General features: G+C 74.2%; 210 protein-coding genes, 3 pseudogenes and 1 riboswitch (2 of these 214 only partly in view). Of the genes and pseudogenes, 104 read left to right on the forward strand and 109 right to left on the reverse strand.

Annotated features, from left to right (window positions below; all coding sequences use genetic code 11):
* A protein-coding gene (locus tag H7X46_RS12905; protein ID WP_186359639.1) for an LLM class F420-dependent oxidoreductase crosses the window boundary here: on the forward strand, positions 1-90 show its end. Its footprint begins 696 nt before the window's first position; 90 of the gene's 786 nt are visible here — the last part of the coding sequence; its start codon lies beyond the left edge, outside the window; the stop codon is at positions 88-90.
* A 10-nt stretch (positions 91-100) separates the two neighbouring features.
* Here H7X46_RS12905 and H7X46_RS12910 read toward each other — a convergent pair whose 3' ends face one another.
* Both H7X46_RS12910 and H7X46_RS12915 read right to left on the reverse strand, forming a co-directional pair.
* Positions 101-2,233, reverse strand: a complete 2,133-nt coding sequence (locus tag H7X46_RS12910; RefSeq protein ID WP_186359640.1) for a bifunctional diguanylate cyclase/phosphodiesterase — start codon at positions 2,231-2,233, stop codon at positions 101-103.
* Between the two features lie 117 nt (positions 2,234-2,350).
* Positions 2,351-4,882: an RNA helicase gene (locus H7X46_RS12915; RefSeq protein ID WP_186359641.1), complete on the reverse strand. Its 2,532-nt coding sequence runs from the start codon at positions 4,880-4,882 to the stop codon at positions 2,351-2,353.
* A gap of 71 nt (positions 4,883-4,953) precedes the next feature.
* On the opposite strand from H7X46_RS12915, the gene H7X46_RS30385 reads away from it, so the two are divergent.
* The 4 genes from H7X46_RS30385 (at position 4,954) to H7X46_RS12935 (ending at position 12,462) form a co-directional block, all read left to right on the forward strand.
* Complete coding sequence (locus H7X46_RS30385) at positions 4,954-6,774, forward strand: histidine kinase (RefSeq protein ID WP_186359642.1); 1,821 nt, start codon at positions 4,954-4,956, stop codon at positions 6,772-6,774.
* A 75-nt stretch (positions 6,775-6,849) separates the two neighbouring features.
* Entirely contained in the window at positions 6,850-7,581 is a 732-nt protein-coding gene (locus H7X46_RS12925) for a beta-phosphoglucomutase family hydrolase (RefSeq protein WP_186359643.1), read from the forward strand.
* Positions 7,578-9,953 (forward strand): glycoside hydrolase family 65 protein, encoded by a 2,376-nt coding sequence (locus tag H7X46_RS12930; protein WP_186359644.1) that lies wholly within the window; start codon positions 7,578-7,580, stop codon positions 9,951-9,953. Before H7X46_RS12925 ends, H7X46_RS12930 begins: the two co-directional genes overlap by 4 nt.
* Positions 9,954-10,128: 175 nt before the next feature.
* A complete protein-coding gene (locus tag H7X46_RS12935; protein WP_186359645.1) occupies positions 10,129-12,462 on the forward strand; it encodes an ATP-binding domain-containing protein in 2,334 nt (777 codons plus the stop codon).
* 132 nt (positions 12,463-12,594) lie between these two features.
* On the opposite strand, the gene H7X46_RS12940 is transcribed toward H7X46_RS12935, so the two are convergent.
* From H7X46_RS12940 to recQ, 3 genes are read right to left on the reverse strand one after another with little or no spacing between them, the layout of a single operon-like run.
* Positions 12,595-13,179 carry a DinB family protein gene (locus H7X46_RS12940; protein ID WP_186359646.1) on the reverse strand — a complete coding sequence of 195 codons (585 nt, stop codon included), beginning with the start codon at positions 13,177-13,179 and terminating at the stop codon, positions 12,595-12,597.
* Positions 13,176-13,976, reverse strand: a complete 801-nt coding sequence (locus H7X46_RS12945) for a gamma-glutamyl-gamma-aminobutyrate hydrolase family protein (protein ID WP_186359647.1) — start codon at positions 13,974-13,976, stop codon at positions 13,176-13,178. Before H7X46_RS12945 ends, H7X46_RS12940 begins: the two co-directional genes overlap by 4 nt.
* On the reverse strand, positions 13,973-15,814 hold the full coding sequence (recQ, locus tag H7X46_RS12950; RefSeq protein WP_370589066.1) for a DNA helicase RecQ: 1,842 nt from the start codon (positions 15,812-15,814) through the stop codon (positions 13,973-13,975). Before recQ ends, H7X46_RS12945 begins: the two co-directional genes overlap by 4 nt.
* Positions 15,815-16,105: 291 nt before the next feature.
* On the opposite strand from recQ, the gene fgd reads away from it, so the two are divergent.
* Together fgd and H7X46_RS12960 are read left to right on the forward strand one after the other, a co-directional pair.
* Positions 16,106-17,110: a glucose-6-phosphate dehydrogenase (coenzyme-F420) gene (gene fgd, locus H7X46_RS12955; protein ID WP_186359649.1), complete on the forward strand. Its 1,005-nt coding sequence runs from the start codon at positions 16,106-16,108 to the stop codon at positions 17,108-17,110.
* Complete coding sequence (locus H7X46_RS12960; protein ID WP_186359650.1) at positions 17,107-17,871, forward strand: enoyl-CoA hydratase/isomerase family protein; 765 nt, start codon at positions 17,107-17,109, stop codon at positions 17,869-17,871. The genes fgd and H7X46_RS12960 overlap by 4 nt, the downstream gene beginning before the upstream one ends.
* A gap of 31 nt (positions 17,872-17,902) precedes the next feature.
* Here the strand turns inward: H7X46_RS12960 and H7X46_RS12965 are convergent, their stop codons facing one another.
* The 4 genes from H7X46_RS12965 to H7X46_RS12980 all read right to left on the reverse strand — a co-directional run bounded on the left by H7X46_RS12965 (position 17,903) and on the right by H7X46_RS12980 (position 21,605).
* Positions 17,903-18,784: a bacterial transcriptional activator domain-containing protein gene (locus H7X46_RS12965; RefSeq protein WP_186359651.1), complete on the reverse strand. Its 882-nt coding sequence runs from the start codon at positions 18,782-18,784 to the stop codon at positions 17,903-17,905.
* Positions 18,785-18,982: 198 nt separating this feature from the next.
* Complete coding sequence (locus H7X46_RS12970) at positions 18,983-19,939, reverse strand: ATP-binding protein (protein ID WP_186359652.1); 957 nt, start codon at positions 19,937-19,939, stop codon at positions 18,983-18,985.
* A gap of 13 nt (positions 19,940-19,952) precedes the next feature.
* Positions 19,953-20,861, reverse strand: a complete 909-nt coding sequence (locus H7X46_RS12975) for an MEDS domain-containing protein (protein ID WP_186359653.1) — start codon at positions 20,859-20,861, stop codon at positions 19,953-19,955.
* 234 nt (positions 20,862-21,095) lie between these two features.
* On the reverse strand, positions 21,096-21,605 hold the full coding sequence (locus H7X46_RS12980) for an OsmC family protein (protein WP_186362634.1): 510 nt from the start codon (positions 21,603-21,605) through the stop codon (positions 21,096-21,098).
* Positions 21,606-21,779: 174 nt separating this feature from the next.
* Between H7X46_RS12980 and H7X46_RS12985 the strand changes: the two genes are divergently transcribed.
* From H7X46_RS12985 to H7X46_RS13005, 5 genes are all read left to right on the forward strand, one after another.
* Positions 21,780-22,406: a CDP-alcohol phosphatidyltransferase family protein gene (locus H7X46_RS12985; protein WP_370589067.1), complete on the forward strand. Its 627-nt coding sequence runs from the start codon at positions 21,780-21,782 to the stop codon at positions 22,404-22,406.
* 9 nt (positions 22,407-22,415) lie between these two features.
* Positions 22,416-22,808: a glycine cleavage system protein GcvH gene (gene gcvH, locus H7X46_RS12990; protein ID WP_186359655.1), complete on the forward strand. Its 393-nt coding sequence runs from the start codon at positions 22,416-22,418 to the stop codon at positions 22,806-22,808.
* A gap of 184 nt (positions 22,809-22,992) precedes the next feature.
* Positions 22,993-23,442 carry a glycogen accumulation regulator GarA gene (gene garA / locus H7X46_RS12995; protein ID WP_186359656.1) on the forward strand — a complete coding sequence of 150 codons (450 nt, stop codon included), beginning with the start codon at positions 22,993-22,995 and terminating at the stop codon, positions 23,440-23,442.
* A gap of 268 nt (positions 23,443-23,710) precedes the next feature.
* On the forward strand, positions 23,711-24,187 hold the full coding sequence (locus H7X46_RS13000; protein WP_010224693.1) for a bifunctional nuclease family protein: 477 nt from the start codon (positions 23,711-23,713) through the stop codon (positions 24,185-24,187).
* 232 nt (positions 24,188-24,419) lie between these two features.
* Positions 24,420-24,998 (forward strand): MerR family transcriptional regulator, encoded by a 579-nt coding sequence (locus H7X46_RS13005; protein WP_370588741.1) that lies wholly within the window; start codon positions 24,420-24,422, stop codon positions 24,996-24,998.
* 19 nt (positions 24,999-25,017) lie between these two features.
* Here H7X46_RS13005 and H7X46_RS13010 read toward each other — a convergent pair whose 3' ends face one another.
* Entirely contained in the window at positions 25,018-25,317 is a 300-nt protein-coding gene (locus tag H7X46_RS13010) for a YiaA/YiaB family inner membrane protein (RefSeq protein WP_186359658.1), read from the reverse strand.
* 82 nt (positions 25,318-25,399) lie between these two features.
* A riboswitch (glycine riboswitch) is annotated at positions 25,400-25,493 on the forward strand.
* Positions 25,494-25,654: 161 nt separating this feature from the next.
* Between H7X46_RS13010 and gcvP the strand changes: the two genes are divergently transcribed.
* A complete protein-coding gene (gcvP, locus tag H7X46_RS13015) occupies positions 25,655-28,546 on the forward strand; it encodes an aminomethyl-transferring glycine dehydrogenase (protein WP_186359659.1) in 2,892 nt (963 codons plus the stop codon).
* Positions 28,547-28,576: 30 nt separating this feature from the next.
* On the opposite strand, the gene H7X46_RS13020 is transcribed toward gcvP, so the two are convergent.
* Together H7X46_RS13020 and H7X46_RS13025 are read right to left on the reverse strand one after the other, a co-directional pair.
* Positions 28,577-30,436, reverse strand: coding sequence for a sugar phosphate isomerase/epimerase and 4-hydroxyphenylpyruvate domain-containing protein (locus H7X46_RS13020; protein ID WP_186359660.1), 1,860 nt, complete (start codon positions 30,434-30,436; stop codon positions 28,577-28,579).
* On the reverse strand, positions 30,426-31,343 hold the full coding sequence (locus H7X46_RS13025; protein ID WP_186359661.1) for a shikimate dehydrogenase: 918 nt from the start codon (positions 31,341-31,343) through the stop codon (positions 30,426-30,428). Before H7X46_RS13025 ends, H7X46_RS13020 begins: the two co-directional genes overlap by 11 nt.
* 120 nt (positions 31,344-31,463) lie before the next feature.
* Here H7X46_RS13025 and H7X46_RS13030 point away from each other — a divergent pair, with 120 nt between their 5' ends.
* The 7 genes from H7X46_RS13030 to pgk all read left to right on the forward strand — a co-directional run bounded on the left by H7X46_RS13030 (position 31,464) and on the right by pgk (position 39,088).
* Complete coding sequence (locus H7X46_RS13030) at positions 31,464-32,120, forward strand: TetR family transcriptional regulator (RefSeq protein ID WP_186359662.1); 657 nt, start codon at positions 31,464-31,466, stop codon at positions 32,118-32,120.
* A gap of 128 nt (positions 32,121-32,248) precedes the next feature.
* A complete protein-coding gene (locus H7X46_RS13035; protein WP_186359663.1) occupies positions 32,249-33,616 on the forward strand; it encodes an MFS transporter in 1,368 nt (455 codons plus the stop codon).
* A 237-nt stretch (positions 33,617-33,853) separates the two neighbouring features.
* A complete protein-coding gene (locus tag H7X46_RS13040) occupies positions 33,854-34,585 on the forward strand; it encodes a DUF4232 domain-containing protein (RefSeq protein ID WP_186359664.1) in 732 nt (243 codons plus the stop codon).
* Between the two features lie 63 nt (positions 34,586-34,648).
* A complete protein-coding gene (locus H7X46_RS13045) occupies positions 34,649-36,430 on the forward strand; it encodes an ABC-ATPase domain-containing protein (protein ID WP_186359665.1) in 1,782 nt (593 codons plus the stop codon).
* A gap of 91 nt (positions 36,431-36,521) precedes the next feature.
* Positions 36,522-36,710, forward strand: a complete 189-nt coding sequence (locus H7X46_RS13050; protein WP_186359666.1) for a hypothetical protein — start codon at positions 36,522-36,524, stop codon at positions 36,708-36,710.
* Positions 36,711-36,882: 172 nt separating this feature from the next.
* Positions 36,883-37,896 (forward strand): type I glyceraldehyde-3-phosphate dehydrogenase, encoded by a 1,014-nt coding sequence (gene gap / locus H7X46_RS13055; RefSeq protein WP_186359667.1) that lies wholly within the window; start codon positions 36,883-36,885, stop codon positions 37,894-37,896.
* A 10-nt stretch (positions 37,897-37,906) separates the two neighbouring features.
* Positions 37,907-39,088 carry a phosphoglycerate kinase gene (gene pgk, locus H7X46_RS13060; RefSeq protein ID WP_186359668.1) on the forward strand — a complete coding sequence of 394 codons (1,182 nt, stop codon included), beginning with the start codon at positions 37,907-37,909 and terminating at the stop codon, positions 39,086-39,088.
* A 27-nt stretch (positions 39,089-39,115) separates the two neighbouring features.
* Here the strand turns inward: pgk and H7X46_RS13065 are convergent, their stop codons facing one another.
* The 3 genes from H7X46_RS13065 to H7X46_RS13075 all read right to left on the reverse strand — a co-directional run bounded on the left by H7X46_RS13065 (position 39,116) and on the right by H7X46_RS13075 (position 42,621).
* Positions 39,116-39,979 carry a 3-methyladenine DNA glycosylase gene (locus H7X46_RS13065; RefSeq protein ID WP_186362635.1) on the reverse strand — a complete coding sequence of 288 codons (864 nt, stop codon included), beginning with the start codon at positions 39,977-39,979 and terminating at the stop codon, positions 39,116-39,118.
* A gap of 264 nt (positions 39,980-40,243) precedes the next feature.
* Positions 40,244-41,299: a hemolysin family protein gene (locus H7X46_RS13070; protein WP_186359669.1), complete on the reverse strand. Its 1,056-nt coding sequence runs from the start codon at positions 41,297-41,299 to the stop codon at positions 40,244-40,246.
* Positions 41,296-42,621, reverse strand: a complete 1,326-nt coding sequence (locus tag H7X46_RS13075) for a hemolysin family protein (protein WP_370588742.1) — start codon at positions 42,619-42,621, stop codon at positions 41,296-41,298. The genes H7X46_RS13070 and H7X46_RS13075 overlap by 4 nt, the downstream gene beginning before the upstream one ends.
* Positions 42,622-42,927: 306 nt before the next feature.
* Between H7X46_RS13075 and coaA the strand changes: the two genes are divergently transcribed.
* On the forward strand, positions 42,928-43,857 hold the full coding sequence (gene coaA / locus H7X46_RS13080; protein ID WP_222131932.1) for a type I pantothenate kinase: 930 nt from the start codon (positions 42,928-42,930) through the stop codon (positions 43,855-43,857).
* A gap of 48 nt (positions 43,858-43,905) precedes the next feature.
* On the forward strand, positions 43,906-44,388 hold the full coding sequence (locus H7X46_RS13085) for a MarR family winged helix-turn-helix transcriptional regulator (protein WP_186359671.1): 483 nt from the start codon (positions 43,906-43,908) through the stop codon (positions 44,386-44,388).
* Positions 44,389-44,621: 233 nt separating this feature from the next.
* Here H7X46_RS13085 and H7X46_RS13090 read toward each other — a convergent pair whose 3' ends face one another.
* Positions 44,622-45,452: a DUF427 domain-containing protein gene (locus H7X46_RS13090; RefSeq protein ID WP_186359672.1), complete on the reverse strand. Its 831-nt coding sequence runs from the start codon at positions 45,450-45,452 to the stop codon at positions 44,622-44,624.
* 126 nt (positions 45,453-45,578) lie between these two features.
* Between H7X46_RS13090 and H7X46_RS13095 the strand changes: the two genes are divergently transcribed.
* Together H7X46_RS13095 and H7X46_RS13100 are read left to right on the forward strand one after the other, a co-directional pair.
* Positions 45,579-46,097: a MarR family winged helix-turn-helix transcriptional regulator gene (locus H7X46_RS13095; protein ID WP_186359673.1), complete on the forward strand. Its 519-nt coding sequence runs from the start codon at positions 45,579-45,581 to the stop codon at positions 46,095-46,097.
* A 107-nt stretch (positions 46,098-46,204) separates the two neighbouring features.
* Positions 46,205-48,292 carry a serine/threonine-protein kinase gene (locus H7X46_RS13100; RefSeq protein WP_186359674.1) on the forward strand — a complete coding sequence of 696 codons (2,088 nt, stop codon included), beginning with the start codon at positions 46,205-46,207 and terminating at the stop codon, positions 48,290-48,292.
* A 14-nt stretch (positions 48,293-48,306) separates the two neighbouring features.
* Here H7X46_RS13100 and H7X46_RS13105 read toward each other — a convergent pair whose 3' ends face one another.
* The 4 genes from H7X46_RS13105 to H7X46_RS13120 all read right to left on the reverse strand — a co-directional run bounded on the left by H7X46_RS13105 (position 48,307) and on the right by H7X46_RS13120 (position 52,874).
* Positions 48,307-49,044 (reverse strand): sulfite exporter TauE/SafE family protein, encoded by a 738-nt coding sequence (locus tag H7X46_RS13105; RefSeq protein WP_186359675.1) that lies wholly within the window; start codon positions 49,042-49,044, stop codon positions 48,307-48,309.
* Positions 49,045-49,198: 154 nt separating this feature from the next.
* A complete protein-coding gene (locus tag H7X46_RS13110; RefSeq protein WP_186359676.1) occupies positions 49,199-50,650 on the reverse strand; it encodes an MFS transporter in 1,452 nt (483 codons plus the stop codon).
* A complete protein-coding gene (locus H7X46_RS13115) occupies positions 50,647-51,279 on the reverse strand; it encodes an NAD(P)H-dependent oxidoreductase (RefSeq protein ID WP_186359677.1) in 633 nt (210 codons plus the stop codon). The genes H7X46_RS13110 and H7X46_RS13115 overlap by 4 nt, the downstream gene beginning before the upstream one ends.
* A 101-nt stretch (positions 51,280-51,380) precedes the next feature.
* A complete protein-coding gene (locus H7X46_RS13120) occupies positions 51,381-52,874 on the reverse strand; it encodes a PucR family transcriptional regulator (protein WP_370588743.1) in 1,494 nt (497 codons plus the stop codon).
* 122 nt (positions 52,875-52,996) lie between these two features.
* On the opposite strand from H7X46_RS13120, the gene H7X46_RS13125 reads away from it, so the two are divergent.
* The 9 genes from H7X46_RS13125 (at position 52,997) to H7X46_RS13165 (ending at position 62,728) form a co-directional block, all read left to right on the forward strand.
* Positions 52,997-55,366, forward strand: coding sequence for a xanthine dehydrogenase family protein molybdopterin-binding subunit (locus tag H7X46_RS13125; protein WP_186359678.1), 2,370 nt, complete (start codon positions 52,997-52,999; stop codon positions 55,364-55,366).
* 21 nt (positions 55,367-55,387) lie between these two features.
* A complete protein-coding gene (gene pxpA, locus H7X46_RS13130) occupies positions 55,388-56,116 on the forward strand; it encodes a 5-oxoprolinase subunit PxpA (protein WP_255426130.1) in 729 nt (242 codons plus the stop codon).
* Between the two features lie 28 nt (positions 56,117-56,144).
* Positions 56,145-56,390 (forward strand): acetyl-CoA carboxylase, encoded by a 246-nt coding sequence (locus H7X46_RS13135; RefSeq protein WP_186359679.1) that lies wholly within the window; start codon positions 56,145-56,147, stop codon positions 56,388-56,390.
* Positions 56,387-57,742 carry an acetyl-CoA carboxylase biotin carboxylase subunit gene (locus tag H7X46_RS13140; RefSeq protein ID WP_186359680.1) on the forward strand — a complete coding sequence of 452 codons (1,356 nt, stop codon included), beginning with the start codon at positions 56,387-56,389 and terminating at the stop codon, positions 57,740-57,742. Before H7X46_RS13135 ends, H7X46_RS13140 begins: the two co-directional genes overlap by 4 nt.
* Entirely contained in the window at positions 57,739-58,611 is an 873-nt protein-coding gene (locus H7X46_RS13145; RefSeq protein ID WP_186359681.1) for an allophanate hydrolase subunit 1, read from the forward strand. The genes H7X46_RS13140 and H7X46_RS13145 overlap by 4 nt, the downstream gene beginning before the upstream one ends.
* A complete protein-coding gene (locus tag H7X46_RS13150; protein ID WP_186359682.1) occupies positions 58,608-59,585 on the forward strand; it encodes a biotin-dependent carboxyltransferase family protein in 978 nt (325 codons plus the stop codon). The genes H7X46_RS13145 and H7X46_RS13150 overlap by 4 nt, the downstream gene beginning before the upstream one ends.
* A 921-nt stretch (positions 59,586-60,506) precedes the next feature.
* Positions 60,507-60,803, forward strand: coding sequence for a hypothetical protein (locus tag H7X46_RS13155; protein WP_186359683.1), 297 nt, complete (start codon positions 60,507-60,509; stop codon positions 60,801-60,803).
* 732 nt (positions 60,804-61,535) lie between these two features.
* The gene (locus H7X46_RS13160) at positions 61,536-62,021 is read left to right on the forward strand and encodes a hypothetical protein (protein WP_186359684.1); all 486 of its coding nucleotides are present in this window, start codon (positions 61,536-61,538) and stop codon (positions 62,019-62,021) included.
* 62 nt (positions 62,022-62,083) lie between these two features.
* On the forward strand, positions 62,084-62,728 hold the full coding sequence (locus tag H7X46_RS13165) for a hypothetical protein (RefSeq protein WP_186359685.1): 645 nt from the start codon (positions 62,084-62,086) through the stop codon (positions 62,726-62,728).
* Between the two features lie 5 nt (positions 62,729-62,733).
* On the opposite strand, the gene H7X46_RS30390 is transcribed toward H7X46_RS13165, so the two are convergent.
* The 3 genes from H7X46_RS30390 to H7X46_RS13180 all read right to left on the reverse strand — a co-directional run bounded on the left by H7X46_RS30390 (position 62,734) and on the right by H7X46_RS13180 (position 65,840).
* Positions 62,734-63,402, reverse strand: coding sequence for a pentapeptide repeat-containing protein (locus H7X46_RS30390; protein WP_186359686.1), 669 nt, complete (start codon positions 63,400-63,402; stop codon positions 62,734-62,736).
* A gap of 99 nt (positions 63,403-63,501) precedes the next feature.
* The gene (locus H7X46_RS13175) at positions 63,502-64,437 is read right to left on the reverse strand and encodes a triacylglycerol lipase (RefSeq protein ID WP_186359687.1); all 936 of its coding nucleotides are present in this window, start codon (positions 64,435-64,437) and stop codon (positions 63,502-63,504) included.
* 71 nt (positions 64,438-64,508) lie between these two features.
* Positions 64,509-65,840, reverse strand: coding sequence for an NAD(P)/FAD-dependent oxidoreductase (locus tag H7X46_RS13180; protein WP_186359688.1), 1,332 nt, complete (start codon positions 65,838-65,840; stop codon positions 64,509-64,511).
* A gap of 90 nt (positions 65,841-65,930) precedes the next feature.
* Here H7X46_RS13180 and H7X46_RS13185 point away from each other — a divergent pair, with 90 nt between their 5' ends.
* The gene (locus tag H7X46_RS13185) at positions 65,931-66,602 is read left to right on the forward strand and encodes a TetR/AcrR family transcriptional regulator (protein ID WP_186359689.1); all 672 of its coding nucleotides are present in this window, start codon (positions 65,931-65,933) and stop codon (positions 66,600-66,602) included.
* A gap of 257 nt (positions 66,603-66,859) precedes the next feature.
* Here H7X46_RS13185 and H7X46_RS13190 read toward each other — a convergent pair whose 3' ends face one another.
* The gene (locus H7X46_RS13190; RefSeq protein ID WP_186359690.1) at positions 66,860-67,237 is read right to left on the reverse strand and encodes a hypothetical protein; all 378 of its coding nucleotides are present in this window, start codon (positions 67,235-67,237) and stop codon (positions 66,860-66,862) included.
* Between the two features lie 149 nt (positions 67,238-67,386).
* Between H7X46_RS13190 and H7X46_RS13195 the strand changes: the two genes are divergently transcribed.
* Both H7X46_RS13195 and H7X46_RS13200 read left to right on the forward strand, forming a co-directional pair.
* Positions 67,387-68,790 (forward strand): APC family permease, encoded by a 1,404-nt coding sequence (locus H7X46_RS13195; protein ID WP_186359691.1) that lies wholly within the window; start codon positions 67,387-67,389, stop codon positions 68,788-68,790.
* Between the two features lie 57 nt (positions 68,791-68,847).
* Positions 68,848-72,258, forward strand: a complete 3,411-nt coding sequence (locus H7X46_RS13200; protein WP_186359692.1) for an arabinosyltransferase domain-containing protein — start codon at positions 68,848-68,850, stop codon at positions 72,256-72,258.
* 170 nt (positions 72,259-72,428) lie between these two features.
* On the opposite strand, the pseudogene H7X46_RS29605 reads toward H7X46_RS13200, so the two are convergent.
* A pseudogene (locus H7X46_RS29605) lies at positions 72,429-72,791 on the reverse strand (Lsr2 family protein); the annotation flags it as partial.
* A gap of 239 nt (positions 72,792-73,030) precedes the next feature.
* On the opposite strand from H7X46_RS29605, the gene H7X46_RS13210 reads away from it, so the two are divergent.
* Positions 73,031-73,513: a hypothetical protein gene (locus H7X46_RS13210; protein ID WP_186359694.1), complete on the forward strand. Its 483-nt coding sequence runs from the start codon at positions 73,031-73,033 to the stop codon at positions 73,511-73,513.
* A gap of 4 nt (positions 73,514-73,517) precedes the next feature.
* Here the strand turns inward: H7X46_RS13210 and serA are convergent, their stop codons facing one another.
* Positions 73,518-74,717, reverse strand: a complete 1,200-nt coding sequence (serA, locus tag H7X46_RS13215) for a phosphoglycerate dehydrogenase (RefSeq protein WP_186359695.1) — start codon at positions 74,715-74,717, stop codon at positions 73,518-73,520.
* A 200-nt stretch (positions 74,718-74,917) separates the two neighbouring features.
* On the opposite strand from serA, the gene H7X46_RS13220 reads away from it, so the two are divergent.
* Entirely contained in the window at positions 74,918-75,187 is a 270-nt protein-coding gene (locus H7X46_RS13220; RefSeq protein WP_186359696.1) for a DUF1876 domain-containing protein, read from the forward strand.
* Positions 75,188-75,201: 14 nt separating this feature from the next.
* On the opposite strand, the gene H7X46_RS13225 is transcribed toward H7X46_RS13220, so the two are convergent.
* The 5 genes from H7X46_RS13225 to H7X46_RS13245 all read right to left on the reverse strand — a co-directional run bounded on the left by H7X46_RS13225 (position 75,202) and on the right by H7X46_RS13245 (position 78,701).
* A complete protein-coding gene (locus H7X46_RS13225) occupies positions 75,202-75,765 on the reverse strand; it encodes a hypothetical protein (RefSeq protein WP_222131296.1) in 564 nt (187 codons plus the stop codon).
* Positions 75,766-75,955: 190 nt separating this feature from the next.
* Positions 75,956-76,561, reverse strand: a complete 606-nt coding sequence (locus tag H7X46_RS13230) for a glyoxalase (protein WP_186362640.1) — start codon at positions 76,559-76,561, stop codon at positions 75,956-75,958.
* Between the two features lie 242 nt (positions 76,562-76,803).
* Positions 76,804-77,670, reverse strand: a complete 867-nt coding sequence (locus H7X46_RS30635; RefSeq protein WP_186359697.1) for a type IV toxin-antitoxin system AbiEi family antitoxin domain-containing protein — start codon at positions 77,668-77,670, stop codon at positions 76,804-76,806.
* 223 nt (positions 77,671-77,893) lie between these two features.
* Complete coding sequence (bfr, locus tag H7X46_RS13240) at positions 77,894-78,379, reverse strand: bacterioferritin (protein WP_186359698.1); 486 nt, start codon at positions 78,377-78,379, stop codon at positions 77,894-77,896.
* A 124-nt stretch (positions 78,380-78,503) separates the two neighbouring features.
* Positions 78,504-78,701, reverse strand: a complete 198-nt coding sequence (locus tag H7X46_RS13245; protein ID WP_186359699.1) for a (2Fe-2S)-binding protein — start codon at positions 78,699-78,701, stop codon at positions 78,504-78,506.
* Between the two features lie 85 nt (positions 78,702-78,786).
* Between H7X46_RS13245 and ligD the strand changes: the two genes are divergently transcribed.
* From ligD to H7X46_RS13275, 5 genes are all read left to right on the forward strand, one after another.
* Positions 78,787-80,718: a non-homologous end-joining DNA ligase gene (ligD, locus tag H7X46_RS30640; RefSeq protein ID WP_370588744.1), complete on the forward strand. Its 1,932-nt coding sequence runs from the start codon at positions 78,787-78,789 to the stop codon at positions 80,716-80,718.
* 4 nt (positions 80,719-80,722) lie between these two features.
* Positions 80,723-81,496: a glycerophosphodiester phosphodiesterase family protein gene (locus tag H7X46_RS13260; RefSeq protein WP_186359700.1), complete on the forward strand. Its 774-nt coding sequence runs from the start codon at positions 80,723-80,725 to the stop codon at positions 81,494-81,496.
* A gap of 43 nt (positions 81,497-81,539) precedes the next feature.
* Positions 81,540-82,874, forward strand: a complete 1,335-nt coding sequence (locus H7X46_RS13265; RefSeq protein WP_370588745.1) for an MFS transporter — start codon at positions 81,540-81,542, stop codon at positions 82,872-82,874.
* A gap of 244 nt (positions 82,875-83,118) precedes the next feature.
* On the forward strand, positions 83,119-83,460 hold the full coding sequence (locus tag H7X46_RS13270; RefSeq protein WP_186359701.1) for an RNA polymerase-binding protein RbpA: 342 nt from the start codon (positions 83,119-83,121) through the stop codon (positions 83,458-83,460).
* Between the two features lie 83 nt (positions 83,461-83,543).
* Positions 83,544-85,247: a DUF885 domain-containing protein gene (locus H7X46_RS13275; RefSeq protein ID WP_186359702.1), complete on the forward strand. Its 1,704-nt coding sequence runs from the start codon at positions 83,544-83,546 to the stop codon at positions 85,245-85,247.
* Here the strand turns inward: H7X46_RS13275 and H7X46_RS13280 are convergent.
* From H7X46_RS13280 to H7X46_RS13305, 6 genes are all read right to left on the reverse strand, one after another.
* Positions 85,244-86,023: a polyprenol monophosphomannose synthase gene (locus tag H7X46_RS13280; protein WP_186359703.1), complete on the reverse strand. Its 780-nt coding sequence runs from the start codon at positions 86,021-86,023 to the stop codon at positions 85,244-85,246. The genes H7X46_RS13275 and H7X46_RS13280 overlap by 4 nt on opposite strands.
* On the reverse strand, positions 86,016-87,800 hold the full coding sequence (gene lnt, locus H7X46_RS13285) for an apolipoprotein N-acyltransferase (RefSeq protein ID WP_186359704.1): 1,785 nt from the start codon (positions 87,798-87,800) through the stop codon (positions 86,016-86,018). Before lnt ends, H7X46_RS13280 begins: the two co-directional genes overlap by 8 nt.
* A 60-nt stretch (positions 87,801-87,860) precedes the next feature.
* A complete protein-coding gene (locus tag H7X46_RS13290) occupies positions 87,861-88,673 on the reverse strand; it encodes a PIG-L deacetylase family protein (RefSeq protein ID WP_186359705.1) in 813 nt (270 codons plus the stop codon).
* Positions 88,674-88,923: 250 nt separating this feature from the next.
* Positions 88,924-89,118, reverse strand: a complete 195-nt coding sequence (locus tag H7X46_RS13295; protein ID WP_186362643.1) for a PspC domain-containing protein — start codon at positions 89,116-89,118, stop codon at positions 88,924-88,926.
* Between the two features lie 108 nt (positions 89,119-89,226).
* A complete protein-coding gene (locus tag H7X46_RS13300; protein ID WP_186359706.1) occupies positions 89,227-90,354 on the reverse strand; it encodes a Xaa-Pro peptidase family protein in 1,128 nt (375 codons plus the stop codon).
* A gap of 103 nt (positions 90,355-90,457) precedes the next feature.
* Positions 90,458-91,264, reverse strand: a complete 807-nt coding sequence (locus tag H7X46_RS13305) for an ANTAR domain-containing protein (protein ID WP_370589068.1) — start codon at positions 91,262-91,264, stop codon at positions 90,458-90,460.
* 91 nt (positions 91,265-91,355) lie between these two features.
* Between H7X46_RS13305 and H7X46_RS13310 the strand changes: the two genes are divergently transcribed.
* On the forward strand, positions 91,356-92,330 hold the full coding sequence (locus H7X46_RS13310) for a 5'-3' exonuclease (protein WP_186359708.1): 975 nt from the start codon (positions 91,356-91,358) through the stop codon (positions 92,328-92,330).
* 579 nt (positions 92,331-92,909) lie between these two features.
* On the opposite strand, the gene H7X46_RS13315 is transcribed toward H7X46_RS13310, so the two are convergent.
* Complete coding sequence (locus H7X46_RS13315; RefSeq protein WP_370588746.1) at positions 92,910-93,494, reverse strand: helix-turn-helix domain-containing protein; 585 nt, start codon at positions 93,492-93,494, stop codon at positions 92,910-92,912.
* 68 nt (positions 93,495-93,562) lie between these two features.
* Between H7X46_RS13315 and H7X46_RS13320 the strand changes: the two genes are divergently transcribed.
* A complete protein-coding gene (locus tag H7X46_RS13320) occupies positions 93,563-94,510 on the forward strand; it encodes an NAD(P)/FAD-dependent oxidoreductase (protein ID WP_186359709.1) in 948 nt (315 codons plus the stop codon).
* Between the two features lie 34 nt (positions 94,511-94,544).
* Positions 94,545-95,231, forward strand: coding sequence for a class I SAM-dependent methyltransferase (locus tag H7X46_RS13325; protein WP_186359710.1), 687 nt, complete (start codon positions 94,545-94,547; stop codon positions 95,229-95,231).
* An 80-nt stretch (positions 95,232-95,311) separates the two neighbouring features.
* Here H7X46_RS13325 and H7X46_RS13330 read toward each other — a convergent pair whose 3' ends face one another.
* The 8 genes from H7X46_RS13330 to H7X46_RS13365 all read right to left on the reverse strand — a co-directional run bounded on the left by H7X46_RS13330 (position 95,312) and on the right by H7X46_RS13365 (position 104,511).
* A complete protein-coding gene (locus H7X46_RS13330) occupies positions 95,312-96,526 on the reverse strand; it encodes a GNAT family N-acetyltransferase (RefSeq protein ID WP_186359711.1) in 1,215 nt (404 codons plus the stop codon).
* 48 nt (positions 96,527-96,574) lie between these two features.
* A complete protein-coding gene (locus H7X46_RS13335) occupies positions 96,575-97,261 on the reverse strand; it encodes a DUF4333 domain-containing protein (protein ID WP_186359712.1) in 687 nt (228 codons plus the stop codon).
* A 37-nt stretch (positions 97,262-97,298) separates the two neighbouring features.
* Positions 97,299-100,286, reverse strand: a complete 2,988-nt coding sequence (locus tag H7X46_RS13340; RefSeq protein ID WP_186359713.1) for a DEAD/DEAH box helicase — start codon at positions 100,284-100,286, stop codon at positions 97,299-97,301.
* A 28-nt stretch (positions 100,287-100,314) separates the two neighbouring features.
* Positions 100,315-101,061, reverse strand: coding sequence for a UMP kinase (gene pyrH / locus H7X46_RS13345; protein ID WP_186359714.1), 747 nt, complete (start codon positions 101,059-101,061; stop codon positions 100,315-100,317).
* Positions 101,062-101,154: 93 nt separating this feature from the next.
* Complete coding sequence (gene tatC / locus H7X46_RS13350) at positions 101,155-102,051, reverse strand: twin-arginine translocase subunit TatC (protein ID WP_222131941.1); 897 nt, start codon at positions 102,049-102,051, stop codon at positions 101,155-101,157.
* Positions 102,052-102,112: 61 nt separating this feature from the next.
* Positions 102,113-102,379 carry a Sec-independent protein translocase subunit TatA gene (gene tatA, locus H7X46_RS13355; RefSeq protein WP_186359716.1) on the reverse strand — a complete coding sequence of 89 codons (267 nt, stop codon included), beginning with the start codon at positions 102,377-102,379 and terminating at the stop codon, positions 102,113-102,115.
* A gap of 42 nt (positions 102,380-102,421) precedes the next feature.
* Positions 102,422-103,522: a YafY family protein gene (locus H7X46_RS13360; RefSeq protein WP_186359717.1), complete on the reverse strand. Its 1,101-nt coding sequence runs from the start codon at positions 103,520-103,522 to the stop codon at positions 102,422-102,424.
* Entirely contained in the window at positions 103,519-104,511 is a 993-nt protein-coding gene (locus H7X46_RS13365) for a WYL domain-containing protein (protein WP_186359718.1), read from the reverse strand. Before H7X46_RS13365 ends, H7X46_RS13360 begins: the two co-directional genes overlap by 4 nt.
* Positions 104,512-104,691: 180 nt before the next feature.
* Here H7X46_RS13365 and glsA point away from each other — a divergent pair, with 180 nt between their 5' ends.
* Positions 104,692-105,738, forward strand: coding sequence for a glutaminase A (gene glsA / locus H7X46_RS13370; protein ID WP_186359719.1), 1,047 nt, complete (start codon positions 104,692-104,694; stop codon positions 105,736-105,738).
* A gap of 52 nt (positions 105,739-105,790) precedes the next feature.
* On the opposite strand, the gene pafA is transcribed toward glsA, so the two are convergent.
* A complete protein-coding gene (pafA, locus tag H7X46_RS13375; protein WP_186359720.1) occupies positions 105,791-107,152 on the reverse strand; it encodes a Pup--protein ligase in 1,362 nt (453 codons plus the stop codon).
* A gap of 42 nt (positions 107,153-107,194) precedes the next feature.
* On the opposite strand from pafA, the gene H7X46_RS13380 reads away from it, so the two are divergent.
* From H7X46_RS13380 to H7X46_RS13390, 3 genes are read left to right on the forward strand one after another with little or no spacing between them, the layout of a single operon-like run.
* Positions 107,195-108,772, forward strand: coding sequence for a phosphatase PAP2 family protein (locus H7X46_RS13380; RefSeq protein WP_370588747.1), 1,578 nt, complete (start codon positions 107,195-107,197; stop codon positions 108,770-108,772).
* Between the two features lie 5 nt (positions 108,773-108,777).
* On the forward strand, positions 108,778-110,304 hold the full coding sequence (locus H7X46_RS13385) for an amidohydrolase (protein ID WP_370588748.1): 1,527 nt from the start codon (positions 108,778-108,780) through the stop codon (positions 110,302-110,304).
* A gap of 5 nt (positions 110,305-110,309) precedes the next feature.
* Entirely contained in the window at positions 110,310-111,017 is a 708-nt protein-coding gene (locus tag H7X46_RS13390) for a methyltransferase domain-containing protein (RefSeq protein ID WP_186359722.1), read from the forward strand.
* 870 nt (positions 111,018-111,887) lie between these two features.
* Here H7X46_RS13390 and H7X46_RS13395 read toward each other — a convergent pair.
* Positions 111,888-112,622 (reverse strand): TSUP family transporter, encoded by a 735-nt coding sequence (locus tag H7X46_RS13395; RefSeq protein WP_186359723.1) that lies wholly within the window; start codon positions 112,620-112,622, stop codon positions 111,888-111,890.
* Positions 112,619-113,530 carry an SDR family oxidoreductase gene (locus H7X46_RS13400; protein WP_186359724.1) on the reverse strand — a complete coding sequence of 304 codons (912 nt, stop codon included), beginning with the start codon at positions 113,528-113,530 and terminating at the stop codon, positions 112,619-112,621. Before H7X46_RS13400 ends, H7X46_RS13395 begins: the two co-directional genes overlap by 4 nt.
* An 81-nt stretch (positions 113,531-113,611) precedes the next feature.
* Here H7X46_RS13400 and H7X46_RS13405 point away from each other — a divergent pair, with 81 nt between their 5' ends.
* The 3 genes from H7X46_RS13405 to H7X46_RS13415 all read left to right on the forward strand — a co-directional run bounded on the left by H7X46_RS13405 (position 113,612) and on the right by H7X46_RS13415 (position 116,196).
* On the forward strand, positions 113,612-115,534 hold the full coding sequence (locus tag H7X46_RS13405; protein WP_370588749.1) for an acyl-CoA dehydrogenase family protein: 1,923 nt from the start codon (positions 113,612-113,614) through the stop codon (positions 115,532-115,534).
* A 75-nt stretch (positions 115,535-115,609) separates the two neighbouring features.
* Positions 115,610-115,858, forward strand: a complete 249-nt coding sequence (locus tag H7X46_RS13410; RefSeq protein ID WP_186359726.1) for a hypothetical protein — start codon at positions 115,610-115,612, stop codon at positions 115,856-115,858.
* A 26-nt stretch (positions 115,859-115,884) separates the two neighbouring features.
* Positions 115,885-116,196, forward strand: coding sequence for a type II toxin-antitoxin system PemK/MazF family toxin (locus H7X46_RS13415; RefSeq protein ID WP_370589069.1), 312 nt, complete (start codon positions 115,885-115,887; stop codon positions 116,194-116,196).
* 15 nt (positions 116,197-116,211) lie between these two features.
* Here the strand turns inward: H7X46_RS13415 and H7X46_RS13420 are convergent, their stop codons facing one another.
* The 4 genes from H7X46_RS13420 to H7X46_RS13435 all read right to left on the reverse strand — a co-directional run bounded on the left by H7X46_RS13420 (position 116,212) and on the right by H7X46_RS13435 (position 122,295).
* On the reverse strand, positions 116,212-117,408 hold the full coding sequence (locus H7X46_RS13420) for a 2Fe-2S iron-sulfur cluster-binding protein (protein ID WP_255426131.1): 1,197 nt from the start codon (positions 117,406-117,408) through the stop codon (positions 116,212-116,214).
* A gap of 40 nt (positions 117,409-117,448) precedes the next feature.
* Positions 117,449-119,344, reverse strand: coding sequence for an NAD(P)H-dependent oxidoreductase subunit E (locus tag H7X46_RS13425; RefSeq protein WP_186359728.1), 1,896 nt, complete (start codon positions 119,342-119,344; stop codon positions 117,449-117,451).
* A gap of 3 nt (positions 119,345-119,347) precedes the next feature.
* Complete coding sequence (locus tag H7X46_RS13430; protein WP_186359729.1) at positions 119,348-121,291, reverse strand: molybdopterin oxidoreductase family protein; 1,944 nt, start codon at positions 121,289-121,291, stop codon at positions 119,348-119,350.
* Between the two features lie 158 nt (positions 121,292-121,449).
* Positions 121,450-122,295: a molybdenum cofactor guanylyltransferase gene (locus H7X46_RS13435; RefSeq protein WP_222131299.1), complete on the reverse strand. Its 846-nt coding sequence runs from the start codon at positions 122,293-122,295 to the stop codon at positions 121,450-121,452.
* Positions 122,296-122,418: 123 nt separating this feature from the next.
* Between H7X46_RS13435 and fdhD the strand changes: the two genes are divergently transcribed.
* Positions 122,419-123,246 carry a formate dehydrogenase accessory sulfurtransferase FdhD gene (gene fdhD, locus H7X46_RS13440; RefSeq protein ID WP_186359730.1) on the forward strand — a complete coding sequence of 276 codons (828 nt, stop codon included), beginning with the start codon at positions 122,419-122,421 and terminating at the stop codon, positions 123,244-123,246.
* A 10-nt stretch (positions 123,247-123,256) separates the two neighbouring features.
* Here the strand turns inward: fdhD and H7X46_RS13445 are convergent, their stop codons facing one another.
* From H7X46_RS13445 to dop, 5 genes are all read right to left on the reverse strand, one after another.
* Positions 123,257-123,760 (reverse strand): SRPBCC family protein, encoded by a 504-nt coding sequence (locus H7X46_RS13445; RefSeq protein WP_255426557.1) that lies wholly within the window; start codon positions 123,758-123,760, stop codon positions 123,257-123,259.
* On the reverse strand, positions 123,757-124,572 hold the full coding sequence (gene prcA / locus H7X46_RS13450) for a proteasome subunit alpha (RefSeq protein ID WP_186359731.1): 816 nt from the start codon (positions 124,570-124,572) through the stop codon (positions 123,757-123,759). Before prcA ends, H7X46_RS13445 begins: the two co-directional genes overlap by 4 nt.
* 61 nt (positions 124,573-124,633) lie before the next feature.
* Positions 124,634-125,515, reverse strand: a complete 882-nt coding sequence (gene prcB / locus H7X46_RS13455; RefSeq protein ID WP_186359732.1) for a proteasome subunit beta — start codon at positions 125,513-125,515, stop codon at positions 124,634-124,636.
* Positions 125,516-125,670: 155 nt separating this feature from the next.
* Complete coding sequence (locus tag H7X46_RS13460; protein ID WP_020626587.1) at positions 125,671-125,868, reverse strand: ubiquitin-like protein Pup; 198 nt, start codon at positions 125,866-125,868, stop codon at positions 125,671-125,673.
* A 124-nt stretch (positions 125,869-125,992) separates the two neighbouring features.
* Complete coding sequence (gene dop / locus H7X46_RS13465) at positions 125,993-127,501, reverse strand: depupylase/deamidase Dop (RefSeq protein ID WP_255426558.1); 1,509 nt, start codon at positions 127,499-127,501, stop codon at positions 125,993-125,995.
* Positions 127,502-127,672: 171 nt separating this feature from the next.
* Here dop and H7X46_RS13470 point away from each other — a divergent pair, with 171 nt between their 5' ends.
* Together H7X46_RS13470 and H7X46_RS13475 are read left to right on the forward strand one after the other, a co-directional pair.
* Entirely contained in the window at positions 127,673-128,230 is a 558-nt protein-coding gene (locus tag H7X46_RS13470; RefSeq protein ID WP_370588750.1) for an NUDIX domain-containing protein, read from the forward strand.
* Positions 128,231-128,393: 163 nt separating this feature from the next.
* Positions 128,394-128,591 carry a hypothetical protein gene (locus tag H7X46_RS13475; protein WP_186359734.1) on the forward strand — a complete coding sequence of 66 codons (198 nt, stop codon included), beginning with the start codon at positions 128,394-128,396 and terminating at the stop codon, positions 128,589-128,591.
* A gap of 99 nt (positions 128,592-128,690) precedes the next feature.
* Here the strand turns inward: H7X46_RS13475 and lpdA are convergent, their stop codons facing one another.
* Positions 128,691-130,094 carry a dihydrolipoyl dehydrogenase gene (gene lpdA, locus H7X46_RS13480; protein WP_186359735.1) on the reverse strand — a complete coding sequence of 468 codons (1,404 nt, stop codon included), beginning with the start codon at positions 130,092-130,094 and terminating at the stop codon, positions 128,691-128,693.
* Positions 130,095-130,104: 10 nt separating this feature from the next.
* Positions 130,105-130,623, reverse strand: coding sequence for a MarR family transcriptional regulator (locus H7X46_RS13485; protein WP_186359736.1), 519 nt, complete (start codon positions 130,621-130,623; stop codon positions 130,105-130,107).
* A 97-nt stretch (positions 130,624-130,720) separates the two neighbouring features.
* Between H7X46_RS13485 and H7X46_RS13490 the strand changes: the two genes are divergently transcribed.
* Complete coding sequence (locus tag H7X46_RS13490; RefSeq protein ID WP_186359737.1) at positions 130,721-131,272, forward strand: YceI family protein; 552 nt, start codon at positions 130,721-130,723, stop codon at positions 131,270-131,272.
* A 70-nt stretch (positions 131,273-131,342) separates the two neighbouring features.
* A complete protein-coding gene (locus H7X46_RS30645; RefSeq protein WP_186359738.1) occupies positions 131,343-132,086 on the forward strand; it encodes a helix-turn-helix domain-containing protein in 744 nt (247 codons plus the stop codon).
* 4 nt (positions 132,087-132,090) lie between these two features.
* Here H7X46_RS30645 and H7X46_RS13500 read toward each other — a convergent pair whose 3' ends face one another.
* Positions 132,091-132,495: a VOC family protein gene (locus H7X46_RS13500; protein WP_186359739.1), complete on the reverse strand. Its 405-nt coding sequence runs from the start codon at positions 132,493-132,495 to the stop codon at positions 132,091-132,093.
* Positions 132,496-132,679: 184 nt separating this feature from the next.
* Here H7X46_RS13500 and H7X46_RS13505 point away from each other — a divergent pair, with 184 nt between their 5' ends.
* Complete coding sequence (locus tag H7X46_RS13505) at positions 132,680-133,171, forward strand: DUF1059 domain-containing protein (RefSeq protein ID WP_186359740.1); 492 nt, start codon at positions 132,680-132,682, stop codon at positions 133,169-133,171.
* A gap of 58 nt (positions 133,172-133,229) precedes the next feature.
* On the opposite strand, the gene arc is transcribed toward H7X46_RS13505, so the two are convergent.
* Both arc and H7X46_RS13515 read right to left on the reverse strand, forming a co-directional pair.
* Entirely contained in the window at positions 133,230-135,059 is a 1,830-nt protein-coding gene (arc, locus tag H7X46_RS13510) for a proteasome ATPase (protein WP_186359741.1), read from the reverse strand.
* A gap of 208 nt (positions 135,060-135,267) precedes the next feature.
* Positions 135,268-136,167 carry a tRNA (adenine-N1)-methyltransferase gene (locus tag H7X46_RS13515; RefSeq protein WP_370588751.1) on the reverse strand — a complete coding sequence of 300 codons (900 nt, stop codon included), beginning with the start codon at positions 136,165-136,167 and terminating at the stop codon, positions 135,268-135,270.
* A 19-nt stretch (positions 136,168-136,186) separates the two neighbouring features.
* Between H7X46_RS13515 and H7X46_RS13520 the strand changes: the two genes are divergently transcribed.
* Complete coding sequence (locus tag H7X46_RS13520) at positions 136,187-137,029, forward strand: thioesterase family protein (protein ID WP_186359742.1); 843 nt, start codon at positions 136,187-136,189, stop codon at positions 137,027-137,029.
* A gap of 76 nt (positions 137,030-137,105) precedes the next feature.
* On the opposite strand, the gene hisG is transcribed toward H7X46_RS13520, so the two are convergent.
* The 4 genes from hisG to metH all read right to left on the reverse strand — a co-directional run bounded on the left by hisG (position 137,106) and on the right by metH (position 142,826).
* Entirely contained in the window at positions 137,106-137,999 is an 894-nt protein-coding gene (gene hisG / locus H7X46_RS13525; RefSeq protein WP_186359743.1) for an ATP phosphoribosyltransferase, read from the reverse strand.
* A 45-nt stretch (positions 138,000-138,044) separates the two neighbouring features.
* Positions 138,045-138,308 (reverse strand): phosphoribosyl-ATP diphosphatase, encoded by a 264-nt coding sequence (locus tag H7X46_RS13530; protein ID WP_186362650.1) that lies wholly within the window; start codon positions 138,306-138,308, stop codon positions 138,045-138,047.
* A 179-nt stretch (positions 138,309-138,487) separates the two neighbouring features.
* A complete protein-coding gene (locus H7X46_RS13535) occupies positions 138,488-139,174 on the reverse strand; it encodes an HAD family phosphatase (protein ID WP_186359744.1) in 687 nt (228 codons plus the stop codon).
* Complete coding sequence (metH, locus tag H7X46_RS13540) at positions 139,167-142,826, reverse strand: methionine synthase (RefSeq protein ID WP_186362651.1); 3,660 nt, start codon at positions 142,824-142,826, stop codon at positions 139,167-139,169. The genes H7X46_RS13535 and metH overlap by 8 nt, the downstream gene beginning before the upstream one ends.
* A gap of 136 nt (positions 142,827-142,962) precedes the next feature.
* Here metH and H7X46_RS13545 point away from each other — a divergent pair, with 136 nt between their 5' ends.
* Genes H7X46_RS13545 through H7X46_RS13555 form a run of 3 tightly spaced genes read left to right on the forward strand, consistent with a single transcriptional unit; the run spans position 142,963 to position 146,012 of the window.
* Positions 142,963-143,853 (forward strand): PAC2 family protein, encoded by an 891-nt coding sequence (locus H7X46_RS13545; protein ID WP_186359745.1) that lies wholly within the window; start codon positions 142,963-142,965, stop codon positions 143,851-143,853.
* A 19-nt stretch (positions 143,854-143,872) separates the two neighbouring features.
* Positions 143,873-144,994, forward strand: coding sequence for an MFS transporter (locus H7X46_RS13550; protein ID WP_370588752.1), 1,122 nt, complete (start codon positions 143,873-143,875; stop codon positions 144,992-144,994).
* 52 nt (positions 144,995-145,046) lie between these two features.
* The gene (locus H7X46_RS13555; protein ID WP_222131301.1) at positions 145,047-146,012 is read left to right on the forward strand and encodes a zinc-binding dehydrogenase; all 966 of its coding nucleotides are present in this window, start codon (positions 145,047-145,049) and stop codon (positions 146,010-146,012) included.
* A 48-nt stretch (positions 146,013-146,060) separates the two neighbouring features.
* On the opposite strand, the gene mshC is transcribed toward H7X46_RS13555, so the two are convergent.
* From mshC to H7X46_RS13570, 3 genes are all read right to left on the reverse strand, one after another.
* Positions 146,061-147,299, reverse strand: a complete 1,239-nt coding sequence (mshC, locus tag H7X46_RS13560) for a cysteine--1-D-myo-inosityl 2-amino-2-deoxy-alpha-D-glucopyranoside ligase (protein WP_186359746.1) — start codon at positions 147,297-147,299, stop codon at positions 146,061-146,063.
* A gap of 157 nt (positions 147,300-147,456) precedes the next feature.
* The gene (locus H7X46_RS13565; RefSeq protein WP_186358512.1) at positions 147,457-148,596 is read right to left on the reverse strand and encodes an IS30 family transposase; all 1,140 of its coding nucleotides are present in this window, start codon (positions 148,594-148,596) and stop codon (positions 147,457-147,459) included.
* 278 nt (positions 148,597-148,874) lie between these two features.
* A complete protein-coding gene (locus tag H7X46_RS13570) occupies positions 148,875-149,336 on the reverse strand; it encodes a MarR family winged helix-turn-helix transcriptional regulator (protein ID WP_186359747.1) in 462 nt (153 codons plus the stop codon).
* Between the two features lie 74 nt (positions 149,337-149,410).
* Between H7X46_RS13570 and H7X46_RS13575 the strand changes: the two genes are divergently transcribed.
* The 3 genes from H7X46_RS13575 to H7X46_RS13585 all read left to right on the forward strand — a co-directional run bounded on the left by H7X46_RS13575 (position 149,411) and on the right by H7X46_RS13585 (position 151,557).
* Positions 149,411-150,076 (forward strand): DUF4386 domain-containing protein, encoded by a 666-nt coding sequence (locus H7X46_RS13575; protein WP_186359748.1) that lies wholly within the window; start codon positions 149,411-149,413, stop codon positions 150,074-150,076.
* On the forward strand, positions 150,073-150,888 hold the full coding sequence (locus H7X46_RS13580; RefSeq protein WP_186359749.1) for an LLM class flavin-dependent oxidoreductase: 816 nt from the start codon (positions 150,073-150,075) through the stop codon (positions 150,886-150,888). Before H7X46_RS13575 ends, H7X46_RS13580 begins: the two co-directional genes overlap by 4 nt.
* Before the next feature lie 84 nt (positions 150,889-150,972).
* Positions 150,973-151,557: a dihydrofolate reductase family protein gene (locus H7X46_RS13585; protein WP_186359750.1), complete on the forward strand. Its 585-nt coding sequence runs from the start codon at positions 150,973-150,975 to the stop codon at positions 151,555-151,557.
* An 18-nt stretch (positions 151,558-151,575) separates the two neighbouring features.
* On the opposite strand, the gene H7X46_RS13590 is transcribed toward H7X46_RS13585, so the two are convergent.
* From H7X46_RS13590 to H7X46_RS13600, 3 genes are read right to left on the reverse strand one after another with little or no spacing between them, the layout of a single operon-like run.
* Positions 151,576-152,580: an RNA polymerase subunit sigma-70 gene (locus H7X46_RS13590; protein ID WP_370588753.1), complete on the reverse strand. Its 1,005-nt coding sequence runs from the start codon at positions 152,578-152,580 to the stop codon at positions 151,576-151,578.
* Entirely contained in the window at positions 152,577-152,762 is a 186-nt protein-coding gene (locus H7X46_RS13595; RefSeq protein ID WP_186359752.1) for a hypothetical protein, read from the reverse strand. The genes H7X46_RS13590 and H7X46_RS13595 overlap by 4 nt, the downstream gene beginning before the upstream one ends.
* The gene (locus H7X46_RS13600; RefSeq protein ID WP_370589070.1) at positions 152,759-153,739 is read right to left on the reverse strand and encodes a bile acid:sodium symporter family protein; all 981 of its coding nucleotides are present in this window, start codon (positions 153,737-153,739) and stop codon (positions 152,759-152,761) included. The genes H7X46_RS13595 and H7X46_RS13600 overlap by 4 nt, the downstream gene beginning before the upstream one ends.
* A gap of 86 nt (positions 153,740-153,825) precedes the next feature.
* Here H7X46_RS13600 and H7X46_RS13605 point away from each other — a divergent pair, with 86 nt between their 5' ends.
* A complete protein-coding gene (locus tag H7X46_RS13605) occupies positions 153,826-154,683 on the forward strand; it encodes a LysR family transcriptional regulator (RefSeq protein ID WP_370588754.1) in 858 nt (285 codons plus the stop codon).
* Position 154,684: 1 nt separating this feature from the next.
* On the opposite strand, the gene H7X46_RS13610 is transcribed toward H7X46_RS13605, so the two are convergent.
* Together H7X46_RS13610 and H7X46_RS13615 are read right to left on the reverse strand one after the other, a co-directional pair.
* On the reverse strand, positions 154,685-155,083 hold the full coding sequence (locus H7X46_RS13610) for a hypothetical protein (RefSeq protein WP_186359755.1): 399 nt from the start codon (positions 155,081-155,083) through the stop codon (positions 154,685-154,687).
* Positions 155,084-155,142: 59 nt separating this feature from the next.
* Entirely contained in the window at positions 155,143-155,493 is a 351-nt protein-coding gene (locus H7X46_RS13615) for a DUF3140 domain-containing protein (protein WP_186359756.1), read from the reverse strand.
* Positions 155,494-155,570: 77 nt separating this feature from the next.
* Between H7X46_RS13615 and H7X46_RS13620 the strand changes: the two genes are divergently transcribed.
* Positions 155,571-156,440, forward strand: a complete 870-nt coding sequence (locus tag H7X46_RS13620) for an NAD(P)H-binding protein (RefSeq protein ID WP_186359757.1) — start codon at positions 155,571-155,573, stop codon at positions 156,438-156,440.
* 831 nt (positions 156,441-157,271) lie between these two features.
* On the opposite strand, the gene H7X46_RS13625 is transcribed toward H7X46_RS13620, so the two are convergent.
* From H7X46_RS13625 to H7X46_RS13680, 12 genes are all read right to left on the reverse strand, one after another.
* Positions 157,272-159,230 (reverse strand): VWA domain-containing protein, encoded by a 1,959-nt coding sequence (locus tag H7X46_RS13625; protein WP_186359758.1) that lies wholly within the window; start codon positions 159,228-159,230, stop codon positions 157,272-157,274.
* Positions 159,223-160,617 carry an ATP-binding protein gene (locus H7X46_RS13630; RefSeq protein ID WP_186359759.1) on the reverse strand — a complete coding sequence of 465 codons (1,395 nt, stop codon included), beginning with the start codon at positions 160,615-160,617 and terminating at the stop codon, positions 159,223-159,225. The genes H7X46_RS13625 and H7X46_RS13630 overlap by 8 nt, the downstream gene beginning before the upstream one ends.
* 40 nt (positions 160,618-160,657) lie before the next feature.
* Positions 160,658-161,443, reverse strand: a complete 786-nt coding sequence (locus H7X46_RS13635; RefSeq protein ID WP_186359760.1) for a hypothetical protein — start codon at positions 161,441-161,443, stop codon at positions 160,658-160,660.
* 20 nt (positions 161,444-161,463) lie between these two features.
* A complete protein-coding gene (locus H7X46_RS13640; protein WP_186359761.1) occupies positions 161,464-162,840 on the reverse strand; it encodes a glutamine synthetase family protein in 1,377 nt (458 codons plus the stop codon).
* Positions 162,841-162,869: 29 nt separating this feature from the next.
* Positions 162,870-163,775, reverse strand: coding sequence for a M56 family metallopeptidase (locus tag H7X46_RS13645; protein ID WP_186359762.1), 906 nt, complete (start codon positions 163,773-163,775; stop codon positions 162,870-162,872).
* Positions 163,776-163,845: 70 nt separating this feature from the next.
* Entirely contained in the window at positions 163,846-164,187 is a 342-nt protein-coding gene (locus tag H7X46_RS13650) for a BlaI/MecI/CopY family transcriptional regulator (protein WP_010229669.1), read from the reverse strand.
* 48 nt (positions 164,188-164,235) lie between these two features.
* A complete protein-coding gene (locus H7X46_RS13655; protein ID WP_186359763.1) occupies positions 164,236-164,730 on the reverse strand; it encodes a L,D-transpeptidase in 495 nt (164 codons plus the stop codon).
* A gap of 70 nt (positions 164,731-164,800) precedes the next feature.
* Positions 164,801-165,541 carry an enoyl-CoA hydratase gene (locus H7X46_RS13660; RefSeq protein ID WP_186359764.1) on the reverse strand — a complete coding sequence of 247 codons (741 nt, stop codon included), beginning with the start codon at positions 165,539-165,541 and terminating at the stop codon, positions 164,801-164,803.
* A complete protein-coding gene (locus H7X46_RS30650) occupies positions 165,538-167,916 on the reverse strand; it encodes an FUSC family protein (protein ID WP_186359765.1) in 2,379 nt (792 codons plus the stop codon). The genes H7X46_RS13660 and H7X46_RS30650 overlap by 4 nt, the downstream gene beginning before the upstream one ends.
* Before the next feature lie 36 nt (positions 167,917-167,952).
* On the reverse strand, positions 167,953-168,927 hold the full coding sequence (locus H7X46_RS13670; RefSeq protein WP_186359766.1) for an SGNH/GDSL hydrolase family protein: 975 nt from the start codon (positions 168,925-168,927) through the stop codon (positions 167,953-167,955).
* A 65-nt stretch (positions 168,928-168,992) separates the two neighbouring features.
* Positions 168,993-170,312 (reverse strand): adenosylmethionine decarboxylase, encoded by a 1,320-nt coding sequence (gene speD / locus H7X46_RS13675; RefSeq protein ID WP_370588755.1) that lies wholly within the window; start codon positions 170,310-170,312, stop codon positions 168,993-168,995.
* Between the two features lie 64 nt (positions 170,313-170,376).
* Positions 170,377-171,510, reverse strand: coding sequence for a type III PLP-dependent enzyme (locus tag H7X46_RS13680; protein WP_370588756.1), 1,134 nt, complete (start codon positions 171,508-171,510; stop codon positions 170,377-170,379).
* Positions 171,511-171,554: 44 nt separating this feature from the next.
* Here H7X46_RS13680 and H7X46_RS13685 point away from each other — a divergent pair, with 44 nt between their 5' ends.
* Positions 171,555-172,022, forward strand: a complete 468-nt coding sequence (locus H7X46_RS13685) for a pyridoxamine 5'-phosphate oxidase family protein (RefSeq protein ID WP_370588757.1) — start codon at positions 171,555-171,557, stop codon at positions 172,020-172,022.
* Positions 172,023-172,045: 23 nt separating this feature from the next.
* On the opposite strand, the gene H7X46_RS13690 is transcribed toward H7X46_RS13685, so the two are convergent.
* Together H7X46_RS13690 and H7X46_RS13695 are read right to left on the reverse strand one after the other, a co-directional pair.
* The gene (locus H7X46_RS13690) at positions 172,046-173,095 is read right to left on the reverse strand and encodes an acyl-CoA dehydrogenase family protein (protein WP_186359767.1); all 1,050 of its coding nucleotides are present in this window, start codon (positions 173,093-173,095) and stop codon (positions 172,046-172,048) included.
* The gene (locus tag H7X46_RS13695; RefSeq protein WP_186359768.1) at positions 173,095-174,261 is read right to left on the reverse strand and encodes an acyl-CoA dehydrogenase family protein; all 1,167 of its coding nucleotides are present in this window, start codon (positions 174,259-174,261) and stop codon (positions 173,095-173,097) included. The genes H7X46_RS13690 and H7X46_RS13695 overlap by 1 nt, the downstream gene beginning before the upstream one ends.
* Before the next feature lie 84 nt (positions 174,262-174,345).
* Here H7X46_RS13695 and H7X46_RS13700 point away from each other — a divergent pair, with 84 nt between their 5' ends.
* A complete protein-coding gene (locus H7X46_RS13700; RefSeq protein WP_186359769.1) occupies positions 174,346-175,818 on the forward strand; it encodes an NAD-dependent succinate-semialdehyde dehydrogenase in 1,473 nt (490 codons plus the stop codon).
* Positions 175,819-175,839: 21 nt separating this feature from the next.
* Here the strand turns inward: H7X46_RS13700 and H7X46_RS13705 are convergent, their stop codons facing one another.
* The 5 genes from H7X46_RS13705 to H7X46_RS13725 all read right to left on the reverse strand — a co-directional run bounded on the left by H7X46_RS13705 (position 175,840) and on the right by H7X46_RS13725 (position 181,036).
* Positions 175,840-176,178: a hypothetical protein gene (locus H7X46_RS13705; RefSeq protein WP_186359770.1), complete on the reverse strand. Its 339-nt coding sequence runs from the start codon at positions 176,176-176,178 to the stop codon at positions 175,840-175,842.
* The gene (locus tag H7X46_RS13710) at positions 176,175-178,145 is read right to left on the reverse strand and encodes a hypothetical protein (protein ID WP_186359771.1); all 1,971 of its coding nucleotides are present in this window, start codon (positions 178,143-178,145) and stop codon (positions 176,175-176,177) included. The genes H7X46_RS13705 and H7X46_RS13710 overlap by 4 nt, the downstream gene beginning before the upstream one ends.
* The gene (locus H7X46_RS13715; protein WP_186359772.1) at positions 178,142-179,650 is read right to left on the reverse strand and encodes a lipopolysaccharide biosynthesis protein; all 1,509 of its coding nucleotides are present in this window, start codon (positions 179,648-179,650) and stop codon (positions 178,142-178,144) included. The genes H7X46_RS13710 and H7X46_RS13715 overlap by 4 nt, the downstream gene beginning before the upstream one ends.
* The gene (locus H7X46_RS13720) at positions 179,647-180,024 is read right to left on the reverse strand and encodes a hypothetical protein (RefSeq protein ID WP_186359773.1); all 378 of its coding nucleotides are present in this window, start codon (positions 180,022-180,024) and stop codon (positions 179,647-179,649) included. Before H7X46_RS13720 ends, H7X46_RS13715 begins: the two co-directional genes overlap by 4 nt.
* A gap of 124 nt (positions 180,025-180,148) precedes the next feature.
* Positions 180,149-181,036 (reverse strand): glycosyltransferase family 2 protein, encoded by an 888-nt coding sequence (locus H7X46_RS13725; RefSeq protein ID WP_370588758.1) that lies wholly within the window; start codon positions 181,034-181,036, stop codon positions 180,149-180,151.
* 491 nt (positions 181,037-181,527) lie between these two features.
* On the opposite strand from H7X46_RS13725, the gene H7X46_RS13730 reads away from it, so the two are divergent.
* From H7X46_RS13730 to H7X46_RS13775, 11 genes are all read left to right on the forward strand, one after another.
* A complete protein-coding gene (locus H7X46_RS13730) occupies positions 181,528-182,421 on the forward strand; it encodes a glycosyltransferase (protein ID WP_186359775.1) in 894 nt (297 codons plus the stop codon).
* A gap of 120 nt (positions 182,422-182,541) precedes the next feature.
* Positions 182,542-183,252 carry an energy-coupling factor ABC transporter permease gene (locus tag H7X46_RS13735; RefSeq protein ID WP_186359776.1) on the forward strand — a complete coding sequence of 237 codons (711 nt, stop codon included), beginning with the start codon at positions 182,542-182,544 and terminating at the stop codon, positions 183,250-183,252.
* The gene (locus H7X46_RS13740; protein WP_186359777.1) at positions 183,249-183,599 is read left to right on the forward strand and encodes a PDGLE domain-containing protein; all 351 of its coding nucleotides are present in this window, start codon (positions 183,249-183,251) and stop codon (positions 183,597-183,599) included. The genes H7X46_RS13735 and H7X46_RS13740 overlap by 4 nt, the downstream gene beginning before the upstream one ends.
* Positions 183,600-183,606: 7 nt before the next feature.
* Positions 183,607-184,326 carry a cobalt ECF transporter T component CbiQ gene (cbiQ, locus tag H7X46_RS13745; RefSeq protein WP_186359778.1) on the forward strand — a complete coding sequence of 240 codons (720 nt, stop codon included), beginning with the start codon at positions 183,607-183,609 and terminating at the stop codon, positions 184,324-184,326.
* Positions 184,323-185,054, forward strand: a complete 732-nt coding sequence (locus tag H7X46_RS13750) for an energy-coupling factor ABC transporter ATP-binding protein (RefSeq protein WP_370588759.1) — start codon at positions 184,323-184,325, stop codon at positions 185,052-185,054. Before cbiQ ends, H7X46_RS13750 begins: the two co-directional genes overlap by 4 nt.
* Before the next feature lie 124 nt (positions 185,055-185,178).
* Positions 185,179-185,304, forward strand: coding sequence for a hypothetical protein (locus H7X46_RS29630; protein ID WP_255426132.1), 126 nt, complete (start codon positions 185,179-185,181; stop codon positions 185,302-185,304).
* Positions 185,295-186,188, forward strand: a complete 894-nt coding sequence (locus tag H7X46_RS13755; RefSeq protein ID WP_186359780.1) for a TIGR03560 family F420-dependent LLM class oxidoreductase — start codon at positions 185,295-185,297, stop codon at positions 186,186-186,188. The genes H7X46_RS29630 and H7X46_RS13755 overlap by 10 nt, the downstream gene beginning before the upstream one ends.
* A gap of 196 nt (positions 186,189-186,384) precedes the next feature.
* Entirely contained in the window at positions 186,385-187,023 is a 639-nt protein-coding gene (locus tag H7X46_RS13760; protein ID WP_186359781.1) for a dihydrofolate reductase family protein, read from the forward strand.
* Positions 187,020-187,637: a dihydrofolate reductase family protein gene (locus H7X46_RS13765; RefSeq protein ID WP_186359782.1), complete on the forward strand. Its 618-nt coding sequence runs from the start codon at positions 187,020-187,022 to the stop codon at positions 187,635-187,637. The genes H7X46_RS13760 and H7X46_RS13765 overlap by 4 nt, the downstream gene beginning before the upstream one ends.
* 20 nt (positions 187,638-187,657) lie before the next feature.
* Positions 187,658-188,221 (forward strand): dihydrofolate reductase family protein, encoded by a 564-nt coding sequence (locus H7X46_RS13770; protein WP_186359783.1) that lies wholly within the window; start codon positions 187,658-187,660, stop codon positions 188,219-188,221.
* 44 nt (positions 188,222-188,265) lie between these two features.
* Positions 188,266-188,886, forward strand: coding sequence for a dihydrofolate reductase family protein (locus tag H7X46_RS13775; RefSeq protein WP_186359784.1), 621 nt, complete (start codon positions 188,266-188,268; stop codon positions 188,884-188,886).
* 62 nt (positions 188,887-188,948) lie between these two features.
* On the opposite strand, the gene H7X46_RS13780 is transcribed toward H7X46_RS13775, so the two are convergent.
* The 3 genes from H7X46_RS13780 to H7X46_RS13790 all read right to left on the reverse strand — a co-directional run bounded on the left by H7X46_RS13780 (position 188,949) and on the right by H7X46_RS13790 (position 191,624).
* Complete coding sequence (locus tag H7X46_RS13780) at positions 188,949-190,178, reverse strand: SPFH domain-containing protein (protein WP_186359785.1); 1,230 nt, start codon at positions 190,176-190,178, stop codon at positions 188,949-188,951.
* 82 nt (positions 190,179-190,260) lie between these two features.
* Entirely contained in the window at positions 190,261-190,710 is a 450-nt protein-coding gene (locus H7X46_RS13785) for an NfeD family protein (protein ID WP_186359786.1), read from the reverse strand.
* 62 nt (positions 190,711-190,772) lie between these two features.
* The gene (locus tag H7X46_RS13790; protein WP_186359787.1) at positions 190,773-191,624 is read right to left on the reverse strand and encodes a DUF3097 domain-containing protein; all 852 of its coding nucleotides are present in this window, start codon (positions 191,622-191,624) and stop codon (positions 190,773-190,775) included.
* A 134-nt stretch (positions 191,625-191,758) separates the two neighbouring features.
* Between H7X46_RS13790 and H7X46_RS13795 the strand changes: the two genes are divergently transcribed.
* The 3 genes from H7X46_RS13795 (at position 191,759) to H7X46_RS13805 (ending at position 193,930) form a co-directional block, all read left to right on the forward strand.
* Positions 191,759-192,556, forward strand: a complete 798-nt coding sequence (locus H7X46_RS13795) for a hypothetical protein (RefSeq protein WP_186359788.1) — start codon at positions 191,759-191,761, stop codon at positions 192,554-192,556.
* A 123-nt stretch (positions 192,557-192,679) separates the two neighbouring features.
* Positions 192,680-193,123: a cupin domain-containing protein gene (locus H7X46_RS13800; protein ID WP_186359789.1), complete on the forward strand. Its 444-nt coding sequence runs from the start codon at positions 192,680-192,682 to the stop codon at positions 193,121-193,123.
* A gap of 9 nt (positions 193,124-193,132) precedes the next feature.
* A complete protein-coding gene (locus tag H7X46_RS13805; RefSeq protein ID WP_186359790.1) occupies positions 193,133-193,930 on the forward strand; it encodes a potassium channel family protein in 798 nt (265 codons plus the stop codon).
* A gap of 155 nt (positions 193,931-194,085) precedes the next feature.
* Here H7X46_RS13805 and H7X46_RS13810 read toward each other — a convergent pair whose 3' ends face one another.
* The 3 genes from H7X46_RS13810 to H7X46_RS13820 all read right to left on the reverse strand — a co-directional run bounded on the left by H7X46_RS13810 (position 194,086) and on the right by H7X46_RS13820 (position 196,785).
* Positions 194,086-194,958, reverse strand: coding sequence for a DMT family transporter (locus H7X46_RS13810; RefSeq protein ID WP_186359791.1), 873 nt, complete (start codon positions 194,956-194,958; stop codon positions 194,086-194,088).
* Positions 194,959-194,963: 5 nt separating this feature from the next.
* The gene (locus H7X46_RS13815) at positions 194,964-195,485 is read right to left on the reverse strand and encodes a MarR family transcriptional regulator (protein ID WP_186359792.1); all 522 of its coding nucleotides are present in this window, start codon (positions 195,483-195,485) and stop codon (positions 194,964-194,966) included.
* 160 nt (positions 195,486-195,645) lie between these two features.
* Entirely contained in the window at positions 195,646-196,785 is a 1,140-nt protein-coding gene (locus H7X46_RS13820) for a response regulator receiver protein (RefSeq protein WP_370588760.1), read from the reverse strand.
* Between the two features lie 541 nt (positions 196,786-197,326).
* Here H7X46_RS13820 and H7X46_RS29090 point away from each other — a divergent pair.
* Positions 197,327-197,458: a DUF664 domain-containing protein gene (locus H7X46_RS29090; RefSeq protein ID WP_222131303.1), complete on the forward strand. Its 132-nt coding sequence runs from the start codon at positions 197,327-197,329 to the stop codon at positions 197,456-197,458.
* A 100-nt stretch (positions 197,459-197,558) separates the two neighbouring features.
* Positions 197,559-197,888: a DUF664 domain-containing protein gene (locus H7X46_RS13825; RefSeq protein ID WP_370588761.1), complete on the forward strand. Its 330-nt coding sequence runs from the start codon at positions 197,559-197,561 to the stop codon at positions 197,886-197,888.
* Here the strand turns inward: H7X46_RS13825 and H7X46_RS13830 are convergent.
* Positions 197,836-198,675: a GntR family transcriptional regulator gene (locus H7X46_RS13830; RefSeq protein ID WP_186359793.1), complete on the reverse strand. Its 840-nt coding sequence runs from the start codon at positions 198,673-198,675 to the stop codon at positions 197,836-197,838. The genes H7X46_RS13825 and H7X46_RS13830 overlap by 53 nt on opposite strands.
* Positions 198,676-198,937: 262 nt before the next feature.
* Between H7X46_RS13830 and H7X46_RS13835 the strand changes: the two genes are divergently transcribed.
* Genes H7X46_RS13835 through H7X46_RS13850 form a run of 4 tightly spaced genes read left to right on the forward strand, consistent with a single transcriptional unit; the run spans position 198,938 to position 203,660 of the window.
* Positions 198,938-199,951 (forward strand): 2-keto-3-deoxygluconate permease, encoded by a 1,014-nt coding sequence (locus tag H7X46_RS13835; protein ID WP_186359794.1) that lies wholly within the window; start codon positions 198,938-198,940, stop codon positions 199,949-199,951.
* Between the two features lie 54 nt (positions 199,952-200,005).
* Positions 200,006-201,268 carry a RuBisCO large subunit C-terminal-like domain-containing protein gene (locus H7X46_RS13840; protein ID WP_186359795.1) on the forward strand — a complete coding sequence of 421 codons (1,263 nt, stop codon included), beginning with the start codon at positions 200,006-200,008 and terminating at the stop codon, positions 201,266-201,268.
* Positions 201,268-202,569: a four-carbon acid sugar kinase family protein gene (locus H7X46_RS13845; RefSeq protein WP_186359796.1), complete on the forward strand. Its 1,302-nt coding sequence runs from the start codon at positions 201,268-201,270 to the stop codon at positions 202,567-202,569. The genes H7X46_RS13840 and H7X46_RS13845 overlap by 1 nt, the downstream gene beginning before the upstream one ends.
* 47 nt (positions 202,570-202,616) lie before the next feature.
* On the forward strand, positions 202,617-203,660 hold the full coding sequence (locus tag H7X46_RS13850; RefSeq protein ID WP_186359797.1) for an alcohol dehydrogenase catalytic domain-containing protein: 1,044 nt from the start codon (positions 202,617-202,619) through the stop codon (positions 203,658-203,660).
* Between the two features lie 189 nt (positions 203,661-203,849).
* Here H7X46_RS13850 and H7X46_RS13855 read toward each other — a convergent pair whose 3' ends face one another.
* The 4 genes from H7X46_RS13855 to H7X46_RS13870 are packed head-to-tail and all read right to left on the reverse strand — an operon-like array spanning position 203,850 to position 208,345.
* Positions 203,850-204,650, reverse strand: a complete 801-nt coding sequence (locus H7X46_RS13855) for an enoyl-CoA hydratase/isomerase family protein (RefSeq protein WP_186359798.1) — start codon at positions 204,648-204,650, stop codon at positions 203,850-203,852.
* A gap of 5 nt (positions 204,651-204,655) precedes the next feature.
* Positions 204,656-206,293: an acyl CoA:acetate/3-ketoacid CoA transferase gene (locus H7X46_RS13860; RefSeq protein ID WP_186359799.1), complete on the reverse strand. Its 1,638-nt coding sequence runs from the start codon at positions 206,291-206,293 to the stop codon at positions 204,656-204,658.
* 60 nt (positions 206,294-206,353) lie between these two features.
* On the reverse strand, positions 206,354-207,184 hold the full coding sequence (locus H7X46_RS13865) for a sugar phosphate isomerase/epimerase (RefSeq protein WP_186359800.1): 831 nt from the start codon (positions 207,182-207,184) through the stop codon (positions 206,354-206,356).
* Between the two features lie 3 nt (positions 207,185-207,187).
* Entirely contained in the window at positions 207,188-208,345 is a 1,158-nt protein-coding gene (locus H7X46_RS13870) for a DUF993 family protein (RefSeq protein WP_186359801.1), read from the reverse strand.
* A 157-nt stretch (positions 208,346-208,502) separates the two neighbouring features.
* Between H7X46_RS13870 and H7X46_RS13875 the strand changes: the two genes are divergently transcribed.
* From H7X46_RS13875 to H7X46_RS13900, 7 genes and pseudogenes are all read left to right on the forward strand, one after another.
* Entirely contained in the window at positions 208,503-209,279 is a 777-nt protein-coding gene (locus H7X46_RS13875) for an SDR family NAD(P)-dependent oxidoreductase (protein ID WP_186359802.1), read from the forward strand.
* A 41-nt stretch (positions 209,280-209,320) separates the two neighbouring features.
* Positions 209,321-210,217 (forward strand): annotated as a pseudogene (locus tag H7X46_RS30655) (glycerate kinase); the annotation flags it as partial.
* Positions 210,218-210,300: 83 nt separating this feature from the next.
* The gene (locus H7X46_RS29100; protein ID WP_222132558.1) at positions 210,301-210,474 is read left to right on the forward strand and encodes a hypothetical protein; all 174 of its coding nucleotides are present in this window, start codon (positions 210,301-210,303) and stop codon (positions 210,472-210,474) included.
* 14 nt (positions 210,475-210,488) lie between these two features.
* Complete coding sequence (locus H7X46_RS13885) at positions 210,489-211,958, forward strand: MFS transporter (protein WP_186359803.1); 1,470 nt, start codon at positions 210,489-210,491, stop codon at positions 211,956-211,958.
* Between the two features lie 179 nt (positions 211,959-212,137).
* Entirely contained in the window at positions 212,138-213,208 is a 1,071-nt protein-coding gene (locus H7X46_RS13890; protein ID WP_370588762.1) for a LacI family DNA-binding transcriptional regulator, read from the forward strand.
* Positions 213,209-213,566: 358 nt separating this feature from the next.
* Positions 213,567-214,051: pseudogene (locus tag H7X46_RS13895) on the forward strand (DDE-type integrase/transposase/recombinase); the annotation flags it as partial.
* Positions 214,052-214,393: 342 nt separating this feature from the next.
* Positions 214,394-215,260, forward strand: a complete 867-nt coding sequence (locus H7X46_RS13900; protein ID WP_186359805.1) for an IS5 family transposase — start codon at positions 214,394-214,396, stop codon at positions 215,258-215,260.
* 200 nt (positions 215,261-215,460) lie between these two features.
* Here the strand turns inward: H7X46_RS13900 and H7X46_RS13905 are convergent, their stop codons facing one another.
* The 4 genes from H7X46_RS13905 to H7X46_RS13920 all read right to left on the reverse strand — a co-directional run bounded on the left by H7X46_RS13905 (position 215,461) and on the right by H7X46_RS13920 (position 219,060).
* Positions 215,461-216,183: an alpha/beta fold hydrolase gene (locus H7X46_RS13905; protein WP_186359806.1), complete on the reverse strand. Its 723-nt coding sequence runs from the start codon at positions 216,181-216,183 to the stop codon at positions 215,461-215,463.
* Between the two features lie 105 nt (positions 216,184-216,288).
* Positions 216,289-217,254: an AraC family transcriptional regulator gene (locus tag H7X46_RS13910; protein WP_186359807.1), complete on the reverse strand. Its 966-nt coding sequence runs from the start codon at positions 217,252-217,254 to the stop codon at positions 216,289-216,291.
* A 665-nt stretch (positions 217,255-217,919) separates the two neighbouring features.
* Complete coding sequence (locus H7X46_RS13915; RefSeq protein ID WP_222131305.1) at positions 217,920-218,195, reverse strand: transposase; 276 nt, start codon at positions 218,193-218,195, stop codon at positions 217,920-217,922.
* Between the two features lie 160 nt (positions 218,196-218,355).
* Positions 218,356-219,060, reverse strand: coding sequence for a TetR/AcrR family transcriptional regulator (locus tag H7X46_RS13920; protein WP_186359808.1), 705 nt, complete (start codon positions 219,058-219,060; stop codon positions 218,356-218,358).
* A gap of 203 nt (positions 219,061-219,263) precedes the next feature.
* Between H7X46_RS13920 and H7X46_RS13925 the strand changes: the two genes are divergently transcribed.
* The 7 genes in view from H7X46_RS13925 to H7X46_RS13955 are tightly spaced (each overlapping or abutting the next) and all read left to right on the forward strand, a layout consistent with a single transcriptional unit that may run on beyond the window.
* A complete protein-coding gene (locus tag H7X46_RS13925; RefSeq protein ID WP_186359809.1) occupies positions 219,264-220,070 on the forward strand; it encodes a CoA transferase subunit A in 807 nt (268 codons plus the stop codon).
* Entirely contained in the window at positions 220,067-220,930 is an 864-nt protein-coding gene (locus tag H7X46_RS13930; protein ID WP_186359810.1) for a CoA-transferase, read from the forward strand. Before H7X46_RS13925 ends, H7X46_RS13930 begins: the two co-directional genes overlap by 4 nt.
* Positions 220,927-222,240, forward strand: coding sequence for an acyl-CoA dehydrogenase family protein (locus H7X46_RS13935; RefSeq protein WP_186359811.1), 1,314 nt, complete (start codon positions 220,927-220,929; stop codon positions 222,238-222,240). Before H7X46_RS13930 ends, H7X46_RS13935 begins: the two co-directional genes overlap by 4 nt.
* Positions 222,237-223,160 (forward strand): enoyl-CoA hydratase, encoded by a 924-nt coding sequence (locus H7X46_RS13940; RefSeq protein WP_186359812.1) that lies wholly within the window; start codon positions 222,237-222,239, stop codon positions 223,158-223,160. Before H7X46_RS13935 ends, H7X46_RS13940 begins: the two co-directional genes overlap by 4 nt.
* Positions 223,157-225,271 (forward strand): hydantoinase/oxoprolinase family protein, encoded by a 2,115-nt coding sequence (locus tag H7X46_RS13945; RefSeq protein WP_186359813.1) that lies wholly within the window; start codon positions 223,157-223,159, stop codon positions 225,269-225,271. The genes H7X46_RS13940 and H7X46_RS13945 overlap by 4 nt, the downstream gene beginning before the upstream one ends.
* Positions 225,271-227,577: a hydantoinase B/oxoprolinase family protein gene (locus H7X46_RS13950; protein WP_370588763.1), complete on the forward strand. Its 2,307-nt coding sequence runs from the start codon at positions 225,271-225,273 to the stop codon at positions 227,575-227,577. The genes H7X46_RS13945 and H7X46_RS13950 overlap by 1 nt, the downstream gene beginning before the upstream one ends.
* Positions 227,567-227,999, forward strand: partial view of an AMP-binding protein gene (locus tag H7X46_RS13955; protein WP_186359815.1) — the 5' portion only. Its footprint extends 1,220 nt past the window's final position; 433 of the gene's 1,653 nt are visible here — the first part of the coding sequence; it begins with the start codon at positions 227,567-227,569; its stop codon lies off the right edge, out of view. The genes H7X46_RS13950 and H7X46_RS13955 overlap by 11 nt, the downstream gene beginning before the upstream one ends.

Raw genomic sequence — 227,999 nt, forward strand, 5'->3', positions numbered from 1 at the left:
CTGTTCACGGTCGGCCAGGACGGTCAGGGCGGCTACGACCTCGGCCGGCTGAAGGACTGGATCGCCTGGCGCGACGAGCGCAACGCCTGACCCGCGTCGGTCAGAGGTCCCGCAGGAACGGGTCCCGGACGAGGTCGGGGATCCGTTCCGCGACGACGGCCGGGGCGTAGTACCAGCCCTGGGCGTGGGCGCAGCCGTACTCGCGCAGCCGCCGGGCCTGCTCGGCGGTCTCCACGGCCTCCGCGGTCACCTCCAGGTCGAGCGCGGAGGCCAGCGAGATCAGGGTGCGGAGGATGACGTCGTCGCGCTCGGCCGAGCCCGCCACGAAGTGCCCGGCGAGCTTCAGCACGTGCGCGGGCAGGTGCCGCAGGTAGGCCAGGTTCGAGTAGCCGGTGCCGAAGTCGTCGATCGCGATCCGCACGCCCATCCGGTCCAGCTCGCGCAGCGTCGCCAGCGGGCGCCCCGAGCCGTCCATGAGGTCGGACTCGGTGAGCTCGATCTGGAGCAGCTCGGGGGGCCACTCGTAGCGTTCCAGGGTCGCGGCGACGTCGGCGACCAGGTCGGACTCGCCGATCTGGCGGGCCGCGACGTTCACGCTCACCAGCAGCGGGTGGTCGGGCCGGGCGTCGGCCCATCGCCGCCCCTGGCGGCAGGCCTCGTCGAGCACCCGGCGCCCGAGCGGGACGACCAGGCCGGTCTCCTCGGCGAGCGGGATGAACCGGTCCGGGCCGAGCAGCTCGCCGTCCGGGCGCTGCCAGCGCACCAGGGCCTCCACGCCGACGGTCCGCTCGTCGGCGAGCCGGACCAGCGGCTGGTAGACGACCACGAAGTCGTCCCGGCGCAGCGCCTCCGGCATCTGCGAGGACAGCTCGAACCGCCGCACGTCGGAGCGGTGCCGCTCCCGGTCGTAGAACACGTAGCGGCCGCGGCCGGCGTGCTTGGCCGAGTACAGGGTGGTGTCGGCGGCCTGCATCAGCTGGTCCGGCCCGAGCTCACCGTCGTGCCGGACGACGCCGACGCTGGCCGAGATGACGATGTCCCGCCCGTCGATGCGGACCGGGCGGCGGACCGTGCCGAGCGCGCGCCCGGCGACGTCCTCCAGCTCCGCCCGGTCGGTGCTGCGCGGCACCAGGACCACGAACTCGTCGCCGCCCATGCGGGCGACCAGGTGGCCGTCGGGCTCCAGGGCGGAACGCAGCCGGTCGGCCAGCGCCTGCAGCAGCCGGTCGCCGGCCTGGTGGCCCAGCGTGTCGTTGACGACCTTGAAGCCGTCGAGGTCGAGGTAGCAGACACCGGGCCGGGAGCCGTCGGCCCCGTCCTCGGCCATCGCGGCGGCCAGCCGGTCGAAGAACAGCGACCGGTTCGGGAGCCCGGTCAGCGGATCGTGCGACGCCTGGTGCTCCAGCCGCTGCTGCAGCTCCAGCTGCTCGGTCACGTCGGAGAGCACCGCGACCAGCAGGTGCGGCGGGCCGCCGGCCTCCCGCAGCGGCGTGACGACGGCGTCGATCCAGATCTCGGCGTCGTCGGCGCGGCGCACCGGGCGGACGAACCGCAGCCGGTCCAGCGTGCCGTCCAGCAGCCGGTGCCGTTCCGCCCAGAGCTCCGGCGCGTCGTCGACCGGGATGACGTCGCCGACCCGCATCCGGCCCATCCGGGCGCGGCTGTAGCCGAGCATCGCGGCCGCGGTCTCGTTCGCCTCGAGGACCGGGTCGTCCGGGTCGACGATGACGATCCCCACCGCCGCCGAGTCGAACAGCGCCGTGAACCGGGCCTCGGCGGCCTGCCGGGTCGCGAGCGCGGCGCGGGCGGCGAGCTGCTGCGCGTGCTCGGCGAGCACCTGCCGGCGGGTCGCCTCGGTGTAGCCCCGGGCGAGCGCGCCCTGGACGGCCGCGAGCCTGCGGACCCGGGCCGCGGTGTCGGCCGCGGGCTCCAGGTACGCCCCGAGCAGCTGGAGGCTGACCTCCAGGCAGGCCGGGGCGGTCACCCGGGCGTCGTGCAGCTCGTGGCCGGCCCCGGCCGGGACCGCCGGGTCGAACCGCTCGGCGAGCGCGGCGTCCCGCAGGCGCGCCGCGAGCCGGTCGAGCAGCGGGCGGAGCTCGCCGGCGGGCACCGCGCAGCGGCTGGCCAGCGCCGCGGACCACGGCCCGGTGAGCTCGGCGACGCCGGCGAGGCCCCCGGCGGCGAGGGCCCGGCCGTGATCGGCGCATGCAGCGGCGAGGTCGGCCTGCTGCATCCACCGCCCCCGTTCGCCTCCGGTGGAGGGTGTCCCCCCGTGGTCGCGGGACACCGTAACCGATAGCGACCTCCCGCCGGACCCGACCGGGTCACGGAGCGGATACGACCAGGTCGTTCAGGAACCGTCCGTCACCGACGTCACCCAGACGACGGGCTCGCCGGCCTCGTCGGAGGCCGCCAGGTCGACCTCGGCGGTGATCGCCCAGTCCCGGTCGCCCGCCGGGTCGTCGAGCACCTGGCGGACCAGCCAGCGGTCCGGTTCCTCGGTGAGGTCGAACAGCTCGGGGCCGCGGGCGTCCGGGCCGAACCCGATCCGGTCGTGGAGCGCGTAGTAGGGCTCGAGGGCCTCCCGCCAGCGGTCGGCGGTCCAGCCGGCGTCGGCGTCGAGCTCCCCGAGCTGGTCGTAGCGGCCCAGCGCGGCCAGCTCGACCCGCCGGAACAGCGCGTTGCGGACCATGACCCGGAACGCGCGCGGGTTCCCGGTGACCCCGGCCGGGGAGACCGCGACCTCGGCACCGGGCGGGGTGACCGCACCGTCGACGGCGTCGGCCCCGGCGGCCAGCTTCTCCCACTCGTCCAGCAGCGACGAGTCGGTCTGGCGGACGAGCTCGCCCAGCCACTCGATGAGGTCGCTCAGCTCCTCGGTGCGGGCGTGCTCGGGGACCGTCTGGCGCAGCGCGCGGTAGGCGTCGGCGAGGTAGCGCAGCACCAGGCCCTCGGAGCGGGCCAGCTGGTAGTGCGAGACGTACTCGGTGAACGTCATCGACCGCTCGCTCATGTCCCGCACGACCGACTTCGGCGACAGGGCGGCGTCGGCGACCCAGGGTGCGCCGCGGCGGTAGGTCTCCAGCGCGGCGTGCAGCATCTCGTCGAGCGGCTTCGGGTACGTGACGTCCTCGAGCCGGGCCATCCGCTCCTCGTACTCGAGACCCTCGGCCTTCATCGCGGCGACCGCCTCGCCGCGCGCCTTGTTCTGCTGCGCGGCCAGCACCTGCCGCGGGTCGTCGAGGGTTGCCTCGACGACCGACAGCACGTCGAGCGCGTAGTCGGGGGACTCCTTGTCGAGCAGCTCGATCGCGGCGAGGGCGAACGGCGACAGCGGCTGGTTCAGTGCGAAGTCCAGCTGCAGCTCGTCGACGATGCGCACCCGCGGGCGCGCGGCACCCTCGACGGTGTACTCCTCGACGACGCCCGCGGTGCGCAGCGCCCGGTAGATCGCGATCGCCCGCAGCATGTGCTTCAGCTGGCGCCTGCGCGGCTCGTGGTTGTCGGTGAGCAGGTGCTCCATCGCCGCGTACGTGTCGCCGCCCCGGGCGATCACGTTGAGCAGCATCGCGTGCGTGACCTCGAAGTGGCTGGTCAACGGCTCGGGGCGGGCCTGCTGCAGCTTGTCGAACGACGTCTGCGACCAGCCGACGAACCCCTCCGGCGGCTGCTTGCGCTGCACCTTCCGCCGCTTCTTCGGGTCGTCCCCGGCCTTGGCGAGCGCCTTGGCGTTCTCGACCTCGTGCTCGGGGGCCTGGGCGACGACCGTGCCGACCGTGTCGTAGCCGGCCCGGCCGGCCCGGCCGGCGATCTGGTGGAACTCGCGGGCCTTGAGCGGGCGGACCCGGGTGCCGTCGTACTTGGACAGCGCGGTGAACAGCACCGTCCGGATCGGCACGTTGATGCCGACGCCGAGCGTGTCCGTCCCGCAGATGACCTTGAGCAGCCCGGCCTGGGCGAGGGTCTCCACCAGCCGCCGGTAGCGCGGCAGCATGCCGGCGTGGTGCACGCCGATGCCGTGGCGCACCAGCCGGGACAGCGTGCGGCCGAACCCGGAGCTGAACCGGAACGCCCCGATGGTGTCCGCGATCGCCGCCTTGTCGGACTTCGAGGTGACGTTGACGCTCATCAGCGCCTGCGCCCGCTCGACGGCGGCCTGCTGGGTGAAGTGGACGACGTAGACCGGCGCCTCCCGGGTCGCCAGCAGCTCGCCGATCGTCTCGTGCAGCGGCTCGACGACGTAGCGGAACAGCAGCGGCACCGGCCGCTCCACCGAGGTGATCTCGGCGGTCTCCCGCCCGGTGCGGCGGGTGAGGTCGTCGCGGAAGAAGCTCGTGTCGCCCAGCGTGGCGCTCATCAGCAGGAACTGGGCCTGCGGCAGCTCGATCAGCGGCACCTGCCAGGCCCAGCCGCGGGCCGGGTCGGCGTAGAAGTGGAACTCGTCCATGATCACCGCGCCGACGTCCGCACCGGAGCCGGTGCGCAGGGCGATGTTCGCGAGGATCTCCGCGGTGCAGCAGATGATCGGCGCCTTCTCGTTGACCGCAGCGTCTCCGGTGAGCATGCCGACCTTGTCCGCACCGAAGATCTCGCACAGCGCGAAGAACTTCTCGCTGACCAGCGCCTTGATCGGCGCGGTGTAGAAGCTGCGCTCCCCGCGGGCCAGCGCCGCCGCGTGCGCGCCCGTCGCGACCAGGGACTTCCCGGAGCCGGTCGGCGTCGAGAGGATCACGTTCGCGCCGGTGACCAGCTCCAGCAGCGCCTCCTCCTGCGCCGGGTAGAGCGACAGGCCGCGCTCGTCGAACGCCCAGTCGGCGAAGGTGTCCACCAGGTCGGCGGGGTCGAAGTCGGACGTGCGGGGCAGCCGGTCGGTCAACGTCATGATGGCGCCATTGTGCCGTGCGGCCCGAGCAGGGCCCGGACCCCTTTCCGGGCCCGGCTACGGTGTCACCCGTGGGGGGCGCTGCGTCGGACGGCCGGGGTGGGCGGGGTGAGTCGCTGCCCGACCTCGTCCCGCCGATGCTGCCCGCCGCCGGTGAGCTGTCCGACGCGACCGACCGGGCCCGGTGGGCCGTCGAGTTCGGCTGGGAGGGCCACCGCTGCGTCGCCTACGTGCGGCCCGGGAAGGTGCGGCTGCTGTCCTCGACCGCCCGCAGCGTGACCGGGTCGTTCCCCGAGCTGGCGGTGCTGGCCGACCGGTCCCCGGTCGGCGGGATGGTGCTCGACGGCACGGTCGTCGCGCTGGACGAGGCGGGCCGCCCGTCCCGGACCCCGCTGCTGCGGCGCACCGCGACCGTCGCGCCGGACGACTCGCTGCGCGCCGACGTCCCGATCGGTTACGTCGTCACCGACCTGCTGTGGTGCGACGGCCGCCGCGTGCTGGAGCTGCCCTACCGGCGGCGCCGGGCCGAGCTGGAGGCCCTCGACCTGGCCGGGCCCAAGGTGCTGGTGCCGCCGTCGTTCGACCTGGACGAGGCCGAGCTCGTGGTCCGCACCGCCGAGCAGTACGGGCTGGACGGGCTGCACCTCAAGCGCCTCGACGTGCCCTACCAGCCCGGGCGGCGCACCCGGCACTGGCTGCGGGTGCCGCTGCGGCGGCGCCGGCAGGTGCTGGTCGCCGGCTGGGTCCCGGCCGGCGGCAGCGGATCCGCGCCGGACGGCCGCCCGCGGATCGCGGCGGTCCTGCTGGCCCTGCCCGGCCCGGACGGCCCGCAGTACGTCGGCCGGGTCGGGATCGGCGCCGCGGACGCCGACGCGCGCACCGTGCTGCAGGCGACGACCTCGGACGTGCCGCCGCGGGACGTGCCCGACGGGGTGGCCGAGCACGCGCGGTGGCTGGAACCGGGCCTGGTGGCCGCCGTCGAGCACCGGGGCCGGACGGCCGCCGGCCGGCTGGCACTGCCGTCCTGGCGGGGTCTGGTGCCGGCCGGGGAGCAGGACGAGGACCTGTTCGCCGAGAGCGCGGCGACCGCGGCCGTGGACACCGGAGCGACCGCGGGGACCGCAGCGACCGCGGGAGCGGCGACGACCGGGACGTCCGCGACGACTGCGACGACCGGGACGTCCGCGGAGACCGGGACGTCCGCGGAGACCGGGACGTCCGCGGAGACCGGGACGTCCGCGGAGACCGGGGCGACCGCCGAGACCGGAGAGTTCACGGGGACCGGCGAGTTCGCGGGAACCGCGGCCTCGGCGACCGCGGCGAGCCCGGCCACCGACACCGCGCCGGCCCCGCCGCAGGAACGGCCCGGCCCCTGGCACGGCCCGCTGTCCCGGCGGCTGGAGCAGCACTTCGTCTACAACACGCTGAACACGATCGCCTCCCTGGTCCGCACCGACCCGCCGCGGGCCCGGGAGCTGCTGCTCGGGTTCGCCGACCTGTCCCGGGCCGCCGACCGCGCCGAGGAACCGGCGATCCGGCTCGACGAGGAGCTGGCCGCCGTCCGGGCGTACCTGCAGATCGAGCGCACCCGGTTCGGGGCCCGGCTGCACGCCGAGGTCGACGACCCGCGGGCGGCCGGCCTGGACCCGGCCGTGACCGTCCCGCCGCTGGCCGTGCTGGCCGCCGTACGGCGCGGGGTGCAGGAGGAGATCGAGCCCGCGACCGCCGGGGGAGCGGTGCACGTGCGTCTCGTCACCGCCACCGGCGGGGAGCCCGGCCCGGGGACCTGCCGCGTCGAGATCCGGACGGCGCAGCGGGACGAGGCCCGCCCGGATGCCGCTGATGGCCCGTTCGTCCTGCTCAGCCTGCCGTTGGACGCGCCGGCCGGGTAGCCGCCTGCGGGCGTGCCGTGGTGACACGGTCCCCGGGGGCGACGGGCCTTCATCGATCCGGATACCGTGCCCGCCATGCTGGGGCTCCCCGACGGCACACGTGCGTGCCTGTTCGACCTCGACGGTGTGCTGACCGACACCGCGAGCGTGCACGCGGCGGCGTGGAAGCAGATGTTCGACGAGTACCTGCGCGCGCGGTACGGCGACGACGTCCGCCCGTTCGACGTGACCGCCGACTACGGCGCCCACGTCGACGGCAAGCCCCGCCTGGAGGGCACCCGCTCGTTCCTCGCCTCGCGCGGGATCGACCTGCCCGAGGGCGACCCGGGCGACGGCCCGGACGCCGAGACGCTGTGGGGCCTGTCGACCCGCAAGAACGACCTGGTGCAGGTGAAGATCGGCGAGGGGGTGGACGTCTACCCCGGGTCGCGGCGCTACCTGGAGGCCGTGAAGGACGCCGGGATCGCCACCGCCGTCGTGTCGTCGTCGGCGAACGCCGAGCAGATCCTGCGGGTCACCGGGCTGGAGACGTTCATCGACCACCGGGTCGACGGGGCCACCGCCCGCGAGCGGGGGCTGCCCGGCAAGCCCGCGCCCGACACCTTCCTCGCCGCCGCGGCCGACCTGGGCGTCGACAGGTCCGCCGCCGTGGTGTTCGAGGACGCGCTGGCCGGTGTGGAGGCCGGCCGCGCCGGGGGCTTCGGCGCCGTCGTGGGCGTCGACCGCCTCGACCAGGCCGACGCGCTGCGGGAACGCGGCGCCGACGTCGTCGTCACCGATCTCGCCGACCTGCTGGAGCGCTCGTGAAACCCGATCACCAGCCCACCTTCACCGTCGAGCCGTGGGTGATCCGCGAGCCGCGTCTCGACCTGGCCGCGCTGGGCCAGTGCGAGTCGGTGTTCGCCCTGTCCAACGGGCACATCGGCCTGCGCGGCAACCTCGACGAGGGCGACCCGCACGCGCTGCCGGGCACCTACCTGAACTCGTTCTACGAGGTGCGCCCGCTGCCGTACGCGGAGGGCGGCTACGGCTACCCGGAGTCCGGGCAGACGATCGTCAACACCACCAACGGCAAGCTGATCCGGCTGTTGGTCGACGACGAGCCGTTCGACCTGCGCTACGGCACCCTGCGCCGGCACGAGCGGGTGCTGGACATGCAGGCCGGGACGCTGCAGCGCGACGTCGAGTGGGAGTCCCCGGCCGGGCGCACGGTCCGGGTCCGCTCCACCCGGCTGGTGTCGCTGACCCAGCGGGCGATCGCGGCGATCTCCTACGAGGTCGAGGTCGTGCACGCCGGTGACGACGACAACGGCGAGGGCGCGCTGCTCGTCCTGCAGTCCGAGCTGGTCGCCAACGAGCAGCTGCCCGGCCGCAACGGCGACGACCCGCGGCTGGACATCGCGCTGGACAACGTGCTCGAGCCCGAGCAGTCCCGGGCCGGCGACGCCGGCGCGACCCTGGTGCACCGCACCCGCCAGTCCGGCCTGCGCTGCGGCGCCGCGATGGAGCACGAGGTGAGCGGCCCGGACGGGATCCAGGTGACCACCGACGCCAACGAGGACCTCGGCCGCACCACGATCATCGCCCGGGTCAAGCCCGGCGAGACGCTGCGCGTGGTCAAGTACCTGTCCTACGGCTGGTCGTCGCGGCGCAGCCTGCCCGCCGTGTACGACCAGGTCCGGGCCGCCATCGCCGCCGCCCGCTACACCGGCTGGGAGGGCCTGCTCCGCGAGCAGCGCGAGTACCTGGACGACTTCTGGGCCACCGCCGACGTCGAGATCGACGGCGACGCCGAGCTGCAGCAGGCCGTGCGGCTGGCGACCTTCCACATCCTGCAGGCCGGTGCCCGCGCCGAACGGCGCTGCATCCCGGCCAAGGGCCTCACCGGGGACGGCTACGACGGCCACACGTTCTGGGACACCGAGACGTTCTGCCTGCAGGTGCTCTCGTTCGTCGCCCCCGACGCGGCGGCCGACGCGCTGCGCTGGCGCAAGTCGATCCTGCCGCAGGCCTTCGAGCGGGCCGAGACCCTCGGCCTGCAGGGGGCCGCGTTCCCATGGCGCACCATCCGCGGCCACGAGTGCTCCGGGTACTGGCCGGCCGGCACCGCGGCGTTCCACATCAACGCCGACATCGCCGACGCCGTCCGCCGGCACGTCGCCGCCACCGGCGACACCAAGTTCGAGCTGGAGGTGGGGCTCGAGCTGCTGGTCGCGACCGCGCGCCTGTGGCGCTCGCTGGGCCACCACGACTCGGCGGGCAACTTCCGGATCGACGGCGTCACCGGGCCGGACGAGTACTCGGCGATCGCCGACAACAACGTCTACACCAACCTGATGGCGCAGCAGAACCTGCGCTACGCCGCCGAGGTGGCCGCCAAGCACCCGCGCTCGGCGGCCCGGCTCGGCGTCGACTCCGAGGAGATCGCCTCCTGGCGGGACGCCGCCACCGCCATGCTGATCCCGTTCGACGAGCGGCTCGGCGTGCACCCGCAGTCCGAGGGGTTCACCGACCACCAGCGCTGGAACTTCGAGGACACCCCGGCGGAGCGCTACCCGCTGCTGCTCAACTACCCCTACTTCGACCTGTACCGCAAGCAGGTCGTCAAGCAGGCCGACCTCGTGCTCGCCATGCAGATCTTCCCGGACGAGTTCACCGAGGAGCAGAAGCGCCGCAACTTCGCCTACTACGAGGCGATCACCGTGCGGGACTCGTCGCTGTCGGCGTGCACCCAGGCCGTCATGGCCGCCCGCACCGGGCACCTGGAGCTGGCCCACCAGTACCTCGCCGAGGCCGCGCTGGTGGACCTGCACGACCTGGCCGGCAACACCGACCACGGCATGCACATCGCCTCGATGGCCGGGACCTGGACCGCGGTCGTGCTCGGGTTCGGCGGGATGCGCTGCGAGGCCGACGGGCTGTCGTTCGCGCCGGTGCTGCCCGCCTCGCTGTCCCGGATCTCGTTCGGGCTCAAGTGGCAGGGCCGCAGGCTCCGCGTGACGATCACGCCGGACGAGGTCGAGTACCAGCTCATCGACGGCGCCCCGATGCGGCTGCGGCACCACGAGGAGCACATCGCGCTCGACGTGGAGGCCCCGGTGAGCGCGCCGATCCCGCACGCGGAGTGGGTGGAGCCGGTGGAGCAGCCGTACGGCCGGGCCCCGCGCCAGCGGGCCTGAGAGGAGCTTGCGGAACGAACATCGGCGCTGAGCGGAGGGCCCGAGCCGGCGGCGCGGGGGCCCCGCCACTGGTACGTTGGTACGTCGCGCCGCTCGACGGCCGGGGTTCTCGCCGCAGGGCCCGGCCGCCGGGTGGAGCGACCTGTTCGTCCCCTCGGTGGAGGATCCCCGCGCCGTGCCCGAACCCACTCCCGACCCCTCCGTCGACGCCCCCGTGGACCCGGAGCTGGTCCACGAGCGGAACTACGTCGGCATGCTCTACGAGCAGCTGGAGGACCGCCGCCGCGACACCGCGAAGCGGCTCGCCGACACCCTCCGCGACGAGACCGTCGGGACCCCGCAGGCGCTGACCCAGCGCGACGCGGCCGCGGCCCTGCTGGCCGACAAGCTGGCCGCGCTGCGTGCCGCCGAGCACGGTCTCGCGTTCGGCCGGCTCGACACCGACGCCGGTGAGACCCGCTACGTCGGCCGGATCGGGCTGCTCGACGAGCAGAACGAGTACGAGCCGCTGCTGATGGACTGGCGCGCGCCCGCGGCCCGGCCGTTCTACACGGCGACGGCGGCGAATCCGGAGGGCATGCGGCGGCGCCGGCACCTGCGGACGCGGCTCCGCGAGGTCGTCGCGATCGACGACGAGCCGCTCAACCTCGCCGAGATGGACGACGACGAGCGGGCCCGCGCCGGCTCCGGCCTGACCAGCGAGGCCGCGCTGCTGGCCGCGGTGTCCGAGGCCCGGACCGGCCGGATGGGCGACATCGTGGCCACCATCCAGGGCGAGCAGGACCGGATCATCCGGTCCAAGCCGTCCGGGGTGCTGGTCGTGCAGGGCGGGCCGGGCACCGGCAAGACGGCCGTCGCGCTGCACCGCGCCGCGTATCTGCTCTACACCCACCGGGACCGGCTGGCCCGGCGCGGCGTGCTCGTCGTCGGGCCGAACCCGACGTTCCTGCGCTACATCGGGCAGGTGCTGCCCTCGCTGGGGGAGACGTCGGTCGTGCTCGGCACCGTCGCCCAGCTCTACCCGGGGCTGGACGCGCGCCGCCCGGAGGACCCGGCCACCGCCGAGCTGAAGGGCCGGGCGGACATGGCCGCCGTCGTCGCCGCCGCCGTGCGGGACCGCCAGCAGGTGCCGCGCAAGCCGATCGAGCTCGTCGTCGAGCAGCAGCCGGTGGTGCTGGACCGGGACACGGTGAGCCAGGCCCGGACCCGGGCGCGGCGCTCCCGCAAGCCGCACAACGAGGCCCGGCGGGTCTTCCGCAAGGAGCTGCTGCGGCTGCTCGCCCAGCAGGTCGCCCAGGGCGTCGGCGCCGACCTGCTGGACCGGCGCGACCTCGACGACATCCGCGACGAGCTGGCCGAGTCCGCCGACCTCACCCGCGAGCTCGACCAGCTGTGGCCGACGCTGTCGCCGGAGCAGCTGCTCACCGACCTGTTCGCGGACCGCAAGCGGCTCAACTCGGTGGCCCGCCGGATCCCGGCGCCCGAGCGGGCGCTGCTGGAACGCGAGGCTCCCGGCGACGACGTGCCGTACGACCGGCGCTGGTCGGCCGCCGACGTCGCCCTGCTGGACGAGGCGGCCGAGCTGCTCGGCGACGACGGCTCCGCGCAGGCCGCGGCCGAGGCGGCGGCGCTGCGCGAGGAGGTCGAGTACGCCCAGGGGGTGCTCGACGTCCTCGATCTCGAGGAGGACCTCGACCCGGAGCTGCTGCGCGCCACCGACATCATCGACGCCGACCGGCTCGCCGAGCGCATGCAGGTGCAGCGCTACGACTCGACCGCCGAGCGGGCGGCCGCGGACCGGGAGTGGACCTACGGGCACGTGATCGTCGACGAGGCGCAGGAGCTGTCGGCGATGGCCTGGCGGATGGTGATGCGCCGGGCACCGGCGCGGTCGATGACCCTCGTCGGGGACATCGCGCAGACCGGGGACCGGGGTGGCGCCGGATCCTGGGACGAGGTGCTGTCGCCGTTCGTGGCCCGCCGGTGGCGGCTCGAACAGCTGACCGTGAACTACCGGACGCCCGCGGAGATCGCCGACGTCGCCGACGACGTGCTGGCCGAGATCGACGCGTCGCTGGAGCCGCCGTCGTCGGTGCGCTCGACCGGGGTGCCGCCGTGGGCGGCGCCGCTGCCGGCCACCGGCGCGGACGCGGTGCTGGCCGAGCGGGTCGTCGCCGAGCGGGACGCCGTCGGCGAGGGCCGGACCGCGGTGCTCGTGCCGTCGGCGCGGCTGGCGTCCGTCCGGGACGCCCTGGTCGCCGCCGGGGTGGTCGAGGCCGGCGCCGACCCGGAGGAGCTGGACACCGCCGTCGTCGTGCTCCCGGTGACGGCGGCGAAGGGCCTGGAGTTCGACGCGGTGCTGGTCGTGGAGCCGCAGGAGATGCTCGACGAGTCCCCGCGCGGGCTCAACGACCTCTACGTGGCGATCACCCGGGCGACCCGGCGGCTGGGCGTCCTGTACTCGGGCGAGCTGCCGCCGGTGCTGAAGCGGATCGGCCGGGAGGCGTAGGCGGCCGTCGGCGGCGGTCATCGAGTGGCGCGTTGTCGCCCGCGGCAGGGCGGGATCGTGCTGGTCGACCTGCGGCGTGGGGTGACCGGAGCCCCTGATCGGCTCGGTGGGCGACGGGGGCGGGCGACCGTCCTACCGGGCGGGCCGGAGCCCGGCCCGGTACAGATCCCGCAGCAGCGCGATCTCGGCGCCGTGGTGGATCACCTCGCGGTGGACGTGCAGCACCAGCGTCGCCAGCGGCTCGTCGGCGTACGGACCCTCGGCCGGGCCGCAGGGGCGGGCGAGCCCCTCGGTGCCGAGCGCGGCGATCCCCGCGGTCCACCGGGCGTACTGCTCGTCGAGCTGGGCGAGGGCCTCGGCGGCCGTGCCGGCGTAGGCGTGCGAGGTGTAGTCGACCGGCGGGCCGCCGAGATGGGCCTGCACCCGCATCCCGAACACGCCGACGATCACGTGCGCGAGCCGCCACGCGATCGTCGTCACCGGGGGCGGGACCGGCTCGGGGAAGGCGAAGTCGCACACCCAGTCCCCGGAGCCCGCGCCGGGCGGGGTGACGGACTCTCCGCGGCGGCGCACGCTCCACGCGCCCGGGACCGGCTCGGCGAAGTACTCGTCGTCGGTGAGGCCGTCCAGGCGCGGGCGCAGCGCCTGCTCCCAGTGGAACGTGAGCTGCTCGAGGAGCCGGGCATTCCAGTCGATGCCGCTGGTCGGTGGCGTCATACCGGCACGGTAGGACCGGATGCGGACAACGGCTGTCCGCGAGACCTCCTCAGCCGGCGATCCGCACCGCCGGAGGACCGGTGTCCCGGTACCGCCCGGCGGCGGCGACCAGCGCCCGGGCCAGCCGGAGATCGTCGGGGGGCCCGCTCCGGATGCGACTGCACGCCCAGCACCCACGACGGTCCGTCGAGCTCGACGGCCTCGACGACCGAGCCGGCCCGCGCCGTCACCCGCAGTCCCGGCGCGACCTGGTCGATCGCCTGGTGATGATGGCACCGGACGGTCACCGGGCCGGCACCGAGGACACCGGCGATCCGCGACCCGGGCTCGGGGACGATCTCCACGGGGGCGTAGACCCCCGGCCCGGCCGAGTGGACGGCCGCGACCTCCGGGCCGACGGTGTCGGGCAGGTGCGGGTGCAGCGTCCCGCCGAGCGCGACGTTGAGCACCTGGTGCCCGCGGCACACCCCGAGCACCGGGACACCCCGCTCCAGCGCGCGGCGGACGACCGCGAGGTCGGACCCGTCGCGCTCGGTGCGGGGCTCGTCCTCGTGCGGGCCACGGAGCGCGCCGTAGCGGGCGGCGTCGATGTCGGGACCGCCGCTGACCAGCAGCCCGTCGCAGGCGTCGAGGGCGTCGGCGGCGTCCGCGGTCGGCGGCAGGAGCACCGGGACCCCGCCTGCGGCCGTGACCATGTCCAGGTAGCCGCGCGGGAGGAGCACCGTCTCCTCGTCCTCGACGATCCAGTACGTGGCCCGCTCGGTGTAGGTGGTGAGCCCGATCAGCGGCCGCCTCACGACGCCGCCCCGTGCAGCACGTCGATGACCTGGTCGCCGTAGCGGGCCAGCTTGCCCTCGCCGATCCCGGAGATCGTGCCCAGCGCGGCCCGGTCGGCGGGCGCCCGGGTGGCGATCTCCCGCAGCGTCGCGTCGTGGAAGATCACGTAGGCGGGCACGCCCTGTTCCTTCGCCGCCGCGGCCCGCCAGGCCCGCAGCCGCTCGAACACCGGCGCCGCCTCCGCGGACAGCTCCACCGCGGGCCGGGTGCCCGAGCCACCCCGCGACCGCGACGGGCGCGCCGCCCGCTCCGGCTCGGTCCGCAGCATCAGCGGGGTCTCCCCGCGCATGACGGCGGGGGAGGACTCGGTGAACACCAGCGTCGAGTGCGCCCCGCCGACGGCCAGCAGCCCGCGCGCCACCAGCTGGCGGATCACGCTGCGCCACTGCGGTTCCGTCAGGTCCGCGCCGACACCGAACACGGACAGCTCGTCGTGCGAGAACTGCTCGACCTTCGGCGTGCGCTTCCCGAGCAGGATGTCGATCACGTGCACCGTCCCGAAGCTCTGCCGCCGCTCGTGCTTGAGCCGCCACACGGTGGACAGCACCTTCTGCGCGGCGACCGTCCCGTCCCAGGACGACACCGGGGTCAGGCAGGTGTCGCAGTTACCACACCGCTGAACCCCAGAATCCTGCCCGAAGTACCGCAGCAGCTGCGCCCGCCGGCACTCGGTCGTCTCGCACAGGGCCAGCATCGCGTCGAGGTGCATCGCCAGCCGCCGCTTGTGCGCCGCGTCGCCCTCGGAGTCGTCGATCATCTTCCGTTGCTGGACGACGTCGGCCAGCCCGTACGCCAGCCATGCCGTCGACGGCTCCCCGTCCCGGCCCGCGCGCCCGGTCTCCTGGTAGTAGCCCTCGACCGACTTCGGCAGGTCCAGGTGCGCGACGAACCGGACGTCCGGCTTGTCGATGCCCATGCCGAACGCGATGGTCGCGACCATGACCAGCCCGTCCTCGCGGAGGAACCGGGCCTGGTTCTCCCGGCGGAGCGCCGCGTCCAGCCCCGCGTGGTAAGGCAGCGCCCGGATCCCCTGCCCGGAGAGGAACTCGGCGGTCTGCTCGACGGACTTGCGGGACAGGCAGTAGACGATGCCCGCGTCGCCGGCGTGCTCGGTGCGCAGCAGTTCCAGCAGCTGCTTGCGGGGCTCGTTCTTCGGCACGATCCGGTAGGAGATGTTCGGCCGGTCGAAGCTCGCCACGAAGTGCTTCGCGTCGGTGAGCTGCAGCCGCTGCGCGATCTCGCGGCGGGTGGCCTCGGTGGCCGTGGCGGTCAGCGCGATCCGCGGGACGTCCGGCCACCGGGTGTGCAGCTCGGAGAGCAGCAGGTAGTCCGGCCGGAAGTCGTGGCCCCACTGCGCGACACAGTGCGCCTCGTCGATCGCGAACAGGCCGATCCGGCCGCGGTCCAGCAGCCGCACCGTCGACTCGACCCGCAACCGTTCCGGTGCCAGGTAGAGCAGGTCCAGCTCGCCGGCCAGGAACGCCTGCTCGGTGAGCCGCCGCTCGTCGGCGTCCTGGGTGGAGTTGAGGAACCCGGCCCGCACGCCGAGCGCCCGCAGCGCGTCCACCTGGTCCTGCATCAGCGCGATCAGCGGTGAGACCACCACACCGGTGCCGGCCCGGGCCAGCGCCGGGACCTGGTAGCACAGCGACTTGCCGCCGCCGGTCGGCATGAGCACCAACGCGTCCCCGCCGCCTGCGACGTGCTCGACGATCGCCTGCTGCTCGCCGCGGAACGACTCGTACCCGAAGACCCGGCGCAGGATCTCCTGCGGGTCCGACGACCGCACCGGCTCCACCGCGTACTCCTCCGGCGGGGGCTCGTGGCCGTACTCCTCGTCGTCGGGCTCCGGCGGCAGCGGGATCTCGTCCGGATCGAGGGCGTCGAACACGCCCCCGATCGTACGAGCCGGGCCCGACGGTTCCCGCCCGGCACCGCCCCGCCCCCGGCCGGGGATGTGGTCCCGATCACCGCGGACGGTGTGGTGCCCCGGGAGGTGCTGCGTTCGCCGCGGCGGGGGTGTAGCAAGTCCGGAAGGGACTGCGGCGTGCCCCGGCGCGTCGCACCGTTGACGTGATGGGAACGATCCGTGGATCTCAAGATCGGTTACAAGGCGTCGGCCGAGCAGTTCGGCCCGCGCGACCTCGTCGAGTACGCCGTCCTCGCCGAGGAGCTGGGCCTGGACAGCGTCTGGGCGTCGGACCACTTCCTGCCCTGGCGGCACACGGGCGGGCACGCACCGGCCGCGCTGCCCTGGATGGCGGCCGTGGGGGAGCGGACGCGGCGCGTGCAGATCGGCACCTCGGTGCTCACGCCGACCTTCCGGTACAACCCGGCGGTGCTGGCCCAGACGTTCGCGACGATGTCGCTGCTCACCGGCGGCCGGACCGCCCTCGGGGTGGGGACCGGCGAGGCGCTGAACGAGGTCGCCGTCTCCGGGATGCAATGGCCCGAGTTCAAGGAGCGCTTCGCCCGGCTGCGCGAGGCGGTCCGCGTGATGCGGGCGCTCTGGACCGAGGACGCGGTGAACGTCGAGGGCGAGTACTACACCCTGGTCGACGCGACGATCTACGACCGGCCCGAGCAGCCGGTCCCGGTGTACATCGCCGCCGGCGGCCCGATGGTGGCCCGCTACGCCGGACGCCAGGGCGACGGCTTCATCTGCACCTCCGGCAAGGGCATGGAGCTGTACACCGACAAGCTCCTCCCCGGCGTGCAGGAGGGCGCGGACAAGGAGGGCCGCGACGCGGGCGCGATCGACAAGATGATCGAGATCAAGATCAGCTACGACCGGGACCCGGAGGCCGCGCGGGAGAACTGCCGGTTCTGGGCCCCGCTGTCGCTCACCCCCGAGCAGAAGCACTCGGTCGACTCGTCGCAGGAGATGGAGCGCCTCGCCGACGAGCTCCCCATCGAGCAGATCACGAGCCGGTGGATCGTCGCGTCCGCCCCGGAGCAGGCCGTCGAGCAGATCCGGCCCTACGTCGACGCCGGGCTCAACCACCTCGTCGTCCACGGACCGGGCCACGACCAGCGGCGCTTCCTCACCCAGTTCACCGAGGACGTCCTGCCGGCGCTGCGGAAGCTCGCATGAGCGCGGTCGAGCGGGACGGCCGGGTCCTGCGCTGCCGGGTCTCCACCGGCCGGCACGGCACCCTGGACGGTCCCGCGATGCAGGAGGTCACCGAGGCACTCGCGGCGCTGTCCGGCGACGACGGGGTCGGCGCGGTCCTGGTGCACGGCGACGGCGAGAACTTCTGCACCGGCGGCGACGTCCGCGCGTTCGCCGGCGCGCAGGACCGCTACGCCTACGTGCACGGCCTGGCCAGCACCTTCCACGCGATGCTGCAGCCGCTGGCGTCCGCGCCGGTGCCGACGGTCGCGGCCGTCCCGGGCTGGGCGGCGGGCGCCGGGATGAGCCTCGCGCTGGCCTGCGATCTCGCGGTGGGCGGCCGCTCGACCCGGATGCGGCCGGCCTACCCGGGGATCGGGTTCTCCCCCGACGGCGGCATGACCTGGACCCTGCCCCGGCTGGTCGGGGCGGCCCGCGCGCGGCGGATCCTGCTCACCGACGAGGTGCTGGACGCCGGGACGCTCGACGAGCTGGGCCTGCTGGCCTCGGTGGTGGACGACGACGCCGTCGCCGACGAGGCCGCCGCGCTGGCGCACCGGCTGGCCCAGGGGCCGACGGCGGCGCTCGGCCGGATCCGCGGCCTGCTCGACCGGACCTGGGAGGCGAGCTTCGGCGAGCAGCTGGCGGCCGAGTCCGACGCGATCGCGACCTGCGCGGCCGGCCCGGAAGGGGCCGAGGGGCTGGCCGCGTTCGGGGAGAAGCGCCGGCCGGTGTTCCACTGAGCACCCGGCCCGGCGGCCGGGTGGGTGAGACCTACCGGCCGCTGGCCGGGTTGCCCGCGGCGAGACGGCGCCCGCGGCGCTCCGGGCGGGCCGCGCCCGGCATCCCGACACCCCAGCGCTGCACGGGCCGGTGCACGCCCGGGCCGAGCGGCCAGCCGGTGTCGAGCGGGGCGAGGAGCCGGTCGAGCTCGGAGTCGGGGGTCGCGCCGACGCTGTTGCGCAGCAACTCCTGGAAGCGGTCGTACTCGGCGATGGCGTCGGCGACGTGCCCGCCGGCGAGCAGCGCCTCGACCAGTGCCCGGCGCGAGCGCTCGCGGCTGGGCGCGGCGGCGACCGCACGCCGGGCGACGGCGACGGCGTCGTCGTGCCGGTCCGCGGCGGTCAGCGTGCCGGACAGGCCCTCGAGGGCGGACAGCCGCAGCTGGCGGAACCGCTCGCGCTCGACGGCGATCCACGGCGCCGTCCAGGACGGCAGGATGTCGTCCTCGAGCAGCGCGGTCTCCGGGCAGCCGATCTCCCGCACGGTCCGCAGCGTGCTCGACGCCGACAGCCCGCGGATCAGCAGCATCGCCTCGGCCAGGTCGACGACGACGTCGTCGCCGAGGTGCAGCCGCCCGCGGTCGTCGGCGGCCAGCAGCCCCGGCACGTCGACGCCGGCGACGGCCTCGTCCAGCAGCCGGGCGGCCGGCACCGGCCCGACCCCGGGCCACAGGTCGGCGGCCAGCGCCGCCGTCGGCTGCGGGCGCGGGTGGACGGCCAGGTAGGCGACCAGCCGCCGGGAGTCGACCGGCAGGGGTACGGAGTGTTCCTCCACCCGCAGGCCGAAGTCACCCAGGACCCGTACGTGCGGCACGGGACCGTCGGTGGCCTTGCTCAGCGTGGACTCACTGGATCGACAGTGATCGTCGGACATGCCGTTTCCCCGGATCGGTCGTGGCGTGCGGCCCGCAGGCGATACTGCGCGTGCCGGGAGCGCGCCACCCCGGGCGGGAGACCGCGAGGCGCGAGGAGGGCACGGCGGTACCGCACCGACACGGACGGCGGGCGGCGTATCCGTGCGGTGTGCGCGGGGCCCAGGATAGCCGAGCCTGCTCCGCAGCGGTGAGGCCGGTCAGGAACTCGTGAGGAGGCGCACGTGCGTGCCGTCGGGGGCCCGCCACACGTGCAGGCTGTCGCAGAGCTGGCGGGCGATCCAGGCGCCGCGGCCGCGCTGCTGCGACGGGTGCGGCGGGGCCAGCCCGATCAGCGGCAGCGCGATCGAACCGGAGTCCTGGATCTCGCAGACCAGCTCGCCCGGGCGGGCCCAGACCGAGAGCCCGGCCTCCGGCGAGCCGTGCTCGACGGCGTTGGTGGCGACCTCGTTGACGGCCTGCACCATGTCCTCCCCGCGGGCCGGTTCGAGGCCGCTGGCCCGGGCGGCACCCTCGACCACGTCGCGCACCCGGCCGAGCTCGAAGGTGTTGTACTGCAGGCACAGATCCGGCGGGCCGAGGAGGTGCGGCGGCGCGAAGGGCAGCGCCGCGAGCACCTCGGCCGGGGAGCGGTGCGCGGGGTTGGTCACCAGCTGGTCGCCGTGCAGCCGCAGCGGGTGGTTGGCCAGCGCGCCCTCGCCGACGGCGCCGTGCAGCGGGAGCCGCGGGTAGACGCAGAACTGGGTGACCGGCAGCCCGTCCAGCGAGATGTTGAGCGCGGCCTCCAGCTCGATCCAGAACCCGCCGTCGACGCCGTCGAGCTCCGGGTCGTGCTGGGTGATCACGACGACCGGCCGCTCGGCCGACAGCGCCCGCAGCTCGCGGGCCCGCCACGCGGCGACGGTCTGCGCGGACGCCCGGGCCGACCGGGTCAGCGTGGTCAGGCGCTGGATGCCCGGGGCGCCGGGGAGGTCGGCGAACTCCTCGCGCAGCGCCTTCTCGGCGGGCTCGGAGACCGCCACCACGATCTGCGCGCCGGTGGCGCCGACCGCGGCCGCGGCCGGCGGCGCGACCCGCGCGACCAGCTCCGCCGGATCGTCGGCGTGCACGAGGACGTGCGCGAAACCGGGCGGGCGGGGAACGACGTTGATCTGCATGCGGGCGCTCCGGTCACGGGGCGGGCGGGGGCGGGTCGACCTTCGGGGGCTCGTCGTCGAACACGAGCTGCGGGGAGAACGCGGCCCCGCAGCGGTCGAGGATCCGCTGGACCCGCGGCCGGACCCGGTGCAGCACCAGCCGGTGCGAGCTGGGGAAGCCCTCCGCGGCCTGCACGAGCGCGACCGCGGACGCGACGTCGACGAACCGCACCGAGGCCATGTCCAGGCCGATGTCGGTGGGGGCGTCGGCGGAGCGCAGCGCGGCGTCCAGCTGCTGGTACAGCAGCGTGGTGATCTTCGGACGGTTGCTGTGGTCGATCTCGCCGGCCAGCCGCGCCACCCCGTCGCCGAGCCGGACGATCCGGAGCAGGCCGTCGTCGTAGGCGCGGACGGGGGCGATGTGGTCCCGGTGCAGGGCCCGCATGATGTCGATCTGCTCGGCCGGGAAGTGCTCGGCGTCGTAGGTGCACAGCGCGGTGAGCGTCTGCGGGTGCTCGCGCAGCATCTTGGCCAGCAGCCCGTCGTACTCGGGGAGCGTGCCGGCCGCCCCCTCGAGCAGCGCGGCGTGCTTCTGGCCGGCCACCCGCAGGCCGGTCCAGCCGTCGGAGAGGGTGTGGTCGATCTCGTCGACGACGGCGGTGTAGGCGTCGGACAGCGGGATCCGGAACAGCTGCCGGGTGTTCTCCTCCGGCATGATCTCCAGCTGGCCCCGCCGGAGCGGCTCGTCGATCGCGACACCGTCCTCGGCCAGCCGCAGCAGCAGGGAGTCCGCGGCGCCGTCGTCGTCGAGGTAGAGGATCCGCTCGCCGCGCTCCAGCCCGTGCGCGACGAACGCGGCCGTGACCTCACGGAGGTGCTCGGCACTGTCCGGGACCGCGCACGCGTGATCGCCGGACGAGAGACCGTCCGCCAGTTTGATCACGTGTCACCTGCCGGGGCGGTGCACGCCGTCCGCGAGCACGCCCAGTCATTCCTTCCGGGGCTCCTCCACCGTACGGAGGGCCGGGCGCCGCCCCGGAGACCTCCGAACGTGCCGGGCGCCGAACCGCGGGTGACGCGCGACGAACGGCCCGTGACCCGCCGTGTGTGGCGGGTGGTGGAGAGAGGGTGTCGCCGTTCGGCGCACCGGGCCGGCGTCCGGGCGGGTCAGCACGGATCAGGATCCGGTGGAGACCTCCACCGAGGTGGTCGCGCTGCCCTTGATCGTCTGCAGCACGACGCAGTAGCGCTCGGTGAGCTTCACCAGCGTCGCGATCTTCTCCTCGTCCGCGCCGTGCGCGTCGATGTCGAAGGTCAGCCGGATGTCGCGGAAGCCGACCGGCGCGTCCTTCGCGACCCCGAGCGTGCCCCGGAAGTCGAGGTCGCCCTCGGCCCGCACGCGGCCGGTCACCTCCAGCTCGAGCGCGGTCGCCACCGCCCGCAGGGTCACGCCCGCGCACGCGACCAGCGCCTCCAGGAGCATGTCGCCCGAGCAGAGCTGGGTGCCGTCGCCGCCGGTGGCCGGGTGCAGGCCGGCCTCGGCCATCGCCTGGCCGGTGCTGACCTTGCAGGCGACGCCGGTGCCCAGCTCGCCGTCGGCCGAGAGGGTGACGACCGCGGAGCCCGGGTCGTCGCGGTACTGCTGCTTGAGCGGGGCCTGACGGTCCCGCAGCGAGGGGGTGTCGATGTCGGTCACACCCCCATCCTGACCGACCGCGCCGCCGTGCACAGCCCAAGGCGTGTCTAGGCTGGCCACGTGGGCCGTGACGCGGAGACGAACCGGGCGGCCGCCGTGCGCCGCAACGCCCGGGAGACGGTGCGGGAGGCCCGCGAGACGGTCCGCCACACCGTGCGCGACTCCGTGCACGACGTCGCGGGCCCGCCCACCGGGCAGGACCGGCTGTGGACGGTGCCGAACGCGCTGAGCGTGCTGCGCCTGCTGGGCGTCCCGCTGTTCCTGTGGCTCATGCTCGGCCCGGAGGCCGACGGCTGGGCGGTGGCGGTGCTGGCCGTCGGCGGCTTCACCGACTGGCTGGACGGCAAGCTGGCCCGGCTGCTCGACCAGTACAGCCGGTTCGGGGCGATGCTCGACCCGGCGGTGGACCGCCTCTACATCCTGGCCGCCCTGGTCGGGCTGGCCATCCGCGACATCGTGCCGTGGTGGGCGGTGCTGGCCTTGGTGGCGCGCGACGTCGTGCTCGCGGCCTGCGTGCTGGTGCTGCGGTGGCGCGGCTACGGGACGTTCGAGGTCGTCTACGCCGGCAAGGCGGCCACGTTCGTGCTCCTCTACGCCTTCCCGCTGCTGCTGCTCGGGGACGGGCCGTCCGCCGCGGAGGCCGTCGTCCGCACGATCGCGCACGCGTTCGCGATCTGGGGCGTCGCCCTCTACCTGTGGTCCGGTGGCCTCTACCTGGCGCAGTTCGTGCTGGCCCTGCGCCGTCCGGCGCCGGACGCGACCCGGTTCGATCACGACGGGCCGGGGGGCTAGGCTCGCCGCGTGAGTTCGGAGATTCCGTCGGACCTGATCTACACCGAGGCCCACGAGTGGCTGCGCGAGACCGGGGACGGGGTGGTCCGGATCGGCATCACCGACCACGCCCAGTCCCAGCTCGGCGACGTCGTGTTCGTCCAGCTGCCGGCCGTCGGCGACACCGTCGCGGCGGGGGACGCGATGGGCGAGGTCGAGTCGACCAAGTCGGTCTCGGACATCTACGCGCCGGTCGGGGGCGAGGTCGTGGCCGTCAACGACGCCCTCGACGGGAGCCCGGAGCTGGTCAACTCGGCCCCCTACGGCGAGGGCTGGATCGCCGACGTCAAGCTGGCCGAGGGCAGCTCGCTCGACGGCCTGCTCGACGCCGACGCCTACCGCCAGCTCGCGGACGGGGCCTGATCGTCCCGCCGACCGCCCGACGCACGGCGGCTTTCTCCGTATCGCCGCGCCGGTCGGGACGGGTAGGTTCGTCCACCACACCCGCCAGCACGGTCACGGCGCGGTCGTACCCGCTGCGCCGCACCGCCGATCATCACCCGGACCGGAGTCCGGGGCCCCGTTTCCTACAGGAGGAGACCCCGAGGTGACCGAGAACGACCCGCGCGACGTGCCACCGGAGCGCGCACCGGAGACCACGTCGGTCTTCCGGGCGGACTTCCTCGCCGACACCGAGCAGCCGAGCGCCGAGCCGGCCGTCTCCGGTGTCGACGCGCTGCCCGCCGGGTCGGCCTTGCTGGTCGTCCGGCGCGGCCCGAACGCCGGCTCGCGTTTCCTGCTCGACGTGCCGACGACCAGCGCCGGCCGCCATCCGGACAGCGACATCTTCCTGGACGACGTCACGGTCTCCCGCCGGCACGCGGAGTTCCGCCGCGACGCGGGCGAGTTCGTCGTCGTCGACGTCGGCAGCCTCAACGGCACCTACGTCAACCGGGAGCCGGTGGACACCGCCGTGCTCGCGAACGGCGACGAGGTCCAGATCGGCAAGTTCCGGCTGGTCTTCCTGACCGGCCCACGCGAACCCGGCCGCGACTGACCCCTCCTCGGGGGCCGTGCGGGGCAGGACGGGCCGGCCCGCCGCGGCCGGCCGGGTGTGTGACGCTCGTCGAAACCGCGCCGTCACACCCCGTCCGGAGGCGCGCGTCGGGGCCTCCGTCCGTGTAGCGTCGGAACGTGTCGGTGCCGGGAGTGGGCGAGCGCGGCTCCCGGGAGTCGACCAGGGTGAGCAAGGCGATCCGGGCGGCCTGGGTGGCGGGACCGCCCGGGGCGGCCGACAGGCCCGTGAGGGCCGGGGAGGCGGGCTGATGAGCGAGATGCGCGTCGTGGGAGTCCGGGTGGAACTCCCGGCGAACCAGCCGATCCTGTTGCTGCGGGAGACGAACGGGGACCGCTACCTCCCGATCTGGATCGGGTCGGTGGAGGCGACGGCGATCGCCCTGGAGCAGCAGGGTGTCAAGCCGGCCCGGCCGCTGACCCACGACCTCCTCAAGGACGTGATCGGGGCGCTGGGCCGGCGCCTCGAGCAGGTGCGGGTCACCGATCTGCAGGAGGGCACCTTCTACGCCGAGCTCATCTTCGACGGCGGGGTCACGGTGTCCGCCCGTCCGAGTGACTCGATCGCGCTGGCCCTGCGCACCGGCGTGCCCGTGCACGCCGACGAGAGCGTGCTGGCCGAGGCCGGGCTCGTCATCCCCGACGAGCAGGAGGACGAGGTCGAGAAGTTCCGCGAGTTCCTCGACTCGGTCTCGCCGGAGGACTTCCGCGGCGCCCAGCCGGGCTGAGCAGGCCGGGCGACCGTTCGGCGCGGCCGGCGACCGTTGATCGTCGGCGGTGGCGGGCCCCGGCCCGGCACGAACCGGTGTCCGGTACGCCCGTGTCGGCGAGGCGCGTTGACCGTCCCGCCCGGCGGGCATACCGTCATCCACCTGATGACATCCGTGGAACTCGCCTGTCACCCAGCGTGTTGTGGTAGCGGGCGAGGTCGCGGTGCGGCCGATCGAGGGAGAGCACGCGGTGCAGACGCCACCACCCGAGGGGCCGGGCCAGGGAGAGCTGTTCCCGGACCCGCTCGTCGGTGAGGGGCTGGACGGGGTGTCCGATCGCCTGGTCGGCTTCCGCGGCCCGACCGCGTGCCAGGTCGTGGGGATCACCTACCGGCAGCTGGACTACTGGGCCCGCACCGGGCTGGTCGTCCCCTCGATAAGGGGTGCGGCCGGCTCGGGCAGCCAGCGGCTGTACTCGTTCAAGGACGTCCTCGTCCTCAAGATCGTGAAGCGGCTGCTCGACGCCGGGGTGTCGTTGCAGAACATCCGGATCGCCGTCGAGCACCTGCGCCGGCGCGGGATCCGGGACCTGGCCGGGATCACCCTGTTCTCCGACGGCACCACCGTCTACGAGTGCACCTCCCCGGAGGAGGTCGTCGACCTGCTGCAGGGCGGTCAGGGCGTGTTCGGCATCGCGGTCTCGGGTGCGATGCGCGAGATCAGCGGTGTGATCAAGGACTTCCCGGTGGAGCGCGCCGACGGCGGCACCGTCGACGACGCCCCCGAGGACGAGCTCGCCCGCCGGCGGGCCCGCCGCGCGATCTCCTGACCCGTCCGGCCGGTGCCGCTCACGCGACGCTGCGGAACGGGTCGTGCTCGGCCAGCAGCTTCTCCATCCGCGCCTGGTCGACCCGGTTCACGACGGTCAGGCTCTCCTGGCGGTCGCGGACGCACTTCGCGAGCGTGAACGCGGAGGTGATCGCGTACAGGACCGCGATCGCGAGGAAGGCCTTCACCCAGCCGTCGACGGGCAGGTAGACGGTCCCGATGACGACGGCGGCCAGCGACACGCCGAACGAGACGACCGCCTGGGTGTGGAAGGCGGCCGTCGTGGCGGGAGTGGTGGTGGGGGTGCTCGAGTTCGTCATGGCCGAAAGTGTGACGCGCGGTACCGGGTAGCGACGCCGTGAAACTACGGAAGCCGGGCGGTATCCTGTCCGGCGTAGTCGTGGACACCGTGCGGGAGAGTCCCGGTGCAGGAAGCCGGGCGCCGAAGGAGCAAACCCTTCCGGAATCTCTCAGGCACACGGACCGTACGGTCGAGACGCCTCTGGAAAGTGGCCGGCACCTCGGGGAGCCGGTCCGCCGACGGGGAAAGCCCGCTGCCGACACGGCATCGGGTGAATCTCTCAGGCGCCTCCGGGCGGAGACAGAGGGGAGGGGGCGTGACAGCCCTGTCCCCGGCCTGACGACTTCGGAGGCGCCGTGAGTTCCACCCCGCAGCACCGTCCCACCCTCGCCGAGCTCGAGCGCGGAGTGCCGTTCGACCAGCGGCACATCGGCCCCCGCCCGGACGAGCTGGCCCGGATGCTCGACGTCCTCGGCGCCGGCTCGCTCGACGCGCTGGCCGACCGGGCCGTGCCGGCCGCGATCCGGGACCCCGAGCCGGTCGGCGGGTCGCTCCCGGCGCCCGCCGGTGAGTCCGAGATGCTCGCGGAGCTGCGGGAGCTCGCCGCCCGCAACACCGTCACCGTCCCGATGATCGGCCTCGGCTACCACGGGACCCGGACGCCGTCGGTGATCCGCCGCAACGTGCTGGAGAACCCCGCCTGGTACACGGCGTACACGCCCTACCAGCCGGAGATCAGCCAGGGCCGGCTGGAGGCGCTGCTGGCGTTCCAGACGATGGTGTCCGACCTGACCGGGTTGCCGGTGGCCGGCGCGTCCCTGCTGGACGAGGCCACCGCGGCCGCCGAGGCGATGACGCTGCTGCGCCGGGCCGGGCGCGCGCGGAGCTCCCGCTTCGTCGTCGACGCCGACACCCTGCCGCAGACCCTCGAGGTGCTCCGGACCCGCGCCGCGCCGCTGGGCATCGAGCTCGAGGTGGCCGACCTGTCCGGGGGGACCCTCCCGGACGGCGACTTCTTCGGGGTGCTGCTGTCCTACCCGGGCGCGTCCGGCCGGGTCGCCGACCCGGCGGCGCTGATCGCCGCGGCCCACGAGCGCGGGGCGCTCGTCGCCGTCGCCGCGGACATGCTGGCGCTGACCCTGCTGACGCCGCCCGGCGAGCTCGGTGCGGACGCCGCCGTCGGCTCCACCCAGCGCTTCGGTGTCCCGCTCGGGTTCGGCGGCCCGCACGCCGGATACCTGTCGGTCGGCCAGCGCCACGCCCGCCAGCTGCCCGGCCGACTGGTCGGGGTCTCCCGGGACGCCGACGGCCACTATGCGCTGCGCCTGGCGCTGCAGACCCGCGAGCAGCACATCCGCCGGGAGAAGGCGACCTCGAACATCTGCACCGCGCAGGTGCTGCTGGCCGTGATGGCCGCCTGCTACGCCGTCCATCACGGCCCCGACGGCCTCGCGACGATCGCCCGGCGCACCCACCGGATGGCCGCCGTGCTGGCCGCAGGCCTGCGCTCCGGCGGCGTCGCGATCGCGCACGAGGAGTTCTTCGACACCGTGGTCGCGCGGGTGCCCGGCCGGGCCGACGCCGTCGTCGCTGCCGCGCACGACGCCGGGATCGCGCTGCGCCGCATCTCGGGCGACGAGGTGGGGGTGTCCACATCGGAGGTCACCACCGCCGCGCACCTGCGCACCGTGTGGGAGGCGTTCGGGGTGAGCGTGCCCGACGTCGACGAGCTCGACGCGGCCACCGCGGACGCGCTGCCCGCGGGCCTGGCCCGGACCAGTGAGTACCTGACCCACCCGACGTTCCACGAGTACCGGTCCGAGACCGCGCTGATGCGCTGGCTGCGCCGGCTCGCCGACGCCGACCTGGCCCTGGACCGCACGATGATCCCGCTGGGCTCGTGCACGATGAAGCTCAACGCCGCCGCCGAGATGGAGGCGGTGACCTGGCCGCAGTTCAGCGACCTGCACCCGTTCGCCCCCGAGTCCGACACCGCGGGGTCCCGGGAGCTGATCGCGCAGCTGGAGCGCTGGCTGGCCGACCTGACCGGGTACGCGGCCGTGTCGCTGCAGCCCAACGCCGGCAGCCAGGGCGAGCTCGCCGGGCTGCTCGCCATCGCCGCCTACCACCGCTCGCGCGGGGAGCGCGACCGCGACGTCTGCCTGATCCCGGCGTCGGCGCACGGCACCAACGCCGCGTCGGCGGTCATGGCGGGGATGCGCGTGGTCGTCGTCGGCACCGACCCGCAGGGCAACGTCGACCTCGACGACCTGCACCACAAGATCGCCGAGCACGGCGACCGGCTCGCCGCGCTGATGATCACCTACCCGTCCACGCACGGCGTGTACGAGGCGGCCGTCCGGGACGTGTGCGCCGCGGTGCACGACGCGGGCGGCCAGGTCTACGTCGACGGCGCCAACCTCAACGCGCTGGTCGGCCTGGCCCGGCCCGGCGCGTTCGGCGGCGACGTCAGCCACCTCAACCTGCACAAGACGTTCTGCATCCCGCACGGCGGCGGAGGCCCCGGCGTCGGCCCGGTCGCGGTGGCCGAGCACCTCGCGCCGTTCCTGCCCGGCCGGTCGCCCCGCGAGGAGGGCGGGGTCGGGCCGGTCTCGGCGGCGCCGTACGGGAGCCCGGGCGTGCTGCCGATCTCCTGGGCGTACCTGCGGATGATGGGCGTCGAGGGGCTGCGCCGGGCCACCCTGACCGCGGTCGCGGCGGCCAACTACGTCGCGGCCCGGCTGGGGGAGCACTACCCGGTGCTGTACGCGGGCGCCGACGGCTGGGTCGCCCACGAGTGCATCCTCGACCTGCGGCAGATCACCAAGGACTCCGGGGTGACCGTCGACGACGTCGCCAAGCGGCTCATCGACCACGGCATCCACGCGCCGACGATGTCGTTCCCGGTAGCGGGGACGCTCATGGTCGAGCCCACCGAGTCCGAGGACCTGCCGGAGATCGAGCGGTTCGTGCAGGCGATGATCGCGATCCGGGTCGAGATCGACCGGGTCGCGTCCGGGGAGTGGCCGGCCGACGACAACCCGCTGCGCAACGCGCCGCACACCGCGGCCTGCCTGGCCGACGACAAGTGGGACCACCCGTACCCGCGGGAGCTGGCCGCCTACCCGACCGGTGGGGTGCCGGGGGTGCACGACCGCAAGGTGTGGCCGCCGGTGCGCCGCATCGACGGCGCGCACGGCGACCGGAACCTGGTGTGCTCCTGCCCGCCGCCGGAGGCCTTCGCCTGATCCTCCGTCCGCGGCCGCGGGTGGGCTTTCTCAGGCGGGGGCGGTGGTCCGGCTCAGGCGGGACCGGCGGTGCGCCGCCATCCGGACCGGTGCGTCGGCCCAGCCGTGCCCGTCGTGGTTCCCGGTGCGCTGCACCAGGGTGAGGAACAGCCGCCCGCCCAGCAGCTCGGTGCAGACCTGCACGAGGTTGCCGTCGGCGGTGCGCTCGTGGAGCACGCCGAGCTCCCGGTAGGCGGCCATCGTGGCCTCGGGCAGCTCGAGCCGGGCGGCGAGGTCGTCGTGGTAGTTCGCCGGGACATCGAGCAGGGGCACGCCGGCGGCCCGCGCCGCTGCGGCGGTCGCGAGGACGTCGTCGCAGGCCAGCGCGACGTACTGCGGGTCGGCGACGGCCGGGCTCCACCCGCCGCGGCGCAGCACCGACACGGTGAGGGCGAGCCGGAGGCGGCGGTCGCGGTCGGCCAGCGCCCGGCTGCGGACCAGGCCGAACGGGGCGGCGAACTCGCCGTCGGCGACCGTCTCCAGCCCGAGCACCGCGCGGTGGAACAGCACGGCCTCGTCGAACGCGTCGTAGGGCTGGGTGAGCCCGACGTGGTCGATCCCGGTGATGCCGATGCCGGTCGCCGGCGCCTCGTCGACGGCGACGAAGTCGTGCGACCACGCCGGGCCGGGGCCGTCCGGGCCGGTGCGGCAGAAGAACAGCGACGTGCCGTCCGGGGCGGGGATCTCGGCCAGGTCGGCCTCGCCCGGGCCGGTGGTCCGGGGCAACGGCGCGGCGCAGAGCCGGGCCGCGCGCCGGGCCGAGGCGACCGGGTCGGGGGACTCGACGCCGATCGCGGCGACCGCGGCCGGGCCGTCGCCGGCCGCGTTGACCAGCAGCCGGGCGTGCCCCTGCTCGTAGCGTTCCACCTGCTTGGTGCGGTGCACCCCGGTGCGGCTGAACCCGAGCGCGCGCAGCACCCGCCCGAGCTCCGGGCCCGCATGCAGCTCGACGAACGCCGGCCCGGCCGGCGGGGGTGGCGCCACCCCGACCGGGTCGGCGCCGGTACCGGGGCGCCCGGAGCCGGGGTGCGCGGTGCGTTCGGCGAGCGCGAGCAGCGACCGGCGGGCGTCGACGGCGGTGCGGACGGGGTCGGCCTGGCGGAAGACGTCGTTGAACACCTCGAGCGACAGCGGCCCGCGGTACCCGGCGGCGAGGACCGGTGCGAGGAAACCGGGCAGGTCGAACCCGCCCTGGCCGGGGAACAGCCGGTGGTGGCGGCTCCAGGACAGCACGTCCATCGACAGCTCGCGGGCGTCGGCGAGCTGGAGGAAGAACAGCTTCTCGCCGGGCACGTCCGCGATCGGGGCGGGGTCGGAGCCGCGCGCGAGCACGTGGAACGAGTCCAGGCACAGCCCGAGTGCCGGATGGTCCCCGGCCCGGACGGCCCGCCACGAGGCGTCCCAGGTGTCGACGTGCCGGCCCCAGGCCAGGGCCTCGTAGGCGATCCGCAGGCCGCGCTCGTCGGCGCGCCCGGCGAGGACGTGCAGCTGCTCGGCGAGGCGGTCCGGGTCGGCGACGGCGTCCGGCGCGACCGAGGAGCAGACCAGGACGGTGCGGGCGCCGAGCCCGGCCATGACGTCGAAGGTCACGTCGGCGCGGCGCAGGTTCGCGGCGAAGCGGTCCGGGTCGGTGGAGTCGATGTCGCGCAGCGGCTGGTAGAGGTCGACCGACAGGCCGAGGTCGCGGCAGCGGGCGCCGATGCCGGACGGGGACAGGGCGTCGGCGACCAGGTCCGGCGCGAAGATCTCGACGCCGTCGAACCCGGCGGTCGCGGCCGCGTCGAGCTTGTCCTCCAGGGTCCCGGACAGGCAGACCGTCGCGACGGACAGCCGGGGCGTCTCAGGCGACACGGGTGGTGGCCTCCTGCTCGTCGGTGACCAGCGCCGCGAGGTGCGCGAGCATCCGGGCGGGGTCGGGGGTCGTGCCGGTGAACAGCCGGAACGCCTCGGCCGCCTGGTGCACGGCCATCCGGCCCCCGTCGACCGTACGGCAGCCTGCGGCCCGGGCCGCGCGGAGCAGCGCGGTGTCCAGCGGACGGTAGACGATCTCGGCGACCCACGGCGCGCCGGCGAGCAGGGCCGCGTCGAACGGCAGGCCCGGGTGCTCGGCCATCCCGACCGGGGTGGCGTGGACGAGCCCGGTGGCGGTGGCGAGCAGGCCGTCCAGCTCGGCGCGGGCGTGCCCGGTCGCGGTCGCCCCGGGCGCGAGGTGCGGGGCCAGGGTGCTCGCGAGCGCGGTGGCCCGGCCGGCGTCGACGTCGACGACGTGCAGGGCGCGGACGCCGTCGCGGGCCAGCGCGAAGCCCGCCGCGGCACCGGCACCCCCGGCGCCGAGGAGCACCACCCGGTCGAGTGCGGCGCCGGGCAGTCCGTCGCGCAGCCCGTCGCGGAAGCCGGTCCAGTCGGTGTTGTGGCCGGTCAGCGACCCGTCGGCACCGATCACGACGGTGTTCACCGCGCCGACGGCGGCGGCGTCGGGGGCCAGCGCGTCGAGGTGCGGGATCACGAGCTGCTTGCACGGGTGGGTGATGTTGAGGCCCGCGTAGCCCTCGGCGCGGGCCCGGTCGAGGAGGTCCCCGACGTCGGACGGCGCGGCACCGAGGTCGTCGAGGTTCCAGCGGACGTAGCGCAGCGGCAGGCCGAGGGCGGCGGCCTCGTGCTCGTGCAGTGCCGGCGAGAGCGACGGGCCGATCCCGGCGCCGATCAGTCCGGTGAGGACGGTCGTCCCGGTCCCGGTGGTGGTGTGGCTGCTCTGCACGACGCCTCCTTTTATGTACTGTCTGGTTAGTTGTACCGGACGGGGAGCGGGTCGCACCAGCCCTCGCCGGGGTCCGGGCGGTAGCGTCGGGCCGCGCGGAACGAACGAGGAGGGCACGTCGTGGCGGCAGCCCCGGGGGAGACCGGCCGGCAGCGTGACCCGGAACGGACCCGGGCCGACATCCTGGACGAGGCCACCGCGGAGTTCGCCGAGCGCGGCCTCGCCGGGGCCCGGGTGGACGAGATCGCCGCCCGCACCCGCACCACCAAGCGGATGCTCTACTACTACTTCGGCTCGAAGCAGGGTCTCTACCTGGCCGTCCTCGAGCGGGCGTACGCCGGGATCCGCTCGCTGGAGCAGGGCCTGGAGGTCGCGCACCTCAACCCGGCGAAGGCGGTGCGCGCGGTCGCCGAGCTGACCTTCGACCACCACGAGGCGCACCCGGACTTCATCCGGCTGGTGGCCATCGAGAACATCCACCACGCCGAGCACCTGCGCGCGTCGCCGATGCTGTCCGGGCTCGCCGCGCCGGCCGTCGACGTCCTCGGCGGGATCCTCGCGCGCGGCCGGGCGGGCGGCCTGTTCCGCGACGACGTCGACGCGCTCGACGTCCACATGCTGATCAGCGCGTTCTGCGTGTTCCGGGTGTCGAACCGGCACACGTTCGCCGCGATCTTCGACCGTGACCTGCTGGATCCCGGGCGGCGCGGGCACTACCGGCAGATGGTGGGTGACCTCGTGGTGGAGTACCTGACGGCCCACGTCGGCCGCTCCTGAACCGGTTCCGGGGAAACCCGGGCTTGACAGTGCCGGGGCGTGAACTCACCATTCGGTACGTAACTAGTTGGTACATAAGCGCCGCCGCGCTCGTGCCTGCAACGACGCACACACGCCCTGGAGGCCCCGTGAGTCCCACCGCGTCATCGGCCGCCCTCCCGCCGACGGCCCAGCCCGGGCGGGCCGCGCTGGCCGGCTGGATCGGTAGCGCGCTCGAGTACTACGACTTCTTCATCTACGGCACCGCGGCCGCGCTGGTGTTCAACAAGGTGTTCTTCCCCGAGTCGAGCGCGGTCGCCGGCACGCTGCTGTCCCTGGCGACGTTCGGCTTCGGCTACGTCGCCCGGCCGCTCGGCGCGGTGCTGTTCGGGCACATCGGCGACCGGATGGGCCGCAAGAAGGTGCTGGTCGCGACGCTGGTGCTGATGGGCGTCGCGACGCTGGCCATCGGCTTCCTGCCCACCTACGGCCAGGTCGGCGTGCTCGCGCCGGCGCTGCTGGTCACCTGCCGGCTGCTGCAGGGGCTGTCCGCGGGCGGGGAGCAGGCCGGCGCCAACTCGATGACGCTGGAGCACTCGCCGCAGGACCGGCGGGCGTTCTTCACCAGCTTCACCCTCTCCGGCACGCAGGCCGGCCAGATCATCGCCACCGCCGTGTTCCTGCCGGTCGCGATGCTGCCCGAGGAGGCGCTGCTGACCTGGGGCTGGCGGGTGCCGTTCTGGGCGAGCGTGCTCGTGCTGATCGCGGGCGTCCTCATCCGCCGCACCCTGCACGAGACCCCGGTGTTCACCACCGAGGTCGCCGAGACCACCGTGGACGGTGCGCCTGCGCCGTCCACGAAGGACCAGCTGCCGATCGCGGCGCTGCTGCGCGACCACTGGCCGAACCTGCTGCGGGTGACCCTCGCCGCGACCGTCGCGTCGGTCAGCACCCTGATGACCGTGTTCGCGCTGTCGTTCGCGGTGAACACCGTCGGCCTGGAGCGCTCGACGATGCTGTGGGTGGTCGTGTCGGCGAACGTCGTCGCCCTGGCCGCGATCCCGCTGCTGGCGATCCTGGCCGACCGGATCGGCCGCCGCCCGGTCTTCGTCGCGGGCGCGCTGGGCAGCGCGGCGATGCTGGCCGCGTACCTGTGGGCGGTCTCCACCGGAAGCTGGGTCCTGATCTTCGCGACCGGCGTCCTGCTGTCCGGTGTGGTCTACAGCGCCGCCAACGGCGTGTGGCCTGCGTTCTACGGCGAGATGTTCCCGGCCAAGGTCCGGCTCACCGGCATGGCCGTCGGCACCCAGATCGGCTTCGCGTTCGGCGGGTTCGCCCCGACGATCGCCACCGCGCTGGCCGGGGACACCGGGGCCGGCTGGCTGCCGGTCGCGGCCTTCGGCGCGGTGATCTGCCTGGTCGCGGCGGGCGCGGCCTACAGCGCCCGGGAGACCGCGCACCTGAGCCTGCACGAGATCGAGACCGTCCAGGACCCGGCACCGCGCCTCCCCGCCTGACTCAAGAGCGCCCCACCCCGCTCGCCCCACCCCGCTCGCCCCACCCCGCTCGCCCCACCCCCGGGGTCACACTCATGGAGCTTTGGTCCTGTGCCACGGGACCAAAGCTCCATGAGTGGCATCGGGGGGCGCGGGGCAGAGGGGCGAGGGACGCGGGACGGGGGCGGGGCCGCGCAACCGGAGTGCGCGCCGTAACGTCCGGACGGGGGAACGCACCATGATGATCGGGGGACGGACATGGGTGGCGGACGTCGCGGTGCCCGCTGGGCGGCTGCCGTGGTGGCCTGCGGTGCGCTGCTGAGCGGCTGCGGTGGGGGCGACGGCTGGCCGACCGCGCCGGGGGCGCCGAGCAGCGTTCCCACGCCACCGCCACCGCCACCGCCGGTGTCCGCGCCCGCGGCGGTGACCGGGGCGCCGCCGGACGGCGCGGGCGACGCGCCGGCCCCGGCACCGGCGCCCGCCCCGGCCCCGGCCCCGGGCGGTCCCGGCGCCCCGGACGGTGGCGCGCCCAGGCCTCCGGGGCCCGGCGACGGTGACCCGGGCGCCGCGCGCTGTGCGACGTCCGCGCTGCGGGCCGGCGTCCGGAACGATCCCGGTGGCGGCGCCGCCGGCTCCCGGTACGTCACCGTCGTGCTGACGAACACCGGCGACCGCCCGTGCGTCGTGCACGGATTCCCGGGTGTGTCCTATCTGGGCGGTGACGGCAAGCGGGTCGGGCCCGCGGCGGCGAGGTCCGGCGACCCCGGCAAGCCGGTCCGGCTCGCCCCGCGGGGCGCGGCCGGCGCGACGCTGCGGATGGTGAACGTGGCGAACTACGACCCGAAGGTGTGCCGGCCGAAACCGGTGACCCGGCTGCGCGTGGTCCCGCCGGGGCAGACGAAGGCGCTGACCGTCCCGTTCGAGGGCCGGGGATGCGCCGGCAACCCGCCGGGTGACCAGCTGACCGTCGAGGCGTTGCGGGCCCGCTGAGGCGGTTCGCCGCCCGGCGGCGTCGGGTATCTACCGTGGAACCGACCCCGTCGAGAGGACCGCATGACCCGCTCGCACCGTCCCCGTCCCGGCTCCCGCTCGGGCGGCCCGCCCCGCGGCGGCGGACCGCGCCGGCACGACGCACCGCCCCCGTCCGGCATCCGGGGTGACGGCGACGAGCTCGGCTCCCGGCTGCACGGCCTGGACGGCGCGAGCTACGGCGCCTACAAGGGTCTCGCCGGGCACTGGGCGATGGACGGGTTCGAGCTGGAGATCCGCAAGGTCCAGTCGGACCCGTTCGCGCCGCCGTCGCGGCTGCGGGTGACGGTCCCGGCGGACACCGCGGGGCTGCCCGCCGAGCTGTACCGGACGCCGGTCCGGGCCCGCGCGCTCGGCGGGTTCCTGCTCCGCGCGCTGCGGGACGCGCTGCGCGGCGGCCCGGTGCACGTCGACGCGGGCGGCCAGGAGGTCCTGGACCGCAGCGCGATCCGCATCGCCCGCGACGGCGACGCGGCCGGCACCGTGACCGTCGAGCTCGGCGCGCCGCTGCCCGGGCACGGCCGGCGCATCGCCGGGCACGCCGCTGCCCGGACGCTGGCCTCCGAGCTCCCCGACGCCGTGCACGCGGCGCTGACCTGGAAGCACGTCGACCAGGACGCCGCCACGGCGTTCGTCGAGACCGTCGAGGACTCCGCCGCCCTGCGCGAGGCGCTGCCCGGGCGCGGGCTCGTCGCGTTCGTCGCCGACGGAGCCGTGCTCCCGCGGGCGTCCGGTGTGGACGACCGCGTGCTGCGCGGCGGGGTGCCGTTCTCCTCGCCGCCGTCGCTGCGGGTGACGCTGCCGGTGCCGAACCGCGGCGAGGTGAGCGGGATGGGGGTGCCCGAGGGCGTCACGCTGATCGTCGGCGGCGGCTACCACGGCAAGTCCACGCTGCTGCGCGCCCTGGAGACCGGCGTCTACGACCACGTGCCCGGCGACGGCCGCGAGCTCGTCGTCGCCCGGCCCGGTGCGGTGTCGGTCCGGGCCGAGGACGAGCGCGCCGTGCAGCGGGTGGACGTCCGCGCGTTCGTGTCCGGGCTGCCGTCGGGAAAGCCGACCGAGGACTTCTCGACCGAGTCGGCGTCCGGCTCGACCTCGCAGGCGGCCTCGACGATCGAGGCGCTCGAGTCGGGCGCGGACGTGCTGCTCATCGACGAGGACACCTCGGCGACCAACGTCATGATCCGCGACGCCCGGATGCGCGAGCTGATCGAGGCCGAGCCGCTGGTGCCGTTCGTGGACCGGGTCCGGCCGCTGCACCGCGGGCACGGCGTGTCGACGGTGCTGGTGATGGGCGGGTCCGGTGACTACCTGGACCGCGCCGACACGGTGATCCTGCTGCAGGACTACCGGGTCTCCGACGTCACCGCGCGGGCCCGCGAGATCGCCGGCGTCGCCCCGGAGGACGGCGACGCGGAGTTCCCCGCGTTCGGCCGCCGGGTGTTCGACCCGGACAGCGTCGACCCGGAGGTGCGCGGGCGCCGCAAGGTCACCGCCCGCGGGCGCGGCCGGCTGACCTTCGGCGGTGACGACGTCGACCTGTCCGCGGTGTCCCAGCTGGCCGACCCGTCGCAGACCACCGGGGTCGGGCTCGCGCTGGCCCACCTGGCGCTGGACGGTGTCACCCTCGCCGAGGCGCTCGACCGGCTCGACGCCGACGTCGCCCGCGGGGGTGCGGCCGCGATCGCGCACGGCTCGCTCGCCGACTTCGCCGTGCCGCGCCGGCACGAGGTCGCGGCGGCGCTGAACCGGCTGCGTTCCGCCCGGGTGACCGGGCACCGGCGGCCGGACCCCCCGGCCGGGTGACGGCGGGAACCGGCGCGGGCCGCCCCGCCGACCCTCTCGCAGGTGGTGCGGGCGACCGCCCGTGCCGCGGACCGAGGACGGGAGTATCCGCATGCGTCACATCGCCACCTTCTGCGGCAGCTGCAACTGCGGCTGCCCGGAGCTGTACGTCGACGAGGCCGCCGCGCCGGAGCGACGCGTCGTGATCACCGACGACTTCGGGCAGCGGGTGCAGATGAGCGTCGACCAGTTCTCCGAGCTGGTCGCACTGGCCCGCGACGGCGCGCTCGCGGTCGGCTGACGGTCCGGGGTCCTTCCCCCCGGTGACCCCCCAGGTCGGGGACGAGGGACCCGGTGGCACCGCCCTAGCGTCACGGCGACCCGTCCCGGCAGCGGAGGAGACCGGTGCCGGGGCGTGGCCCACCGGGACCCGACGACATGGACCCCGACCAGACGGAGCCGAGGAGGCACGCATGACGGTGCGCGTGGGAGTGAACGGGTTCGGCCGGATCGGCCGGAACTTCTGGCGTGCGGTCGACGCCCGCCGCCGCGCGGGCGACACCGAGATCGAGATCGTGGCGGTGAACGACATCACCGACAACGCGACGCTCGCCCACCTGCTGAAGTACGACTCGATCCTGGGCCGGCTGCCCTACGAGGTCACCACCTCGGGCGACGAGATCGTCGTCGACGGCACCGGGTTCAAGGCACTGGCGGTGCGCGACCCGGGCGAGCTGCCCTGGAAGGACCTCGGCGTCGACGTCGTCGTCGAGTCCACCGGCCTGTTCACCAAGCGCGACGCCGCCGCCAAGCACCTCGACGCCGGTGCGAAAAAGGTGGTCATCTCCGCGCCGGGCACCGGCGAGGACCTCACCGTGGTGAAGGGCGTCAACGACGGCGAGTACGACGGCTCGCAGGACATCGTCTCCAACGCCTCGTGCACCACCAACTGCATCGCCCCGCTGGCCAAGGTGCTCGACGACCTGCTGGGCATCGAACGCGGCCTGATGACGACGATCCACGCCTACACCCAGGACCAGAACCTGCAGGACGGCCCGCACAAGGACCTGCGCCGCGCCCGTGCCGCCGCCCTGAACATCGTCCCGACCTCCACCGGCGCCGCGAAGGCGATCGGGCTGGTGCTGCCGCACCTGCAGGGCAAGCTCGACGGCTACGCCCTGCGGGTGCCGATCCCCACCGGCTCGGCCACCGACCTCACCGTCGACGTCCGGAAGGAGGCCACGGTCGAGGAGATCAACGAGGCGTACCGGGCGGCGGCCGAGGGGCCGCTGGCGGGCATCCTGTCCTACGCCGACGCCCCGATCGTGTCGTCCGACATCGTCACCGACCCGGCGTCGTGCGTCTTCGACGCCGGCATGACCAGGGTGATCGGCCGCCAGGTCAAGGTGCTCGGCTGGTACGACAACGAGTGGGGCTACTCGTGCCGGCTCGCCGACGTCACCGACCTCGTCGCCTCGACGCTGTAGGACGGGCCCGATGCGCACACTCGACCAGCTCGTGGACGAGGGCCTCGCCGGCCGCACCGTGCTCGTCCGCTCCGACCTGAACGTTCCCCTCGACGGGGACCGGATCACCGACGACGGCCGCATCCGCGCCTCGGTGCCCACGATCGCCACGCTCACCGCCGCCGGCGCCCGGGTGATCGTGACCGCGCACCTGGGGCGGCCGGACGGCAAGCCGTCGCCGGAGTTCTCGCTCGAGCCCGTCGCGGCGCGGCTGGGCGAGCTGCTGGGCAGGCCGGTCCGGCTGGAGCAGCTCGGCGACGGGATCTCCGGGCACACCGACGGCGAGGTCGTCCTGCTGGACAACATCCGGTTCGACCCGCGCGAGACGGCCAAGGACGACGCGGAGCGGGCCGGGCTCGCGCGCGAGCTCGCCGCTCTGACCGGCGAGAACGGGGCGGTCGTCTCGGACGGGTTCGGCGTCGTCCACCGCAAGCAGGCCTCGGTCTACGACGTGGCCCACGACCTCCCCGCGTACGCCGGCCGGCTCGTCGCGGACGAGGTGGCGGTCCTGCGCCGGCTCACCGAGGACCCGGACCGGCCCTTCGTCGTCGTGCTCGGCGGGTCGAAGGTCTCGGACAAGCTCGGCGTCATCGAGGCCCTGCTGCCGAAGGTCGACTCGCTGCTCGTCGGCGGCGGCATGTGCTTCACGTTCCTGGCGGCCCAGGGCCACGACGTGGGCGCGTCCCTGCTGGAGACCGACCAGATCGCCACCTGCCGGACGCTGCTGGAGTCGGGGAAGATCGTCCTGCCGAGCGACGTCGTCGTCGCCGACGAGTTCGCCGCCCACGCCGCGATCCGGGTGGTGAGCGCCGACGCCGTCCCGGACGGCTGGATGGGCCTGGACATCGGGCCCGCCTCGGTGCGCGCGTTCGCGACCGTGATCTCGGGCGCCGCGTCGGTCTTCTGGAACGGCCCGATGGGGGTGTTCGAGATGGTGCCGTTCGCGGAGGGCACCCGCGGTGTCGCGCAGGCGATCGTCGGCTCGGACGCGTTCTCGGTCGTGGGCGGCGGCGACTCGGCGGCCGCGGTGCGGCTGCTCGGCCTGCCCGAGGACGGGTTCTCGCACATCTCGACCGGCGGCGGCGCGTCCCTGGAGTACCTGGAGGGAAAGCAGCTCCCGGGCCTGGCGGTGCTCGACGGCAGCAGGAGCTGAGGTACACCGACGCCGGGGCGGCCCGCGTCAGCCGGTGAGCTGCTCCGCCAGCGCGATCAGGCGGTCGCGCAGCGGAGCGGCGCGCTCGGCGAACCCGGCCTGGGCGCGGGCGTAGTCGGCCCGGCCCTGCGGGGTCTCGATCCGCACCGGGGTGAAGCCGTACCCGGCGAGGTCGTACGGGCCGGCCCGCATGTCCAGCTCGCGCACGTCCGCGGCGAGCGCGAAGCAGTCCGCGACCAGCTCCGACGGCGCCGCCGGGGCGAGCTTGTAGGCCCACTTGTAGAGGTCCATCGTCGCGTGCAGGCAGCCCGGCTGCTCCAGCTCGGCCTGCGTCTCCCGGGTCGGGGTCAGGGCGTTGCGGGGCGCCGCGGCCTCGGTGAAGAACCGGTAGGCGTCGTAGTGCGAGCAGCTGATCCGCAGGGACTCGACGACCGCGTCGGTGCCCGCGCCGCCCAGCCGCAGCCCGACCGTGCCGCCGTGCCGCGGCCGGTCGGTGCGGTACACCATCGCCCACTCGTGCAGGCCGAAACACCCCAGCTGCGGGGCCCGGGACCGGGTCGCGGTGAGCAGCCGGTGGGCGAACGCGGCCGTGGTCCGCAGCCGCTGCGGGGCGACGGCCGGGTCGAACACGACACCGGACCCGGCACCGTCGCCGGTGCGCCGGTAGCCGGGCCGGTCCAGGAACGCCGCGGCCCCGTCCCCGGTGAGCACGACGCCGGGGCCCGGGTCCCAGCGCTCCAGCTGCGCGGGCCGGTGCGAGTAGTAGGTGAACAGGAAGTCCCAGACCGGGTGCGGCTCGCCGCGGCGGCGCCGGTCGCGGTGCGGCGCGGTCCAGGCGGCGACCCGGTCCCGGTGCGCGGCGGCCCGCGCGCGCCAGGTCGCGGCGGCCAGGACGGTGGGGACGGCGGCCGGCGCACGGCTGTCGACCGGCGCGGGGCCGGAGCGGTCGGCGTCGGTGGTCACGGCGCCGACGGTACGACCGCGGCCCGGCCGACGCGGACCCGGCACCGGCCGCCGCCGGCTGCACATTTCGCGGAACGCTCACCGAACCCGGCAACGCTCACCCGATCGCGTGAGCAGATCCGGGTTGCGTGAGCGTCCGGGGGACGTGTGCACCGCGCGACGTGCGCACCGCGCGGGGGCGCGACGTGCGGCTCAGGTCGGGGTGCCCGGCGCGTGCGTCGCGTCCCGCACGGTCCCGACGAACGCCTCCGTCACGTCCTCCATCGTCACCACCCCGACCGTGTCGCCGCGGCCGTCGACCGCCCGCGCCAGGTGCGCACGCGCCCCGCGCAGCGTCGCGAGGGCCTCGTCGAGCCGGGCGCTCACCGGCACCGCGGGCAGGCTGCGGATCCGCTGCGGCGGGATCGCGGCCGAGCCGGCGTCCGCGAGGTCGAGGACGTCCTTGACGTGCAGGTACCCGGTGATCCGGCCGTGCGGTCCGCGGATCGGGAACCGGGAGAACCCGGTCCGCTCGACGGCGTCGGTGAGGGCGTCCACGGTCGGGTCCGCGGGCAGGCAGACGAGGTCGTCCAGGCCGACCGCGACGTCGGCCACGGTCGACTCCGCCGAGGTCAGGGTGCGGGCGATCCGGGAGGATTCGTCGTCGTCGAGCAGGCCCTCGCGCCACGAGTCGTCGATCATCTCGGACAGCTCGCCGGAGGTGAACGCCGTCTCCAGCTCGTCCTTCGGCGTCACACCGAGCAGCCGCAGCGTCCCGTTCGCCATGTGGTTGAACCCGTCGACGAACGGCTTGGCGACCGTGGCCCACACCAGGAACGGCGGCACCAGCAGGATCGCGGCGCGTTCCGGCCCGGCGATCGCGATGTTCTTCGGCACCATCTCGCCGAGGAGCATGTGCGCGACCACCACGATCATCAGCGAGAGCGCGAACGCGATCGGGTAGGCCACCGCCTCCGGCACGCCGGCCGCGGCCAGCGGCGCGTCGATCAGGTGGGCCACCGCGGGCTCGCCGAGCCGGCCGAGCAGCAGCGAGGCGATCGTGATCCCGAGCTGCGACGCGGCGAGCATCCGGGACAGGTCGCGCGCGGCCGTCAGCACCCGGTGCGCGCCGGCCGATCCGGCGTCGGCCATCGCCTCCAGGCGGTCCTTGCGCGCCGAGATGAGCGCGAACTCGGCGCCGACGAAGAACGCGTTCACGCCGAGCAGCGCGACCGCGGCGAGCAGCGCCAGCACGTCCCCCGTGGTCATGCCCGCACCCCCTGGTCGGCACCGCGGGCGAGCCGGATCTCGGCCACCCGGTTGCGGTCGCGGCGCAGCACGGTCAGCCGCCAGCCGTCCACGACCAGCTCGTCGCCGACGTCCGGGATCCGCCCCAGCTCGGCGATCACCAGCCCGGCCAGCGTCTCGTACTCGCCGCGCGGCATCCGGAACCCGGTGGCCTCGTCGACCTCGTCGGCCCGCATCAGCCCGGACAGCGCCCACACGCCGTCCCCGATCCGGCGGACCCGGTTCCGCTCGGCGAGGTCGTGCTCGTCGCGGACGTCGCCGACTATTTCCTCGATCAGGTCCTCCATGGTGACCAGGCCCGCGGTGCCGCCGTACTCGTCGACGACGACGGCGGTCTGCAGCCCGGCCGACCGCAGCCGGGTCATGAGCGCGTCCCCGTCCAGCGACGACGGGACCGTCTCCATCGGCCGCGTCAGCTCCCGCACCGGCGTCGACGCCCGCCGCGCCGCCGGCACGCCGAACGCCTGCTTGACGTGCACGAGGCCGAGCGGGGTGTCCGGGTCGCCGTCGACGACCGGGAAGCGGGAGAACCCGGACCGGCGGGCCAGCGCGACCAGGTCGGCCACCGTCTCGGCGGCGTCGATCGTCGCCACCCGCACCCGCGGCGTCATCAGGTCCTCGGCGACCCGGTCGGTGAACCGCAGCGACCGCTCCAGCAGCTCGGCGGTGCCGGCGTCGATGCTGCCGCTCTCGGCGCTGGCCCGGACCAGCGAGCTGAGCTCGCCGGGGGAGCGGGCCGAGCGGAGCTCCTCGGCCGGTTCGACGCCCAGACGGCGCACCAGGGCGTTCGCGGCCCCGTTCAGCCCGGTGATCAGCCAGCGGAACGCCGAGGCGAACCCGGCCTGCAGCCACACCACGGCCCGCGCGACCTCGAACGGGTGCGCGATGGCGAGGTTCTTCGGCACCAGCTCGCCGAACACCATCGACAGCGCGGTCGCGACGACCAGGGACAGCGCGGTGGCCGTGCCGGACGCCCAGCCGCCGGGCAGCCCGGCCGCGTCCAGCAGCGGGCGGATGAGCTCGGCGATCGCCGGTTCGGCGATGTAGCCGGTCGCCAGCGTGGTCGCGGTGATGCCGAGCTGGCAGCCGGACAGCTGGAACGACAGCGTCCCGTGGGCGCGCTGGACGGACCGGGTGCGGCGGTCGTCGTTCCGGGCGACGGCGGCGTCGATCCGGCTGCGCTCCAGCGCCGTCAGGGAGAACTCGGAGGCCACCGAGATCGCCGTGCCGAGGGTCAGCGCCGCCACCGCGATCAGGCCGAGCAGCGAGAGCAGGACGGTCACCGTGGAGCACTCCCGGATCGGTGCGGTACGGGTCGAAACGGTGCGGTGACGATACGGCCCCGGTCCCGGCCCGCGCGCGTCGGAGCTGCGAGTGACATCACGAACTGCGAGCCCGGTCCGGGGGCTAGGTTGGACTGCCATGACGACGGCGACGACGCCCCCGGGCCGCGAGCCCCTGTCCGCCCGGCGGGCCCCGGTCACCGGGAACGGACCCGTGCCGGCCCTCGGGGGCGCGCCGGCCCCGGGGGCCTCGTGACGACGGCGGCCTCGACCCCGCCCTACGGCGGCGGCCGCAAGCTGTCGAGCCTGGCCAGGGGCACCGCGTCCCCGTTCGTGGACTTCGACCGGGTGTCGTGGGCGCAGCTGGCGTCGTCGACCCGGGTGCCGCTCTCGGCCGAGGAGCTGGAGCAGCTGCGCAGCTTCGGCGACTTCGTCGACCTCGACGAGGTGCGCGAGGTGTACCTGCCGCTGTCCCGGCTGCTGAACCTGCACGTCGAGGAGGGTGCGCGGCTCTACCGCGCCTACCGCCGGTTCCTCGGCGCGGCCAACGCCCGGACCCCGTTCGTGATCGGGATTGCCGGGTCGGTGTCGGTGGGCAAGTCGACGACGGCCCGGCTGCTGCGGCTGCTGCTGGCCCGCTCGCCGGAACACCCGAACGTCCAGCTCGTCACCACCGACGGGTTCCTGTACCCGAACGCCGAGCTGCAGCGGCGCGGGCTGATGGAGCGCAAGGGGTTCCCCGAGTCCTACGACCGCCGCAAGCTGCTGCGGTTCGTCTCGGAGATCAAGGGCGGCCGGCCCGAGGTGACGGCGCCGGTGTACTCGCACCTGGTCTACGACATCGTCCCGGACGAGCAGCTGGTGGTCCGCCGGCCGGACATCCTGATCATCGAGGGGCTGAACGTGCTGCAGCCCGCGGTGGCGGGCGCGCTGACGGTGTCGGACTTCATCGACTTCTCGGTCTACGTCGACGCCGCCACCGCGGACGTCCGGCGCTGGTACGTCGAGCGGTTCCTGCGGCTGCGGGAGACCGCGTTCCGGGACCCGCAGTCGTACTTCCGGCGGTTCGCCGAGCTGGACCACGACGCCGCCGTCGCCCGCGCGGAGTCGATCTGGGCGTCGATCAACGCGCCGAACCTGGAGCAGAACATCCTGCCGACCCGGTCGCGGGCCAGCCTCGTGCTGACCAAGGGGGCCGACCACGACGTGACCCGGGTGCGGCTGCGCAAGCTCTAGCAGCGCGCCGCCCGCACCACCGGTGGGAGGCTTTGGCACGATGGACGGATGGGTGGCAACTCCGGTGGCAACGAGGGCGGCACGGCGGTGACCAGCAGGTTCGAGACGCCCGACGACGAGGTGGCCGCCCGCCTGCGGCTCGCCGTCGGCCGGCTCAACCGGCGGATCCGGATCGACGGCAGCGAGTCGCTGCCGCCCCTGCAGCTGTCCACCCTGGTCACCGTCGAGCAGCACGGGCCGCTGCGGCTCTCCGAGCTCGCCCGCCGCGAGGGGGTCACCGCGCCGACGATGTCGCGGGTGCTGTCCGCGCTGGACGACCAGGGGATGGTGCTGCGTGCCCCCGACCCCGGCGACGCCCGCGGTGTCCTCGTGTCCATCTCCGACGACGGCCGGGGCAAGCTGCGCGACATCCGCAGCCAGCGCACCGCGCTCATCTCCCGGCGACTCGACCGGCTCGACGCCGAGCAGCGCGCCGCGCTGGAGGCGGCACTGCCCGCGCTGGAGGCGTTGATCGTCCCCGAGGAGGACTGAGCGCACCGGTTCCCGGCACCCGGGCGGACGGTCGCGGAGGCACACCCGGGTACGTGACGGACCGTCCGGCCCTGTCGATCTGCGCGGTCGCGCCCTGTGGAGGGCGGGTTCGTGCTGCTCGACGGGCGGAAACGTGCCGCCGGAGCCGTCGTCGTGGTGCCGCCGGGCAGGCCGGGTGCCGGGGGTGCGGTCGTGCGGCCGGGGTCCGTGCCCGAGCCGGGCCGGGCCGGGCGTCAGGCCGGCTCGCCGTCCACCGTCACGACGATCTCCGAGCCGTCGTCGCGGCGCCCGTCGGCCGCGCTGAGGAGCCCAGCGATCCGCGACGCCTCCGGCAGCGGGTCCGGGTAGTGCCAGAACGCGTCGGCGAGGGTGGTCGCGGGCGCGACCGTGGCGTGCTCGTAGGCGGCCCGGCCCTTGTACGGGCAGTGGGTGCGGGTGTCGCTCGGTGCCAGGTCCGCCGTGACGTCGGCGCGGGGCAGGTACCAGCGGTTCTTCAGACCGGTCTCGGACAGCACCCACGGCGCGCGGGAGTCGGCCAGGACGGTGCGCCGCCCGTCCGGCGCGACGTGCGTGACGACCACGTGCCGCCGGGTCGGCCGGACGTCGACCCGGGTGTAGGGGTCGGTGAGGTGGGCGAAGACCTGCTCGTCCTCGTCGTACCAGGCGTCGGCGGCGTCCCAGTACAGGGCGGCGAGCCCGCGCAGCCAGGCCGCGGCGGCGACCGGCTCCGGGTAGGTCCAGACGGCGTCGTCGCGGCGGCGCCCACCGACCCGCAGCGACCGGTACGTGGCGTCCCCCTTGAACGGGCAGTGCGTGGTGTGCTCGCTCGGGACCAGCGCGCTCGCGTCGAGGTCGTCCTCGGGCACGTAGAGCACGGGCAGCAGGTTCGACTCGTGCAGCAGGTAGCCGCGCCGGGTGTCGAGCACGGTCCGCCCGGCGAACTCGGCCCGGACCCGCCGCGGGAACGGGTGCAGGAGCAGCTTGTGCGGCGGGCCGTCGATCGCGTAGTTCACCGTCGCCGGCGCGTACGGCGACAGCGGCCCGTCGCTGCGTGTCAGTCCCACCGGAGCCCCTCCACGTCGGTCCTTCCGCATCAGTCCCGTCCCACCGAACCAGAGGAGCCGGGCGCGGGGCCAGCGGCCGGGACCACGGACCGGGTTGCGGGACGCAACGTGTGTAGCATGCGAATCATGACCGAACGTCCGATTAGCCCGGTTGGTGCGGGTGTGCCCGGCGGTGTCGCCACCGCGGACGGCGACGACGGGCGGCCGGGCGGGTCGCTGGAGTCCCTGGAGAAGCAGATCACGCTGCTGGTGCGCCGCACGATGGAACCCGTGTGGGCGCACGGCTACGGCGCCGACGAGGCCGTCGACCGCTACACCTACCCGATCCTGACCCTGCTCGGCGACGAGGGCGCCCTGTCGCTGACCGCACTCACCGGCAAGCTGGGGATCAGCAAGCCCACCGCCAGCCGCCAGGTGTCCCGGCTCTCCCGGGCCGGGCTGGTCGAGGTGTCCCCGCAGGAGCGCGACCCGCGCTCGGTCAGCGTGCGGCTCACCCCGTCCGGCGCGGCGGCGCGCGAGCGGGTCCGCGCCGCCCGGCTGGCCCCGCTGCGCGAGGTCATGGCGCACTGGACCGAGCCGGACCGCGAGGCGCTCGCCGGGCTGCTCGACCGGTTCAACACCGACCTGGACCTGTTCCGGCGCTGAGACCCCACCCGCTGGCGCACGGCCACCCGCCGGGGTGATGCCATAGTGGGGGAGTCCGGGTGGTCCGCCCGGTGACACCGGAGCGGTGACGGGGGGTCGGTGCGCGCGTGGATGCGCTGGTGGCGCTCGTCGCCGGGGTGCTGAACGGGATCCGGGAGCTCGGCATCCCGGACGTCTGCCCCGGTGACTGGGCCTGGTCGGTCACCGCGCTCGGCGTGCTGACCGGCCTGCTGCCGACGGCCGGTGCCGCCTTCGTCGCGCTGCTGCGCCGCCGGATCGGGTCCGGATCGTCGTCCGGGTACGGGGCCGCCGAGTCGGTGCTGATCGGCGGGATCGGGGTGCTCGCCGCCGGCCTGCTGCCGTTCGCCGTCTTCCTCGGCGCGGGCGGGACGTTCGCGCAGGCCACCCAGGGTGTCCCGGCGGTGCCCGGGCTCGGTGCCGCGGCCACCGACTCGATCCGGGTGACGACCTGCGACCTCGTCGGCACCCAGAGCAGCTACCTGGGCCGGGGCAGCGTCGCCGGGTCGATCGGCGGCGGCGACGTCGTCACCTCGGTGACCGCGGTCGTGCTGCTCGGGGTGGTGCCGCTGCTGGCCGTCGTCCTGGTCGCGGTCCAGGCCCGCACGGCGCTGCGCCGGGGTCCGCGCTGGCCGGCCAAGTTCTTCTGGCTGCCGCTGTTCTCGCTGATCGTGCTCACCGCCGCGGTGCCGGCCGGGACCGCCGAGCACCTGTGGGTGGGGATCCTCGGGGGCAGCCTGGTCGGAGTCCTGATCGTGCCGATGGTCCCGCCGCCGTCGCGGGCCCGGATCGAGCAGGTCCGGGCCGGGCGGGACGCCCCCGCCCACGGCTCCCGGGCGCTCCCGGCCGGACCGCCCGTGCCCACCGGATCGTCCCGGCGCGGGACCGGCGCCGCCGCCCCGGTCAGCGCCACCCCGAGCGTCGCGGAGCGGCTGGCCGAGCGGTTCACCCGGCGCGAGCCGCGGCCGTCGGAGACCTCCGGCGGCACCGGGCAGGGGGCCGCCCCCTACGCGGGCTTCCACTCCCCACCCGGGCCGGCCTCGGCGCCGGCGCGCCCGCCGGCGCGCCCGCCGTCGGGCCGGCACGGTGGGCCGCCCCCCGGTGCGTACCCGCCGGGCGCCCGCCCCCCGACGGGCCCGACCGCGTACGCGCCGCCGCGGCCCCCGACCGGTGCGACGGCCCACGCGCCGCCGGCGACCGGCCCGGCCGCGCACCCGGCGGCCGGACCGATGCGCCCGCACGGGCCGCCGTCCGGCGGCCATCCGCCGCCCGGGCCGCCCCGGAAGCCGACGCTGGTCGCGCCGGTGCCGGGCGGTCCGCCGCGCGCACCGCGGTTCCGGCTGATGAAGCGGCTGGGCGCCGGCGGGTTCGGCGGGGTGTGGCTGGCGCACGACGCGAAGCTCGGCCACACCGTCGCCGTCAAGTCCGCGCACGCCGCCGACCCGGAGACCGAGGAGCGGATCCGCCGGGAGGCGGCCGCGCTCGGCTCGATGCGGCACCCGTGCTGCGTGGAGATCTACGACCTGCTGCACGCGTCGTCCGACCCGGGTCTGCAGGGGATGGACGGCCTGGTCATCGTCATGCAGTACGTCGACGGTATGTCGCTGGGCCAGCTGGTCGGCGAGCGGGGCACGGTGGACGACATCTCCGCGGCCCGGATCTGGACCGGGATCGCCGGGGCGCTGGACACCGCGCACCGGTCCGGGGTGCTGCACCGTGACATCAAGCCGGGCAACATCGTCGTCGACCCGCAGGGGCACCCGCATCTCATCGACTTCGGGATCGCCCGCAAGCAGGGTGACTCGACGCTGACCCAGACCGGGTACGTGCTCGGCACCCCGGACTACCTCGCCCCGGAGACGGCGGCGGGCAAGCCGGCATCGCCCGCCTCGGACGGGTGGCAGCTGGCGGCCGCGGTGTCGTTCGCGCTCAGCGGGCACCCGCCGCGCGGCGAGTCGAGCGACGCCGTCGCCGGGCTCCGCGCAGCCGCGGCCGGGGCGAAGCTGACCCACCTGCCGGCCCGGACCGCGCACCTGTCGCTGCTGAAGCAGGCGATGCGCACCGAACCGAACCGGCGCCCGGACCTGGGCACCGTGCAGTCGAAGCTGGACGGCTGGCTGCACCGGCAGGGCTACCGCGCCGACGGGCCGGTCACAGCGGTCTTCGAACGGCAGTGACGCGCCCGGCCGTCCTACAGCCACGCGTCGACGAACAGGTGCACCGCCAGGCCGAGCCCGGCGAGCGCGATGCCGACGCGCAGCGCCCGGGCGGGTACGCGGCGGGCGACGGCCGGGCCGAGCCGCCCGCCCAGCAGCAGGCCCAGCGCGAGCGCCGGGACCGCCACCCACGCGACGTCGCCGAGGAACGCGAAGCCGACCGCGGCGACCGCGTTCGCCGCCCAGAGCAGGACGTTCTTCAGCGCGTTGGCCCGCAGCAGCGTCGTCCCGGGCAGCGACGCGAGCAGCGCCAGCATGAGCACCCCGGCGGCGGCCCCGAAGTAGCCGCCGTAGACGGCGATCCCGAACACGCCGAGCGGCACACCGCGGCCCGGCGGCCGGTCCGTGCCGGGCCGCGGTGGCACGAGCAGCAACGCGGACGCGGCCGCGACGAGGAACGGCACGATCCGCTCGAACCCGCCCTCCGGCGTCAGCAGCAGCAGGCCGGCCCCGGCGGCGCCGCCGAGCAGCGCCGGCCCGACCCAGCGCCGCACCTGGTGACCGGCGCCGCGCAGCTCGGGCCGCGACCCGGACACTGACCCGGCGCCCTGGAACAGCAGGCAGACCGTGTTGGTGACGTTCGCGGTGGTCGCGGGCAGCCCCACGGCGAGCAGCGCCGGGTACGAGAACAGCGACGCCAGACCGGCGACCGCACCGACCAGCCCGGCGCCGACCCCGGCCGCGAACAGCAGGACGAGCTCGGCGGCGGTCACCGGGCGGGACGGGGGAGTGACGGATCGGTGTGGATGCACACGAGTTTACCGAGCCCCGCACACCGGTCCGCGGTCTGCCAGCGGGGTGATCACGGATCGGGAGGCGATCCGGCCACCGGTGGCCGCATCCGCTCCCGATCCGTGATCACCGTCCTCAGGCGGCCGCCGGCCGCAGCGCGGGCCGCAGCACCACGACGGTCCCGGCCGCGGCCGCGACCAGCAGGATCCCCACCCCGAGCCGCCAGCCGGAGCCCCCGCCGCCGGTGAGCGTCCACCCCAGCGCGGCCAGTGCGGGACCGACGGCGCTGCCGACGGTCCGCGCGGTCATCGCGATCCCGCCGGTGGCGCCCTCGGTGCCCGGCGGTGCGGCGGCCAGCACGGCCGCGTTGACCGCCGGGTTGAACAGCCCGGCCGCGAGCCCGGCGAGCGCCATCCCGCCGGCGAGGCCGGTCCAGCCGGTGCCCGGCCCGAGCGGGAGCAGGGCCGCGAGCGCGAGCGTGGTGGACACCCCACCGGCCACGGTGATCCGCAGCGGCCCGTACCGGTCGGTGAGCCAGCCGGCGACCGGAGAGGCCGCCGCGACCGCGCCGACGAACACCAGCAGCGCCGAACCGCTGGCCGCCGCCGTGCCGGTGCCGATGCTCGTTCCGCTGGCGCTCGTCTCGGTGCCGATGCTCGTTCCGCTGGCGCTCGTCTCGGTGCCGATGCTCGTTCCGCTGGCGCTCCTCTCGGTGAGGACGTCGGCGACGAACCACGGCACGAGGAACGACACCAGCCCGGCCGTCATCGACACCGCGAACAGCGCGCCGAGCGTCGCCCGGATCGCGGGCCGCCGGACCATCGCCCGGACGGCTCCCGCCGCGGGCAGCCGCACCCACCCGGCGAACAGGGCGACCGCGGCCGCGGCCGCGACCGGGGCCCGCCAGGCCGGGCCGGTTCCCTGGTCGAGTGCCACCAGCAGCGCGGTCAGCGCGCCGCCGAGCAGGACCGCCTCGGCGAGCAGCGACCGACCCGGCGCGGGCACCCCGCGGACCCGGCGCCGGTCCAGCAGGACCGCGCCGGCGGCGACGGCGGCCAGCACCGCGGGCAGCTTGACCAGGAACACCGCCCGCCAGCCGAACGCGTCGGCGACCAGCCCCCCGGCCGGCGCACCGGCCATCGTCCCGACCGTCATCACCATGATGATCAGGCTGATGGCCCGGCCGCGCCGCTCCGCCGGGACCGCGGCCGTCACGATCGGCATGTAGACGGCCACGACCAGGGACGCGGCGACGCCCTGCAGCACCCGGCCCGCGATCAGCACCGGGAACGCCGGCGCGAGCACGGTCAGCGCCGTGCCGAGCACGATCCCGAGCTGGGCCAGCAGGAACACCGGGCGCGGGTCGGCCCGGTCACCCCAGCGCCCGGCCGGGATGCCGAGCGCCGCCATCGGCACGGTGTAGGCCAGCAGCACCCACGCCGTCGCACCCGGCCCGACGGCGAGGTCGGCCCCGATGCCGGGCAGGGCGACCGCGGCCACGGTGATCTCGGAGGTCACGGCGAGCATGGCCAGCCCGAGCGCGCCGACGGCGCCCCAGCGGGTGCGGGTTCCGGCCGGCGCGCTCATGCGACGTACCCGTGCGCGGCCCGGGCCTCCCGCAGCGCGCGGCCCCACCACACCAGCTGGCCGGCGAGCGTGTGCGCGGCCTCGGCGGCGGCGCCGTCGTCGGTGGGCCGGCCGTCCTCACCGAACGCCGACCAGAACTCGTGCAGGCTCACCGCGTCCCGGACCGGCACGGCGTGCAGCTCGACGAACACCGGCCGCAGGTGCTCGACGGCCCGGATGCCGCCGGAGAGCCCGCCGTAGCTGACGAACCCGACCGGCTTGGCCGCCCACTCGGCGTGGAAGGAGTCGATCGCGGTCTTCAGCGGCCCCGGGTACGAGTGGTTGTACTCCGGGGTGACGACGACGAACGCGTCGGCCGCGGCGAGCCGCCGGCCCAGCGCGCGGTCGCTGTGCTCGAGGCCGGGGGACAGCTCGGCGTCCCGCAGGTCGACGACGTCGACGGTGACGTCGTCGCGCCCGGCGAGCTCCCCGGCGAACCAGCGGGCGGCGGTCGGCCCGAACCGCCGGGGCCGGACGCTGCCGATGACGACCGCGACCCGGACCGGGCCGGCCCGGCCGCGGTCCGCACCGGGGGTGCCGGCCGGGACGGATGGGCCGGACGCAGGGCCGGTGGTGGAGGTGGTGCTCACGTCGGACGCTCCTTCGCCTCGGCGGGCGGCCGTTCCGCCCGCTCGCCGGGGACGCTAGGATCTGGAGCTGACTTCAGGTCAACACCTGGAGGGCCGGTCGTTCAGCCGGGCCGGGAGTGCAGCGCGAACCAGAGCTCGGCACGCGCGCCGGGGGAGTCCAGGTCGCGCCCGAGCAGGGCACCGGCCTTCTCGATCCGCGCCCGCAGCGTGTGCCGGTGCACCCCGAGCCGGGCCGCGGCCGGGTCCCACTGGCCGTGGTGGGCGAGCCACTCCCGCAGCGACCCGACGAGGTCGCCGCGGCGCTCGGCGTCGTGCCGGACCAGCGGCGCGAGCACCGACTCGGCGAACGCGGCGGCGTCCTCGGCGGGCACCAGCGCGGCCAGGCCGCTGCCCGCCAGGTCGGCGAACCGCAGCACCGCCCGGTCGCGGCGCTCGGCGGTGTCGAGCGCCCGGCTCGCCTCCCGCAGCGCCCCGCCGAGACCGGTCACCGGAGCGGGGTCGGAGATCCCGGCGCGCACGTCGCGGAGCCGGGCGACCAGCGCGAGGACCGGGTCGACGGCCTCGGCCCCGACCACGGCCACGACCCGGCCGTCGAGCTCGGCGTGGAAACCGGCCGAGGCCCGGTCGAGCGCGTCGGCGACGACGTCCGGCCGGGTCGCCGGTGACCGCCCGCCGAGCGCGACGACCACGAGGTCGCCGCCGGGCAGCGGGCCCCAGGTGTCGGCGAGGACCTGCTCGGCGCCGCATCCGGGGAGCGTGGTCAGCGCCCGCAGGACGGCCGTCCGCAGCCGCTGCTCGGCGCGCCCGGCGGCGGCGCTGCGCGCGTGCGAGAGGGTCAGCACCGACACCGCCGACCCGATGACCTGCCGGTCGACCGGGCTGAACTGGCGGTCCCGGCCGACGGCGAGCACCGCGGGGCCGACCAGCCGGACCGGTTGCAGCACGACCTGCCCGTCCCCGGCCGCGACGGTGACGCTGGACGGCCCGGCGTGCTCGCGGACCCGGGTGATCTCCCCGGCCAGCCCCGCAGCCCGGCGGGACGCCTGGCGGGGTGCGGCGTGCCGGACCCGGTCGTCGGCGTCGGAGAGCAGCACCCACGCCTCGAGCCGCTCGGCCAGCCGGTCGAGCACGCGACCGGTGGCGGCGTCGCGGTCGCCGCCGAGCGCGGCCGCGGTGAGCGCCCGCTGGGCCTCGTCGGTCCGGACGACCTCGGCGTAGCGCTCGCTGGCCCGCGCCTCGGCCACCGCCTTGGTGAGGGCCAGGAACGGGGTCCGTTCCGGCACCTCGACCAGCGGCAGGCCGTGGCGGGTGCAGGCCTCGGCGACCGCAGGGAGGTGCCGGTCGTGGCCGAGCCCCGTGCCGAACCCGAGCCCGGCGAGGCCGTGCCGGGCGAGCCGGGCGACGTAGCCGTCCGGGTCGGGTGCGGGACCGAGGCCGGTGGTGAGCAGCAGCTCGCCGCCGTCCAGGTACGGCGACGGGTCCCCGAGCTCGCTGGAATGCACCCAGGAGATACGACGATCCAGATCCGCGGAGGGACACGCCACCCGCAGGCCGAGACTGCGGTCCCTGCAGAGATCGCGCAGCGTGAACGCCACCGGTCCTCCTGCCAGATCGTCGTGTTGTGATGATCGACCTCGACGATTCGTACACTACCGCTCCCCGGTGTTCTGGATCACGCTGTCCGGCACGGATCGCCGTCGTCGTCGAAGGGAAGAGCGTGACCGCCACCACGCCGAGGTATGTCGGGACGAGCCTGCCCCGCAAGGAGGACCCGGCTCTCCTGACCGGCCGGGCCACCTGGACCGACGACATCGTCCCGTCCGGGACCCTGCACCTGGCGTTCGTGCGCAGCCCGGTGCCGCACGCGCGGATCGTGAGCATCGACACGACCGCGGCCCGGCAGCATCCCGGGGTGCGCGCCGTCTACACCGCCGAGGACGTCGACCAGGAGTTCCTCGCCGGGATCCCGTGCGGCTGGCCGGTCACCGAGGACATCAAGGTCCCCGACCACCGGCCGCTGGCCCGCGGCGAGGTGAACCACGTCGGCGACGGTGTCGCCGTCGTCCTGGCCAGCAGTTCGGCCGCCGCGCGGGACGCCGCCGACCTGGTCGACGTCGAGTACGACGAGCTCCCCGCCGTGGTCGACATGGCCGACGCGCTCGCCGAGGACGCGCCGCTGGTGCACGCCGAGCTGGGCACCAACCACTGCTACACCTGGCCGCTGGCCACCGGCGACGTGGACGCCGCGTTCGCCGAGGCCGACGTCGTGGTGAAGGGCCGCTACCTGCAGCAGCGGCTGGTCCCCTCGCCGATGGAGCCGCGGGCGGTGGTCTGCGTGCCGGACCCGGTGGGCGGCGGGTTCACGATCTACACCGCCACCCAGGTGCCGCACTTCGTGCGCGACATCCTGGCCGCGTGCACCGGGATCCCGGACACGAAGATCCGGGTGGTGGCCCCGGACGTCGGCGGCGGGTTCGGCGCCAAGCTCAACGTCTACGCCGAGGAGTTCCTGGCTCTGGTGCTGGCCCGGAAGCTGAACGCCCCGGTGAAGTGGACCGAGACCCGCTCCGAGCACCACCAGGCCACCACGCACGGCCGCGGCCAGATCCAGGACGTCTCGGTGGCCGCCACGAAGGACGGCAAGATCCTCGGGATGCGGGTGGAGCTGCTCGCCGACATGGGCGCCTACCTGCAGCTGCTCACCCCCGGCATCGCGGTGTTCGGCGCGTTCACCTTCTGCGGGCTCTACGACTTCGGCAGCTACTCGTTCACGGCCAAGGGCGTGTTCACCAACCTCACCCCGACCGACGCCTACCGCGGCGCCGGGCGCTCCGAGGCCGCCTACGGCCACGAGCGGATCATGGACGACCTGGCCCGCGCGCTGGGCATGGACGCGGCCGAGGTGCGGCTGCGCAACCTGCACCCGAAGTTCGACGAGCCGCGGACGGTCCCCTCGGGGGTCCAGTACGACTCCGGCGACTACGAGACCTGCATGCGCAAGGCGATGGAGCTCGTCGGCTACGACGAGCTGCGCGCCGAGCAGAAGCGGCGCCGCGAGTCCGGCGAGGCCGTGCAGATCGGGATCGGTTTCGGCAACTTCACCGAGTCCGGCGGGCTGTCCCCGTCCAAGGTGGCCGCCGGCGTGCGGCTGCAGTCCGGCGGGTGGGAGCAGGCGACCGTCCGGATGACGACCAGCGGCAAGGTCGAGGTCGTCACCGGCACCTCGCCGCACGGCCAGGGCCACGAGACGGCCTGGTCGCAGATCGTCGCGGACCGGCTCGGCGTGCACCCCGACGACGTCGAGGTGCTGCACGGCGACACCCTGATCGCGCCGTTCGGCCGGGACACCTACGGCTCGCGCAGCCTCGCCGTCGGCGGTACCGCGGTGCACCTGGCCGCGGGCAAGGTGCTGGACAAGGCCACCCGGATCGCCGCGCACCTGCTGGAGGCCGACGAGTCCGACCTCGAGTTCGACGGCGGGCGGTTCCAGGTCGCCGGCACGTCCGGGCCGTCGGTGACGATCCAGGAGGTCGCCGGGGCCGCGTCGCTGGCGGCGAACCTGCCCGACGGGATGGAACCGAACCTCACCGCGGACTCGGCGTTCGACCCGCCGAACTTCACCTGGCCGTTCGGCACCCACGTCTGCGTGACCGAGGTGGACACCGAGACCGGCTTCACCCGGATCCGCCGCTACGTGGCCGTCGACGACTGCGGGGTCGTGGTGAACCCGACGATCGTCGAGGGGCAGCTGCACGGCGGCATCGCGCAGGGCATCGGGCAGGCGCTCTACGAGCACGCCACGTTCGACGACGCCGGCAACCCGACCGCCGGCAACCTGGCGTCCTACACGGTGCCCTCGGCGACCGACCTGCCGAGCTTCGAGCTGGAGCAGACGGTGACGCCGTCGCCGACGAACCCGATGGGGGTCAAGGGGATCGGCGAGTCCGGCGCCATCGGCTCGTCCCCGGCGGTGGTGAACGCGGTGATCGATGCCGTGGCGCACCTCGGCGTGACCCACGTGGACATGCCGGCGACGCCGCAGGCCGTCTGGCGGGCGATCACGGCCGCATCGGGGAAGACTGCCTGACGTACCCGCAGCAGAGGAGGCATGGACATGGTGGCCATCAACTGCGACATGGGTGAGTCGTTCGCGATCTATCACTGCGGCGACGACGAGGGGCTGATGCCGTTCGTGACCGTCGCCAACGTGGCGTGCGGGTTCCACGCGTCGGACCCCCGGGTGATGTCCCGGACGGTGAAGCTCGCCAAGCGGCACGGCGTGCAGGTCGGGGCGCACCCGTCGCTGCCGGACCGGGAGGGCTTCGGTCGGCGCGAGATGAAGCTGGACCGCGAGGAGCTCACCGCGGCCGTCGTCTACCAGATCGGGGCGCTGACCGGGTTCCTGCGCGCCGAGGGCATGGAGCTCAACCACGTCAAGGCGCACGGCGCGCTCTACGGCATGGCCTCGCGCGACGAGGAGGTCGCCGCGGCGGTCGCCGACGCCGCGGACGTGTTCGGCGTGCCGCTGATGGGCATGGCCGGCACCGTGCACGAGAAGGTGTGGGGGGACCGGCCCGCCGGGTTCCTCTCGGAGTACTACGCCGACCTGGACTACCGCGACGACGGCTCACTGATCATCACCCGCGAGCACCACGCGTTCGACCCGGAGACCGCGGCCGCCGGCGCGCTGCGCGCGGTCACCGAGGGCGTGGCGACCTCGGAGAACGGCAAGGAGATCCCGGTGCGCGCGGACTGCGTCTGCGTGCACTCCGACACCCCGAACGCGGTCGAGCTGGCGCAGGCCGTCCACACCGCACTGAAACCCCACCTGAACTGAAGCCCCACCCGAACCGAGGAGCCCGCACGTGTCCCGTCATGAGATCGTCTCCCCGATCCCCGGTGTGTTCTACCGCCGGCCCGACCCGGACAGCCCGCCGTTCGCCGAGGACGGCGCGTCCGTGACCGACGACTCGCCGGTCGGCCTGGTCGAGGTCATGAAGTCGTTCCACCAGGTCCCGGCCGGGGTGTCCGGGACGCTGGTCGAGTTCCTCGTCGCCGACGAGGACGAGGTGGACGCCGGCCAGCCGGTGGCGGTGGTGGAGACGCAGTGAGGCGCCTGCTCGTCGCCAACCGCGGCGAGATCGCCGTCCGGATCATCCGGGCCGCCCGTGACCTGGGGATCCCGACGGTCGCCGTGCACTCGAAGGCGGACGCAGGCGCGCTGCACACCCGGCTCGCGGACACCAGCGTCGAGATCGGACCGTCGCCGGCGTCGAAGTCCTACCTGGTCGGGGACGCGATCCTGGCCGCAGCGAAGGACACCGGCGCCGACGCCGTCCACCCGGGGTACGGGTTCCTGTCCGAGCGGGCGTCGTTCGCGGCCGCGGTGGCCGACGCCGGGCTGACCTTCGTCGGCCCGGCCGCGGCGACCATCGAGCGGATGGGGGACAAGGTCGCCGCCCGCGAGGTCGCCCGCGCCGCGGGCGTGCCGACCGTGCCCGGGACACCGGGCGGCGTGGCCGGTGTGGACGCCGCCGTCGAGGCGGCTCGCGAGGTCGGCTACCCGGTGATGCTCAAGGCCGCGGCCGGCGGCGGCGGGCGCGGCATCCGGGTGGTGCACGACGAGGCGGCGCTGCGGACCGCGTTCGGGCAGGCCTCGCACGAGGCGCAGAAGGCGTTCGGCGACGGGACGATGTACCTGGAGCGCTACGTCGAGCTGGCCCGGCACGTCGAGGTGCAGGTGCTCGGCGACGGGACCGAGGCCGTGCACCTGTTCGAGCGGGAGTGCTCGCTGCAGCGGCGGCGCCAGAAGGTCGTCGAGGAGGCGGTGTCGCCGGGCATCACCGAGGCCGTGCGCGAGGCCATGACGACGGCCGCGGTCGACCTGTGCCGCGAGGTCGGCTACACCTCGGCCGGCACCGTCGAGTTCCTCGTCGACGACGCCACCGGGGAGTTCTTCTTCATCGAGATGAACACCCGCATCCAGGTCGAGCACCCGACCACCGAGCTCGTCACGGGGATCGACCTGGTCGCCGAGCAGCTGCGGGTCGCGGCCGGGGATCCGCTGCGGTTCGGCCAGGACGCGATCGCCCGGCGCGGGCACGCGATCGAGTACCGGGTCACGGCCGAGGACCCGGACCGGGACTTCCTGCCGCAGCCCGGTGGTGTCGGGCGGATCACCCTGCCCTCCGGGCCGTGGGTCCGCTGCGACACCTGGCTGGAACCCGACGCGACCGTCCCGCCGTACTACGACTCGCTGCTGGCGAAGGTCGTCGTCTGGGGCGCGGACCGGGACGAGGCACTCGCCCGGTCCCGGCGCGCCCTCGACGAGTTCGGCGTGGACGGTGTCCCGACGACCGCCGGGCTGCTGCGCACGCTGGTGGACGAGCCGTGGGTGGCGTCCGCGGACTTCCACACCAGCACGCTGGAACAGTGGCTCACCTCCCGGAAGGAGACCGCATGAGCGCCCGCTACAGCTGGGGTGGTGACGAGTTCATCTTCGTCGAGCTGGCCGAGGAGATGAGCCTGCAGGCGAACTTCAAGGCCGTGGCGATCACGAACCTGTTGCGTGCCGAGCGGCCGGACGGGGTCCTGGAGATCTGTTCGGCGAACGCGTCGTACCAGGTGCGGTACGACCCGGACGTGCAGGAGCCGTACGCGTTCCTGGCGCATCTGAAGGAGCTCGAGGAGCGGGTCGGGGACGCGTTGGGGGTGACGCTGGACTGCCGGGTGGTGGAGATCCCGGTGCTGTACCGGGATCCGTGGACGACCGAGACGTTGATGCGGTTCCGGGACCGGCACCAGGATCCGGAGGCGACCGACATCGAGTACGCGGCGCGGATCAACGGGTACGCCTCGGTGGAGGAGTTCGTCGCGGCGCATTCGGGGTCGCCGTGGTTCACCTCGATGGTGGGGTTCGTGGCGGGGTTGCCGTTCAAGTACCAGATGGTGCCGCGGGAGCGGCAGATCGTGGTGCCGAAGTACCTGCGGCCGCGGACGGACACGCCGAAGCAGACGGTCGGTTACGGCGGGTGTTTCTCGTGCATCTATTCGGTGCGTGGGGCGGGTGGGTACCAGATGTTCGGGATCACGCCGGCGCCGATCTACGACCCGCGGCAGACCAAGCCGGACTTCGCCGAGCACAAGGTGTTCATGCGGCCCGGTGACATGGTGAAGTTCCGGCCGATCGAGCGGGACGAGTACGACGAGTTGGAGGCGAAGGCCGAGGCGGGGGACTACCGGATCACGACCAAGGACGTCGAGTTCGACCTGCAGCCGTTCCTGGACGATCCGGACGGCTACAACAAGCGGTTGCTGGAGGGGCTGGCATGACCGGCACGACGATCGAGGTCCGCAAGCCCGGGCTGTCCACCACCGTGCAGGACGGCGGCCGCGCCGGCTACTACCACCTCGGCATCCCGCCGTCGGGTGCGCTGGACCAGTACTCGCTGGCCTGCGCGAACGCGCTGACCGGCAACGAGCCGGGCGCCGCCGCGCTGGAAATCGTCTACATGGGACCGGAGCTGCGGTTCACCGGACCGGCGGTGGTGGCCGTCACCGGGGCGGAGATCGCGCCGCGGGTCAACGGCGAGGCCCGGCCCCTGTGGGAGTCCTTCGCCGTCGGCGAGGGGGACGTGCTCGACTTCGACTTCCTCAAGGCCGGCGCACGGGCCTACCTGGCGGTGTCCGGCGGGCTCGACACCCGGGTCGACCTCGGCAGCCGTTCCACCTACCTGATCGGGTCGCTCGGCGGCGTCGACGGACGCCCCGTCGCCGAGGGCGACGTGCTGCCGGTCGGGGACGGCTCCGGCCGCGCCGGCCTGGTGGTGCCCGAGGACCTCCGCCCGTCGCTGTCCAAGGATGTCGAGGTGCGGGTCGTCATGGGGCTCTACGACCACCGGCTCACCGATCGGGGGCGGGCGACGTTCCTCGACACCGTCTGGACGCTGACCCCGGTGGCCGACCGGATGGGCTTCCGCTATTCGGGTGGCCAGCTGGAGACCGTCGAGCGGGAGCCGCCGTTCGGGGCCGGGCAGGACCCGTCGAACATCGTCGACTCGCCGTACCCGATCGGGTCCATCCAGGTGCCGGGCGGCGTCGAGCCGATCATCCTGCACCGCGACGCCGTCTCCGGAGGCGGCTACATGATGGTCGCGACCGTGCTGTCCGGTGACCTCGACGTCGTCGCGCAGTCGGCGCCCCGGACGCGGACGAAGTTCGTGGAGGTCGACCTGGAGACCGCTTTGGCGCTGCGCGCCGAGCGGAAGGACCGGATCGCGCGGATGCACGCCGCCGTGTCCGGCTGAGCGGGCCCGCCGTCCGCCGCTGGCCGATCACCGCCGGCTGGTCCAGACTCGGCAGTCGACCGGGTTCTGCGTCGGGAGGCGGTGGCGCGCATGGGCAGGCACCGGAGTACGAGCGGGCCGGGCCCGGTCCGGCGAACCCTGATGATCGCCGTGCCGTCGGTCGGTGTGGTGGCGCTCGCCGCCGCCGTGGTGATCGGCAGCGGGCTCACCGGCGACCGGGCGCCGCAGCGGCCGGGTGGCCCCGAGCCCGGTGGCCGGGGCCCGGCCGGTGCGGTGCCCACGCCCGGCACGACCCTCCCGCGCGGTCCGGGCGCCGCCCCGCGGCCCGGGCCGGACGGCGGGTCGTCGGCGACCGCCGGAGCGCTGCCCGGTGACCCGGTGCGGGCGGCCCGGGACGCCATGGGCGCGGCCGAGCACGTCGGCGGTGTCCCGGTGGGTTCGGCGCCGTCCTCGGTGGGGTCGCGGTCTGGGTCTGGGTCTGGGTCGGTATCCGGGTCGGGGTCGGGGGAGAGCGGTACGGCGGTCGGGTCGCGGGGCGGAACCGGTGCCGCGCAGCGGGGATCCGCCGCCTCGATGCAGCCGGGGGCCTCCTCGCAGCCTGGGGCATCGTCGCAGCCTGGGGTGTCGTCGCAGCCGGGGGCCGGAGCGGCGCATGGGCCCGCGCCGGGATGCCCGGGCGGATCGCAGCCTCGACTCGGGCCGCAGCCCGGACAAGGGGCGCCGCCCGGCCACGGGTGTCAGCCCGGACATGGGTCGCAGCCTGGCCACCGGGTGCAGCCCGGCCCCGGCGCACCGAGTGGCCCGGGAGCCCGGTCCGGCCCTTCGGGCGCTCGCCCCGCCACGCCTCCGGTCCCACCTGCACCGGCCGTGCCCGGGCTCCCGCAGCCACGCACCGCACCGCACGACCGCCCGTCGCCCGCCGTGCCGCACGAACCCGCACCGGTCGAGCGACCCGGCCGCCACGCCCGCGATGTCGGCGACGAGGTCCGGGCGCAGGTGCGCGTCCTCCGGGCCGAGGTCCGGGCGGACGTGCGCGAGATCCGGGGCGAGGCGCAGGCTCGGGCGCGCCACCTCCGCGCCGAGACCCGGCTCGAGCCCCGCCCCGAGGCCCCGGCGCAGGTGCGTGGCACCCACCGCGACGACCCGGATCAGCTCCGCGACCCCTGGAGCGGGATCCGGGAGCAGGTGCTCGGCACCGAGATCGCTGCCCAGCTCTAAGCGCCGCCGACCGGGTGAGTCGCACGAATCCGCCCCGCACCGGGCGCGAACGTGCACGCCGACGGGCGCCACGGGGTGGATCAGCACGAAGGTGCCCGTGGCACGGCGGAAACGCGCTGCTCGTCCGGCTCGCGGGAGTCGATCTGCACGAACGCGCCGGGTCGCGGGCCGAAACGTGCCGCTCGATCGGCTCGCGTGAGTCGATCTGCACGAATCCGCCCGGCTCGGGGCGGAAACGTGCCGCTCGACCGGCTCGCGTGAGTCGATCTGCACGCAGGCGCCCGTGGGGCGGCGGAAAGGTGCTGCTCGACGGCTCGCGTGGGTCGATCAGCGCGTAGTCGTCCTCTGTGCGGCCGGAAGGTGCAGATCGAGTGGCTCGCCCGGGTCGATATGCACGAACGCGCCAGGGCGTGGGCGGAGAGGTGCCGCTCGACCGGCCCCACGGAGTCGATCAGCACGATCGCGGCCGTGCCCCGGCGACACCGTGCACCTCGACCGGCGTCGGCGAAGTCGATCTGCGCGCACTCGTCCCCGGCAGGACGCCAACGTGCACCTCGCGGCAGGGCGCCGAGGCCGGGCCGCAGCGCCCCCGGCTGTGCCGGAGGAGGCAGGGGAGCCGGGCTCGCGCCGTCCCCGCCGAGCGACCACCCGACCGGATGGTCGCGGTCACGGCCCGGACGGTCCATCATCAAGCAGGCGGCTACGCCGTTCGGACCGACGGGGAGGGTGCTGATGGGGGGACGTCATCGTGCGCCCCGGGTACGCCGGTCCCCGGCCCGCCGTGCCGCCCGGGCCGCCGTTCCGGTCGTGGCCGCCGTTGCCGCGGTCGTCGCCGTGGTGGCCCTCGTCGCCGGCAGCGACCTCCTCGCACCGGGCGCACCGCCACCGACCATCGCGGCCGGGGCCGCCGTCGTCGCGGCACCACCACCCCGCACCGCTCCGGTGCTCGAGCTGCCCGAGTCCGGCCCGGCGGCGACGGCCGCCGCCGACGCCGCCCGCGCAGTGGCGGAGCGGGCCGAACGCGACCAGCAGGCCGAGCAGAACCAGCGAGGGCGGGGGACCGGTACCTGCGACCTGACCGGCCCAGCCCGGTTCGACGACCCCGAGCGTCCCCACGAGATCACCAACAAGGACTGCGGCTACGTCGACGCGCAGGGCCGCGAACGCTCCCTGGACCCGTGGCTCGACGGCCAGCTGCTCGCCGCGCAGGGCGGCTGACCGGCTCGGGTGTTTCGTCGTGTCCGGCAACGGATACGGAGATCGGGGAGGGGGCGATCACGATGACCGGACGGCACCGGCACACCCGCACGACACCCGCTCGTCGCGCCCTGCTGGCTGCGGTGCCCCTGATCGGTGGTGCCGGCGTGGTCACCGTGCTGCTGGCCGGGGCGATCCCGGACACCGCCGGACCGGCGGTGCCGGCCACCGTGACGCTGCCGGGTGCCGTCACCGCGCCCGGCACGTTCGCGTCCGGGCCGCTGCCGGGTCGCGGCGAGGCCACCATGGACGCGGTCGCCGGCGCTCGCGACGCGGTCCGGGCGCACGAGACCGCCGGCGCGCGGGCGGCGGCCCGGGTCAGCACGGTCGCCGAGGAGCTCCGCCGGCAGGCCGCCGACCGGGCCGAGCGGGCCCGCGCCGCCGGCGACGCCGAGCTGGCCGCCTACCTCGACGAGGAGGCCGCGCGGCAGGAGAGGGCGGCGGCGCCGTCCCGGCCGGTCGTGCACGCGCCACGCAGCCCCGACCCGCACGGTCCCGCCCCTGACGGGCCCGCCCCGCGCAGCCCCACCGACGACCGGCCCGCCCCGGAACCGGGGGAGGACTGCCGCGCGACGGACCTGCTCCGGCTCGGCCCGCTGACCGTCGCCGGCGAGGGCTGCGACGACGCCCCGTGGGTCACCGGGCAGGTCCGCGACACCACCGGCTGAGCACGCTAGTCGAGGACCGTCAACCCGAGCGCCGCGCAGACCGCCGCGGCCTGGGCCGGCGAGACGATCGCGCCGCGCAGCTCCCGGGGGGTGTCCGGGGTGATCTCGCCCAGGTCGCTCGTGCGCAGGTCGGCCTGCTCCAGCCGGGCGGCACGCAGGACCGTCCCGCGCAGCCGGCAGCGCTCGAACGTGACCGCCCGCAGGTCGGTGCCGGACAGGTCGGCCTCCGACAGGTCGCACTCGGCGATCCGCAGCCCGCGCAGGTTCACCTCGGCGAGGTCGGCGACCTGCAGGTTGCAGCCGGTCAGCACGAACGACGCCGTCAGCCCGCGCATCCCGCGCAGCGAGACGCCGATCATGCGGCAGGCGTCGAACCGGGTGTCGCCGAGGATCGCGCCGGCGAACCGGGCACCGGACAGGTCGGCCCCGGTCAGGACGGCGTCGGTCAGGTCGGCCTCCCGCAGGTCCGCGCCGGACAGCGATGTCCCCGCGACCCGAACCCGGTCCAGCCGGGCCCCGCGCAGGTCCGCACCTGCGAGCGAGCCACCGCGCAGGACCAGACCGGCGAGGTCGGCCCCGCGCAGGTCGACCTGGTCGAGCTGCGGATCCTGTACCGGCTCGCCGGACCGGGCAGCGGCGACCAGGTCCTCGGGCGTGCTCACGTCGGCGGTCACCGGCGCACCCTCGCACGCCGCGCCGACAGTGGCACCTCGCCGACAGTGGCACTCGCGCCGGCAGCAGCAGTCAGGAGGATCACGCCGGCGGCGACACCGTCAGGAGGCGGTGGGGGCCTCCGGACCGACCGGAAGGCACCGCACCGGCTGCGCGTGCGCCGGGTCGAGCGCGTTGGTGATGTGCTGCAACGCCACCGGGTCGAACGCGACGGCCACGTGCTCGGCCAGGTCGGCCGGGCAGCCCTCCTGCAGGACGATGTTGTCCGCGCCGTCCATCATCCCGGACGTGTACGGGACGACCAGCTCGTCGTACCGGGTCATGATCATCGTGTAGGTGACGCCGTCGACCCGCGGCCCGCCGCCGGAGCTCATCCGCTCGAGGAAGTCCGACCCGCGCAGGACCTGCCGGCAGGCCGCGCACAGCGGGTCGAGGACGGTCCCGACCGCCGGCCCGAGGCCCAGCTGCTGGCCGCTGCGGTTGAGGAACGCGAGCCCGCCGGTGTTCGTGCCGTCCCAGAGCGGGGTGAGGCCGACGTAGCGGTCGACGTGCTCGGCGCCGCCGAGGAACTTCACCCAGTGGTTCGGCATGAGCGAGCCCTCGGAGTGGCCGACGATGTCGACCTTCTCCGCGCCGGTCGTCTCGAGCACGCGGTCGACGAACGACGCCAGCTCCTCGGCGCTCTCCTCCATCGGCGCGAGCCCGCCGGCCTGGCTCAGCGGCGGCGGCGCGAGCGGGCTGCGGCCGTAGGTCAGCGAGAACACGCAGTACCCGCGCTGCGCGAGCCGCGGGGAGACGTAGCCCCAGTTGTTCGCCTGGTTCCCGGTCAGCCCGTGCACCAGCACGACCGGGTTCGGGTGCTCGGCGCTCGGCCGGCAGCTCCAGTCGTTCGCGCCGGGCGGGGGCGGGTCGATCAGCGCCGGAGCGGGGACCGCCGCCGGCGCGGGTGCCGCCTGGGCGGGGCCGACGAGCGCCACCCCGACCACGATCGTCGCCAGCACGATCGAGAAGATCGCGCCCCACCGCCGTCGGTCCATCCCCGCCGCCTCCCCGCATGCCGGTTACCGCGCGGTACAACGAGCGGGCCGCGGGGAGGGTGCGCACCGTGTCAGGCCGCGGCCAGCACCCCGCGGACGATCTCGGCGAGCTCCCGGCGACCCGGTCCCTCGGCCGGTGGCGGGCGCCACCCGGACCGGTACACGGCGGCCGCCCGCGGCTCGACCGCGTCCAGGCTGGCCGGCCCGGCCAGCATGCCGAGGTAGGGCCCGAGCGCCGGGGCGATCTCGGGGTCCACCGCGGCGGCCGCCATGATCAGGTCGGACGGCAGGCGGCGGGTGAGGTCGACGTCCTCGCCCGCCCACCGGCGCACGGTCGCGTCGTCCATCCGGACGTGGTCCTCCACCCACGGCCGCATGTGGGTCTCGCACCACGCGTCGAACGCGGCGGGGACCGGATCGAGGTCGTCGCCGTGCCGGTCGAGCAGCCGGAGCAGCTCGCGGGCCTGCAGGAACGAGGTGGTGATCCCGCGGCCGAACATCGGCGTCGTCGTGCAGACCGCGTCCCCGGCGAAGATCAGCCCCCGGTGCGCGGCCCCGTCGGGCCCGGCCTGGCCCCGGTAGCGGTTGACGAGCTCGCCGCCGGCGAGCACCGGTGTGATCGGCCGGGACCGTCCGGGGTCGGTCCAGGTGGCCAGCCCCGGCACGGCGGCGCAGGCGGCCTCGAACGCGGCCTCGTGCCGGAGACCGACGAGGTCCGGGTCGTCGACCGGGCGCACGATCAGCACCGAGAAGATCCCCCGCTCGTGCAGGAAGATGATCACCTGGTAGCCGTCGAGGTCGGCCTGCCAGGCGATCAGGTTGGTCATCGGCCCGGGCTCGGCGCCGTCGTGCAGCCGGTACTGGCGGTCCACGTAGGCGATCCCGGTCCGGCCGGTGACGGCGGCCGGGCCCCGCAGCGGGCGGGTCACCCGGCCGGCCCGGCCCGATGCGTCGATCACCAGGTCGGCCGGTAGGTGCGCACGCCCGACGCGGACGCCGTCCGCGCGCCCGGCCCGGTCGAACGTCACCGCCTCGACGTGGTCGCAGCGCAGCTCCACCCCGGGCCGGGCGCCCACGACGGCGCGCAGGACCCGTTCGAAGGTCTCCCGGCGCGACCGCATCCCGCCGCGGACGACCCGGCCGTCCGGCAGCGTGACGTCGATCGGCTCGGCCCCGGCGGCCAGCCAGGCGGCGTGCGCCTCCGGCAGCTCGGCCTCGAGCGCGTCGGGGACCTGCCCGCGGAACGCGTGCGCGTGGTGGAACTGCATCACGCCGCGGCGACGCCAGCCGTCCGGCGCCGGGCCGGGATCCCGGTCGACGGCGGTGACGCGGTGCCCGCGGCGGGCCAGTGCCGCGGCGAGGAACAGACCGGTCGGACCTGCACCGATGATCGCGATTCGCATACCGGCCACCCCTCGGCTACCCTCAGCAGGTATTCATTACTCGAAGAGTGAACCGAATGTGTCGCGCCGTCAAGGCCGGACGGGAGAACGATGGGGGAGACGACGAGCGAGCGCCGCCCGTACCGCTCCGACCTGCGGGCCCGGCAGGCCCGCGAGACGCGCCGGACGGTCGTCGAGGCCGCGACGGCGCTGTTCCTGCGGCACGGCTACGCGGCGACCACGCTCGACGCCGTCGCCGATCGGGCGGGCGTGAGCCGCAAGACCGTGTTCAACGCGGTCGGCGGCAAGGCGGCGCTGCTCGAGCTGGCCTGGGGCTGGTCGCTGGTCGGCGACGACGAGCCGGTGCCGATGGCCGACCGCCCGGCCGTGCACCGGATCCTGGCCAGCACCGACCCGACCGAGTCGGTCCGGCTGTGGGCCGCCATGGTCGTGGAGACCCAGGAGCGGGCGGCCGCGATCGGCCGGGTGCTCGCCGCGGCCGCCGACGTCGACCCGGACGCCGCCGCGCTGCTCGCGCGGGCCGACGCCGAACGCCACGACGGTGCCCGGGCGTTCGCGGAGCATCTCGACCGGATCGGCGGCCTGCGGCCCGGCATCGACCGCGCGTATGCGGCGGACGTGTGCTGGGCCCAGAACGACGGCGCGGCGTTCCGGCGGCTCGTCCTCGACCGCGGGTGGCCGCCGGAGGCGTTCCGCGAGTGGCTGGTGCGCGTCCTCGTCGCGTCGCTGTTGCCGGGACGGGCGGGCGGCCCGAGCTCGTAGCGCAGGGACCGGACCGGCTCGGACCCGTGGCGGCCCCCGGGGACGCCGAACGAGCTCGCCGACGCGGCACAGACCAGCCCGCGGCACCCTCCGACCACGTAGTCAATGTTTCATTGACGCCAGCAGATCGTCAACGAAACGACGACCGAGCCGGCCGCCCCGACGGCGACCCGGCAGGGCAGGGGAGGGGTCTCGCTCCGGGTTCCTCACCCGTCGTGGAGCGAACGCCGCGCTCCACGACGGGTGATCTCGACGGGTCAGCCGGTCGCGTCGTTCCGCGGTCGCCCGCCACGGCGCATGACGCCGTTGGTGGTGCGCCGCGTGGGGTCGATGAGCCGCTTCCACTTGGCCTGCGCGGCCTGCCGGCTCGACATCTGGGCCTGCACGGCGTCGGCCACCTGCTGCCAGGTCAGACCGTCCGAGCGCAGCGTGCGGATGAGATCGCGCTCGTAGGCGTCGGCCCGCCGGCGCAGCTCCTGGACGATCGCGTACCAGGCGGCCGCCGCGTCCCGGGTGAGGACGCCGTCGGCCGCCTGCTGCTTCATGTCCTCGAGCTGGTCGGTGAGCGAGGTCCGCTTCCGGGCGATCGCCGGGTCGGCCCGTTCCAGCCAGCGCTGTGCCTCCTCGAAGTTCATGGGTCAATGATTCATTGACGCAAGCAGATCGTCAATGAAACGACGACCACCGATTCCGTCTCGACGCCAGAGCGGCCCGCCGAGCACTGTCGTCCCGATCACCGGTGAGGGATGCTGTGCGCCAACGGGACCGGGGGAGGGGAGGACCTGTGACGCGACAGGACGACCAGGCGTTCGTGAAGGTGCTCGGCCGGGCCGACGTGCTCGCCGTCGGGTTCGGCGCGATGATCGGCTTCGGCTGGGTGGTCCTGGCCGGGGAGTGGGTGTCCGGGGCCGGGACCGCGGGGGCGGCGCTCGCGTTCGTCCTCGGCGGCGCCGTGATGGCCGTCGTCGGGCTCACCTACGCCGAGCTCGTCGCGGCCATGCCGAAGGCCGGCGGTGAGCACCACTACGTGCTCCGGGCGCTCGGGTCACGGTGGGCGTTCGTCGTGTCCTGGGCGATGGTGCTGGGCTACCTGTCGGTGGTCGCGTTCGAGGCGGTGGCGCTGCCGGAGACCGCGCTCTACCTGTTCCCGGACCTCAAGGCCGGCCGGCTGTGGTCGATCGCCGGCTACGACGTGTACGCCACCTGGGCGCTGGTGGGGATCGTCGGCGCCGTCGTCATCACCGCGCTGAACTACGTCGGGATCCGTCCCGCCGCCGTCGCCCAGACGGTCGCCGTGGTCTTCCTGGTCGCGGTCGGGATCGTGATGCTGACCGGGACGGTGGCCGGCGGCAGCACCGCGACCGCCGAGCCCTGGTTCGACGGCGGGTTCGCCGGCGTGCTCGGCGTGCTGGTCGCGGTGCCGTTCCTGTTCGTCGGGTTCGACGTCATCCCGCAGTCGTCGGAGGAGATCAACCTGCCCGAGCGGCACATCGGACGGCTGCTGGTGGTCTCCGTGCTGATGGCGATCGCGTTCTACGTGGTGATCGTCCTCGGCACCGGGTTCGCCCTCGGCGACGAGGCGCTCGGGGGCTCTCAGCTCGCCGCCGCGGACGCCATGGCGACGCTGTGGGGCCATCCCGCGTTCGGGACGCTGCTGGTACTCGGCGGCGTCGCGGGCATCCTCACCAGCTGGAACGCCTTCCTGATCGGCGCGAGCCGGCTGGTGTACGCGATGGCGGCGTCCGGGATGCTGCCCCGCTGGTTCGCCGCGGTCCACCCGCGGTACCGGACGCCGTCGCACGCCATCCTGTTCATCGGCGGGCTGTCCGTGCTCGCCCCGCTGTTCGGGGACCAGATGCTGACCTGGCTGGTGAACGCGGGCGGCCTCACGATCACCATGGGCTTCACGCTGGTGGCGGTGACGTTCCTGGTCCTGCGCCGCCGCGAGCCGGCCCTGCCGCGGCCGTTCCGGGTCGGCGCCGGCCCGACCGTCGGAACGGTGGCCGCGGTCGCCGGCCTGGTGTTGTTCGCCCTGTACCTGCCCGGCATGCCGGCCGCGCTCGGGCTCCCGGAGTGGATCATCGTCGGGGGCTGGTGGCTGGCCGGGGTGTACTTCCTGACGCGGTTCCCGGAGGTCGGGCCCGGGGTGGACGCCGAGGAGCGGCTGATCCGGGCGACCCGCCGGTAACCGGCTCACCCCGGGGCCTCCCCATGTCGCCGGAACGGGGGTCGCTACCGTCGTCCGGTGCTCACCGAGGATCCGACGGTCGCGGAACGGGAGGCCGTCGACACGTCACGTGACGGGCGCCGGCTCCGCTGGGCCGGCCGGTTCGGCCTGCTCGCCTTCGTCCTGGCGGTCGCCGTGCCGTTCCTGCCCGTGGTGCAGCACGAGAACACGATCGTCTGGCCGTCGCCGACCACCGGCGCCCAGGACGTCAACGCCCCGCTCGTGGCCCTGCGGCCCGAGTCGATGTCGGTGATCGTCCCGGCCGAGGCGATGCGCAGCCTGGACGCGCGGAGCGCCGCACCGGCGACCGTCCTGTCCACGGTGCCGCCGGAGTCCCCGGAGGGCGCCCGCACCGGGATGGTGCTCACGGTCGCCGACGACCAGCTCACGCTGGTCAACCGCGGCCAGCAGCTCGCCGCGGCGCCGCTGCGGGACGGCCCGTCGGAGATCCGGATCACCTCGGGTGCCGGGTCGACCACCGTCGACCTCGGCTCCGGCGCGCAGACCTTCGAAGGTGATCTGCGCCCGCAGGTCGTCGGCATCTACTCCGACCTGGACGCGGCCGGAGCCCCGCTCGACGGCACGTCGGTCCGGATCAGCCCGGACACCCGCTTCGACACCAGCCCGTCGTTCTGGAAGACGCTGGCCACGGTCGTCGCGAGCCTGGCGCTCGTCGGGTCGCTGCTCGCGCTGGCCGGGGTCGACCGGCATCTCGGGCGGCGCCCGCACCGGGCCGGCCGGGAGGCCGGTGGGCTCGCCCAGCGCTGGCCGCCCCGGCTGCGCCGCTGGTGGTCGCGCGCGCGGCCCCGGGCGACCGACCTGACGGTGACCGCGGTGCTGGCGGTCTGGGCGGCGATCGGCGGCCAGACCTCCGACGACGGCTTCACGCTCGGCATCGTCCGCAACGTCCCCAGCTCGGGTTACGTCGGCAACTACTACCGCTGGTACAACGCCGCCGAGGCGCCGTTCGGCTGGTTCTACGACCTCTACGCGTTGTGGGTGCAGGTCTCCGACTCCCTGCTGTGGCTGCGGCTGCCGTCGGTGCTGATGGGGATCGCGGCCTGGTGGCTGGTCTCGCGCGGCCTGCTGCCCCGGCTGGGCCGGCAGGCCCGCCGCTCGCACGCCGCGACCTGGGCCGCGGCGGCGGTGTTCCTGGCCTTCTGGATGGCCTACAACTCGGGGCTGCGCCCGGAGCCCGTCGTGGTGGTCTGCTCCCTGCTGGCCCTGGTCTGCGTCGAGCGGGCGATCGCGCTGCAGCGGGTGCTGCCGGTGGCGATCGGCCTGTTCGCGGCGTCGATGGCGGTCGGCGCGAACCCGGCCGGGCTGATCGCGGTCGCGCCGTTCCTGGCCGGCGTCCGGCCGCTGTGGCACCTGCTCGCCACCCGGGTGCGGGCGTTCGGCGCGGTCGCCGTGCTGGCGCCGCTGCTGGCCGCCGGAACGGCCATCCTGATGATCGCCTGGGCCGACCAGAGCTGGGCGGCCGTCGTCGACTCGACCACGATCCGCTCCGACGTCGGTCCGGACTGGCCCTGGTACACCGAGATCGCCGAGCGGTACGCGCCGCTGTTCGGGGTGAACGCCGACGGCTCGATCGCCCGCCGGTTCCCGATCCTGCTCGTCATCCTCTGCACGCTGGCCTGCGTCGTGGTGCTGATCCGCCGCAACCGGATCCCGGGCGCGGCGCTCGGCCCGGCGCAGCGGCTGATCGGCAGCACGGTCATCTCGCTGCTGATCTTCGCGATGACCCCGACCAAGTGGACGCACCACTTCGGCGACCTCGTCGGCCTCGGGGCCGGCATGGTGGCGCTCGCGGCCATCGCGACCGGCTCGGACGCGTTGCGGTCGCTGCGCAACCGGCTCGCGTTCCTGTCGGCGGCGTTCCTGGTCGCGGCACTGTCCGCGGCCGGGCCGAACATCTGGTGGTACACGAACAACTGGGGCGTGCCCTGGGCCAACCAGCAGATCATGATCATGGGCTACGAGGCGTCGTCGGTGGTGCTGGTCCTGGCGCTGCTGCTGGCCGTCGGCGCCGGCGTCGAGCACCTGCGCGGGATCCGCGAGGAGCGCCACCCCGACCAGCTGGCCGGGGTCGAGCGGGCGATCGGCCGGCTACCGGTGATCGGACGCTGGTGGCGGGCCCGGGACTGGCGCCAGGACGCCTCGGCCGCGCTCGCGGCGACCCGCCGCCTGCGGCTGACCTCGGCACCGCTGGCCGTGCTGTGCGGGCTGCTGGTGGCGTTCAACCTCTGGACGATGGTGTCGGCCATCGAGAACCAGTCCGGGTCCTGGTCGATGGGCGCCGACGCGCTGTCCAACCCGTTCGGCGGGTCCTGCGGGCTGGCGAGCCAGGTGCTGGCCGAGCGCCGCCCGGTGGACGGCGTGCTGGCGGCCGCCCCGGAGCCGGCCGGGATGGCGCCGCCGGCGCGGCCCGACCTGCTCCCGACCGTCGCCCCGCCGCCCCCGCCGGGGGAGACGGCCACCCGGCCGGCCCCGCTGCCGCCCGGTGTCGTCCCGGCGAACAGCCCGGACGCGCAGCTGCGGGACCCCTCGAGCGGCGGCTCCGGGTTCCGGCGCGACGGCGTCCCGCCGACCGGCGGCGGCTCCGGGGTGTCCGGTTTCGAGTACGTCCTCACCGGGGGACTGGGCAGCGACGCCGCGCCGGCGTTCGGCAGCTTCGACCCGTCCGGGCGGAACACGGGCACCCTGCGCACCCCGTGGATGAGGCTCACCGAGGAGCAGCGGGCCGGGACCACCCCGCTGGTGGTGACCGCGGCGGGACGGCTCGGCGGCGGCAACAAGCTGACCGTGCAGTACGCGACCCGGCTGCCCGACGGCCGCGTGCGCATCGTCGAGCAGAGCACCCTGGACGACGGCCGGGGCGAGGAGATGCCGTGGCGCGAGCTGCGCTTCGACCTCCCCGAGCCGGCCCGGTCCGCGACCGAGGTGCGGCTGGTGGCGCAGGACAACTCGCTGGGCGCCGACGGGTGGCTGGCGGTCGCCCCGATGCGGGCGCCGCAGCTCGCACCCCTGTCGACGATCGTCGGCAACCAGCCGATGTTCCTGGAGTACCCGGTGTCGCTGGCGAGTCCGTGCCTGCGGCCGTTCGCGACGGCCGGCGGGATCGCCGAGACCCCCGCCTACCGGCTGCAGGCCGACGGCAGCCGGATGCGGATCGACGGCGAGGGCTGGTCGACACCGCAGGCGGGCGGCCCGCTGGGCTGGATCACCGTGATCGGCAAGCAGACCGAGCTGCCGACCTACCTCGAGGGCGATCCCGCGCGGGACTGGGGCAAGGTGCAGGCGGTGCAGCCGTACCGGCCGAACGCGGTGGACCCGACCCTGGAGCGGTCGGACGTGCTGCGGTCCGGGTCGTACACCCCGGGCCCGCTGCCGGCCCCGCCGCCGGGCATCCCGTCGCCGAGCCGCTGACGCGCACGCTCGCCGCTCTCGCTGTCTCCTGCCCGTGACGTCCGGTCCGGCCGGCCGGTGGCTCAGCCGCTGAACTCGACGACCGGCGGCTGGGGGCGGTCGGTCGCCGGGGCGGGGGTCGGCTCGGGCTCGACCGGCTCGGGCTCGGCCGCGGCCGGGGCCGGCGTGCCGCGGTGGTAGGCCTCGACGATCTCGGAGGGGATCCGGCCGCGCTCGGAGACGGTGAACCCGTTCTCCCGGGCCCACACCCGCACGGCACGGTTGCGCTCGCGGGCGGCGGCCCCCGACTCGCTGCCGTCGGACACCGCGGGCGTCACCGGCGCCGAGGCCCGCCCCGGGGCCTTCCGGGCGCCGGGCGTGCCCGCGGGACGGGCGGCGGCCAGGTAGGGAGCGAGGTCGTCGCGCAGCCGGCGGGCGTTGGCCGAGCTCAGGTCGATCTCGAAGCTGCGCCCGTCGAGTCCGAAGCCGACCGTCTCGTCGGCCTCACCACCCGTGATGTCGTCGACGAGCCGGATCGTCTCGACCTTCGCCACTGCAGTCCCTCTCGCGTCGCGCCTCCGGAAGCCCGTCCGGCGTCGGGACGAGCATATCGACGGTGCGCGCGGGCCCGGGAACCCGGCGGGACGCGCCGTGCCCGCCGTGCTCCGGCGCAGCGCAGCGACCGCGTCGGGTGTCCACATGGGCCTGGAATCGCGGTCAGCGCTCGCCCGGCCCCGGCCTGTGACCTAGACTACTCTACGAGCTGTAGAAGAACACACGGAATGGGGACGGGATGGCGGTCGAGCCCGGGCTGATCAACGCCGACCTGCGCCGCAAGCGATCAGTGGATCTCTCGCAGGAGATCCAGGACCGGCACGGCGACGCCGTGACCGCCCTGCGGGCCGGCCTGCTCGACTACCCCTACCCGCGGCCGCTGGCGGAGTGGCACCGCTGCCAGGTCACGGTCACCGCGGTGGGGGGAGCGGGGGAGCTGGTGCTGGTCGCGGCGACCGCCCCGGACGCCGCGGCTCCGGCCGCCGGCGTCGGGATCTGGGAGCTGGCCGTGGCCGTCCGGGGCGGGGGAGCGTTGCCGAAGGGCGAGGCCGAGGGGTGGGCCCGGGCCCTGTTCGGCTACCGGTGCGCGCCGCTGGTCTACCGCCGGCCGACGGGCGGCGGGCTGTTCCGCCGCCCGTCGCGGGTGGACTTCGTGGTCCACCACGGCGAGCACGGCCCGATCCACCCCTCGGACGTCGCGGAGTACGGGGCCTGCGCGTGAGGGGTCAGATCTCGTAGGACCGCAGCCACACGGTCTCCGGTGCCCGGCGCAGCGCGGCCAGCACGTCGTCGGGCAGGATCTGGTCGGTGTCGGTGAGGACGTACCCCAGCTCGCCGCGGGTGGACAGCGACTGCCCGACGACGTTCACACCGGCGTCGGCGAGCAGCCGGTTGATGTTCGCGAGGACGCCCGGCGCGCTCGTGTGCAGGTAGCCGGTCCGGAACACGCCCTGCGGCCGCGGCGCCGCGACGTTCGGCAGGTTGACCGACAGGGGAGTGGCGCCGCCGGTGACGAAGTCCTTCAGCTTCGTGGAGACGAAGTAGCCGATCTCCTCCTGCGCCTCCTGCGTGGACCCGCCGATGTGTGGGGTCAGGATGACGTTGTCGAGGCCGCGCAGCGGCGAGTCGAACGGGTCGCCCTGGGCCTTCGGCTCGGTCGGGAACACGTCGACCGCGGCGCCGGCGATGTGCCCGGACAGGATGTTCTCGCGCAGCGCCTGCTCGTCGATCACCATGCCGCGCGAGGCGTTGATGAACATCGAGCGCGGCTTCATCTTCGCGAACTGCTCGGCCCCGAACAGGCCGGCGTTGCCGGGACGGCCGTCGACGTGGATGGAGACGACGTCGGCCTGCTCCAGCAGCGCGTCCAGCGTCGGGACCCGGCGGGCGTTGCCGTGCGCGAGCCGGTCCGCGGTGTCGTAGAAGATCACCCGCAGGCCGACGGCCTCGGCCATGTTCGACAGCTGGGTACCGATGTTGCCGTAGCCGACGATTCCCAGGGTGCGGCCGCGGAACTCGTGGCTGCCGCGCGCGGACTTGTCCCACACCCCCTCGTGCATCCGCTGGGCCTTCTCGGTGAGCCGGCGGGCGAGGACCACGATCTCGCCGAGCACCAGCTCGACGACGCTGCGGGTGTTCGAGTACGGCGCGTTGAACACGGCGATGCCGCGGTCGGCCGCCGCGGTCAGGTCGACCTGGTTGGTGCCGATGCAGAAGCAACCCACGGCCAGCAGGTCCTTCGCCGCGTCGAGGACGTCCGCGGTGATCGTGGTGTTGGAGCGGATGCCGAGCAACTGCACGCCGGAGACCGCGTCGAGGAGCTCGTCGCCGGACAGCGAGCCGGGCCGGGTCTCGACCTCGAAGCCCGCACGTCGGAACGCCTCCGCGGCACCGGGGTGGATGTTTTCCAGCAACAGGACCTTCACGGCGTCCAACCTAGGGGTGTCGCGCGCGCCATGGGGAGCGCGGGCGGGCTCGGTCACAGGGACGGGCGGACGCACGACGTGGCCGTCGCACCCTGTCGGCGGGCCGGCCACGCTGGGACAATCCCGGCGCGGGGGAAGCCCGCACCTGCGACATCGCCCGCGGGACGGACGGCGTCGCCGGACCGGAACGGAGGGTCGGCATGGACCAGTTCAAGAAGTGGACCGTCGAGATCGACATCGACGAGCACGAGGGCCGTACCCGCGCGATCGCCCGCCTGGAGACCGCGGACACGGCGCGCCAGACGGGGGTCGGGCTCGCCCGGCTCAACCCGGCCGACCGGGACGTGCCCCAGATCGGCGACGAGCTGGCCGCCGCCCGCGCGCTCGCCGACCTGAGCCACCACCTGCTCGACGCCGCGGCCGCCGACATCGAGCAGGTCACCCACCAGCCCGCCCATCCGGTGCTCTGAACGGGCCCGACGGGTCAGCGGCCGGCGTCCCAGGAGTGCAGGACGTCGAGCACGATGCGGGTGTCGCCACCCGGCCCGGGCAGGGCGAACACCCGGAACGGGAGCCGGCCGCGCACGCCCACCCCGAACGTCGTGTAGCCCTCGAAGGAGCCGCCGAACACGACGCTGCGCAGCGTGCGGTAGCCGGTGACGTTCGCGACCGGGCCGACCCGGTGGAGGTAGGTCGCGTCCCCGGCCTCGTCGTACGCGGGGTGGTGCAGCACGACCGCCAGCCGCGCCCCGCCCGGCACCCTCAGCGGTGTCCCGGACCCGTCCTGCACGACGGTGTCGACGTAACGCACGTCCCAGCCGGCACCGACCGATCCGGCGATCTGGAACACCACCCGGTCCCAGCACTGGTGCTGCCCGGTACGGGTGGTGACGAGCGGCGAGGGGTTCATCGGCGCCGCGGTCTCGGGCAGCGATCCCCACGTCAGGTCGCACGCCGGGGTCGCGGCGCCGGCGGGTACCGCGGGGGTCAGCGCCGCGGCGCAGGCCAGCGCTGCGGCACCGAGTAGTCGAACGGTCCTGGTGGACATGGCGGTTGGTCCTCTCACGAGCGGTCACGGACTTGCATGCCGTGAGAGACGTCACAGGACGGTCGAGGTTGTCTCGGGTTTCCGGCGAGACGTGCGCGGGACCGCACCCGGCCCGGGACGATCTACGCTCGGGCGATGCTCCGTCGAGGGGTCCGGCTCGATCGGGTCGAGCTGGCTGAACCGGCGACCGTCACGCGGCTTCCCACGCGAACCCGTCGGGGTCGGTGAACGGACCGGCGGGGCCGGTCACCACGAGCCGGTGCGAACCGGTGCCGGCCGGGTCGACCCCGGCGTCCTTGGCGGCGGCACGCCGGCTGTAGAGGGCGAGCTTGATCGGCGATCCCTGGGTGTCGAACTCGACGTACTTGCTGCCGAAGCTCCGCGCGACGGGCAGGCCGTGCTCGACGTAGAACTGCTTGGTCGCCTTGACGTTCTCCACGCCCAGGAGGAGCACGACGTCGTCGATCTGCCGGGTGGCCGGGCCGGAGTCCTTCTTCGCCGACGACGCGATCTTCAGGATCGTCCCGTCCGGGGCCTGCACGACGCCGCCGTATCCCCAGAAGCTCTTGCCGACCGGCTTCAGCACGGTGGCCCCGGCGGTGAGCGCGGAGCCCACGAGGCCGTCCACGGTGCTCGGCTGGGCCACGACCAGCGAGAGCGTGAAGCCGCGGAAGCCCGAGGTCGGCGCGTCCGAGGCGCGCACGCGTACCACGTCGGCCAGCCCGAGGGCGTCGTAGAACGCGGCGGCCGACGCGGGGTCCGGAGCCTCGATGGTGACGGAGGTGATGGCGCTCATGGCGGCAGCTCCCTGGTGGGCGGCGTGGGCGGTGATGTCGGAGTTCGTCATGCCGTTCACGATGGCCGCTGGCGGGCACCGGGCGCTTCTCGATTCCTGACCGCTTGCCCGTCGGCCCGGGTGGGGGCGCGATCGCCAGTGGAACTGTCATAACGTGCATTATCGGCTCAACAGAGGAGCCGTGATCGACGGTCGTGGAGTGCAGCGCTCGCCTCACGAACGCTGCACTCCACAACGGGTGATCACCGCCCGAGGGCGCGCCGGATCGCGGCGACCGTCCGCGCCGGATGCTCGGTCACGTCGCGCCAGGTGAACCGCAGCAGCGTCCATCCGGCGGCGACCAGCGCGTTGCCCTTGGCGCGGTCCGCGGTGAACCGCTCCGGATCGGTGTGCCAGGCCCAGCCGTCGAGCTCGATCGCGACCCGCTCGGCCGGGAACGCGATGTCGATCTCGCGCCCGGCACCGGCGGGCAGGCCGCGGACGAACCCGGTCAGGCCCGCATCGCGCAGCAGCCGGATCAGGAGGCGTTCGAGCTTCGAGTCGGCGCGGTCCAGCGCGGCGACGAGCAGCCGGTGCGCGGCACCCATGCCGTGCGCGCCCGCGTTGCGGCAGTAGGCGGCGTGCAGCTGGTGTGGCACCGCCCACCGGCCCTGCAGGGCCCGGTCCAGGAACGCCGCGCCGTCCGGAACCCGGCCGCAGGTCTCGAGGACGGTGAGCGCGGGCGCGGTCACCAGCACGCCGCGCTCCCGCATCCGGTCCTGCACCGGGACCGACCGGCGCCGGAGCCGGACCCCGGCGGGTGTCGTGCGCCGGGCCGAGACGGCCACGGTGATCTCGACGTGCTCGGGCGCCTCCGCGAGCATGCCCAGCCAGAACGCGGCGGCGGGCCCGCTCACCAGCCCGGCCTCGCCGGCCCAGAGCGAGGCTGCCCGGACCCGGGCGGCTGCGGTGACGGGGTGGGTCGTGTCCCGGAGGACGCCGGGCTGCGCATCCGCCCACTCGCCGCGGGCGACGCGACGCCGGATCGCCTGCCGGGACAGGCCGCATCGCAGCGCCTGGTCCCGGTGCAGGACGCCGTCCTGGGCGAGCAGCAGCTCCTGGATGCGCACCCGCCGCAGCATGCCCCGCGCCGCCACCCGCCACGGCGAAACGGGTGAGAACTCCCGGTGATCGACGGTTGTGGAGTGTGGCGTTCGCGAGGCGGGCGCTGCACTCCACAACTGGCGATCACCGCGGCACGAGCCCTCCCCTCGGAGTCGGTGACCCCGAGCGGAACCTGTCATAACGAGTGACACCGGAGAGCCGGGCGGGTGCCCGACCCGGCGCCGGCGCTCAGCCCGCCGTCGGCGGCTGGTCGACCAGCTGGGCGAGGTAGAGCTGCTCACCGAGCCGGTCCATCAGCTCCAGGTTGGTCTCGATGTAGTCGATGTGGTGCTCCTCGTCGGCGAGGATCTTCTCGAAGAGGTTCGCCGTGGTGATGTCGCCCTTCTCGCGGCACAGCGCGATGCCGGGCCGCAGGCGCTCGACGACGCCCTGCTCGAGGGCCAGATCGGACTGCAGCTGCTCGCGGACGGACTGGCCGACGTTCAGCGTGAACAGCCGCTGGTAGTTCGGCAGCCCCTCCAGGAACAGGATCCGGTCGGTGAGCTCCTCGGCGTGCCGCATCTCGTCGATCGACTCGTTGCGGGTGTAGGCCGCGAGCTTTGTCAGGCCCCAGTTCTGCTGCATCTTGGCGTGCAGGAAGTACTGGTTGATCGCCGTGAGCTCGCTGGTGAGCTGCTCGTTCAGCAGGCCGATGATCTCGTCGTCACCGCGCATGGCTCGCTCCACTCCCTCGTCCGGTACCGTCGACGAGGAATGTAGGCCAGGCCACACCGGGTGCGTCCGATCAGGACCGGCTCACGGTCGTAGAGCCTCACCTGTGTTGCGGTGAGCCCGTCGTTCAGGCCGACGCGGGCAGCCGGCCGACCTGCTCGCCGGGCGCCGTGGTCAGCAACAGCGTCTGGAGCCGGTCGTGGCAGCTCCCGCAGCCGGTTCCGGCGCCGCACGCGTCCCCGATCGAGTCGACACATCGAGCTCCGGCACGGACACAGTCCCGCACCTCGACCTCGGTGACGGCGGCACAGATGCACGCGAACACAGTGACCCCTTGCTTCGTGATAGGCAAACCTATCCTGACATTCGATCACCCGTCTGCACAAGGTTCCGCTCGTTACTCTGGGGCCGTGCCGCTGGAGGAGTACCGCCGCAAGCGCGATCCCCGCCGCACGCCGGAGCCCGTCCCCGACGACACCGCGGAGTCCGGCGGCAACGACCGGTTCGTGGTCCAGGAGCACCACGCCACCGCGCTGCACTGGGACCTGCGCCTGGAACGGGACGGGGTCCTGGCGTCGTGGGCCGTCCCGAAGGGTCTGCCGGAGGACTCCGAGACGGTCCGGATGGCCGTCCGCACCGAGGACCATCCGCTGGAGTACCTGGAGTTCCACGGGGAGATCCCGCGTGGCGAGTACGGCGGCGGCCGGATGACGGTGTGGGACTCCGGGCGCTACGACACCGAGAAGTGGAGCGACCGCGAGGTCGCGTTCGTGCTGCACGGCGAGCGCGCCCGGGGCCGGTACGTGCTCCTGCACCGGCCCGGCGAGCGGAAGGACCGGTGGCTGCTGCGGCGCACCCGCGAGCAGCCCGGCGACTCGGCGCCGACCGGTGCGCCGCTCCCCCGCGACGTCGTCCTGGGCGTCGCCGCCGCGGCCCGGCGGCTCCCGGCCGGTGACGGGTGGCGGGTCCGCCCGGTGTTCGGCGGCCGGCGGGTGCTGGTCCGCAGCGACGGGGGCCGGCTCACCCTGCGCCCGGTCGGCGACGACGGCGTCCCCGGCGAGCCGATCCCCACGCCCGGGCCGCTGCGGGACCTCGGGCCGGCGCTCGGTGCCGGCGGGCACCTGCTCGACGCCGAGCTGACCGCCCGCGGCGAGCTGTGGATCACCGACGTGCTGCACACCGGTGGCCGGGACGTCCGCCCGCTCCCCCTCGACGAGCGCCGCACGCTGCTGGAGGCCCTTCCGGTCGACGGCCCGCACCGCCGCGCCGTCCCGCTGTACCCGAACGCCGGCGCCCGGCTGCTCGACGCGATCCGCGCCCAGGGCCTGCCCGGGGCGGTGGCGCTCCGCGAGGGGTCCCGGTACCCGGGGGGCCCGACCGACGACTGGCGGGAGGTCCGCGTGGGGTCCGCACCGAGCAGGCCGGCCCGCGAGGGCTACGGGCGGGCCGCGCTGAGCAACCCGGACAAGGTCCTCTACCCGGCCACCGGCACGACGAAGGCCGACGTCCTGGGCCACTACCTGGCCGTCGCCGAGGTGATGCTGCCGCACGTCGACAGCCGGCCGGTGACGCTGAAGCGCTGGCCGGACGGGGTGGAGTCGTCGTCGTTCTTCGAGAAGGACGTCTCCCGGCACGCCCCGCCGTGGCTGCGCACCGCCCGGGTCGGGACGCCCGGCGGCCGGTCGGAGTCCGCGGACTTCGCCGTGCTCGGCGACGCCGAGGGGCTGGCGTGGGCGGCGAACCTGGCCGCGCTGGAGCTGCACGTGCCGCAGTGGCGGCTGGGCCCGCGGGACGGCCGGCACCCGCCGGACCGGGTGGTGTTCGACCTCGACCCGGGAGAGGGCACGACGATCCTCGACTGCTGCCGGGTCGCGCTGCGGCTGCGCGCGCTGCTCGACGACCACGGCCTTCCGGTGTACCCGTCGACGTCCGGCGGGAAGGGCATGCAGCTCTACCTGCCGGTGCGGGTGACCGAGCCGGAACGGACCTCCGAGTTCGCCCGCGAGGTCGCCGAGCGGCTCGCCGCCGCGCACCCGAAGGAGACGATCGCGGTCATGACCCGGGCCCGGCGGCGCGGGAAGGTCTTCGTCGACTGGAGCCAGAACAACACCGCCAAGACGACGATCGCGTCGTACTCGCTGCGCGGGCGGGAGCGCCCGACCGTGGCCACCCCGCTCACCTGGGACGAGGTGGAGGCCTGCCGCGAGCCCGAGGACCTCGTGTTCACCCTGGTCGACCTGCCGGGGCGGCTGGACACCCACGGGGACCTCATGCGTCCCCTGCTCGACACCGAGGGTTTCCGGCTCCCCCGTGGTGGGACGATCTTCGAGATGCCACGCTGACCGGGTGCCGCACCCGTACCTCGAGGGTCCGTTCCCGCGTGCCTACGCCCACCGCGGCTGGCACCTCGGCGAGCTCGCGGGCTGCGAGAACACGATCGCCGCGTTCGTGGCCGCCGCCGACCACGGCCTGCGTTACGTGGAGATGGACGTGCACGCCAGCGCCGACGGTGTCCCGTTCGTGCACCACGACCCGACGCTGGACCGCACGACCGACACCGCGGGGCGGATCGACCGGCTCACCGCCGCCGAGCTGGACACCGTCCGGGTGCGGGGCCGGGAGCCGCTGCCGCGGCTGTCCGACGTGCTCGCCGCGCTGCCCGGCATCCGGATCACGATCGAGCTGAAGTCGGACGCGGTGATCGCCCCCACGCTGGCCGCGCTCGACGCGGCCGGCGCGTGGGACCGGGTGTGCCTGGGCTCGTTCCACGACCGCAGGCTGATCGCCGCCCGGCGGGCCGCGGGCCACGTGCTGTGCACGTCGATGGGCCAGCACGCGGTCACCGCGCTGCGGGCCCGCGCGTGGGGCGCGCCGCGGTGGATCCTGCCCCCGCCCGCCGGGCTGCTCGCGCAGGTCCCGCCGGCGTTCGGCCGGATCCCGGTGGCCGCGGACCGCCGGTTCGTCGCCGCCGCGCACGCGACCGGGCGGGAGGTGCACGTGTGGACGGTCGACGAGCCGGCGCAGATGCACGCCCTGCTGGATCTCGGTGTGGACGGGCTGCTGTCCGACCGGCCCGACCGGCTGCTGCAGGTGCTCGGCGAGCGGGCCGGATCTGCGTGATCACACGCAGGCCGGTGTCGGTGCCCGCCGATACCCTCGTGCCGTGACCGCTCCCGTGCTGCCCGAGGCCGGGCCCCGCCGTTCCCGCGTGTGGGCGTGGGCGCTGTGGGACTGGGGCTCGTCGGGGTTCCAGCACATCGCGCTGACCTTCGTGTTCTCGGTGTACCTGACCGACGCCGTCGGGGCCGGCCTGCCCGGGCCGGTCTCGGCGAACAGCTGGCTGGCCTGGTCCACCGCGGCCGCCGGGCTGCTGATCGCGCTGATGGCCCCGGTGATCGGGCAGAGCGCGGACCGCAGGGGACAGCGGCTGCGCGCGACCGGCGTGTGGACGGCGCTGGTCGTGCTCTGCATGGTCGGCATGTTCTGGGTGCGTGCGGACTGGACCCACCTGTGGCTGGGGCTGCTGCTGCTCGGCCTGGCGTCGATCTTCGCCGAGCTGTCCTACGTGTCGTACTACGCGTTGATGGCGCAGGTCTCCACGCCGGCGACGGTCGGCCGGGTGTCCGGGTTCGGCTGGGCGCTGGGCTACCTCGGCGGGATCATCCTGCTGCTGGGCGTGTACGTCGGCTTCCTGTCCGGGGACGGCGGCCTGTTCGGGGTGCCGACCGCGGACGGTCTCGACGTGCGGATCTCGGTGCTGGTCGCGGCGGCCTGGTTCGCGGTGTTCGCCGTGCCGATGTTCGTGGCGCTCCCCGAGACGGCACCGGCGGTGCCCGACGCGCCGAAGCTGGGCGTCGCCGGGTCCTACCGGAAGCTGGTCACCGACCTGGTGGCGCTGTACCGGGCCAGCCCGCACACCGTGTGGTTCCTGGGCGCCAGCGCGCTCTACCGGGACGGCCTGAACGCGATCTTCGCGTTCGGCGGGGTGCTCGCGGTGACCGTGTACGGGCTGGACCCCGGCCAGGTGCTGATCTTCGGTGTGGCGATCAACGTGGTGGCCGCGCTCGGGGCGCTGGCCGGGGGCCGGCTCGACGACCGGTTCGGGCCCAAGGCGGTCGTCGTCGGGTCGCTGGCCGGGCTGGTCGTGGTCGGGTGCGTGCTGCTGGTGGTGTCCGGACCGGTGATGTTCTGGGTGTTCGGTCTCGTCCTGGGGATCTTCGTCGGGCCGGCGCAGGCGTCGTCGCGGTCGTACCTGCTGCGGGTCTGCCCCGGCGGGCAGGAGGGCCAGATGTTCGGCCTCTACGCGACCACCGGCCGCGCGGTGTCGTTCCTGGCGCCCGCACTGATCGGGCTGTTCACCTTCGCGTTCGGATCCGACCGGGCCGGCACGGTCGGCATCGTGCTCGTCCTGCTGGCGGGGCTGGTGGCGCTGCTGCCGGTGCGGGCCCCGGAGCAGCACGGTCGTCCACGGGTCGAGGGCGATCCGGCAGGAGCGTGAACACTCGGCGACACGGCGGTGAGTAGGGTCACACACGGCTGACACGTCACATCCGCGTGTGTAACGGGGCGCGTTAGGGAACACTGGCGCATCGGGCGCAGAACGGGTTGCCCCCGGGTCGAAACCGGAGGAACTCACTGCCCTGCCGCCGGAATACCGTAGCGCCACGAACGTTACACCGGTGGCGGCGACGTAACCGTCGAGGTGCCGCCGCCTCGACAGACCGCAAGGAGGGTGACGACGCATGGCCGACCGCGTTCTGCGTGGCAGCCGGCTCGGGGCTGTCAGCTACGAGACCGACCGCAACCACGACCTGGCGCCGCGGCAGATGGTCCGTTATGTGTCCGAGTCCGGCCACGAGTTCGAGGTGCCGTTCGCGAACGATGCCGAGGCGCCGGCGACCTGGGAGTCGCCGCAGGGCGGCATCGGCCGGCGGGTCGACGGGACCGAGCCGGAGCAGAAGAAGCAGAAGCCCCCGCGCACGCACTGGGACATGCTGCTCGAGCGGCGCTCGATCGCCGAGCTCGAGGAGCTGCTCAACGAGCGGCTGGAGATGCTGCGCGAGCGGCGCGCCGAGATCGCCTGACTCGGATCACGATCGTCCGGAGCCCGGGCCCCTCGTGGAGGGGCCCGGGCTCCGTCGTGTCCGCGCAGGCATGATGGCCGGTGATGACCGATCACACCCGCCGCGTGCGTGACCTCGCCGACGACCACGTCCGCCGGCTCGCCGAGCTCGACCCGATCGTCGCGGGCGACCTCGGGTACGCCGAGCGGCAGGACGAGCTGCCCGACCTCTCCCCCGACGGCATCGCCGCCGACGTCGCGGTCTGCCGGGACACCCTGGACCGGCTCGCCGCGCTGCCCGAGCCCACCGATCCCGACGAGCGGCGCTGCGCCCGGCTGCTGACCGAGCGGCTCGGCGCCCGGATCGCGCACGCCGAGTCCGGCGAGCCGCTGCGGGCGGTGCAGGAGCTGTTCGGCCCGCTGGCCACGATCCGCACCGCGTTCACCCTCATGCCGCTCGACGGCGAGGACGCCTGGGCGACCGTCGCCGCGCGGATGGCGAACGTCCCGGCCGCGCTCGACCAGTACCGGGCCTCGCTGGCCGAGGGCCGCCGGCGGGGGCTGCTCGCCGCGCCCCGCCAGGTCGTCCGGGTCGCCGAGCAGATCGCCGCCTGGAACGCCGACGCCGGTGGCCGCGGCTGGTTCGCGGCGTTCGCCGAGCCCGCCGAGGTCGGGCCCGCGGTGCGGGCCGGGCTGGACCGGGGCGCGGCCGCGGCCGCCGGGGCGCTCGCCGGGCTCCGCGACTGGCTGTGCGCCGAGTACCTGCCGGTGGCCGAGGGCACCCCGGACGGCGTCGGACCCGACCGGTACCGGATCGCCTGCCGGTACTGGAACGGCGCCGACATCGACCCCGGCGAGGTGTACGCCTGGGGCTGGTCGGAGTTCCGGCGGATCCGCGCCGAGATGGACGCCGAGGCCGACCGCGTGCTGCCCGGCGCGACGACCCGCGAGGCGATGGCCTTCCTGGACACCGACGGCGGCACGACCGGTGTGATCGAGGGGGGCGCGGCGGCCCGCGCCCACCTGCAGAAGATCATGGACTCGACGATCGCCGAGCTCGACGGGACGCACTTCGACCTGTCCGGGCGGCTCCGCGCGGTCGAGTCCCGGCTCGCCCCCGCCGGGAGCGCCGCGGCGCCGTACTACACGCCGCCGTCGCTGGACTTCTCCCGGCCCGGCCGCACCTGGCTGCCCGCCACCCCGGACGACCGCTACCCGCTCTGGGACCTGATCAGCACCTGGTACCACGAGGGCGTCCCGGGCCATCACCTGCAGCTGGCGTCCTGGGCGCTGCGGTCGTCGGAGCTGTCGACCTTCCAGACGTCGCTGGTGGGCGCCGTGAGCGCCGACGTCGAGGGGTGGGCGCTCTACGCCGAGCGGCTGATGGACGAGCTCGGCTACCACACCGACCCCGGCTCGCGGCTCGGCTACCTCAACGCGCAGATGATGCGCGCGGTCCGGGTGGTGATCGACCTGGGCATGCACCTGGGGCTGCGGGTGCCGGGGGACTCGCCGGTCGGCGCCGGCGAGACCTGGACCCCGGAGCTGGGCCGGGAGTTCTTCGGGCTGCACGTCGGCGGCGGCGACGCGCTGGCCGACTCGGAGCTGCTGCGCTACCTGGGCGGGCCGGGCCAGGCGATCGGCTACAAGCTCGGTGAGCGGGCCTGGCTGACCGGCCGGGACCGGGCCCGGATCGCGCACGAGGCCCGGGGCGAGACGTTCGACCTGGCCGCGTGGCACGCCGCGGCGCTGGCCCAGGGCACCCTCGGGCTGGACGACCTGGTGCCGGAGCTGGCGGAGCTGCGTTAGCCGGGGGTGTGCGCGCCCTCGGCGACCGGGCCCGCGGGATGCTGGGGGGTGGTCCGCCCGAGCCGGTGCGACACGCCCCAGCACGTCACTCGCCAGAGCGCTTCGGCGACGATCGCCCCGTTCATCTTCGACGAACCGCGGGCCCGTTCGGTGAAGGTGATCGGCACCTCGCGGATCCGGAAGCCGGCCTGCACGGCCCGCCAGGCCATGTCGACCTGGAAGCAGTAGCCGTGGGAGGCGACCGTGTCGAGGTGCAGCTGTTCGAGCACGGTGCGGCGGTACACCCGGTAGCCGCCGGTGATGTCGCGGATCGGGACGCCGAGCGCCAGCCGGGAGTACAGGTTGCCGCCCCGGGACAGGACCTCGCGGTGCCACGGCCAGTCGACGACCCGGCCGCCGGGCACGTAGCGGGAGCCGAGGACGACGTCGGCGTCGTCCAGCGCGGCCAGCAGCGCGGGCAGGTCCTCGGGGGCGTGCGAGCCGTCGGCGTCCATCTCGACGACGACCTGGTGCTCGCCGGTCAGGGCGTGCCGGAACCCCTCCAGGTAGGCGGCGCCGAGCCCGGTCTTGCCGGCCCGGTGCAGCACGCGCACGCGGTCGTCGGCGGCGGCGAGCCGGTCGGCGAGCTGGCCGGTGCCGTCCGGGCTGGCGTCGTCGACGACGAGCACGTCGGCCTCGGGGACGGAGGCGTGCAGCCGGGCCAGGGCCGGAGCGAGGTTGTCCCGCTCCTCGTAGGTCGGCATGACGACCAGGACCGGGCCCGGTGGTTCAGCCATTTCCGTCCTTCCCTGCCCGTGCCTCCCGACCGGACGACCCTACTGCGCCGCTGCGCCGCGCCGTGTCCCCGTGCCGGCCCCGGGACGCCCCCAGGGCGAGCCCGGCGGCGAGGAGACCGGTGACGGTCAGCATCCACTCCGGTCCGGAGCGCAGTCGTGCCGACAGCGTAGTCGTCGTGCGGAGGTCGACGCGATCCACCAGGACACCCGGCTCGAACTGGCCGGTCGCATCCGTGACGGCACCGTCCGGGGTGATCATCGCAGACACCCCGCTGGTGGTCACGACGACGACCGGCCGGTCGAGCTCCACCGCCCGCACCCGGGACATGGCCAGCTGCTGGTAGGTCATCTCGCTGAGGCCGAACGTGGCGTTGTTGCTGGGGACGGCGAGCAGCTGGGCGCCGGCATCGACCGCGTCGCCGAACGCGTCGTCGAAGGCGATCTCCCAGCAGATCGCGACGGCGGTCGGGATCCCGGCGATCGTGAGGAGGCCGTCGCCGTCGCCGGGCACGAAGAACCCGGCCCGGTCCACGTAGGACGAGAACAGCCGGAAGAACGACCGCCACGGCATGTACTCGCCGAACGGCTGGATGCGGCGCTTGTCCTGCCGGTCGACGACGCCGGTGCCGGCCTCCCACACCAGCGCGGCGTTGCTGGTGGTCCGGCCCGGGTTGACCAGCACCGCACCCACCATGATCGGCGCCCGGACCGCGCGGGCCGCCGCGTCGATGCGCGCGGCGGCGTCCGGGTTGCGCAGCGGGTCGATGTCGGAGGAGTTCTCCGGCCACACGACGACGTCCGGCTGGGGCCGGCGGCCGGCCGCGACGTCGGCGGCGAGGATCTCGGTCTGCCGGGCGTGGTTGTCGAGGACGGCGCGGCGCTGGGCGTTGAAGTCCAGGCCCAGCCGCGGGACGTTGCCCTGGATCGCGGCGACGGTGACCGTGCGCGCCGGGGCCCCGGGGGTGGCCGGGACGAGCGCCGCGAGCGGCCCGGCGGCGGCGACGAGCACGAGCAGCACGGCGGGGACCGCGATCGCCGCGTGGCCACCGCCGGCTGTTGTCGCGGGGCCGGCGGGCGGGGACCCCGCGACGTCCTCCCGCGCCTCGGATCCCACCCCGTGCGCTCGCGCCGCGGCGTGCCCGTCCCCGGCGGCCGGGCCCCGCCGCACGAGCACCCGGCGGAGCAGCTCGGCGAGCGCGAGACCGGATAGGACCGTGCCGAAGCTCAGCAGCGGCACCCCGCCGAGCGCGGCGACCGGCAGCAGCGGCGACTCGGGCTGGCCGAACCCGACCCGGCCCCACGGGAAGCCGCCGAACGGGACGCTGCCCCGCAGCAGCTCCCCGCCCACCCACACCGCGGCCGCCCAGACCGGCCAGAGCGCGGCGAGCCGCCCGGGCACCCGCGACACCAGCGCCATCACCGCACCGGTCAGCCCCAGGAACAGCGCCTCGAACGCCGACAGCACCACCCACGGCAGCGAGCCGACGAACGAGCCCGTCCACACCAGCAGCGGCAGCAGGAACCCGAGCCCGAACGTGAACCCGGCGAGGAACCCGCGGCGCGGGCGGGCGTCGCGTAGCACGAGGCCGAGCAGCGTGAACGCCGGCAGGGCCAGCCACCACAGCCCGTCCCGGGGCGGGAACGACAGGTAGAGCAGCACGCCGCCGAGCAGGGCGACGACGGCGGCGAGGCCGGCGTCGCGCCGGCGGCGCGCGGCGCTCGGGCCGGGGGTGCCGGTCGCCGCGCCGGCGGTGGGGGGAACGCGCAGGGACGCCACCCGATCAGCGTACGACCGGCCCCGTGAGGACCCGGTGACCGCGTCGGCCACCGGGTGGGGTCAGCGGGCGCCGGCGAGCAGGTGGGCGTTGCCCAGGGCGTCGAGGACGCCGGGGGCCGTCGCGGCGCCGTCGCGCTCGCCGCGCAGGAACCACTCGTAGCCGTAGGCGTCGGCGAAGGTCGCGGCCGGGACGGCGGCCGGGTCGATCTGGCTGGCGTGCGCGAGCATCGCGTCCCGCTTGACGGCCAGGTCCGCGTCGGTGCCGCCCACGGCGACCGCGATCTCGGCGGTGACCCGGCCGAACGGCACGCCGGCGGCCCGGGCGGCGCCGTGGACCAGGTGCCGGTCGCGGGCGGACAGGGCGAGGTGCTCGCGGTCGACGGTCATCCGGTAGCCGGTGGCGCCGGTCAGGGTGACGGCGATCGCCCCGGCGGCGTGCGCGGCGCGGTGGTCGGGGTGGCCGTAGATTCCGGCGTCGTCGTCGTGGATGACGGTGCCGGCGCCCTCGGCGTCGACCAGCTCGGCGACGGTCCGGCCGAGGACGACCGGGTCGGCGCCGGCCAGCGCCCGCGGGTGCGCGGTCCCGGGACCGCCGGGCAGCCCCGAGTCGCGGTGTCCGAGCAGGACGAGCCGGTCCACGCCGAGCAGGGCGGCGGCGTCCTCGAGCTCGCGGCGGCGGCGCGCGGGAACGTCCTCGCCCGGGGCCAGCGGCAGCCGGGACCCGCCGAGGTCGCCGCCGGTGGCCATGACCAGGACGACGCGGGCGCCCGCGTCGGCGAGCCGGCGCAGGGTCAGGCCGGTGAAGATCGCCTCGTCGTCGGGGTGGGCGTGCAGGGCGAGGACGGTCTCGCCGGTCAGATCAGGGGTGTGCACCTGGGTGATCGCTTCGCGTGCGGGGCCGGGCGGCCGGTTCGGACGGGACCGGGAACGGGTCGGTGCCCTCGAGAGAACGCGGAAGCGTGAGACGTCAGCCGCGCGGGCACGGACCCGGACGACAGCAACACGCGGCGGCGCGCCGGTGGGCGCGCGCTGCGGCGGTCGTCGGGGCGATCACGCGGCCATCATGGCAGGACCGCCGCCGCGGGACCACACCGGGTCCCTGCGACGACGGTCACAGATCAGCTCAGTAGTCGGCCTTCGGCATGATGATCCACAGCACGATGTAGAGCACGAACTGCGGGCCCGGCAGCAGGCAGGACAGCAGGAACAGCAGCCGGACGGTGGTGCGGCTCATGCCGGTCCGGTCGGCCAGGCCGGCACAGACCCCGGCGATCACCGTCCCGTTGCGCGGCCGGACGAGACTGCGGGACTGCGGCATGTTCACCGGAAGCTCCTTCGAGGTGGACGACGGGTACGCCGTCCACCCTGGCAGGACCGGGCCGGGTCGCGCTCGGGGACATCCCGGACCCGGCCCCGGAGGCGTCCCTCAGAGGACGACGAGATCGCGGGGGTTGGTGTTGAGCCGTTCGGCGCCGTCCGCGGTGACGACGACGATGTCCTCGATCCGCGCGCCCCACTTCCCGTCCTGGTAGATGCCCGGTTCGACGGAGAACGCCATGCCCTCGTCGAGGACGAGGTCGTTGCCGTCGACGATGTAGGGCTCCTCGTGCACGTCGAGCCCGATGCCGTGGCCGGTGCGGTGGATGAAGTGCGCGCCGTGCCCGGCGGCGGCGATGTGCTCGCGGGCGGCCCGGTCCACCTCGGCCGCGGTCACGCCCGGCTTCACGGCGGCGACGGCGCGTTCCTGGGCCTCCTGCAGCACCGCGTAGGTCTCCTCGACCTCGGTGCCCGGCCGGGCGCCGACCGCGTAGGTGCGGGTGCAGTCGGAGTGGTAGCCGCCCGGCAGCGGGCCTCCGATGTCGATCACGACGACGTCCCCGGCCTCGATCACCCGCTCGGAGACGTCGTGGTGCGGGCTGGCGCCGTTCGGCCCGGACCCGACGATCACGAAGGCGGCCGCGGTGTGGCCCTCCTCGACGATCGCGGCGGAGACGTCCGCGGCGACCTCGGCCTCGGTGCGGCCGGGCCGCAGCCACTCGCCCATCCGGGCGTGCACCCGGTCGACGGCCTGCCCGGCGGCGCGCAGCGCGGCGATCTCGCTCGGGTCCTTGCGCATCCGCAGCTCGCGCAGCACCGGTCCGGCCAGGCCCTGCGGGACGTCCGGGAAGGCGTCCCGCAGGCCGAGCACGTGCCGGGCCTGCATGGCGTCGTCCACCGAGATCCGGGTCGGCCCGCCGGCGAGGTCGCTGACCAGCAGGTACGGGTCCTCGCCGTCGGTCCAGGTGACGAGGTCGATGCCGAGGGCCTCGAGCGGGACGTCGGCGAACCCGGGGGCCTCCAGCGCCGGGACGACCAGCGCCGGCGGGGCCCTGTGCCCGGCCGCCGGCACGACGAGGCAGGTCAGGCGCTCGTGCGAGGCGCCGTCGAACCCGGTCAGGTAGCGCAGGTCGGTGCCCGGGGTCAGGAAGAGCACGTCGGTGCCCTGGTCGGCGGCGTGTTCACCCGCCCGGCGCAGCCGGTCGGCGAGCAGCTCGGTGGGGACGGCATCGGTCATGGTCCGCAGCGTAGGCGGGCACGCGGGGTGTGCGACCGCCGCCCGGCCTACCGCGGCTCCCCCGCGCGGACCTGCGGCGGCGTCCCTGCGGAGCTGCGCCGGGTCACTCCGCGTCGAGCGCCCGCGGGTTCGCGGTCACCGTCCCGGCCAGCTCGACGAGCTTGATGTTGAGGTCCTGGGAGGTCCGGCGCAGCACGTCGAACGCGTCGTCCGCGGTGAGGCCGCGGCGCGCCATGAGGATCCCCTTGGCCTGCCCGATCAGGTCCCGGGAGGCGATCGCCCGGCGCAGCTGGGTCTCCTTCAGCTCGGCCTCCGACACGGCGGTGCAGGCCGCGAGGGCCAGCGACGCGTGCGTGGCCAGCAGCAGCAACCGGTCCCGGTCGGCCGGGACGAACGCGCCGGCGGTCCGGGCGTAGACGTTGAGCGCGCCGGGCAGCCGGGGCGGTGCGGCGTCCGGGACCAGCGAGGTGGCCAGCACCGAGTGGTAGCCGTGCCGCACGGCCACCTCGGCGAACTCGGGCCAGCGCCGGTCGGTCCGCAGGTCGTCGGCCACGGCGAGGGCCGGCCCGTCGGCGCGGGCGGACTCCACGCACGGTCCGCGCCCGCTGCGGTACTGGGCCTCGTCGATCTCGGACGCGGCCGGGCCCGTCTCGATCGGGGTGTGGAAGCGGCCGTCGGGGTCCCGGAGGGTGACGCTGACGAGGTCGGCCGCCGGGATGACCCGGCGGACCGCGCCGACGACGCGGGCCAGCACGTCCCCGACCGACCCGGAGGCCAGCAGCGACCCGGTCAGGGTGGTGAACTCCCGGGCCAGCGGTCCGGCGTCGGCGAGACCGTCGGGCCCGACGTCGCTCTCGCCGCGGACGAACCGCGCGCGGTCCTCGGCCCACTCGTGCTCGCCGAGGCTCACCCGTGCCGTGCTGCTGTGCTCCACCGCCTCATCATGCCCAACCGGTGGCGGTGCGGCGCCCCCAGCGGCCGGGAATGCCAGACTTCCCGGCATGAGCGACCGCCCGCTGCTGCTGCTGGACTCCGCGAGCATGTACTTCCGCGCCTACTTCGGGGTCCCGGAGTCGATCACCGCACCGGACGGGACCCCGGTGAACGCGGTACGCGGGTTCACCGACATGATCGCCCGGGTGGTGACCGACCACCGCCCGTCCCGGCTGGTGGCGTGCCTGGACCTGGACTGGCGGCCGGCGTTCCGGGTGGCGGCGCTGCCGTCGTACAAGGCGCACCGGGTGGTCGAGGGGCAGCAGGCCGACACCGTCCCCGCCGGGGTGCCGGAGGAGGTGCCGGACACCCTCGCCCCGCAGGTGCCGATCATCATGGAGCTGCTGGCGGCGGCCGGGATCTGCACCGGCGGCGCGGAGGGCCACGAGGCCGACGACGTCATCGGGACGCTCGCGCACCGGGAGCGCACCGACCCGGTGCTGGCGGTGTCCGGGGACCGGGACCTGATGCAGATCGTGCGGGACACCCCGTCCCCCGCGGTCCGGCTGCTCTACATCGGGCGGGGCCTGAACAAGGCCGAGAACCTGGGTCCCGACGAGGTGGCCGCCAAGTACGGGCTGCCGCGCGGGCGGGCCGGTGCGGCGTACGCGGAGATGGCGATGCTGCGCGGCGACCCCTCGGACGGGCTGCCGGGCGTGCCGGGTGTGGGCGCGAAGACGGCCGCGACGCTGGTCGGCCGGTTCGGGTCCTGGGCGGAGCTGCTGGACGCGGTCGGCACCGCCGGGGACACCCGGCTCGCGGCCGGGGTGCGGGCGAAGCTGGCCGCGGCCCGGGCGTACCTCGACGTCGTCGAGCCGGTGGTGCGAGTGGTGCCCGACGCACCGGTGGAGCTCAGCCATCCCGAGGCGACGTTGCCGGTCGCTCCGGCCGACCCGCAGCGGCTGGACGAGCTGGCCACGCGGTGGGGTCTGGAGTCGTCGGTGGAACGGTTGCGGAAGGCGCTCGCCTCGGCGGCCGGCTGAGGACGCGTCCGGGATGGCGGACGGCGAGGGCGCGTCCCACCAACGCGGGCGGCGTCAAGGACATGCAACCGCCCGTTGCTGCAGGTCGATCAGCACGAACCCGCCCTCACCGGGCCGGAAACGTGCAGATCGACCGACGCGGGCGTGTGGATCAGCACGTACGCTCCCTTGCGACGGCGCAAACGTGAAACTCGGTCGCCTCCGCCGAGTTGATCAGCACGAAAACGCCCTGACGACGGCGGAAGCGTGCAGGTCGATCGCGTCCGTCGAGTCGATCAACACAGACGCGCCCTGACGACGGCGGAAACGTGCAGGTCGAGCGAGCGCTGATAGTCGATCAGCACGAACGCGCCCGCGCCGGGGCGGAAACGTGCAGCTCGACCGGTACGAGCCAGTTGATCAGCACGAACGCGCCCGCGCTGCGGCGAGAACGTGCGGGTCTATCGAGCGTCGGAAGTCGATCAGCACGAACATGGCCGGCGCGGGGCGGCAGCGTGCAGGTCGACCGACCACGGCGAGGGCCGATCGGCCCCGGCGCCACCCGAGTCGCGGTGAGGAGGTGCGCGCCGGGGTGGCGCCCTACCGGCGGTCGCGCGGCGCCGCCCGGGTGTGGATCCGCTCGCCCTGCGGCCCGAACAGGCTCAGCACCTCCACCGACCGGTCCGGGACGGCGGAGCCGAACCAGTGCGGGACGTGCGTGTCGAACTCCGCGGCCTCCCCCGCGCCCAGCACGACGTCGTGATCGCCCAGCACCAGGCGCAGCCGCCCGTCGAGGACGTAGAGCCACTCGTAGCCCTCGTGGACCCGCGGCTCGGGGTCGGTGCCGCGCCACGGGATGAGCATCTTGAACGCCTGCAGCCCGCCGGGCCGTTCGGTCAGCGGGACGACCGTCATCCCGTGCGCCCGGCGGGGCCGCAGCCGTACCCGCGGGTCCCCCACCGGCGGTGCGGCGACGAGCTCGTCGAGCGGCACCTGGTGCGCGGCCGCGATCGGGAGCAGCAGCTCCAGGGTCGGTCGCCGCCCGCCGGACTCCAGGCGGGACAGCGTGCTCACCGAGATGCCGGTCGCCTCGGACAGGTCGGCGAGGGTCATCCCGCGTGCGGTGCGGAGCCCGGCCAGCCGCGGCCCCACGCCGGCGAGGGTGCCCGCGATCGTCTCGTCCACAGCCACGAGTTTGCCATACCGGCAAAGATGTTTGCCGTTCTTCGGGCGAGGCTGTCAGGCTCGGTGCCATGAGTTCCTACGACGTGATCGTCATCGGTGGAGGTGCCGCCGGCCTGTCCGGTGCCCTCCTGCTGTCCCGGGCCCGCTGGCGGGTCCTCGTCCTGGACGACGGTGCCCCGCGCAACGCCCCGGCCGGCGGGGTGCACAACTGGCTCACCCGCGACGGCCTGCCACCCGCCGAGATCGGCAGGCTCGGGCGCGCCGAGGTCACCGGCTACGGCGGCACCGTGCGCGACGCCCGCGCCGTCGCCGCCCGCGCGCTGCCGGGCGGCGGGTTCGCCGTCACCACCGGCGACGGGGACGAGGTCACCGGCCGGCGGCTGCTGGTCACCACCGGCCTGGTCGACCAGCTCCCGGAAATCGACGGCCTGGCCGCGCACTGGGGCGGTGCGGTGTTCGGCTGCCCGTTCTGCCACGCCTGGGAGCACCGCGACACCCGGATCGGGGTGCTCGTCACCGGCCCGCACGACCTGGTCAAGGCGCACATCGTTACCCGGTGGAGCGACGAGGTGACGCTGTTCCTGCACACCGGCCCGGAGCCCGACGACGAGCAGTGGGCCGGGTTCGCGGCGCGCGGCATCGCCGTCGTCGACGGGAAGGTGACCGCGGTCGAGGGTGACGGCGACCGGCTCACCGGGGTGCGGCTGTCGACCGGCACGGTCGTGCCGATCGACGCGCTGACGATCTCACCGCCGGCACGGGCCCGCGCCGGGTTCCTCGACGGCCTCGGGCTGGGCACGGCCGAGCACCCGTCCGGGCTGGGCGACCACCTGCCCGTCGACCCGATGGGGGCCACGACGGTGCCGGGGGTGTACGCAGCCGGGAACGTCACCGACCCGATGGCGACCGTGCCGGTCGCGGTCGCGGCCGGGTCGACCGCGGCCACCGCGATCACCCGGGACCTGCTGACCGCGGACCTGGACGCAGCCGTCCGCGAGCCCGCGGACGCCCGGTGACACCGCCGCCCACCCGCATTCCCCGGAGGACCCCGTGAGCACCGCACCGGACCACACGCACGACCACGGCACCGCCGACCCCGGGGCCGACCAGTTCTCGGCCGGGTTCTGGGACGCCCACTACGCCACGAAGCCGCAGCTGTGGAGCGGGAACCCGAACCGCTGGCTGGTCGCCGAGGTGTCCGGCCTGCCACCCGGCCGGGCCCTCGACGCCGGCTGCGGGGAGGGCGGCGACGCGATCTGGCTGGCCGGCCGCGGCTGGCAGGTGACCGCCACCGACGTCTCCGCGGTCGCCCTGGACCGGGCCCAGGCCGCCGCCACCCACGCCGGGGTCGCCGACCGGATCGCGTTCGCCCCCGGCGACCTGCGCACCGACGCCCCGGCGGAACGGGCCTACGACCTGGTCAGCGCCCAGTACCTGCACCTGCCGTCGGCGATCCGGCGGCCCGCCTACGCGCTGCTGGCCGGCGCCGTCGCGCCGGGCGGGACGCTGCTGCTCGTCGGGCACCACCCGCGGGATCTGCACGGGTCGATGCCGCGGCCCCGCGACCCGGACCTGTTCGCCGACGAGACCGAGCTCGCCGCCGACCTCGACGACCGGGACTGGGAGGTGCTGGTGGCGCAGGCGCGCCCGCACCCGGCGACTCACCCGGACGGCGGGGAGGTCACCGTGTACGACGCCGTCGTGCGGGCCCGGCGGCGGGACCGCGAGGGGCGCTAGCGGAACGCCCGCACCACGGCTCCGCACGGGAGCCGCGTGCCGCCGGAGGACCCCGGGCGAGGCCGGTGCCCCGTCGAGCACTAGAAGAACGTCCCGCACCACGGCGCCGGCCCGGGCACCGCGAACAGCATGTCGGCCCGGGCCGCGGCGCCGGGGGCGTGCTCGGTCCACCGGCCGGCCGCGGCCAGCGCCGACGGGGCCCGGTCCCCCAGGAACGCCGGGGCGAGCGACTCCAGCCCGCACTCGAGCTCGGGCAGCGCGTCCCCGGCCGGTGCGGGACCGTCCGGGCCGATCCGCCAGGTCCCGGCGTCGTCGAACAGCGGGTCGTGCAGCCGCAGCACGACCGGCTCGCCCGGCCCCCACGCGCGGGCGGCGAGCGCCGCCGGGACGTCCAGGATCCGCAGCCACAGGTCGTCGGTGCGGCCGGTGACCCGGTGCGCACGCGGGTCGGTGAGCACCAGGGAGAGGTCCTCGTCGACCGGGCGGTCCCCGGTGACCGCGCCGGTCAGGTCGATCCCGGTGAGGAACCGCCACAGCCCCGCGGTCGCCGCCGGGGTGCCGGCCCAGAGCTGCTGGAGCCCGATGTCGTCGCGGCCCCGCGCCGGGTCGCCGCCGGCCGCGCCCCACACCGCGAACCCGTCGTCGCCGTCCGGGCCGGTGTGCACCGCGATCCCCTTGTACTCGCGCGCGTCCGGGCCGGCCGGGTCGATCGCGCGGCGCCACCAGCGGGCGGTGCGGGTCATGCCGCCCGGCCGGGCGGCGGCGAGCCGTTCCTGCAGCGGCGGCAGCAGGGTGGCCGCCTCGCCGGGGCCGAGCATCCGGACCGTGCCCGGTGCCGGGGCGTCCGGGCGCCAGCCGGGCCGGGCGGTGACCGACACCTGCTCGGTGCGGGAGGCGACGCCGTAGCCGTAGCGGCCGTAGATCGTGGCCTCGCTGGCGCGCAGCACGGCGGCGACGTCACCCCGGGCGCGGGCCGCGCCCAGCTGGGCGCGCATGAGCGCGGTCAGCCGGCCGGCCCGGGTGCTGTCCGCGCGGACGCCGACACCGCTCACGGCGGCGGCGCCGACCCGGGCGCCACCGGGCAGGGTCAGCCGGGTCGGGAACGAGTACGCGGTCCCGACGAGCTCGCCGCCGGTGCTGCGGAGGCCCAGCCAGTGCTCGTCGGCGGACTGGCCGTGCGCCGCCCACGCGTCGTCGCCGGCCGGGCCGTGGTGCACGGTCGCGAGGAACAGGTCCCAGGCGGCGCGCCGCTCGGCCGGGTCGGTCAGGGTGCGGACGTCGTGCTGTGCACTCACCGGACGAGCCTCCCGGGCATCCCCCGGTGACCGCCAGCCGATTCCGGGTCAGACCCGCTTGATCTGGTAGTCGCCCTCGTCGGAGGTGACCACGCCGGGGACCTCGACCTGCTCGCCGTCCACGACGGCCTGGCAGCTGAACGTGGTGCCGGCCGCGACGGTCACGTCGTCCGGGCACTGCACCGCGCCGACCTGCAGCCCGTAGTCCCGGGTGAGGACCTGGTGGACGCCGGTCTGCAACGCGGTCTGGTCCAGGTGCCGGCTGACCGCCCACGCCGGCCACAGGAACGCCGTGACCGCCAGGATCACGGCCAGCAGCGCGCCGCCCCCGACCAGGCCCCACTTCTTGATGCCGGACGGCTTCGCCGCGTCCTCCTGCGGGGCCCACGGCTCCTCGCCCTGCTCGACGCCCGACCAGCCGCCGCCCCACGAGCCGTCGGAGGGCTGCGCGGTGGTCGGCCGGTCACCGGCCCACGGTGACGCCGGCGCCTGGTGCGGCAGCGCGTCGGTGTCCTCCCCGGGCGGGCCCGGCCGGGCGCCGCGCCCGGTCGGGATCGCCCACGGGTCCGCGCCGTTCTCGTCGCCCCACACGGAGCCCCCGGTGGAGGCCCCGGTGGAGCCGCCGGTGGCGCCGGGATCGGCACCCTGCCCGCCCACCGCGGGCAGCTCCCCCGTCCGCTCGGTGGCATCCGCGTCGTCCGCGGTCTGCCGATCCGGTCCCTGCGGGTTGCTCATCGCCGACCTCTCGCCGTCCTGCTGCTCGTCTCGTCCGTCATTCCACACCGGCCGCGACCACGCCGCGGCGGACCGCACCGGACGCCCGGTGCGCGGCCCGGCCGACCCCGCTCGACCGGCCGGCGACGCCGGCGATCTGGTCGAGCAGGTCGAGCACCTGCCGCGCCCAGCGTACGAAGTCCCCGGCGGAGAGCTCGTGCCCGTTCCGCTCGGCGGCCTCCAGGACCTGTGCGAGGGACTCCCCGCGCGCCCAGCGGTGCATCGGCCAGGCGAACGCCAGGTCGGGGGCGCGGGTGCGCTCGGCCTTGTGCCGGCGCTGCTCGGCCTCCAGCTCCTCCCAGATCCGCACCGTGCGGTCCAGGCCGTCGGAGACCGGGCCCTGCGGCAGCCGGGGCATCGGCGCGTCGTCCCGGCGGGACTCGTACACCAGCGCCGACACGACCGCGGCGAGCTCGTCCGGCTGGAGGCCCTCCCAGGCCCCGTGCCGCAGGCACTCGGCGGCCAGCAGGTCGGACTCGCCCCACAGCCGGGCCAGCACCCGGCCGTGCGCGGTGACCTCGTCCTCACCCGGGGCGACCTGCCCCTCGGGCATCAGGTAGCCGCGGTCGGTGAGCAGCGCCCGGATCCGGTCGAACGCCCGGGCCAGCGAGTGCGTGGTGGCGCGGACCTTCTGCCGCAGCGACTCGGTCTCGCGTTCCAGGCGCTGGTACCGCTCGGCCCAGCGGGCGTGCGCCTCGCGGTCGTCGCAGCCGTGGCAGGGATGGGAGCGCAGGGCGCGGCGCAGCGTCACGAGCTCCGGGTCGTCCTGCACGCCGCGCCGGCGCCGCCGCCCGTCGCCACGGGGTGGCACGATCCGGGAGTTCCGCAGCGACGACGCCAGGTCCCGGCGCACCTGCGGCGAGCGGTGCTCGACCCGCTTCGGCAGCTTGATCCGCCCCAGCGACTCGACGGCCTCCGGGAAGTCCGTGGCCGACAGCCGCCCCGCCCACCGGTCCTCGGTGCACACCAGCGGGCGCGGTTCCGGGTCGCGGCCGTTGGCCGACCAGGCGCCGACGCCCGGGTCGAGCACCACGGCGAGCCCGGCCCGCTTCCCGCCGGGGATGGCGATGACGTCGCCGGGGCGCAGCTCGCGCAGCGAGTCGGCGGTCTCGTCGCGGGCCGCGGCCGTGTTCTGCCGGCGCAGCGCCTTCTCCCGCTCGGAGATCCGCCGCCGGAGGTCGGCGTACTCGGTGAAGTCGCCGAGGTGGCAGGTCATCGACTCGCGGTAGCCGGCGAGGGCCTCGGTGTTGCGGTCGATCCGGCGGGCCAGGCCGACCACCGAGCGGTCGGCCTGGAACTGGCCGAAGGAGCGTTCCAGCAGCTCCCGGGCGTCGTCGGAGCCGAGCCGGCCGACCAGGTTGACCGCCATGTTGTAGACCGGCCGGAACGAGCTGCGCAGCGGGTAGGTGCGGGTGGAGGCCAGGCCGGCCACCTGCTCGGGGTCCATGCCGGGCGCCCAGAGGACGACGGCGTGCCCCTCGACGTCGATGCCGCGCCGGCCGGCGCGCCCGGTGAGCTGGGTGTACTCCCCCGGGGTCAGGTCGACGTGGGACTCGCCGTTGAACTTCACGAGCCGTTCCAGGACGACCGTGCGGGCGGGCATGTTGATGCCCAGCGCCAGCGTCTCGGTGGCGAACACGCACCGCACGAGCCCGGCGACGAACAGCTCCTCGACGGTCTCCTTGAACGCCGGCAGCAGCCCGGCGTGGTGGGCGGCGAGCCCGCGCTCCAGCGCGTCGCGCCACTCCCAGTAGCCGAGCACGCCGAGGTCGGCCTGCGGCAGGTCACCGGTGTGCGCGTCGACGATCCGGCGGATCTCGGCGACCTCGTCCTGCTCGGTGAGCCGGACCCCGGCCCGCACGCACTGGGCCACGGCCGCGTCGCACCCGGCCCGGGAGAACACGAAGGTGATCGCCGGGAGCAGCCCCTCGCGGGCCAGCCGGTCGATCACCTGCACCCGCGACGGCGGCCGGAACCCGCCGCGCGCGGGCCCGCCCGGCCGCGGCCCGCGCCCGACGACGGCCGTCGGGTCGGGGCGCCCGCCGTGACTCCCCCGCCCGCCCGACCGGCCCCGGTCACGGCCGCGCTCGGCGCCGCGGCTCCGGTCCCCGCCCCGGCCGCGCCCGCCCGGCCGGTCCCCCGCCCGGTCGGCGCCGCGGCCGCCGACGAAGTCCCGCCGCTGCATCTCGCGGGTGTAGCGGACCAGGTCCGGGTCGACGACCAGCTCGGCGGGGCCGTCACCGGGCCGGTCGCGGCGGTCCCGGGCCTTCGCGCGGCGCTCCCCGAACAGGTCGAACAGGCGGTTGCCGACCATCATGTGCTGCCACAGCGGCACCGGGCGGTGCTCGTCGACGACGACCGTGGTGTCGCCGCGGACCTCGACCAGCCAGTCGCCGAACTCCTCGGCGTTGCTGACCGTGGCGCTGAGCCCGACGACCGCGACGTGCTCGGGCAGCTGGAGGATGACCTCCTCCCACACCGCCCCGCGGAACCGGTCGGCGAGGTAGTGGATCTCGTCCATCACGACGTAGCCCAGCTGGTCGAGCCGCCGGTTGGTGCCCTCGTCGCTGTCGGCGTAGATCATGTTCCGGAGGACCTCGGTGGTCATCACGACCACCTGGGCGCTTCCGTTGACGGCGGTGTCGCCGGTCAGCAGGCCGACCACGTCGGTGCCGTAGCGGGCGACGAGGTCGCCGTACTTCTGGTTCGACAGCGCCTTGATCGGTGTCGTGTAGAAGCACTTGCGGCCCTCGGCCAGCGCCAGGTGCACGGCGAACTCGCCGGCCACGGTCTTGCCCGCCCCGGTGGGCGCGCACAGCAGGACACCGTGCCCGTCCTCCAGGGCCTCGCAGGCCTCCCGCTGGAAGCCGTCCAGCTCGAACGGCAGCAGGCCGGCGAACTCGGCGAGCCGCGGGTGGGCGGAGCGGGCCTTCGCCGCCGCGTAGGCCGCGGCGGGGTCGCTCGCTCCGGAACGGGATCCACTCACGTCCACAGGCTGTCACACGGCGCCGGCATCATGCCCGGGCAGCGAACTCCGGCTCGGTGATGTCGGCGTTGATCTCGGTGCCGTGGTGCTCGCCGCGGCAGATCGCGGCCATCAGGCCGTCCTGCTCGATGTCGAACACGTGCAGCGGCAGGCCGTGGTCGCGGGCCAGGATGAACGCCGTCTGGTCCATGACCGCCAGCCGCCGGGACAGCACCTCGTCGTAGGGCAGCCGCTCGTAGCGGCGGGCGTCGGGGTCCTGGCGCGGGTCGGTGTCGTAGACGCCGTCGACGCCGTGCTTGGCCACCAGCAGCGCGTCGGCGCCGATCTCGAGGGCCCGCTGCACGCTCGGGTAGTCGGTGGTGATGAACGGCTGGCCGTTGCCACCCGAGAAGATCAGGATCGAGTCCTTGTCCAGGTGCCGCTTGGCGCGCAGCCGCAGGAACGGCTCGGCGACCGCGTTGATCGGGATCGCGGTCATCACCCGGACGTTGTCCTCCCCGCTCGCGGAGAGCTTGCCGCGCAGCAGCAGGCTGTTGATCACGGTGCCGAGCATGCCGATGTTGTCGGCCTCGACCCGGTCGATGCCCCAGGAGTCGGAGCGGTTGCCGCGGAACACGTTGCCGCCGCCGACGACGACGGCGATCTGCACGCCGAGCGCCCGGACCTGCCGGATCTGCGCGGCGAGGTGGGTCAGGGCTTTCGCGTCGAACCCGAAGCCGTCGTCACCGGCCATCGCCTGACCGCTGAGCTTGATGACCACCCGGTTGTACTTCATGCGCGCCGACCCGCTCCTCGCCCTGTGCTGCCCACCGTTCCGGTCCGGGCAGAGCGTACGGACGTGTCCTGAACCACCCGCGGCGCGGGTGGCTCAGGTGACGTCGTCGTAACGGGGAGCGGGTGTCTCGATCCGCGACGGTGGCTCGATCTCCGACGGCCCGTCGATCTCGGAGGGGGTCGTGTCGATCGACGAGGGGCTGTCCAGGTCCTCCCAGCCCTCGAGGGCGCGCCTGCGGGCCCGGCGCCCGTCGACGAACCGGCACACCTGGATCGCCGCCTCGAAGAGCAGGCTCAGCGCGGCGGCCAGCGCGAGCATGGAGATCGGGTCCTGGCCGGGGGTCGCGACCGCGGCGAACACGAACAGCCCGAACATCAGCCCGCGGCGGGCCTTCCGCAACGCCGCGTAGGACACGACCCCGGCGCCGTTGAGCGCCACCACCAGCAGCGGGATCAGGAAGCTGACCCCGAAGATGACGATGAGGTTGACCACCAGCGAGAAGTACGACGTGCCGGTGAGCGCGGTCGTCTGGATCTCGCTGCCGATGGTGAGCAGGAAGCCGAGCGCCTGCGGGATGATCAGGTAGGCGAGCACCGCGCCGGCGACGAACAGCACCGCGGCGACCGAGACGAAGCTCAGCGCGTAACGGCGTTCCTTGCGCAGCAGCCCCGGCGTGATGAAACCCCACAGCTGGAACAGCCAGACCGGGCAGGCCAGGATGACGCCGGCCGTCGCGCCGACCTTGAGGCGCAGCATGAACTGGTCGAACGGCGTCGTGCCGAGCAGGGTGCAGGAGCCGTCGGCGGTGAACGACGCGCGCGCCGAGGCCGGCAGCGAGCAGTACGGCTCCTTGAGCAGCGCACCGAGGCTGGGGAGCCCGAACAACGAGACCTCGAACCACACGTAGCCGAACACGGTCGTCACCGCGATCGCGGCGAGCGAGATGCCGAGCCGGTTGCGCAGCTCGTAGAGGTGCTCGACCAGGGTCATGGTCCCGTCGGGGTTGAGCGCGCGCTTCCGACGGAACGGGGACTTCACGGTGCCGGCGAGCTCAGTTCGAGTTCGCGGTGCCGCGGTCCTGCGGCTGCTGCGGGGCCTGCGCCTGCGGGCTCTGCGGGGCGGACGGCAGCTCCTGCGGGGCGGCCGGCTCCTCGCGGGTGCCCTTCGCCTTCGCCTCGTCCTCCTTGAGGCCCTTCATCTCCCCCTTGAAGACGCGGGCCGACTGGCCGACCGAGCGCGCCATCTCGGGCAGCTTCTTTGCGCCGAACAGCAGCAGGAGCACGGCGATGATGATCAGCCATTCGTAGCCACCGGGCATGGTCAACCTCCGTCGAGTTCACCGGGAACAACAGGTCCGAGTCTACGCACGGCCGCCCTGCGCGCCCCGGGCACCGGCCTCCGCCGGTCCGGCCGGTTCGGTGAGCGCCAGCGCCCGCCGTGCCCGCTCGCGGACGGTCGCGGCGAGGTCGGCCGGTTCCACGATCCGGGCCGCGCCGCCGAGACCGAGCACCAGCCGCACCAGCCAGTCCGGGTCGGCGAACCGGATGAGCACGCGCAGCCGACCGTCCGGGCCGGGCACCGGTTCGTCGCGGGCGGCGCCCGTCCGGGACCGGGGCGGGCCGGGGCTGCCCGGCGGCGGGTCCCCCTCGACGACGTGGCCGCCGGCCACCCGCACGTCGTCGACCGGGTAGTACTCGGCCACCCAGTGGGCGTCGGGCCCGAGCTCCAGCACGGCGTGGCGCTGGCCGGCGCGCGGGCCGAACAGGCCGTGCGACACGTCGGTCGGCTCGGCCTCCGGGTGCGGCCGGGCGGGTTCGTCGAGCTCCTCGGCCTGCTCGACGCGGTCGAGGCGGAACATCCGCACGCCCTCGGCGCGCCGGCACCAGGCCTCCAGGTAGCCGCGGCCCTCGGCGACGACCAGCCGCATCGGGTCGACGTCGCGCCGGGACACCGCGTCCCGGCTCGCGGTGAAGTACACGATCCGCAGCGCCCGGCCGCGGTCCAGCGCCCGGCGCACGACCGCGGTGCTCTCCCGCTCCCCGACCCCCGCCTCGACGGTGACCAGCCCGCCCGGGCCGGCGGCCTCGCCGACCGCGGCCTCGATCTTGCCGATCGCGCGGGCGACGGCGTCGGTGTCCACGATCCCGGGGTTCTGGTGCAGCATCCGCAGCGCCACCAGCAGCGCGGTCGCCTCGCTGGTGGTCAGCCGCAGCGGGCGGGTGAGCCCGGCGTCGAACACCACGTCGACGGTGTCCCCGGCGAACGACAGGTCGACCAGGTCACCGGGCCCGTACCCGGGCAGCCCGCACATCCACAGCAGCTCCAGGTCCTTGCGGAGCTGGCGCTCGTCGACGCCGAAGTCCGCCGCCGCCTCGGCGACCGGCACGCCCGGGTGCGCGCGCAGGTAGGGCACCAGCGACAGCAGCCGGGGCAGGCGCTGCGCGACCCCCTGCCGGCTCACCGGGCGCGCTCCAGCGCGACGAGCCCGGCGGCGCCCGCCCACAGCTCCCGGACCGCGGCGGCGAGCTCCGGCGGGTCCAGGACGGCGACGTCCGGGCCGTGCCCGGCCAGCCAGCGCGCCACCGTGGACCGGTCCCGGACGTCCAGCTCGATCACGACACCGGACCGGCCGGCGTGCACGCACCCGCCCTGATCGCGGCCCAGCCGGCGCAGCCCGGCCGCGCGGCCCTCGGCGACCCACACCCGCGCCGTCCCGGACACCGGCCGCGGCCCGGCAGAGGCGCGCACGATCGCCCGCAGGTCCACCCCGTCGGGCACGGTCACCGCGCCGGCCGGGCCGGTGGCCCGGATCCCGCCGGTGATCCGGGACAGCCGGAAGCAGCGGACGTCGTCGCGGTCGCGGTCGTGCCCCACCAGGTACCAGCGGCCGCGGTAGGACACCACACCCCACGGCTCGACGGTGCGCCGGGCCGGCGGGTCGGCCGGTCCGCCGCGCCGGTGCTCGAAGGTCACCGCGTGCCCGGCGCGGGTCGCGGCGAGCAGCGGCCCGAGCGCGGGCTCGCCGGCGTGCAGGCCGGGCCGCACGGTCGCGGCCGGGGTCTCGGCGACCTCCACCCCGGCCGCCCGCAGCTTCACCAGGGCACCGTGCGCGGCGCCGGCCAGGTCCGGGGAGTCCCACAGGTTCCCGGCCAGGGCGACGACGGTGGCCTCGTCCGGCTCCAGCGCGATCTCGCCGAGCTCGTAGTCGGCGCGGGCGATCCGGTAGCCCTCGACGGTGTCGAACGCGGAGGTGTGCCCGGTCTCGAGCGGCACGCCCAGCTCGCGCAGCTCGGCCTTGTCCCGTTCGAACATGCGGAAGAACGCCTCGTCGCTGGCGGCCTCGGCGTAGCCCGGCACGGTCGCCCGGATCCGCTCCGCGGGCAGGTACTGCCGCGTCGACATCAGGCAGAGGACCAGGTTGACCAGTCGCTCGGCGCGGGCGGAGGACACGACGGCATCGTATCGGCGTGGCCGCCACCGGACCGGCCGCCCCGTGCGGCCGGGCACCGGGGACCGCGGCGCCGCACGATGCCCGGGATCGACGGAGCCGCGGGCCCGGCCACTAAGTTCCGCTGCGCATCCCGTCGCGGCGGCTCCCGGCCCCGCGCGGAACACGGCGGAGGGTGGGAGATGGAGCCGACCGAGCGCGAGATCGTGCAGCAGCAGCTCGAGGATCTGCATCAGGTCGTCCGGCGGCCCGGCGGCATCCCCGACGGCCGCGTCGTCGCGTACTACCCGCCGACGATGGCCGACCGCTCCCACCTGTTCGGCCTGGCCGCCACCGACGTCGACGGCACCCAGTGGGCGGTCGGCGACGCCGACGCGCGCTTCCCGCTGCACTCGATCTCGAAGGTGTTCACCTACGGCCTGGCGCTGGAGGACAACGGCCGCGAGGAGGTGCTGCTGCGGGTGGGGGTCGAGCCGTCCGGCGACCCGTTCAACTCGATCACCTTCGACGAGGTGAACAACCGGCCGTTCAACCCCATGATCAACGCCGGGGCGCTGGTCGCGGCGAACCTCGTGCACGGCGCCAGCAAGGAGGAGAAGGTCGAGCGGCTGCTCACCCGGCTGCGGATCTACTCCGGGAACCCCGACCTCGCCGTCGACGAGGAGATCCTCGCCGAGCAGCTCGTGTCCAACGACCGCAACGTCGCGCTGTCGTACCTGATGCGCAGCCTCGGCATGCTGCACGGCAACATCGAGGACAACCTCTTCGTCTACCTGGCCGGCTGCTCGGTGACGGTCACCGCGCTGGAGCTGTCCACGATGGCGGCCACGCTCGCGCGCGGCGGGGCGAACCCGTTCACCGGTGTCCCGGCGTTGCCCCGCACCTACACCCGCGACGTGCTGTCGGTGATGAGCATGTGCGGCATGTACGACGCCGCCGGCCAGTGGGCCTACGACGTCGGGATCCCGGCCAAGTCCAGCGTCTCCGGGGCGATCCTGGCCGCCATCCCGGACGCGATCGGTGTCGGCGTCTACTCCCCCGGGCTGGACCGGCACGGCAACTCGGTGCGCGGTGTCGCGGTGTGCCGGGCGCTGTCGGACCGGTTCGGGCTGCACGTGTTCGCCGACCCCTCGGAGTCCCGGCTGGGCCGCATCGTGCGGCCCGGCCGGCGGGAGGAGGCGACGGAGATGTACCCGCCGGGCGAGGGGTGGGGCCCCGAGGGCTTGTGAGTGCTTCTCGCGGTCGGGACCGCGAAAAGTACTCACGAGCCGCGCAGCGGCCTCACAACGACGCGATCAGCCGGTCCACCCGCTCGTCGACGGCCCGGAACGGGTCCTTGCACAGCACGGTCCGCTGCGCCTGGTCGTTGAGCTTGAGGTGCACCCAGTCGACGGTGAAGTCCCGCCCGGCGGCCTGGGCGGCGGCGATGAAGTCGCCGCGCAGCTTCGCCCGGGTCGACTGCGGCGGGGTGTCCTTGGCGGCCTCGATCTCGCCGTCGTCGGTCACCCGGTCGACGAGGTCCTTGCGCTGGAGCATGTCGAACAGGCCGCGCCCGCGCCGGACGTCGTGGTAGGCGAGGTCGAGCTGGGCGATCCGGGCGCTGGACAGCTCCAGGTCGTGCTTGTCGCGGTAGCGCTCGACCAGCCGGTGCTTGATCGCCCAGTCGATCTCCCGGTCGATCAGCGACAGGTCCTGGGTCTCGACCGCGTCCAGGGTGCGGCCCCACAGCTCGACGACCCGCTCCATGACCTTGTCCTCGTGCCCGCGCGACTGCAGGTAGTCCACGGCGCGGGCGTGGTACTCGCGCTGGATGTCCAGGGCGCTGGCCTCCCGGCCACCGGCCATCCGCACCCCGCGGCGGCCGGTGAGGTCGTGGCTGATCTCGCGGATCGCCCGGATCGGGTTGTCCAGGGTGAAGTCGCGGAACTGGACGCCGGCCTCGATCATCTCCAGCACCAGCGTGGCCGTCCCGACCTTGAGCAGGGTCGTGACCTCGGACATGTTCGAGTCGCCGACGATGACGTGCAGCCTGCGGTAGCGCTCGGCGTCGGCGTGCGGCTCGTCCCGGGTGTTGATGATCGGCCGGGACCGGGTGGTCGCCGACGACACGCCCTCCCAGATGTGCTCGGCCCGCTGGGACAGGCAGTACACCGCGCCGCGCGGGGTCTGCAGCACCTTCCCGGCCCCGCAGATGAGCTGGCGGGTCACCAGGAACGGCAGCAGCACGTCCGCGATCCGGGAGAACTCGCCCTGCCGGGCGACCAGGTAGTTCTCGTGGCAGCCGTAGGAGTTGCCCGCCGAGTCGGTGTTGTTCTTGAACAGGTAGATGTCGCCGCCGATGCCCTCGTCGACCAGCCGCCGCTCGGCGTCGACCAGCAGGTCCTCGAGGATGCGCTCGCCGGCCTTGTCGTGGGCGACGAGCTGGGTCAGCGAGTCGCACTCGGCGGTGGCGTACTCGGGGTGCGATCCGACGTCGAGGTAGAGGCGGGCACCGTTGCGGAGGAAGACGTTGGACGACCGGCCCCACGACACCACCCGCCGGAACAGGTAGCGCGCCACCTCGTCCGGGGACAGTCGTCGCTGCCCGTGGAAGGTGCACGTGACACCGAACTCCGTCTCGACCCCGAAGATCCGACGCTGCATGGGGCTCAGGGTATGCGCCGGACCCCCTCTACTGTCAGTGCTGTGAGCGGATGGTTCGAGCGCGTCGCACGCCGGTCCCGCCGGGTGGACGGCGGATTGGCGACGGTTTCGCAGCTGGACAAGGCCATCACCGGCTTCATCGCGACCCGCCCGCCGAGCCGGGTGGACCGGACGTTGCGCCGTCTCACCCGGACGGCCGATCACAGCGTGCTGTGGTTCGCGATCGCCGGGATCCTGGCGGTCCGGCGGGGTGCGGGACGCAAGGCCGCGATGCGTGGCGTGGTGTCGATCGCGCTGACCAGCTTCACCGCCAACGCGGTGCTGAAGCCGCTGCTGCCCCGCCGCCGCCCGGCCGCCGCCGAGCTGCCGGCCTACCGGACGATCCCGGACGCGCCCTCGTCGTCGTCGTTCCCGTCCGGGCACGCCGCCTCGGCCGCGGCGTTCGCGACCGCCGTGACGATGGAGAACCGCCGGGTCGCGCCGGCGGTGGTGCCGCTGGCCGCGCTCGTGGCCTGGTCGCGGGTGCACGTCGGCGTGCACTGGACCTCGGACGTCCTGGTCGGCGCTGCGGTCGGGACGGCGGCCGCCCAGCTCACCCGCCGCTGGTGGCCGGTGCGGCCCAGCGACGAGGCCCGGGCCCGGCCGATGGACACCGTCCCGGCGCTGCCGGGCGGTGCGGGCCTGGTGATCGTGTCCAACCCGTTCTCCGGGCCGCCGGACCACGACGTCTCCGACGAGGTGGCCACCCGGATGCCGGCCGCGCACCACCTGGTCGTCGGGGACGGGGTGAAGGTCGAGGACATGCTCGAGGACGCGATCGCGCAGCTCGGGCCGTGGGTGCGGGCGGTCGGGGTGGCCGGCGGGGACGGCACCGTGGCCAGCGCCGCGGCGGTCGCGGACCGGCACGGGCTGCCGCTGGTCGTCGTCCCGGGCGGGACGCTGAACCATTTCGCCCGCGACGTCGGCATCTACGACACCCAGGAGGCCGTCGACGCCACCGAGGCCGGTGAGGCCGTCGCCGTCGACCTGGCGCTGGTGGAGGCACACCCGGGGCGGCTGGACGACCCCGAGGACGTCTCGGTGACCCGGACCCGCTACTTCATCAACACGGCCTCGATCGGCTCGTACCCCGAGCTGGTGAAGCTGCGGGAACAGTGGCAGCCGCGCTACGGCAAGTGGCCGGCGTTCGCGGCGGCGCTGATCACCGTGCTCCGGCGCTCCGAGAAGATCAGCGTGAAGATCGAGGGCCGCTGGTACAAGGTGTGGTTCCTGTTCGTCGGGAACGGCCCCTACCACCCGCGGGGCGCGGTCCCGGCGTGGCGGCCGACGCTGGACTCCGGGCTGCTCGACGTCCGCTGGCTGCGTGCCGACGTCCGGTTCTCCCGGCTGCGGGTGGTGGCCGCGCTGATCCTCTCCGCGCTCGACCACAGCCGGGTCTACCACCAGCGGGAGGTCCCGCGCCTGGACGTGGAGCTGTTCGAGCCCAGCATGCTGGCCACCGACGGCGAGGTCGTCGAGGAGGCCGGCCGCTACACGTTCCGGGTCACCGAGCGCCCGATCCCGGTGTACCGGCGGGACGAGACCCGCTGGACCGGCCGCGACCGTCCGTTCCAGGGGTGACTGCCGTGCTGCTGCGTTCCGTCCGTCCGCTCCTGCCGGACCGCACCGGCCTCGGCGAGCCGGTGGACGTGCTGCTGTCCGGGCACCGGGTCGCCGCGATCGGTCCCACCGGCCCGGCCGGCTCCGTCGATACCGCGCTCGACCCCGGCGGAGCCGAGGTCGTCGAGTGCGACGGCCGCGCGCTGCTGCCCGGGCTCTGGGACCACCACGTGCACATGGCGCAGTGGGCGCTCGCGCGGCGGCGCCTCGACCTGTCCGGGGCCCGGTCTGCCGCCGACTGCGCGGAGCTCGTCGCCGAGCGGCTCGCGTCCGCCCCGCCCGCGGGCGGTGAGGTGCTGGTCGGGTTCGGGTTCCGGGACTCGCTGTGGCCCGACGAGGCGCACCGGGGCCTGCTGGACGCCGTGTCCGGGGACGTCCCGGTCGTCCTCGTGTCCGGTGACCTGCACCAGGGGTGGCTCAACGGTGCGGCGCTGGAGCGGTTCGGTTACCGCGGGCACCCGACCGGCCGGATCCGCGAGTCCGAGTTCTTCGCGGTCACCGTCGCGCTGCAGGACGTGCCCGACGAGGTCCTCGACGGGTTCGTCGCCGACGCCGCCGGCGCCGCCGCGGCCCGCGGGGTGGTCGGGATCGTCGACTTCGAGGCGCCGTGGTCGCTGCCGGACTGGCAGCGCCGGATCGCGGCCGGGACGACCGGGCTGCGGGTCGAGGCGTCGGTGTGGCCGGACCAGCTGGAGAAGGCGATCGCGACCGGGCTGCGGTCCGGTGACGTCGTCGACGGCACCGGCGGGCTGCTCACCGCGGGTCCGCTCAAGGTCATCACCGACGGGTCGCTCAACACCCGCACCGCCTACTGCTACGACCCGTACCCGCAGCCGCCGGGCGCGGTGATCGACAACCCGTGCGGGCTGCTGCTGGTGCCCCCGTCGTCGCTGCGGCCGCTGCTGGAGCGGGCCCGTGACGCCGGCCTGGAGGCCGCGCTGCACGCCATCGGCGACCACGCGAACACCCTGGTGCTGGACGCGTTCGCCGCCACCGGGGCGCGCGGCCGGATCGAGCACGCCCAGCTGCTCCGGGGTGACGACGTGCCCCGGTTCGCCGGGATGGGTCTGGTCGCGTCGGTGCAGCCCGAGCACGCGCTGGACGACCGCGACGTCGCCGACCGGTTGTGGGCGGGCCGCACCGGGCGCGCGTTCGCCTACCGTTCGCTGCACGATGCCGGGGCCCGGCTCGCGCTCGGCTCGGACGCCCCGGTCGCGCCCCTCGACCCGTGGATCGCGCTCGCGGCCGCGGTGCACCGCACGGCCGACGGCCGGGACCGCTGGCACGCCGAACAGGAGCTCGACCGGGCGGTGGCACTCGGGGCGTCCTTCGGGGTGGTGCCCGGCTCGGTCGGCGCGGTCACCGAGGGCGCCCGCGCCGACCTGGTGCTGACCGACGCCGACCCGACGTCCTGCGACCCGGCGACGCTGCGGGCGATGCCGGTCGCCGGCACGCTGGTCGGCGGGCGGTGGACGCACCGCGCGGGAGTCTGACCACGGTGCCGCGCTCCGAGCACGACGACGACGGCAGCCCTGCGCGCCCACCGGACCAGCGGGGTCCGCTCGGCCCCACCGGGCCCGCGGTGCTCGAGCAGGTCGCGCTGCCCCGCGGCCCGCTCACGCTGCTGCGCCCGGCCGACCCGGACGCGGTGCGGCCCGACCCGGTCACGCTCGCCGACGGGATCGAGGAGCTGCACCCGGCACACTGGGCCCACCTGTGGCCGGCCGGCCGGGCACTGGCGACGGCCGTGGACCAGGCGGGCCCGGACCGGCTGGCCGGACGGCGGGTGCTGGAGCTGGGCTGCGGGCTCGGGCTGCCGTCCCTGGTCGCCGCCCGGGCCGGCGCGGCGCCGGTCGTGGCCACCGACCGGTCCCCCGCCGCCGTCGCGTGGGTCGCGGCGAACGCCCGCCGCTCCGGGCTGGCGGTGGACACGGCGGCGGCCTCGTTCGACGGGCGCGACCCGCTGCTCGAGAACCGGCGCTGGGACCTGGTGCTCGCCGCGGACGTCCTCTACGGGGCGGCCGCCGCCGACGCGCTCACCACGCTCCTTCCCCGGGTGACCAGCCGGCGGGCGGCGGTGTGGCTGGCCGACCCGGGGCGCCCGGAGACGCCGCGGTGGCTGGCCGCGAACCGGGATCGGTGGACGGTGCGGACCCGGCCGCTGCCGCACGGGGTGGACCTGCACGTGTTGCGCCGGCGGCCCTGAGCCACGCCGTCCCGGGGCGCCGCTTCCGGGGGCCGCGCCACCTCGGGTCGCGCCGTTCGCAGCCTCGCGGTCGTCCACTCAGGCCCGACTGTGGGAGCCCACGGGCCCGCCCGATCGAGGCGCACGTTCCTGCCCCGGCGCGGGCATCTGCGTGCAGATCATCCGCAGCCCGGTTGATCGGGACGCACGATCGTGCCCCGGCGCGGGCATCAGCGTGCAGATCACCGGCAACCTCGAGCCCGAGTCGCACGGTCCCGCCCAGCCGAGGGCGCGATCGTGCAGATCACGAACGCCCCCCGGGCCCGAGTCGCACGATCTCGCCCCGGCGAGGGCGCCATCGTGCAGATCACCAGCAGCCGCGGCCCCGAGTCGCACGATCCCGCCCTGGCGAGGGCATCTGCGTGCAGATCACCAGCGCCCCCGGGCCTGACTCGCACGATTCCGCCCCGGCGAGGGCACCAGCGTGCAGATGATCAGCGGCCGTCAGCCTGAGGCGCACGGTTCCGCCCTTGCGAGGGCACCATCGTGCAGATCACCAACGCCCCCCGGGCCCGAGACGCACGATCTAGCCCCGGCCAGGGCGTCTGCGTGCAGATCACCCGCAACGTCGGGGCCCGAGACGCACGACCTCGCCCTGGCGAGGACGGCTACGCGCATGCGAGACGTATCTCGGCCGCCGACCTGCACGGTCCGACCCTGCTGGGGGTGCCACGGTGCGGCGCGCTGGACGGACTGTGGCACCATCCGGCCCCACGGAGGAGCGTCGGCGCGCGTCGCACCACCTCGCCGGCACCGGGGCCCGCGGCGTGGACACGCCGTCGCTCCTTCCGGCGCCGTGACGCCCGGGCACCCGTCATCCGACCTGCAGGGTCACACCAGCGACCGCACCAGCACGGCCACGGCCGACGCCGACGACACCACGAGCACTCCCCGCCGGAGCAGCACCGCGTCCACCCGATGGGTGAGCGCGTGCCCGCCGAGCCATCCGGCCGCGATCCCGGGCAGCAGCCACGCCACGTCCGCGAGTGCCTCGCCCGCCGACCCGCGCAGCGGCCCGGCGAGAACGACCACCAGCGCGACCAGCGCGGTGACGGTCCCGGTCACCGCGACCGTGGCCCGGGCCCGGCGCGGGTCGGCGCCGGCGAGGAGCAGGGCGATCGGCGGGCCGGTGACGGCCGCCGTCGTCCCCAGGACGGCGGACCCGGATCCGGCGGCCGCGCTGGCCAGGGGCCCGGCGCGGACCGCGACCGGGCCGCGGGCGGCCATCGCGACGGCGCCGAGGATCGCGAGCGCGCCCAGCACCCCGAGTGCGGCCGGGTCGAGCACGGCCAGCAGCCAGGCGCCGACGGCCAGGCCGGGCACCGACCCGGCCAGCGCCCACCGGGTCACGACCGGGTCGGTGTGCCGCCGCCAGCGCACCGCGACCCCGGCGGAGAGCAACAGGTTGACCACCATCGCCGGGACCGGCACCAGGCCCGGCCACAGCAGCAGCGCCACCGGCACCAGCAGCAGGTTCACCCCGAAGCCGAGCAGCACCTGCACCGCCGTCCCGGCCGCGACGGCGACGCCCACGACGACGAGCGCGGTGACGTCCGGTGGGGTCACCGGTAGCCGGTCGTGTCGGCCGGCTTCCCCGCGTCCTGCACCTCGACGATGTAGCGCCAGGCGTCCGGCCGGGAGCCGTCCAGGTCGTCGACGCCGTAGACCTGGGCGAGCTCGCCCGACGACGTCGAGCGGCCGGTCCACCGGTGCCGGTCCGGGTCGGCGGCGAGTGCGGCGATCCCGCGGCCGACGAACCGCGGGGTCTCCGAGATCGCGAAGTGCGGCTCGCGGGCGCAGGCGTCCCGCCAGTTCTCCTCGGCGACCCCGTAGTGCTGCAGCATCAGCTCGGACCGCAGCCAGCCCGGGGTGACGGCCACGGAGGTGCCGCCGTGCGCGCGCAGCTCGTGCGCCCAGGACCGGGCGAGCCGGATCGGCGCGATCTTGGCGAGGTCGTAGTAGACGTTGAGCCGGTAGTTCTCGGTGTTGTACCCGGCGGTGCCGTCGGTGACCTCGACGACCAGCCCGCCCGGGGTGCGGGACAGCAGCCGCAGCGCGTGGTGCGCGGTGATCAGATGGGTGTCGACGGCCAGCCGGAGCGTCCGCAACCCGTTGGCGAGGTCGTGCTCCCACACCGGGGTGTCCCACTCCACGAGCAGCTCACCGCCCCAGATGTCGTTGACCAGGACGTCGAGCCGGCCGTGCTCGCGGTCGATCCGGCCCACGAGGGCGGCGACGGCACCGGGGTCGAGGTGGTCGGTGGGGACGGCGATCCCGGTGCCTCCGGCCGCGGTGACCAGGTCGGCGGTGTCCTCGATCGTCTCGGGGCGGTCGTACTCGGAGCGCTGCTGCCGGGTGGTGCGCCCGGTGCAGTAGACGACGGCGCCCGCCGCGCCCAGCTCGACGGCGATGCCGCGCCCCGCCCCGCGGGTCGCGCCCGCGACCAGGGTCACGATTCCGGTGAGAGATGCCATGGGTGCAGGGTGGCACCCACCCCCGACAGTTTCCGGGCGACGTTAGACCACCTCCCGCACCGGGTACCGCCGTCCGGGGAGGTGGTCCCGGTGACCGAGGTCAGCGAGCGCGAGGCCCGGCAGGTGGCCGAGGAGGCCCGCGAATCGACGTGGCGCAAGCCGAGTTTCGGCAAGGAGCTGTTCCTCGGACGCTTCCGGCTCGACCTCATCCATCCCTGGCCCCCGGGGAAGGCGGAGGCCCGGGGCCGGGGTGCGGAGTTCCTGGACCGGCTGCGCACGTTCTGCGAGCGCGAGGTCGACGCCGCCCGGATCGAGCGGGAGGCCCGGCTGCCCGACCGGGTCGTCTCCGGGCTCGCCGAGCTGGGCGCGCTCGGTATGAAGATCGACCCCGAGTACGGGGGGCTCGGCCTGTCCCAGGTCGACTACAACAAGGCCCTGATGCTGACCGGGTCGGTGCACCCGGCGATCGCCACCCTGCTCTCGGCGCACCAGTCGATCGGTGTCCCGCAGCCGCTGGCCCTGTTCGGCACCGACGACCAGAAACGCCGGTTCCTCCCGCGCTGCGCACGCAACGCCATCAGCGCGTTCCTGCTGACCGAGCCCGATGTGGGCAGCGACCCGGCCCGGGTGCGCACGTCGGCCACGCCCACCGACGACGGCACCGCGTACCTGCTCGACGGGGTCAAGCTCTGGACGACCAACGGGGTCGTCGCCGACCTGCTCGTCGTGATGGCCCGGGTACCGGCCGCCGAGGGGCGCCGCGGGGGCATCACGGCGTTCGTGGTGGAGGCCGACACGCCGGGGATCACCGTCGAGGCCCGCAACGCGTTCATGGGCCTGCGCGGCATCGAGAACGGCGTGACCCGCTTCGACCGGGTCCGGGTGCCGGCGGAGAACCGGATCGGGGCAGAGGGCGAGGGCCTGAAGATCGCGCTGACGACGCTGAACACCGGGCGGCTGTCGCTGCCCGCGATCTGCGCGGGCTCCGCCAAGTGGTGCACCAAGATCGCCCGCGAGTGGTCCCGGGCCCGGGTCCAGTGGGGACGCCCGATCGGTGAGCACGAGGCCGTCGGGGGCAGGATCGCGTCCATCGCGGCCACCGCGTTCGCGCTCGAGGCGATGGTGGAGCTCTCGAGCGTCCTCGCCGACCAGGGCCACCACGACATCCGCATCGAGGCGGCCCTGGCCAAGCTGTACGGGTCGGAGATGGCCTGGCGGGTCGCCGACGATCTCGTCCAGATCCGCGGCGGGCGGGGCTTCGAGACCGCCGAGTCCCTCGCCGCCCGGGGCGAGCGCGGGGTGCCGGCCGAGCAGATGCTCCGCGACCTGCGGATCAACCGCACCTTCGAGGGCTCGACCGAGATCATGCACCTGCTGATCGCCCGCGAGGCCGTGGACGCCCACCTCGCCGCAGCGGGGCAGCTCGTCGACCCGGACAGCTCGCTCGCCGACAAGGTCGGCGCGGCCGGTCGCGCCGGACGGTTCTACGCGCGTTGGCTGCCCGGCCTGGTGGGCGGTCGTGACCGGATCCCGGGCACCTACGCCGAGTTCGGCCCGCTGGCCGGGCACCTGCGGTTCGTCGAGCGGGCGAGCCGGCGCCTGGCCCGGCAGACGTTCTACGGCATGGCCCGCTGGCAGGCGGGCCTGGAACACCGGCAGCGGTTCCTCGGCCGGATCGTGGACATCGGCGCCGAGCTGTTCGCGATGAGCGCCTGCTGCCTGCGCGCGGACACGATCGCCACCGGGGATCCCGAGCGTGCCGCGGACGCGCGCGACCTCGCCGACACGTTCTGCCACCAGGCCCGGCTCCGCGTGCAGGAGCTGTTCCGGCTGCTGTGGACCAACACCGACGCCGTCGACCGGCGCGCCGCCCGGGGGACGCTCGAGGGCCGGTACGCGTGGCTGGAGGAAGGCATCCTCGACCCCTCGATTCCGGGGCCGTGGATCGCCGAGCAGGCCACCGGGCCGTCGACCGTGCCCGACGTGCGCCGCCGGGTGTGGTGAACGGGACCGCTCGCCGCCGCGCCCCACGTAAACGAGAACGTTTACACCGCTGTACACGCCGGATATCGTCGGGTCGTGCTGCGCGTGAGTGACGAGACCCGGGAGCGCGTGCTGCGGATCGGTCGTGACGAGTTCGGCGGCGCGTCAGCCGATGAGACGGTGCGACGGTTGATCGACGAGCACTGGCAGGCTGCGGCCGTGGCCGCTGTACGCCGCTATCGCGAGGCGGACCCCCAGGGATGGGCGGACTACGTCGCCGAGTCCGACGAGATTGCGGCGGCGGATGCGCCGATCGGTGACGAGTGGGTGGCGGACAGGGGGTGAGTCGGCCACCGATCGAGCCCGGCCATGTGTGGTTCGTGGACGTCGGCCCGGTGCGTGGCCGCGAGCAGGGCAAGGACCGGCCCGCGCTCGTGGTCTCGTCGCAGTTCCACCTGGACCTCACGATGGGCCACCTGGTGAGCGTGCTTCCGTTGACCAGTGTCGAACGACGTGGCTGGAGGCATCGCGTCCACGTCGCCTCAGCCGGCGGCTGGGTCATCACCGAGCAGGTCCGCACCGTGTCTGCCGGCCGGTTCCGCCGGCGTGCCCCGGAACTCGCCCTGTCCGAGGACGAGCTCGAGGAGGTAAGGCGCGTTCTCACCCACATGTTGATCGTGTAGGGCTCGCGCAGGCGGTCAGAAGTTCTGGACGTGCTGGAACCCGAACCGTCCCTTGATGCACAGGTGCCCGTGGGTGACCGAGTGGTCGGCCGGGCTGGTCACGTTCACGATCTGCCCGCGCTGGACGTGCAGTTCGAGGTTGCAGCCGACCCCGCAGAACGAGCAGATCGTGGTGGTCACGGTCTCCTCGTCCGGGTGCCAGTCCCCGGCCTCGCGCCGCTCGTACTCGGCCACCGACTTCAGCGCCCCGGTCGGGCACACCCCGATACAGTTCCCGCAGTACACACACGCCGAGTCGGGCAGCTCCACGTCGTGCTCGGTGGCGATCCGGGCGTCGAACCCACGCCCGGCCGCGGCGATCGCGAACGTGTACTGGGCATCGGTGCCGCAGGCGTTGACGCACTTGTAGCACATGATGCACCGCGAGTAGTCCCGCACGTACAGGTCGTTGTCGACCTTCACCGGCTGGTGCACGTTCGCCGCGTACCGGCCGTCCGGCGCGCTGTGGTGCCCGGCATGCCGCCGCTCCCGCTCCCCCGCCACACTCGGCGGCGCCGGCGGGCCGTACCGGGCCGGGTCGACCCCGTAGTCGGCCATCCACCGCTGCACATCCGCGCTGGCCTGGCTCATGTCCGCCGAGGACGCCAGCAGCTCGAGCACCATCCGCCGGCTGTGCCGCACCTTGTCGGTATCGGTACGGACCTGCATCCCGTCCTCACACCGGCGGGCACACGACGGGGCCAGCACCCGGGAACCCTCGACCTCGACCACACACACCCGGCAGGCATTGATCGGGTCCATGTTCGGCGCCCAGCACAACGTCGGCGTGTCCGCCTGGGCCGGGCTGCCCTCCCGGTGCAGCGCCTCCAGCACCGTGGACCCCTCCGGCACCCGCACCTCGGTGCCGTCCAGGCTCACCGTGACCATCCGCCGGATCGGACCGAGCATCACCGGCCCACCGGCCAGGCGTTCGGCCGGTCCGGGGGCGGGTGCGGCCGGGTCGGCGACGGTCACGCCGACGGCGCCGGCCCCGGCCGGCGGGCGCAGGCGGGTGACGCCCTCGCCGGCGGCCGGCCCACCGCCGGGTGTCTCGGTGCCGGCCGCGCCGTTCGTGGCGACGGCCTCGGCCTCCGGTGCCCCGTCGACGTCGGTGCGCGGCGCCCGCGAACCACTGCCCGGACCTGCCGGGCCCTTGCCGCTGGTCGTGGTCATCGCTGCCTCCTCGGTCGTGCACCGGCCGTGGCGGGCCGGGTCACCGGTCGCCCCCGTGGCCGTTCGTGGACGGGTGCCCGCCGGGCGCCGCGATCAGCCCCAGGTCGATCGCCGACTTCACCGCGGACGGTGCGGTCTGGCCGAGCCCGCAGATCGAGGAGTCCTGCATGACCCGGGCCAGGTCGTCGAGCAGGGCCAGCTCGGTCTCCCGGGACCCGATCGGCGTGTTCCGTTCCAGGCGGGCCAGCGCCTCTTCCTGGCGGACCGTGCCGACCCGACAGGGCACGCACTGCCCACAGGACTCGTCCCGGAAGAACGCCGCGATCCGCCGCAACGTGCCGGTCAGGTCCGCGGTCGTGTCGAACACCAGCACCACCCCCGACCCCACCGTCGCCCCGATGTCCCGGGTGCCCTCCAACGTGAGCGGCACGTCGAGCTGGTCCGGGGTGACGAACCCGCCGGCCGCCCCACCGAGCAGCACCGTGCGCAGCGTCCCCCGCACCCCACCGGCCAGCTCGAGCAGCTGCCGCAACGTGGTCCCGAACCCGACCTCATACACCCCCGGCACGCCGACGGCCCCGGACACGCAGAACAGCTTCGGCCCGGTCGAGCGCCCGCCCCCGATCCCGGCGAACCCCAGCCCACCGATATCGAGGACCTCCACCACGTCGTAGAGGGTCTCCACGTTGTTGATCACCGTCGGCTTGCCGAACAACCCCACCGTGGCCGGGAACGGCGGCTTGTTCCGCGGCTCCCCGCGGAAACCCTCGATCGACTCCAGCAGCGCGGTCTCCTCGCCACAGATGTAGGCCCCCGCCCCGCGGCGCAGCTCGATGTCGAAGGCGAACCCCTCACCCATCACATCGGCGCCGAGATAGCCCCGCGCCCGGGCGGCGGCGATCGCGTCCTGCAACCGGCGGGTCGCCAACGGGTACTCCCCACGGATGTAGAGATACCCGGTCGTCGCACCGGTCACGTACCCGGCGATCGTCATCGCCTCGACCAGGCCGAACGGGTCGCCCTCCATCAACACCCGGTCCTTGAACGTGCCCGGCTCGGACTCGTCGGCGTTGCACACCACATAGTGCGGACGTTCCGGGGCCGAGGCCACCGTCTCCCACTTCACCCCGGTCGGGAACGCCGCCCCACCCCGCCCGGTCAGCGCGGCGTCCTTCAGCTCGGCGATCACCCGGGTCGGGCCCAGATCCACCGCCCGCCGCAGGGCCGCATACCCGCCACGGGACCGGTAGTCGTCCAGCGAGGACGGGTCGACCACGCCGACCCGCCGCAGCAGGCGCAGGTGTTCACCGGTGCGGGTCTGCGGGGCACTGACCCCCGCATCGGCGAACGCAGCATCAGCGACCTCGGCCTGCCGGCCGTCCGGGTCGGCCGGGGCCCGCGCGGCCTCCAGGACGGCCGCCGGCGTGGCCGGGGCCTGCGACAGGTCGGGTTCCCCGGCGCGCTGGTGCAGCACCGCCGGGGCACGCTCGCACAGGCCCAGGCACGGGCTGCGCACCCAGCACGCCGAGTCCGAGCCGTCCAGCCCCGACTCCAGCGCCGTGATGATCTCCTCGCCGCCGTTCGGGCCGCAGGCGACGTCGTCGCACACGTGCACCACCCGCGGCGCCCGCGGCTCCACCGAGAACATCGCGTAGAACGTCGCGACCCCGTACACCTCGGCCGGCGGCACCGACAGGGTCCGCGCGATGTGGTTGAGCGCCCCCTCGGAGATCCATCCGACCGCGTCGTGCACGGCGTGCAACACCGGGAGCAGCAGGTGCCGCCGGGACCGGGCCTCGTGACCGCCGTGCGCCGACCGGGTCGGCCGGTCAGCGCTGGTCAGCTCGGCGGCGGTGGGTGCGAGCAGCGCGAAGGCCGCGTCGACGGCCTCCCGCTCGGAGGTGCTCGGCTCCGCCGACGACAGGTGCAGGTCCATCCACTACTCCCCCGCCACCGGCAGGCCGGTGACCTTCTCGATGCGCACGGCGGTCGCCTTGAACTCCGAGGTGCCGGACTTGGGGTCCCACGCGTCGTTGGTCAGCGCGTTCACGTCGACCTCCTCGGTGAAGTGCGGCGTGAACGAGGCGAGACCCGGTCGCAGGGACGGGTCGAGCGCGACCGGTGCCTCCACCGAGCCGCGCCGGCTGGTCACCCGGACCTGCTCGCCGTCGGTGATGCCGAGGCGGGCGGCGTCGGCCGCGTCCATCCGCAGCGACTCCCGGCGGCGCAGCGGCGAGGCGTACCCGCCGGTCTGCACCCCCGAGTTGTAGGCGTCCAGCACCCGGACCGTGGTCAGCCGGATCGGGAACTCCTCGGAGAGCTCCTCGATCGGCGGCACGTGCTCGACCGGGGTGAACGGGGCCGGTGTGCCCCGCTCGGCGGGGTCGTCGGCCCAGAGCCGGGCGTGCAGCAGTGGCGTGCCCGGATGGTCCTCGGTCGGGCACGGCCACTGGATGCCACCCATCGCGTCCAGCCGCGCGTAGCTCATCCCGTGGTGCCAGTTCAGCGACACCGACCGCAGCTCGTCCCACACCTGCTCGGCCGTCGGCTCACCCCAGTCGTGTCCCATCCGGTCGGCGACGCCGCAGATGATGTGGGTGTCGGGGCGGGCCAGGCCGGGTGGGTCGATCGCCTTGCGGACCCGCTGCACCCGCCGTTCGGAGTTGGTGACGGTGCCCTCGTACTCGCACCAGTCCGCCGCCGCCGGCAACACGACATCGGCCAGCTCCGCGGTCGCGGTCCGGAAGATGTCCTGGACGACGAGGTGGTCGAGCGAGGACAGCAGGTGCCGGGCGTGCAGCGCGTTGGCCTCGGTCTCGGCGGGGTTCTCCCCGATGCAGTACAGCGCCGAGAGCTCGCCGCGTTCCATCGCCTCGAACATCTCGGACAGGTGCATGCCCTTGTCCGGCGGGATCGGCTTCCCGCCGTAGACGGCCTGGAACCGGGCCCGGGCGGTGTCGTCGTGCACGTCGTAGCCACCGGGCAGCTTGGCCGGGATCGCCCCCATGTCACCGCCACCCTGGACGTTGTTCTGCCCCCGCAACGGCACCAACCCCGACCCGTACCGGCCCACATGCCCGGTCAGCAACGCCAAATTGATCAACGCGAACACGTAGTCCGCCGCGTTGTGATGCTCGGTGATCCCCAACGTCCAGCAGATCTGCGCCCGGTCGGCCCGCGCATAGGCATGCGCCAGCTCCCGGATCGACCCCGCCGGCACCCCGGTGATCTCCTCGGCCCGCTCCAGCGTGTACGGCTCCACCGACGCCGCGTACTCCTCGAACCCGGACGTGGCCCGCTCGACGAACGCCCGGTTCACCAGACCGGCGTGGATGATCTCCCGCCCGATGGCGTTGGCGAGCGCGATGTCGGTGCCGACGTCGAGCCCCAGCCACGCATCGGCCCAGTGCGCGGTCGAGGTGTGTCGCGGGTCGACCGAGTACATCCGGGCCCCGTTGCGCAGGCCCTGCAGCACGTGGTGGAAGAAGATCGGGTGCGTCTCGCGGGCGTTACTGCCCCAGAGGACGAGGAGGTCGGCGTGTTCGGCTTCCACGTACGCCGAGGTGCCGCCGCCGGCACCGAAGACCGCCGTCAGACCGACGACGCTGGGTGCGTGTCAAGTGCGGTTGCAGCTGTCGACGTTGTTGCTGCCCATCACCGCCCGGGCGAACTTCTGGGCGGTGTAGTTCATCTCGTTGGTGGCCTTCGAGCAGCTGAACATGCCGAAACGCTCCGCCGGCACGTCCCGGAACCCGGCCGCGGCCCGCTCCAGGGCCTCGTCCCACGAGGCGGGGCGCAGCTCGCCTCCGTCGCGGACGAGCGGCTCGGTGAGCCGGACGTGGCGGGGGCGGAACCCACGACGGGTGCTGGTGGTGCGGGTCATCGTCGACCTCCGGTGGTGCAATCCGGGACGGGTCCACCGTAGCAAGCGGGCGACCCACATCACATGATCCGGACCGGCAGGAATGTCGTGCCGCGCCCTCCGGGTTCGCGATCTTCGACCGCGCCGGTGCGCAGGGCCCTCGCCGGGATCCGCGAGCCCTACCGTCGCCGGTCGTCGCCGGTGCGCGGGCCCGGCTGTCGGGGGCCGTGGACGGCGACCTCGTCCCCGGTGACGAGCGGGAACCAGGCCGGGAGCGGGCCGTCCGGGGCGACGGTGTCCCCGCAGGCACGCACCGGCACGCCCAGCTGCCCGGCCGTCGCCGCCCGTGCGGTCCGGGCCCGGTCACCGTCGTGCACCGTCACGGCCGGCAGCGGGCGGGCCAGCGCGGCGGTGTACTCGTCGGGGGTGTTCACGTTGGTGAGCGAGTCCAGCCGCGGGTCGAGCCGGGCCAGCACCGGGTCCGACCGCAGCGGTCCCTCCTCGATCCGGTGCACCTCGACCCGGGCGAACAGCGACGGCGGCTTGCCCTCCCCGGCCGCGGTCAGCTCGGCGATCGTGCCCGCCAGCCCGGTGCGGTAGGCGGCGGCCAGCGGCTGGTGGTGGCCGTGCGCGGCCGGGAGCGCGACGTCGTGCCCGCGCCGCAGGTCCAGCATGCGCGCGGCGAACGCCGGGTGCAGCAACGGCAGGTCGGTGGACGCGACGAACGCCGCCGCGGCGCGGTCGGCGACCGCGGCCAGCCCGACCCCGATCGCCGGCAGCGGGCCCAGGCCGGGCACCGGGTCGTCGCACACCTCGGTGCCGGCGGGCAGCTCCGGCAGGGCCTGCCCGGCCGCCCGCACGACGACGACCGGCCCGGCCACCGCCCGCCCCAGGACGGCCACGGTGCGGGTCAGCAGCGCGGCGCCGTGCCAGTCGAGGTCCGCCTTCGGCGTGCCCATCCGCGACGACCGGCCACCGGCCAGGACGATCCCCGCGCCGGGGCGGCGCCCCCCGTACCCACGCACGGCGGTGATCGTAGGCCGCCGGTGCCGGGGTCCGAGACCGGTGCACGCAGGCCCGGCCGGCTCCTACCCTGGAGGCCGGCCGCTGCCTCCGGGCACCCCGTCGCGGCCCGGAGGGAGACCGAGATGGGACGGCTGACGGTCCGCCGGCCGGTGCTGCGCCTGAACCCCGACGGGTCCACGCGGTCGCGGCCGGACACGCTGGTCGCCGAGGAGCCGCTGGAGATCCGGGTCGCGGGGCGGCCGCTGACGGTCACCATGCGCACCCCGGGACACGACGTCGAGCTCGCGCACGGGTTCCTGCTCACCGAGGGGGTCATCGGCGGCCGCGCCGACCTGGCGTCGGCCCGCTACTGCGACTCGGTCGACGAGCAGGGCCGCAACACCTACAACGTCCTCGACGTCGACCTCGCCGCCGGGGTCGAGCCGCCGGACGTCTCGGTCGAGCGGAACTTCTACACGACGTCCTCGTGCGGGGTGTGCGGGAAGGCCTCGCTGGACGCGGTGAAGCTCAAGACCCGGCACTCCCCCGCGGCCGATCCGCTGCGGCTGGACCGCACGCTGCTGCTGGAGCTGCCGGACCGGCTGCGCGAGCGGCAGAAGGTCTTCGGCTCCACCGGTGGCCTGCACGCCGCGGGCCTGTTCGACGCCGCCGGCGAGCTCCTCGTCGCGCGGGAGGACGTGGGCCGGCACAACGCCGTCGACAAGGTGCTCGGCCGGATGCTGATGGACGGCCGGATCCCGGCCGCAGGGACGGTGCTGATGGTGTCCGGGCGGGCCTCGTTCGAGCTGGTGCAGAAGGCGGTCATGGCGGGGGTGCCGGCGCTGGCGGCGGTGTCGGCGCCGTCGTCGCTGGCCGTGGAGCTCGCCGAGGAGGCCGGGATGACGCTGGTCGGGTTCCTGCGCGGCGCGACCGGCAACGTCTACACCGGCGCCGAGCGCATCGTCGTGTAGCGGCCGGCGCTCAGCGCTCCCGGGCGTCCAGGTGCCGCAGCAGGTTCGCGGCGAACCGGTCCCCGGTCCGGTCCATCGTCGTCCTCATCGTGCGGGTGACCACCGGGGCGGCCAGCCGGGACAGCGGCAGGTCGACGTCCAGGGTCAGCGCGATCTCCAACCGGGTCGCCGGCGTGCCGTCCCCGGCGGCCTCGGCGTCGTCGAGCGCGTAGTACCCCTCCGCGCCCGCCCACTCGGTGACACCCTCCGGCGGAGCGTGCGTGAACTCGATCCGCTTGCCCTCGGTGAAGGTCATCCGCTCGGTGAACACCGGTTTGATCCCGACGCCGAGGACCGCCAGCCGGACCAGGTGCCAGCGCCAGAACGTGTCCCCGCCCTCGCTGGACGCCTCGATCCGGTTCAGCAGCGGCGTCAGCCGCGGCAGCAGCGCCGGGTCGGTGAGGGCACGCCACACCTCGGTCCGGTCGGCGGTGACGACCGCGTCCGACCGGGTGGTGGCGGAGAAGCGGGTCAGGACGAACCGCCCTCCCCCAGGGCACCCCCGGCGGCCGGGGTGTCGTCGCCGCCGGCCACGTGCGGCTCCGGCTCGGCGGTGCCGCGGTTCGCGGCCGGCAGCAGCTCGGCCAGCGCGGCGCCCTCGATCCGGCGGAACGTGCGGCGCGGGCGGGTGCGGTCGAGCACCGCGACCTCGAGCGCCTCCCGGCTGAGCACCCGCGGCGCCGACTTGGCCCCGTTGCCGGGCGAGGCCGGGTCGGCGCCGGGGACCTGCAGGCCGCCGAGCGCGACCCCGATCGCGGCGCCGAGCTCGAGACCGGGCTCGTAGGTCTCGCCCAGCTTGGTCGAGATCGGCTCGGTCTGGCCGCCCATGACGACGTACCGCGGCTCGTCGGTGATCGACCCGTCGTAGGTGATCCGGTACAGCTGGTCGCCGTCGGCTTCGGTGCCGACCTCGGCCACGCACAGCTCCACCTCGAACGGCTTCTGCTGCTCGACGAACGCCGTGCCGAGAGCCTGCGCGTAGGCGTTGGCCAGCATCCGCCCGGTGACGTCGCGCCGGTCGTAGGTGAAGCCGCGGAAGTCGGCCATCCGGATGCCGCCGGTGCGCAGGTTCTCGAACTCGTTGTACCGGCCGACCGCGGCGAACCCGATCTTGTCGTAGATCTCGGAGACCTTGTGCAGCGCGGTCGACCGGTTCTCGGCGACGAACAGCACGCCGCCGGCGTAGGTCAGGACGACCACGCTGCGGCCGCGGGCGATGCCCTTGCGGGCGAGCTCCGACCGGTCGCGCAGGAGCTGGTCGACGGAGGAGTAGAACGGCATCGTCATGGGGAGGCGCTCCAGGCTCGTTCTCGTGCGGGGAGGGGACGCATCGGCATGGACCGGTGGCTCAGCGGGGCCCGCCCGGGCGCTCCCGGCGCCCGGCGATGACCTGGTCGACGACGGCGGTCATCTCGTCCTCGGTCCGCCGGACGGCGCCGTCGGCGGTGATCCCGACGACCACCGGGTAGATCCGGCGCACGGTGTCCGGTCCGCCGGTGGCGGTGTCGTCGTCGGCGGCGTCGTAGAGCGCCTCCACCGCGGTCCGCACCGCGCCGTCCAGGTCGGCGGCCGGGTCGTGCAGCTTCTTCAGCGACGACTTCGCGAACACCGAGCCGGAGCCGACGGCGTGGAAGCCGAGGTGCTCGTCGTAGCGGCCGCCGGTGGGGTCGTAGGTGACGATGCGCCCGGCCCGGGCCGGGTCGGAGATCGCGGTGTCGTAGCCGGCGAACAGCGGGACGACCACGAACCCCTGCAGCGCCGCGCCGAGGTTCTGCCGGACCATCCCGGCCAGCCGGTTCGCCTTGCCGTCCAGCGACAGCGGCACGCCCTCGAGCTTCTCGTAGTTCTCCAGGTCCACGCTGAACAGCCGGACCATCTCCAGCGCGATCCCGGCCGAGCCGGCGATGCCGACCGCCGAGTGGGTGTCGGTGACGAACACCTTCTCGATGTCGCGCTGGGCGATCACGTTCCCGGAGGTCGCGCGGCGGTCACCGGCGATGACGACCCCGCCGGAGAAGGTCAGCGCGACGATCGTGGTGCCGTGCGGCACGCCGAGCGCGTCGGCCGTGCCCGGGCCGGCCTGCGGGACGACCCCGGCGCCGGGCACCAGGTGCGGCGCCGTGACCCCGACGAACTCGGAGAACGACTCGGACCCGGTGAGGAAGGTGCCGAGCTGGCCCGTGTGGTGCGCGGGCACCAGTCCGGGGGTGACCGACGGCCGGAACTCCATCTTCTTCGACGTGCCTCTCGTTCGAACTGCGTGCGCCGGGGGTCCCGCCACGGTGCCCGTGGGTGCTGCGGCGGCCGTTCCGGCACGGCCGGGCCCGCTGGTGCGGACCCGGCCGGGACGGTACTGCTGTGGATGCGATGGTGCCCGCTAGGCGGTCACTCGCCGCCCTTCTGGACGTAGGACCGGACGAAGTCCTCCGCGTTCTCCTCGAGGACGTCGTCGATCTCGTCGAGGATGGTGTCGACGTCCTCGCCGAGCTTCTCCCGACGCTCCTGGCCGGATCCGGACGCGTTCTCGCCGGACTCGTCGTCGCCGTCGCCACCGCCCTGGCGCTTCGTCTGCTCCTGCGACATGACGCCTCCTCCTTGCACTGGGACACCTTCACCTTACCGATCACCACCGACAAAATCGCCCGGAGCGCGTCGGTGGGTCGGAACGGGCGGCCCGGGTCACGCAGGCCGGGTCACCGGGGCGGGGTCACGATCCCGTGAGCTTGTCCACCAGCTCGGCGGCACTGGACACCGTGTCGAAAAGTTCCCCGACGTGCTTGCGGGTGCCCCGCAGCGGCTCCAGGGTCGGGATCCGGACCAGCGACTCGCGCCCCAGGTCGAAGATCACCGAGTCCCAGGACGCGGCGGCCACCTCCACCGGGTAGCGGCCCATGCAGGTGCCCCGGAAGTAGGCGCGGGTGTCCTCCGGCGGCTGGGTCATCGCGGCCATGACCTCGTCCTCGGTCACGAGCCGGCGCATCGACCCGCGGGTGACGAGCCGGTTGTACAGGCCCTTGGCCAGCCGCACGTCGGAGTACTGCAGGTCGACCATGCCGAGCCGGCCGGACGCCCAGGTCAGGCCGTCCCGCTCGCGGTAGGCCTCCAGCAGCTTGAGCTTCGCCGTCCAGTCCAGCCGGTCGGCGGTGAGCATGGGGTCCCGCTCGAGGTCGGCGAGCACCGACTCCCACTCCTCGACGACCTCGCGGGTGTCGGGGTCCCAGTCCGAGCGCTGGTTGCCGACGGTCTCCTCCAGGTGCGCGACGACCCGCGCCAGGTACTCCTGCTGCAGGTTCAGCGCGGTGAGATGCCGGCCGTCGACCAGCGGCACCGTCCGCTGCAGCGTGGGGTCGTGGCTGATCCGGGACACCGACTTGACCGGCTCGGCCAGGCGCAAGTCCTCGAACGACCTGCCGTGCTCGATCATGTCCAGCACGAGCGCGGTGGTGCCCACCTTCAGCAGGGTCGCGACCTCGGACAGGTTCGCGTCGCCGATGATGACGTGCAGCCTGCGGTACTTGTCGGCGTCGGCGTGCGGCTCGTCGCGGGTGTTGATGATGCCGCGCTTGAGGGTGGTCTCGAGGCCGACCTCGACCTCGATGTAGTCCGAGCGCTGCGCGATCTGGTAGCCGGGCTCGTCGCCCTGCTGGCCCAGCCCGACCCGCCCGGAGCCGCAGACGACCTGGCGGGACACGAAGAACGGGGTGAGGCCGGCCACGATCGACGGGAACGTCGTCGTCCGGGCCATCAGGTAGTTCTCGTGCGAGCCGTAGCTCGCCCCCTTGCCGTCGACGTTGTTCTTGTAGAGCTGCATCCGGGGCGCGCCCGGGACCGTCGCCGCCCGGTTGGCGGCCTCGAGCATGATCCGCTCACCGGCCTTGTCCCAGATCACGACGTCCCGCGGGGTCAGCACCTCGGGCGTCGAGTACTCCGGGTGGGCGTGGTCGACGTAGAACCGCGCGCCGTTGGTGAGGATGACGTTCGCCGCGCCGAGGTCGTCGAGGTCGGTGTCGAGCTGCGGGGCCAGCGACGGCGCCGAGAGGTCGAACCCGCGGGCATCCCGCAGCGGCGACTCGACCTCGTAGTCCCAGCGGGCCCGGCGGTTGCGCGGGACGTCCGCGGCCGCGGCGTAGGCGAGCACGACCTGCGTCGAGGTGACCACCGGGTTCGCGGTCGGGTCCCCGGGCACCGCGATGCCGTACTCCACCTCGGTGCCCATGATCCGGCGGGCCGTCACGACGGGCCCCCTGCGCGATACTGCATCCATCGAGCCTAACCGCCGGGACGGCCCCGCGTGTCGATGCTCGGCCGGCAAGCCTCGCCCGGCATCGGGTGCGCCCTCGGCACCCCGCGGCACGGCGGGATCCCCGCTCGGCGATCATCGGTGGGTGTGACCGATCCCGCACGCGAACGCCTGACCGTCTTCGACGCGGCCGGCACCCCGGTCGGTTCCGCCGAACGCCGCGAGGTGTACGCCCGTTCGCTCTGGCACGCGACGACCGCGGTCGCCCTGCGCAGCACCGACGGCGCGCGGCTCTACGTCCACCGGCGCACGGCGACGAAGCTGGTCATGCCGGGGCTGTGGGACTGCTTCGCCGGCGGCGTGCTCGACGAGGGCGAGGACCCGGACGCGTGTGCCGCCCGGGAGCTCGGTGAGGAGCTCGGCGTCACCGGGGTGGCCCTGGAGAAACTGGGCGCGCTGGCGTTCGACGCGGCCGCGCTGGGCATCGACACCGGCCCCGGCTCGGGCCCGGACGGCCTGCGCGCGCACGTGCACCTCTACCAGGCGTACTGGGACGGCCCGGTCGTCCACCAGCCGTCGGAGGTCGCCGAGGGCGGCTGGTGGACCCTCGACGAGCTCCGCGCGCGTCTCGGCTCCCTCGAGTACCCCTGGGTGCCGGACGGCCGGTGGGTCGCCCGTCGCTGGCTCGCCGGGGACGTGGGTTAGAGTGCCGCGTCCGCGCGCGTACCGGTGGGTAACTGAGGTCACCCACACCGGTACCTGGATCGGTTAACGGCCGGCGGGTCGCGCGACGACACACACCCCGAGGCCCAGCGTGGGGTCTCGGAGTACGACGACCCACCACGCGACACGTGTTCAGGAGTGCCCCATGGTCAGCATCTCGGTCTCGGCCCGTTCCCTCGCCGCCGCCCGGCTGATCGACCCGGACGTCAACACCGCCGCCGTGCAGGCCGCGGTGGAGGCCGCGCTGGCGGCCGAGCGTCAGGAGACGCGGGACGCCGGCCGTCCGGCCACGCGTCGCGAGCACACCGCCCGCCGCGAGCCGGACGCCCGCCGCGCCGTCTGAGCCGCTCCCGGCTCCCCCGGTCGTACTCATGGACCGAAGGCCCCGTCGCACGGGGCTTTCGGTCCATGAGTGTGTCGACGGCGGGCGGGAGGGCCCCGGTCAGAGGTTGATCATGTGGCCGGCCAGGCCGTGGATCGCCTCCTGCAGGCACTCCGACAGGGTCGGGTGGGCGTGCACGTTGCGCGCCATCTCGTGCACGGTCAGGTCCCACTTCTGGGCCAGGGTCAGCTCCGGCAGCAGCTCGGTGGCCTCCGCGCCGATGATGTGCCCGCCGAGCAGCTCGCCGTAGGTGTCGTCGGCGATGAGCTTGATGAAGCCGTTCGGCTCGGCCATGCCGTGCGCCTTGCCGTTCGCGGTGAACGGGAAGGTCGCGACGTTGACCTTCCAGCCGCGCTCGTCGGCGAGCTCGCGGGCCTCGGCCTCGGTGTAGCCGAACGACGCGACCTGCGGGTTGCAGAAGGTCGCCCGCGGCATCATCTTGTAGTCCAGCTCCTGGGTCTCGGCGCCGGCCAGGGTCTCGGCGGCGACGACGCCCTGCGCCTCGGCCACGTGCGCGAGCATCAGCTGCGCGGTGACGTCACCGATCGCGTAGACGTGGTCCACGCTGGTGCGCATGTAGTCGTCGATCTTGATGGCGCCGCGCTCGGTCAGCTCGACGCCCAGCTTGTCCAGGCCGTAGCCGTCCACCCGCGGGGCGAACCCGATCGCCTGCACGACCTTGTCGGCACGCAGCTCCTCGGTGCCCTTGGCCGTGGACACGGTGACGGTCACGCCCGAGCCGTCGTCGACGATCGACTCCACCTTGGTGGAGGTCCGGACGGTCACCCCGAGCTTCTTGTAGCGCTTGAGCAGCTCCTTGGACACGTCGGCGTCCTCCAGCGGGAGGAGCCGGTCCAGGTACTCGACGATCGTGACGTCGACGCCGTAGTTGGCCAGCACGTAGGCGAACTCGACGCCGATCGCGCCGGCGCCGGCGATGATGACGCTCTTCGGCAGCTCGCGGGTGAGGATCTGCTCCTCGTAGGTCACCACGCGCTCGGACAGCGAGGTGCCCGGCAGCAGCTTGACCGTGGAACCGGCCGCGATGATCACGTCGTCGTAGGTGACGGTCTCGTTGCCGCCCTTGGACAGCTCGACCTCGATCTCGCCGGGCCGGGTGAAGCGGCCGAACCCGTCGAACTCGGTGATCTTGTTCTTCTTCATGAGGAAGTGGACGCCCTTGACCCGGCCGTCCGCGACGGTACGACTGCGGTCGAAGGCGACCCCGTAGTCCAGCGACACGTCACCGGAGAAGCCGAAGGTCTTCTGCTCCTGGGTGACGATGTGCGCGAGCTCCGCGTTGCGCAGCAGCGCCTTCGAGGGGATGCAGCCCACGTTGAGGCAGACACCGCCCCAGTACTTCTCCTCGATCACCGCCACACTGCGGCCGAGCTGCGCGGCACGAATGGCCGCTACGTATCCACCGGGTCCGGCACCGAGCACGACGACGTCGAAATGAGGCATGCCGCTCAGCCTAGGATGCGCGGGCCGGATCCGGGCCGTCCGGTCCCGAGTCACCCGTCACGGGCCATTCCGGCCGGTCGGACAGGTGCGCCACGATGGCCTCGGCCGCGTCCCGCAGTGCCGCCTGCTGGTCGGGGGTGAGCGCGTCGAAGACGGCCTCGCGGACGCTCTCGACGTGCTCCGGCGCGGCCGCGACCAGCACCTGCCACCCGTCCTCGGTCAGCTGCGCCAGCTGCCCCCGGCGGTCGGTGGGGCAGGCCCGCCGGACGATCCAGCCCGCCTCCTCCATCCGGGCCACCGCATGCGAGACCCGGCTGCGCGACGACATCGCCGAGTCGGCGAGCACGCTCATCCGGAGCGTGCGGCACGGCGCCTCGGACAGCCGGACCAGGATCTCGTAGTACGCCTGCGGCATCCCGGCCGCGGTCTGCAGCCTGCGTTCGACCTTCTCCGACACCAGCCGCTGTGCGGCGAGGAAGGCACGCCAGGTCCGCTGCTCCTCGTCGTCGAGCCAGCGCGTGTGATCCACCGCACCCTCCGGAATGGTTGAGCGTTCATCTTGTTGCTTCTATCGTCGCTCACAGCACGTGAGAGTTCAACTATCCTCGTTCACGGAGGCGTTCCCCATGACCACCAGCATCCCGAACTACATCCCCGGCACCTGGGACATCGACCCGGTCCACAGCGACGTGTCGTTCGTCGTCCGTCACATGATGGTGAGCAAGGTCCGCGGCCGCTTCGAGCAGGTCTCCGGCGAGATCGTCACCGCCGAGAACGTCGAGGACTCGCGGGTCACCGCCACCATCGACGCCACCTCGATCAACACCGGCAACGCCCAGCGCGACGAGCACATCCGCTCGGCCGACTTCTTCGAGGTCGAGAACCACCCGGAGTGGACCTTCACCTCGACCGGCCTGCTGGCCAAGGGCGACGACTTCGTCCTGAACGGCGACCTGACCATCAAGGGCGTCACCCGGCCGGTCGAGCTGAAGCTCGAGATCAACGGCTTCGGCCCGGACGCGTTCGGCGGCACCCGCGCCGGCTTCACCGCCACGACCTCGATCAACCGCTCCGACTTCGGCGTCGACATCAGCCTGCCGATGGACGGCGGCGGCGTGGTCGTCAGCGAGAAGGTCGGCATCGAGCTGGAGATCCAGGCCGTGCTGCGCGCCTCCTGAGCCGCGCACGTCCGGGAGCCCCGGTCCGCGCACGCGGACCGGGGCTCCGGTGCGTCGTAGGCTGGCCGGCGTGTCCGGGTACCGCGAGCGCGCCCCCGCCGGGCCGCTCCGCGACCTGGTCGAGGTCGCGTGGGAGGGCCGTTCCGGCCCGGAGGGCGCCCGGCGGGTGCTCCCCGACGGCTGCATGGACCTCATCGTGCTCGACGGGCGCCTCGTCGTCGCCGGGCCGGACACCGGCGTGCACCTCGCGACGACCGCCCCGGGGGCGGTGACCACCGGGTTGCGGTTCCGGCCGGGCGCGCTGCCGGCGCTGCTCGGCGTGCCCGCCGCGCAGCTCCGGGACCGGCGGGTCCCGCTCGCCGACGTGCTCGACGCGGCCCGCCTGCGCACCGCGTTGCGGACCGGCGCCGACCCGTCCGTGCCGCAGGGCCCTCCGGGGGATGACCTCGCGCAGCTCGTGCGGGTCACCGCGGTGCTCCGGTCCCACGACGAGGGGGACGGGCGGCGCCCGCTGCCCGACCCGCTCCCCCGACCCGCGTTGCGGGCCCTGGCCGGCGGCATGCCCGCCGCCGAGCTCGCCGACCGGCTCGGCGTCACGGCCCGCACGCTGCACCGGCGCTGCGTCGCCACCCTCGGCTACGGCCCGTCCGTGGCGCGCCGGGTGCTGCGGTTCCGGGCCGCGGGCGCCCTGCTGTGGGACGGCGTCGCCCCGGCCGAGGTCGCCGCCCGGTGCGGCTACGCCGATCAGCCGCACCTGTCCCGCGAGGTCCGGGCCCTGGCCGGAGTCTCCCCCGCCACGCTCGCCGCGCGGTGACCGCTCAGCTCCAGGCGAACAGGTCCAGCGGCGTGCCGTCGGGGTCGCGCACGGTGGCGTAGCGCTGCCCCCACGGGGCGTCGAACGGCTCCAGCACCGACCCGCACCCGGCGTCGGTGATCCGCTTCCAGGCGGCGTCGACGGCGCCGGCGTCCGGGAGCCGGAACGCCAGGCTCACCCGCCCGTCCCCGCCGGGCGCGACGCCCGGGTGGAAGGACTCCACCGTCGACTGCAGGTCCAGGGCGAGCCGCAGCCCGCCGCGCAGCGTCGTCTCCACGTGCGGGGAGTCCTCCGCACCCTCCGGGAACGACAGGCCGAGCAGCCGGTAGAACGCCACCGACCGTGCCATGTCCGTCACCAGGATCCCGATCATGTCCGGCTCCGCGCCGATCGTCTCGCTCGTGCTCATGCCGGAAGCGTCCCTGCTGCGCCCGTGGGCGGTCGTGAACGGATCGGACACCGGGCCGAACGCGATCCCCAGTCCTGGCGACGAGCCGGCCGCCGCCGCGGCGCTAGCGTGCCCGCACCGACCGGGTCACCGGGCCGGCACCTGCCGACGCGTCGCGGACCCGGCCGCCACACCGGGAGGTGCCATGTCCAGGAAGATCGTCGACTGCCGCGACATGCCGAGCGAGAGCGGCTGCACGCTGACCCTCACGGGCGGCGAGGAGGAGGTCGTGGCGGCCGCCTGCCAGCACGCCGTCGCCGTGCACGGGCACACCGACGGGCCCGAGCTGCGCGACGCGGTCCGGGCGAGCCTGCGGGACGCCCCGCTCACCGCGGGCGAGGGCACGTTCCTGCAGTTCATCGAGTTCGGGACGGACCGGATCGGGGAGTTCGAGGCCCTGACCGAGGACTGGCTGCAGGACATCGGCGCCGACCGCACCGCGCAGTGGTACGTGCTGGCCGCCGACCGCGACCGCCCCGGGACCTACGTCGAGGTCGTCGGGTTCCCGGGCTACGCGGAGGCCATGCGCAACTCCGAGCACCCCGCCACGGCCCGGATCGCCAAGCGGCTGCAGGAGATGGCCTCCGGCGAGCCGGCGTTCCGCAACCTCGACGTGATCAGCTCGCGGACACCGTGAACGTGGGTGGGCCCCGCCGCGGAGATCGCGGCGGGGCCCACCCGTGTCCGGCCGGCGTCTACAGGTACTGGCCGGTGTTCGAGGCCGTGTCGATGGCGCGGCCGGTGGTGTCGTTCTTGCCGGAGACCAGCGTGCGGATGTAGACGATCCGCTCGCCCTTCTTGCCCGAGATCCGGGCCCAGTCGTCCGGGTTGGTGGTGTTGGGCAGGTCCTCGTTCTCGGCGAACTCGTCGACGATCGCGTCCAGCAGGTGCTGGACCCGCAGGCCCGGCTGGCCGGACTCGAGCACCGACTTGATCGCGGCCTTCTTGGCCCGGTCGACGATGTTCTGGATCATCGCGCCGGAGTTGAAGTCCTTGAAGTAGAGGGTCTCCTTGTCCCCGTTGGCGTAGGTGACCTCCAGGAACCGGTTCTCCTCCGACTCGTCGTACATCCGCTCGACGATCCGCTGGATCATTCCGTCGACGCAGGCCTTGCGGCTGCCGCCGAACTCGGCGATGTCGTCGTCGTGGATGGGCAGCGACTCGGTGATGTACTTGGAGAAGATGTCCTGGGCGCCCTCGGCGTCCGGACGCTCGATCTTGATCTTCACGTCCAGCCGGCCCGGGCGCAGGATGGCCGGGTCGATCATGTCCTCGCGGTTCGAGGCGCCGATGACGATGACGTTCTCCAGGCCCTCGACGCCGTCGATCTCGGCGAGGAGCTGGGGCACGATCGTCGTCTCGACGTCGGAGGACACGCCCGAGCCGCGGGTCCGGAAGATCGAGTCCATCTCGTCGAAGAACACGATCACCGGGGTGCCGGCGGAGGCCTTGTCCCTGGCCCGCTGGAAGATCAGCCGGATGTGCCGCTCGGTCTCGCCGACGAACTTGTTGAGCAGCTCCGGGCCCTTGATGTTCAGGAAGAACGCGCGGCCCTCGTCCGGGTCGTCGCCCCGCTGCCCGGCGATCTTCTTGGCCAGCGAGTTCGCGACGGCCTTCGCGATGAGCGTCTTGCCGCAGCCGGGCGGGCCGTAGAGCAGCACGCCCTTCGGCGGCCGCAGCTCGTACTGGGTGAACAGCTCCTGGTGCAGGAACGGCAGCTCCACCGCGTCCTGGATCTGCTCGATCTGCCGGGACAGGCCACCGATGTCGGAGTAGGAGATGTCCGGGACCTCCTCCAGCACGAGGTCCTCGACCTCGGCCTTGGCGACCCGCTCGTAGGCGTAGCCCGCCCGCGAGTCGACCATGAGGGAGTCGCCGGGCTTGAGCGGGCTGTTGCCCTCCTCCTGCCCCAGCTCGAACAGCGGTGCCGCCAGCCAGACGACCTTCTCCTCGTCCGAGTGACCCACGACCAGACCGCGGCCTGCGGTGCCGTCGTCGGTCGGCCGCGACACGATCTCCCGCAGCGAGTACAGGTCGCCGACCTGCTCGAAGCCCATCGCCTCGACCACGGTGAGCGCCTCGTTCAGCCGGACGGACTGCCCGCTGCGCAGCTCGGTGCCCTCCACCGCGGGCGACACCGGCACGCGCATCCGGCGCCCCGAGGTGAACACGTCCACCGTCTCGTCGTCGTAGCGGCCCAGGAAGACGCCGTACCCGGACGGCGGCTGGGCCAGCCGGTCGACCTCCTCGCGGAGCGCGACCAGCTGCCCGCGCGCCTCCTTGAGGGTCTCGGTGAGCTTCTCGTTGCGGGCGTTCAGCGCGGAGAGCCGGCTCGTGGTCTCGGCCAGTCGCTGCTCCAGCACCCGGGCGTGCCGGGGTGTCTCGCTCAGCCGCTGGCGCAGCGTCGCGATCTCGTTCTCGAGATGACGGATGTGCTCGGCGGCCTCGGCGGGACTCAACCCGCCGCGACCGCCGTCGGACTGGACATCCCGCCTGCCGGGACCGTCGTCGTAGGTGTGGTTCACGGCAGCCTCCCTCCGTGTTCCGTCTCACCACGGTACCCGGAACGGGCGTACCGAGGCGGTGCGGCGAACCGGTGATCCAGGCCTCAGCCGGTCGGCACCATGGGGTCACTCTGCGGCTTCTTACCCGTCACCGCCACGTCCACGCGGGGCGGTTTTCGTGAAGTTCGTGTTTCCGCCCGGGCGCGTCGCGGCCGGACCCGGGCGTGTCCTACCGGCCGGTCGGGCGCCGCTGCTGCCGGGGCGGGGTGACCCCGTCGGCCAGCCGGCGGCTCGTGACCAGGAACGCGGTGTGCGCGATCATCCGGTGTTCCGGGCGGACGGCGAGGCCCACCACGTGCCAGGGCCGCACGATCGCCTCCCAGGCCTCCGGCTCGGTCCAGCACTGCATCTCGCGCAGCTTCTCGGTGAGCATCGACAGCTGGGTCGTCGTCGCCACGTACCCGACGACGATCCCGCCGGGGACGAGGTTCTCCCGCACCGTGTCGAGCACCTCCCACGGCGAGAGCATGTCCAGCACGACCCGGTCGACCTCGCCGCGGTGCTCGCGGACGTCGCCGACGGTCAGCTCCCAGTGCGGGGGGCGCTCGCCGAAGAACGTCTCGACGTTGGCGGCGGCGTGCGGGGCGTGGTCCTCGCGGATCTCGTAGGAGATCACCCGCCCGGCCGGCCCGACAGCCTGCAGCAGCGAGCAGGTCAGCGCGCCGGACCCGGCCCCGGCCTCGAGCACCCGGGCCCCCGGGAAGACGTCACCCCACATCAGGATCTGGGCGGCGTCCTTGGGGTAGATCACCTGTGCGCCGCGCGGCATGGACAGCACGTAGTCCGCCAGCCGCGGCCGCAGCGCCAGGTAGGGGGTGTTGGCCGCGGAGTGGACGAGGCTGCCCTCGGGGGCGCCGATGAGGTCGTCGTGCGCGATCTGGCCGCGGTGGGTGTGGTAGGAACCGCCCTTCTCCAGCACGACCGTGTAGCGCCGCCCCTTCGGGTCGGTCAGCTGGACCCGGTCGCCGGCCCGGAACGGTCCGCCCCGGCGTGGTGGCTCCCATCCGGCGGCGTCCCCGGCGTCGTCGGGGCGGGGGGCGGGGGCCGCAGGGCCGGGCTGGTCGTGCACGGGCGAGGACGGTACCGGCATGATCGCGTGCGTGACTCCCCCGCCCCCGATCCCGCCCGGCCCGTTCTACCTGCCCCGCGGCGAGCACACCGACGCCTCCGGCACGGCGGTCGGCGAGTTCGAGGCGACGCCGTCGACCACCGGCCCGTGGTACGCCGACGCCCAGCACATGGGGCCGCCGTCGGCGCTGCTCGCCCGGGCGCTGGAGCGGCTGCCGGGCGGTGCCGGCGCCCGGATCGCCCGGGTCACCGTCGAGGTGCTCGGGATGGTGCCCGCCGGGCCGGTGACGGTGACCGCGCAGGTGGAGCGGCCCGGGCGGACCATCGAGCTGCTGGCGGCGACGATGCGGGCCGGCGGGCGGGACGTGCTGCGCGCCCGGGCCTGGCGGCTCGCCGCCTCCGACACCGCGGTCGCGGCCCGGGAGACGGTCGCGGCACTGCCCGGCCCGGACGCCGGGACGGTCCGCGCCGAGCGGCCGCACGGCTGGCTGCCCGGCTTCCTCGACGCCGTCGAGTGGTCCTGGCTGGACGGCGTCGAGCTGGGCGACCTCGGCCCGGCCCGGGCCTGGGTCCGGATGCGGGTCCCGCTCGTCGAGGGCGAGCAGCCGGCGCCGCTGCAGCGGCTGATGGTCGCGGCGGACTGCGCGAACGGGATCGCCGCCCCGCTGGACGTGCGGGACTGGCTGTTCGTCAACACCGAGCTGACCGTGCACCTGCACCGCGCGCCCGCCGGCGAGTGGATCGGCGTCGACGCCGCCACCGTGGTCGGCCCGGACGGGCTCGGCACCTGCGCGGCCACGCTGTTCGACGAGGCCGGGCACACCGGCCGGATCGCGCAGGCGCTCACCGTCCGGAGCCGGTGACCCGGGCGGCACGGACGACGGCGGCCCGCCTCCCGGTCCTGCCGGGTGCGGGCCGCCGTAGGTGGGGAACGGACGCTCAGACCTCGCCGTGGCCGTTGACCGACATCGCGCGGCAGGACCGGATCTCGGAGGTCAGGATCGCCGTCGCGCCGATCTTGGCGAGCCGGTCCATGACCAGGTTGGTGTCCTTGGCCTTCACCATCGTGCGGACCGCGACCCAGCCGTCCTTGCGCAGCGGCGACACGGTGGGGGCCTGCAGCCCGGGGGCGATCTTCTCCACGTCGGGCAGCAGCGACTCGGGGCAGTCGAAGTCCATCATCAGGTACTCGCGGGCCAGCACGACGCCCTGGAGGCGGTCGGCGAACACCTTCTTCACCGCCGTGATGTCGCCCTCCTCCACGCGGTCCGGGCGCTTCTCGCGCTCGATCAGCGTCGCCTGCGAGGTCGCGATCGGCTCCCCGATGATCTGCAGCCCGTGCTGGCGCAGGGTGCGGCCGGAGGAGACGACGTCGGCGATCGCGTCGGCCAGGCCGAGCTGGATGGAGATCTCGACGGCGCCGTCCAGCTTGACGATCTCCGCGCCGATCCGCTTCCCGGACAGGAACGAGCGGACCAGCCGCGGGTACGAGGTGGCGATCTTGCGGCCGTCGAGGTCCTCGAGCTTCCAGTCGGCCTCGGCCGGGCCGGCGAAGTGGAAGCGGGACCGCCCGAAGCCCAGCGGCAGGACCTGCTGGGTCTGGCTCCCGGACTCCTCCATCAGGTCGAAGCCGGTCACGCCGAGGTGCAGGTCGCCCTTCCCGACGTAGGTCGCGATGTCCTTGGGCCGCAGGTAGAAGAACTCGATCTCGTTCTCCTCGTCGACGACGCTGAGGTCACGCGAGTCGGTCCGCTGGCGGTACCCGGCCTCCCGCATCATCGTGGCGGCGGGCTCGGCCAGCGTGCCCTTGTTCGGCAGTGCCACGCGGAGCATGACGCTTCTCCTGAAACTGGTCGTCGAGATCTCGGTCGGTCGGGCCTACAGGTGCTTGTAGACGTCCTCGAGGGTGAGCCCGCGCTGAATCATGATCACCTGCAGCCGGTAGAGCAACTGCGAGATCTCCTCGGCCAGCTCGTCGTCCCCCTGGTACTCGGCGGCGAGCCAGACCTCGCCCGCCTCCTCCAGCACCTTCTTGCCCTGGGCGTGCACCCCGGCGTCCAGCGCGGCGACGGTCCCCGAGCCGGCCGGCCGCTCCGTGGCCTTGGCCTGCAGCTCGGCGAACAACCCGTCGAATGTCTTCACCTGCATCGCCCCTTTCGCCACCAGTGTGAACGGTGACCGGGACCGCACCATCTCCCACCCGGGGTGCGGAGCCGTGCGGGCCACGGACCGCGCCGGATGGTTCACCCGGTGTGACCAACCGGCGCACGAGCCGCCGCTCGTCGTCGACGACGGACCGCTCGCACGCCGGCGCGGGCGTGTCACCGGCCCCGGACCACCTCCAGCACCTCCGCCAGGCCCGCCGGCGTCATCCCGGTGAGGGTGTCGCGGAGGACCCGCCGCGGGCCGGCCGGCACCTCCAGCTCGCACGGCACCACCAGCACCGCGCAACCGGCGCGCTCGGCGGAGAGCGCGCCGGTCGGCGAGTCCTCCACCGCGACGCAGTCCGCCGGGTCCACCCCGAGCAGCTCCGCGCCGCGCCGGTACGGGTCCGGTGCCGGCTTGGTCGCGGTGACCTCGTCCCCGGTGACGACGGCGGCGAAGTGCCCGCGGCCCAGGGTGTCCAGCGCCCGCTCCGCCAGCACCCGGATGGTGTTGGTGACCAGCGCGGCGGGTACGCCCTCGGCGTGCAGCGCGCCGAGCAGCTCCCGGGCCCCGGGCCGCCAGTCCACGCCCTGGCCGAACAGCTCCCCGGCGCGGTCGTAGAACCACGCCCCGGTCTCGACGTACTCGGCGGCCGGGACCGTGTCCGGGTCCCGGCCGGCCTCCCGGAAGCAGATCCGCAGGCTCGAGTCGAGCGACCCGCCCACCGACTCGCGGCGGGCCTCGGTGGACAGCGGGTCGGCCCCGAGGTGCTTCATGAGGTCGTTGAGCGCGACCTCCCACACCTTCTCGGAGTCGATCAGCGTGCCGTCCATGTCGAGCAGGACACCGCGCAGCTCAGGCATCGGGGGTGTACCCCAGGTTGGGCCGCAGCCACTTCTCGACCTCGGCGACGTCGCGGTCCAGCCGCCGGGCGTAGTCGGTGACCTGGTCGAGCCCGATCCGGCCGACGGTGAAGTACCGCGACTCCGGGTTCGCGAAGATCATCCCGCTGACCGCGGCGGCCGGGGTCATCGCGTACGACTCGGTCAGGCCGACCCCGGTCTCCTCCGCGCCCAGCAGGTCGAACAGCGGCCGCTTGAGCGTGTGGTCGGGGCACGCCGGGTAGCCGAACGCCGGTCGGATGCCGCGGAACTTCTCCGCGAGCAGCTCCTCGAGCGGCTGGTCGGCGCCGGGCTCGAACCACTCGCGGCGGGCGTCGCGGTGCGCGTACTCGGCGAACGCCTCCGCGAGCCGGTCCGCCAGCGCCTTCACCATGATCGCCCGGTAGTCGTCGAGCGCGTCCTCGTACTCCTCGGCCATGGCCTCGGCGCCGTGGATGGACACCGCGAACGCGCCCAGGTGGTCGCCCTCCGGGGCGACGTAGTCGACGAGGCTGCGGTTGGCCCGGCCCATCGGCTTCTCGGTCTGCTGGCGCAGCATCGGGAGCCGCTGGTCACCGGCCTCGGTGCGCACGACGATGTCCTCGCCGTCGGCGTGCGCCGGCCAGAACCCGTACACGCCGCGGGCGGTGAACCGGTCGTTCGCGATGATCTCGTCGAGCATCGCGTTGGCGTCGTCGTAGAGCTCGCGGGCGACCGGCGAGTCCAGGATCTGCGGGTACTTGCCCTTGAGCTCCCAGGCCAGGAACAGGAACTGCCAGTCGATCAGCTCGCGCAGCTCGGCGATCGTCGGGGTGCACTGCCGCACCCCGGTGAACGACGGGACCGGCAGGTCCTCGAACCCGACCCGCTCGAAGTTGGCCTTCGCCTCCTCGAACGGCAGCAGCGGCTTCGACTCGCGGCCGGCGTGCTGCTCGCGCAGCCGCTCCTGGTCCTCGGCGTTGGTCTTGGCGAGTGCCTCGGCGCGGTCGTCGTCGAGCAGGTCGGAGACCACCCCGACGACCCGGGACGCGTCGAGCACGTGCACCACGTTGCCCTGGTAGGCGGGGGCGATCTTGACCGCGGTGTGCTGGCGGGACGTCGTCGCGCCGCCGATCAGCAGCGGCAGCTTCAGCCCGCGCCGCTCCATCTCCGCGGCGACGCCGACCATCTCGTCCAGCGACGGCGTGATGAGCCCGGACAGGCCGATGACATCGGCGTTCTCGGCCACCGCGGTGTCCAGGATCGTCTGCGCCGGGACCATCACGCCCAGGTCGACGACCTCGTAGCTGTTGCAGCCGAGCACGACACCGACGATGTTCTTGCCGATGTCGTGGACGTCGCCCTTGACCGTGGCCATGACGACCTTGCCGTTGCCCCGCTCGGACTGGATCTCGCCGCGGGCCTTCGCCTCCTCCTTCTCCTTCTCCATGAAGGGCTCGAGGTAGGCGACCGCGCGCTTCATCACGCGGGCGGACTTCACGACCTGCGGCAGGAACATCTTCCCGTCGCCGAACAGGTCGCCGACGATCTTCATGCCGTCCATCAGCGGGCCCTCGATCACGTCGAGCGGCCGGGTGGCCTGCTGGCGGGCCTCCTCGGTGTCGTCCTCGATGTAGTCGACGATGCCGTGCACCAGCGCGTGCGAGATGCGCTCGCGGACGTCGTTCTCCCGCCAGCTCAGGTCGACCTTGCGCTGGGTGCCCTCGCCCTTGAACCGCTCGGCGTTCTCCACCAGCCGGTCGGTGGCGTCCGGCCGCCGGTTGAACAGGACGTCCTCGACCATCTCGAGCAGTTCGGGGTCGATGTCCTGGTAGACGGCCAGCTGCCCGGCGTTGACGATGCCCATGTCGAGGCCGGCCTTGATCGCGTGGAACAGGAACGCCGAGTCCATCGCCTCGCGCACGACGTTGTTCCCGCGGAACGCGAACGACAGGTTCGAGACACCGCCGGAGATGTGCGCGCCGGGGCAGCGCTCCTTGATCCGCGGGCAGGCCTCGATGAAGTTCTTGGCGTAGTCGTTGTGCTCCTCCATGCCGGTGGCGATGGCGAGGATGTTCGGGTCGAAGATGATGTCCTCGGGCGGGAAGCCCGCCTCGTGGACGAGCAGGTCGTAGGCACGCCCGCAGATCTCGACCTTGCGGTCGGTGGTGTCGGCCTGGCCGACCTCGTCGAACGCCATGACGACCACGCCGGCGCCGTAGGCCCGGACGGTGCGGGCCTGCCGCAGGAAGGGCTCCTCGCCCTCCTTGAGGCTGATCGAGTTCACGACGCCCTTGCCCTGCACGCACTGCAGGCCCGCCTCGATGACACCCCAGCGCGAGCTGTCGATCATGATCGGCAGCCGGGCGACCTCCGGCTCGGTGGCGAGCAGGTTGAGGAACGTCCGCATCTCGTCGGCGGACTCGAGGAGGTCGGCGTCCATGTTGACGTCGAGCATGTTCGCGCCGCCGCGCACCATGTCGAGCGCGACGTCCAGCGCCCCGGCGTAGTCCTTGGACTCGATGAGCCGGCGGAACCGCTTGGACCCGGTCACGTTGGTCCGCTCGCCGATCATCACGAAGCCGGTGTCCGGGCCGATCTCGAACCGCTCGAGGCCGGAGAACCGGGTGCGCGCGGCCGGCTCGGCCGGGGTCCGCGGCGGGAGGTCCTTCACCTGGGCGGCGATGTGCCGGATGTGCTCCGGGCCGGTGCCGCAGCACCCGCCGACCAGGTTCACCAGCCCGGCCTCGGCGAACTCGCGCAGGTACTGCGCGGTCTGCTCGGGCGTCTCGTCGTAGCCGCCGAAGGCGTTCGGCAGCCCGGCGTTCGGGTAGGTGGCGACGAAGGTGTCGCTGATCTCGGCCAGCGCCGCGGCGTGCGGGCGCATCTCGTCGGCGCCCAGCGCGCAGTTCAGGCCCACGACCAGCGGGTCGGCGTGCCGGATCGAGGTCCAGAACGCGTCGACGGTCTGCCCGGACAGGGTGCGCCCGGACCGGTCGACGATCGTCACCGAGATCCAGATCGGCAGGTGCGGCGCGACGTCGTGCGCGGCCTGCAGCGCCGCCTTCGAGTTCAGCGTGTCGAAGATCGTCTCGATCAGCAGGACGTCGACGCCGCCCTCGTCGAGCGCGGCGATCTGCTCGGCGTAGGAGTCGTAGACCTCCTGGTAGGTCACCGCACGGTAGGCGGGGTCCTCCACCTTCGGCGACAGCGAGAGCGTCACGTTCAGCGGGCCGATCGACCCGGCCACCCACCGCGGCTCCCCGCGGGCCGCCTCGGCCTCGTCGGCCGCCTGGCGGGCCAGCTTCGCGGCCGCGACGTTCATCTCGCGCACCTTGGCCTCCAGGCCGTAGTCGGCCTGGCCGATCGAGGTGGCGGTGAAGGTGTTGGTCGTGGTCAGGTCCGCACCCGCGTCGAAGTAGTCGCGGTGCGCCTGCAGGATCAGGTCCGGCCGGGTGAGGTTCAGCAGGTCCGGGTCACCGGTGGTGTCCTTGTGGTGACCTTCCAGCCAGTCCGCCCGGTAGTCGTCGGCGGACAGGCCGAGGCCCTGGATCACGGTCCCCCACGCGCCGTCGATGACGCCGATGCGGGTACCGAGCAGGTCCTTCAGCTGCTGCGTCTTCCGTTCCGCGGTCCGGACCCGTTCCGGGTCCATCTGGGTCTGAATGTCGCCGTCCGAAGAGGTGCTCACCGAGTGATCCGCTCCCGTCGTTGATGACACGGAGGATCAGGCTACCGTCCGCCGGGATGTGCACCGGGTTCCGCGAGCGTCCGGGTCGTAGTCTGGAGCGATGACCGACCGAGAGCCGAGCACCACGGGCGGCGGCGACGTCCCCACCCTCGTCGAGCCGGTCCTCATCGCCGCGTTCGAGGGCTGGAACGACGCCGGGGAGGCCGCGAGCACCGCGCTGGAGCACCTGGAGCTCAGCTGGGACGCCGAGCCGTTGACCTCGATCGACCCCGAGGAATACTACGACTTCCAGGTCACGCGGCCGCACGTGAAGCTCGCCGGCGGGGTGACCCGCCGGATCGAGTGGCAGACCACCCGGCTGTCGTGGGCGGCGCTGCCCGGGACCGGCCGGCACGTCGTCCTGGTGAACGGCATCGAACCGAACCTGCGGTGGCGGTCGTTCTGTGGCGAACTTCTCGGTCACGCCGAGCGGCTGGGCGTGACGAAGGTCATCACGTTGGGTGCGTTGCTCACCGAGGTGCCGCACACTCGCCCCACCCCCGTGAACGGCACCTCGTGGGACGCCGAGTCGCTCAAGGAGATGGGCACCGAGCCGGCCAGCTACGAGGGACCCACCGGCATCGTCGCGGTGTTCCAGCAGGCCTGCGTGCAGGCCGGGCTGCCCGCGGTGTCGTACTGGGCCGAGGTGCCGCACTACGTGTCGCAGACCCAGGTCCCGAAGGCGGCCGTCGCGCTGCTGCACCGGATCGAGGAGGCGCTCGACGTCGAGGTGCCGCTCGGGGCGCTCCCGGAGAAGGCCGAGGAGTGGGAGCGGACGGTCTCGGAGATGGCCGACGCCGACGACGAGGTGCGCGAGTACGTGCGCCAGCTCGAGGAGCAGGCCTCCGAGTCCGACGCCGAGGGCACTCGCAGCCAGCTGCGGGAGACCTCGGGGGACACGATCGCGGCCGACTTCGAGCGCTACCTGCGCCGTCGCGGCCCGAACTCCTGACGCCCCGGTACCGCGCGCCGTGATCCGCCGGGGTGCGCTGTTCGCCGGTGCCTTCCTCGGGCCGTTCGGCGGGGGGATGACCGCCGCGATGCTGCCGGAGCTGGGCACCGGCTTCGGCGTGCCCACGGCGACCGCGTCGGTCTCGCTGACCGCCTACCTGCTGCCGTTCGCGGCGGTGATGCTGGTCTCCGGCACGCTCGGTGAGCGGTGGGGTCGGGCGCGGACCGTCGTCGCCGGGTACGCCGTCTACGTCGTCGCGTCGCTGGCCTGCGTGCTGGCCGCGTCCTGGGCGGTGTTCCTCGCCGGGCGCGCCCTGCAGGGCGTCGCGAACGCGTTCACCACTCCCCTGCTGCTCGCCGCGCTGGCCGCCTCGGTGGAACCGGACCGGCTGGGCCGCGCGCTGGGCTGGTTCGGGTCGCTGCAGGCGGCCGGGCAGACGTCGGCTCCGCTGGTCGGCGGGCTGGCCGCGGAGGTCGACTGGCGGCTGTCGTTCGCCGGGGCGGCCGCCGTGGCACTGCTCCTCGGGGTGATCGGCATCCCGGGCGGGGCGGCCCCGGCGCGCACCGGCGGTCCCCCGCGGCTGCGGTCGGCCTGGACCGGGCCGGTGCTGCGGCTCGGCGTCGTCGCCGCGCTGGGCTGGGGCTGCCTGTCCGGGCTGAACTTCCTGCTCGCGCTGCGGCTGGAGGAGGTCTTCGGGCTGGGCGCGGGCGAGCGCGGGCTGGTGCTGACCGCGCTCGGTCTCGCCGGGATCCTCACCGCTCGGCTGATCGGCGGGGCGGTCGACCGGCTCGGGGCGCGGTGGTGCGTGCTCGTGGGCGCAGCCGGTGGCGGGGTGCTCGTCGCGCTGATCGGGGTCGTGCCGGTGCTGGGGCCGGTCGTCGGGTTCTGGGCGCTGGGCGGGGTGTGCAGCCAGCTGGTCCTGGTGGGGGTGAACGCGCTGGTCCTGGGCTCGGGCGGGCCCAACAGCGGCGGCGCGGTGTCGGTGGTGCAGGCGGTGCGGTTCGGGGGGACGGCGGCGGCCCCGGTGGCGCTGACCCCCGTCTACCACGCCGATCCGCTGGCCGCGTTCCTCGTGCCGGCCGGGTTGCTGGTCGCGGGGGTGCCCGCGGTGCTGGCGGTGGACGCCGGCCGGCGCGCTTGACCTCGACCGGCGTTCAGGTCGGACCCTCGTCGGGTACGGGAGGTGTCGGGCGATGCAGGCGATCGTGGTGGACCGGTTCGGCGGGCCCGAGGTGCTCGTGCTCCGGGACGTGGCCGACCCGGTCCCGGGGGACGGCGAGGTGCTCGTCGAGGTGGCCGCCGCCGGCGTGTCGCGGGTCGACACCGCCGTCCGGCGCGGTCAGGGGCCGCCGCACCTCGCCGCCGCCCCGCCGTACGTGCCGGGCGGCGCCGTCACCGGGACGGTCGCCGGGATCGGCACCGGGGTGGACCCGGCGCTGCGCGGCCGCCGGGTCGCGGCCCGGGCCGCAGGCGGCGGGTACGCCGAGCGGGTCGTGGTGCCGGCGTCCGAGCTGGTCACCGTCCCGGACGGGGTCGGTTCCGGTGCCGCGGCGGCGCTGCTCGACGACGGGGCCACCGCGCTCGGACTGCTGGAACGCACCCCCGTGCGGCGCGGCGAGCACGTGCTGGTGCTGCCGGCCGGGTGCGGGCCGGGGAGCCTGCTCGTGCAGCTGGTGGCATCGGCGGGTGGACGGGTGATCGGCGCCGTCCGCGGCGCGGACCGCCACGACCGGGTCCGCGCGCTGGGCGCGGAGCACGTCGTCGACCACGCCCGGCCCGGCTGGGTGGCCGAGGTGCACGCGCTGGTGCCGCACGGCCCCGCGGTGGTGTTCGACGGCGTCGGCGGGACGGCCGGGCGGGCGGCGGCCTGGTTGGTCGCCGACGGCGGCCGGTACAGCTCGTTCGGCACCGCGGGCGGCCCGGCACCGGAGCTGGGGCCGTGCGAGGAGCGGTCCCGGCGGCTCACGACGGTCGGGCCGGCTCAGCTCGCCGACCTGGGCGCCGAGGTGCCCCGGCGGGCCCGCGAGGTGCTCGCGCTGGCGGCCGCCGGGCAGTTGCGCCCCCTGGTCGGTGCCGAGTACCCGCTGGCCGACGCCGCCCGCGCACACGCCGACCTGGAGCGGGGCCGCACGGCCGGCACGGTCGTGCTGCGGCCGTGACCGGCGCCGGGCGGGCGTCCCGCAGGCCGGGGCCGGGCGTCGAACGGCTCAGAGCTGGACGCCCAGCAGGGCGTCCAGGGCGGTGCGGGCCAGCCGTGGGGCGTCCGCGTCGGTGCCGCGGCGGGTCAGCGCCTCGTCGGCCCACGCGTCCACCGCGGCCAGGGCACCGGGGGTGTCCAGGTCGTCGGCCAGGTGCGTGCGCAGCTTCGTCACCAGGGCGGCGGCGTCCGGGCCGGCGTCGAGCCCCACGGCCTCCCGCCAGCGGGCGACCCGCTTCTCCCCCAGCGCGTGCACCTCGTCGGTCCACGACCGGTCGGCGCGGTAGTGCCCGTCGAGCAGCGCGACCCGGATGACGTTCGGGTCCACGCCCGAGCCCCGCAGCTTGGACACGAAGACCAGGTTGCCCTTGGACTTCGACATCTTCTCGCCGTCGAGCCCGATCATCCCGGTGTGCACGTAGTGCCGGGCGAACGGGTGCTCCCCGGTCAGCGACTCGGTGTGCAGCGCCCCGCACTCGTGGTGCGGGAAGATCAGGTCGGAGCCGCCGCCGTTGACGTCGATCTGCGGGCCGAGCCGGTTCAGCCCGATCGCGGCACACTCGACGTGCCAGCCCGGGCGCCCGCGGCCCAGCCCGGACTCCCAGGACGGCTCGCCGGGGCGCGCCATCCGCCACAGCAGCGGGTCGAGCCGGTTGCGCTTGCCGGGCCGGTCCGGGTCACCGCCGCGCTCCCGGGAGAACTGCAGCATGGTGTCGAGGTCGTAGTTCGACTCGTAGCCGAAGTGCCCGGTCGCGGTGACGTCGTGGTAGACGTCCGGGTACTCGGCGTCGTCGATCCGGTACGCCGCACCGGCGGCCACCAGCTTCTCGACCAGCTCGGCGATCTCCGGGATCGCCTCGACCGCGCCCACGAACTGCCGGGGCGGCAGCACCCGCAGCGCCTCCATGTCCTCCCGGAACAGCGCCGTCTCGCGCAGGCCCAGCACCACCCAGTCGTCCTGGTCGCGCTCGGCGCGCTCCAGCAGCGGCTCGTCGATGTCGGTGACGTTCTGGACGTAGTGCACGTCGTGCCCCAGGTCCCGCCAGAGCCGGTTCACCAGGTCGAACGCCAGGTAGGTGGCCGCGTGGCCGAGGTGCGTCGCGTCGTAGGGGGTGATCCCGCACACGTACATCGTGGCGACCGGGCCCGGCGCCGTGGGTCGTACCCGACCGGTGGCGGTGTCGTGCAGCCGCAGCGGCGGTCCGCTGCCGTCCAGTGCGGGGACGTCGGTCGGGGCCCAGGTGTCCATGCGGTCAAACCTACCTATTCCTCGGAAGCGCTCACGCAGCCGAACGCGCGGGGCCGGTCGCGGATTCCGCGCGGTGCATCCCGCCGGGCCTCTGCCACGTCGCACTGCTTGCGAATCCCGCCGAGATGCAGCTGAGCGCGAATTGTGGATCCTGGGCTCAAGGGGTGGTCGCAACATCCGGTGGGACGGGTCGTGAGAGTAGCCGGGCCATGGCCTCGGCGGGGCTGTCCCAGCCGAGTGTCTTGCGGGGACGGGCGTTGAGCTCGGCGGCGACGGCGGCGAGGTGTTCGGCGGAGTGTCGGGACAGGTCGGTTCCCTTCGGGAAGTACTGGCGCAGCAGCCCGTTGGTGTTCTCGTTGCTGCCGCGCTGCCAGGGACTGTGCGGGTCACAGAAGTAGATCGGCAGGCCGGTGGCGATGCTGATCTCGCCGTGGCGGGCCATCTCGATGCCCTGGTCCCAGGTCAACGACCGGCGCAACATTTCCGGCAGGGAGCAGATGGCGGGGATCATGGCGTCGCGCAGTTCCTCGGCGCCGTGGCGGCCGGGCAGGTGCAGTAGCAGCACGAACCGGGTGCTGCGTTCGACCAGGGTCCCGATCGCCGTCGCCCCGTCACCACCGATGATCAGGTCGCCTTCCCAGTGTCCGGGCACGGCGCGGTCGTCGGCCTCGGCCGGCCGCTCGGAGATCATGATCTTGTCGGGGATCCGGCGTTCCCGGCGTTGGTCGGGCAGCCGGCGGGGCCGGCGCAGTGCCCGGCCGGTGCGCAGGCAGCGGGTCAGTTCCCGGCGGAGTTCACCGCGGCCCTGGACGTAGAGTTCCTGGTAGATCGTCTCGTGGGACACCCACATCTCCGGCTGCTCGGGGTAGCTGCGCCGTAGTGTGCTGCTGATCTGTTCCGGGCTCCACCGCGCCTTCAACCCGGCCTTGACCTCGGCCAGCAGCGGCGGGTGGGTGAGTTTGCGGGGCTTGGGGCGCCGCGCTCGCTGTTCGGCCTTGGCCTGGGCCAGCGAGGGCCGGTAACGCAGCCGCTCGTGCTGGGGCTTGTCCCGGCCACGGTTGGTGCCCGGTACCGGGCCCGGCCGCCGACGCTGGCCGTCTGGTGCCGGTTCCCGCCGGGGGCGACCCCGGGCATGGTTGCGGGCCAGCTCCCGGCCGACCGTGGACCGGTGGCGTCCGATCTCGTGGGCGATCTTGGCGCGGGACCACCCCTTCGACCAGCCATCCGCGATCTCTTCGCGTTCGGCCAGCGACAGGTAACGGCCCGCAGGCGGACCGTCGAGATCATCCGGGATCATCCCGCCAGACTGCGCGACCCACCCGCGGGCACCGGTCGGTGACACGCCGACCGCGGCGGCCGCTTCCTCGAGCGTCGCTCCGCCGAGCCGAGCCAGCCAGAACGCCCGCACACGATCACGGGGCAACCGCGGAGGACCAGACACCACAACACCTCATCTACAAGCAGTGTTGCGACCGCTCCTTGAATCCGCCGATCTTCGCCGACGCTCCCCTGTATCTCGGCGGGAGTGGTCCGGACACGGACTTTCCGGCCGCGGGTCGCCGCTGCACGATCCGGTCAGACCCGCTTGTAGCCCGGGTGCACCCCCGGGGTGAGCCCCTGCCGCTCGGCGATCCGGGTGAGCAGGGCGTGCAGCGTGTCCCGCTCGGCCCCGTCCAGCGCGGCCAGCAGCTCGTCCTCGTGGGCGCGGCCGGCCGCCGCGACCCGGCCGAGCATCTCCTCCCCCGCCGCCGTGAGGTGCAACGCGTGCAGCCTGCGGTCGTCGGGGTTGCGGCGGCGCTCGAGCAGCCCGCGGTCGGCGAGCCCGTCGACCAGGGAGACGAGCCGGCTGGCCGGCATGCCGAGGTGCCCGGACAGGGCCTGCTGGGAGCGCCCCGGCTCGGTCGCGACGGCGCGGAGCAGCCCGGCCTGCGGCGGCGTGAGATCCAGCTCCGCGATCCGCTCGCCGAACCGGGCCGCGGCATGCGCACCGAGCTGGGCCAGCAGGAACGCCGAGCCGGCCCGCGGAATCGTGGTCATGGCCGAACCGTATCACTTGACAAACGGTGTAGACAGAGAATCATTCAGAACTGTAACGATATGTGGAGGTAACGATGTCCGTCACCGTCGACGTCCGGAGCGGGCCGCCGCTCGCGGTCCCCGCGATCGCCCTCGCCGTCCTCACCGCCGGTGGGGCCCTGCTCGGCGGGTCGGGGCCCCGCCCGGACAGCACGCCCGCGGCCGTGCTCGCGTACGACCAGGCCAACCCCGGCATGCTCGGGCTCGGCGCGGCCCTGCTGCTCGGGTCGGCGTTCCCGCTGCTCGTCTACGCGGCCACGGCCGTCCGGCGGATCGAGCGGCTCGGCGTCACCGCCCCCGGCCCGCTCATGGGGTTCGCCGGCGCCGTCCTCGCCGCGGCCGCGCTGGTGGTCAGCGCGCTCGCGTCGTGGACGGCCGCGCAGACCGCGCCGCTCGGCGACGCCGTCCTCGCCCGGACACTGACCTGGGTCTGGTTCGGCGCGGGCGGGGTCGGGTTCGTGGCCCCGTTCGGGCTGCTGCTGCTCGGGCTGGCCGTGCCCGCCCTGATCGGGCGGCTCGTCCCCCGGTGGCTGGCCGGCGCCGGCATCGCGGTCGGCGTCCTCGCCCTGCTCAGCACGTTCGCCCTGGCCACCGACCTGCTCTACCCGCTGCTCCCGGTCGGGCGGTTCGGCGGTCTGCTGGTGCTGCTGGCGTTCGCCGTGGCGCTGCCCGGTGCCCGGGACGCCGGGGCCGACCGATGAGCCGGCCGTTCCGGTTCGGCGTCATCGCCGCGGCGTACGGGCCCGGTGATGCCTGGCTCGCCCGTGCCCGGCGGGTCGCCGAGCTCGGCTACTCGACCCTGCTGACCCCGGACAACCTGCACACCCACGCGCCGCTGCCCGCGCTCGCGGTCGCCGCGGCCGCGGTCCCGGGACTGCGGGTGTGCCCGTTCGTGCTCGCCGTACCGCTGCGGACGCCGCGGGCCACGGCCTGGGAGGCGCACTCGCTGAGCGTGCTCACCGGCGGGCGGTTCGAGCTGGGCATCGGCACCGGGCGGCCGGAGGCCCGGCGCGAGGCGGAGGCGCTCGGCCTGCCGTGGGGCTCCGCGGCGGAGCGGCTGGCCGGGGTGCGGGCCGCGGTCGCGGCCCTGCGCGAGCGCGACGGCGAGGGGCCGCACACCCCGGTCGTCATGGCGGCGGCCGGGCCGAACGCGCTGGCGGCCGCGGCCGAGGACGCCGACACCGTCTTCCTCGCCGCCCGCCTCACCGCCGGTCGCGACGAGCTCGCGCGGATGGCCGGGATGCTGCGGTCGGCCGGCCGGGACCCGGAGGTCGGGATGAACCTGTTCGTCGTCGGCGACGACGTCCAACCGGACGCGGTCCGCTGGGCCGGCCCGGAGGCGGCCGAGGCGCTGCGCGACCCGGACACCGTCGCCCGGCTGCGCGGGACGCCCGCCGAGATGGCCGCGGAGCTGTGCCGGCGCCGCGACGAGCTCGGGATCAGCTACCTCGCCGTCCCGGAGACCTTCGCCGAGGCCGTGGCCCCGGTCGTCGCACGGCTGGCCGGGCGGTGAACCGGGCCGGTCGATGACGACCGATGACGTTTCCGCGCCTCCCTCGTCAGTACATGCGAGATCGACTCACGGGAGGCAGGCACGATGCGGAAACTGACCTTCGGCATGAATGTGACCCTGGACGGCTACATCGCCGCGCCCCGCGACGACCTCGGCTGGAGTGGGGGTGAGGGACCGGACTCGTCGTCGGGCGACGAGCTGTTCCGATGGTGGTCCGACCGGGTGGCGGCGACGGACCTGGCGCTGTACGGGCGCAAGCTCTGGGAGACGATGAGTTCCCACTGGCCGACCGCCGACCAGCAGCCCGGCGCCACACCGGCGGAGGTCGAGTTCGCCCGCCGCTGGCGGGACATGCCGAAGGTGGTGTTCTCCTCGACGATCGACACGGTCGGCTGGAACACCCGCCTGGTCACCGGCGACGCGGTCGCCGAGATCACCCGGCTCAAGGCCGAGGACGCCGGCCCGATGGACATCGCCGGCGCGACGCTCGCCGGGGCGGCCATGCGGGCCGGGCTGATCGACGAGTACGCCCTGGCCACCTACCCGGTCCTGGTGGGCGGCGGCACGCCGTTCTTCACCGCCCTGGACAGCTGGGTGAACCTGAACCTCGTCGAGACGCGGACGTTTCCCGGCGGCGTCGTGCTGACCCGGTACGAGACGAGGCGATGAGCGCGTTCAGCGGTGCGATCACAGCGAGGCGGGCAGGCCCAGCCATGGCTTGTCGGTGGCGTCGAACCCGGTGAGCTCGGCGATCTTCCCGTCGACGACGTGCAGGAGCGCGACGGCGAACAGCCGGTACTCCGGGTCGTCGGGGGTGCGGAGGTACAGCGCGGCGGCCGGCATGCGGTTGATCGTCGTGGTGATGCCGCGCCAGTCGTCGTGGCCGTGCCGGAACAGCCCGCCGGAGACCCAGCCGTCCACCGCGTCCTCGGCGGTCACGGTCACGGTGCCCGGTTCGGGCAGCATCGTGAAGCGCAGGTCGTCGCGCAGCAGGGACGTCAGGCGGGAGAGGTCGTTGCGCTCGTGGGCGTCGATGTACGCCGTCACCACGGCGCGCTCGTCGTCCGAGAGCTCGTGGGTGGCAGGGCTCCGCCAGTCGAGGCGGCGGCCGGGCAGCTGCGCGCGCATCGTCACGCGCGCCCGCTGCAGCGCGCTGGTCACCGATGCGACGGTCAGCCCGAGGGCGTCGGCGGCCGTCGACGCCGGCCAGCCGAGGACGTCGCGCACGATGAACACCGCCCGCTGCCGCGGCGGCAGGTGCTGGACGGCGACGACGAACGCCAGCTCGATCGTCTCCCGCGCCACCACCGACTCCTGCGGGTCCTCCGGGAGCATCCGGTCCGGGTAGGGCTGCAGGTGGTGCACCTCCGAGCCCGCACCCGGCAGCCCGGCGGGCACGGGGGTGCGGTCGTTGCGCTTCTCCAGGAAGTCGAGGCAGGCGTTCGTCGCGATCCGGTACAGCCAGGTCCGCAGCGCCGCGCGACCCTGGAACGACTCCCGCTTGTTCCATGCCCGCAGGAACGTCTCCTGCGTCATGTCCTGGGCGTCCTCGTAGTTCGCGAGCATCCGGTAGCAGTGCACCTGCAGCTCCCGCCGGTGGCGCTCCGTGAGCAGGGCGAACCGCGCCGCGTCGTCCGGGCCGGCCGCCGCCGTGAACGTGGCCTCGTCGGCCGGCCCCACGGGTCCGGTCACCACCAGTCGGCGTCGAGCTTGGACTCGATGTCGCGGACGTGCCGGCGGGCGCAGTCGGGACACATCCAGCCCTCCCGGCCGCGCTCGTCCCGGTCGGTCACCCACCCCGCCATGCACGCCGCCCCGGGCTCGGCCGGGCGGGGCGTGCCGCAGAGCCGGCAGGTCGGCGTCGGTGCGGTCACACCTGAGATGGTGCTCCTGTCGTGGGCTGCGCGTCGAGCCGGCGGCGGCCGAGCCGGTTCGCGATCACCGCGCAGGCCATCAGCTGGATCTGGTGGAACAGCATCAGCGGCACCACGACCAGCGCCGCGGCCGGGCCGCCGAACAGCACGCCTGCGATGGGCAGCCCGCTGGCCAGCGACTTCTTGGACCCGCAGAACACGATCGCGATCCGGTCGGCGGTGCCGAAGCCCAGCAGCCGGGACCCCAGCGCCGTCAGCGCCAGCACCGCGACCAGCAGCAGCACGCAGACACCGGCCAGCACGGCCAGCGACACCGGGGTGAGCGCCCGCCAGGTCCCGGCGACGACGCCCTCGCCGAACGCCGCGTACACCACCAGCAGGATGGAGCCGCGGTCCACCAGCGCCAGGCGACCGCGGTGCCGGGCCACCCACCGGCCGATCAGCGGGCGGGCGGCCTGCCCGGCGAGGAAGGGCACCAGCAGCCGCAGCGCGATGTCGCCCAGGGTCGAGGGGTCGAACCCGCCGCTGGTGGCCAGCAGCAGGGCGGCGAGCAGCGGGGTCACGACGACGCCGAGGACGTTCGACACCGACGCCGCGACGATCGCGGCCGGCACGTTGCCGCGGGCGATCCCGGTGAACGCGATCGACGACTGCACGGTGGAGGGCAGGCAGCACAGGAACAGCACGCCCGCGGCCAGCGGCGCGGGCAGCAGCCACTCCGGCAGCAGCAACACCGTCGACCCGAGCAGCGGGAACAGCACGAACGTCGCGGCCAGCACCGTGCCGTGCAGCCGCCAGTTCCGCAGCCCGGAGAACGCCTCGGCCGCGGACAGCCGGGCGCCGTAGAGGAAGAACAGCAGCGCGATCGCGGCCGTGACCGCGACGTCCACCACCTCGACCGCGGCACCGCGGGCCGGGACGAGCGCGGCGACGCCGACGGTGAGCAGCAGCAGGACCAGGAACGGATCGGGACGCACGCGCACGGGCCCAGTGTCGGTCGTCCGATGGCCATCCGGAAACCGGTTCAGCACGCTGACTGTCATCACGAACTACGATGACGGTCGTGCTGGATCCGGTACTGCTGCGTTCGTTCACCGAGGTCGCGCGGGCGCGCAGCTTCACCCGGGCCGCGCACCGGCTGGGTCTCGGGCAGTCCACGGTCAGCCAGCACGTCCGCAAGCTGGAGGCGGTGGCCGGGCGGCCGCTGCTGGAACGCGACACGCACTCGGTGGCGCTCACCGCCGACGGCGAGGCGATGCAGGAGTTCGCCGCCACGATCCTCGACGCCGGTGACCGCGCGCTGGCGCACTTCCGGGTGTCGCGGATGCACGGCCGGGTCCGGTTCGGCGTCTCCGAGGACCTCGTGCTGACCCGGCTCCCGGCGATCCTCGCCGACTTCCGGCACCGGCACCCGCAGGTCGACCTGGAGCTGACCGTCGGCCTGGCCGACCACCTGGAACGGCGGCTGGCGCGCGGCGGGCTGGACCTGATGTTCGGCAAGCGCCTGCCCGGTGCGGGCGACGACGACCGGTTCGTGGTGCGCCGGGACCGGTTCGTCTGGGTCGGCGCGCCCGGGATCCGGCTCGGGCCGGCCGACCCGGTCCCGCTGCTCGCCTATCCCCCGCCGAGCCTGTCCCGCACCGCCGCCGTCGGCGCGCTGGAGGCGGCCGGTCGGCGCTGGCGGATGGCCTGCACCAGTGGCAGCCTGTCCGGGCTGCGGGCGGCCGCGCTCGCCGGGCTGGGCGTGCTCGCGCACGCCGGCACGCTCGTCCCCGAGGGGCTCGAGGAGATCCCGGCCCGGGCCGGGCTGCCGGACCTGGGCCCGGTCGAGGTCGTCCTGGCGCTCGGGCGGCGGCGCACCGAGCCGGCCGCGGCGCTGGCCCGCAGCATCCGTACCGCGGCAGCGGACCTGCGGCCGTAGCTCATGCCCGCGGCGCTGCCGGGCCGACGCCGGCCCGTGCCGCGCGCAGGACGAGCACCGTCCGGACCACGCCGAGCACCGGGCCCGCCGGCAGCGCGAAGCCGATCCAGTACGCCAGCTCGAACGGCAGCAGGAGCAGCGCCCCCACCACGCCGGACCGGCGCCGCCGCCACAACAGCACCCCGACGACCGCCTCGGCGACGGCGACGAGCAGGAAACCGGCGAGCAGCGGGACCGTGGTGGGGAGGCCGGCGTCCTCGAAGGGGCCGCGCCCGTAGGTCGGGTATCCGAAGAACGTCCACACCCCGCCCCCGCCGGCGGTGTGCGCGATCGCGACGACGTCGAGGAGCCCGAACCCGGCCGCGAGCACCCAGCACAGCACGGCCGCGGTCCGGAGCATGCCCCCTGCTCGTGGTGGACGCGCGGGCCGTTACTGCCGGGGCCGCTGGTCGGGGTGCCTCAGGCGCGCCGCTCGTCGGGCGCGGGTGCCAGCGGGTCGTGACCGATCCGCATGAGGTCCCGGCGCCACGCCGCCTCGCCGGCGACCGGTTCCAGGTCGTCGCGGCGGGCCTCGTGCACGTGCGCGACGACCGCCCGCATCGTCTCGGCGTCCTCGGCGGTGAGGTCGACCCGGCGTTTGCGGAGGATGTCGAGCACCTGCCGCCCCCGAGGGGCCGCCCGCTGCTGCGGGTCGGGCTCGCTGTCCTCCTGGGCGACGTCGGTGGCCAGCCACTGCTCCAGTTCACGGGCGGACATGTTCACCACGCGGTGGAACTCGTCCCACAGCGCGTCGTCGACGTGTTCGGCCATAGCCGGGGAGTACCCGGCCGGGCCGCGGACCACGCCGGCGAACGGGTTCTGTCGGGGGTCCGTGCGACGGTTCCGGCGTGCGGATCGTGGTGACGACACCGACCGGGAACGTCGGCGCGCGGGTGCTGCGCCTCCTCGTCCAGGCGGGGGTGCGCCCCGTCGCCCTGCTGCGGGAGCCCGCACGGCTGCCGCCGGACCTGTCCGGTCGGGTCGAGGCGGTCCGGGCCGACCAGACCGACCGCGACACCGTGCTCCGCGCGACCGCCGGCGCCGACCGGCTGTACTGGGTGAACCCGCCCGCACCGTCCGGCACCGACCCGCTCGCGCAGCACGCGGTGTGCGCCCGGGTGGTCGCCGATGCGGTGCGCGAGAACGGCATCGGCGCGACGGTCTTCCAGAGCAGCGCGGGTGCGGAGATGCGGCACGGGGCCGGGGACATCGACGGCCTGGCCGCGACCGAGGAGGCGCTCGACGCGACCGGGGCGCCGGTGCTGCACCTGCGCTGCGGCTACTTCATGACGAACCTGCGGATGTCGGCCGGTGACCTGGCGGGTGGCGTCCTCCCGACGCCGTGGCCGCTCGACCATCCGCTGCCCTGGGTCGCTCCGCGCGACATCGGGGACGTCGCGGCCGCCCGGCTGCTCGGCCCGCCGTGGCCCGGCCGGCTGGTGCAGGCGGTCCACGGCCCGGAGGACCTGACGTTCCGGCAGGTCGCCGAGGTGCTCGGCGAGGTCCGCGGGCAGGTGGTGCAGGCGGTGCACGTCCCGGACGCCGACTTCCGGGCCGCGCTGGCCGGGGCCGGGCTGACCCCGCCGGAGATCGACGCGATCGCCGGGATGGCCGCCGGGCTCAGCAACGGGTTCGTCCCCGAGCAGCCCCGGGACGCGGTGTCGACCACCCCGACGACGCTGCGGTCCTGGGCCGCCGAGCACCTGCGCGCGGGCTGACCGACCGCCCGGCCTCGGCACGGTCGCCCGGCACGGCGGCGTCCCCGCACGTTCTCGCCCCGGCGAGGGCCGGAAGGTGCGGGCCACCAGCGCTCCCGAGATCAAGATGCACGATCTCGCCCCGGCCCGGGCGCGAACGTGCGCCTCACCACCCCGGTCATCGAGATGCACGTTCCCGCCCCGCCGAGGGCCGGAACGTGCACGTCACCAACGCTCCCGAGATCGAGGCGCACGATCTCGCCCGGGCCGGGGCGCCAACGTCCACCTCGCCAGCGCTCCCGAGATCGAGGCGCACGTTCTCGCCCCGGCGCGGGCGCCAACGTGCAGATCACTCACACGTCGGCGTCGCCTCGCAGCCGAGACGCACGTTCCTTGCCCCGGTGAGACGGGAACGGGCACTTCACCGCCGCCTCGGTGATCGACACGCACGTTCTCGCCCCGTCGAGGGCCGGAACGTGCAGATCACCGGCACTCCCGCGATCGAGATGCACGTTCTCGTCCGGGCGTGGGCGCGAACGTGCACCTCACCACCCACCCGGACATCGACACGCACGATCCCGCCCCGGCGAGGGCGACAACGTGCACCTCACCAGTGCTCCCGAGATCGAGAGGCACGTTCTCGCCTGGGCCGGGGCGACAACGTGCACCTCGCCAGCGCTCCCGAGATCGAGGCGCACGATCTCGCCCGGGCCGGGGCGCCGACGTCCACCTCGCCAGCGCTCCCGAGATCGAGGCGCACGTTCCCGCCCCGGCCGGGGCGCCGGCGTGCAGCTCACCGACGCTCCGACGGTCGAGGCGCACGGGACGCACCCAGGAGCGCTGTGCCCCAGGTCAGCCCCGCCGTTTGCGCAGGTAGTCCGCCACCACCTCGGCGCCGAGCCCGTCCAGGTCGGGGTTCACCACCCGTCCCCCGGCCCGCCGGGCCAGCCGGTCCATGAACGCGGCCAGCCCCGGGTCGTCACCGAGCACGAAGAAGGTGAACCGGGCGTCCATCCCGATCAGCCGGTCGAGCCCGTCGACGGTCGCGCGGATCGTGTGCGGGCTGGGCGGGTAGTCGAAGTACGCCTCCCCGTCGCGTTCCAGGTGCGCGGTCGGCTCGCCGTCGGTCACCACCAGCACCACCGGGGTGGCGTCGGGTTGGCGGGCCAGCCGTTCCCGGGCCAGCAGCAGGGCGTGGTGCAGGTTCGTGCCCTGCATGTACACGCCCTCCATGCCGACGAGCTCGCCGAGCTCGACGGTCTGCGCGTGCCGGCCGAAGGTGACCAGCGACAGGTCGTCGCCCCGGAACCGGGTGGAGATCAGCTGGTGCAGTGCCAGCGCGGTGCGCTTCATCGGCACCCAGCGGCCCTCGGCGACCATCGACCAGGACGTGTCGACCAGCAGCGCCACCGCGGCCCGGGTGCGCTGCTCGGTCTCGACGACCTCGACGTCGGCCACATCGAGGACCCGGTCGTCGCCCCCCGCGCGGCGCAGCTGCGCGTTGAGCAGGGTGCGGGGCACCGACCACGCCTGGGTGTCGCCGAACTCCCAGGGCCGGGTCGCCCCGGTCGCCTCCCCGGCGGCTCCGGCCCGGCGGGTCTCGCGCTGGCCCTGCCGGGCGGCGACCCGGTCGGCGACGTCGCGCAGCACGGACTGGCCGAGCGTGCGCAACGCCTTGGGCGACAGCAGCAGCGACCCGTCCGGGGCGCGCCGGAACAGGTCCTGGCGGTGCAGCTCGCGTTCCAGCTCGGCGAGGGTGCGGGCGTCGGCGGCGGCCTCCGGGCCGAGCGCCTCGGCGAGGGCGTCGAGGTCGACGTCCTCCATCCGGGCGCCCGGATAGCTCTGGGAGAGCTGCTCGGCGAGCGTGTCGAGCCGGCCGAGCTCCTCCAGGACCCGGGTGGCCTCGCCGAGGCCCATCGGGTTGTCGCCGCGGAAGTTCCCGTCCCCGGTCCAGTCCTCGCCCGGGCGCAGGCCCTGCAGCTGGGCGTCGAGCCGGGCCAGCGACTGCGCGAGCCGCGGGTCGCCGAACGCCTGCTGCGCCAGCTCGGCGAGCTCGGCCCGCTGCTCGGGCGACATCGAGTTCAGCATCCGGCGGGCCGCCGCGGCACGGGCCGCGAGCGCGTCGACGAGCTCCCCGGTGTTCTGCGGGTTCTCCGGGAAGTGCTCGCCGTGGCGGCGCATGAACTCGGCGAACCGCTCGGTGGTGTCCTCCCCGCGGGCGTGGTGGTCCAGGAGGTCGTTGAGGTCGTCGAGCATCTCGTTGATCCGCTCGACGTCCTGCGGCGTCGCCCCTTCGAGCGCCTGCTTCATGCCCTGGAACCGCTGGTCGAGCAGCTCCCGGCCGAGCAGGTCGCGGATCTCCTCGTAGGCCTCGCGCGCGTCGGAGGACCGCCAGTCGTAGGAGCCCAGCTCGCGCACGGCGCCGCCGGTGTCCGACGGCAGCGCGTCCAGCTGCATCTCCCGGAACCGGGCGTCGTCGGACCCGTCGTTGCCGAGGGTCTCCCGTTCGGCGTCGAGCGCGCGCTGCAGCAGCTCCCGGACCTCCTGCAGGGTGCCGTCGATCCGGTTGTCGCGCTGCAGCTCGCGGCGCCGTTCCCAGATCCGGCGGGTCAGGTCGTCGAGCCCGCGCCGGCCGTCGATGCCGCGGCGCAGCAGCTCCTGCAGCGCCTGCCGCGGCGAGCTGCCCTCCATGACGTCGCGGCCGATCTCGTCCATCGCCGACCGGATGTCGTACGGCGGCGCGAGCGGGTCCGGGCCGCCGGTGTAGGGGCCGTACGCCCAGCGCCGGCCCCGGCGCCTGGGATCAGCCATAGGACACCGTGTCGCCGTCGTCGGTGGTGTCCTTGGCGAGCTTGCGGGTCAGGAACAGGTACTCGAGCGCCAGCTCGGCGGCCGATGCCATCGGGCCGGGATCCTCGGTCCCGGCCGCGCCCAGCTTCCCCGCGATCTCGGTGAGCGCGCCGACCTGCGGCAGCGCGGCGACGACGTCGCGGGCCGGGATCCGCTCGCCGGTCCGGACCGGCCGGGTCGACACCTCGACGGCCAGCTCGTCCAGGTCGATGCCGCGCAGCGCGAACCGCGCGGTGTCGGCCGTGGCCCGCCGCAGCAGGTGCTCGAGCACGTCGTCCTCGCGGCCCTCCTCGCCGGCGGCGAACTCGAGCTTGCCGCGCAGCACCGCCGGTACCGCCTCCAGGTCGACGGGGCGGGCGTAGGCCCGCTCCTCCCCGGTCAGCGCGGCCCGCCGCAGCGCCGCGGCGGCGACGGTCTCGGCGGCGGCGATCGCGAACCGGGCCGAGACCCCCGAGCCCTGGTCGATCGCCGACGAGTCCCGCAGGTGCCGGGTGAACCGGGCGACGACCTCCAGCAGGTGCCGCGGCACCTCGGCGGCCAGGGTGGCCTCCTGGGCGACGAGCGCGATCTCGGGTGCGAGCTCGAGCGGGTAGTGCGTGCGGACCTCGGCACCGAACCGGTCCTTGAGCGGGGTGATGATCCGCCCGCGGTTGGTGTAGTCCTCCGGGTTCGCGCTCGCGACCAGCAGCACGTCCAGCGGCAGCCGCAGCGTGTAGCCGCGGACCTGGATGTCGCGCTCCTCCATCACGTTGAGCAGCGCGACCTGGATGCGTTCGGCCAGGTCGGGCAGCTCGTTGATCGCGACGATCCCGCGGTGCGCCCGCGGGACCAGGCCGTAGTGGATGGTCTCCGGATCCCCCAGCGACCGCCCCTCGGCGACCCGGACCGGGTCGACGTCGCCGATGAGGTCGGCGACCGACGTGTCCGGGGTGGCGAGCTTCTCGGTGTAGCGGTGGGCGCGGTGCACCCAGGCGACGGGCAGGTCGTCGCCGAGCTCGGCGGCGCGCCGCACCGACGCCGGCGTGATCGGCTCGTAGGGGTGCTCGCCGATCTCCGAGCCCTCGATCACCGGGGTCCACTCGTCGAGCAGGTTGCCCAGCGAGCGCAGCACCCGGGTCTTGCCCTGGCCGCGCTCGCCGAGCAGGACGACGTCGTGGCCGGCGATCAGGGCCCGCTCCAGCTGCGGGATCACGGTGTCGGAGAACCCGACGACGCCGGGCCAGGGGTCACGGCCCGCGCGCAGGGCGGCCAGGAGGTTGTCGCGGATCTCTTGCTTCACGCCCCGCAGCTCGTGTCCGGACGCGCGGAGCGCGCCGACCGTGCGGGGAAGGTCAGGTGTGACGGGCACGATCTCCACGCTACGCCCGGCCGGCCCGGCCGGCCCCCGATCAGGCGGGGGTGCCGTTGTCCCACCATTCGCCCCGCAGACCGGCCGCCCGGACGGCGTCGGTGACCGGGCCGCGGTGCCCGTCGGCGGTCACGAGCACGATCCCGCCGGTGCCCCGGCGCCGCCGGGCCAGCGCCCGCGCCACCCGCGGCAGCGGCTGCCGGTGCCGGCCGCGGTCCCCGAGCTGCGGGTAGGTGTCGGCGACGGCCAGCAGCGTCCCGGCCGGGCCGTCCTCGCGCCCGTACAGCACGACGAAGTGCCCGGCCCGCCAGTCCGGGCCGGGCAGGCCGGCGTCGTCACCGGTCTCCAGGAACGCCTCCAGCGCGGCGGCCGGGGTGCCGGCCGCGACGAACCAGCCGGTCTCGACGTTGGCGACCGGGACGACCGGGGTCCCGGTCAGGCCGTCGAGCAGGACCCGCAGCCGGTCCGGGGTCCAGGTCCCGCTGGCCGGCACCGCGGCCAGCGCGCCGCCGGAGAGCTCCTCGACCGCCCGCCCCACCCCGGGCGCGGACGTGCCGGCGCGGTCCGGCGCGGCCGCACGGTCCACGCCTGACCAGGCGTCGGTCCGCGGCGGGGCGCCGGGCGGGCGGGTCGCGGCGAGGTCGTGCGGCCAGATCGTGGTGCCGGCGGCCCGCGCGAACGCGCCCAGCTCCGGGACCGGGCCCGCGGACAGGGTGGCGACCGCGAGCCGGGCCGCGAACGGCCCGCACATCTGGTCGGGCTGGGGCAGCGCCGCCGCGTGCGCGGCGAGCAGCTGGTCGATGCCGGTGAAGGGGACGAACGCCACGGCCGGTTCCTCCGGGACCGTCAGTACCGGAACCGGAACGCGGCCAGCACCTCATCCACCGGGCGGCCATCGGCGAACGCCGCGTCCGAGGCCCGGACCGCCCGGAACGCCGCCGCCACCTCCTCCCCCAGCACCGCGGTGATCCGCGGGTTCCCGTGCAGCGCGGCCGCCTGCTCCTCCGGGGTGGACGGCAGCGGGGCGATGCCGGCGGCCTCGCGCCGCGCGGCCGTCCAGGTGCCCGGGTCCTCCTGGACCGGGTCCGGCAGCGGCGGACGGTCGGCGAGCCCGCCCAGCCCGGCGCCGATCACCGCGGCCAGCGCCAGGTACGGGTTGGCCGACGCGTCGGACGCCTTGAGCTCGACGTTCGCGTGCGCGGGCCCGAGCAGCTCGGTGGCCGGGACCATCCGCAGCGCGGCCTCCCGGTTCTCCACCCCCCAGAACGCGTAGGCCCCGGCGAAGTACCCGGGCCGCCGCCGGTGCAGGGACGGCACGCTCGGTGCGGTCACCCCGGCGACCGCGGGCAGGTCCCGCAGCAGCCCGGCCAGCCACGCCGCGCCGTCGGCGCGCAGCCCGGCCGGGCCGTCACCGCCGGAGAGCAGGTTGACGCCGTCGCGGGCGACCGAGGTGTGCAGGTGCCAGCCGTTGCCGGCCGAGCCGGTCGACGGCAGCGGGGCGAAGCTGGCCCGGTAGCCGTGGGCGGCTGCGGCGGTGTGGACGGTCTGCCGGGCCAGCAGCTGCCGGTCGGCGGCGGTCAGCGGGTCGGACGGGCCGATGCTCAGCTCGAGCTGGGCGGGCCCGTACTCGGCGTGGAACTGCCCGACCGGCACCCCGTGGTCGCGCAGGTCGGCGAGCAGCCGGGGGACGAAGCCGCCCAGCCCGGCCAGCACGTTCGGGCCGTACACCGGGCCGGTGAACGCCGGGACCGGCGGGTCGGCGTCGTCGTCGCGGTACAGCGCGAACTCGATCTCGTAGCCGGCGCGGACCGTCAGCCCGGCCTCGCCCGCCGCCGCGACCTGGCGTTCGAGCACGCCGCGCTGGTCGTAGTGCCACGGCGTCCCGTCGGCGGCGACCAGGCGGCCGGGTGTCCAGGCCAGCCCGGGCCGGGTCGCCGGCGCGACGACGTCCTCCGGCAGACCGGCCGGGACCAGCCGGACGTCCCCGGACGGGGTGCGCAGGCCGGGCGCGTCGAACACGATCCCGTCCCGGGTGTCGAACACCGCGAACAGCGTGGTGACCCCGACCCCGCGCACGGCGGCCGCGGCCAGGCCCTCGACCGGCACCGTCCGCGAGCGCAGGACGCCGTTGTTGTCGGCCCAGCCGATCTGCACGCCGGTCACGCCCAGGTCGGCCAGCGCGCGGGCGCGTGCCTCGAACCCGGTCCCGTCGGGCTGCGTCATGGGCGGCAGCCTATCGGCGGAGCCCGGGCTCAGGGGGCCAGCAGCAGCCAGAGCGGCCCCACGACGAGCGCCGCCGCCACCACCCGGACCAGCACCCGCAGGGCGGCGGGCAGCGGCGGGGGCGGCGCGGTGACCCGGTCGATCCGGGCCTCCAGCGCGTCGGTGAACGACGACAGCGCCGCCGCGGGTGCCGACCCGCCCACGGCCTTCAGCGCGGTCGCCAGCTCGGTCGGGTCGCAGAGCTTGCGGGCGACGTCGTCGGCCCGCATCTCGATCAGCCGGGCGACGGCCAGCTGGGCGCACACCATGCCCCGCACGAACGGCGCCGTGGCCCCCCACGCGACGAACGGCAGCACCACCAGGTCGTGCCGTTCCCGCAGGTGGGCGCGCTCGTGCGCGAGCACGGCGACGACACCGGGGGTGTCCAGCGCGTCCAGCACCCCGGCCGACACGACCAGCCGCGAGCTGCGCCCCGGCAGGCAGTAGGCGACCGGCACCGGATGGTCGAGCACCCGGGTCCCGGACGCGAACGGCCAGGGTGTGGCGAGCACGTCGAGGAGGTCGCGGTGCCGGCGCCGGGCCCGCAGCGTCCGCGCCGTGGTGACCGCCAGCACCGACAGCAGCCGGATCAGCACGCCCAGCGCGATCAGCAGCGCGCCGACGTGCAGCGGGTCCATCCCCGCGGGCCACGCACCGGCCGCGACCGTCGCGGTGAACGCCGTCGCCGCGGCCGGCAGGCTGTCCCCCATCGGGGACAGGCCGTAGGACAGGCCGGCGCCGAACAGCGAGATCCCGCCGCCGAGCCCGACGGCCTGCCAGAGCAGCAGCGCCCCGACCGGGTCCCGGCCCGGCCACGCGGCGGCGGCGAGCACGCGACTGACCGGCTCGGCGAGTATCACGCCGAGCAGGCCGAGTCCCAGCGCGGTCAGCTCCATCGCCTCACATCGTGGCGGAACCGGAGGTGACGTACCGCACCGGGGCCCTGGCGAGCCTGCCGTGCCGGGGTCAGCCGAGGAGGTCGCGCAGCCGGGACCGCTCCTCGTCCGACATCGTGCCGAGGAACCGGGCCAGCGCGGCGCCGCGGTCGGACGCGTCGTCGAGGGCGTCGCTCATCAGCTCCGCCACGTGGTCCTCGCGGCTGGCGACCGGGCGGTAGTGGTGCGCGCGGCCGTCCCGGATGCGCTGCACCAGCTGCTTGCGCTCCAGCCGGCCGAGCACGGTGAGCACTGTGGTGGTGGCGAGGTCGCGGTCGGCGAGCTGGTCCTGCACCTCGCGCGCGGTCATGTCCCGGTCGGTCTCCCACAGGACGTTCATGACCGCCCGTTCCAGTTCCCCCAGACTCGTCACGCCGCCCATGGTACGCGAACCTTTCTACGGTGCGTAGAACGGGCCCGGTCAGTGCACCTGCACCTGGTCACCGACCTGCAGGGTGGTGAACCAGTGCCGCGCGTCGGCCTCGCCGAGCTTCACGCAGCCCGCGGACGGGGTGTCCATCGCACCCTGGTGGAACGCGACGCCGCCCTCGGCGAAGAACACCGAGTACGGCATCTGGGTGTAGCTCTCCCGGCTCGTCCACTGCTCGGCCTTCCACTGGACGGCGAACACCCCGCGCGGGGTGGGATCGGCGGCGTCCCCGGGCCGCATCGGCACCGGTCCGGCGACGACCCGGCCCTCGGCGAACAACCAGGTGCGCCGGGACGCCAGGTCGACGCAGGCGTGCGCCGACGTCGTGCACGGTGTGCCCGCGACAAGCGGGCCGCTCGCGACCGGCGGGGCGGTGTTCTCGGCCTGCGGGTCGGCCGGGTCGGCGACCGCGACACCCGCGGTGACCACGCCGGCCAGCGCCAGCACCCCGGCCAGCATCCCGATCCACCGGGTGCCTCGCTGCATCCGTCCCCGCCCTCCCGCCCGTCACCTGACCCGGACGGTAGCCGAACCCGATCTTGGTGTGGAGGCCGGGTCAGCGGCCGCGGAAGACCGGGACGCGCTTCTCCGCGCGGGCCGCCCGGCCCTCGGCGATGTCCTCGGCCCGCCAGCAGGCGGCGAACTCGGCCTGCAGGCCGGCCACGACGTCGTCACCGGTGTGCCCGCCCCGGCCGAACGCGTTCACGGTCCGCTTGTTGTAGGCCAGGGTCAGCGGCGCCATCGTCGCGATGTCCGCGGCCAGGGCCAGTGCCGCCGCACGGTCACCCAGGGTGTCGGCGAGCCCGCGGGCGTGCGCAGTGGTCGCGTCGACGGTCGCGCAGGCCAGCAGCAGGCTGCGGGCGGTGCCGCCGCCGGCGATCTGCACCAGCCGCTCGATCGTCCACGGGTCGACGGCGAGCCCGAGCCGCGCGGTGGGCAGCCCGAACACCGCCTCCGGTGCGGCGACCCGCAGGTCGCAGGCCAGCGCGAGCTGCAGGCCGGCCCCGATCGCCGGCCCGGTCACCGCCGCGACCACCGGCACCGGGAGGTCCGCGACCGCGTGCAGCGCGGTGTAGAGGGCGTCCAGGAAGTCCTCGCCGTACACCTCGCCGAAGTCGGCCCCGGAGCAGAAGGCCGGGCCGGCACCGGCCACGACGACGGCCCGGGCGCCGTCGGAGCGGACCTGCTCGGTCGCGGCGACCAGCTCCCGGCAGGTGGCGACGTCGAGGGCGTTGCGGCGTTCGGGGCGGTTCAGCTCGATCAGCCCGACGCCGTCGGCGGTGCTCACGGTGATCACCGGCGGAGCCTAACCCCGGCCGGGCCCGGCTCCTGCCGTGTGCTGCCGCACAGCTCCCGGGCCAGGCCGACGGCGAGCTGGTCGATCCGGCGCAGCAGCCGGGCCGCCGCCAGCCTGTGGACCCGGTCGCCGGGCGCCGGGGAGAACCAGCCCGCGGTGTCGGCCGGCCCGGTGACCGCGGGTAGCGCGCCGGCCACGGGGTCCGACGCGGGGTCGCCGGGCCGGCTCGCCGCGTCCGCCTCGGCGGCGTCGATGAGGTCCTCGGCCGGCACGATCCCGTAGTCGGCCGGTGTCGCGCCCGGCGGGTGCTCGCGGCGTTCCGGCGGGCCCCAGCCGTCGTCGAGGATCCGGCGGAGCCCGTCGACGTTGGCCCGCACCCGCGCCGTCGCCGGGTCCAGGGTGGGTGCCCACTCCGGCACGTGCGCGGTCACCGCCTGCGCGGCCAGCAGCCGGGTGTAGTGGTCGAGCGCGCCGACCACCCGCACCGTGTGGTGCACGCCGCGGCGTAGCGGGCGCCGGACGACCGGGTGCTCCAGCGGGCGGGCCCGCTCCCGGACGGTCGCGACCGCGGCGTCCACCTCGCGGGCCCGCTCCATCGGGTCGTCGGCGGGGCGGCCCAGCGCCCGGTCCACCGAGCAGCGCAGCGAGCCGTCCACCGCGGTCAGCGCGTCGTCGAGGGCCTCGGCGAACGCCGTCCGGGACCGGGTGGGCAGGATGACGTACGCGGCAAGCATGCCGAGCGCCCCGCCGGCGACGGTCTCCTCGACCCGCAGCAGCATCGTCTCCACGCTGAACTGGCCGATCATGCCGTAGAGCAGCGCGAGCACCGCGGTGAGCCAGAACGCCATCATCGCCTGCGAGATCCGCACCAGGTACAGCGCGAGGAACACGCAGGCGAACAGCAGCACCAGGCTGGCCACCGGGTGCCCGTCGACGAGCACCGCGAGCAGCATCCCGGCCACGACCCCGCCGGCGGTTCCGACCGCCCGCGCCCAGCCCCGGCTCAGGACGTCGCCGCGGCTCGCCGTCCCCGCGAACACGATGAACGCCGCGATCACCGCCCAGTACCAGCGCGCCGGCGAGGTCAGCTCCCCGACGACGATCGCCAGGCCGGTCGCGACGCCGACCTGGACCGCCTGCCGGGTGTGCAGCGCCGGCCCGTCCTGCCGGTCCTCGCCGGCCCGCTCCCCCGGCCCGTCGTCACCGGAGGTCGCGCCGGTGCCGGGAGGCGTCGCCTCCCCGTCGCGGTGCGCGGCGATCCGCCGCTGCGCCTCCTCGACCGTGGTCTGCATCGCGTCGGCCAGCCGCACGACGGCGAAGCCGATCCGCTGGGCCCGCGCGTCCGGGCCCGACCCGCCCCGCCGGTCCACGAGGCCGGCGACCGCGTCCCGCGCGGACCGGTAGAGGCTCGCCGCCATCGGTCGCGGCGTGCCGACGGCCGTGGCCGCGGCCAGCGCACGGACACCGTCCCGCAGCGCGGCGAGGTCGGCGTCCGGGACGGCGTCGCGGTGCTCGGCCGACCGGCGCACCAACATGGCGAGCCGCTCCGCGGCGAGCTCGGAGTCGACGATCCACTGCCGCAGCCCGGCGATCTCGGTCTCCGCCCGGTCGGGGCCGCCCGGCCGGGCGCCGCCGGGCAGGTAGGTGGGGCGGGTCGCAGGGTCGTCGTCGGCCTCGTCGAGCCGGTCCGCGACCAGCAGCGCCGTCTCGTTCAGCCGGGCCTGCGCGCGCCGCAGCAGCTCGAGGCCGGCCTCGGACGGCGGGGCGTCGAGCACCTCGGACGCGGCGAGCAGCACCGCGTGCAGCCGGGCCTCGAACGCCCGCACCAGCGCCTCGAGCACGGTCTCGAGCCGCCGGACGAACACCAGGCAGCGCAGCACGAACGTGCTCCCGATCCCGATCACCGCGCCGGCCAGCAGGTGGGGTACCTCGGCCGTGCCGAGCTGGAGGAACTGCACGAGGAAGTACGGCATCACCGCGGCCATGCCGAGCGCCGTCCCGCGCGGGCCGAACCGGCGCACCGCCACCGCCCCGCTCATGACCAGCACGAACCCGGCGGCGGCGGCGATCCGGTGCCCGGACAGCACCGCGCTGAGCGTCAGCGCCGCGGCGGCGGGCAGCAGCATCAGGGCCGTGGTGACCCGGCGGCGCGAGATGTGCTGCTCGTTGACCGCCAGGTTGCTGACCATGGCGAGCACGACGGCGACCATCACGATCGTGACCGGCCGGCCGGTGACCATGCGCAGGACGGTCGCCAGCACCGCGGCGACGATCATCGACGCGGTCGCCACCGAGGCTAGGTGCAGCCGGGTGCGCCCGGGGTCCACGGTCGCCGCCCGGGACCGGAGCTCGGCCCACCGGTTCGCGCCGTTCACGGGCCCGAGTCTGTCACGGGACCGTGGCGGCGCCGGTCAGCCCGCGGCGGCCCGGACCGGCTGCGCCGGCGGCGGCGCGACCGGGATGCCGAGCACGGCGCCGGTGGCCGCCGCCATGGCCCGCATCCCCTGCGCGTTCGGGTGCACCGGCGCGGCCGGCGAGGTCGGGACGAGGCCCTCGACCCACTTCACGCCGGGCAGGGTGCAGATGTCGTGGCCGATGGTGGGGGTGTAGGTGTCGACGAAGTCGACGCCGGCCGCGGCGGCCTGCCCGGCCAGCATGGCGTTGAGCCGCTTCTCGGTCTCGCGCAGGTAGGCGGTGTCCCCCGCGCTGAACGGGGCGACCGGGTAGCAGCCGGGACCCTCGTCCGGGAGGATCGTCGGGTAGCCGACGACCGCGACCCGGGCGGCCGGTGCGCGGTCCCGGATCCCGGACAGGACCGCGGCCACCTTCGGCGCCGTCTCCTCGATCCGCTCGGCCAGCTGATCCTCGCCGTCCGCGGTGTAGAAGTCCTTGCAGGCCGCCCCGAACAGGTTCTGCGACGACCGCCGCGAGCACTCCGCGATGATCTCGCCGAACCCGATGTCGTTGCCGCCGATGGTCACCGTGACCAGCGACTCCGAGCCGTCCAGGGCGTCGAGCTGCGGCGGGTTGGGCCCGAGGTGCACCTGCTGCGGCGCGGTCATGTCCTCGGTGGTCGCGCCGCTGCACGAGACGTCGGTGACCTGCCCGAACCCGGACGAGCGCGCCAGCACCTGCGGGTAGTTGTTCGTCGAGCGCATGCAGCCCGCCGGGCGGCCGGTCTGCACCGGGACCAGCGGGCCCGCCGCGTAGGAGTCGCCGAGCGCGACGTACCGGCCGACCGGTGCGGTGTCGAGGTTCCGCGCCGACGACGTGGTCCCGGTGAACGTCGTCGGCGCCTCCGCCTGCGCGGGGGCGAGGGCACCGGTGCCCGCCGAGGTCAGCAGGGTCATCGTCACCACGGCGAGCCAGCGGGCGGGACTGCGCATGTCCCGCCCAACGATCATCGTCACCCGCGGTTACGCACCGGTCGGCGCGGGGTGACCGCCCGGGCTCAGCCGGTGAGGCGGCGCAGCGCCAGCGGGGCCACCAGCCGGTGCCGCAGCGACACCTCGTCCCACAGCTCGGGCCGGGCCGGCATCGACGTGAGCCGGGCCGCGGCCGTCGCGCCCGGGTCGTCCATCGGCTCCCGGACGCCGGCCAGGAACGCCCACTCGTGCTCCTCGCAGCCGATGTAGACGCCCCGGCCGCCGGTCTCGCCGAACACCGACGCGAACCGCTGCCAGGCCGACCGCAGCGTGGCGTCCCGCCACACCGCCGGGCTGCCGGCCTGGTACACGAGCACCCCGCCCGGGGTGAGCCGGTCGGCGCAGGCCCGCACGAAGTCCTCCGCGTACAGCCGGTTGATCTGGGCGTCCGGCTCGTCGGGACGCTCGTCGGGCAGGTCGACGATGATCAGGTCCCAGTGCTCGGTGCTGTCGAGGACGAACTGCCGGCCGTCGGCGTAGCGCACCTGCACCGGGCCGTCCCCGCGCTCGGCGGCCGCCAGCGACGCCGGGGTGTAGCCGTAGGGCAGGTACTCGGCGCAGATCCGGACGGCCTCGGTGTCGATGTCGACGTGGTCGACGTGCCGGGCGCCCGCGGCGACGGCCATCTCCGAGGCCACGCCCTCCGAGGAGCCGACGATCAGCACCCGGTCGAGGGTGCGGGCCAGCAGCGCGCCCGGCCACACCAGCGCCTCGTGGTAGGCGAGCTGGGTGTGCTCGGTGGACTGCCGCTCGTCGTCGCAGAACAGGGTCACACCGTGCGCGGTGTCGGCGACGACGACCTTCTGGAACGCGGTGCGGGCCACGTGGTGCACGCGCCCCAGCTCCCAGCGCCGGGTCAGCCCCTCGGAGATCGGCTCGGTGACCGTGCGCGGGGCCCCGCCGCGGTCGACGACCTGCAGCGCGGTGTCGTCGGCCCCCACCCGGCCGGCGAGGTTCCGGACGGCCTCCACCGGGTCGGCGCTGTCCCCGCAGGTGAAGACGTCGACGTGCATGCCACCGTGCTCCGGCCAGGTGTGGATCGACGCGTGCGACTCGGCGAGCACCGCGACGACCGTCGCGCCCTGCGGTTCGAACCGCTCGACGACGGTCTGGCGGACCTGCGCGCCGGCGTCGGTCAGCGCCGCGGCCAGGTGGGCGCGCAGCCCCTCGGCGTCGTCCAGGACCGCCGCGTCGATGCCGCCGAGCTCGGCGAGCACGTGCCGGCCGATCGGCGAGGACGTGCTCGGGAGTGCCGGCGCGCCGGAGCCGGTGAGCGCGACGCCCGGATGGAGCTCGCCGGCCGCAGCGGACGGCACGGTCTGGGTCAGCGAGGTGGAAAGTGACACGTCCGCAGACGGTAACCGTTCGGTGACGGCGCTGTCCCGCGGGCGCCGCCGGTCGTGGCACGCCTCATTCCGCGATGATCACCTGCAGCGGGCCGAACCCGTTGAAGCCCACCGAGGCGTAACTGGAGGTGTAGGCGCCGGTGTGCAGCAGGTCGACGGCGTCGCCCGCGGCCAGGTCGGACGGCAGCGCGACCGGGGTGCGCCGGTAGAGGACGTCGTCGCCGTCGCAGGTGGGCCCGGCGAGCACGACCGGGGCCGGCGGGCCGGTCCGGCCGGGTGCCCGGACCGGGTAGCCGATCGCCTCCCCCTCGGTCTCGGCGAGCCCCTGGTAGCGGCCGACGTCGAGGTAGACCCAGCGGCGGTGGTCGATGCCCGGCCGGCGGGACACCCGCAGCACCGTGGCCCGCAGGACGCCGGCCGGGCCGGCCAGCGCGCGGCCGGGCTCGAGCAGCAGCTCGGCGCCGTCGACGTGCCCGGCCCGCACGGCCGCGGCGACGGCGCCGCGCACGGCCGCGGCGAACACCTCCGGTCCCGCGACGGCGGACCGGTAGGCCACCGGCCAGCCCCCGCCGAGGTCCAGCTCGGGCCGGGCCAGGCCCGCGCCGCCGGCCACCTCCAGCGCGACGGCGACGGCCGCGGCGTAGGTCTCCGGGCGGGTCTGCTGCGACCCGGCGTGGAAGGTGACCCCCGCCGGCTGCAGGCCCCGGGCCCGCGCCCGGCGCAGCAGCGCCCCGGCGTGCGCCGGCAGCGCCCCGAACTTGCCGTGGAACGGGGTCGCCGAGCCGGTGTCGTCGACCGACAGCCGGACCTGCACCCGGGCGCCGGGTGCCTCGGCGGCCAGCGCGTCGACGTCCTCGGCGCTGTCGGTGACGAACCGGCGGACCCCGTCGGCCGCCGCCCGCGCCGCCGCCCCCGGCCCGCGCACCGGGTTGCCGTGCTGCAGCGACGCCGGGTCCGCGCCGGCCGCCAGGCACAGCGCGATCTCCTGCTGGGAGGCGACGTCGAACCCGGCGCCGCACTCCACCAGCGCCCGTAGCACCGCCGGCTCCGGGCAGGCCTTGACCGCGTACAGGATCCGGGCGTCGCCGAACGCCGCGCCCAGCTCGCGGTGGCGTTCCCGCACGACCTCCGGGTCCAGCGCGAGGAAAGGCGTCGGGTGGTCCTGGGCGAGCACCTTCTCCAGTCCGGGTGAGAGCACGCCGGAGATGCTCCCCCGCCGCCCGGGCGATCTACCGTGTGGGGGTGACCGCACCGCACCCGCAACGCCGCGCCCGCAGGATCGCCATGACGCCGGAGGAGGTCACCGCCTTCCTCGACGCCGAGCGCACCTGCCGGGTCGCGACCGTCGGCCCGCACGGCCCGCACGTGACCCCGCTCTGGTACGTCTGGGACGGCGCGGCGCTCTGGCTCACCTCGCTGTCCCGGTCCCAGCGCTGGGCCGACCTGGCACGCGACCCGCGGGTCGCCGTGGTCGTCGACGCCGGGCACGACTACGGCGAGCTGCGCGGCGTCGAGCTGCGCGGCGCGGTCGAGGTGGTCGGCGAGGTGCCCCGCACCGGGGAGCCGCACGCCGAGCTGGAGCGCGTCGAGCAGGCCTTCGCCGACCGCTACACCGGCGGCCAGGTCGTGATCGACGGCCGGCACGGCTGGCTGCGGCTGCGCCCGGAGAAGATCACCAGCTGGGACTTCCGGAAGCTTCCCCGCAGCTGATCACCCTCGGCTGATCACCACGGTCAGGGCCGGCCGGTCACCAGCGGCCAGAGGCCGTCCGCGCCGGCGTCGAGGGCCAGCGCCCCGACCCGGTCGTTCCAGTGGGCTTCGTTGCCGTCCTCGTCGCGCCAGGCCCACAGCCGGGTGGTGACCAGCCGCAGGTCGTGCTCGCGGGTGAAGCCGATCGCGCCGTGCACCTGGTGGGCGATCCGGGCCACCACCGTGGCCGCCTCCCCGCACCGGGCCTTGGCCGCGGCGACGGCGAACAGCGTCTCCGGGGCGGCGAACCCGGCGGCCTGCGCGGTCCGGGCCGCCGCGGCGGAGGCGGCCGCCGCGGCCGCGACCTCCGCTCCGGCCTCGGCCAGCATCTGCTGCACGGCCTGGAACTTCCCGATCGGGCGGCCGAACTGTCGCCGCTCGCCGGCGTAGCCGATCGAGCGGGCCAGCGCCCCGCGGGCCGCCCCGGCCAGCAGCAGCGCCCGGGCCAGTGCGGCCCGCAGCGCGAGCTCGGCACCGGCACCGGCCGGAGCGGTGCCGGTCGCGAGCGGGGCCGTGCCGGAGAAGGCCAGGGTGTCCCGCGGTTCCTCGGCCAGGTTGGCGCCCTCGGTGACCGCGGCGGTGGCCGGGTCGAGCACGAGCACCCGGTCGGCGTCGAGGACGACGACGGCCGCCAGCGACCGCCCCCACGGCACCCGGGGCAGCGTCCCCGACACGGCGGGGCCGTCGCTGGTCAGCACCCCGCCGGGTGTCCCGGGCGACGGGTCGCCACCCGGGACGCGGGTCGCCACGGCGGTGAGCGGCCCGTCCGGCACCTCGAGGCCCGCGGCCCGGGCGAGCCACCCGCCGAGCAGGTCGGTCTCGGCCAGCGGCACCCGGGCCGCCCAGGCGCCCGCCGCCTCCAGCAGCACGGCCGCGTCGTCGAGGGTCCCGCCGGTGTCCGGCGCGGTGAGCGTGGTCAGCCCGGCGTCGGCGCAGGCCTGCCAGGCGGCCGGGTCGAGCCCGGTGGCGTCCTTCTCGTAGGAGTCCGCGAAGATCGACTCCGCGAGGCGGGCCAGGTCGGTGTTGCGGGTCATCAGCGCAGTCCCATCCCCCGCGCGACGATGCCGCGCAGGACCTCGTTCGTGCCGCCGCGCAGCGTGAAACCGGGTGCGTGCAGGACGGAGTCGGCCAGCAGGCGGGCGAACCCGCCCTCCGCGCCGGGGTCCGGTGGCACCGCGCACAGCAACCGGGCCGCGTCGATGATCTCGTTCTCGTAGCGGGTGCCGAGGTCCTTGACCAGGGCGGCGGCCAGTTCCGGGGCCGCGCCGGACTCCAGCGCGCCGGCGACCGCGAGCGACATGTTCCGCAGCGTCCACACCCGCGTGACCAGCGCGCCGATCCGCCGCCGGGTGCCGGCGTCCACGCCGTCCTGCGCGGTCAGCTCGCCGACCAGCGCGGCCAGCAGCGGGTAGGTCGACAGGAACCGTTCCGGGCCGGACCGCTCGAACGCCAGCTCCCCGGTGACCTGGGCCCAGCCGTGCCCGATCTCGCCGAACACCCGCGAGTCGGGGATGAACACCCGGTCGAACCGCACCTCGTTGAAGTGGTGCGCCCCGGTGAGCAGCGGGATCGGCCGGATCTCGATGCCCGGCCGGTCGAGCTCGACGAGCAGCTGGGACAGCCCCGCGTGCCGGTTCGCCTCGTCCGGCGGGGAGGTCCGCACCAGTGCGAAGAACGCGTGCGCGCGGTGCGCCCCGGACGTCCACACCTTGGTGCCGGTCAGCTCCCAGCCGCCGTCGACCCGCTCGGCCCGGGTCCGCACCGACGCCAGGTCCGAGCCGGAGTCCGGTTCGGACATCCCGATGCCGAAGTAGATCTCGCCGCGGGCGATGCCGGGCAGGAACGCCGTGCGCTGCTCCTCGGTGCCGAACCGCAGCAGCGACGGCCCGATCTGCCGGTCGGCGATCCAGTGCGCCGCCACCGGCGCCCCGGCCGCCAGGAGCTCCTCGGTCACCACGTACCGCTCCAGGGCGGAGCGCCCGTGCCCGCCGTACTCGACCGGGATCGTCATGCCCAGCCAGCCGCGTTCGCCGAGCCGCCGGGAGAACCCGGGGTCCCAGCCGGACAGCCACACGTCGGCGCGGGGTGTCCACGCCCCGGCCGCCCGCTCGGCGTCCAGGAAGGACCGCACCTCGGCCCGCAGCTCCGCCAGGTGCGCGGGCAGCTCGACGGGGTCGGGGACGAGTTCGGGGAGTCTCATCGGCGTCACCACCCCGCCATCATGACCCGCCGGGGGCCGCCGCGACGATGCCTACCCGGGGACTCGCCGGGGTACGTTGCGGCCATGACCACGAATGCTGACGAGCGCAGGGTCCTGGAGGCCGTCCCGACCGGGCTGTTCATCGGCGGGACGTGGCGACCGGCGGAGGGCGGCGCGACCGCGAAGGTGGAGGACCCGGCCACCGGCGAGATCCTGACCGAGGTCGCCGACGCCTCCCCGCAGGACGGGATGGACGCCCTCGCCGCGGCGCACGCGGCGCAGCCGGAGATCGCCGCGCTGCCGCCGCGGACCCGCAGCGAGATCCTCTACCGGGCCTACCAGCTGCTGCACGAGCGGGCCGACGACCTCGCGCTGCTGATGACCCTGGAGATGGGCAAGCCGGTCGCCGAGGCCAAGGGCGAGGTCGTCTACGCCAGCGAGTTCCTCCGCTGGTTCGCCGAGGAGGCGGTCCGGATCGACGGCGGCTACCAGGTCGCCCCGAACGGCCAGACCCGCTTCCTCACGATCCGCCAGCCGGTCGGCGTGTGCGTGTTCGTGACCCCGTGGAACTTCCCCCTCGCCATGGGCACCCGCAAGATCGCGCCCGCGGTCGCGGCCGGCTGCGCCTCGGTGATCAAGCCGGCGCAGCAGACCCCGCTGACGATGCTGGCCTTCGCCCAGGTCCTCGCGGACGCCGGGCTGCCCGGCGGCGCGCTGAACGTGATCACCGCGACCGACGCGGGCGGCGTCATGGAGCCGGTCATCCGGGACGGCCGGGCCCGCAAGATCTCGTTCACCGGGTCCACCCCGGTCGGCCGGAAGCTCCTGGAGCAGGCCGCGGACAAGGTCCTGCGGAGCTCGCTGGAGCTGGGCGGGAACGCGTCGTTCCTGGTGCTCGACGACGCCGACGTCGACGCCGCGGTCGAGGGTGCCATGGTCGCCAAGATGCGCAACATGGGCGAGGCCTGCACGGCCGCGAACCGGTTCTACGTCCAGCGCGGCGTCGCCGAGGAGTTCACCTCCCGGCTCGCCGAGCGGATGGGGTCCCTGAAGGTGGGCCGCGGCACCGAGGAGGGCGTCAACGTCGGCCCGCTGATCGACGCCAAGGGCCGGGACAAGGTCACCGACCTGGTCGCCGACGCCGTCGCCAACGGGGCGAGCGTGGCCCTCGGCGGCCGCGCGCAGGACGGGCCCGGCTACTTCTACCCGCCGACCGTGCTCACCGACGTCCCGGCGAACTCGCGGCTCAACCACGAGGAGATCTTCGGGCCGGTCGCGCCGATCACCGTCGTCGACACCGCCGACGACGCGCTCGCCGCGGCCAACGCCACCGAGTACGGGCTGGTCAACTACGTCTACACCCGCGACCTGAACCGGGCGCTGCACATCGCCGAGAACCTGGAGAGCGGCATGATCGGGCTCAACACCGGCCTGGTGTCGAACCCGGCCGCCCCGTTCGGCGGGGTGAAGCAGTCCGGCCTGGGCCGCGAGGGCGGCACGGTCGGGATCGACGAGTTCCTCGAGACCAAGTACGTGGCGATCGGCTACGCCGGCTGACCGCGGGCCCTCGGTTCGCCGTCAGTTCGCCGGCGGTGCCGGCGCGGGCCCGGCGGGGCCCGGCGGGGCCGGTTCGACCGGGCGCTGGCCGGGCTGCTGCCCGCCGGTCGGCGCCTGGTCGGACGGCGCGGTCACCGCCGCGTTCCCGTTGGCCAGCAGGTCGACCAGCTGGGCACCGCCGTTGAGCGTCAGCATCACCGCGAGCAGCGCGACCGAGGCGACCACCGCGGCGGTGAGGCCGCGCTGCGCCGAACCGGCGGTCGTCAGCCGCCCCCGGTTGGTCTCGACCACCCAGGCGCGGGCACCGAACAGGGCCAGCACCAGCGCGAAGGCGACCCAGGTCAGGGCGAACCCGTTCACGACGTGCCTCCGTCCTCGGCCGGGGGCTCCACCGCCGGGGGCGTCACGTCCGGCGGCGGGACCACCGGGGTCGCCACCGGCTCGTTGCGGACAAGGACGGCGTTGAAGCCGTTCTCGTAGGTCGCCCGGTAGTCGCCGGACGCGATGAGCTGCTGGCGGATCGCCAGCGTCCAGCCCGGCTGCTCGCCGTTCAGCACGACACCCTGCTTCTCGATCGACTTGTAGAACAGCAGCGTCTGCGGCTCGACGTAGTCGATGCACCGGAACGGGTCGCTGGCGAGGATGCCGCAGCCCTGCCCGCCGGAGGCCATGTTGTTGTGCTGGCCCACGCCCTCCAGCGCGTACGGGCCGACGGTGGCCAGCGGCTGGACCGTCGCGCCCGGCGGGGCCTGGTCGTAGGCCTGCCGGGTCATCTGGACGTCCTCGGTGGTGACGTCGAGGTAGGCGTCGTTCCCGCCCCGGATGAGGATGAGCAGCGGGAACAGCAGCAGCATGCCGGCCGCCAGCAGGCGTTCCCGCTTGCGGTCCACCCGGACGAACGCGCGCAGCGCGTCCACCGCGAGGATCGTCAGCACCGGCAGGCCGAACAGGATCACGCGGAGCAGCAGCTCGCCGCCGTAGCTCTGGACCACGGCCATCCCCATCGGGATGCCGGCCAGCGCGATCGGGACAAGGTCGCGGCGCCGCTTCCAGTACACCCAGGCCCCGGCGATGGCCAGCAGCCAGGTCAGCCCGGGCATGACCACGCGCAGCAGCTTCACGACGAGCTGGCCGGTGTCACCCTGGAGGCGTTCGAAGAAACCGGCCTGGATGGCGCCGTCGTCGCCGGGGCTGCCCGTGATCATCGTGATCTGGGTCATCCAGAAGTCCTGGGCGGCGATCAGCACGTACACCGTGACCGCGAGCGTCGCCACGACCACCAGGCCGCGCCCGCGGAACCGGCCGACGATCGCCAGCACGACGAGCTGGCCGATGATCGCGAACGGGGTCAGCTGGTGGGTCGGGGCCAGCGCGACCAGGCACAGCGCCGCGCAGAAGTAGATCAGCAGCAGCTGGCGGGCCGGCAGCGTCGGCAGGTTCGGCGGGGTCATCGCGTGCACCAGCCAGCGCCGCCAGCGCGGCAGCGGCGGGGCGCCCCGGTGCGGCCGCGGCCAGCCCGGCACGCCGGCGTTGTCGACCCGGCGGGTGGCCAGCGGCCCCAGCGCGAACGTCAGCACGGTGAGCAGCAGCACGATCGCGGTCGCCTGCGGCGAGAAGTAGTCCTGCTCGATCCAGTTCAGGCCGACGAACAGCCAGGCCGCCACCCACGGGGCGCGGGTGCCGCCCAGCATCGAGCGGGCCAGCGCGTACACCCCGATGGCCCACACCGCGACGACGGCGGGCGGGTACCAGCGCAGGATCGTGTCCAGCTGGTCGGCCCCGGCGGCATCCCGGAACCAGGCCCACTGCGCGAAGAACGCCGGCCAGTAGAACCTGGCGTCGACGCCGGTGGGCGGCACGCCGTTGCCGGCGACCGCGTCCACGAAGCCGGAGATCAGCCAGGCGGTGGTGAACCGGGCCTGCGGCTGCACCACCGAGGGCATGCCCGTGGTGCACAGGATCAGCACGGTGGTCGCGGCGCCGAGCATCGGGATCCGCGGGCGCGGCGACCACAGCTCCACCACGCAGCAGGCGACGGCCAGCGCGACCGCGACCCAGGCGAGCGGGCTCAGCGCGGGCGCGAGGCCCCAGCCGCCCATGTCGGACAGGTCGGAGGTCGCGGCCGCCAGCGGCAGCACCGCGACCGCGAGCGCGGCCAGCGCCGGGGCGCCCCACACCCACAGCGGGGACAGCCGGTCGGCCGTGCCGGGCATCGGGGGCGGCGGCGGGAGCGGCGCGTCCGGCGCGGGCGGCGGGACGAACTGCGTCCGCTCGCTCGGGCTCGCCTCGACCCGGGTGGTCTGCTCACCCGGCCGTACCTCCGTCACGACTTCACCTCCGAGGTGTTCCGGCGGTTCCACGCCGGGAGATACCGCAGGGCCAGCGCGCAGAGCAGCTGCGCCCCGACGTAGCCGAGGACGAGCGGCATCATCATCATGCTGACCGACGTGCTCCCCAGCGCGGGCAGCGGGACCAGCCAGGCGAAGAGCACGACCAGCCCGGTGTTCGCCAGCTGGATCTTCGCGTAGCCCATCCCGTCGCCGTCGGCCTGGCGGCGGGCCAGCTCGAACACGACGATCAGGCGGAACAGCAGCCCGACCATCAGGACCGCCAGCGCGGGGGCGCCGGCGGCGTAGCCCTCACCGAGCAGCGACAGCACCGGGTAGCCCAGCAGGGCGCCGAGCCCGAGCAGCGGCACGAACAGCAGCAGCATCCGCCGCCGCGCGAGCCGGGCCAGCTCCTCGGCGCGGTGCGGTTCCCGGGCCGTCTGCACGGCCAGCGAGTTCGTGAAGAACGTCGCGGCCATGTCGACGACGGTCACCGCCTGCCAGCAGATGAAGAAGACCGCGCCGACCTCGTTGCCCATCCGCAGGTTCGCGAACAGCGGCACCTGGTTGTAGAGCAGCGCGTTGCCGGCCTGGGCGAGCGCGGTCGGCGCGAGGAACGCGGCGGCCTCCGCGCGGGTGGGGACGACGCCCTCGCCGCCGCGGGCGGCGAAGCGCCGCGTCATGTACCAGAGCATCGCGGTGCCCGCGGCGACCCACAGCACGACCGGGATCGCCCAGGACAGCACCAGCGCCTCGGAGGCCAGCGCACCGCCGAGGGCCAGCAGCAGCACGATCCGGACGACGGCGAACGTCCCGTTGCGCCACACCGCCACCCACGGCCGCCCGATGGCGACCATGACGAAGTCGTGCACCACGAACACGCCCCAGCCGGCGCAGGTCAGCACCAGCACGAGCAGCCCGAGGCCGAACGAGCGGCCGCCGCCCGCGGTCTCGGCGATGCTCGGGACGAGCACGCCGTAGACCAGGCCCACCAGCCCGGCCAGCGGCATGATCAGCAGCAGCGAGGCGAAGACCAGCCGGACCGACTTCCGCCCCGCGCCGGGCAGCCAGCGCATGAGGCCGACGCCGAGGTTCAGCTGGGCGATCCCGCCGATCAGCATGAACGCCGACTGGAACTCCGAGGCCCGGCCGACCTCGGCCTGCGGCATGAGCCGGGCCGCGATCAGGACCCCGAGCAGGCCGGCCACCGAGCCGAACGCCGAGCACAGCGACAGGGCGAGGCCGTCGCCGATCCCGCCGTTGCGGCCGTGGCCGGGCGGCGGGTTCTCCCCGGACGGGGGGTTCTCCCCCGGGCCGCGCAGGCCGACCGCCGGCAGGTACTCGGTGCGCTGCTCGGCGAGCTCCCGGGAGCGGGCCCGGGCCCGGGCGGCCTCCAGCCGCTGGGTGGGTGCCTCCGGGTCGGCGGCCGGCGGCGGGACGGGAGCGGGGCCGGGACCGGGGTCGCCCGCGTCACGCGGGGTGTGCGCCGACCCGACCGGCCTCACTGTGCGACCACCGCATGCCGTAGCAGGAACGGCACGCTCAGCAGGGTGACGAGGAACAGGGCCACGCTCGGGTACCAGAGCCCGAGGCTGACCATGAGCTGGGCGCCGATCAGCGTCACGGCGGTGCCGACGCCGAGGGTCAGCAGCCACACGTGCGCGGCGGGCGCCCGGCGCAGGAACCCGGCCGCGGCCCAGCCCGGTCCGAGCAGCAGGAACCCGATCGTCACCAGGAGCCGGAACTCGCCGAGCGCGCCGCCGCTGACATTCGCCAGGTTGAGCACGCAGGCGACGACACCGGCCAGCACGAGCAGGATCGCCACGTAGCGACGCGCGGTCCTCGCCCGGGTCAGCTCTGCTGCGGACGGCACGCTCACCGTGGCACTCCCCTTCCTCCGATCACCGGCGCCCGTCCGATCGGACGGGCGCCGGTGGTGTCTCGTTGCGCCGAGCGCGTCACCGGCCGCCGGGTCGCGGCGCCGGTACGGCCCGGGGCACGTGTCAGGATGCCTCTTCGCCCCAGGCGTACCGCACGCGGGACCGGTCGGACCGTACACCGAGGTGCGGCGGCAGGGTCGCGGCCTCCACGCCCACCGGCTGCGGGGCGGGCCGCGGCCGCTCCGGCGGCGCGACGGGCGGGGCGCTCGCGACGACGGGCGGTGCCGCGGCCGGTGCGTGGTCGTCCCGGCCGGCCCGGCGCCGCTCGGCGGCCAGGGTGCGCAGCACGCGGGTGCCGTCGGCGAAGGTCCGCAGGTTGGTCTCGCCGAACATGCGCTCGCGCTCCACCGAGGGGACCTCGGTGATGGTGAGCCCGGCGGCGGCGACCCGGCAGTTCAGCACGGTCTCGATCTCGAACCCGTCGCCCCAGTACATCCCGTCGTCCGGGTGCGGGGGCAGGTCGACCGGCGGCAGGTCCAGCAGCGGCAGGATGTCCGCCCAGAACGCGTTGTAGCCGTAGCACAGGTCGGTGTAGCGGGTGCCGAACAGCGTGTTCGCGACCAGGTTCAGCCCGGCGTTGCCGCTCTTGCGCAGCAGCGTGATGTCCTCGCTGCCGCCCCCCTTGGTGAAGCGGCTGCCCTTGGCGAAGTCGGCGCCGTCGACCAGCGCCTGCACGAACCGCGGGATCTCCTGCGGGTCGGCCGAGCCGTCGGCGTCGAACATCACCAGCACGTCGCCGGTGGCGGCGGCGAACCCGCAGGCCATCGCGTTGCCCTTGCCCTTGCGGGTCTGACGCACGATCCGCACGTCCGGGAGCACGCGCCGGGCGGTCTCGACGGTGCCGTCGGTCGAGTTGCCGTCGACGACGAGCACCTCGTGGACGGCCGGTCGCACGGCGGCCACGGCCGGTAGGACGACCTCGAGGTTGCGTGCTTCGTTACGCGTCGGCACGATCACCGACACTCTCGGTTGACGCGGACGGTGCGGTCCGTGGTCAGGGCGCTGGTTCACCGGTCTCTCCCCCGAATCGATCGGTCTGGCGCGCGCGGTTGGCGAGCAGCGTGCGTGTGGCGGCGTCGAAGCCCCCGGTCGTGCAACCCCCCAGATGAGGGGTCATACGGCTTATCTCCGGTGTCGGAGCTCGCGTTACGTGACCCGCACCGCACGGATGTCACCCGGCCGGTTCACCCGTGCGGATGACGGCGGCCGTCCTCGGCGCCCGGACCACGCGGACACTGGACCGCATACTACGGACGGTGCGCGGCACGGCCGGTGCGGGACCGCCCGAACGGCGGCAGGAGGCAGGGCCGATGCGACGAATTCCCGACGAGCGGCGAGCCGATCACGACGAACGGAGGGTCGGCCGGTCGACCTTCGTCGCAGGCCGGCCGCCCGGTACCGTGAGCCGGCGCCCGCCCGTTCCCGATCCCGCGAGGTACCCGATGAGGCCCGGCGGCTTCCTGCCCAGCGTGTCCGTCTGCATCCCGGTCTACAACGGGGAGACCTATCTCGCCGAGACCATCCGCAGCGTCCTGGAGCAGACCTGGTGGGACTTCGAGCTGGTCATCCTGGAGAACAACAGCTCCGACGCGAGTGCCGAGATCGCCGCCTCGTTCCGCGACCCGCGGATCCGGCTGGAGCGCAACCGCGCGACCCTGTCGCAGGGTGACAACTGGAACCGTGCCGTGCAGCTGTGCCGCGCACCGCTGGTCAAGCTGGTGTGCGCCGACGACCTGCTGCACCCCCGCTGCCTGGAGCTGCAGGTCCCGCCGATGCGCGACGACCCGTCGCTGGCGCTGGTCGCCTCCCGCCGGCACATGATCGACGAGCAGAGCCGGGTCCTGGTGCCGCGCCGCGGGCTGGGCGGCGGGCTGGTCGGGCTGCACTCGGGCAGCGAGGTGGCCCGCCGGGTCATCCGCAACGGCGCGAACCCGATCGGCGAGCCGGGCAACGTGCTGTTCCGCCAGGAGCAGTTCGTGACCGCGGGCGGCTGGCGGCCGGATCGCCGGTTCATCATGGACCTCGACCTGTGGATGCGGCTGCTGCAGTACGGCGACTTCCTCGGCCTCCCGGAGACCCTCGCGGCGTTCCGGATCGGTCGCGGCTCGGTGTCGGCGGAGTTCGAGCAGCAGATCTCCGACGAGCAGCAGCTGCTGCTCGACGAGCTCGGCGGGTCGGGCGCCTTCGACGTGCGGCCGCTCGACGTGCGGATCGGCCGGGTCGCCCTGCCGCTCGGCCGCGCCCGCCGCAAGGCGCTGTTCAAGGTCTCCCGCCTCGCCGCCCGCAAGGACGACCGGCTGAAGGCGGAGCAGGACGAGGCCGCCCCTGCCCAGTAGGCACTACCCGGTCCGCCAGGAAGTAGCTGCCACCTCTTTGCCACAGCACCTTCATCGCGTTCAATCGGAGCGACCGGCCGCGACGCGGCCGGCGGCGTGCCGAGCCGACGGAGGGGCGCGATGCAGACCCATGCGGTCGCCATGCACATGAGCGACGGGTTGGTGAACGGATCGACGGCGCTGCTGTTCGCCGCGGTGGCGGTGGTCGCGCTCGCCGTCGCCGTCCGGCGGGCACGGGCCGATCTCGACGACCGCACGGCCCCGATGGCCGGCCTGGTCACGGCGTTCGTGTTCGCCGTCCAGATGATCAACTTTCCGATCCTGCCCGGTGCCAGCGGCCACCTGCTCGGTGGTGCGCTCGTGGCGATCCTGGTGGGGCCGTGGGTCGGGATGATCTCCATCGCGATCGTCCTGGTCGTGCAGGCGCTGCTGTTCGCCGACGGCGGCATCACCGCGCTCGGCCTCAACATCACCAACATGGCCGTGTTCGGCGTGCTGGCCGGGTGGCTGGTGGCCCGCGGGCTGCGCCGGTTCGCCACCCGTTCCCGCGGCGGCCTGGTGGCGGTCGCCTTCGTCTCGGCGCTGGTCAACACGGTCGTCGCCGCGATGGGCTTCGTCGCCGAGTACGCGCTGGGCGGGGCCGGCGGGGCCGGGCTCGGCACCGTGTTCGCCCTGATGGGCGGCCTGCACCTGCTGATCGGCGTCGGCGAGGGTGTGATCACCGCCGCCACCGTCGGCGCGGTGGTCGCCACCCGGCCCGACCTCGTCCACCTGCTGAAGGGGACCGGCACACCGCTGCCCCGCCGCTCCGCCGAGGAGACCGCCCGATGACCGCACCGTCCACGCGCCGGCCGGCGCTGTTCTTCGGCGGCTTCCTGGTCGTGGCGCTGCTGGTCGCCGGCCTGCTGTCCGCACTGGCCTCACCCGAGCCGGACGGGCTGGACTCGGTCGCGCTCCACGGCTGCACGGTCGTCGAGACCCCGGACGGCGCGGAACACCTCGAGGGCACCTGCATCGCGCAGCACGAGGCCGAGCACCCCCTGTCGTCCGGGCCGATGGCCGACTACACCGTCGGCGGGGCCGAGGGCACCACCGGCGTCGCCGGCGTCACCGGGGTGATCGTGACGGTCGTCGTCGCGGGTGGGGTGTTCCTGCTGCTCCGCCGCCGCTCCGGATGACCGCCTGATGGACCTGCGGCTCCCGCCCGAGGTGAAGATCGTCTCGGCGCTCGTGGTCGTGGTGTGCGTGGTCGCCACGCCCCGCGAGGCGTTCGGCGTGTTCGGCGGGTTCGCCCTGCTGCTGGCCGCCGTGTGGGCGGTCGCGCGGATCCGGCCCGGCTGGATCCTGCGGCGGTCGGTGATCGAGCTGCCGTTCGTGGTGCTGGCCGTGCTGCTGCCGCTGACCGGGCCGCCGCCCACCGTCGACGTGCTCGGGTGGACGCTGTCGCAGCCCGGGCTGCTCGGGGCGTGGAACATCCTGGTCAAGGGCACCCTCGGGGTGCTGGTCTCGCTCACCCTCACCGCGACCACACCGGTCCGGGAACTGCTCGTGGGCCTGCAGCGGCTGCGCGCCCCGGAGATCGTCACCACGATCGCCACCCTGATGCTGCGCTACGCCGACGTGATCACCGCCGAGGCCCGGCGGATGCGGCTGTCCCGGATCTCCCGCGGGCACGACCCGCGGTTCCTGTGGCAGGCCGCGGCGACCGCCCGCGGGGTCGGGGCCCTGTTCGTGCGGGCCTACGAGCGCGGCGAGCGGGTGCACCTCGCGATGCTGTCCCGCGGCTGGACCGGAGCGATGCCGCCGTCCGCCGACGACCCGACGACCCCCCGGCAGTGGCTGACCGGGCTGGCCCCGGCGGCCGTCGCGGTGGTGCTCGCCGCATCGGCGTGGATGCCGGCGTGAGCGCCCCGTCGCTGCGGCTGCGCGACCTCGCGTTCGCCTACCCGGACGGCCACCAGGCGCTGCACGGCGTCGACCTCACCGTCGCGGCGGGCGAGCGGGTCGCGCTGCTCGGCCCGAACGGCGCCGGCAAGACCACCCTCGTGCTGCACCTCAACGGGATCCTCACCGGCGAGGGCTCGGTGGAGATCGGCGGCCTTCCGGTGGCGCGGGAGCACCTGCAGGAGATCCGCCGCCGGGTCGGGATCGTCTTCCAGGACCCCGACGACCAGCTGTTCATGCCCACCGTCGGCGAGGACGTCGCGTTCGGGCCGGCCAACTTCGGCCTGCGCGGCGCGGAGCTGCGCGAGCGGGTGCGGCGGGCGCTGCACGCGGTCGGGATGGCCGACCACGCCGACCGCTCCCCGCTGCACCTGTCCGGTGGCCAGCGGCGGCGTGTCGCGCTGGCCACCGTGCTGGCCTGCGACCCGGAGATCCTGGTGCTCGACGAGCCGTCGTCGAACCTCGACCCGGTGGCCCGTCGGGAGCTGGCCGAGGTGCTGCTCGGGCTCGACGTGACGATGCTGATGGTCACCCACGACCTGCCGTACGCCCTGCAGCTGTGCCCGCGCAGCGTCGTCCTGGACGGCGGGGTGGTCGCCGCCGACGGGCCGACCCGCGAGCTGCTCGCCGACGACGAACTCCTGGCCCGGCACCGGCTCGAGCTGCCCTTCGGGTTCGTGCTCGCCTGATCGGCTCCCGGTGCCCCGCCCGTCGCCCCCGGCACGGTCGCCGGCCGCGACAACTTGTACGAGCGGGTACATGGTAGTAGCGTCTCGCAGAACTCGTATGGTCAAGTACGAGCTAGGGGGCACCATGTCCGAGCTGAACCTCCACGTCCCGTTGCGCAGCGAGCACAACGGCGGGCACGTCGTCGGCCCCCCGATCGCGACCGGGACGAGCACCCGCCCGTCCCGCGACGAGGAGTCCTCATGCGACTGAGCATCAGCGTCACGAACTTCTCGTGGCGGGGTGAACCCCTCGCCGGCGGCCTGTCCCGGATAGCCGAGGCCGCCGACCGCGGCGGGCTGCACGGCGTGTGGGTCGCCGACCACCTGTTGCAGGCCGACCCGTACGGCGCCCGGCCCGGGGAGTCCGAGATGCTCGAGGCCTACACCACGCTCGGGTTCCTCGCGGCCCGCACCGAGCGCGTCCGGCTGGGGACGATGGTCTCCGCGGTCACGTTCCGCCCGCCGGCGCTGCTGGTCAAGGCCGTGTCCACACTCGATGTGCTCTCCGGTGGCCGGGCGTTGTTCGGGGTCGGCGCCGGCTACCTGGGCGACGAGGCGACGGCAATGGGTCTGCCGCTGCCTGCGGTCGGCGAGCGGTTCGATCGGCTCGAGGAGACACTGCGCATCGCCCGGCAGATGTGGGCCGGCGACCAGACCCCGTTCGTGGGCACCCACCACCGGCTGGAGCGCCCGGAGCACAGCCCGGCCACGCTCAGCCGGCCGCACCCGCCGATCCTGATCGGCGGCACCGGCGAGCGGCGCACGCTGCCGCTGGTCGCCCGCTACGCCGACGCCTGCAACCTGTTCGACATCCCGGACGGCGGCGCCACGGCACGGCACAAGCTCGCCGTGCTGCAGCGGCTGTGCACCGAGGCCGCCCGACCGTTCGACGCCATCGAGAAGACGATCTCGACGCGGCTCGCGCCCGGCGAGTCCACGACGTCGTTCGTCGAACGCTGCCGGGCCTTCGCCGACCTGGGTATCGATCACGTCTGCGTGATCACCACCGGGCCGTGGACCGAGGACGCCGTGGCCGTGCTGGGCGCGGCCGTACCGGGACTGGCCGGGCTCGAACGCCACGGCCCCGCCGGATGACCACCCGGCGGCAGGCTGCGGATGGCCGGTCGAGCGATGAGTCCCGCGCACGGCGCCGGTCCCCCGACCGACACAGATCGACCGCCCTCGTCCCGAAAGGAGCCCACGCCATGACCGCCACCTTCCTGCCCGCCGATCTCCTGGACGTCGTGACCTCCCCGACCGTGGAGTTCACCGCCGACGGCGCGGGGCAGCCGTGAGCAACACCGTGCTGTCCATGTCGATGTCCGTCGACGGGTTCATCGCCGGCCCCCACGACGGACCGGGCAACGGGCTCGGTGACGGCGGGCACCGGCTGCACGAGTGGTGCATCGGGCCCACCGACACCACGCGTCACGGCGCAGCCGACCGCCTCACCGGGGCGGACCGTCAGGTCATGGACGAGCTCCTGGCCACCGGCGCGGTGCTCGTGGGCCGGCGGACGTTCGAGCTCTCCGGCGGCTGGGGCGGCGACCACCACGACGGCGTCCCGATCGTCGTCGTGAGCCGCCAGGAGCCCGACGCGGCCCTGCGATGGCCGGCGGTGACCTACCTCGGCGACGTGACGTCCGCGGTGCGCGCGGCCAAGGACGCGGCCGCCGGGAAGGACGTGCTCGTCCACGGCGCACTCACCGCCCGGCTTGCGCTGGCCGCGGGCGTGCTCGACGAGCTGCAGATCCACCTGGTCCCGGTGCTGCTCGGGCGGGGCCGCCGGTTGTTCGACGCCATGCCGCCCGACCGCCACGAGCTCGAGCTGGTGCACGCCCTGGACGGGGCGGGCGTGCAGCACCTGCGCTACCGCGTGCGGCCCGCGGGCCGGCCGCTCCACGGATCGGACGACGAGGAAGACCGATGAGTACCGTGTGGATGCACAACGTCGTGTCGGTGGACGGTTTCATCGCCGACCCGGACGACGGGGTCGGTGCCCTGTTCGACTGCTACTCCAACGGCGACGTCGCGATCGTCGAAGGCGGGCAGCTCAAGGTCTCGCAGGTCACGGCCGACTACCTCCGCCCGATCTGGGCGGGCATCGGGTCGATGGTGATCGGGCGGCACCTGTTCGACATGACCAACGGCTGGGAGGGCGCGCCGCCGGCGGGCGAGCACGTGGTGGTCGTGTCGCACCGGCCGAAGCCCGACGGATGGCAGCCACGGGCGACGGTCGAGGGCCCGCACCCGGGACCCGCGGCCTCCTACTACTTCATCGACGACGTGGCACGGGCGGTCGCGAAGGCCAGGGAGCTCGCCGGGGAACGCACCGTGGTCGTGGCAGCCGGCGACGTCGGCGGGCAGGCGTTCGCCCTCGGCCTGGTGGACGAGGTGGCGATGGACGTCGCACCGGTGGTCCTCGGTTCCGGCAAGCGCTACTTCGGCCCGGTCGACGCCCAGCACCTGCTCGAGGACCCGCACGTCGTCATCCGGGGCGAACGGGTGCTGCACCTGCGCTACCGCGTGCGATCGGCGGCCTGACGGTGGCGATCCGGCTGTACATGACCGTATCCGTGGACGGCTACGTCGCCGGGCCGGCCGACGGCGTCGACGCCCCGATGGGGGCCGGCGGGTTCCGCCTGTTCAACTGGCTCGACCGGCGCCACGAACCCGGACCGGACAACCAGGTGTACACCGAGATGCTGGCCACCCGCGCCGTGATCTCCGGGCGCCGCACCTACGAGCACGCCGGCCGGTGGCACGGCGACCACCACGACGGCGTCCCGGTGTTCGTGCTGACCCACGACGTCCCGGACGACCCGCCGCCGGGTGCCGTCCGCTACGTCACCGACGTGCGCGGCTGCGCCGCGCAGGCCCGCGCCGCGGCCGGCGACGCCGACGTCATGGTGCACGGAGCCGGTGCGGCGCAGGCGCTGCTGCGGGCCGGGGAGCTCGACGAGCTCGAACTGCACCTGGTGCCGGTCCTGCTCGGGCAGGGCAGGCGGCTGTTCGAGCACCTGCCCGCCGAGCACGTCGAGCTCGAGCTGGTCCGCCGGTTGATGTCCGCACCCGAGGTCCCGGATCCCGCGCAGCAGGTCACGCATCTGCGCTACCGGGTCCGGTGACGGCGATCCACGGGGACCCACGACAACGACGAGGAGACAACGCAATGGGTGAGCTGCACGTCAACATGCACACCACGCTCGACGGTGTGATCCAGGCCAACGGTGGCCCGACCGCGCAGGACGGGGATTTCCGGTACGCCGGCTGGCAGTGGCCGTACCTGGACTCCGACTCCGGCGCACAGGTGGATGCGGATGTTCAGGCGTCCGACGCACTGCTGCTGGGGCGCACGACCTACGACATCTTCCGGTCCTACTGGCCGGGCCAGCCCAGCGAGATCGGGCGGGTCTTCGACCGGGTCCCCAAGTACGTCGCCTCCCGCGGGGCGCCCGAGCTGTCCTGGGACACCAGCACGCAGGTGACCGACGTCGCCACCGAGGTTCGGGATCTGCGGGCCCGGCACGAACAGATCCACACCTGGGGCAGCGCGAACCTGCTGCAGACCCTGTTCCGGGAGGGGCTGGTCGACCAGGTCAATCTCTGGGTCTATCCGGTGGTGCTCGGGGAGGGAAACAAGCTGTTCCCGGACGGCACGGCGGCCACCCGGTTCGCGCAGGTCGAGCCGCCGAGGTCGTTCCCGGGAGGCGTGGTGCTGATGCGCTACCGCTGCCTCGAGGGTCCCCCGGAGACGAGGGAGGTGGCCACGGCCACCACCGCGGCGGACTGACCGGCGAGCCTCCCCCGGTCACCCGGACTCCGGGGACCGGGGGAGCCGCCCGGTCTCGGCCGTCAGCCCCGCGGCTCCTGGGCGCCGTTGGGGTGAGCGGCCGGGTCCGGGCCCGGCACCGGGCGCGCGGCCTCCAGCTGCGCCGCGGAGGCGCCGCCACCGTTGCCGGCCGACGGGGTCTGCTCCCCCACCGGCGGCACCTCCTTCTGCGCGGCCGCGGTGGCCTCGGCGACCTGGCGGGCGATCTCCGGGTCGGTGGAGACGTCGAACCAGTCCTCGAGGGACTCGTCGTCCTCGGCCGGCCGGGACACCGTGCCGTCGTCCGGGCTCGGGGTGTAGCGGAACACCCCGTCCTCGCCCGGCGCACCGAGCATCTTCGTGAAGCCCTCGAGGGCCTTGCCGAAGTCCGAGGGCACCACCCACAGCTTGCTGGCCTCGCCCTGCGCCATCTCCGGCAGCGTCTGCAGGTACTCGTAGGCGAGCAGCTCCGGGGTCGGCCGCCCGGCCTTGATCGCGGCGAACTTCTTCTCGATCGCCTTCGCCTCGCCCTGCGCCTCGAGGTACTGGGCGGCCCGGCGGCCCTGCGCCCGCAGGATCTCGGACTGCCGCTCCGCCTCGGCCTCCAGGATCGCGGCCTGCTTGGCGCCCTCGGCGGTGAGGATCTGCGACTGCTTCTGACCCTCGGCGCTGCGGATGGCCGACTCCCGCTGCCCCTCCGCGTTGAGGATCATGGCCCGCTTCTCGCGGTCGGCCTTCATCTGCCGCTCCATCGACTCCTGGATGGACGGCGGCGGGTCGATCGCCTTGATCTCCACCCGTGCGACCCGGATGCCCCAGCGCTCGGTGGCCTCGTCGAGCTCGCCGCGCAGCACCGTGTTGATCCGGTCCCGCGAGGTGAGCGTCTGCTCCAGGGTCATGCCGCCGACCACGTTCCGCAGCGTGGTGGTGGTGATCTGCTCGACGCCCGCGATGTAGTTGGCGATCTCGTAGACCGCCGACTTGGCGTCGTTGACCTTGAAGTAGACGACGGTGTCGATGTTGACGGTCAGGTTGTCCTGGGTGATGACCGGCTGCGGCGGGAACGACACGACCTGCTCGCGCAAATCGACCCGCTCGCGGGTGCGGTCCACGAACGGCACCAGGATGGCCGGGCCGCCCTCCCGGGTGCTGTGGTAGCGGCCGAGCCGCTCGATGATGTACGCCCACTCCTGCGGCACGATCACGATCGACTTGACGACGACCGTGATCACCAGCACCAGCAGGATCACCGTGATGATCAAACCGGAATCCATCCCGGTCCCCCTTCATTGCGCGCCGGTATCCGCCGGCGCTCACGTCCGCCCCGGAGTGCCCGGGGCTGGTCGCCGGCGCCCGTCAGGGCGACGGCAGTTCCCCCCGGCCGGTCACGAGCACGGCCGCCCCGGTGACCTGCAGGACGGTGGCGGTCGAGCCCTCCTCCAGGACCTCGTGGCCGTCCAGCGACCGGGCCGACCAGAGCTCCTTGCCGATCCGCACCTGGCCGCCCGTGCCGTCCACCCGCCGGACGACCTCGGCGGCGGCGCCGACGAACCGGTCCTGGTGGCGCTCCAGCGACCCCATCCGCTCCTGCAGCTTCCGCTTCGCGGCCGGCCGCACGGCCAGCAGCAACAGCACGGACACGACCGCGAACAGCCCCGCGCTCCCGAGCGCGCCGAGCCCGAGCGCGGCGCCGCCGGCCGCGGCGAGCGCGCCACCGCCGAGCATCACGAGGAACAGCTCACCGGAGACGAGCTCGGCCCCGACCAGCGCCACCCCGACGAGCAGCCAGATCAGTGCCGGTGTCATGCCACCAGCCTGCCAGGAACGGACATTCCGCCGCCGGGAACTGCGCGCGCGTGGCCCGATCGTTACGGCCCGGCGGGTTCCTCCACCGCCGTCACGAAGTCGATCAGCCGCTCGACCGCGCCGATCATCGGGGTCTCCAGGTCGCGGTAGCTGCGGACCGCCCCCAGCACCCGGCGCGCGCCGTCGGCGGGCTCGCCCCAGCCCAGTGCCGCGCAGACGCCGGTCTTCCAGTCGGTGCCGCGCGGGATCACCGGCCACTCCCGGATCCCGACGACCGAGGGCTTCACCGCCTGCCACACGTCGACGTAGGGGTGCCCGGTGACCAGCACGTGATGCTGAGCCTCGCGGGTCGCCCGGTAGGCCTCGCGGGCCTGCCGGGACTCCTTGGTGCCGTCGACGAGGTGGTCGACCAGGATGCCCAGCCGGCGGTGCGGGCCGGGCCCGAAGTCCCGCACCGCGGCGGCCAGGTCGTCGACCCCGTGCAGCGGTTCGACGACCACGCCCTCGACCCGCAGGTCGTGTCCCCAGACGCGTTCGACGAGGGCGGCGTCGTGCAGGCCCTCCACCCAGATCCGCGCCGCCCGCGCGGTGCGCGCCTTCAGGTTCGCGACGTGCACCGAACCGGACGCCGAGAACGTCCGCCCGCCCCGGGCCGCCTGCGGCCGCACGAGCGTCGCGGGGGCGCCCTCGTACAGGAACGCGGCCGGTCGCAGCGGGAAGACCCGCCGCCCGCCGAACCGGTCCTCCAGGGTCACCTCGGCCCCGGTGATCGCGACGACGGCACCGCAGAACCCGCTCGCCGGGTCCTCCACGACCAGTCCCGGCTCGGCCGGCACCTCGGGCACCTGCGCCCGCCGGGCGGTCCGGGTGCCGGCGGAGTCGAACGTGCCGCGGTAGTCGTGGGACCGGCTCATGGTCACCGAGTATCCGACGGCGGTGGGCGGTGCCCGGGGCACGACACGCTGGTCACGCGTAGCTGATCGACGGGTACGCAGCGTCACCCACGTGCCGGGTGTGCGGATCGGGGGCGGCAGTTAGCCTGGCCGCCGTGTCCTGTGCGTCCGCGACCCTGGCCGTGTGGGCCTCGGCCTGGCTGGCCGGGGTCGCCGCCCCCGACGACGTCCTCGACGCGCTCGCGCCGTGGTCGGAGGCGCACGACGTGCTGGCCGCCGACGACGAGACCGCCACGCTGACCGCACTACCCGGCCCGGGCACGGCCCCGACCTCGACCACGATGCTGCTGGCCGCCGTGCGCCGCGCCACCCCGCGCGGGCAGGCCCGCCTGGTGCTGCCGGCGCCCGGTGACGTCCGCGGGCTGCCGGGCCCCGGCCGGTTCTCCCGGGAGGCGACGACCGCCGGCGAGGGCGTCCTGTTCCCGGACGCGGGGTTCGGTGTCGTGCCGGGGCCGATCGCCGACGGCGTCGTCCGGTGGAGCGTTCACGCCGTCCCCGACCCGGGCCCGGTCCCGGAGTGCGTGGCGCTGGGCGAGGCCGAGCGCGAGCTGCGCGGGCAGGTCCGCAACGCCGCCGCGGTGCTCACCGACCTGGGTGTGGCCCGGCACCGGCCGGGCGTGCGCGAGGAGATCGCGGCGGCGCTGCGCCGCCGGCCGCGGGCGTTGTGGCCGGACGGCATGCCGCCGCAGGTCCTGCGGGTGCTGCAGCAGGCCGACGAGGTCGACGCGATCCTGTCCGCCGCGGCCGGCGACGAGCCGGGCGGCGCGCTGTCGGCGTCCGCCGCGGAGGCCCGCTCGGACGCGCTGCGCCCGATCGCGACGGCGGTCCGCCAGGCCCGCCGGGCCGCGGTCGCCGAGGCCGTGCGGGTGCTGGTGTCGGTCCCGCGGAGCTGACGGCGGACGCGGCCCCCTGTCGTCCCGGGCCGGGCAGGCGAACTCGCGTCCGGGCCTTCCCGCCGGGCCCCGGCCGCGGCACCGTGGTCCCATGACCGACTGCACCCCGGCCGGTGGTGGGCGATGACGGCCGGCGGCGGGATCGTCGCCCGCCGCGCCGGCGACGGCTCGCTGCGGGTGCTGCTGGCGGCGGCGCACAGCGACGGCGCCCTCGGCGCGATCGAGCTCGCGATGGCCCCCGGCAGCCCCGGGCCGCCGCTGCACGTGCACCCCACGCACGGCGAGGGGTTCTACGTGCTCGCGGGCCGGCCCGGCCTGCAGGTCGGCGACGAGGTGATCGTCGCCGAGCCGGGCGACTGGGCGTTCGCGCCCCGCGAGGTGCCGCACACGCTGGCCAACCACGGCAGCGCCGAGGCCCGCCTGCTGTGCGTGTTCGCGCCCGGCGGCTTCGAGCGCCGCTTCGAACGCATCCTCGCCGAGACGACCGGTGCGCCCCCACCGCCCGGGCCGTCCCCGGAGGAGGAGGCGACGCGCGTCCTCGGCCCGCCGCTGGCGCCGCCGTCGTAGCCTCCGCGGATGGGCACCACGGCGGACGGCACCGATCCCGAGTCGCGGCTGCGGGCGTGGGAGCGCCGCACCGACCTCCCACTGACGGTGCTGTCGGTCGGGTTCCTCGTGCTGTACGCGGTCGAGGTGCTCGCGACCGCACCCGGCTCGGCCACCTGGCACGGCATCGAGGTGGTGCTGTGGCTGGTGTGGGCGGTGTTCGTGGTCGACGTCGTGATCCGGTTCGTGCTGGCCCGCGACCGCAGGCGGTTCGTGCTCGACAACCCGCTCGACGTCCTGGTCGTGCTGGCCCCGTTCCTGCGGTTCCTGCGCCTGGTGCGGCTGCTGAGCGCGGTGTCGGTACTGACCCGGACACTGCGCGACGACCTGCGCGGGCGGGTCAGCACCTACCTGGTGGTCACGGTGTCGCTGCTGGGGTTCGTCGCCGCACTCGGCGTGTACGAGGCCGAACGCCACGCCCCGGAGGCGACGATCACCTCGTTCGGCGACTCGCTGTGGTGGGTGCTGACGACGATCACGACGGTCGGCTACGGCGACCGGTACCCGGTGACGGTGGAGGGCCGGCTGGTCGCGGCCGGGCTGATGCTGGCCGGCATCGCGGTGCTGGGCACGGTGACCGCGACGATCGCGACCTGGTTCACCCAGCAGATCGAGGAGTCCCGGGCCGCCGCCGAAGCGGCCGAGGCCGCCGCGGGCCGGGCGGGTCCGCCCCGCTCCCCCGAGCCGGAGACCTGGGACGCGGTGCTCGAGGAGCTGCGGCGGCTGCGGGAGCGGCTCGACGAGCTGGAGGACCGGCCCCGGCCTTGACCGTCACCGTCCGCGGCCGGGCTCCTGCCGAGGGCCTCCGCGCCACGCCGGTGACGACCGCGCGTCGACCGCCGTCCGCACCGCGGCCCGGGCGAGCAGGTCCGTGGAGTCCAGCATGCCGAGCGCGAGCTGGGCCGTGGCCCGGCCGATCGCCGTCAGCGGGAGGCTGCGGAAGCTTCGGGCGTTGCGATCAGCACCGGCGCGGCCAGTGTTGCGACGAGCCCGAGTGTCTGGCGGGAGGTGAGCCGTTCGCGGAGCACGGTGATGCCGAGCAGGGCGGGGATGACGGGGTACAGCGACGACAGCACGACGGCGACCGTGATCAGCGCGGTCCTGGTGGCGAGCAGGTAGCAGAGCAGAGCGAGCCCGGCCAGCGCCCCGGCGAGCGCCGCGCCGAGACCGAGGCCGCGCCGCTGCCCGTCGTCCGCATGCCGTGTCCTGCTCAGGTACGGAGTTGCGCCGAGCGCTGCGATCGTGAGGATCGAGGTGACACGTCCGGCGACGACCGGCCAGGCTGCCGACTCCGGTGCGGCCTGGGCGAGGGCGAGGTACTGCAGGGCGATGCCGCCACCGGAGACCAGCCCGTCGACGACGGCCCGCGCCGATCGCCCGTCTCCGGCCTTCCCGCGCGAGACCGCCCACAGCGCGGGCAGGGCCACGGCGATCCCCGTCCACGCGAGTGGCGCCGGCCGCTCTCCGAGCACGACGACGCCGACCGAACCCGGCAGGGCGACCCCGCCCACGGCGCTGACCGGGACCACCACGCTCATGGCGCCGCGGCTCATTCCCCGGAACAGGAACACCATTCCCAGCCCGGTCCCGACGCCGGACAGCGCGCCCCAGGCCAGATCGGCGACGGCCGGGACGGTGGCGGAGAACAGCGGTGCGAGCAGCGCCATCGACAGCAGGCCGCCGACCTGGCCGAGCAGGGCGACACGGATGAACGAGGTGCGCCGGGACAGCACACCGCCGAGAACGTCGGACAAGCCGTAGCTGACCGCCGAGGCGAGTGCGAGCAGCGCGCCCACGGGTTTCAGCCGTCCCGGTCGCGCTCGGCCTGGCCGACCGGGCACGTCGCGTTCGTGGTGCAGCTCGGCCGGTCGCACAGCCGGCACAGGTACTCCGAGCTGCGGATCTCGGTGTAGAGGCGGGTCAGCAGTGTGGTGAGCAGTTCCGTCAGGGCGCGCTGCTCGTGGACGTCGAGGACGGACACCAGCTCGGACAGCGACTGTGTGCGGGCTCGGAGCAGCCGGGCCGCCGTGTCGCGTCCGGCGGACGTCGCTGACACCCGTACTTCGCGTCCCGTGCCGGGGCGGCGCTCCACGAGGCCCGCCGCCTGCAGGGAGTCGACCATGCGGGCCGCGGCGGACTGGCTCAGGCCGACGCGCCGGCCCAGCTCGGTCACGCTCAGCTCGGGCGAGGTCAGCAGGACGACGAGCGCGGCCGCTGCACTGGTGCCGGTGCCGGCCGCCCGAGACACGGCGCCGAGCGCGTGATCGGTCACGGCGAGCGCAGCCGCGCCGAGAAGGTTCGCGGTGCGAGCAGTGTCATGCATGAGTCATGCATATCAGCCGGAGCCGGATCGTGCAGGGTGGCCTCCCCGCCGCTGGGAACGGACAGCGAGGCTTGCTCACACCCCGGGGCCTCACCTCACACCTGCTGCAGCAGGTGTGAGGCGCAGCGAACGGGTGTGACGACCGGTCAGAAGGTCGGGCTCACATACCTCGGAGGGCGGCGGCGAGCGCGGCGACGTCGTCGGGGTGCAGGCGCGCGGGCACGGTCCCGGCCTCGGTACCGGCGTCCCGGCGGGCTTCCTCGCTGCCGGCATGCCGATCGCCGGCCTCCCGGCGCGCCGCGTCCCGTGCGGTCCGTGCCTCGTCCACCTCCGCCCGGAGCCTGTCCCGCTCGGCCTGCGCGGTCGCCAGCTCCGAACGCAACCCGTCCGCCTCGGCCCGCACGGTCGTCGCCTCCGAGCGCACCGCATCAGCTTCCGTCCGTGCGGTCTCCCCCGCCAGCCGTGCATTCTCCGCGTCCGAACGCGCGGTCTCCGCCGCCGTCCGCAGCGCCGACGCCTCGGCGCGCAGCTCCGCGTTCTCCGCACGGGCCCCGTCGAGTTCGGCGCGCAACGCGTCCCGCTCCTGCCGGGCCTCGTCGCGCTCGCCCTCACGGGCGAACGCGCGGTCGAGTGCCGCGTCCCGCTCGTGCCCCACGGTCCGGGCGACCAGTGTCGCCTCCTCGCGTTCGCGCTGCGCGACGGCGGCCTCGCTCCGGGCGGTCCGCGCGTCGTCGAGGGCCTGGTCGCGGGCTGCGACGGCGTCGGTCGCCTGCTGGCGGGCGGCGCCGAGCGCCTCGGTCGCCTCGAGCGCGGCCACGGCGGCCTCCTCGGCCCGGGTGACCGCCTCGGCGCGTTCCCGGCGGGCGTCCGCGGCGGCGGCCTCGGCCTCACGGGCCCGGCGCAGCGCGGTCTCGCGCTCCTGCTCGGCGGCCTGACGGGCCGCGTCGGCCTCCGCGGCCCGGGCACGGGCCTGCTCGGTCGCGGCCAGCGCGTCGCGCTCCACCTCGTCGAGCCGGGTCTGCACCGCGTCCAGCGCGGCGGCGAGCTCGGCGACGGGCCCGGTCACCGCGGTCACCTGCTCGCGCACCCTGTCGGCGTCCAGGGCGAACGCGCCGGCCCCCGCGTCGAGGCCGAGCGCGCCGAGCGCCTCCCGCTCGGCCCGCGCCATCTGGGCGCAGGTCCGGCCGCCCTCCCACCGGGTGTCCCGGCAGAACGAGCGCGGCCTGCCTCCCCGGGGGCCGGGCGGGGGCAGTTCGGCGCGGCAGCGGCTGTAGCCGCAGCGTACGGCGGTGTCGGTCACGGCGGTGACCGTACCAGTTCACTGGTTGCCAACCATTTAACCAGTTTCTGACTTGTTCGAACCTATCCACTACCCAACGGAATCATTGTTTCGTTGGTCTGATGGGCCGGTTCGGCGGTGTCGCCCCGCGTGCGGCGGCGGCGGCTGTTTCTGGCGGTGTGGTTGGTGGCCGCCGCGCCGCCGCCTGTCCGGTCTCAGCGGATCTGAGACGACTGCGCTGGACGTGATGCGTCGGGCGTCTCAGTTATCTGGTGCGTGTCTCACCGGTGGTGATACCGGTGCCCACCACGATCAGACGGAGAACGCGAGGGCGGACGGCTGCGGCAGGCTCGACAACGTCGAGCCACCGGCACATCTCAACCCCCGACCAGACGACACCCGTTGTCTCCTGGGTACGGCTCATCTCCCGTTCCCAACCACCGCCGTCGCCGTGGCCGGCCAGCGTGGCACAGCACCTTGGCCTGACGGCGGTGCCCGACCGGGCTGGTCAGCACGTCGTCGTTGCAGGTGGCCAACACGAACGGCACCCATGGTCAGCCACATGGACGAGCAGCTCACGGCCATCCGTGCCGCCGCGTTCGGCCTGACCGAGGAGCAGGCCCGCGAGACACCGTGCCGGAGTGCGCCGTCGGTCGGCGGCATCATCAAGCACACCGTCTACGTCATGCGATGAGCACTGGAACGGTTGAGCTCCGTCGTCACCGAGCAGCCGGTCGATGCGGCGGCATAGAAAGCCTTCACCGACAGCATCGCCGTTCGCGACGACGAGACGGGTGGCCGAGACCATCGAAGAGTTTGACCGGGTACGGGCACAGCTACTGGCCGCGGTCGCCGAGGCCGATCCGGCCGGCGACACCATGGCGCCTCCCGCACCGAGTGGTACGGCATCTTCGACGCCCGCCCTCCACGCTCGCTACTACCTGGTGCATTTCGTCGAGGAGTGGAGCCGGCACGCGGGCCATGCCGACATCATCCGCGAGCAGATCGACGGCGCCCCGGGCAACCCTCCTGGCGTGAGACCGGCCGGGCTGTGGGTGGGCAGCGCGCGTATCAGCGAGCGTTCCCTGCTTCCAGTTCCGCGAGAGCGGATTCCATATGACTGACCAACTTCCGCAGTTGGACGATGCGTTCCTGTGGAATAGGTGTCGCGGCCGGGATCCGTGCGTCGACGTCGAACACGGTGTTGGCGCGGTGCCAGACGTGGAACCAATCCAGGCCCCGGCCGTGGACGTCCTGGGTGACGCCTTCGAGGAGTAGCAACGGGGATCCGACGTTCACGTCGAGCGCCTGGGCGACGTCCGGCTCGGCCGCGACCGCCTGCACCTGCCTCGGGCCGCCGGCCACGGGGTAGCCGTGGTCGCGCATGAGGGCGTTGAGCGACGCTCCCTCGAGCAGGTCCGCGGTGAAGTGGGGGAACAGGTCGCGCGGCACCCAGTGCCGCTCGTAGATGACCGGGACCTGCTCGAGGTGACGGACGCGCTCGATCTCCCAGCTGCGGGTGGTGCCGAGCGCCGCTCGGGCCTCCTTCGGTGTTGCCGCGGCCTCGAGCCGGAGGATGTGTGTGTGTAGGTGCTGTCCCTGGGCAGCGGCCTGCTCGTCGAGACCGCCGACCCGGTTCACGAACCGCCGCAGGGCGGGGGCCGCGGTGACGACGCTTCCGCGGCCCCGCTGCCGACGGATCAGGCCGAGGTCGGCGAGGCTCGCGAGAGCTTGTCGGACGACGCTGCGCGAGACCCCGAACCGCTGCTGGAGCTCGTCCTCGGTGGGGAGCGTGTCCCCGGGGACGAGGATCTGGTTCCTGATCTGCCCGTGCAGGATGTCGCGGATCTGCACGTGCAGCGGTCGAGCGTCGCTGCGGTCGACCCGGGCTTCCTGCCCCTCGGTTGACACCGCATTCCCCCTGGACGCGCACCGGCTTCCGACGGTGGACACCTTAGACAGCGTCCCGGCGTGCCGGCACGGACCGACCGGCAGTCCGTCGGCGGCCGCTGCTCGCGCTCGCCAGCGCGCCCCGTGCCGGGCCGTGACACGCGTCACACCCGACAGGCCTTGAGGTGACCTTTCCACCCCTCCACTCTATGTCCGTACTTCTCGTACGTACAACTGGCGCCGATGCCGGTGGGTCGCGGCGCGCAACCGAAAGGCGTGCCCCATGGCAGAGTCGCAGCTCAGGCAGGGCCCCTCACGAGTGCCGCTGTTCACGATGATGCAGAAGGTCCCCGCCGGTCTGATGCTGATCCCTCTCGCGCTCGGGGTGCTGGTCAACTCCTTCGCGCCCGAGGCGCTGAAGATCGGCGGCTTCACCCAAGCGCTGTTCAAGGACGGCGCGCTGGCCTTGATCGGGCTCCTGATCTTCGCGACGGGGGCGCAGATCACCGGCAGCCGCAGCGGCAAGGCGGCCGCGGCCACCACCACCGTCGTGTTGGTCTGCAAGACCCTCATCCCCGCCTCGGTCGCCATCGCGCTGGGCCTGCTGGTCGGCGTTGAGGGCTTCCTCGGGATCTCGATCCTCGCCCTGCTCGCGATCATGGGGAACAGCAACGGTGCGCTGTGGCTGGCGTTCGCCGGAGAGTACGGCGACGAACGCGACACCGGCGCCTACGTCGCCAGCGCCTTCGACGACGGACCGTTCCTCGCGCTGATCTTCCTGGGTGCCTCCGGGCTCGGCGACATCCCGGTCCTCGCCCTGGTCGCCGCGGTCGTCCCGTTCATCCTCGGGCTCATCGTCGGGGCGGTCGACCGCGAGTGGACCCACGTCCTCGACCACGTGCCGAACATCACGATCCCGTTCATGTCCTTCGCCGTGGGTGCCGGCATCAGCCTGGGAACCGTGCTGACCGGCGGTGTGCAGGGCGTGTTCCTCGGGATCGGCGTCGTCATCTTCACCGGCGGCCTCACCTACCTCGGCTACCGGTTCGTGCTGCGGCGCGGCCCGAAGAGCGGCATCGGCTTCGCGGCGGGCACCACCGCAGGCAACGCCGTCGCCGTCCCCACGGCGGTGGCCGCCGCCGATCCCCGCTTCCTGCCGTTCGTCCCGGCGGCCGCGGCGCAGACCGCGACGGCGGTCCTGGTCACCGCCATCCTGGCGCCGATCGTCGCGTCCTGGGTCCTCAAGCGCTCCGGTGGGCTCACCGTCCACGACCCGGTGGCCGAGACCACGGCCTGAGCTCCACCCGGACCGCCACCCACGAGCACCGCCCACGAGCAGGAGACCGACCACATGCGCGACCAGCGAACGATCCGCGCCACCTACTACCTGGAGTCCGAGATCGAGCCCGAGCGGGCCGCCGCGGCCATGGCCGGCGAGCAGTCCAGCGGCACCTTCGTCGCCGTTCCCGGCGAGTCCCCCGAGCTCCACGAGCGCCACGGCGCCCAGGTGGTGGGGATCGAACGGCTCGGCGGCTGCCGGCCCTCCCTGCCGTCCCGGACGAACCCGGAGAAGGTCCAGGCCGCGCTGGTGACGGTCGAGTTCCCGATGGAGAACGTCGGCACGGACCTCGCGACCCTGCAGACGGCCGTGGCCGGGAACCTATTCGAGCTGGGCCAGCTCTACGCCTGCCGGCTGCAGGACATCCGGTTGCCCGACGAGTTCGTGGCCACGCACCCCGGCCCCGCGTTCGGGATCCCGGGCACCCGACGGCTGATCGATGACGTCGAGGGGGTCATGATCGGCACGATCGTCAAGCCCAACGTGGGTCTGCAGGAGGACCAGTTCCGCCACGTGGTCCGCGAGCTCGCCCGGGCGTCGATCGACCTCATCAAGGACGACGAGCTCATGACCGACCCCGGCTACCTGCCGCTCGAGCGGCGGGTTGCGATCGCCACCGAGGAGATCCGCGCGGCCGAGCAGGTCACCGGGCACCCCACGATGTACGCGTTCAACATCACCGGTGACCTCGCGGGCCTGCGGCGACGCCACGACCTGGTCGTCGAGGCCGGCGGGCGGTGCGTAATGCTCAACGTGCCGGTGATGGGCATCCCGGCGCTCGCCTGGCTGCGCTCGTTCACCGCGGTCCCGATCCACGGCCACCGCGCCGGGCTCGCCGGGTCCATGCGGGCGAAGGGACTTGGCGTCGACTACCGCGTCTGGCAGCAGCTCGCCCGCCTCGCGGGCGCCGACCACCTGCACGCCAGCGGCCTGGGCAGCAAGTTCTACGAGACCGACGACGAGGTCACCGCGAACGTCCGGAGCCTGCTCGAACCGCTCGGAACGACCACCACCCCGGTGCCCACCCTGTCGTCCGGACAGAACGTCACCACACCCGGCCCGACCTACGCCGCGGTGCAGTCGACCGACCTGCTGATGCTCGCCGGCGGCGGTGTCGCGGGGCACCCGGACGGGCCCACCGCCGGCGTGCAGAGCCTGCGCGACGCCTGGGCCGCGGCCGTCGCTGGGGTGCCGCTGGCCGAGGCCGGCCGCAGCCGGGCCGGCGCGGGCGACTCCGCGCTCCTGCACGCCCTGCAGATGTTCGGCGGCGCGTGATGGCGAGCTTCGGATTCGTCGCCGACGACCTGACCGGCGCGAGCGACATCCTCGCCCAGGCCCACCGCTACGGGCTGGACGGCGCCCTCGTCATCGGCGACGCGCCCCTGCCCGTCGACGTGGACGTCGTCGGCATCGCCGGACCCGCACGCTCCCTCGGCGGCGCCGCGTTCGACGACGCGGTCCGCCGGGACCTGGCCCGCATCGCGGAGATCGACCTCGACGTCCTGCTGTACAAGGTCTGCTCGACCTTCGACAGCTCACCCACGATCGGCAGCATCGGCCGGGGCATCGAACTGCTGCACGAACGGTTCGGCGACCACGGTCCCATCCCGGTGGCACCGGCCCAGCCCGCGTTCGGTCGCTTCACCGCGTTCAGCGACCACTACGCCGCCTTCGCCGGACAGGTCCACCGGCTGGACCGCCACCCGGTGATGTCGCGGCACCCGTCGACCCCGATGCACGAGGCCGACCTGCGCCGCGTGCTCACCGAGCAGCTCAGCGGCGGCGCGACCGTCGACGCCATCCACCTGCCCGCCTACGACACCGGCGCGTTCACCGACCTGTGGACCGACCGCCGGCAAGCCCCTGACCTCACCGCGTTCGTCGTCGACGCCGTCGGTGAGCAGCACATGGACGAACTCGCCCGCGCCCTCCGGGACACCGGAAACGATGCCCGGCCCGCCCTGATCGTCGGTTCCGGCGGCATCATGGCGGCCCTCGCCCGCACCGCCTCCGGCGAGCCGCCCCGCACCCCCGGACCGCAGCGCACCTCGGGGCCGGTCCTCGCCGTCAGCGCGTCGGCCTCCAGCGTCACCGCCGACCAGCTCGACGACGCGATCAAACACGGCTGGGTGGACGTCCCGGTCGCGGTCGGCCTCCTCCACGGACCCGACGACGCGCTCGTGGCCGCGCTCGACGAGCAGGTCTCCGCCGCACTGTCCGCCGGCCACGACGTGGTCGTCCACGCCACCCGCGGAACCTCCGACCCCCGCTACACCGCAGCCGGCCCGGTCGACCCGGCCCACCTCGGCTCGCTCATCGGCGCCCTCGCCGGACGGATGGCCACCGCCGGGCTCACCCGCGACGTCGCCGTGTTCGGCGGCGACACCTCCAGCCACGCCCTGAGCGCCATGGGCGTCCGGGAACTGCGGGTGTCCGACCAGTTCGTCACCGCCGGACCCATCTGCCGCACCGACGACCACGCCGCCGTGGCCGGCTGCCGGCTGCTGCTCAAGGGCGGCCAGGTCGGCCCGCCGGACATCCTGCGCCGCTTCGCCGGCCAGGCGAACCACCCCTGAACAACCCAGCTGAGAAGAACCACCTTCAACGACGAACGGGGACGACCATGAAGGCCGTAGTCAAACGATCCGCCGAGCGCGGCGTCGAGTACGTCACGGACCACCCGGACCCGAAGGCCACCGACGGCCACGTGGTCATCGACGTGGCCGCGGCGTCGCTCTGCGGCACCGACCGGGAGGTCTACGAGTGGACGCCCTCGGCGCAGGCGTTCAACCTCGACCTGCCCGTCGCCATCGGGCACGAGGGCGCAGGCACCGTCGTGGAGGTCGGGCCCGGCGTCACCGGGCTCCGGGTCGGCGACCGCGTGGCGCTGGAGAGCCACCTGGTCTGCGGGCAGTGCTTCCCCTGCCGGACCGGTGACGCGCACACCTGTGAACGCACCCGCATCATCGGGATGCACATCGACGGCGTGTTCGCCGAGTACATGGCCGCACCGCAGGACATCTGCGTCAAGCTGCCCGACCAGGCGTCCCTGGAGGTCGGCGCCCTCCTCGAGGCCGCGGGCGTCGCGGTCCACGCTATCCAGCGGGCCGACTACGCGGTGGCGGGGCGTGCGGTGCTGGTGAGCGGCGGCGGACCGGTCGGACTCGTCGTCGCGTACCTCGCGCACCTGATGGGCGCCGCCCACGTCGTCGTCGTCGAGCCCAACCCGTATCGCCGCGGCCATGCGGAGAAGATCGGTGCGCTCGCCCTGCCGCCCGGTGCCGAGGTCGTCGAGCGGTGCCGCGAGCTCACCGGCCGTCGCGGCGGATTCGACGTCGCGTTCGAGTGCTCGGGAGCGCCGCCCGCTTTGCCCGCACTGTTCGAGGCCCTGCGCCGCGAGTCCACACTCGTGACCGTCGGGCACCCGAGCCGACCAAGCGAGATCGACATCGCCGCTCACATCAACAAGAAGGGCATCACCCTGCGTGGCATCTTCGGCCGGCGGCTCTGGGAGACCTGGGAGCAGACGATGCTGCTGTTGGACTCCGGCCGGCTCGACCTCGAATGGCTGATCACCCACCGCATGCCGCTCGGCCAGGTCGACGATGCGGTCGACCTCCTCACCGGAGACGCCGGCAAGGTGCTGCTGGTACCCGGCCTGCGCTGACTCGCGCGTCGACGCGGGATCAGATTCCGTGGACACCCTCGCTTCCGGCTGTCCCACGAAACCTGACTCCTCGCCACCCGGTCCGCAGGTCGGCATCGAGCTTCTCCTGCGCGCGACGTCACCTCCTCGACGTCGCGCTGGCGCATCGGCAGAGCGCAGTCCTCCTCGAAGCTCGGGACTGGCCAACAGTTATCGGTCGTGGAACTGCGGCGTGTCCTTGGCGAGAAACGCCCGGACTCCCTCGGCGAAGTCGTCGGTGTAGGAGGTGAAGCCGCTGGCGAGCGCCTCGACGACCGCGGACGGCGCGCCGGCCGCAGCCGCGTCGACGAGCTGCTTGGACGCCTGCTGCGCGATCGGCGCGGATCCGAGGATGTCCGTGACGTACCGGTCGACCTCGGCGTCGAGTTCGTCGACGGCGACGTCGTTGACCAGACCCCACTGCTCGGCGGTGGTGGCGTCGATCTGCCGGCGGGTGAGGATGAGCTGCTTGGCCCGTGACGGACCGACCAGGCGGGTCAGCCGCTCGGTCCCGCCCCAGCCGGGGATCGTGCCGAGCCCGTTCTCCGGGAGGCCGAAGCGGGCGCTGCGGGAGGCGAGGCGGAGGTCGCAGGACAACGCGAGCTCGAGTCCCCCGCCGACGGCGAGACCGTCGACGACGGCGACGGTGGGCTGGCGCAGCCCGGCGAGCCGGTTGAACACGCGATGCCCCTCGGCGATCCAGCGCCGCCACATGTCCGGCGCGGACAGCCTGGAGAACGCGGCGATGTCGGCGCCGACGCAGAAGACCTTGCTGCCCCCGGTGCGGACGAGAACCACGCGGGCAGCCGACGCCTCGACGTCGTCGAGCCGATGCTCGAGTTCATCGAGCATCGGCAGGGTCAGCGCGTTGAGCTTCGCCGCGCGGTCGACGGTCAGGGTGGCGACGAGCCCGTCGTCGCTCAGGTGGAGGGTGACCTGTCCGGTCGCGGCAGGTGTCTCGATGGTGGTCATGGTGCTCAGCGCTCCCGAGCGGTCGGGGCCGACAGGGCGGCAACACGGGCGTGCGGGGCTGCCGCGACGAGGGTGAGCCCCATCGTCGCGGGGACGAACATGTCGGCGTCCATGGTCTTGAGCTCGTCGGAGACGTGCAGCGGGAACTCCGATCGGGCCAGGACGTCGCGTTCCAGGTCGACGCCGGGGGCGAGTTCGGTGACGGTGAGGCCTTCGGGGCGCAGCTCGAGCACGGCGCGCTCGGTGACGTAGGTGACCTTCTGGCCGTTGGCCAGGGCGCGGCGGCCGGAGAAGGTCGGTGAGCTGACCTTCGTGACGAGCTTGGTGTGCGGCCCGTCCTCGCGGATCTGCAGGGCGCCGTCGGCGATGCCGATGTCGCGGCGGCCGGCGGTGTACGAGCCGAGGAACACGATCTCCGGGGCGGCGGAGACGATGTCGGCGAAGCCACCGACGCCGGCGGTGACGTGGCGGCGCTGGGGCAGGTGGTGGACGTTCACGGAGCCGTCGGCGTCGATCTCGAGGAACGAGAGCAGCGTGCGGTGGAACCCACCGCCCTGCAGCAGGGTGAACTGGTCGGTGCTCTGCATGATCGCGTCGGGGTTCTGTGCCGCTCCGAACACGAAGTCGAGCAGGGGCACTCCGCCGACCGCGCCCTGCTCGATGACCCAGCTGACCGAGCCGGCCAGGCCCTCCTCGACGAGCACGTGCGGGACGAGCGCGGAGACACCGAATCCGAGGTTGACGGTCTCACCGGAGTGCAGTTCGCGGGCGGCGCGGCGAGCGGTGACCTTCTCCAACGAGAACGGGACCGGCTCGAGGGTGGACAGGGGCCGGCGGAGCTGCCCGGAGATGGCCGGGTCGTAGGGGGTCTGGGTGGTCTGCAGCTGGTCGGGGACGACCACGAGGGCATCGACGAGGATGCCGGGGACCCGCACGGACTGCGGGTGCAGGCTGCCGCCGGCGGCAATGCGCTTGACCTGGGCGATGACGATGCCGCCGTTGTTGTGCGCGGCGTAGGCGAGGTCGAGCGCGCCCAGCGTGGAGGCCTCGTCCTCGAAGGTGAGGTTGCCCCGCTCGTCCGCGGTGGTGGCCCGGATGATGGCGACGTCGGGGACGATGGCCTGGAAGTAGAGCCACTCCTGATCGTCGAGCTGCTCGCGGCGTACGTAGGCGGTGGGGGTGGTGTCGTTCATGCGGCCACCGACCTCGTCGGGGTCGACGAACGACCCGATGCCGACCTTGGTGAACACTCCCGGCTGCTTGGCGGCGGCGGCGCGGTGCATCTGGTAGATCACGCCGGAGGGGAAGTTGTAGGCCTCGACCTCGTCCTTCTCGATCATCTGCCAGATCCGCGGCGGCTCGGATCGCGACGGGCCGGACGGGTAGGAGCCGGCGACCACGCGGCGGAGCAGGCCGGGTTTCGCGATGTGGTCGATGCCCGTGATCCCGGACATGTCGCCGGCGGCGATGGGGTGTAGCGAGGTGAGGTCGCGCGGGCTCCGGGTCTCGGCGAAGCGCTCGCCGATGCCGGCGAGCACGGCGTCGGGGCAGTTCAACCCGGACGACGAGCTGACCGTGACGACGTCACCGTCGTTGATGAGCTCGGCGGCCCGGCGGGCGGACAGGACCTGGGGGGTGTGCATCGGTGGTGCTCCTCGGAACGAGTCGGTCTGGGACGGGTACGGCCGGCGGCGGCTGGCTGGTCAGGGAGCGGCGGGTGCGGGCTCGGTGATCGCGGCGAGGGCGCGGGACGCTGCGCGCGCGACGTCGGCGGGTGGGCGGGACCACCACTGGTCGCTGAGCACCTCCACCTCGAACATGCCCGCGTAGCCGCAGCGGCGGGCGAGATCGACGAAGGCGGGCATGTCGATGTGGCCGTCGCCGGGCATGCCGCGGCTGGACAGCTGCCCGTGGATGGGAAGCACCCAGTCGGCGAGCTGGACCGAGTGCACGCGCGCGCCGGCGCGGGTCATCAGAGAGTCGAGGGCGACGTCCCACCACACGTGGTAGGTGTCCACGGCGAGGCCGACCCACGGCGAGTCGAGCCGCTCGACGAGGTCCACGGCCTCGCCGAGTGAGGTGATGGCTGAGCGGTCGGCGGCCATCATGGGGTGCATCGGCTCCACCGCCAGGGGGATCTGCGCGGCGGCGGCGTGCTCGATCAGCGCGGCGATCCCGTCGAAGATGTGCGCCCGCGCCATGGCCAGGTCGCGGGCGGTCGCGGCTCCGCAGACGAGGACCAGGCAGTCGGCGTGGAGGGCATGGGCCTCGTCGATGGCGCGCCGGTTGTCGTCGTGGGCGCGGGCGCGCTCGGTCCGGGTCGGCTGGGGGAACATGCCGCCGCGGCATACGCTGGTCACGCGCAACCCGGCGGCGGCAGCGCGGCGGGCGGCGTCGTCGACGCCGTGTTCGGCGTAGCTGTCACGCCAGAGGCCCACTCCCCCGAACCCGTGCGCACTGGCCAGGTCGATCAGCTGCGGCAGCGACGCCGAGCGCACCGTGACCGAGTTCAGGCTGCACCGGGACAGGTCCATGGCTCAGCCGATCCCGTGCGCGGCGAAGTAGCCGGCGGCACGCCGGGCGGTGGCGTCGGGGTCGGTGAACAGCCGGATGGCGTCGGCGGCGCGCAGGAGGTTGCCGAGGTGGCCGAGGCTGCGACCGGTCTCGAATCCACCGACCATGCGGAAGTGGTCCTGGGCACCGTCGAGGTAGCTCAACCACGCCACGCCGACCTTGTAGAACCGGGTCGGCGAGGCGAACACCAGCCGCGAGAGCTCCTCGGTGGGGCCCAGGACGTCGCGGAACCCCGGCTCGTCGCCGGCGTCCAGGCGCGCGAGTGCCGCCGCGGCGTGGCGACCGACGACGGCGAAGGCACCGAGCAGGGCGTCGCTGTGGTGGGTGCCGTCCCCGGCGATCAGGCCGGTGTAGTTGTAGTCGTCGCCGGTGAACAGGTGCACGCCGTCGGGCAGCCGGCGGCGGAGCTCGCGCTCGAGCTCGTCGTCGAGCAGGGACACCTTGATGCCGCGGACCGTGCCGGTGTGTCCGTTGATGATCTCGAGCACGGTCGACATCGCCTTGTGGGGGTCGTCGTGGCCCCAGTAGCCGGCCAGCGCAGGGTCGAAGACCTCGCCGAGCCAGTGCAGGACGACCGGCCGGGTCGCCTCCCGGAGCACGGCGTCGTAGACGGACCGGTAGTCGTCCGCGCCGCGGGCGGCGCGCACGAGCTGGCGGCTGGCCATCAGCACGGTCTCACCGCCCTGGGCCTCGATCTCGTGCAGCTGCTCGAGATAGGCCTCGCGGACCCTGGCCAGGTCGGCGTCGTCGGCGGGCAGTTGGTCGGTGGCGATGCCGACGACCACCCGGGCCGCGCGGGTCCGGGCCTCGGTGAGGCTGCGCCGGGCCAGCTCCATGGCCGCGGTGTGGTCGAGGCCCATGCCGCGTTGGGAGGTGTCCATGGCCTCGGCGACGCCGAGCCCGAGGTCCCACAGCCGATGACGCAACCGCAGGGTCGCGTCCCAGTCGATCTGGTCGGGTCCGTTCTCGGCCGAGGCACGCAACGGGTCGGCCACGACATGGGTCGCGGCGTAGACCAGACGGCTGGTCGCCGGCTCGGCGCGCACCGGCAGGTCCGCCGGCGGGCCGAGGTGATGGGTGCGGATGGTCCCGTCGGCGGCGGGCAGGGCGATCGCCGTCATTGGCTCTCCAAGTAACCGGTTACTTGTGCTGACGGCGACGACGTTATACGGTCCCGCTTTAGCAGTACAAGGGCATGTTGCCGACGAACTTCGCGGGAGTATCCGGTTACTTAGCCGGATGTCGCACTCCCCCACCGCACCAAGGAAGGTGTGCACGATGACCTCGAGCCAGGATCCCGCCCCCTCCCCGCCGCCCGCCGCGGCCGCGCAGTTGTGGGGGCGGACCGCGCTGGTGACGGGCGGCTCCGGCGGTATCGGGTCGGCGATCGTGCGCGCGCTGGCCGAACAGGGCGCCACGGTTGCAGTGGTCGACGCCGACGAGCGCGCCCGCGGGATCGCCGCCGAGGTCGGTGGCACCGGTGTGGTCGCCGACCTCACCGAGCCCGATGTCGCGCAGCGCATCGTCGACCAGGTCGTCTCCGAGACCGGTTCGCTGGACGTGCTGGTCAACGCGGCCGGCATCCAGGTCCGCACCCCCGCGATCGACATCTCCCCGCAGGCCTGGGAGCACCTGGTCGCGGTGAACCTCACCGCTGCGTACCGGCTCACCCAGGCCGCGGTGAAGCCGCTGGCCGCGGCCCGCGGCTCGATCGTCAACGTTGTGTCGCTGTCCTCGGACCGCGCCGTGGCCGGGATCGTGCCGTACGGCGCGACCAAGGCCGGGCTGCTGCAGCTGACCAAGGGACTCGCCGTCGAGCTCGGCCCGCAGGGGATCCGGGTCAACGCGGTCGCACCCGGCTACGTCGTCACCCCGATGACCGCCGAGAAGCTCGCCGACCCGGAGTTCCGCGAGCGGGTGATGTCCCGGATCCCGCTGGGTCGCCTCGCCGACGGCGACGACGTCGCCGACGTCATCTCGTTCCTGGTCTCCGACGCCGCCCGCTACGTCACCGGCGCCGTCGTGCCGGTCGACGGCGGCTATTCCATCACGTGACCGGCCGGGCCCACCCGGGCGACGAGCCCCACCCGCTGCGCGTGCTCGTCGCTCCCGATTCGTTCAAGGGCAGCGCCACCGCCATCGAGGTAGCCGCCGCGCTGGCCGCGGGTTGGAGCGCTGCCCGCCCCGGTGACGAGGTCGTGCTCCTGCCCCAGGCCGACGGGGGCGAGGGCACCGCGGCCGTCGGCGAGGCGTCCGTGCCCGGAACCCGCTGGCACGTCGGTCCGCTCGTTCCCGGACCGGACGGCACCCCCGTACCGGCCCGCTGGCTCGTCCTGCCCGACAACACCGCCGTCGTCGAACTCGCCCAGGTCTGCGGGCTGCCCATGCTGCAGTACCCGGACCCCACCGGCTCGCACACCCGTGGGCTCGGCATGACCATCCGAGCTGCGATCGAAGCCGGCGCCACCAGTGTCTCCGTCACGCTGGGTGGCTCGGCCTCCACCGACGGGGGCGCCGGGGCACTGCGCGGGCTCGGCCTCGAACTGCTCGATCGGCACGGCCACCCCGTAGCCGACGGGGGCGCTGCCCTGATCGACGTCGACCGCGTCGATGTCTCCGGGCTGCTCCCCCCGCCCCCCGGCGGGGTCGAGCTGCTCACCGACACCCGCGCGGTGCTCAACGGCCCGGACGGCGCCGCGCAGCTGTTCGGCCCGCAGAAGGGCGCGAGCCCGGCCCAGATCGCCGAGCTCGACGCCGCACTCGCCCACTATGCCGAGATCCTCGACCAGGTGCTGCCGGCGGACCCCGGGCAGCCCGGAGTCGGTGCTGCCGGGGGCACGGGGTTCGGCCTCGCATGGGGCGCGCGCATGGTGGAAGGCGCCGGGCGGATCGCCGAACTGACCGGCCTGGCCCAGACCCTGCCCCGCTGCGACGTCCTCGTCACCGGAGAAGGCTGCTACGACCGCACCTCGGCCACCGGCAAGCTCGTCGGAACCCTGCTCGCCCACGCCGAGGCCCACGGCCTGCGCACCGCCGTCATCGCAGGCACCTCACCGAGACACCGCCCGACCTGGCGGTGGACCTCACCACCGTTGCCGGGGCGGCGCACGCCGCGATGGACGACCCGCTCACCTGGCTACACCACGCTGCCACGAGCGCCGCGCACGACCTGGACCGACCGCCGACACCACGTCACCACGACCCGATCGACCTGCACGACCTCGACGTCGAAGCCGACGCGACCGCCTGAACACAGAGAGATCAATGACGATGCCCCAGTCCGATCAGGCCTCCGCACAACCCGCGCCCGAGAACCCGAGCGTCACGACCGCCGACCTGCGTCGCGCCGCATGGGCCAGCTCGGTCGGCAGTGCCCTCGAGTACTACGACATGGCGCTCTACAGCCTTGCCGCCGCCCTGATCTTCGGCCCGCTGTTCTTTCCCGGCGGTGACCCCACGACCGGGCTGCTCCTCAGCTTCGGTACCTACTTCGTCGGGTTCGCCGTACGTCCGCTCGGTGGCATCCTCTTCGGCCGCCTCGGTGACCGCCTCGGCCGCAAGTTCGTCCTCATGGTCACCGTCGCCCTGATGGGAGCCGCCAGCGCCCTCATCGGGGTCCTGCCGACCTACGGCGACAACCCCGGCGACTGGTACGGCTCCGGCGTCGGGATCGTGGCACCGATCCTGCTGATCGTGCTGCGCGTCGCGCAGGGCCTGGGTGCCGGCGCGGAGATGGCCGGCGCCTCGATCCTCATGACCGAGTACGCGCCGCGCCGCCGCCGCGGGTTCTTCGCCTCGCTGCCCTTCATGGGGGTGCAGGTCGGCACCGTGATAGCCGCGCTGACCTACTTCGTGCTCTATAGCCTCGGTGGCGACACCGTCACCAGCACCTGGCTGTGGCGCCTCCCGTTCCTGGCCAGCATCGTCCTTGTGCTCGTCGCGATCTACCTGCGCCTCAAGCTGAAGGAGTCCCCGACGTTCCAGAAGCTCGAGGCCCGCGAGCAGATCGCCGAGCACCCGATGCGCGAGCTGGCGACCAGCTCCCGCGGCACCCTGCTGCGCGGCATCGGCCTGCGCATGGCCGAGAACGGCACCTCCTCGATCTACCAGGCGCTGGCCGTCGCCTACGTCACCAGCGCCGCGGTCGGGATCAAGGGCCCCATCGGCGCCCTGTCCCTGGTCTTCGCTGCCACTCTCGGCTCGATCGTCGTCCCCATCGCCGGAGCGCTGACCGACAGGTTCGGCCGCGTCCGGGTCTACCGAGGCTTCGCCGTCTTCCAGCTCGCCGCGGCCTTCCCGATCTGGTGGGCACTGAGCCAGGGCGACACCGTGGTCACCATCTTCGTCATCTCCCTCGCGCTGGGCATCGGCACCTGGGGCATGTTCGGCTCCCAGAGCGCGTTCATGACCGAGCTGTTCGGCTCCCGGCACCGCTACCTCGGCGTCTCGGTCGCCCGTGAGGTCTCGGCCGTGATCTCCGGTGGCGTGGCCCCGCTGATCGGCGCCGGCATCATCGCAGCGGTCGTCTCCTCCGACGGCGGCACCGCCGTCCCGGACGCCGGGCTCGGCGCCTGGGTGTTCATCGCCGGCTACACCGCCATCCTGTGCGCGATCACCGTCGCGACCACCTTCGTCACCCCCGAACCCGCCGGGCGGGACCTCGACGACACCCGCGACGCCCTGGTCGCCGAGCGGGACCGGGCCACGGTCGCGCCCTCGGCCACCGTCAGCTGACCCCTGACCTGCCGAGCCACACACCCACCTCGTCGGTTCCGCTGCACGAGACGGTCCGTGCAGCGGAACCGGCCGTCCATCCCGTCCGTTCCACACCGAGAGGTGACCCGGTGACCGGCATCTCCTACGATCCACCCACGGAGGCTGCGGTCGGACGGGCCAGGCGGGGGAGACAGAGCGTGCGTGACGAGGCCGCCCCGACACCCCACCGCAAGCCGACCATCCGCACCGTCGCCGCAGCCGCCGGCGTCTCCACGGCCACCGTGTCACGTGTCATGAGCGGCGTCGACACCGTCAATCCGGACCTCGCCCGGCGGGTCCTGCAGGTGGCGAAGGACCTGTCGTACCGGCCCAGCGAGGCCGCACGCGGACTCGCCCGCGGAGCACTGCGCAACATCGGTGTTCTCATGCCCGACCTGGGCAACTCCTACTTCCACGACATCGTCAAGAGCATGCACGCCACGGCCACACAGTCCGGCTTCCGCATGCTCATCGCCGACCACACCACCGAGCCCGGCAACGAGTTCGAGACCGCCGTCGACCTCATGGGACACGTCGACGGTCTCGCGCTCATCGCCCCCCGCATCGACCGACCCCACCTGCGCGAACTGTCCCACCACGGCACCCCCGTCGTTCTCGTCAACCGGGTCGAGACCGGCATCGACCTGCCGATGGTCGGGGTCGACAGTTTCACGGCCATGCTCGAGGTCGGCGCGCACCTCGCCGCTCTCGGCCACCGACGCATCGTCTACCTGTCCGGCTCGGAGCTTGCCTGGCAGGACCGCGAACGCTGGCGCGCCCTGCAGGCCAGCAGCCGCATGCTCGGCACCGACGTGTCGCGGGTCGAGTCCGATGGCACGATCGAAACCAGCTATCGCGCCGTCGACGAGGCGATCCGGCACGAACCCACCGCCATCGCCTGCTTCAACGACCTCACCGCGGTGGGAGTCCTGTCCCGCCTACGAGACCTGGGGCTGTCGGTGCCCGGTGACATCTCGGTCAGCGGCTTCGACGACATCGAGATCGGCCGGCACCTCACTCCCAAGCTGACGACCGTCAGCACACCCCGCGACGAACTCGGTCGTGTCGCATGGCGCTTGCTCGCCGACAGCATCGCCAGCCAGCCGACCGACGACACCGAGAACCTGCTCCCGGCGCGACTCATTGTCCGCGCCTCCACCGGCACCGCATCTGTCAATCCCCCGCCGGTACCCCGATCGCACGTGTGCGACGGTCAAGGTCAGGCGTAGGCGGCCGTCGGCTGCCCGGCCATCACCGGAGCTGCGGACTCGATCTCGGTCTTTACACGCGGCGCGCTCATCCAGCTCGAAACCCCGGACGACTGTCGCGGACGGGGCTCCGCCGTCGAGCACGTCGTCGGAGCCGCGGTCTTGAGATCGGAAACTTCCCAAGCGGGCTGGTCGCGTCACTGACCACAGCGCCGCTGTCCCTGGTCACCAGAGGACTCGCCGCGACCGCGGTCACGCTGGTGACCGAGATCACAAGCCCGCTACGCCACTACACGACCCCACCCCACACTGATCCGCAACGCGAGCCGAACGGACCGGCCGAACGTTCGGTCGCTTTCGCCGATCCGGCCGACAGATGGTCTACGTCGCGTTCGTCATCGACGCCTACTCCCGGCGGATCCTGGGCTGGCGCGCCGCCACCAGCATGCGCACCGCACTCGTGCTCGACGCCCTCGAACACGCCCTGTGGGTGCGCGGCCGCCAGGGCCGTGACGATCTGTCCGGGCTGGTCGCGCACTCCGATGCCGGGGCCCAGTACACCTCGATCGCCTACACCGAACGTCTCGCCGCCGCCGGGGCCGCTCCTTCGGTCGGCTCGGTCGGGGACGCCTATGACAACGCGCTGGCCGAGTCAACGATCGGGCTGTTCAAGACCGAGCTGATCAAGCGACGAGGCCCGTGGCGCACCGTCGAGCAGGTCGAGATCGCACCCTCGAATACGTCGACTGGTTCAACCACCGCCGCCTACACAGCGCCGCCGCGGACCTGCCGCCGGCCGAACTGAAAGACGCCCACTACGGTCACCACCCGGCCCAACCCGAACCGGAGCACTCAAGCCGATAGCTCTCCGGACGCGCCGGGGCGGTTCACTCCTCGCAGGTCAATGGCTTGCTTTGGGGTCAGCTTCGGTGAGACAGGACAGCCGCCGCTGGCTGGCGCTCCTCGGGCGGGTCCTGGCCGCCCGCCTGGATGCCCCCGCCGTCACCGCCGACAAGGCGTGGACCGTGCTCGACGTCGGTGTGAGTGCGGCCCGGCGCCCTGACCCGCCACGCCGAGTACCTCTACCAGAAAAGATCACCTAAGAGCGACCGGCAAATGATGTTCCTGGCGTGTCGACGCAGGTAGAGGCACGGACCCGACGTGATCATGCGGAGTGTCGAAGTCCCATGATCGTGTGGAGGGCCCGTGCCTCTGCTTCCAGCATCCCTGATCGAGCCGCTGTGGGTCGAGTTCGCTGACCTGATCGGGTCCGAACAACGGCCTGAGTTCTCGCCGATCCATCCCTGGGGCTGCCACCGCCGCCGGATCCCGGACCGGGTCGTGTTCGAGCACGTGATCGCCGCGCTGGTACATGGCAGCGGCTACGAACGCCTGGCCGGCCCGGGCTGCTCGGACCGCACCATCCGCCGTCGACTCGACGACTGGGCCCGGGCCGGCGTCGGACAGAAGCAACTGCGCCGCGCCCTGGCCGCCTACGATCAGATGATCGGGCTCGACCTGGACGACCTGTCGGTGGACGGGTCGATCACCAAGGCGCCGTGCGGAGGCGAGGTCGCCGGACGCAGCCCGGTCGACCGGGGCAAACAGGGCACCAAACGCTCCGTCGCCGCCGACGGTCAGGGGATCCCGCTGCGCCTGATCGCCGCCCGCGCCAACGATCACGACTCCCCGCTGCTCGAACCCACCCTGGCCGGAGTCTGCGACATGATCGGCCCGCTACCCGAGACCCCACAGGGCCCGGGGATGCACCTGGACCGCGGCTACGACTCGGCCAACAACCGCGACCCGCTCGAGGTCCTCGGCTACGACGCCCACATCGCGGTCAAGGGCGAACCCGCCCCGATCCAGGCCGGCAAGCGGTGGCCGGTGGAGCGCCTCCACGCCTGGATGAACGGGTTCGGCAAGCTGCGCCGGCTCACCGACAAACGCCGCGACATCGCCGAGTTCTACCTCAACCTCGCCGCCGCGCTCACCGTCATCCGCCGCCTGATCAACCGAGCACGGACGCTCTACCGCTGGCCCACAAGGCCGACCACCCGCAGACTCCGCTGAACATCATTTGCCGGTCGCTCTAAGCCCATCTCGACGCGATCCTGCTCGACCACGCCGCTGAAACCGCTCCCCCACGTTGATGCGGAGGTCTGCCACGATCAGAGGTGAATGGAGGGCGGCTGGGCCTCCCGAATGCTCGACCTGTGGGATCGAGCACCACGGGCGTGGCATCGCGGCGCGCGGGCCGGTGGTGCCGTTCGTCAGTCCCGCCCGGCCTCCACGAACTTCCTCGCGGTGAGCTCGGGCTCGGTCAGCAGCACCTCGTGGCTGCCGGGCATGCCGACGAGACGGAAGACGCCGAGCCGGTTCGACAGCCGCGGGTGGCGGCCCCACTCGCCCTGGGTGATGTCGTTGTCCTCGTAGGGCGCGAGGTAGCTGAACGCGTTCGGGACGCGGTCCCATCCGGTCATGTCGGCGGGATCGGTGAACGTCCCGAAGGGCTGCGGCCGGAGCCGCTCGTACACCTCGCGGGCCTGCTCGTCGGACCCGTCGTTGAAGAAGGCATCGCGCCAGACGGTGTAGGGCAGCACGACCGACCCGTCGCCGCGCTCATGCGCACTCGCCCGGAGAGCGTCGTGCAGGTGCGGCGGGATCTCGTCGACCAGCGCTTTGCCCTGCTGCGGGACGAAGGCGGCGAAGTAGACGAGCCGCCTGACTCGCTCCGGCATCTCGATCGCCACGCGGGAGATCAGGTAGCCGCCCCAGCTGTGCCCGACGAGAACGTACTCGCGGAGGTCGTGCTCCCGGATGTGGTCGATGATCGGCTGCGCGGCGCCGCGCAGGTCAACGTGCTTGTCGTCGGTGGGACCGAGGCCACCGGCCGTGGGTGTGTGGACTTCGTGGCCGCCGGCTTCGAGGTAGCCGCGAACGGGCTCCCACAGGTCGCCGTGGTGCCATGCGCCGTGGACGAGGACGAATCGCATCTGGTGCTCCTCCGGTAGACGTTGTCCGTGCGCAGCAGTGTCGGGAGCGGCCCACTGCCGGGCTATCGCTGTGGCGCAGCGGCACTGTCGGATTCGCGAAACGCGTCAGCGGGTGCCGGTGCGGACGGCCGAGGGCGACACCCCGAACCGGGCCCGGAAACGCCCCGCGAACTCGCCGAGGTGGACGAACCCGCAGGCCAGAGCCACGTCGGTGACGGTCGGGCCGCCCGGTCCTCCTGCGCGGAGCATCGCGTGGGCGCGATCGAGACGTGCCTCACGCAGCCACTGGCCCGGCGTGCGGTCGAGCTCACGCCGGAACCCGAGCTGCAGGCTGCGCAGGCTGACGCCACAGTGGTCGGCCACCGTGCCCATGCTGATCGGCTCTGCGAGGTGGTCGCGCAGGTAGTCCATGGCGCGGCGGATCCGGGCCGACGGGGCGGCGGCGCCGTCCAGGCACCGGTCGCGGGGCTGACCGAGCACGAGGGCCTCGACGACAAGCCGCTCGAGCCCGCCGAGCAGCCGGTTCCGGACGACCGGGTCGGTCACCGCGGCCGCGGCGACGATGCCCTCGATCGCGCTGTGCAGGACGTTCGCCGGAACGGGGAGGGCGAGTGCGAGATCGGGTCGTGCCGGCCCGCCCACCTCGTGCAGTACAGCTGCGATCGCCTCGACCCGGAACCGGTCGAACCGCAGCACGACCTGGTCGTACGAGGCGTCGATGTCGAACCGGAACTCGCGGTAGGGGCTGACGACTGCGCCGGCCCCGGGAGCGGGTATGACCGTCTCGGCGCCGTAGCGGAACCGGGCGGTGCCGGCGGTCGGCAGGCTGACCAGGAAGTCCTGCTCGATGGACGCGGCTGGCAGGACCGTCACGTCGGTGCCGTAGTGGAGCCGGTTGACCGACATCGGGCCTGCGTCCAGGTGGCGGAGCCGGGTCGAGATCCGGCGTGGCCGGCCCCGCAGCCGGAGGTCGTGCGGACGCAGCGCGGCGGTGCAGGCCGCGACCACCTGGTCGGGGTCGCAGACTGGAGGGAGCATCTGCGGTGCGTCGTCGAGCAGGTGACGGTTCATGAGGGCTCCCTCCGGCCAGCGGACCAGACGGTAGCGGGGTCGGCTGCCGAGAGGCGTCCGTGATACGGCCGCCGGGTGCGTGCCGGTACTCGATGATCCGGCGACCCCGGGCCGTGCGGAAAGCAACACGCTGCACATCCGGGGCACCGACTCGACCTTGGTCGTCGACCCCTCGCTGGCGCTCATCGAGGGCGCGCCGCCCGCCGACACCGTGTTGATCACGCACTTGCACGAAGATCACCCTGCTGGCCGGGCAGCCATGACGTGCCGGTCCAGACTCACGTCGACGACCTGGCCGCGCTGCGTTCGCACGAGGTCATCGCTTCCGCCGGGGCCAGGTTCGATGAGAAAACCGGCTGCCCGCCCGTCTCACTGAAACTGACTCCCCGCAGGTCATCCCTGAAGGGGCGGGGCCGGTCAACCCCTGTTCTTGGTGGTGATCTTCTTTCTGGGCGTTGTCCGGCTGCGTGTGGGCGCGTCGGACGACGCACGCTGTTCAAGCCGGAGAACGTGATCGGGTGTGGCTCCCGCAGGTGGGTCGGTTCGAGGGGTCGAGGTACAGCTCCAGCGCCGGTGCCCCGGCTACGGACAGGCCCCGGTGGGGCTGTCGGTCATCCCTTCGCTCTGGGCATGGAGTGCTGCGACGGGGTTCGCGGTAGGCGAGGTCAATCAGAGGGGGCGACCACGCCGATGTTGCGGCCGCGGCGGGCGCCGACCTGGTCACGGAACCCGCCGAGGCGGGTGTGGCCGGGCAGACGCTGCACGGCCTCGACCGCGGCCCAGCGCACCAGCCGGCTGCCCTGTTTGGTGATCCGACCCCGGTGCACCGTCGTGTCCGACTCGCGGTGTTTCGGGGTCAGCCCGGCCCAGCTGGCCAGCTGCGCCGGCCCCGGGAACCGGGTGATGTCGCCGATCTCGGCGACGAACACCGCCGCGAGCACCGGCCCGCAGCGCACGGGTGTGCCGGCTCGCCGGCCAGGTTGTGCTGCTCGTCGGGATCGTCGACGAGGTCGAACAACTGCTCCCCGCCACCGACGAACCGGGTGTAGCGGTACCGCTCGTCGCAGAGCGTGCGGGACCAGACGTCGGGCAGGTCGTGCCTTACCCTCGCCCGTCCCCGCCGTCGGTGCGCGAGACCTGACGCTGGAGCAGGTCGAGGTCGGCCCGGATGGCAGCGAACGTGTCGTCGATGCCGGAGGAGCGCGTCCGGCGATCGCAGCGGGCCACCGAACGCACGGCCATCTCTGCTATCTGATCCACCAGCGCGCCAGCGTCGGCCCCCGGCGCGTCGGGACGGAACCACCAGGCGATCCAGTTGCAGGAGCCGAGAATCGAGAACGCGGCAGCGCGCTCGTCGACCGGCCAGAACTCCCCCCGTTCCACGCCGTTCTCGATGATCCGGCTCATGTGCGACAGGATCGCGCGTTTGGCCTTCTCGTGCCGCTCGCGGAACGCGTCGGGCAGCAGGTGTTCGCTCCGGTCCAGCAGCCGGAACCGCGCCGGATGTGCACAGATCCGCAGGCAGATCGACCGGACGGACGTCGCGAGGCGTTCCGCCGGGCTGAGATCGCTGGCCTCGGCTTCGGCCAGCTCGCTCGCCGCGGTCTCGGTCAGCCCGCTGACGAGCATCCCGAGCAGGTCCTCCTTGCTGTCGATGTAGTGGTACAGCGACGGCCGGGTCACGCCGATCGACTCGGCGATGTCCTTCAGCGTGGTGCCTTCGAAGCCACGCTCGGCGAACAGCTGTGCAGCCTGGTCGAGCAGCTCGTGCTCGACCAGGCTGCGACGCGAACCGCGACCGGCCACGTCTCATCCCCCTCCGACCGTCGGACTCGGGTCGACCTTCGGTTCAGCGTATCCGGGGTCACCGAAGCCACCGACCGCCGTCCCGACCACGTCGGCAGCCGGCCAACGGGATCCGACGTGACACGTGCTTGACGGTGAGCCGGCTCACCGCTAGCTTCCGACTTCAGAGTAGATTTAGCGACTCACGAGTCAGAGGATAGCGGATGAGCAAGGTTGTCTCGCTCGACGAGATGGTGGCGGCCGTACCGCCCGGCGCCGTGGTGTCGTTCGGTGGCGGTGGCATGGTGCGCAAACCCATGGCCGCGGTGGCGGCACTGGCGCTGCGGCGCACGCCGGTCCGGGTGTCGGTGTTCCTCGGCGGCCCCGACGTCGACCTGATGCTCGGCCTCGGTGACGTGGCCGAGTTGCAGTTCGCCTACGTCGGGCTGGACGCTCTCGGGCTGTCACCGCACTACCGGCGGGCTCGCGAAAAGGAGGGGCTCCCGGTTGTGGAGTGGACCGAGGCGATGTACATCGCCGGCGTCGAGGCCGGCTGCCGGCGGGTGCCGTTCATGCCGACCCGCAGCGGGCTCGGCGTGGACGTGATGGAGCTGCCGGGGACCCCGTTCGCGCGCTTCCCGTGCCCGCTGACCGGCGAGATGCTCACTGCGGTCCCGGCGATCACCCCCGACGTGTTCGTCCTGCACGCCAACGAGGCGGACCGGGCCGGGAACGTGCGGATCACCGGGGACGGGTTCCTCGACCCGCAGCTGGCGCGCGCCGCGACGACGGTGTACGTGACGGCCGAGCGCGTCGTCGACCGGCTCGGCGGCGCCACCGAGCACGAGACGACCATCTCGCGGCTCTGGGTGGACGGGGTGGCCGAGGTGCCGGAGGGGAGCGGGTTCACCGCGTCCTTCCCGGGGCGCCCACTGGACTACCGAGTGGCGGGTGAGTACGTCGAGCGGTGCACGGACCCGGAGTGGCTGCGCGAGTACGCCGGCGCACTCGCCGCGGGGGTGTCCCGGTGAGCGCGGCGGAGCAGGCCGGCGGGTACACGGTCGAGGAGCAGGTCATCTCGGTCCTCGCGCAGATCTACCGCGGCGAGGTCATCGCCGTCGGCGCGACGGCGTGTGCGGAGATCGCGACCCGGTTGGCGAAGGTCCTCTACGCACCCGAGATCGTGCTGATGGCCGGCGGGAGCATGGCCGGCTACGACTGCGCGGCCACGCCGAAAGCCCTCAACGACGAGTGGGTGTCGTCGGAGACGGCGGTGCGCGGCTCGGACTGGATCGAGACCTTTGACCTCATCTCGGCGGGCAAGTACGCGATCTGCATGGGTCCGGTCCAGGTCGACCGGACCGGGTCGTGCAACATCTCCGTGCTCGGCGACTGGCGGCGTCCCAAGGTCGCCCTCATCGGTTCACGGGGCATCCCCGACGACATGGTCCGGCTCGAGGAGCTGACGTTCCACGTCCGCAGGCACACGCCCCGCTCGATCGTCGAGCGGGTCGACTTCCGGTGCGGGCTGGGGTTCGGCCCGGAGCGCGACAAGATCGGCCTCACGCTCGGCGAACCGCGGATGCTGGTGACCGACCTCGGCGTCTTCGACTTCGACCGCACCGGGGCCGGCATGCGCGTACGCTCCTTGCACGCCGGCGTGACCTTCGACGACGTCGCCGCCGCGACCGGTTTCGAGCTGCTGCCTCCCGACGGTGAGATCCCCGCGACGCCGCCGCCGACCGCCGAGGAGCTGCGCCTGATCCGCGAGGTGATCGACCCGCTCGGGGTGCGCCGGCTCGACGCCCCCGCACCGCCGGCCGGGCTGCTCGCCGAGCTCGCCGAGGCCGAGCGTGACCTCTGGACCACCGCACCGGGGGGACACCGATGAGCTGGGACTTCGACACCGACCCCGAGACGGCCGCGGAGCTGGCCTGGATCCGCGAGTTCATCGACACCAAGGCGATCCCGCTGGAGTCGCTCGAGCTCGACGTAGACGAGTTCGACCGCGCCGCCGCACCGCTGATCGAGGAGGTCAAGGACCGCGGGTTGTGGGCCGCGCACCTGCCGCCCGAACACGGCGGCACCGGCCGGGGCCAGCTACGCCTCGCGCTGATGAACGAGATCGTCGGCCGGTCCCGGGTCGGCCCGACCCTGTTCGGCACGGCCCCGCCGGACTCCGGGAACCTCGAGCTGCTGGCCTCGCACGCGACGCCGGAGCAGCGCGAACGCTACTTCGACCCGCTCCTCGCGGGGACGGTCCGCTCGTCGGTGGCGATGACCGAACCCGACGCGGGCGCCGACCCCACCCTGCTGTCCACCCGGCTGGAACGCGACGGCGACGGCTGGGTGCTCAACGGGCACAAGTGGTTCGCCACCAACGCCTCGCTCGCCGACTTCCTGCTGGTCATGGCGGTGTCCGAGCCGGAGGCCGCGCCGCGGGACCGGGCGACGGTCGTCATCGTCGACCGGTGCACGCCCGGGGTCGACGTCCGCCGCGACATCGCCTCGATGGAGGACCCGCAGCCGCGGCCGGGACAGATCGAGAACCACTGCGAGGTCGTCCTCACCGACGTCCGGCTGCCCGCCGGCTCGGTACTGGGCCGGCCCGGGCAGGCGTTCGCGATGATGCAGGAGCGGCTCGGCCCGGCCCGGGTGCACCACTGCATGCGCTGGATCGGACAGGCCCAGCGAGCCCTGGACATGCTGTGCGAGCGAGCCACTTACCGCTTCTCGCACGGATCCACGCTGGCCGAGAAGCAGACCGTCCAGAACTGGATCGCCGACTCGGCCGCCGAGATCGCCGCGGCCCGGCTGCTCACCCTGCACGCGGCCTGGCGGATCGACACGGTCGGGTCGAAGGCGGCCCGGACCGACATCGCGCTGATCAAGTTCTACGGCGCGGCGGTGCTGCACGACGTGATCGACCGCGCCGTGCAGGCCCACGGCTCGCTCGGCTTCTCCGCCGACCTGCCGCTGGAGTCGATGTACCGGCGCGCCCGGGCCGCCCGGATCTACGACGGCCCCGACGAGGTGCACCGGCAGAGCGCCGCGCGGATGCTGCTGCGCGGCTACACCCCGCCGGCCGACGGTGTGCCGACCGAGCACCTCCCCCGCCGGCGCGCGGCCGCACGCACCCAGTTCGCCGGGGCCCTCGCCGCGGACCCACCGACACACGACACCGAGGAAGGCCGCCGATGACGTCAACAGTTCAGTACGAGGTCGTCGAACCGGGGATCGGCGTGATCACGTTGAACCGCCCGGACAAGCGCAACGCGCAGGACGTCCGCATGACTTACGAGCTCAACGACGCGTTCGAGCGCGCCGCGCGCGACGACGCGGTCAAGGTGATCGTGCTGGCCGCCGCCGGCCCGCACTTCTCGGCCGGGCACGACCTGAACGACGTCGTGTGGCACGACGAGTTCACCCAGGTCAGCAACTGGGGCGGTTACGGCGAACCCGGGGCCGAGGGGTGGGTCGCCCGCGAGGAGGAGATCTACCTGGAGATGTGCGCGCGCTGGCGGTCGATCCCGAAGCCGACCATCGCCGCGGTCCAGGGCCGGGCGATCGGCGGCGGGCTGATGCTCGCCTGGGTCTGCGATCTCATCATCGCCGCCGACGACGCCGTCTTCTGCGACCCGGTGGTCGCCATGGGCGTCTGCGGCGTGGAGTGGTTCGTCCACCCCTGGGAGCTCGGCCCGCGCAAGGCCAAGGAGCTGCTGTTCACCTCGGGCTCCTGGGACGCCGACGAGGCCCACCGCCTCGGGATGGTCAACAGCGTGGTCCCGCGCGACGAACTCACCGATGCCACCCTCGCGCTCGCGCGACGGATCGCCGCGCAGCCGATGTTCGCGCTGCGGCTGACGAAGGAGGCGGTGAACCAGGCGACCGACATCCAAGGACAGCCCTCGGCGGTGCGGGCGGCCTTCTCCCTGCACCAGCTCGCGCACACCCACAACCTGGAGCGGTACGGGATCTGCCTGGACCCGGCCGGCATCCCGCCGGCCCTGCAGGACCGCTTCCCCCAGGCCGAGCCGGACGACAAGCTCCGGGCGGAACGCCGCGCCGACCGGGTCGCGGCCGTCGCGGACCACCCCCACCCCGGAAAGGCGCAGGCATGAGCTACGTGATCGGTATCGACGTCGGGGGCACGTTCACCGACGCCGTCGCGGCACGCGACGACGGCACCATGATCTCGACCAAGACGCCCTCGACCCCGCCCGACTACGCCGAGGGCGTCGTCCGGGTGCTCGACGAGCTCTCGGAGCAGATCGGGCTCGACTGCTCCGAGCTGCTCGCCGACACCTCCTACATCGCCCACGGCACCACGTCGGCCCTCAACGCGCTGGTCATCGGCGACGTCGGCACGGTCGGCTGGCTCACCACGGCCGGGCACCGGGACTCGATCTACATCATGAACGTGGTCGGCCGGTACGCCGGCAACAGCCCCGAGCAGATCCAGGACATCCTGCACACCCGCAAGCCGGTGCCGCTGGTCCCGAAGAGCCGGGCCAAGGAGGTCGTCGAGCGGATCGACTACAAGGGCAGTGTGATCGTCCCGCTGGACGAGGAGCAGGCCCGCGAGCAGATCCGCGACCTGATCGACCAGGACGTCGACGCGATCGCGATCTCGACGCTGTGGTCCTTCCGGAACCCGGTGCACGAGCGCCGGCTGCGCGAGCTCGTGCACGAGCAGGCAGCCGGGATGTACGTGACGCTGTCCAGCGAGCTCTCCCCGCGGATCCGGGAGTTCTCCCGCAACGCCACGACGATCATGAGCACCCAGGTCGGGCCGGCGCTGGCCCGCTACCTGGAACCGCTGGAGGACCGGCTGCGACGCTCCGGCCTGCGCGGTCCGCTGCTCGTCATGCAGGGCAACGGGGGCACGCTCGCCGCCCGGGAGGCCCCGAAGACCGCCATCACCACCGTCGGGTCGGTGCTCAGCGGCGGGGTGACCGGCGCGACCCGGCTCGCCGACCAGCTCGGGCACCGCAACGTCATCTGCACCGACGTCGGCGGCACGACGTTCCTGGTGGGCCTGATCGTCGACGGCGAACCCGTCCGGTCCACCCACACGGTGATCAACCAGCACATCATCGACGTGCCGATGCTCAAGGTTCAGGCCATCGGCAGCGGCGGTGGCGCCATCGCGCACGTCGACGCAGGCGGCAACCTCCGGGTGGGGCCGCGCAGCGCGCAGGCCGTCCCGGGCCCGGCCTGCTACGACCAGGGCGGCACCGAGCCGACCGTCACCGACGCCGACCTGGTGCTCGGCATCCTCAACCCGGACAACTTCCTCGGCGGCCGAAAGACGCTGTCGGTGAAGCGGGCCCGGGAGGCCATCGAGGCGCACATCGCCGCCCCGCTGGGGCTCAGCGTCGAGGACGCGGCCGCAGCCGTGTTCGCGGTGCAGAACTCGCAGACCGCCGACCTGGTGCGCAAGGTCGTCGTCGAGTCCGGGGAGGACCCCCGCGACTTCGTGGCCTACGCCTTCGGCGGCGCCGGACCGGTGCACTGCTTCTCCTACGGCGCCGAGCTCGGGGTCGCGCGGACCGTGGTGCCGCTCGGGCCGTCGGCCGCGGCGTTCTCGGCCTACGGCCTGGCGGCCAGCAACGTCGGTGTGATCAAGGAGGCGTCCGATCCGGCCACCTACCCGGTGCCGCCGGCGCAGGTCAACAAGGCGTTCGAGGCGCTCGAGGCCGAGGCCCGCGATGCCCTGCGCTCGCAGGGGGTCGAGCTCGTCGACGTCGTGCTGCGCCGCGAGATCGACATCCGCTACACCATGCAGTTCGCCGAGCTCGCGACGCCGGTCCCCGCGGGACCGCTCGGTGAGGACGACCTGGCGGCGGTGATCACCAGCTTCGAGGAGCGCTACGCACGCACCTTCGGCGAGGGGACCGGGTACTCCGACGCCGGCTTCCAGTTCATCACCTACCGCGTCCGCGCCACCGGCGTGCTGCCGGCCGAGGTCGTGCTCCCCGAGGCCGAACCGTCGGCCGGGCACGACGTCACCGACGCGATCACCGGTCACCGGCCGGTGCTGCTCGACCCGCGGTACGGCTTCGTCGACACCGCGGTCTACGACTATCGCCGGCTCGCTCCCGGGGACCGTTTCACCGGCCCCGCGGTCGTCGAGGTCCCGACCACGACCGTCGCGGTCTCGGCCCACGACACCGCAGAGATCGACCGGCTCGGCAACCTCGTCCTGCACCACCACACCGAGGAGCGATGATGACCGCGGTTCCCGGATCGGAGATCTTCAACAGCCGCCCCGTCGACGTCGAGGCCCTGCGCGCCGGGGTGCCGGCCGGCCTGCGGCTGCACACGGTGGGCCAGGACCTCGTCGACGGCCTGGACCCACTGACCTACGAGGTGGTCCGCCACCGCCTGTGGTCGATCACCGACGAGATGGGCGAGACGCTCAAGCGGATGTCGGGCTCGGTCGTGGTGACCGAGGCGAACGACTTCGACTTCGCGATCTGCGACGAGGTCGGGCAAGAGGTGCAGATCGGGCTGTACAACACCTTCCTCTCGGCCTCCCTGGACCTTGCCGTCTACTGGACGCTGCAGCACCGGGCGGAGAACCCCGGCATCGCCGACGGCGACATGTTCCTGTGCAACGACCCGTGGGTCGGCGGCGGGCTGCACCAGAACGACGCCACCGTGTTCGCCCCGATCTTCTTCGACGGCCAGCTGTTCAGCTGGTCCTCCGCGGTCGCCCACCAGCTCGACGTCGGGGGTGTCGCGCCGGGATCGTGGACACCGCGCGCCCAGGACGTCTTCTGGGAGTCGCTGCCCACCCCGCCGATCAAGGTGGTCCGGGACAACGTGCTGCAGCGCGACGTCGCCGAGATGTGGACCCGACGGTCCCGCACCCCGATGCTGCTCTCGCTCGACCTGCGGGCGAAGGTGGGCGCGAACATCACCGCCCAGACCCGGATGCGGCGGCTGCTGGACGCCTACGGCCCGGACACCGTCAAGGCCGTCATGAAGCGGATCATGGACGACGCCGAGCAGCGACTGCGCGCCAAGCTCCGTGAGCTGCCCGACGGGACCTGGCGCGCCACCGGCTACCAGGAGCACTCCGGGCAGGGCGACCGCGGCCTGTACAAGATCGAGCTCGCGATGACCAAGACCCACGACCGGCTGGTCTTCGACTTCCGCGGCACCGACGCGCAGACCGGCATGATCAACTGCCCGTACTCGGGGGTCCGCGCGGGGATCATGTCGGCACTGCTGCCGGTGCTGGCCGGGGACATCCCCTGGGCCGGCGGCGGGCTGATGCGGTGCTTCGACATCATCGCCGACGAGGGAACGATGATCAACGCGTCGTTCCCGGCCGCGGTCGGGAAGGGACCGGTCGGACCGGCCTGGGCGGCCGGGAACCTGGTCAACGAGTGCCTCGCCAAGATGCTCGACTCCCGGCCACACTCCCGCCGGGCCGTGCAGTCGGTGTGCGCCGGAACCTTCGACATGGTCGCGCTGGCCGGCGTCGACCAGCGCCGGACACCGTTCGTCTCGCTGGTCATGGACACAATGGCCGGGGGCTACGGCGCCGGCGTCGACCGGGACGGGGTGGACACCGGCGGCATGTTCGTCATCCCGATGGGGCGTGCCCCGGACGCCGAGATGACCGAGTTCACCTCCCCCGTGCTGCTGCTCTGGCGGCGGGAGGAGATCGACTCCGGCGGCCCGGGCACCCAGCGGGGCGGCGTCAGCGGATCGGTGTGCCTCGTCCCGCACGACACCCCCGCCCCGCTCGGGGCCGTGTTCTCGGGCTCGGGCAAGACCACCAGCCAGAACACCGGGCTCGCCGGCGGCTATCCCGGCAACAGCCAGCTCGACATCGTGCTGCGTGGCGCGGCGGCGCGGCAGGCGCTGGCCGCCGGCCGGATCCCGAAGGACCTGGCCGAGGTCGGCGGCACCCGGGACGTCATGGGCGGCGAGGTCGAAACCGGGATCTCCCTCGACGACGCGGTGTTCGTGCACTGGCAGAGCGGCGGCGGCTACGGGGACCCGCTGCACCGCGATCCGGAGGCCGTCGCCACCGACGTCCGGGAAGCCCGGGTCTCCCCCGCAGCCGCGACCGACGTGTACGGGGTCGTGCTCGACGACGCCGGCCAGGTGGCCGCCGAGGCAACCCGGGCCCGGCGCGCGGTGCTGCGCACCGAACGCCGCACCGCGGCCGGTCTGGACGGCGGCGGCGAGCAACCGGCCGGGCATCCGGACGTCGACGGCGAGCAGCTCGACGACAACCAGGTCCTCGGTGCCGACGGGACGGTGCGGTGCCGGCACTGCGGGACCGACCTGGGCGACCTCGGCGAGCACTACCTGGCGCAGCTTCCCCGGGTGCAGATCCCGCCGTCGGGTGCCGGACCGCACGTCTGGGCCGACCCGTCGACCTACATCGACCGGGACGTCGTGTTCCGCCAGGTCCTGTGCCCGGGCTGCGCGACGGCGTTGCTCAGCCAGGTCGTGCCGGCCGACCACCCGCTCCCGGCGGACGTCCTCGGGGCGGGGGGCCACTGTGCGCACTGAGCACCCGACCGGGCCGTTCCCGCGGCACCCGGAGCCGCTCGCCGCGCGCTACCGCGCCGCCGGGGCCTGGGAGGACACCACCATCGGTGCGGAGCTGCGGCGCACCGCCACGCGGTTCCCGGACCGCGTGGCGGTGGTCGACGACGAGCGGCGCCTGACCTACGCCGAGCTCGACCGGGCGGCCACCAACGTCGCCAGGATGCTGGCGGACGACGGCCTGCGCGCCGGCGACGTGGTGATCGTCCAGTCCGGCAACGTGGTCGAGACCCTCGTCGGCATGTACGGGCTGGTCCGGGCCGGGCTGGTACCGGTGTGCGCGCTGCCGCAGTCGGGCCCGCGCGACATCGCCGACCTCGCCACGATCACCGGGGCGCGCGGGCATCTGGTGCAGGCCGACTGGCCCCGCTCCGACCTGCCGGCGG

The sequence above is a fragment of the Pseudonocardia sp. C8 genome (assembly GCF_014267175.1).
GTDB lineage: Bacteria > Actinomycetota > Actinomycetes > Mycobacteriales > Pseudonocardiaceae > Pseudonocardia.

Excerpts from the sequence above, each read along its gene's own strand:
- H7X46_RS13815 (WP_186359792.1), bottom strand. The coding sequence starts at position 195,485 with ATGCATGACACTGCTCGCACCGCGAACCTTCTCGGCGCGGCTGCGCTC.
- H7X46_RS13225 (WP_222131296.1), bottom strand. The coding sequence starts at position 75,765 with ATGTCCACCAGGACCGTTCGACTACTCGGTGCCGCAGCGCTGGCCTGC.
- H7X46_RS13615 (WP_186359756.1), bottom strand. The coding sequence starts at position 155,493 with ATGGCCGAACACGTCGACGACGCGCTGTGGGACGAGTTCCACCGCGTG.
- H7X46_RS13855 (WP_186359798.1), bottom strand. The coding sequence starts at position 204,650 with ATGACCACCATCGAGACACCTGCCGCGACCGGACAGGTCACCCTCCAC.
- H7X46_RS12910 (WP_186359640.1), bottom strand. The coding sequence starts at position 2,233 with ATGCAGCAGGCCGACCTCGCCGCTGCATGCGCCGATCACGGCCGGGCC.
- H7X46_RS13185 (WP_186359689.1), top strand. The coding sequence starts at position 65,931 with ATGGGGGAGACGACGAGCGAGCGCCGCCCGTACCGCTCCGACCTGCGG.
- H7X46_RS13575 (WP_186359748.1), top strand. The coding sequence starts at position 149,411 with ATGTCCGTCACCGTCGACGTCCGGAGCGGGCCGCCGCTCGCGGTCCCC.
- lpdA (WP_186359735.1), bottom strand. The coding sequence starts at position 130,094 with ATGCCTCATTTCGACGTCGTCGTGCTCGGTGCCGGACCCGGTGGATAC.
- H7X46_RS12970 (WP_186359652.1), bottom strand. The coding sequence starts at position 19,939 with ATGCAGATCAACGTCGTTCCCCGCCCGCCCGGTTTCGCGCACGTCCTC.
- H7X46_RS13905 (WP_186359806.1), bottom strand. The coding sequence starts at position 216,183 with ATGCGATTCGTCCTCGTCCACGGCGCATGGCACCACGGCGACCTGTGG.
- mshC (WP_186359746.1), bottom strand. The coding sequence starts at position 147,299 with ATGGACACCTGGGCCCCGACCGACGTCCCCGCACTGGACGGCAGCGGA.
- H7X46_RS13755 (WP_186359780.1), top strand. The coding sequence starts at position 185,295 with ATGCGACTGAGCATCAGCGTCACGAACTTCTCGTGGCGGGGTGAACCC.
- H7X46_RS13110 (WP_186359676.1), bottom strand. The coding sequence starts at position 50,650 with ATGAGCGCGCCGGCCGGAACCCGCACCCGCTGGGGCGCCGTCGGCGCG.
- H7X46_RS13690 (WP_186359767.1), bottom strand. The coding sequence starts at position 173,095 with ATGACCCGCAACACCGACCTGGCCCGCCTCGCGGAGTCGATCTTCGCG.
- H7X46_RS13210 (WP_186359694.1), top strand. The coding sequence starts at position 73,031 with ATGGCGGTCGAGCCCGGGCTGATCAACGCCGACCTGCGCCGCAAGCGA.
- H7X46_RS13085 (WP_186359671.1), top strand. The coding sequence starts at position 43,906 with ATGGGTGGCAACTCCGGTGGCAACGAGGGCGGCACGGCGGTGACCAGC.
- H7X46_RS13785 (WP_186359786.1), bottom strand. The coding sequence starts at position 190,710 with ATGACACCGGCACTGATCTGGCTGCTCGTCGGGGTGGCGCTGGTCGGG.
- H7X46_RS13770 (WP_186359783.1), top strand. The coding sequence starts at position 187,658 with ATGACCGTATCCGTGGACGGCTACGTCGCCGGGCCGGCCGACGGCGTC.
- H7X46_RS13275 (WP_186359702.1), top strand. The coding sequence starts at position 83,544 with ATGACCGATCACACCCGCCGCGTGCGTGACCTCGCCGACGACCACGTC.
- H7X46_RS13220 (WP_186359696.1), top strand. The coding sequence starts at position 74,918 with ATGGACCAGTTCAAGAAGTGGACCGTCGAGATCGACATCGACGAGCAC.
- H7X46_RS13180 (WP_186359688.1), bottom strand. The coding sequence starts at position 65,840 with ATGCGAATCGCGATCATCGGTGCAGGTCCGACCGGTCTGTTCCTCGCC.
- H7X46_RS13610 (WP_186359755.1), bottom strand. The coding sequence starts at position 155,083 with ATGCTCCGGACCGCGGCCGTGCTGTGCTGGGTGCTCGCGGCCGGGTTC.
- H7X46_RS13565 (WP_186358512.1), bottom strand. The coding sequence starts at position 148,596 with ATGATCCCGGATGATCTCGACGGTCCGCCTGCGGGCCGTTACCTGTCG.
- H7X46_RS13460 (WP_020626587.1), bottom strand. The coding sequence starts at position 125,868 with ATGTCGCAGGAGCAGACGAAGCGCCAGGGCGGTGGCGACGGCGACGAC.
- fdhD (WP_186359730.1), top strand. The coding sequence starts at position 122,419 with ATGGGACGGCTGACGGTCCGCCGGCCGGTGCTGCGCCTGAACCCCGAC.
- H7X46_RS13150 (WP_186359682.1), top strand. The coding sequence starts at position 58,608 with ATGACCGGCACGACGATCGAGGTCCGCAAGCCCGGGCTGTCCACCACC.
- H7X46_RS12925 (WP_186359643.1), top strand. The coding sequence starts at position 6,850 with ATGCTGGGGCTCCCCGACGGCACACGTGCGTGCCTGTTCGACCTCGAC.
- prcB (WP_186359732.1), bottom strand. The coding sequence starts at position 125,515 with ATGGAGTTCCGGCCGTCGGTCACCCCCGGACTGGTGCCCGCGCACCAC.
- H7X46_RS29630 (WP_255426132.1), top strand. The coding sequence starts at position 185,179 with ATGTCCGAGCTGAACCTCCACGTCCCGTTGCGCAGCGAGCACAACGGC.
- H7X46_RS13700 (WP_186359769.1), top strand. The coding sequence starts at position 174,346 with ATGACCACGAATGCTGACGAGCGCAGGGTCCTGGAGGCCGTCCCGACC.
- bfr (WP_186359698.1), bottom strand. The coding sequence starts at position 78,379 with ATGCGCGGTGACGACGAGATCATCGGCCTGCTGAACGAGCAGCTCACC.
- H7X46_RS13875 (WP_186359802.1), top strand. The coding sequence starts at position 208,503 with ATGACCTCGAGCCAGGATCCCGCCCCCTCCCCGCCGCCCGCCGCGGCC.
- tatC (WP_222131941.1), bottom strand. The coding sequence starts at position 102,051 with ATGACCCTGGTCGAGCACCTCTACGAGCTGCGCAACCGGCTCGGCATC.
- H7X46_RS13190 (WP_186359690.1), bottom strand. The coding sequence starts at position 67,237 with ATGAACTTCGAGGAGGCACAGCGCTGGCTGGAACGGGCCGACCCGGCG.
- H7X46_RS13850 (WP_186359797.1), top strand. The coding sequence starts at position 202,617 with ATGAAGGCCGTAGTCAAACGATCCGCCGAGCGCGGCGTCGAGTACGTC.
- H7X46_RS13145 (WP_186359681.1), top strand. The coding sequence starts at position 57,739 with ATGAGCGCCCGCTACAGCTGGGGTGGTGACGAGTTCATCTTCGTCGAG.
- H7X46_RS13270 (WP_186359701.1), top strand. The coding sequence starts at position 83,119 with ATGGCCGACCGCGTTCTGCGTGGCAGCCGGCTCGGGGCTGTCAGCTAC.
- H7X46_RS13790 (WP_186359787.1), bottom strand. The coding sequence starts at position 191,624 with ATGAGCCGGTCCCACGACTACCGCGGCACGTTCGACTCCGCCGGCACC.
- H7X46_RS13730 (WP_186359775.1), top strand. The coding sequence starts at position 181,528 with ATGAGGCCCGGCGGCTTCCTGCCCAGCGTGTCCGTCTGCATCCCGGTC.
- pyrH (WP_186359714.1), bottom strand. The coding sequence starts at position 101,061 with ATGAAGTACAACCGGGTGGTCATCAAGCTCAGCGGTCAGGCGATGGCC.
- H7X46_RS13625 (WP_186359758.1), bottom strand. The coding sequence starts at position 159,230 with ATGGCTGATCCCAGGCGCCGGGGCCGGCGCTGGGCGTACGGCCCCTAC.
- H7X46_RS13555 (WP_222131301.1), top strand. The coding sequence starts at position 145,047 with ATGCAGGCGATCGTGGTGGACCGGTTCGGCGGGCCCGAGGTGCTCGTG.
- H7X46_RS13300 (WP_186359706.1), bottom strand. The coding sequence starts at position 90,354 with ATGACCGATGCCGTCCCCACCGAGCTGCTCGCCGACCGGCTGCGCCGG.
- H7X46_RS13845 (WP_186359796.1), top strand. The coding sequence starts at position 201,268 with ATGGCGAGCTTCGGATTCGTCGCCGACGACCTGACCGGCGCGAGCGAC.
- H7X46_RS13165 (WP_186359685.1), top strand. The coding sequence starts at position 62,084 with ATGACCGGACGGCACCGGCACACCCGCACGACACCCGCTCGTCGCGCC.
- H7X46_RS13870 (WP_186359801.1), bottom strand. The coding sequence starts at position 208,345 with ATGACGGCGATCGCCCTGCCCGCCGCCGACGGGACCATCCGCACCCAT.
- H7X46_RS13500 (WP_186359739.1), bottom strand. The coding sequence starts at position 132,495 with ATGAGCACGAGCGAGACGATCGGCGCGGAGCCGGACATGATCGGGATC.
- H7X46_RS13925 (WP_186359809.1), top strand. The coding sequence starts at position 219,264 with ATGAGCAAGGTTGTCTCGCTCGACGAGATGGTGGCGGCCGTACCGCCC.
- pafA (WP_186359720.1), bottom strand. The coding sequence starts at position 107,152 with ATGCAGCGTCGGATCTTCGGGGTCGAGACGGAGTTCGGTGTCACGTGC.
- H7X46_RS13295 (WP_186362643.1), bottom strand. The coding sequence starts at position 89,118 with ATGCCGCAGTCCCGCAGTCTCGTCCGGCCGCGCAACGGGACGGTGATC.
- H7X46_RS13400 (WP_186359724.1), bottom strand. The coding sequence starts at position 113,530 with ATGGCATCTCTCACCGGAATCGTGACCCTGGTCGCGGGCGCGACCCGC.
- H7X46_RS13740 (WP_186359777.1), top strand. The coding sequence starts at position 183,249 with ATGACCGCACCGTCCACGCGCCGGCCGGCGCTGTTCTTCGGCGGCTTC.
- H7X46_RS13935 (WP_186359811.1), top strand. The coding sequence starts at position 220,927 with ATGAGCTGGGACTTCGACACCGACCCCGAGACGGCCGCGGAGCTGGCC.
- H7X46_RS13840 (WP_186359795.1), top strand. The coding sequence starts at position 200,006 with ATGCGCGACCAGCGAACGATCCGCGCCACCTACTACCTGGAGTCCGAG.
- cbiQ (WP_186359778.1), top strand. The coding sequence starts at position 183,607 with ATGGACCTGCGGCTCCCGCCCGAGGTGAAGATCGTCTCGGCGCTCGTG.
- H7X46_RS13230 (WP_186362640.1), bottom strand. The coding sequence starts at position 76,561 with ATGAGCGCCATCACCTCCGTCACCATCGAGGCTCCGGACCCCGCGTCG.
- H7X46_RS13095 (WP_186359673.1), top strand. The coding sequence starts at position 45,579 with ATGACCGAACGTCCGATTAGCCCGGTTGGTGCGGGTGTGCCCGGCGGT.
- H7X46_RS13670 (WP_186359766.1), bottom strand. The coding sequence starts at position 168,927 with ATGCGCAGTCCCGCCCGCTGGCTCGCCGTGGTGACGATGACCCTGCTG.
- pxpA (WP_255426130.1), top strand. The coding sequence starts at position 55,388 with ATGGACATGGTGGCCATCAACTGCGACATGGGTGAGTCGTTCGCGATC.
- H7X46_RS13865 (WP_186359800.1), bottom strand. The coding sequence starts at position 207,184 with ATGGACCTGTCCCGGTGCAGCCTGAACTCGGTCACGGTGCGCTCGGCG.
- gap (WP_186359667.1), top strand. The coding sequence starts at position 36,883 with ATGACGGTGCGCGTGGGAGTGAACGGGTTCGGCCGGATCGGCCGGAAC.
- pgk (WP_186359668.1), top strand. The coding sequence starts at position 37,907 with ATGCGCACACTCGACCAGCTCGTGGACGAGGGCCTCGCCGGCCGCACC.
- hisG (WP_186359743.1), bottom strand. The coding sequence starts at position 137,999 with ATGCTCCGCGTGGCACTGCCGAACAAGGGCACGCTGGCCGAGCCCGCC.
- H7X46_RS13335 (WP_186359712.1), bottom strand. The coding sequence starts at position 97,261 with ATGAGCAACCCGCAGGGACCGGATCGGCAGACCGCGGACGACGCGGAT.
- H7X46_RS12915 (WP_186359641.1), bottom strand. The coding sequence starts at position 4,882 with ATGACGTTGACCGACCGGCTGCCCCGCACGTCCGACTTCGACCCCGCC.
- glsA (WP_186359719.1), top strand. The coding sequence starts at position 104,692 with ATGGAGCCGACCGAGCGCGAGATCGTGCAGCAGCAGCTCGAGGATCTG.
- H7X46_RS13805 (WP_186359790.1), top strand. The coding sequence starts at position 193,133 with ATGGGCACCACGGCGGACGGCACCGATCCCGAGTCGCGGCTGCGGGCG.
- H7X46_RS12965 (WP_186359651.1), bottom strand. The coding sequence starts at position 18,784 with ATGTCCGACGATCACTGTCGATCCAGTGAGTCCACGCTGAGCAAGGCC.
- H7X46_RS13000 (WP_010224693.1), top strand. The coding sequence starts at position 23,711 with ATGAGCGAGATGCGCGTCGTGGGAGTCCGGGTGGAACTCCCGGCGAAC.
- H7X46_RS13885 (WP_186359803.1), top strand. The coding sequence starts at position 210,489 with ATGACGATGCCCCAGTCCGATCAGGCCTCCGCACAACCCGCGCCCGAG.
- H7X46_RS13780 (WP_186359785.1), bottom strand. The coding sequence starts at position 190,178 with ATGGATTCCGGTTTGATCATCACGGTGATCCTGCTGGTGCTGGTGATC.
- H7X46_RS13645 (WP_186359762.1), bottom strand. The coding sequence starts at position 163,775 with ATGGAGCTGACCGCGCTGGGACTCGGCCTGCTCGGCGTGATACTCGCC.
- H7X46_RS13735 (WP_186359776.1), top strand. The coding sequence starts at position 182,542 with ATGCAGACCCATGCGGTCGCCATGCACATGAGCGACGGGTTGGTGAAC.
- H7X46_RS13160 (WP_186359684.1), top strand. The coding sequence starts at position 61,536 with ATGGGGGGACGTCATCGTGCGCCCCGGGTACGCCGGTCCCCGGCCCGC.
- H7X46_RS13655 (WP_186359763.1), bottom strand. The coding sequence starts at position 164,730 with ATGCAGCGAGGCACCCGGTGGATCGGGATGCTGGCCGGGGTGCTGGCG.
- H7X46_RS13520 (WP_186359742.1), top strand. The coding sequence starts at position 136,187 with ATGATCGCGTGCGTGACTCCCCCGCCCCCGATCCCGCCCGGCCCGTTC.
- H7X46_RS13765 (WP_186359782.1), top strand. The coding sequence starts at position 187,020 with ATGAGTACCGTGTGGATGCACAACGTCGTGTCGGTGGACGGTTTCATC.
- H7X46_RS13585 (WP_186359750.1), top strand. The coding sequence starts at position 150,973 with ATGCGGAAACTGACCTTCGGCATGAATGTGACCCTGGACGGCTACATC.
- H7X46_RS13545 (WP_186359745.1), top strand. The coding sequence starts at position 142,963 with ATGACCGACCGAGAGCCGAGCACCACGGGCGGCGGCGACGTCCCCACC.
- H7X46_RS13280 (WP_186359703.1), bottom strand. The coding sequence starts at position 86,023 with ATGGCTGAACCACCGGGCCCGGTCCTGGTCGTCATGCCGACCTACGAG.
- H7X46_RS13045 (WP_186359665.1), top strand. The coding sequence starts at position 34,649 with ATGACCCGCTCGCACCGTCCCCGTCCCGGCTCCCGCTCGGGCGGCCCG.
- H7X46_RS13420 (WP_255426131.1), bottom strand. The coding sequence starts at position 117,408 with ATGACCACGACCAGCGGCAAGGGCCCGGCAGGTCCGGGCAGTGGTTCG.
- H7X46_RS12940 (WP_186359646.1), bottom strand. The coding sequence starts at position 13,179 with ATGACGCCACCGACCAGCGGCATCGACTGGAATGCCCGGCTCCTCGAG.
- H7X46_RS13860 (WP_186359799.1), bottom strand. The coding sequence starts at position 206,293 with ATGCACACCCCCCAGGTCCTGTCCGCCCGCCGGGCCGCCGAGCTCATC.
- H7X46_RS13950 (WP_370588763.1), top strand. The coding sequence starts at position 225,271 with ATGACCGCGGTTCCCGGATCGGAGATCTTCAACAGCCGCCCCGTCGAC.
- H7X46_RS13940 (WP_186359812.1), top strand. The coding sequence starts at position 222,237 with ATGACGTCAACAGTTCAGTACGAGGTCGTCGAACCGGGGATCGGCGTG.
- H7X46_RS13800 (WP_186359789.1), top strand. The coding sequence starts at position 192,680 with ATGACGGCCGGCGGCGGGATCGTCGCCCGCCGCGCCGGCGACGGCTCG.
- prcA (WP_186359731.1), bottom strand. The coding sequence starts at position 124,572 with ATGACGATGCCGTTCTACTCCTCCGTCGACCAGCTCCTGCGCGACCGG.
- tatA (WP_186359716.1), bottom strand. The coding sequence starts at position 102,379 with ATGCCCGGTGGCTACGAATGGCTGATCATCATCGCCGTGCTCCTGCTG.
- H7X46_RS13425 (WP_186359728.1), bottom strand. The coding sequence starts at position 119,344 with ATGGACCTGCACCTGTCGTCGGCGGAGCCGAGCACCTCCGAGCGGGAG.
- H7X46_RS13640 (WP_186359761.1), bottom strand. The coding sequence starts at position 162,840 with ATGACGCAGCCCGACGGGACCGGGTTCGAGGCACGCGCCCGCGCGCTG.
- H7X46_RS13695 (WP_186359768.1), bottom strand. The coding sequence starts at position 174,261 with ATGAGACTCCCCGAACTCGTCCCCGACCCCGTCGAGCTGCCCGCGCAC.
- dop (WP_255426558.1), bottom strand. The coding sequence starts at position 127,501 with ATGGGCACCGAGGTGGAGTACGGCATCGCGGTGCCCGGGGACCCGACC.
- H7X46_RS13010 (WP_186359658.1), bottom strand. The coding sequence starts at position 25,317 with ATGACGAACTCGAGCACCCCCACCACCACTCCCGCCACGACGGCCGCC.
- H7X46_RS13775 (WP_186359784.1), top strand. The coding sequence starts at position 188,266 with ATGGGTGAGCTGCACGTCAACATGCACACCACGCTCGACGGTGTGATC.
- H7X46_RS13910 (WP_186359807.1), bottom strand. The coding sequence starts at position 217,254 with ATGAACCGTCACCTGCTCGACGACGCACCGCAGATGCTCCCTCCAGTC.
- H7X46_RS29090 (WP_222131303.1), top strand. The coding sequence starts at position 197,327 with ATGGACGAGCAGCTCACGGCCATCCGTGCCGCCGCGTTCGGCCTGACC.
- H7X46_RS12960 (WP_186359650.1), top strand. The coding sequence starts at position 17,107 with ATGAGCGCGGTCGAGCGGGACGGCCGGGTCCTGCGCTGCCGGGTCTCC.
- H7X46_RS13580 (WP_186359749.1), top strand. The coding sequence starts at position 150,073 with ATGAGCCGGCCGTTCCGGTTCGGCGTCATCGCCGCGGCGTACGGGCCC.
- H7X46_RS13320 (WP_186359709.1), top strand. The coding sequence starts at position 93,563 with ATGAGTTCCTACGACGTGATCGTCATCGGTGGAGGTGCCGCCGGCCTG.
- H7X46_RS13050 (WP_186359666.1), top strand. The coding sequence starts at position 36,522 with ATGCGTCACATCGCCACCTTCTGCGGCAGCTGCAACTGCGGCTGCCCG.
- H7X46_RS13070 (WP_186359669.1), bottom strand. The coding sequence starts at position 41,299 with ATGACCACGGGGGACGTGCTGGCGCTGCTCGCCGCGGTCGCGCTGCTC.
- H7X46_RS13040 (WP_186359664.1), top strand. The coding sequence starts at position 33,854 with ATGGGTGGCGGACGTCGCGGTGCCCGCTGGGCGGCTGCCGTGGTGGCC.
- H7X46_RS13475 (WP_186359734.1), top strand. The coding sequence starts at position 128,394 with ATGGTCAGCATCTCGGTCTCGGCCCGTTCCCTCGCCGCCGCCCGGCTG.
- H7X46_RS13490 (WP_186359737.1), top strand. The coding sequence starts at position 130,721 with ATGACCACCAGCATCCCGAACTACATCCCCGGCACCTGGGACATCGAC.
- H7X46_RS13570 (WP_186359747.1), bottom strand. The coding sequence starts at position 149,336 with ATGACCACGATTCCGCGGGCCGGCTCGGCGTTCCTGCTGGCCCAGCTC.
- H7X46_RS13505 (WP_186359740.1), top strand. The coding sequence starts at position 132,680 with ATGTCCAGGAAGATCGTCGACTGCCGCGACATGCCGAGCGAGAGCGGC.
- H7X46_RS13310 (WP_186359708.1), top strand. The coding sequence starts at position 91,356 with ATGAGCGACCGCCCGCTGCTGCTGCTGGACTCCGCGAGCATGTACTTC.
- H7X46_RS13945 (WP_186359813.1), top strand. The coding sequence starts at position 223,157 with ATGAGCTACGTGATCGGTATCGACGTCGGGGGCACGTTCACCGACGCC.
- H7X46_RS13175 (WP_186359687.1), bottom strand. The coding sequence starts at position 64,437 with ATGGACCGACGGCGGTGGGGCGCGATCTTCTCGATCGTGCTGGCGACG.
- H7X46_RS13835 (WP_186359794.1), top strand. The coding sequence starts at position 198,938 with ATGGCAGAGTCGCAGCTCAGGCAGGGCCCCTCACGAGTGCCGCTGTTC.
- metH (WP_186362651.1), bottom strand. The coding sequence starts at position 142,826 with ATGGACCCGGAACGGGTCCGGACCGCGGAACGGAAGACGCAGCAGCTG.
- H7X46_RS13535 (WP_186359744.1), bottom strand. The coding sequence starts at position 139,174 with ATGCCTGAGCTGCGCGGTGTCCTGCTCGACATGGACGGCACGCTGATC.